The sequence below is a fragment of the Streptomyces sp. NBC_01635 genome, from assembly GCF_045209715.1.
Classification (GTDB): domain Bacteria; phylum Actinomycetota; class Actinomycetes; order Streptomycetales; family Streptomycetaceae; genus Streptomyces; species Streptomyces hirsutus.
In genome coordinates, this window is record NZ_CP109277.1 from 1363552 (window position 1) to 1593064 (window position 229513).

The 229513-nt window shown below is 71.8% G+C and carries 206 protein-coding genes, 8 pseudogenes and 1 riboswitch (1 of these 215 cut by a window edge); of the genes and pseudogenes, 123 read left to right on the forward strand and 91 right to left on the reverse strand.

What is annotated here, in order from left to right; genetic code table 11:
- On the forward strand, positions 1-752 hold the 3' portion of the coding sequence (locus OHB56_RS06650; protein WP_406352172.1) for a WD40/YVTN/BNR-like repeat-containing protein. Its footprint begins 403 nt before the window's first position; only the last 752 of its 1155 coding nucleotides appear in the window; its start codon lies beyond the left edge, outside the window; it ends in the stop codon at positions 750-752.
- Positions 753-928: 176 nt separating this feature from the next.
- On the opposite strand, the gene OHB56_RS06655 is transcribed toward OHB56_RS06650, so the two are convergent.
- Positions 929-1636 carry a uracil-DNA glycosylase gene (locus tag OHB56_RS06655; protein ID WP_326751415.1) on the reverse strand — a complete coding sequence of 236 codons (708 nt, stop codon included), beginning with the start codon at positions 1634-1636 and terminating at the stop codon, positions 929-931.
- Positions 1637-1908: 272 nt separating this feature from the next.
- Here OHB56_RS06655 and OHB56_RS06660 point away from each other — a divergent pair, with 272 nt between their 5' ends.
- Positions 1909-2949 carry an N-acetylglucosamine kinase gene (locus OHB56_RS06660; RefSeq protein ID WP_406352174.1) on the forward strand — a complete coding sequence of 347 codons (1041 nt, stop codon included), beginning with the start codon at positions 1909-1911 and terminating at the stop codon, positions 2947-2949.
- 84 nt (positions 2950-3033) lie between these two features.
- Entirely contained in the window at positions 3034-3957 is a 924-nt protein-coding gene (locus OHB56_RS06665; protein ID WP_406352176.1) for a sirohydrochlorin chelatase, read from the forward strand.
- A gap of 99 nt (positions 3958-4056) precedes the next feature.
- Here OHB56_RS06665 and OHB56_RS06670 read toward each other — a convergent pair whose 3' ends face one another.
- Together OHB56_RS06670 and OHB56_RS06675 are read right to left on the reverse strand one after the other, a co-directional pair.
- Positions 4057-5163: a lactonase family protein gene (locus OHB56_RS06670; protein ID WP_406358950.1), complete on the reverse strand. Its 1107-nt coding sequence runs from the start codon at positions 5161-5163 to the stop codon at positions 4057-4059.
- Positions 5164-5289: 126 nt separating this feature from the next.
- Positions 5290-6780 carry an FUSC family protein gene (locus OHB56_RS06675; RefSeq protein WP_406358952.1) on the reverse strand — a complete coding sequence of 497 codons (1491 nt, stop codon included), beginning with the start codon at positions 6778-6780 and terminating at the stop codon, positions 5290-5292.
- Positions 6781-7123: 343 nt separating this feature from the next.
- On the opposite strand from OHB56_RS06675, the gene OHB56_RS06680 reads away from it, so the two are divergent.
- The 4 genes from OHB56_RS06680 (at position 7124) to OHB56_RS06695 (ending at position 11065) form a co-directional block, all read left to right on the forward strand.
- Complete coding sequence (locus OHB56_RS06680; protein WP_326751418.1) at positions 7124-7600, forward strand: Lrp/AsnC family transcriptional regulator; 477 nt, start codon at positions 7124-7126, stop codon at positions 7598-7600.
- A gap of 114 nt (positions 7601-7714) precedes the next feature.
- Entirely contained in the window at positions 7715-8410 is a 696-nt protein-coding gene (locus tag OHB56_RS06685; RefSeq protein WP_406352178.1) for an HAD family hydrolase, read from the forward strand.
- Between the two features lie 130 nt (positions 8411-8540).
- Positions 8541-10133, forward strand: coding sequence for a beta-L-arabinofuranosidase domain-containing protein (locus tag OHB56_RS06690; RefSeq protein WP_406352180.1), 1593 nt, complete (start codon positions 8541-8543; stop codon positions 10131-10133).
- A 182-nt stretch (positions 10134-10315) separates the two neighbouring features.
- Entirely contained in the window at positions 10316-11065 is a 750-nt protein-coding gene (locus OHB56_RS06695) for a DUF4142 domain-containing protein (RefSeq protein ID WP_406352182.1), read from the forward strand.
- 28 nt (positions 11066-11093) lie between these two features.
- On the opposite strand, the gene OHB56_RS06700 is transcribed toward OHB56_RS06695, so the two are convergent.
- Positions 11094-11909: a LysR family transcriptional regulator substrate-binding protein gene (locus OHB56_RS06700; protein ID WP_406352184.1), complete on the reverse strand. Its 816-nt coding sequence runs from the start codon at positions 11907-11909 to the stop codon at positions 11094-11096.
- 149 nt (positions 11910-12058) lie between these two features.
- On the opposite strand from OHB56_RS06700, the gene OHB56_RS06705 reads away from it, so the two are divergent.
- The 4 genes and pseudogenes from OHB56_RS06705 (at position 12059) to OHB56_RS06720 (ending at position 14961) form a co-directional block, all read left to right on the forward strand.
- Positions 12059-12451, forward strand: a complete 393-nt coding sequence (locus OHB56_RS06705; RefSeq protein ID WP_326751422.1) for a DUF5997 family protein — start codon at positions 12059-12061, stop codon at positions 12449-12451.
- A 270-nt stretch (positions 12452-12721) separates the two neighbouring features.
- The gene (locus OHB56_RS06710; RefSeq protein ID WP_326751423.1) at positions 12722-13201 is read left to right on the forward strand and encodes a hypothetical protein; all 480 of its coding nucleotides are present in this window, start codon (positions 12722-12724) and stop codon (positions 13199-13201) included.
- Positions 13198-13808, forward strand: a pseudogene (locus OHB56_RS06715) (phosphotransferase-like protein). Before OHB56_RS06710 ends, OHB56_RS06715 begins: the two are co-directional and overlap by 4 nt.
- A gap of 46 nt (positions 13809-13854) precedes the next feature.
- Positions 13855-14961 carry a MerR family transcriptional regulator gene (locus tag OHB56_RS06720; protein WP_406352185.1) on the forward strand — a complete coding sequence of 369 codons (1107 nt, stop codon included), beginning with the start codon at positions 13855-13857 and terminating at the stop codon, positions 14959-14961.
- Positions 14962-15043: 82 nt separating this feature from the next.
- On the opposite strand, the gene OHB56_RS06725 is transcribed toward OHB56_RS06720, so the two are convergent.
- Both OHB56_RS06725 and OHB56_RS06730 read right to left on the reverse strand, forming a co-directional pair.
- Positions 15044-16318, reverse strand: coding sequence for a cation:proton antiporter (locus OHB56_RS06725; RefSeq protein ID WP_406352187.1), 1275 nt, complete (start codon positions 16316-16318; stop codon positions 15044-15046).
- A gap of 4 nt (positions 16319-16322) precedes the next feature.
- Positions 16323-16793, reverse strand: a complete 471-nt coding sequence (locus OHB56_RS06730) for a cation:proton antiporter regulatory subunit (RefSeq protein ID WP_055631223.1) — start codon at positions 16791-16793, stop codon at positions 16323-16325.
- A 364-nt stretch (positions 16794-17157) separates the two neighbouring features.
- Here OHB56_RS06730 and OHB56_RS06735 point away from each other — a divergent pair, with 364 nt between their 5' ends.
- From OHB56_RS06735 to OHB56_RS06750, 4 genes are all read left to right on the forward strand, one after another.
- Entirely contained in the window at positions 17158-18057 is a 900-nt protein-coding gene (locus OHB56_RS06735) for a universal stress protein (protein WP_355893983.1), read from the forward strand.
- Positions 18058-18171: 114 nt separating this feature from the next.
- A complete protein-coding gene (locus OHB56_RS06740; RefSeq protein ID WP_406352190.1) occupies positions 18172-19008 on the forward strand; it encodes a universal stress protein in 837 nt (278 codons plus the stop codon).
- Positions 19009-19047: 39 nt separating this feature from the next.
- Complete coding sequence (locus OHB56_RS06745) at positions 19048-19503, forward strand: SRPBCC domain-containing protein (protein ID WP_350852071.1); 456 nt, start codon at positions 19048-19050, stop codon at positions 19501-19503.
- Between the two features lie 163 nt (positions 19504-19666).
- The gene (locus OHB56_RS06750) at positions 19667-20830 is read left to right on the forward strand and encodes a TetR/AcrR family transcriptional regulator (RefSeq protein WP_406352192.1); all 1164 of its coding nucleotides are present in this window, start codon (positions 19667-19669) and stop codon (positions 20828-20830) included.
- Between the two features lie 127 nt (positions 20831-20957).
- Here OHB56_RS06750 and OHB56_RS06755 read toward each other — a convergent pair whose 3' ends face one another.
- From OHB56_RS06755 to OHB56_RS06765, 3 genes are all read right to left on the reverse strand, one after another.
- Entirely contained in the window at positions 20958-22166 is a 1209-nt protein-coding gene (locus OHB56_RS06755; RefSeq protein ID WP_406352194.1) for an oxygenase MpaB family protein, read from the reverse strand.
- A gap of 331 nt (positions 22167-22497) precedes the next feature.
- The gene (locus tag OHB56_RS06760) at positions 22498-22836 is read right to left on the reverse strand and encodes a hypothetical protein (RefSeq protein WP_406352195.1); all 339 of its coding nucleotides are present in this window, start codon (positions 22834-22836) and stop codon (positions 22498-22500) included.
- A 155-nt stretch (positions 22837-22991) separates the two neighbouring features.
- Positions 22992-23414 carry a secondary thiamine-phosphate synthase enzyme YjbQ gene (locus tag OHB56_RS06765; protein WP_406352197.1) on the reverse strand — a complete coding sequence of 141 codons (423 nt, stop codon included), beginning with the start codon at positions 23412-23414 and terminating at the stop codon, positions 22992-22994.
- Positions 23415-23519: 105 nt separating this feature from the next.
- On the opposite strand from OHB56_RS06765, the gene OHB56_RS06770 reads away from it, so the two are divergent.
- Positions 23520-24611, forward strand: coding sequence for an NAD(P)-binding domain-containing protein (locus tag OHB56_RS06770; protein ID WP_406352199.1), 1092 nt, complete (start codon positions 23520-23522; stop codon positions 24609-24611).
- Between the two features lie 60 nt (positions 24612-24671).
- Here OHB56_RS06770 and mltG read toward each other — a convergent pair whose 3' ends face one another.
- Together mltG and OHB56_RS06780 are read right to left on the reverse strand one after the other, a co-directional pair.
- Positions 24672-25553, reverse strand: coding sequence for an endolytic transglycosylase MltG (gene mltG / locus OHB56_RS06775; protein ID WP_406352201.1), 882 nt, complete (start codon positions 25551-25553; stop codon positions 24672-24674).
- Positions 25554-25596: 43 nt separating this feature from the next.
- Positions 25597-27399 carry an ABC transporter ATP-binding protein gene (locus OHB56_RS06780; protein WP_326751434.1) on the reverse strand — a complete coding sequence of 601 codons (1803 nt, stop codon included), beginning with the start codon at positions 27397-27399 and terminating at the stop codon, positions 25597-25599.
- 144 nt (positions 27400-27543) lie between these two features.
- Here OHB56_RS06780 and OHB56_RS06785 point away from each other — a divergent pair, with 144 nt between their 5' ends.
- The 5 genes from OHB56_RS06785 to OHB56_RS06805 all read left to right on the forward strand — a co-directional run bounded on the left by OHB56_RS06785 (position 27544) and on the right by OHB56_RS06805 (position 33093).
- Entirely contained in the window at positions 27544-28011 is a 468-nt protein-coding gene (locus OHB56_RS06785) for a MarR family transcriptional regulator (RefSeq protein WP_326751435.1), read from the forward strand.
- Positions 28012-28234: 223 nt separating this feature from the next.
- Positions 28235-30082, forward strand: a complete 1848-nt coding sequence (locus OHB56_RS06790; protein WP_326751436.1) for an ABC transporter ATP-binding protein — start codon at positions 28235-28237, stop codon at positions 30080-30082.
- Positions 30079-31860 carry an ABC transporter ATP-binding protein gene (locus OHB56_RS06795; RefSeq protein WP_406352204.1) on the forward strand — a complete coding sequence of 594 codons (1782 nt, stop codon included), beginning with the start codon at positions 30079-30081 and terminating at the stop codon, positions 31858-31860. The genes OHB56_RS06790 and OHB56_RS06795 overlap by 4 nt, the downstream gene beginning before the upstream one ends.
- A gap of 348 nt (positions 31861-32208) precedes the next feature.
- Positions 32209-32679 (forward strand): DUF5709 domain-containing protein, encoded by a 471-nt coding sequence (locus tag OHB56_RS06800; RefSeq protein WP_326751438.1) that lies wholly within the window; start codon positions 32209-32211, stop codon positions 32677-32679.
- 159 nt (positions 32680-32838) lie between these two features.
- The gene (locus OHB56_RS06805; protein ID WP_055596255.1) at positions 32839-33093 is read left to right on the forward strand and encodes a type B 50S ribosomal protein L31; all 255 of its coding nucleotides are present in this window, start codon (positions 32839-32841) and stop codon (positions 33091-33093) included.
- A gap of 58 nt (positions 33094-33151) precedes the next feature.
- Here OHB56_RS06805 and OHB56_RS06810 read toward each other — a convergent pair whose 3' ends face one another.
- Positions 33152-33946 carry a metal-dependent hydrolase gene (locus OHB56_RS06810; protein ID WP_055596254.1) on the reverse strand — a complete coding sequence of 265 codons (795 nt, stop codon included), beginning with the start codon at positions 33944-33946 and terminating at the stop codon, positions 33152-33154.
- A gap of 145 nt (positions 33947-34091) precedes the next feature.
- Here OHB56_RS06810 and OHB56_RS06815 point away from each other — a divergent pair, with 145 nt between their 5' ends.
- Both OHB56_RS06815 and OHB56_RS06820 read left to right on the forward strand, forming a co-directional pair.
- On the forward strand, positions 34092-36605 hold the full coding sequence (locus OHB56_RS06815) for a DEAD/DEAH box helicase (RefSeq protein ID WP_406352206.1): 2514 nt from the start codon (positions 34092-34094) through the stop codon (positions 36603-36605).
- 19 nt (positions 36606-36624) lie between these two features.
- Positions 36625-37491: an acyl-CoA thioesterase II gene (locus OHB56_RS06820; RefSeq protein ID WP_326751440.1), complete on the forward strand. Its 867-nt coding sequence runs from the start codon at positions 36625-36627 to the stop codon at positions 37489-37491.
- Between the two features lie 32 nt (positions 37492-37523).
- Here OHB56_RS06820 and OHB56_RS06825 read toward each other — a convergent pair whose 3' ends face one another.
- Positions 37524-38483, reverse strand: coding sequence for a DUF6397 family protein (locus OHB56_RS06825; RefSeq protein WP_406352208.1), 960 nt, complete (start codon positions 38481-38483; stop codon positions 37524-37526).
- 125 nt (positions 38484-38608) lie between these two features.
- The gene (locus OHB56_RS06830; RefSeq protein ID WP_326751442.1) at positions 38609-39022 is read right to left on the reverse strand and encodes a roadblock/LC7 domain-containing protein; all 414 of its coding nucleotides are present in this window, start codon (positions 39020-39022) and stop codon (positions 38609-38611) included.
- Between the two features lie 88 nt (positions 39023-39110).
- Between OHB56_RS06830 and OHB56_RS06835 the strand changes: the two genes are divergently transcribed.
- The 4 genes from OHB56_RS06835 to OHB56_RS06850 all read left to right on the forward strand — a co-directional run bounded on the left by OHB56_RS06835 (position 39111) and on the right by OHB56_RS06850 (position 42661).
- Entirely contained in the window at positions 39111-39539 is a 429-nt protein-coding gene (locus tag OHB56_RS06835; protein ID WP_406352209.1) for a PPOX class F420-dependent oxidoreductase, read from the forward strand.
- Positions 39540-39718: 179 nt separating this feature from the next.
- Positions 39719-40318, forward strand: coding sequence for a class I SAM-dependent methyltransferase (locus OHB56_RS06840; protein WP_326751444.1), 600 nt, complete (start codon positions 39719-39721; stop codon positions 40316-40318).
- Between the two features lie 317 nt (positions 40319-40635).
- The gene (locus OHB56_RS06845; protein ID WP_326751445.1) at positions 40636-40932 is read left to right on the forward strand and encodes a hypothetical protein; all 297 of its coding nucleotides are present in this window, start codon (positions 40636-40638) and stop codon (positions 40930-40932) included.
- A gap of 337 nt (positions 40933-41269) precedes the next feature.
- A complete protein-coding gene (locus OHB56_RS06850) occupies positions 41270-42661 on the forward strand; it encodes a tannase/feruloyl esterase family alpha/beta hydrolase (protein ID WP_406352211.1) in 1392 nt (463 codons plus the stop codon).
- Positions 42662-42707: 46 nt separating this feature from the next.
- Here the strand turns inward: OHB56_RS06850 and OHB56_RS06855 are convergent, their stop codons facing one another.
- Positions 42708-42890: a hypothetical protein gene (locus tag OHB56_RS06855; protein ID WP_055596247.1), complete on the reverse strand. Its 183-nt coding sequence runs from the start codon at positions 42888-42890 to the stop codon at positions 42708-42710.
- A 397-nt stretch (positions 42891-43287) separates the two neighbouring features.
- Here OHB56_RS06855 and OHB56_RS06860 point away from each other — a divergent pair, with 397 nt between their 5' ends.
- Positions 43288-46191, forward strand: a complete 2904-nt coding sequence (locus OHB56_RS06860; RefSeq protein ID WP_406358954.1) for a DEAD/DEAH box helicase — start codon at positions 43288-43290, stop codon at positions 46189-46191.
- A complete protein-coding gene (locus OHB56_RS06865; protein ID WP_406352213.1) occupies positions 46188-47612 on the forward strand; it encodes an SWF or SNF family helicase in 1425 nt (474 codons plus the stop codon). The genes OHB56_RS06860 and OHB56_RS06865 overlap by 4 nt, the downstream gene beginning before the upstream one ends.
- A gap of 67 nt (positions 47613-47679) precedes the next feature.
- On the opposite strand, the gene OHB56_RS06870 is transcribed toward OHB56_RS06865, so the two are convergent.
- Both OHB56_RS06870 and xylA read right to left on the reverse strand, forming a co-directional pair.
- On the reverse strand, positions 47680-48219 hold the full coding sequence (locus tag OHB56_RS06870; protein ID WP_406352214.1) for a hypothetical protein: 540 nt from the start codon (positions 48217-48219) through the stop codon (positions 47680-47682).
- Positions 48220-48471: 252 nt separating this feature from the next.
- Positions 48472-49638 carry a xylose isomerase gene (gene xylA / locus OHB56_RS06875; RefSeq protein ID WP_326751449.1) on the reverse strand — a complete coding sequence of 389 codons (1167 nt, stop codon included), beginning with the start codon at positions 49636-49638 and terminating at the stop codon, positions 48472-48474.
- A gap of 114 nt (positions 49639-49752) precedes the next feature.
- On the opposite strand from xylA, the gene xylB reads away from it, so the two are divergent.
- A complete protein-coding gene (gene xylB / locus OHB56_RS06880; RefSeq protein ID WP_406352216.1) occupies positions 49753-51198 on the forward strand; it encodes a xylulokinase in 1446 nt (481 codons plus the stop codon).
- A gap of 97 nt (positions 51199-51295) precedes the next feature.
- On the forward strand, positions 51296-52534 hold the full coding sequence (locus OHB56_RS06885) for an ROK family protein (protein ID WP_406352218.1): 1239 nt from the start codon (positions 51296-51298) through the stop codon (positions 52532-52534).
- 134 nt (positions 52535-52668) lie between these two features.
- On the opposite strand, the gene OHB56_RS06890 is transcribed toward OHB56_RS06885, so the two are convergent.
- Positions 52669-53739 carry a hypothetical protein gene (locus OHB56_RS06890; RefSeq protein WP_406352220.1) on the reverse strand — a complete coding sequence of 357 codons (1071 nt, stop codon included), beginning with the start codon at positions 53737-53739 and terminating at the stop codon, positions 52669-52671.
- 46 nt (positions 53740-53785) lie between these two features.
- Complete coding sequence (locus OHB56_RS06895) at positions 53786-54370, reverse strand: TerD family protein (protein WP_326751453.1); 585 nt, start codon at positions 54368-54370, stop codon at positions 53786-53788.
- A gap of 374 nt (positions 54371-54744) precedes the next feature.
- Here OHB56_RS06895 and OHB56_RS06900 point away from each other — a divergent pair, with 374 nt between their 5' ends.
- Positions 54745-55143 (forward strand): luciferase family protein, encoded by a 399-nt coding sequence (locus OHB56_RS06900; protein ID WP_326751454.1) that lies wholly within the window; start codon positions 54745-54747, stop codon positions 55141-55143.
- 64 nt (positions 55144-55207) lie between these two features.
- On the opposite strand, the gene OHB56_RS06905 is transcribed toward OHB56_RS06900, so the two are convergent.
- The 6 genes from OHB56_RS06905 to OHB56_RS06930 form a co-directional block, all read right to left on the reverse strand.
- Positions 55208-55402: a hypothetical protein gene (locus tag OHB56_RS06905; RefSeq protein ID WP_326751455.1), complete on the reverse strand. Its 195-nt coding sequence runs from the start codon at positions 55400-55402 to the stop codon at positions 55208-55210.
- A gap of 110 nt (positions 55403-55512) precedes the next feature.
- A complete protein-coding gene (locus tag OHB56_RS06910) occupies positions 55513-56376 on the reverse strand; it encodes a phosphatidylinositol-specific phospholipase C/glycerophosphodiester phosphodiesterase family protein (RefSeq protein WP_406352222.1) in 864 nt (287 codons plus the stop codon).
- 234 nt (positions 56377-56610) lie between these two features.
- Complete coding sequence (locus tag OHB56_RS06915) at positions 56611-57717, reverse strand: acyl-CoA dehydrogenase family protein (protein ID WP_406358956.1); 1107 nt, start codon at positions 57715-57717, stop codon at positions 56611-56613.
- 65 nt (positions 57718-57782) lie between these two features.
- Positions 57783-58967, reverse strand: coding sequence for an acyl-CoA dehydrogenase family protein (locus OHB56_RS06920; RefSeq protein WP_406352224.1), 1185 nt, complete (start codon positions 58965-58967; stop codon positions 57783-57785).
- The gene (locus OHB56_RS06925; RefSeq protein WP_326751458.1) at positions 58964-59941 is read right to left on the reverse strand and encodes an NADPH:quinone oxidoreductase family protein; all 978 of its coding nucleotides are present in this window, start codon (positions 59939-59941) and stop codon (positions 58964-58966) included. Before OHB56_RS06925 ends, OHB56_RS06920 begins: the two co-directional genes overlap by 4 nt.
- A 139-nt stretch (positions 59942-60080) precedes the next feature.
- Positions 60081-60653 carry a helix-turn-helix domain-containing protein gene (locus OHB56_RS06930; protein ID WP_055594147.1) on the reverse strand — a complete coding sequence of 191 codons (573 nt, stop codon included), beginning with the start codon at positions 60651-60653 and terminating at the stop codon, positions 60081-60083.
- 62 nt (positions 60654-60715) lie between these two features.
- On the opposite strand from OHB56_RS06930, the gene OHB56_RS06935 reads away from it, so the two are divergent.
- The 5 genes from OHB56_RS06935 (at position 60716) to OHB56_RS06955 (ending at position 65546) form a co-directional block, all read left to right on the forward strand.
- Entirely contained in the window at positions 60716-61741 is a 1026-nt protein-coding gene (locus tag OHB56_RS06935) for an NAD(P)/FAD-dependent oxidoreductase (protein WP_406352227.1), read from the forward strand.
- Positions 61742-61800: 59 nt separating this feature from the next.
- The gene (locus OHB56_RS06940) at positions 61801-63360 is read left to right on the forward strand and encodes an ATP-dependent DNA ligase (protein ID WP_406352229.1); all 1560 of its coding nucleotides are present in this window, start codon (positions 61801-61803) and stop codon (positions 63358-63360) included.
- Positions 63357-63821 (forward strand): NUDIX domain-containing protein, encoded by a 465-nt coding sequence (locus tag OHB56_RS06945; RefSeq protein WP_326751461.1) that lies wholly within the window; start codon positions 63357-63359, stop codon positions 63819-63821. The genes OHB56_RS06940 and OHB56_RS06945 overlap by 4 nt, the downstream gene beginning before the upstream one ends.
- A gap of 77 nt (positions 63822-63898) precedes the next feature.
- A complete protein-coding gene (locus OHB56_RS06950) occupies positions 63899-65284 on the forward strand; it encodes an NADP-dependent succinic semialdehyde dehydrogenase (protein ID WP_326751462.1) in 1386 nt (461 codons plus the stop codon).
- A 25-nt stretch (positions 65285-65309) separates the two neighbouring features.
- On the forward strand, positions 65310-65546 hold the full coding sequence (locus tag OHB56_RS06955) for a DUF6213 family protein (RefSeq protein ID WP_055594151.1): 237 nt from the start codon (positions 65310-65312) through the stop codon (positions 65544-65546).
- 45 nt (positions 65547-65591) lie between these two features.
- On the opposite strand, the gene OHB56_RS06960 is transcribed toward OHB56_RS06955, so the two are convergent.
- Positions 65592-66254 carry a transcriptional regulator gene (locus OHB56_RS06960; RefSeq protein ID WP_326751463.1) on the reverse strand — a complete coding sequence of 221 codons (663 nt, stop codon included), beginning with the start codon at positions 66252-66254 and terminating at the stop codon, positions 65592-65594.
- 169 nt (positions 66255-66423) lie between these two features.
- On the reverse strand, positions 66424-67650 hold the full coding sequence (locus tag OHB56_RS06965; RefSeq protein ID WP_326751464.1) for an acyl-CoA dehydrogenase family protein: 1227 nt from the start codon (positions 67648-67650) through the stop codon (positions 66424-66426).
- Between the two features lie 171 nt (positions 67651-67821).
- On the opposite strand from OHB56_RS06965, the gene OHB56_RS06970 reads away from it, so the two are divergent.
- On the forward strand, positions 67822-68463 hold the full coding sequence (locus tag OHB56_RS06970) for a TetR family transcriptional regulator (protein ID WP_326751465.1): 642 nt from the start codon (positions 67822-67824) through the stop codon (positions 68461-68463).
- A 107-nt stretch (positions 68464-68570) separates the two neighbouring features.
- Here OHB56_RS06970 and def read toward each other — a convergent pair whose 3' ends face one another.
- Entirely contained in the window at positions 68571-69149 is a 579-nt protein-coding gene (gene def / locus OHB56_RS06975) for a peptide deformylase (RefSeq protein WP_326751466.1), read from the reverse strand.
- A 149-nt stretch (positions 69150-69298) separates the two neighbouring features.
- Between def and OHB56_RS06980 the strand changes: the two genes are divergently transcribed.
- The 6 genes from OHB56_RS06980 to OHB56_RS07005 all read left to right on the forward strand — a co-directional run bounded on the left by OHB56_RS06980 (position 69299) and on the right by OHB56_RS07005 (position 75840).
- Positions 69299-70537 (forward strand): MurT ligase domain-containing protein, encoded by a 1239-nt coding sequence (locus tag OHB56_RS06980; protein WP_055592499.1) that lies wholly within the window; start codon positions 69299-69301, stop codon positions 70535-70537.
- A gap of 44 nt (positions 70538-70581) precedes the next feature.
- Positions 70582-71310, forward strand: a complete 729-nt coding sequence (locus OHB56_RS06985; protein WP_055573889.1) for a type 1 glutamine amidotransferase — start codon at positions 70582-70584, stop codon at positions 71308-71310.
- A gap of 189 nt (positions 71311-71499) precedes the next feature.
- Positions 71500-72525 (forward strand): 6-phosphofructokinase, encoded by a 1026-nt coding sequence (locus OHB56_RS06990; RefSeq protein ID WP_326751467.1) that lies wholly within the window; start codon positions 71500-71502, stop codon positions 72523-72525.
- A 117-nt stretch (positions 72526-72642) separates the two neighbouring features.
- A complete protein-coding gene (locus OHB56_RS06995) occupies positions 72643-73593 on the forward strand; it encodes a cytochrome c oxidase assembly protein (protein ID WP_326751468.1) in 951 nt (316 codons plus the stop codon).
- Positions 73594-73706: 113 nt separating this feature from the next.
- Positions 73707-75650, forward strand: coding sequence for a protein kinase domain-containing protein (locus OHB56_RS07000; RefSeq protein ID WP_406352234.1), 1944 nt, complete (start codon positions 73707-73709; stop codon positions 75648-75650).
- Positions 75651-75663: 13 nt separating this feature from the next.
- Positions 75664-75840 carry a hypothetical protein gene (locus OHB56_RS07005; RefSeq protein ID WP_107098506.1) on the forward strand — a complete coding sequence of 59 codons (177 nt, stop codon included), beginning with the start codon at positions 75664-75666 and terminating at the stop codon, positions 75838-75840.
- Positions 75841-75893: 53 nt separating this feature from the next.
- Here the strand turns inward: OHB56_RS07005 and OHB56_RS07010 are convergent, their stop codons facing one another.
- Genes OHB56_RS07010 through OHB56_RS07025 form a run of 4 tightly spaced genes read right to left on the reverse strand, consistent with a single transcriptional unit; the run spans position 75894 to position 79964 of the window.
- The gene (locus tag OHB56_RS07010; protein WP_326751470.1) at positions 75894-77099 is read right to left on the reverse strand and encodes a histidine kinase; all 1206 of its coding nucleotides are present in this window, start codon (positions 77097-77099) and stop codon (positions 75894-75896) included.
- A complete protein-coding gene (locus tag OHB56_RS07015; RefSeq protein WP_326751471.1) occupies positions 77096-78808 on the reverse strand; it encodes a cation acetate symporter in 1713 nt (570 codons plus the stop codon). Before OHB56_RS07015 ends, OHB56_RS07010 begins: the two co-directional genes overlap by 4 nt.
- Before the next feature lie 15 nt (positions 78809-78823).
- Positions 78824-79183 carry a hypothetical protein gene (locus OHB56_RS07020; RefSeq protein ID WP_055592721.1) on the reverse strand — a complete coding sequence of 120 codons (360 nt, stop codon included), beginning with the start codon at positions 79181-79183 and terminating at the stop codon, positions 78824-78826.
- A gap of 10 nt (positions 79184-79193) precedes the next feature.
- Positions 79194-79964: a LytTR family DNA-binding domain-containing protein gene (locus tag OHB56_RS07025; protein ID WP_326751472.1), complete on the reverse strand. Its 771-nt coding sequence runs from the start codon at positions 79962-79964 to the stop codon at positions 79194-79196.
- A gap of 179 nt (positions 79965-80143) precedes the next feature.
- Between OHB56_RS07025 and OHB56_RS07030 the strand changes: the two genes are divergently transcribed.
- The 5 genes from OHB56_RS07030 to OHB56_RS07050 all read left to right on the forward strand — a co-directional run bounded on the left by OHB56_RS07030 (position 80144) and on the right by OHB56_RS07050 (position 86838).
- Positions 80144-80626: an Lrp/AsnC family transcriptional regulator gene (locus OHB56_RS07030; RefSeq protein WP_055592719.1), complete on the forward strand. Its 483-nt coding sequence runs from the start codon at positions 80144-80146 to the stop codon at positions 80624-80626.
- 155 nt (positions 80627-80781) lie between these two features.
- Positions 80782-81594, forward strand: coding sequence for a dimethylargininase (ddaH, locus tag OHB56_RS07035; protein ID WP_055626829.1), 813 nt, complete (start codon positions 80782-80784; stop codon positions 81592-81594).
- On the forward strand, positions 81591-82817 hold the full coding sequence (gene rocD, locus OHB56_RS07040) for an ornithine--oxo-acid transaminase (protein WP_326751473.1): 1227 nt from the start codon (positions 81591-81593) through the stop codon (positions 82815-82817). Before ddaH ends, rocD begins: the two co-directional genes overlap by 4 nt.
- Positions 82818-83050: 233 nt before the next feature.
- Complete coding sequence (locus OHB56_RS07045) at positions 83051-85510, forward strand: SpoIIE family protein phosphatase (RefSeq protein WP_406358958.1); 2460 nt, start codon at positions 83051-83053, stop codon at positions 85508-85510.
- 98 nt (positions 85511-85608) lie between these two features.
- Positions 85609-86838 (forward strand): SpoIIE family protein phosphatase, encoded by a 1230-nt coding sequence (locus tag OHB56_RS07050; protein WP_326751474.1) that lies wholly within the window; start codon positions 85609-85611, stop codon positions 86836-86838.
- Positions 86839-86869: 31 nt separating this feature from the next.
- Here OHB56_RS07050 and OHB56_RS07055 read toward each other — a convergent pair whose 3' ends face one another.
- Positions 86870-87328: an RpiB/LacA/LacB family sugar-phosphate isomerase gene (locus tag OHB56_RS07055; protein ID WP_406352238.1), complete on the reverse strand. Its 459-nt coding sequence runs from the start codon at positions 87326-87328 to the stop codon at positions 86870-86872.
- A 254-nt stretch (positions 87329-87582) separates the two neighbouring features.
- Between OHB56_RS07055 and OHB56_RS07060 the strand changes: the two genes are divergently transcribed.
- Positions 87583-88308, forward strand: coding sequence for a lysophospholipid acyltransferase family protein (locus OHB56_RS07060; protein WP_326751476.1), 726 nt, complete (start codon positions 87583-87585; stop codon positions 88306-88308).
- Positions 88309-88500: 192 nt separating this feature from the next.
- Here OHB56_RS07060 and OHB56_RS07065 read toward each other — a convergent pair whose 3' ends face one another.
- The gene (locus tag OHB56_RS07065) at positions 88501-88797 is read right to left on the reverse strand and encodes a type II toxin-antitoxin system Phd/YefM family antitoxin (protein ID WP_406352240.1); all 297 of its coding nucleotides are present in this window, start codon (positions 88795-88797) and stop codon (positions 88501-88503) included.
- Between the two features lie 96 nt (positions 88798-88893).
- On the opposite strand from OHB56_RS07065, the gene OHB56_RS07070 reads away from it, so the two are divergent.
- The 3 genes from OHB56_RS07070 to OHB56_RS07080 all read left to right on the forward strand — a co-directional run bounded on the left by OHB56_RS07070 (position 88894) and on the right by OHB56_RS07080 (position 90868).
- Positions 88894-89529, forward strand: a complete 636-nt coding sequence (locus OHB56_RS07070) for an ATP-dependent Clp protease proteolytic subunit (RefSeq protein ID WP_406352241.1) — start codon at positions 88894-88896, stop codon at positions 89527-89529.
- Between the two features lie 7 nt (positions 89530-89536).
- Positions 89537-89845, forward strand: a complete 309-nt coding sequence (locus OHB56_RS07075) for a hypothetical protein (protein ID WP_055592710.1) — start codon at positions 89537-89539, stop codon at positions 89843-89845.
- A gap of 332 nt (positions 89846-90177) precedes the next feature.
- Positions 90178-90391: riboswitch (cyclic di-AMP (ydaO/yuaA leader) on the forward strand.
- A 3-nt stretch (positions 90392-90394) separates the two neighbouring features.
- Entirely contained in the window at positions 90395-90868 is a 474-nt protein-coding gene (locus tag OHB56_RS07080) for a C40 family peptidase (RefSeq protein WP_055592709.1), read from the forward strand.
- A gap of 186 nt (positions 90869-91054) precedes the next feature.
- On the opposite strand, the gene OHB56_RS07085 is transcribed toward OHB56_RS07080, so the two are convergent.
- Complete coding sequence (locus OHB56_RS07085) at positions 91055-91522, reverse strand: ATP-binding protein (RefSeq protein WP_326751479.1); 468 nt, start codon at positions 91520-91522, stop codon at positions 91055-91057.
- 211 nt (positions 91523-91733) lie between these two features.
- On the opposite strand from OHB56_RS07085, the gene OHB56_RS07090 reads away from it, so the two are divergent.
- Both OHB56_RS07090 and OHB56_RS07095 read left to right on the forward strand, forming a co-directional pair.
- Entirely contained in the window at positions 91734-92594 is an 861-nt protein-coding gene (locus OHB56_RS07090; RefSeq protein WP_326751480.1) for a helix-turn-helix transcriptional regulator, read from the forward strand.
- Between the two features lie 9 nt (positions 92595-92603).
- Entirely contained in the window at positions 92604-92828 is a 225-nt protein-coding gene (locus OHB56_RS07095; protein ID WP_326751481.1) for a DUF397 domain-containing protein, read from the forward strand.
- 67 nt (positions 92829-92895) lie between these two features.
- On the opposite strand, the gene OHB56_RS07100 is transcribed toward OHB56_RS07095, so the two are convergent.
- Positions 92896-94023 (reverse strand): 8-amino-7-oxononanoate synthase, encoded by a 1128-nt coding sequence (locus OHB56_RS07100; RefSeq protein ID WP_360039855.1) that lies wholly within the window; start codon positions 94021-94023, stop codon positions 92896-92898.
- Between the two features lie 146 nt (positions 94024-94169).
- Here OHB56_RS07100 and bioB point away from each other — a divergent pair, with 146 nt between their 5' ends.
- The 8 genes from bioB (at position 94170) to OHB56_RS07140 (ending at position 103232) form a co-directional block, all read left to right on the forward strand.
- On the forward strand, positions 94170-95426 hold the full coding sequence (bioB, locus tag OHB56_RS07105) for a biotin synthase BioB (RefSeq protein WP_406352243.1): 1257 nt from the start codon (positions 94170-94172) through the stop codon (positions 95424-95426).
- A complete protein-coding gene (locus OHB56_RS07110) occupies positions 95419-96699 on the forward strand; it encodes an adenosylmethionine--8-amino-7-oxononanoate transaminase (protein WP_326751484.1) in 1281 nt (426 codons plus the stop codon). The genes bioB and OHB56_RS07110 overlap by 8 nt, the downstream gene beginning before the upstream one ends.
- A gap of 1 nt (position 96700) precedes the next feature.
- Entirely contained in the window at positions 96701-97417 is a 717-nt protein-coding gene (gene bioD / locus OHB56_RS07115; RefSeq protein WP_326751485.1) for a dethiobiotin synthase, read from the forward strand.
- Between the two features lie 208 nt (positions 97418-97625).
- Entirely contained in the window at positions 97626-98330 is a 705-nt protein-coding gene (locus OHB56_RS07120; protein WP_406352244.1) for a class I SAM-dependent methyltransferase, read from the forward strand.
- Between the two features lie 483 nt (positions 98331-98813).
- A complete protein-coding gene (locus tag OHB56_RS07125; RefSeq protein ID WP_406352246.1) occupies positions 98814-99776 on the forward strand; it encodes an ABC transporter ATP-binding protein in 963 nt (320 codons plus the stop codon).
- A gap of 4 nt (positions 99777-99780) precedes the next feature.
- On the forward strand, positions 99781-102348 hold the full coding sequence (locus tag OHB56_RS07130; protein ID WP_406352248.1) for an ABC transporter permease: 2568 nt from the start codon (positions 99781-99783) through the stop codon (positions 102346-102348).
- Between the two features lie 211 nt (positions 102349-102559).
- Positions 102560-102796, forward strand: a complete 237-nt coding sequence (locus tag OHB56_RS07135; RefSeq protein WP_326756919.1) for a hypothetical protein — start codon at positions 102560-102562, stop codon at positions 102794-102796.
- Between the two features lie 40 nt (positions 102797-102836).
- On the forward strand, positions 102837-103232 hold the full coding sequence (locus tag OHB56_RS07140; RefSeq protein ID WP_326751489.1) for a DUF5958 family protein: 396 nt from the start codon (positions 102837-102839) through the stop codon (positions 103230-103232).
- Between the two features lie 56 nt (positions 103233-103288).
- On the opposite strand, the gene OHB56_RS07145 is transcribed toward OHB56_RS07140, so the two are convergent.
- The 3 genes from OHB56_RS07145 to OHB56_RS07155 all read right to left on the reverse strand — a co-directional run bounded on the left by OHB56_RS07145 (position 103289) and on the right by OHB56_RS07155 (position 108456).
- Positions 103289-103474 (reverse strand): hypothetical protein, encoded by a 186-nt coding sequence (locus OHB56_RS07145; protein ID WP_406352250.1) that lies wholly within the window; start codon positions 103472-103474, stop codon positions 103289-103291.
- A gap of 191 nt (positions 103475-103665) precedes the next feature.
- A complete protein-coding gene (locus tag OHB56_RS07150; RefSeq protein WP_406352252.1) occupies positions 103666-105042 on the reverse strand; it encodes an IS1380 family transposase in 1377 nt (458 codons plus the stop codon).
- Between the two features lie 303 nt (positions 105043-105345).
- On the reverse strand, positions 105346-108456 hold the full coding sequence (locus OHB56_RS07155; protein ID WP_406352254.1) for a glycoside hydrolase family 18 protein: 3111 nt from the start codon (positions 108454-108456) through the stop codon (positions 105346-105348).
- Between the two features lie 453 nt (positions 108457-108909).
- On the opposite strand from OHB56_RS07155, the pseudogene OHB56_RS07160 reads away from it, so the two are divergent.
- Together OHB56_RS07160 and OHB56_RS07165 are read left to right on the forward strand one after the other, a co-directional pair.
- Positions 108910-109850 (forward strand): annotated as a pseudogene (locus OHB56_RS07160) (IS701 family transposase); the annotation flags it as partial.
- Between the two features lie 421 nt (positions 109851-110271).
- Complete coding sequence (locus tag OHB56_RS07165; protein ID WP_406352256.1) at positions 110272-110691, forward strand: GNAT family N-acetyltransferase; 420 nt, start codon at positions 110272-110274, stop codon at positions 110689-110691.
- A 350-nt stretch (positions 110692-111041) separates the two neighbouring features.
- Here OHB56_RS07165 and OHB56_RS07170 read toward each other — a convergent pair whose 3' ends face one another.
- The gene (locus OHB56_RS07170; protein ID WP_406358960.1) at positions 111042-113738 is read right to left on the reverse strand and encodes an AMP-binding protein; all 2697 of its coding nucleotides are present in this window, start codon (positions 113736-113738) and stop codon (positions 111042-111044) included.
- Between the two features lie 295 nt (positions 113739-114033).
- On the opposite strand from OHB56_RS07170, the gene OHB56_RS07175 reads away from it, so the two are divergent.
- The 16 genes and pseudogenes from OHB56_RS07175 to OHB56_RS07250 all read left to right on the forward strand — a co-directional run bounded on the left by OHB56_RS07175 (position 114034) and on the right by OHB56_RS07250 (position 130286).
- Positions 114034-115080, forward strand: coding sequence for an iron ABC transporter substrate-binding protein (locus OHB56_RS07175; RefSeq protein ID WP_326751495.1), 1047 nt, complete (start codon positions 114034-114036; stop codon positions 115078-115080).
- 6 nt (positions 115081-115086) lie between these two features.
- Entirely contained in the window at positions 115087-116700 is a 1614-nt protein-coding gene (locus OHB56_RS07180) for an ABC transporter permease (RefSeq protein WP_406352258.1), read from the forward strand.
- Positions 116697-117755 (forward strand): ABC transporter ATP-binding protein, encoded by a 1059-nt coding sequence (locus OHB56_RS07185; protein WP_326751496.1) that lies wholly within the window; start codon positions 116697-116699, stop codon positions 117753-117755. The genes OHB56_RS07180 and OHB56_RS07185 overlap by 4 nt, the downstream gene beginning before the upstream one ends.
- Positions 117756-118612: 857 nt before the next feature.
- Positions 118613-119026 (forward strand): PPOX class F420-dependent oxidoreductase, encoded by a 414-nt coding sequence (locus OHB56_RS07190; RefSeq protein ID WP_326751498.1) that lies wholly within the window; start codon positions 118613-118615, stop codon positions 119024-119026.
- Between the two features lie 185 nt (positions 119027-119211).
- Entirely contained in the window at positions 119212-119343 is a 132-nt protein-coding gene (locus OHB56_RS07195; protein WP_326751499.1) for a hypothetical protein, read from the forward strand.
- Positions 119344-119800: 457 nt separating this feature from the next.
- Positions 119801-120091, forward strand: a pseudogene (locus OHB56_RS07200) (pyridoxal-phosphate dependent enzyme); the annotation flags it as partial.
- 487 nt (positions 120092-120578) lie between these two features.
- Entirely contained in the window at positions 120579-120944 is a 366-nt protein-coding gene (locus OHB56_RS07205) for a hypothetical protein (RefSeq protein WP_326751500.1), read from the forward strand.
- Positions 120945-121177: 233 nt separating this feature from the next.
- Positions 121178-121435 (forward strand): annotated as a pseudogene (locus OHB56_RS07210) (GNAT family N-acetyltransferase); the annotation flags it as partial.
- A 208-nt stretch (positions 121436-121643) separates the two neighbouring features.
- Positions 121644-123017, forward strand: a complete 1374-nt coding sequence (locus tag OHB56_RS07215) for a hemolysin family protein (protein WP_406352261.1) — start codon at positions 121644-121646, stop codon at positions 123015-123017.
- A gap of 22 nt (positions 123018-123039) precedes the next feature.
- Positions 123040-124053, forward strand: coding sequence for a hemolysin family protein (locus OHB56_RS07220; RefSeq protein ID WP_326751502.1), 1014 nt, complete (start codon positions 123040-123042; stop codon positions 124051-124053).
- A 156-nt stretch (positions 124054-124209) separates the two neighbouring features.
- Positions 124210-124986, forward strand: a complete 777-nt coding sequence (locus OHB56_RS07225) for an SGNH/GDSL hydrolase family protein (RefSeq protein WP_326751503.1) — start codon at positions 124210-124212, stop codon at positions 124984-124986.
- A gap of 670 nt (positions 124987-125656) precedes the next feature.
- Entirely contained in the window at positions 125657-126535 is an 879-nt protein-coding gene (locus OHB56_RS07230) for a universal stress protein (protein WP_326751504.1), read from the forward strand.
- 69 nt (positions 126536-126604) lie between these two features.
- Positions 126605-127426, forward strand: a complete 822-nt coding sequence (locus OHB56_RS07235; protein WP_326751505.1) for a universal stress protein — start codon at positions 126605-126607, stop codon at positions 127424-127426.
- A gap of 625 nt (positions 127427-128051) precedes the next feature.
- Positions 128052-128960: a DUF1918 domain-containing protein gene (locus OHB56_RS07240; protein WP_406352264.1), complete on the forward strand. Its 909-nt coding sequence runs from the start codon at positions 128052-128054 to the stop codon at positions 128958-128960.
- A gap of 57 nt (positions 128961-129017) precedes the next feature.
- Positions 129018-130010, forward strand: a complete 993-nt coding sequence (locus OHB56_RS07245; protein WP_406352266.1) for an Acg family FMN-binding oxidoreductase — start codon at positions 129018-129020, stop codon at positions 130008-130010.
- A gap of 24 nt (positions 130011-130034) precedes the next feature.
- The gene (locus OHB56_RS07250) at positions 130035-130286 is read left to right on the forward strand and encodes a TrkA C-terminal domain-containing protein (protein WP_326751507.1); all 252 of its coding nucleotides are present in this window, start codon (positions 130035-130037) and stop codon (positions 130284-130286) included.
- A gap of 251 nt (positions 130287-130537) precedes the next feature.
- On the opposite strand, the gene OHB56_RS07255 is transcribed toward OHB56_RS07250, so the two are convergent.
- Together OHB56_RS07255 and OHB56_RS07260 are read right to left on the reverse strand one after the other, a co-directional pair.
- Complete coding sequence (locus OHB56_RS07255) at positions 130538-131593, reverse strand: alcohol dehydrogenase catalytic domain-containing protein (protein ID WP_406352268.1); 1056 nt, start codon at positions 131591-131593, stop codon at positions 130538-130540.
- Positions 131594-131715: 122 nt separating this feature from the next.
- Positions 131716-132594, reverse strand: a complete 879-nt coding sequence (locus tag OHB56_RS07260) for a universal stress protein (RefSeq protein WP_406352270.1) — start codon at positions 132592-132594, stop codon at positions 131716-131718.
- Between the two features lie 465 nt (positions 132595-133059).
- Here OHB56_RS07260 and OHB56_RS07265 point away from each other — a divergent pair.
- The 4 genes and pseudogenes from OHB56_RS07265 to purB all read left to right on the forward strand — a co-directional run.
- A pseudogene (locus OHB56_RS07265) lies at positions 133060-133170 on the forward strand (XRE family transcriptional regulator); the annotation flags it as partial.
- Positions 133171-134033: 863 nt separating this feature from the next.
- The gene (locus OHB56_RS07270; RefSeq protein ID WP_326751510.1) at positions 134034-135104 is read left to right on the forward strand and encodes a zinc-dependent alcohol dehydrogenase family protein; all 1071 of its coding nucleotides are present in this window, start codon (positions 134034-134036) and stop codon (positions 135102-135104) included.
- Positions 135105-135525: 421 nt separating this feature from the next.
- On the forward strand, positions 135526-136395 hold the full coding sequence (locus OHB56_RS07275) for a universal stress protein (RefSeq protein ID WP_406352272.1): 870 nt from the start codon (positions 135526-135528) through the stop codon (positions 136393-136395).
- A 181-nt stretch (positions 136396-136576) separates the two neighbouring features.
- Positions 136577-138019 (forward strand): adenylosuccinate lyase, encoded by a 1443-nt coding sequence (gene purB, locus OHB56_RS07280; protein WP_326751512.1) that lies wholly within the window; start codon positions 136577-136579, stop codon positions 138017-138019.
- Between the two features lie 70 nt (positions 138020-138089).
- Here purB and OHB56_RS07285 read toward each other — a convergent pair whose 3' ends face one another.
- The 4 genes from OHB56_RS07285 to OHB56_RS07300 form a co-directional block, all read right to left on the reverse strand.
- Positions 138090-138218 (reverse strand): putative transporter small subunit, encoded by a 129-nt coding sequence (locus OHB56_RS07285; protein ID WP_240497241.1) that lies wholly within the window; start codon positions 138216-138218, stop codon positions 138090-138092.
- Positions 138219-138234: 16 nt separating this feature from the next.
- Positions 138235-139986 (reverse strand): sodium:solute symporter family protein, encoded by a 1752-nt coding sequence (locus tag OHB56_RS07290; RefSeq protein WP_326751514.1) that lies wholly within the window; start codon positions 139984-139986, stop codon positions 138235-138237.
- Positions 139987-140572: 586 nt separating this feature from the next.
- Positions 140573-141298, reverse strand: a complete 726-nt coding sequence (locus tag OHB56_RS07295; protein ID WP_326751515.1) for an ABC transporter permease — start codon at positions 141296-141298, stop codon at positions 140573-140575.
- A gap of 2 nt (positions 141299-141300) precedes the next feature.
- On the reverse strand, positions 141301-142221 hold the full coding sequence (locus tag OHB56_RS07300) for an ABC transporter ATP-binding protein (RefSeq protein ID WP_326751516.1): 921 nt from the start codon (positions 142219-142221) through the stop codon (positions 141301-141303).
- A 131-nt stretch (positions 142222-142352) separates the two neighbouring features.
- On the opposite strand from OHB56_RS07300, the gene OHB56_RS07305 reads away from it, so the two are divergent.
- The 3 genes from OHB56_RS07305 to OHB56_RS07315 all read left to right on the forward strand — a co-directional run bounded on the left by OHB56_RS07305 (position 142353) and on the right by OHB56_RS07315 (position 145485).
- Positions 142353-143522, forward strand: a complete 1170-nt coding sequence (locus OHB56_RS07305; protein ID WP_326751517.1) for a histidine kinase — start codon at positions 142353-142355, stop codon at positions 143520-143522.
- Positions 143523-143536: 14 nt separating this feature from the next.
- Positions 143537-144199, forward strand: a complete 663-nt coding sequence (locus OHB56_RS07310) for a response regulator transcription factor (RefSeq protein ID WP_326751518.1) — start codon at positions 143537-143539, stop codon at positions 144197-144199.
- 128 nt (positions 144200-144327) lie between these two features.
- Positions 144328-145485 carry an ROK family transcriptional regulator gene (locus OHB56_RS07315; RefSeq protein WP_326751519.1) on the forward strand — a complete coding sequence of 386 codons (1158 nt, stop codon included), beginning with the start codon at positions 144328-144330 and terminating at the stop codon, positions 145483-145485.
- A 158-nt stretch (positions 145486-145643) separates the two neighbouring features.
- Here the strand turns inward: OHB56_RS07315 and OHB56_RS07320 are convergent, their stop codons facing one another.
- Positions 145644-146405: a GntR family transcriptional regulator gene (locus OHB56_RS07320; protein WP_406352276.1), complete on the reverse strand. Its 762-nt coding sequence runs from the start codon at positions 146403-146405 to the stop codon at positions 145644-145646.
- 193 nt (positions 146406-146598) lie between these two features.
- Entirely contained in the window at positions 146599-147486 is an 888-nt protein-coding gene (locus OHB56_RS07325) for an RNA polymerase sigma-70 factor (RefSeq protein ID WP_406352278.1), read from the reverse strand.
- Positions 147487-147742: 256 nt separating this feature from the next.
- On the opposite strand from OHB56_RS07325, the gene OHB56_RS07330 reads away from it, so the two are divergent.
- The 3 genes from OHB56_RS07330 (at position 147743) to OHB56_RS07340 (ending at position 151883) form a co-directional block, all read left to right on the forward strand.
- The gene (locus OHB56_RS07330; protein ID WP_326751522.1) at positions 147743-148573 is read left to right on the forward strand and encodes an alpha/beta fold hydrolase; all 831 of its coding nucleotides are present in this window, start codon (positions 147743-147745) and stop codon (positions 148571-148573) included.
- Between the two features lie 246 nt (positions 148574-148819).
- Positions 148820-150406: an alkaline phosphatase D family protein gene (locus OHB56_RS07335; RefSeq protein WP_406352281.1), complete on the forward strand. Its 1587-nt coding sequence runs from the start codon at positions 148820-148822 to the stop codon at positions 150404-150406.
- Between the two features lie 124 nt (positions 150407-150530).
- Complete coding sequence (locus tag OHB56_RS07340) at positions 150531-151883, forward strand: GNAT family N-acetyltransferase (protein WP_406352283.1); 1353 nt, start codon at positions 150531-150533, stop codon at positions 151881-151883.
- A 109-nt stretch (positions 151884-151992) separates the two neighbouring features.
- Here OHB56_RS07340 and OHB56_RS07345 read toward each other — a convergent pair whose 3' ends face one another.
- Positions 151993-153135, reverse strand: coding sequence for a trans-sulfuration enzyme family protein (locus tag OHB56_RS07345; protein WP_406352285.1), 1143 nt, complete (start codon positions 153133-153135; stop codon positions 151993-151995).
- Positions 153136-153195: 60 nt separating this feature from the next.
- Here OHB56_RS07345 and OHB56_RS07350 point away from each other — a divergent pair, with 60 nt between their 5' ends.
- Both OHB56_RS07350 and OHB56_RS07355 read left to right on the forward strand, forming a co-directional pair.
- Positions 153196-153687 carry an Lrp/AsnC family transcriptional regulator gene (locus tag OHB56_RS07350; protein WP_055596078.1) on the forward strand — a complete coding sequence of 164 codons (492 nt, stop codon included), beginning with the start codon at positions 153196-153198 and terminating at the stop codon, positions 153685-153687.
- A gap of 32 nt (positions 153688-153719) precedes the next feature.
- Positions 153720-155408: a DUF885 domain-containing protein gene (locus OHB56_RS07355; RefSeq protein WP_406352287.1), complete on the forward strand. Its 1689-nt coding sequence runs from the start codon at positions 153720-153722 to the stop codon at positions 155406-155408.
- A gap of 42 nt (positions 155409-155450) precedes the next feature.
- On the opposite strand, the gene OHB56_RS07360 is transcribed toward OHB56_RS07355, so the two are convergent.
- The 6 genes from OHB56_RS07360 to OHB56_RS07385 form a co-directional block, all read right to left on the reverse strand.
- Positions 155451-156335: an SDR family oxidoreductase gene (locus OHB56_RS07360; protein WP_406352289.1), complete on the reverse strand. Its 885-nt coding sequence runs from the start codon at positions 156333-156335 to the stop codon at positions 155451-155453.
- A 156-nt stretch (positions 156336-156491) separates the two neighbouring features.
- Positions 156492-159485 carry an AAA family ATPase gene (locus tag OHB56_RS07365; RefSeq protein ID WP_406352290.1) on the reverse strand — a complete coding sequence of 998 codons (2994 nt, stop codon included), beginning with the start codon at positions 159483-159485 and terminating at the stop codon, positions 156492-156494.
- On the reverse strand, positions 159482-160645 hold the full coding sequence (locus tag OHB56_RS07370) for an exonuclease SbcCD subunit D (protein ID WP_326751529.1): 1164 nt from the start codon (positions 160643-160645) through the stop codon (positions 159482-159484). The genes OHB56_RS07365 and OHB56_RS07370 overlap by 4 nt, the downstream gene beginning before the upstream one ends.
- A 157-nt stretch (positions 160646-160802) precedes the next feature.
- Complete coding sequence (locus tag OHB56_RS07375; RefSeq protein ID WP_326751530.1) at positions 160803-161429, reverse strand: YigZ family protein; 627 nt, start codon at positions 161427-161429, stop codon at positions 160803-160805.
- 62 nt (positions 161430-161491) lie between these two features.
- Positions 161492-162076: a histidine phosphatase family protein gene (locus OHB56_RS07380; RefSeq protein ID WP_326751531.1), complete on the reverse strand. Its 585-nt coding sequence runs from the start codon at positions 162074-162076 to the stop codon at positions 161492-161494.
- Complete coding sequence (locus tag OHB56_RS07385) at positions 162073-162888, reverse strand: hypothetical protein (RefSeq protein ID WP_326751532.1); 816 nt, start codon at positions 162886-162888, stop codon at positions 162073-162075. Before OHB56_RS07385 ends, OHB56_RS07380 begins: the two co-directional genes overlap by 4 nt.
- Before the next feature lie 134 nt (positions 162889-163022).
- Here OHB56_RS07385 and OHB56_RS07390 point away from each other — a divergent pair, with 134 nt between their 5' ends.
- Positions 163023-163433 (forward strand): CoA-binding protein, encoded by a 411-nt coding sequence (locus OHB56_RS07390; protein WP_326751533.1) that lies wholly within the window; start codon positions 163023-163025, stop codon positions 163431-163433.
- Between the two features lie 192 nt (positions 163434-163625).
- Here OHB56_RS07390 and pspAB read toward each other — a convergent pair whose 3' ends face one another.
- On the reverse strand, positions 163626-164234 hold the full coding sequence (gene pspAB / locus OHB56_RS07395; protein ID WP_326751534.1) for a PspA-associated protein PspAB: 609 nt from the start codon (positions 164232-164234) through the stop codon (positions 163626-163628).
- Positions 164235-164256: 22 nt separating this feature from the next.
- The gene (gene htpX, locus OHB56_RS07400) at positions 164257-165171 is read right to left on the reverse strand and encodes a zinc metalloprotease HtpX (protein WP_326751535.1); all 915 of its coding nucleotides are present in this window, start codon (positions 165169-165171) and stop codon (positions 164257-164259) included.
- 389 nt (positions 165172-165560) lie between these two features.
- Between htpX and OHB56_RS07405 the strand changes: the two genes are divergently transcribed.
- Entirely contained in the window at positions 165561-166784 is a 1224-nt protein-coding gene (locus tag OHB56_RS07405) for a 4-hydroxybenzoate 3-monooxygenase (protein ID WP_406352294.1), read from the forward strand.
- A 61-nt stretch (positions 166785-166845) separates the two neighbouring features.
- On the opposite strand, the gene OHB56_RS07410 is transcribed toward OHB56_RS07405, so the two are convergent.
- The gene (locus tag OHB56_RS07410) at positions 166846-167205 is read right to left on the reverse strand and encodes a metalloregulator ArsR/SmtB family transcription factor (RefSeq protein WP_326751537.1); all 360 of its coding nucleotides are present in this window, start codon (positions 167203-167205) and stop codon (positions 166846-166848) included.
- Between the two features lie 61 nt (positions 167206-167266).
- Here OHB56_RS07410 and OHB56_RS07415 point away from each other — a divergent pair, with 61 nt between their 5' ends.
- Positions 167267-168376, forward strand: a complete 1110-nt coding sequence (locus tag OHB56_RS07415) for a cation diffusion facilitator family transporter (RefSeq protein WP_406352296.1) — start codon at positions 167267-167269, stop codon at positions 168374-168376.
- A gap of 57 nt (positions 168377-168433) precedes the next feature.
- Here OHB56_RS07415 and OHB56_RS07420 read toward each other — a convergent pair whose 3' ends face one another.
- Both OHB56_RS07420 and OHB56_RS07425 read right to left on the reverse strand, forming a co-directional pair.
- A complete protein-coding gene (locus tag OHB56_RS07420) occupies positions 168434-168991 on the reverse strand; it encodes a YbaK/EbsC family protein (protein ID WP_326751539.1) in 558 nt (185 codons plus the stop codon).
- Positions 168992-169270: 279 nt separating this feature from the next.
- Complete coding sequence (locus OHB56_RS07425) at positions 169271-170092, reverse strand: acyltransferase (RefSeq protein ID WP_406358962.1); 822 nt, start codon at positions 170090-170092, stop codon at positions 169271-169273.
- A 108-nt stretch (positions 170093-170200) separates the two neighbouring features.
- On the opposite strand from OHB56_RS07425, the gene OHB56_RS07430 reads away from it, so the two are divergent.
- Entirely contained in the window at positions 170201-170734 is a 534-nt protein-coding gene (locus tag OHB56_RS07430) for a gamma carbonic anhydrase family protein (protein ID WP_406352298.1), read from the forward strand.
- A gap of 269 nt (positions 170735-171003) precedes the next feature.
- Here OHB56_RS07430 and OHB56_RS07435 read toward each other — a convergent pair.
- Both OHB56_RS07435 and OHB56_RS07440 read right to left on the reverse strand, forming a co-directional pair.
- Positions 171004-173382: pseudogene (locus OHB56_RS07435) on the reverse strand (phosphoketolase).
- 264 nt (positions 173383-173646) lie between these two features.
- Positions 173647-174591: a universal stress protein gene (locus OHB56_RS07440; protein WP_326751542.1), complete on the reverse strand. Its 945-nt coding sequence runs from the start codon at positions 174589-174591 to the stop codon at positions 173647-173649.
- 356 nt (positions 174592-174947) lie between these two features.
- Here OHB56_RS07440 and OHB56_RS07445 point away from each other — a divergent pair, with 356 nt between their 5' ends.
- On the forward strand, positions 174948-175412 hold the full coding sequence (locus tag OHB56_RS07445) for a cyclic nucleotide-binding domain-containing protein (protein ID WP_326751543.1): 465 nt from the start codon (positions 174948-174950) through the stop codon (positions 175410-175412).
- A gap of 66 nt (positions 175413-175478) precedes the next feature.
- On the opposite strand, the gene OHB56_RS07450 is transcribed toward OHB56_RS07445, so the two are convergent.
- On the reverse strand, positions 175479-175916 hold the full coding sequence (locus OHB56_RS07450; RefSeq protein ID WP_055626543.1) for a DUF4442 domain-containing protein: 438 nt from the start codon (positions 175914-175916) through the stop codon (positions 175479-175481).
- Positions 175917-176199: 283 nt separating this feature from the next.
- Here OHB56_RS07450 and OHB56_RS07455 point away from each other — a divergent pair, with 283 nt between their 5' ends.
- Both OHB56_RS07455 and OHB56_RS07460 read left to right on the forward strand, forming a co-directional pair.
- A complete protein-coding gene (locus OHB56_RS07455) occupies positions 176200-177225 on the forward strand; it encodes a hypothetical protein (protein WP_406352301.1) in 1026 nt (341 codons plus the stop codon).
- Positions 177226-177354: 129 nt separating this feature from the next.
- Entirely contained in the window at positions 177355-178659 is a 1305-nt protein-coding gene (locus tag OHB56_RS07460; RefSeq protein WP_406352303.1) for an MFS transporter, read from the forward strand.
- On the opposite strand, the gene OHB56_RS07465 is transcribed toward OHB56_RS07460, so the two are convergent.
- Positions 178621-179466, reverse strand: a complete 846-nt coding sequence (locus OHB56_RS07465; RefSeq protein WP_388441459.1) for a spermidine synthase — start codon at positions 179464-179466, stop codon at positions 178621-178623. The genes OHB56_RS07460 and OHB56_RS07465 overlap by 39 nt on opposite strands.
- Before the next feature lie 312 nt (positions 179467-179778).
- A complete protein-coding gene (tuf, locus tag OHB56_RS07470; RefSeq protein WP_326751547.1) occupies positions 179779-180948 on the reverse strand; it encodes an elongation factor Tu in 1170 nt (389 codons plus the stop codon).
- 463 nt (positions 180949-181411) lie between these two features.
- Between tuf and OHB56_RS07475 the strand changes: the two genes are divergently transcribed.
- From OHB56_RS07475 to OHB56_RS07485, 3 genes are all read left to right on the forward strand, one after another.
- Complete coding sequence (locus tag OHB56_RS07475) at positions 181412-182206, forward strand: TVP38/TMEM64 family protein (protein ID WP_406352305.1); 795 nt, start codon at positions 181412-181414, stop codon at positions 182204-182206.
- A 163-nt stretch (positions 182207-182369) separates the two neighbouring features.
- Positions 182370-183245 carry an undecaprenyl-diphosphate phosphatase gene (locus tag OHB56_RS07480; RefSeq protein WP_326751549.1) on the forward strand — a complete coding sequence of 292 codons (876 nt, stop codon included), beginning with the start codon at positions 182370-182372 and terminating at the stop codon, positions 183243-183245.
- 146 nt (positions 183246-183391) lie between these two features.
- Positions 183392-183571 carry a hypothetical protein gene (locus tag OHB56_RS07485; RefSeq protein ID WP_406352308.1) on the forward strand — a complete coding sequence of 60 codons (180 nt, stop codon included), beginning with the start codon at positions 183392-183394 and terminating at the stop codon, positions 183569-183571.
- A 49-nt stretch (positions 183572-183620) separates the two neighbouring features.
- Here OHB56_RS07485 and OHB56_RS07490 read toward each other — a convergent pair whose 3' ends face one another.
- Complete coding sequence (locus OHB56_RS07490; protein WP_406352310.1) at positions 183621-184361, reverse strand: SDR family NAD(P)-dependent oxidoreductase; 741 nt, start codon at positions 184359-184361, stop codon at positions 183621-183623.
- Between the two features lie 167 nt (positions 184362-184528).
- On the opposite strand from OHB56_RS07490, the gene OHB56_RS07495 reads away from it, so the two are divergent.
- Together OHB56_RS07495 and lnt are read left to right on the forward strand one after the other, a co-directional pair.
- Positions 184529-185014 (forward strand): nuclear transport factor 2 family protein, encoded by a 486-nt coding sequence (locus tag OHB56_RS07495; RefSeq protein WP_326751552.1) that lies wholly within the window; start codon positions 184529-184531, stop codon positions 185012-185014.
- Between the two features lie 79 nt (positions 185015-185093).
- Positions 185094-186671: an apolipoprotein N-acyltransferase gene (lnt, locus tag OHB56_RS07500; protein WP_406352312.1), complete on the forward strand. Its 1578-nt coding sequence runs from the start codon at positions 185094-185096 to the stop codon at positions 186669-186671.
- On the opposite strand, the gene OHB56_RS07505 is transcribed toward lnt, so the two are convergent.
- Positions 186592-187500 (reverse strand): Gfo/Idh/MocA family protein, encoded by a 909-nt coding sequence (locus OHB56_RS07505; RefSeq protein ID WP_406352314.1) that lies wholly within the window; start codon positions 187498-187500, stop codon positions 186592-186594. The genes lnt and OHB56_RS07505 overlap by 80 nt on opposite strands.
- A 90-nt stretch (positions 187501-187590) precedes the next feature.
- Positions 187591-188787 (reverse strand): FAD-dependent monooxygenase, encoded by a 1197-nt coding sequence (locus OHB56_RS07510; RefSeq protein WP_406352316.1) that lies wholly within the window; start codon positions 188785-188787, stop codon positions 187591-187593.
- A 113-nt stretch (positions 188788-188900) separates the two neighbouring features.
- Between OHB56_RS07510 and OHB56_RS07515 the strand changes: the two genes are divergently transcribed.
- The 3 genes from OHB56_RS07515 to OHB56_RS07525 all read left to right on the forward strand — a co-directional run bounded on the left by OHB56_RS07515 (position 188901) and on the right by OHB56_RS07525 (position 190753).
- Positions 188901-189518, forward strand: coding sequence for a TetR/AcrR family transcriptional regulator (locus tag OHB56_RS07515; RefSeq protein ID WP_406352318.1), 618 nt, complete (start codon positions 188901-188903; stop codon positions 189516-189518).
- A gap of 43 nt (positions 189519-189561) precedes the next feature.
- Positions 189562-190071: a DinB family protein gene (locus tag OHB56_RS07520; protein ID WP_326751557.1), complete on the forward strand. Its 510-nt coding sequence runs from the start codon at positions 189562-189564 to the stop codon at positions 190069-190071.
- A gap of 190 nt (positions 190072-190261) precedes the next feature.
- Positions 190262-190753 (forward strand): hypothetical protein, encoded by a 492-nt coding sequence (locus OHB56_RS07525; RefSeq protein ID WP_326751558.1) that lies wholly within the window; start codon positions 190262-190264, stop codon positions 190751-190753.
- Positions 190754-190790: 37 nt separating this feature from the next.
- On the opposite strand, the gene OHB56_RS07530 is transcribed toward OHB56_RS07525, so the two are convergent.
- The 5 genes from OHB56_RS07530 to fabG form a co-directional block, all read right to left on the reverse strand.
- Positions 190791-191321 (reverse strand): hypothetical protein, encoded by a 531-nt coding sequence (locus OHB56_RS07530; protein ID WP_326751559.1) that lies wholly within the window; start codon positions 191319-191321, stop codon positions 190791-190793.
- A gap of 135 nt (positions 191322-191456) precedes the next feature.
- Entirely contained in the window at positions 191457-192140 is a 684-nt protein-coding gene (locus tag OHB56_RS07535) for a uracil-DNA glycosylase (protein WP_388638386.1), read from the reverse strand.
- A 79-nt stretch (positions 192141-192219) separates the two neighbouring features.
- A complete protein-coding gene (locus tag OHB56_RS07540) occupies positions 192220-193806 on the reverse strand; it encodes an ABC transporter substrate-binding protein (protein ID WP_406352320.1) in 1587 nt (528 codons plus the stop codon).
- A 290-nt stretch (positions 193807-194096) separates the two neighbouring features.
- Positions 194097-194855, reverse strand: coding sequence for an SDR family oxidoreductase (locus OHB56_RS07545; RefSeq protein ID WP_406352322.1), 759 nt, complete (start codon positions 194853-194855; stop codon positions 194097-194099).
- A gap of 123 nt (positions 194856-194978) precedes the next feature.
- On the reverse strand, positions 194979-195743 hold the full coding sequence (gene fabG, locus OHB56_RS07550; RefSeq protein ID WP_406352324.1) for a 3-oxoacyl-ACP reductase FabG: 765 nt from the start codon (positions 195741-195743) through the stop codon (positions 194979-194981).
- A gap of 299 nt (positions 195744-196042) precedes the next feature.
- On the opposite strand from fabG, the gene OHB56_RS07555 reads away from it, so the two are divergent.
- Entirely contained in the window at positions 196043-196522 is a 480-nt protein-coding gene (locus OHB56_RS07555) for an excalibur calcium-binding protein (RefSeq protein ID WP_326751563.1), read from the forward strand.
- A gap of 123 nt (positions 196523-196645) precedes the next feature.
- Here OHB56_RS07555 and OHB56_RS07560 read toward each other — a convergent pair whose 3' ends face one another.
- The 3 genes from OHB56_RS07560 to OHB56_RS07570 form a co-directional block, all read right to left on the reverse strand.
- On the reverse strand, positions 196646-197047 hold the full coding sequence (locus OHB56_RS07560; RefSeq protein ID WP_406352325.1) for a DUF3037 domain-containing protein: 402 nt from the start codon (positions 197045-197047) through the stop codon (positions 196646-196648).
- Positions 197044-197814 carry a HipA family kinase gene (locus OHB56_RS07565; protein ID WP_326751565.1) on the reverse strand — a complete coding sequence of 257 codons (771 nt, stop codon included), beginning with the start codon at positions 197812-197814 and terminating at the stop codon, positions 197044-197046. Before OHB56_RS07565 ends, OHB56_RS07560 begins: the two co-directional genes overlap by 4 nt.
- A 232-nt stretch (positions 197815-198046) precedes the next feature.
- A complete protein-coding gene (locus OHB56_RS07570; protein ID WP_406352327.1) occupies positions 198047-198268 on the reverse strand; it encodes a hypothetical protein in 222 nt (73 codons plus the stop codon).
- Positions 198269-198459: 191 nt separating this feature from the next.
- Here OHB56_RS07570 and OHB56_RS07575 point away from each other — a divergent pair, with 191 nt between their 5' ends.
- From OHB56_RS07575 to OHB56_RS07595, 5 genes are all read left to right on the forward strand, one after another.
- The gene (locus OHB56_RS07575) at positions 198460-199461 is read left to right on the forward strand and encodes an alpha/beta fold hydrolase (RefSeq protein ID WP_406352329.1); all 1002 of its coding nucleotides are present in this window, start codon (positions 198460-198462) and stop codon (positions 199459-199461) included.
- A gap of 85 nt (positions 199462-199546) precedes the next feature.
- Positions 199547-200794, forward strand: a complete 1248-nt coding sequence (locus OHB56_RS07580; protein ID WP_406352331.1) for an acyl-CoA dehydrogenase family protein — start codon at positions 199547-199549, stop codon at positions 200792-200794.
- On the forward strand, positions 200787-202145 hold the full coding sequence (locus tag OHB56_RS07585; protein WP_406352333.1) for an MFS transporter: 1359 nt from the start codon (positions 200787-200789) through the stop codon (positions 202143-202145). Before OHB56_RS07580 ends, OHB56_RS07585 begins: the two co-directional genes overlap by 8 nt.
- Positions 202135-203334, forward strand: a complete 1200-nt coding sequence (locus OHB56_RS07590; RefSeq protein WP_406352335.1) for a flavin reductase — start codon at positions 202135-202137, stop codon at positions 203332-203334. Before OHB56_RS07585 ends, OHB56_RS07590 begins: the two co-directional genes overlap by 11 nt.
- 191 nt (positions 203335-203525) lie before the next feature.
- Positions 203526-204842: an MFS transporter gene (locus OHB56_RS07595; RefSeq protein ID WP_406352337.1), complete on the forward strand. Its 1317-nt coding sequence runs from the start codon at positions 203526-203528 to the stop codon at positions 204840-204842.
- Positions 204843-204946: 104 nt separating this feature from the next.
- On the opposite strand, the gene OHB56_RS07600 is transcribed toward OHB56_RS07595, so the two are convergent.
- Together OHB56_RS07600 and OHB56_RS07605 are read right to left on the reverse strand one after the other, a co-directional pair.
- Entirely contained in the window at positions 204947-205822 is an 876-nt protein-coding gene (locus OHB56_RS07600; protein ID WP_406352338.1) for an IclR family transcriptional regulator, read from the reverse strand.
- A 330-nt stretch (positions 205823-206152) separates the two neighbouring features.
- Positions 206153-206887, reverse strand: a complete 735-nt coding sequence (locus OHB56_RS07605; RefSeq protein WP_406352340.1) for a GntR family transcriptional regulator — start codon at positions 206885-206887, stop codon at positions 206153-206155.
- Positions 206888-207147: 260 nt separating this feature from the next.
- Here OHB56_RS07605 and OHB56_RS07610 point away from each other — a divergent pair, with 260 nt between their 5' ends.
- On the forward strand, positions 207148-207900 hold the full coding sequence (locus OHB56_RS07610; protein ID WP_406352342.1) for an SDR family NAD(P)-dependent oxidoreductase: 753 nt from the start codon (positions 207148-207150) through the stop codon (positions 207898-207900).
- 75 nt (positions 207901-207975) lie between these two features.
- On the opposite strand, the gene OHB56_RS07615 is transcribed toward OHB56_RS07610, so the two are convergent.
- Entirely contained in the window at positions 207976-208830 is an 855-nt protein-coding gene (locus OHB56_RS07615) for a fumarylacetoacetate hydrolase family protein (RefSeq protein WP_406352344.1), read from the reverse strand.
- Positions 208831-209221: 391 nt separating this feature from the next.
- On the opposite strand from OHB56_RS07615, the gene OHB56_RS07620 reads away from it, so the two are divergent.
- From OHB56_RS07620 to OHB56_RS07630, 3 genes are read left to right on the forward strand one after another with little or no spacing between them, the layout of a single operon-like run.
- Positions 209222-210304 carry a cupin domain-containing protein gene (locus OHB56_RS07620; RefSeq protein WP_326751576.1) on the forward strand — a complete coding sequence of 361 codons (1083 nt, stop codon included), beginning with the start codon at positions 209222-209224 and terminating at the stop codon, positions 210302-210304.
- Positions 210301-211509, forward strand: a complete 1209-nt coding sequence (locus OHB56_RS07625; RefSeq protein WP_406352346.1) for an FAD-dependent oxidoreductase — start codon at positions 210301-210303, stop codon at positions 211507-211509. Before OHB56_RS07620 ends, OHB56_RS07625 begins: the two co-directional genes overlap by 4 nt.
- Positions 211510-211529: 20 nt before the next feature.
- On the forward strand, positions 211530-212519 hold the full coding sequence (locus tag OHB56_RS07630) for an ABC transporter substrate-binding protein (RefSeq protein WP_388192279.1): 990 nt from the start codon (positions 211530-211532) through the stop codon (positions 212517-212519).
- Here the strand turns inward: OHB56_RS07630 and OHB56_RS07635 are convergent.
- The 4 genes from OHB56_RS07635 to OHB56_RS07650 form a co-directional block, all read right to left on the reverse strand.
- Positions 212509-213912, reverse strand: coding sequence for an MmgE/PrpD family protein (locus OHB56_RS07635; protein WP_326751579.1), 1404 nt, complete (start codon positions 213910-213912; stop codon positions 212509-212511). The two genes, OHB56_RS07630 and OHB56_RS07635, sit on opposite strands and share 11 nt — an antisense overlap.
- Entirely contained in the window at positions 213909-215888 is a 1980-nt protein-coding gene (locus OHB56_RS07640; RefSeq protein WP_406352348.1) for an FAD-dependent oxidoreductase, read from the reverse strand. The genes OHB56_RS07635 and OHB56_RS07640 overlap by 4 nt, the downstream gene beginning before the upstream one ends.
- A 54-nt stretch (positions 215889-215942) precedes the next feature.
- Positions 215943-216758 (reverse strand): phytanoyl-CoA dioxygenase family protein, encoded by an 816-nt coding sequence (locus OHB56_RS07645; RefSeq protein ID WP_406352350.1) that lies wholly within the window; start codon positions 216756-216758, stop codon positions 215943-215945.
- Between the two features lie 97 nt (positions 216759-216855).
- A complete protein-coding gene (locus OHB56_RS07650) occupies positions 216856-217716 on the reverse strand; it encodes a VOC family protein (RefSeq protein WP_326751582.1) in 861 nt (286 codons plus the stop codon).
- A 148-nt stretch (positions 217717-217864) separates the two neighbouring features.
- Between OHB56_RS07650 and OHB56_RS07655 the strand changes: the two genes are divergently transcribed.
- Entirely contained in the window at positions 217865-218716 is an 852-nt protein-coding gene (locus OHB56_RS07655; protein WP_406352353.1) for a hypothetical protein, read from the forward strand.
- A 45-nt stretch (positions 218717-218761) separates the two neighbouring features.
- Here OHB56_RS07655 and OHB56_RS07660 read toward each other — a convergent pair.
- From OHB56_RS07660 to OHB56_RS07670, 3 genes and pseudogenes are all read right to left on the reverse strand, one after another.
- A pseudogene (locus OHB56_RS07660) lies at positions 218762-218935 on the reverse strand (DUF4158 domain-containing protein); the annotation flags it as partial.
- A 196-nt stretch (positions 218936-219131) separates the two neighbouring features.
- Positions 219132-219590: pseudogene (locus tag OHB56_RS07665) on the reverse strand (transposase); the annotation flags it as partial.
- A 21-nt stretch (positions 219591-219611) separates the two neighbouring features.
- Positions 219612-220691 (reverse strand): IS630 family transposase, encoded by a 1080-nt coding sequence (locus OHB56_RS07670; RefSeq protein ID WP_406352355.1) that lies wholly within the window; start codon positions 220689-220691, stop codon positions 219612-219614.
- Between the two features lie 216 nt (positions 220692-220907).
- On the opposite strand from OHB56_RS07670, the gene OHB56_RS07675 reads away from it, so the two are divergent.
- Complete coding sequence (locus OHB56_RS07675; RefSeq protein WP_326751585.1) at positions 220908-221444, forward strand: nuclear transport factor 2 family protein; 537 nt, start codon at positions 220908-220910, stop codon at positions 221442-221444.
- On the opposite strand, the gene OHB56_RS07680 is transcribed toward OHB56_RS07675, so the two are convergent.
- From OHB56_RS07680 to OHB56_RS07700, 5 genes are all read right to left on the reverse strand, one after another.
- Entirely contained in the window at positions 221436-221843 is a 408-nt protein-coding gene (locus tag OHB56_RS07680) for a hypothetical protein (protein WP_326751586.1), read from the reverse strand. The genes OHB56_RS07675 and OHB56_RS07680 overlap by 9 nt on opposite strands.
- On the reverse strand, positions 221831-222667 hold the full coding sequence (locus OHB56_RS07685; RefSeq protein WP_406352357.1) for an MMPL family transporter: 837 nt from the start codon (positions 222665-222667) through the stop codon (positions 221831-221833). Before OHB56_RS07685 ends, OHB56_RS07680 begins: the two co-directional genes overlap by 13 nt.
- A gap of 318 nt (positions 222668-222985) precedes the next feature.
- Positions 222986-224344 (reverse strand): MFS transporter, encoded by a 1359-nt coding sequence (locus tag OHB56_RS07690; protein WP_406358964.1) that lies wholly within the window; start codon positions 224342-224344, stop codon positions 222986-222988.
- A 74-nt stretch (positions 224345-224418) separates the two neighbouring features.
- Positions 224419-224892 (reverse strand): MarR family transcriptional regulator, encoded by a 474-nt coding sequence (locus tag OHB56_RS07695; protein WP_406352358.1) that lies wholly within the window; start codon positions 224890-224892, stop codon positions 224419-224421.
- Complete coding sequence (locus OHB56_RS07700; RefSeq protein WP_406352360.1) at positions 224885-225913, reverse strand: LysR family transcriptional regulator; 1029 nt, start codon at positions 225911-225913, stop codon at positions 224885-224887. Before OHB56_RS07700 ends, OHB56_RS07695 begins: the two co-directional genes overlap by 8 nt.
- 150 nt (positions 225914-226063) lie before the next feature.
- On the opposite strand from OHB56_RS07700, the gene OHB56_RS07705 reads away from it, so the two are divergent.
- The 3 genes from OHB56_RS07705 (at position 226064) to OHB56_RS07715 (ending at position 229473) form a co-directional block, all read left to right on the forward strand.
- A complete protein-coding gene (locus OHB56_RS07705) occupies positions 226064-227146 on the forward strand; it encodes a tartrate dehydrogenase (RefSeq protein WP_406352362.1) in 1083 nt (360 codons plus the stop codon).
- A 22-nt stretch (positions 227147-227168) separates the two neighbouring features.
- A complete protein-coding gene (locus OHB56_RS07710) occupies positions 227169-228443 on the forward strand; it encodes an MFS transporter (RefSeq protein WP_326751592.1) in 1275 nt (424 codons plus the stop codon).
- Between the two features lie 64 nt (positions 228444-228507).
- Entirely contained in the window at positions 228508-229473 is a 966-nt protein-coding gene (locus OHB56_RS07715; RefSeq protein WP_406352365.1) for an NAD(P)-dependent oxidoreductase, read from the forward strand.
- Positions 229474-229513: the final 40 nt, after the last annotated feature.

Consider the following 229513-nt stretch of genomic DNA (forward strand, 5'->3'; position numbering starts at 1 on the left):
CGGAACCGGCCGCGCTCTACCGCTCGGAGGACCGCGGGGAGACCTTCGACCTGGTCCGGCCGCTGTGGGAGCATCCGACCCGCTCCGCCTGGGTGCCGGGCGGCGGCGGTGAGGGCCTGCACACCGTGCTGACCGACGAACGGGATCCGCGGGCGGTGACGGTCGCCGTGTCCGCGGCGGGCGTGTTCCGCACGCTGGACGGCGGTTCGAGCTGGGCCCCGTCCAACTCCGGGGTCTCCGCGGTGTTCCTGCCGGATCCGAACCCGGAGTTCGGCCAGTGCGTGCACAAGGTGGCCCGGGACGCGGTGACCCCGGACCGGCTGTATCTGCAGAACCACTGGGGTGTGTACCGCAGCGACGACGCGGGCGCGCACTGGACCGACATCGGCGCCGGGCTGCCGTCGACGTTCGGCTTCGCGGTCGTGGCCCATCCGCATCGGGGCGACACCGCGTACGTGTTCCCGATCAACGCCGACTCCGACCGCGTACCGGCCGACCGGCGCTGCCGCGTCTACCGCACGACGGACGCGGGCCAAAACTGGCATCCGCTCGACGCGGGCCTGCCGCAGGGCGACCACTACGGCACGGTACTGCGCGACGCGATGTGCCACGACGGCGCCGACCCGGCGGGCGTGTACTTCGGGAACCGCAACGGCGAGGTGTATGCGTCGGCCGACGACGGCGACAGCTGGCGGCAGCTCGCCGCGCATCTGCCGGACGTGCTGTGCGTCCGGGCCGCGGTTCTCCCGTGAAACGAATCGGCTGAAGCCCGAAGGGCCGTACCCAGCGGCCTCGAAGGTGCAGCCGCCCACACCGTCGACGACCGCGGGGGGGCGGCGGCTCGCGACCGGGGCTCACGGCGTCCGGGACCCAAAGGCGTCAGCCGCTCGGGCCCCTGAGCCCGGCCGGACCCTCCGGCCCGACCGCGCTACCCGGCCGGCGCGTTCGCTTCCTGGGCGGACGGCAGCCGCCAGTCCACGGGGGCGGCGCCCTGCCGGACCAGGTAGTCGTTGGCCCGGCTGAACGGACGCGAGCCGAAGAAGCCGCGGTCCGCCGACATGGGTGAGGGGTGCGCCGACTCGATCGCCGGATGGTCCCCGAGGAGCGGGCGCAGATTACGCGCGTCCCTCCCCCACAGGATCGACACCAGTGGCCCGCCCCGCGCGGCGAGGGCGCGGATGGCCTGCTCGGTGACCTCTTCCCAGCCCTTGCCCCGGTGCGCGGCGGGCTTGCGCGGGGCGGTGGTGAGCGCCCGGTTGAGCAGCAGGACGCCCTGCTCGGTCCACGGGGTCAGATCACCGTTGGCGGGCCTGGGCAGGCCCAGATCGGTGTTCAGCTCCCGGTAGATGTTCTCGAGGCTGCCCGGCAGCGACCGCACGTCCGGCGATACCGCGAAGCTCAGCCCGATCGCCATTCCCGGTGTCGGATAGGGATCCTGACCGACGATCAGGACCCTTACCTCGTCGAAGGGTTGCTGGAAAGCCCGCAGGACGTTCGCTCCCGCCGGGAGGTACGTCCGGCCGGCCGCGACCTCCGCGCGCAGGAAGTCCCCCATGGCCGCGACGCGTCCGGCCACCGGTTCCAGGGCCTTCGCCCAGCCGGGCTCAACAAGTTCGTGCAAGGGTCGTGGTGCCACAGTGGATCACTCTACTGGCTCACACCGACACCCCTGGCCCAGCAGCCCGCTTCATGCCTCGGGAACGCCCTGAGGGCGCTACCCTTCCTCCCCGTCGAGGTCGAGACCCGGGAAGAGAGGGGAGCCCGTTGCGTCCGTCCGACAACGGTCCGCCGACGAGCGGCCTCCCGAGGAGTGACCCCCCGAGCAGTGGTCCCCCGACCGGCGGTCCGCCGGCCCGGCAAGGGGCGGCGACGACAGGCGCGACGGTCGCCGGGCCCGGCTTCGTGGCCGTGGACTCCGGGGGCTCGGGGCTGCGGGTCGTCGTCGGTGCCGCCGGACGCGGTCCGCTCGCCCGGAGTGCCTCCCGGGAGCCGGTGCGGACCGGCTCCCGGGGGATCGACCCCGGGCACCTGATGGAACAACTGGCGCCCATGGCCCGGGGACTGGCCGCCGAGGCCGGCATCGGGCGGCTGGACACGGCGGTCGTCGGTGCGGCGGGACTGGCCAGCCTCGGGGACGCGCTGCGCGCCGAGCTGCCGGCAGCGCTGGCCCGGGAACTGGGGGTGCGCCGCGTCGCTCTGGCGGCCGACGCCGTCACCGCCTACGTCGGCGCCCTGGGGCCGCGGCCGGGTGCCGTGGTCGCCGCCGGCACGGGTCTGATCGCCGTCGGCACCGATCTGACCGGCTGGCGCCGGGCGGACGGCTGGGGACATCTGCTCGGCGACTGCGGCGGCGGGGCGTGGATCGGGCGGGCTGGCCTGGAAGCGGCGCTGCGCGCCCACGACGGACGGGACAACGGCTCCGGCCGCCTGCTGGAACTCGCCGAGGAGATATTCGGGCCGGCGGCGTTGCTTCCCGGCCGCCTGTATCCGCGTACCGACCGGGCGGCCGTCCTCGCCTCCTTCGCACCCCGGGTGGCCGAGTGCGCCGACGGTGACGCCGTCGCCGCGGACATTCTGCGGGCGGCCGCCCGGCACATGGCGGACTCTGCGGCGGCCGTCTGCCCGAAGACGGGCCCGGGACGGGGCGGGAGGGCGGGGTCGGCTCCGGGCGAGGGCCCGGACGGGGACGCGGACGAGCCGCTGGTGGCGTTCACCGGTGGTCTGCTCAACCTGGGCGCCCCCCTCCTCGTGCCTCTGGACGAGGAACTGGCGAAACGGCTGCCGCGGGCGCGGCGGGTGACGGCGGAAGGAGATCCGTTGCACGGGGCGGTACGTATCGCCACCGACCTCGCGACCGATTCGTTCACCCTTCCGGGTGACGAGAAGATGTTGTGCGTGACGAGCCCGGCAGGTGAGGAAGGCGCCGATGCACCCGACATCCATACATGACACTTAAGACAAAAATGGACGTAGTCCGCGCAGGCGCACCCTCCCCGAACAGGGGAGCCCAGGAAACCACTAACATTCCGCTCCATGAGCACCCCCACTGGGCCCGCGTCCGGCCTGCCAGTACGAATGCCGCGCCCCCGCCAGCCCGGACGGCACCGCCGTCCCGAGCCTCTGGTGGCTCCCGAGGGCGCGCCCGCGCTCGTCCTCGCCGTGCCGGGTACTCCCAGCAGCGCCACCCGCTCCCTCGCCGACGAGGTCATCAGCATCGCCCGTTCCGAGCTGCCGGGCCTGGACGCCCGGACCGGTTACCTCGACGGGGACGACGCAGAGTTTCCCACGCTGCAGTCGGTGCTGGCGCATGCCGCTGAGGAGCGCACCGCCCGTTTCGAGCAGGCGCGCGCGGCCGGCCTGGACGCCAAGGAACCGGACGGCCCCGTCGCCGTCGTCGTGCCGCTGCTCGCCGGTCCGGACGGCGCGCTGCTGCGCCAGGTCCGTCAGGCCCTGATGGACAGCCGTGTCGCCGCCGAGCTGACCGACGTGCTCGGCCCGCACCCGCTGCTCGCGGAGGCGTTGCACGTACGGCTGTCCGAGGCCGGACTGGCTCGCGCCGACCGCGCCCGCCTGTTCACCGTGGCGACCGCCGCGGACGGCATCATCCTCGCCTCCGTGGGCGGTGGCGAGGCCGTACAGGCGGCCGGGATCACCGGCATGCTGCTGGCCGCGCGCCTTGCCGTGCCGGTGATGGCGGCGGCCCTGGACGAGGAGGGCTCGATCGCGGCGGTGGCCGAGCAGCTGCGTGCCTCCGGTTCGCAGCAGCTGGCGCTCGCGCCGTACCTGATCGGCCCCGAGATCGACGCGAGCCTGGTCGAGGAGGCCGCGAAGGAGGTGGGCTGCTCCGCCGCCGAGGCGCTGGGCCCCTACCCGGCGATCGGCAAGCTCGCCCTGGCCAAGTACACCTCCGCGTTGGGTATCAGCCCGCAGCAGGCACAGGGCATTCCGGCGAACTGACCCCGGGCGGGCTCATCCGCTCCACGACGCAGACGCCGAACAGGCCCGCTCCGACCATCGGGGCGGGCCTTTCGGCGTGTACGACCGGGGGGGGATCGCTCAGCCGACGACCACGCACGACGCCGCCGTCACCGGGATCGAGCCGCGGCGCCGGGGCATTCCGGTGTCCGGGTCGACCGCGAACCAGGTCACGTCCCCGGAGCGCTCGTTCGCCACGTACAGGAAGCCGTGGGACTCGACGAGCGCGCGGGGCCAGTGGCCGCCGCAGGGGACGGTGGCGATCAGCCGCAGCCCGGCCGCCCCGGTCGCTTCGTCGCTTCCGGCCGAGCGGGCGGCGTGGACCGCGCGGTCCACGCCCTGCTCGACCGCGAACACCGACAGGACGTCCTCTCCGCGGGTCGCGGTCCATACGAAGCGGCCGTCGGGCGAGACGGCGACGCCCGACGGGTAGGCGTCGCCGGACGGGACACCGGGCAGGACGGGGATCTCGGTGAGCGGCCGCAGCGTGCCCTCGGCGGCGTCCCAGCGGCAGACGGTCAGGGTGGGGCTGAGTTCGTTGAGGAGGTACGCGCGCGTGCCGTCGGGGTGGAAGGCCAGGTGGCGGGGGCCCGAGCCGGGGCGCAGCGCCACCTCGCGGTGCCGCGCGGGAGCCCCGTCGGCCAGGGTGTACACCCGTACCGAGTCCGTGCCGAGGTCGACGCCGACCGCCCAGCGGCCGCTCGGGTCGGGCTGCACCTGATGGGCGTGCGGCCGCCGGCGGTGCGTGCGGGGGGCCGGGCCGGTGGGCGGCGGGAACACCCCGGACGCGGAGTGCGCCAGGCTCCCGTCGGCACGGACGGGGACGGCGGTGACGCTGCCCGAACCGTAGTTGGCGGTGAGGACGTGTCCGGCGAAGAGGCAGAGGTGGGTCGGCCCGTCACCGTGGACCGGCACCGCGGGTCCGGCCTGCTCCGGCGCGTCCCCCGCGCCGCCGCTCCCGGCGCCGGGCACCCGGAACGCGGCCACGGCCCCTTCGGTCGTCTCACTGACCGCGTAGAGCGTCCGTCCGTCGGGGGAGAGCGCCAGGCAGGAGGGGTCGGGCAGGCCGTTCACGGTGCTCAGCACGGTCAGGGCGCCGTCGTCGGGAGTGAGGGCGGCGGCGACGATGCCCGGACCGCCCGCCGTCGTGAACGATCCTATGAACGCCCGCCGCCTGCCGTCCGTCACGCCCGGGTCCCCCACGCTCACGCCTGATCCCCTCCCGCTTCCCGCCGACCGGGGCGACGCTAGCAGCCGCCCCCCGAAGGTCTGGACCAGAAGGGGCGCTCCGCCCGGCCTCTCGGGCCCTCGCCCTCAGGCCCCGACCAGCGGGGATCCGGACGGTGCCCGCAGGGGTGCGGCGAGTTCGGCGAGGGCCCGCTCCAGGCCGTGGAGATGGGCCAGGGCCGGTTCCGTCGCCGCTGGGGGCGTCCGCACGGCGATGTCGTCCCTGCCGTCGGTGAGCGCCTCGACCGCCCTCTCCACGCGCAGGCACGCGGCGGCCAGGCGGTCGTCGTGCGAGGCCTCCGGGTCGGCGGCGACGAGGACGAGGCCCCGGACCTCCCGGGCGCAGTCGTCGAGCAGCGCCAGCACCGCGCGGGCGCGCCGCTTGCGGCCGAGCATGGGGTTCAGCGGGTGGACGAGCGGGGCGACCGAGAGCCGCACCCGGGCGAGCAGCTGTTCCAGCTCGGTCACCTTCGGCGCCGGGTCGGCGCCCTCGGTCCCCGCCAGCCGCGCGGCCGCCTGCGCGGTGCACGCGTGGACGCACCGCAGGGCCCGCTGGATCCAGGCGCCGGTGACGTGGTGAGTGGTGACGGGCAGGACGAGGGCCACGGCCAGGCCGGCGCCGAGTGCTCCGACGCCGGTCTCCACCGCCCGCAGGGCCAGCAGCCCGGGGTCGAGCACGCCCAGGAGGCCGTAGAGCATGGCGGCGAGCAGCGTCACCCAGAGCATCATCCAGGTGTAGGACACGGCGGCCGTGTAGAAGACGCCGAAAACGGACACCAGGACGACCAGTGCCGTGGCGAGCCCGTCCCCCTGGGCGGGGACCGCGACGAGCAGGCCCAGGCCGATGCCGAGGACCGTGCCCAGTACCCGCCGGAAGCTTCGGACCAGGGTCTCGCCGCGCGAGGTGGTGTTGACGAAGACCCACCAGGTGGCGCCGACGGCCCAGTACCAGCGCTCGCCGGACACCAGCTGGCCCACGACGAGCGCGAAGCCGGCGCCGGCCGTCGCCTGGACGGCCTGGCGGGTGGTGACGCGGGCCAGGCCGGTGCCGCCGGGCGGGGCGGGCACCACCGCGGGCGGCAGGCGCCTCTCGTAGCACCACAGTCCGAAGCGCACCGCGGCGGCGGCGAGCACGGACAGCAGGACGGAGGCGTACAGCTCGGGCAGCTGGTCCGCGGTCGCCCGCAGGAACTGCGCCGCGAAGCAGGTCATGAACGCGAACACGCCGAGACTGTGCCCGCGCGGACCCCAGCGCCGCGCGTACACGCCCAGTCCCACCACGGCGAGGACGGCGAGGTCCCGGGCCACCGGGTGGCCGTGCAGCCCGGCCGCGACGGTGAGTACGGGCAGTCCGACGACGGGCAGCAGGGCGGTGGTGAGCGCCTGCCCGCGGACGGTGGCGTCGGTGACGGTGAAGAGGGCCAGGAGAGCGGCGAGTCCGCCGGTGACGACGCCGGTGAGCGAGTGTCCGGCCAGGCCGCACACGGCGACCGCCAGACCGATGCCGAGCACGGCCCGCGTGGCGAAGCGCAGCCGTATCCGGCCCGGGTCCGGAGCCGTGAACACCCTCTTCAGCACTGTCGACCGCCCCTCGGATTCATTCATGGTGGGCGAGGTTGCGCCCTCGCATGAGAAAGGCGCCGCGGAGTCCGCAGCGCCATCGATGCGTCCATCTCAGCACCTTGGCCGCCACTGGCTCAACTCACCTCCTCGGCACTGAGCCAATGGCACAGCACGAGTCACCGGCGAGCGGCCGACGGAGTGCCAACGGCCGACGGCGGGTGGCCAACGGCCCGGCCGGGCGATCGGTCATTGATACAGTCGGAAAAGATCACTGATCACCGATCACCGAGGCCTGCGCGCCGAGTGGCGCACCCGCAGCAGCCGAGCGGTGAACCCGCAGGACAGGAGGCCGGGCGCCATGGCCGTGGACGAGCTGGACACCCGCATCCTGCGACTGCTGCTGGAGCAGCCGCGCACCAGCGTGCGGGAGTACGCCCGGGTCCTCGGGATCGCGCGTGGCACTCTCCAGGCCCGTCTCGACCGGATGGAGCGCGAGGGAGTGATCACCGGGACGGGCCCGGCCCTCTCCCCCGCCGCTCTGGGACACCCGGTGCTGGCGTTCGTGCACATCGAGGTCACGCAGGGGCACCTGGACGAGGTCGGCGACGAACTGGCCGCCGTGCCGGAGATCGTCGAGGCGTTCTCGATCACCGGTGCCGGAGATCTGCTGACCCGGGTCGTGGCGCGCGACAACGCCCACCTCGAGGACGTGGTCCAGAAGCTGATCAACCTGCCCGGCGTGGTCCGCACCCGCACCGAGGTGGCCCTGCGCGAGCGCGTCCCGCACCGGCTGCTGCCGCTGGTGGAGTCGATCGGCCGGACGACTCGCCCCTAGAGCCCTTGCTCGTTCCCGGAGTCCTTGCCCCCTCCAGGAGTCCTTGCCCCCTCCCGGACTCCTTGTCCGCTCCTGACGTCCTTCCGCCGTTCGGAGCTTGGCATCCTGGGCCCCATGAGCACTTTCGACGCACCCTCGGTCGTCTTCGATCTCGACGGAACGCTCGTGGACAGCGAGCCGAACTACTACGAGGCGGGCCGGCTGACCCTCGCCGAGCACGGCGTGCCGGACTTCTCCTGGGCTGAGCACGAGCGCTACGTGGGGATCAGCACCCGGGAGACGATCACCGACTGGCGGAAGCGGTACGGGCTCCGGGCCTCGGTGGAGGACCTGCTGGAGGTCAAGAACGGCCACTACCTCCGGCTGGCCCGCGCCTCGACGCAGGTGTACCCCGAGATGCGCCGGTTCGTCGAGCTGCTCGCCGCCGAGGGCGTACCGATGGCCGTGGCCTCCGGTTCCTCGCCCGAGGCGATCGAGGCGATCCTGGCCGGCACGCGCCTGGACGTTCATCTGCGTACGGTCGTCTCGGCGGAGGAGGTGCCGCGCGGCAAGCCCGCTCCCGACGTCTTCCTGGAGGCGGCCCGTCGGCTCGGAACGGACCCCGCCGACTGCGTGGTGCTGGAGGACGCCGTCCCGGGCGTCGCCGCGGCGCACGCCGCGGGCATGCGCTGCATCGCGATTCCGTACGTCGCGGCACAGGCCGACGCCCCGGAGTTCGCCACCGCCGCGCTGCTGCTGCGCGGCGGACAGCGGGAGTTCACGGCACGGGCCGCGCACGAGTGGCTGACGCGCTCCGCCCGGCCGGCCTGAACGGCACCCGGCCGATTCGACGGACGCCCGCGCGGCACGGTGGGCCGCGCGGGCCGGCGGACACGGACCAGGACCCGGCGCAACGGGCGGGGGCGCCGGCGAACGTCCGGATCCGGCCCTTCCCGGTCTGTTGACACCCTCCCGACCCGTTGACGCTCCCCCGCCCCCTCCCTATCGTCTGGTCGACTATTCGTACGCCGTTCGCAATCTCGAACTTCTGGGCTCGATGTCCAGTCCCGATCACTGGATGCACGCGCGGCTGTCCGCGCTGCCGGCGGCCACGCTTCAGCGGATGTGGGGGCTGTTCTCCAGCGGGGAGTTCGGCGGCATCGTGGAGGCGGTATGCGACCTGCACACCCTCACCGGCCGGGCCGAACACCTCGCCCTGGCCCGCCTGTTCGACCTGGACCGGCTCATCGACGCGTGCGCCGCGAACACCGACGTCCTCGACGGGCTGCACGCCAACCAGCACATCCCGGTCTTCACCGGCCTGGTACGGCTGCACGACGAGACGGGTGAGGAGCGCTACCTCACGGCCGCGAAGAACTTCTGGCAGATGGTCGTACCGCACCGCATGTACGGGATCGGCGGCACCAGCAGCGGCGAGTTCTGGCGGGCGCGCGATGTCATCGCCGGCACGATCGGTGCCGCCACGGCCGAGACCTGCTGCGCGTACAACATGCTCAAGCCGATCCGGACACTGTTCTTCCACGAGCAGGACCCGGCGTACATGGACTCCTACGAACGGGCCCTGTACAACCAGGTCCTCGGTTCCAAGCAGGACCGGCCGGACACGGAGAAGCCGCTCGTCACCTACTTCGCCGGCCTGACACCCGGTCACGTACGGGACTACACGCCCAAGCAGGGCACGACGTGCTGTGAGGGCACCGGCCTGGAGAGCGCCACCAAGTACCAGGACTCGGTGTACTTCGCGGAGGCCGACGCGAGCGCCCTGTACGTCAACCTCTACAGTCCCTCCGCACTCACCTGGTCCGCCAAGGGCGTCACGGTCACGCAGACCACCCGCTTCCCCGAGGAACAGGGCAGCACGCTCACCATCGGGGGCGGCTCCGCCTCTTTCACCCTGCTGCTGCGCGTGCCGTCCTGGGCCACCGCCGGATTCCGGGTGACCGTCAACGGGCGTGCGGTGCCCGGCACCCCGGTTCCCGGCGGCCGCTTCGGCGTCTCCCGGACCTGGCGGCCCGGTGACACCGTGCGGGTCCTGGTCCCGTTCCGGCTGAGGGTGGAGCGCGCGCTCGACGACCCCACGCTGCAGACCCTGTTCCTCGGCCCGGTCAACCTGGTCGCCCGCCACCCGTCGACCGGGCTCCTGCGGTGCGCGCTGTACAGCAACGCCGGCCTCTCCGGCGATCTGCTGCCCTCGCTCACCCCGGTCTCCGGGAAACCGCTGCACCACACGCTGAACGGCGTCGAGTTCGCGCCCTTCGCCGAGGGGACCGAGGACCCGACGCACGCCTGCTTCCGGCGCTCGGAGCCGCGTGTGATCTTCGGCACCTCCGACTCCGGCGTCGCCAACCCCGCCCGGAGCGACGGTGTCACCCTGCTGGACGAGATCTGGGCGGGAGCCCCCTTCGGCAGCAGGGTCGCGCTGGTCACGCGGGTGCGGGCAACGGTCTCCGACTGGGTGTCCGCCGGCCTGCTGGGCGGAGCGGACGGCGACAAGGTGGTGCGTACGGCACGGAACGCCTCGTACGCGCCCTGAGTTCGCGAAAAAGGGCGACCGATGCCGTACGGCCGCACCGGTCGTCGCCGTCGGGCGCCCCGCGGAAGCACCGGCGGGAACGCCGCCGCGTCCCGGCAGAAGATTTCTTCCGGAACGGTGATTGTCCTGCCGCTTCCATCCGTACTCACTGGTGTTGGGCTGTTGATACACCAGGAGGAACGATGCGCATCTCGCGCAGCACGGCAGGAACCGCGTTCGTGGGCGGAGCCATGGTTCTCACCCTCAGCGCGCTCGCCTACCCCACCATGCTGGGCGTGCAGACCACATCGAGCACCCAGGACCGGGTCGTCGCCAACACGCAGTACGGCCAGCTGACCGAGGCCGACCGCGACTTCGTGGTCAAGGTGCGTGCGGCCGGGTTGTGGGAACACCCCCTGGGCCTGCTGGCGATGGAGCGGGGGACGACGCCGGAGATGAAGGAGGCGGGCGAGCACCTGGTCGTCGGGCACGGACGGCTCGACGAGAGCTGCCGCCGGATATCCCTCGAACTGGGCATCACCCTGCCCAACCAGGCCTCGCCCCAGCAGCAGCAGTTCGTGGAGACCATCAAGTCGACCAACGACAAGGAGTTCGACACCACGGCCGTGAACATCATGCGGGTGACGCACGGCCAGATCTTCTCGGTGATCGCCAAGGTCCGGGCCAACACCAGGAACACCCTGGTGCGACAGTTGGCCGACCAGGCCAACGACACGGTGCTGGACCACATCACGGTCCTGGAGAAGACCGGACTGGTCAATCACGAACAGGTCAACTTCCAGCAGACCAGCCCGCCCAAGATGCCCCGGGAGCAGGTGACGCCGCCGGCCCCGCAGGCCGGCTCCCCGGTGCTGGTGCTCGAGATCCCCGAGGAGCTGAAGGACCTCAACACCGTTTCCCCGGCGCCGACGCCTGCCTCGACGGTGAAGTAGGCGCCCCGCGGAACCCGGGAGTCCGAGGTCAGGACCCGCGGCGGGGTTTGCCCCGGCGCGGGTTCTTCGATGTGCCGCCGGTGCCCTTCTTCTTGGGTGCCCCGCCGGTGCCCCTCCGCTGCCCCCGGCCGGCCGGCCCGCCCGCCGCCTGCTGCCGGGCAGCGCCCTTATCGGTGGCGCGCCTGGGCCTGTCCTGCTTCTTCTGCTTCTCCTGCGCGGAATCCTGGGGCCGGGTGCGGCCCCTGGTGCTGTTGACGGTCCGGCCGCGGACGATCCCGATGAAGTCCTCCACCAGGTCGGTGGTCGCGGCCTCGGGCCACGCCAGCGCCACAACGGACTCGGGGGCGTCCTTGAGCGGCCGGTGGGTGAGGTCCTTGCGGTGGTGCAGCCGCGCCAGGGACAGCGGTACGACGAGCACGCCGATCCCGGCCGCGACGAGCTCGACGGCGTCGGCGGTGGTCGCGGGGCGTTCGAGGGCGGGCCTGCCGGGCAGGGCCTCCCAGGCGAGGACGTCGTCGAGGGGGTGCAGCACGATCTCGTCGGCCAGGTCCTCCGGGGACACCTCGTCGACCGCCGTCACGAGATGGTCCTTGGGAACCACGACGACCGTCTGTTCGGTGTAGAGGGGGATCGCGCTGAACACCGTCCGGTCGACGGGCAGCCGGACGAGTCCCGCGTCGGCGTCCCCGGCCAGCAGCAGGCCGCCCGTCTCCGCGGCGGGCACCTGGGCGAGGGTCAGCGGGACACCGGGCAGCCGCTCGTTCCAGACGCGCACCCACTTGCCGGGCATCACCCCGGGCGCGTACACGAGCCGGAACGACGGGGATACATCCGAGCCTTTCACCCGGCCAGGTTACCGTCCGTGGCCACGGACCGGGACCGCCGATCACGGCGGCCGATCACGGTCACCGGCCCTGGTCGGCGATCACGCAAAGAGGCTGTGGTCGTCGCCGGTGGTCGGCGGTCGCGCGTACGGTCGATACCCTGGACCCCATGACGTCGCACCAAAACACCCAGACGATGAAGCCCGCGACCGCGGCGAAGAAACTGGGTGTGTACCTCGAGGCCACCCCCGCCGAGTTCCGGGAGGGTGTCGTCTCACGCGCCGAGCTGAACGCGCTCCAGGCCGACCCGCCCCAGTGGCTGCAGGAACTGCGGCGCAACGGCCCGCACCCCCGCCCCGTGGTCGCGTCGAGGCTGGGCGTCTCCATCGCCGGTCTCGCCCGCGGCGGAGTCACCGAGCCGCTCACCACGGAGCAGATCGACGCCCTCAGGGAGGAACGCCCCGAGTGGCTGGAGCGTGAGCAGGCCACTCAGGCCGAGGTCCGCAAGGAGGCGGAGCGCATCAAGCAGCGGAACGCGGAGCGCGCGAAGCGCACCGGCTGACCACGGCGCACCCTCCGCTCCCCTCCTCCTCGCGTCACGCCCCCTGGCATCGAACACCTCCGAACAGGTTTTCCCCTCGGAGGTGTTCTCGTTCGGGTGGAACACCGCATGACACGGAACGAGGGAACGCAAGCCTGCGGCACCCCTTCCGGCACATAGAAATATCTATCACCATGGCTGCACGCCGGGCCGGCGCGCACGCCCGTGAGGCCGCCGGCCCGGACCAGTACGCGCCCTCGACGGCGCGGCCGACCGTGCCCGGGGTGGGACATGCAGAGCGTCAGATGGAAACAGGCCGTCGAATGGCTGGCCGCCGCGGCCCGGGACCCCGGCGAGTGCAAACGGCAGTGGGACCACGGCACGGGGACGGCCCTGCTGGCAGCGGGACGCTACTGGGACGTGCTCAGCGTTCCCGACCGGCTCGGACTGCTCGCCCTGGACCTCCTGTGGAACGACCCGCTGAAGGTGCCCGGCCCCACTCTGGTGGACGTCACGGCCCGCCGCGTCGGCTTCTTCCTGCCGCCCGACCCGGCCAGCGAGTGGATCGGGTTCGGCGTACGGCACGTCGGCCGGGGCTCCTGGGTGGCGGTGCCGCCGCCGTATCGGCCCGGCGGCCGCCTGGAATGGCTCGTCCCCCCGGACGGCACCGGCACCCTGCACTCCCCCGTCCCCCTCGAACAGGCCCTCCGCACGGCCAACGGCACCCTCGCCGTCCTGACCCCGGCGGGGGTGGAGCCAGGGGGCTGGTGACAGGCGATCATGCCGGTACGACATCGGGCCGGATCATCTTCCTCGACGGCACCTCCGGTTCGGGCAGGACGAGCATCGCCCGGGAGCTTCTGGACATCCTGGACGACGGTGTCCTCTTCCACCTGGCCGTCGACGGCTTCAACGCGATGCGCACCGGACGGGAGCTTCGGGCGGAGCAGCTCGACACCGCGCTGCGGCGGACCGGCCAGGACCGCCACCGCTCGATCACGACCCTGGCCCGAGTGGGCGACGACATCGTGGTCGACCTGTGCTGAGCACACCGTGGCGACTGCCCGACTGCCCGACCGTGTTGCCGCCGGAGGACGTCCTGTTCGTCGGTGTGCCCTGTCCGCCGGACGAACCGACCCGTCGCGAGCCGGCCCGGGGCGATCGCCCGCCGGGTTTCGCGGCGCACCGGTACGCTCTGGTCCACACCCACGGCGACTACGACCTGGTGTGCGACACCGGCACGGCAAGCCCTCGCGAGGGCGCCCGGCACATCAAGGACTTCCTCCCGCACCGGCCCGGTCCCACGGCTTTCACCCGCCTCCGCCGCCGCCGTCGCCCGACGGCCGGCCGAGCGAGGAGGGAGCAGGCACGGAGTTGACCCTCGACCTTGTCGAGGCATGAGGGTCTCGGGTGTGGAGAACGAGATGCGCAGCATTGGTGGGATGGCCCGGGACAGCGGCCTGAGCGTGAGCGCCCTGCGGTTCTACGACCGTGCCGGTGTGCTCGTACCCGCCTGGGTCGATCCGGTGAGCGGCTACCGCTGGTACGCCCCCGGGCAGCTGGACGAGGCCCGGCTGCTGGCGCGGCTGCGGCGGGCCGGCATGCCCCTGGCCGACATCCGGCTGGTGCTGGCCGGCTGGACCGGCGCGGACACCGATCTCGTGCAGCAGCTCCTGGAGGCGCACCTGCGCCGCCTGGAGCGGGGGCTGTCCGATGCCCGCGGTGAGTTCTCCATGCTCCGAGCCCTACTCGACGACAGGGAGAAATCCATGACCCCGCTCCGTACCGCCACCGCCCGTCCCGCCCTCACCTCGCCCGAACTGGCCGCCGCGTTGGACGCGGTCCGCTTCGCGGCCGGTACCGACCCCGAGTTGCCGATGCTCGGCGGAGTCCTCTTCGACATCGAGGGTGACGCGCTGCGCCTCGTCGCCACCGACCGGTACCGGCTGGCTGTCGCGCGGGTCCCGGTCACCGGGCACGGTGGGTCCCGCGTGCAGGTCGTCGTGCCGCTGCCACTCGTCGACGCGATGCGGGCGCTGGCCGGAAGCCCCGAGCCCGTACGACTCTTCGTGGACGGTGACCGGGTGACGCTGGAGACCGGGGACGGTCGCCAGGTGGCCGGTCGGTCCCTCGATCACGACTTCCCGGACTATCTCCGTTTGATCAGCCTCCCCGCCGGGCGCCGCGCCGTGGTCGACGTGGCGGCCTTCCGGGAGGCGGTGCAGGAGGGTCCCGTCCGCACGGGCGAGGTGCGCGAGGAGGACAGGGCCGTCTTCGACGTCAGTGTGATCGGCGCCGACGCCGACGGCACGGTGCGGGTCTGCGACGACGGTACGGACGACGAGGGCGGGGTGAGCGGGGACGGCGGCCGTGTCGCGGTCAACCGTGCGTTCCTGCTGGACGCCCTCGACGCCGGGGCCCGTGACCGGCTGGTCCTGGAGCTCGGCGCCCCCACGGCACCCGTCGCGGTCCGCCGGCCGGACGACGAGGGCACGTTCTCCCTGCTGATGCCGGTCCGGCTGGACGGCTAGGACCTCAGCAGAAGTCCCGTGCTCCACGGCCCGGCCAGGGCTGGGAGCACGGGACCCGTGCGGCAAAAGGGGCGGCCCGGCGCTATCGCCGTTCGGTCCTTCCGTCCTCCACCGGCTCCAGCGCCTCCAGAGCGGGGGCCGTGGCGGAAGCGGGGGCGGGCGTGCCCCCGACGGGGGTGGGGACACCGTCCGCGGAGGACCTCTTCCTGGTCAGGCGGAGGGCTATGGGCTCGGTGTAGCGGGCGGCGAGGGGGCCCAGGACGACCAGGATCAGGACGTACGAGGTGGCCAGCGGACCGAGCTGGGGCTCGATGCCGGCGGTGACCGCGAGCCCGGCGATGACGATGGAGAACTCGCCGCGGGCGACCAGCGTGCCGCCCGCGCGCCAGCGGCCCTTCCCCAGGATTCCGGCCCGGCGGGCGGCCCACCAGCCGGTGGCTGTCTTCGTCAGCGCGGTGACGACGGCGAGCACGAAAGCGGGCAGGATCACCGGCGGGATGGACTGCGGGTCGGTGTGCAGTCCGAAGAAGACGAAGAACACCGCGGCGAACAGGTCGCGCAGCGGGGCCAGCAGGTTGTGCGCGCCCTCGGCGGCCTCCCCGGACAGGGCGATGCCGACCAGGAACGCTCCCACCGCGGCGGACACCTGAAGCTGCTGGGCGATACCGGCGACGAGCAGGGTCAGCCCGAGGACCACCAGCAGCAGTTTCTCCGCGTCGTCACTGGAGACGAAGCGTGAGATGACCCGCCCGTAGCGGACGGCGACGAACAGGACGAGTCCGGCGACGCCGAGCGCGACGGCCAGCGTGACGCTTCCCGCGGCGAGGCCGACCCCGGCCAGCAGGGCGGTGACGATCGGCAGGTAGACCGCCATCGCCAGGTCCTCCAGGACCAAGATGCTGAGGATCACCGGGGTCTCCCGGTTGCCGAGCCGTCCGAGGTCGTTGAGGACCTTGGCGATGACGCCGGAGGAGGAGATCCAGGTGACACCGGCCAGCACCACGGCGGCGACCGGGCCCCAGCCGAGCAGCAGGGCGAGGATCGCGCCGGGCACGGCGTTCAGCAGCATGTCGACCAGGCCGGCCGGGTACTGGGTCTTGAGGTTGGAGACCAGGTCGCTGGCCGTGTACTCCAGGCCGAGCATGAGCAGCAGCAGGACCACGCCGATCTCGGCGCCGATCGCGACGAACTCCTCGCTCGCGCCGAGCGGCAGCAGCCCGCCCTCGCCGAAGGCCAGCCCCGCCAGCAGGTAGAGCGGGATCGGGGAGAACTGGAGGCGCCCGGCGAGACGCCCCAGCAGACCGAGCCCGAGAATGATCGCGCCGAACTCGATCAGGAAAATTGCGGAAGAGTGCATGCGCTCACTCCCGCCCGAGGATCTCGGCGGCGGTCTCGATGCCCTCACGGGTGCCGATGACGATGAGTGTGTCCCCGCCCGCAAGGCGGAAGTCGGGCGTCGGGGACGGAATCGCCTCGGCCCGGCGCAGCACGGCCACGATCGAGGCGCCGGTGTCGGTGCGGATCCTGGTCTCGCCCAGCACCCTGCCGTTCCAGTGCGAGGCGGCGGACAGTTCGATGCGCTCGGCGACCAGCCCCAGGTCGGTCGTGTGCAGGACGTTCGGGCTGTGGTGAGCGGGCATCAGCGCGTCGATCAGGGCGGCCGACTCGGCGACGTTCAGCCGCATCGACTGGGCGCAGGCGTCCGGGTCGTCGGAACGGTAGACGTTGACCGTGCGTGCGCCGTCCCGGTGCGCGATCACGGACAGGTGCTGGCGCTCACGCGTAGTGAGGTCGTATTTCACGCCGATGCCCGGCAGCGGCGTGGTGCTCATCCGTGGAGCAGGCACAGCCCGTCCCCTTCCCGATTTTCTTCTGATCGTCCGTCCATGGGTGGGGCCCCTCATCACGCTGATGGTCAGCCCCCACGGAGGACATCGTGTCATCCGGCGATCTCGCCGAGATATTGGGTAATGCCACGGATGGACAACAGGTGCGACGGCCGCCGAGCATCCGCCGGGGTCCTGAACCGGTGCCGTGCCGTGCACGGGGACGTGCCGTGCACACGCCTGGAACGACCGGCGGCTCCGGAGGCCTTCCGGGCCGGTCGGCCACGAGGTGTGGCCCCGTGGGCCCATGGCGGCACGGGATACCCGTGGGACGATTCGATGTGTATGACGTACCGATTCTGGAGGCGTGATGAGTGGTCTGGTCGTAGTGGGAGTCGACGGCTCGGCATCGAGCCTCGCCGCGGTGGGGGCCGCGGCCGAGGAGGCACGGCGGCGCGGGGCCGTGCTGCGGGTGGTGCATGCCTTCCTCTGGCCGGCCATGCATGTACCGCTGGGCCCCTCACCGCTGGGACCGCCCGGGGGCGGTCTGCAGGCCATGGTCGAGAAGCTGGTGGACGAGGCCGTGGAGCACGCCAAGTCCGTGGCACCGGATGTGGAGGTCTCGCACGCCGTGGTGACGGGCGAACCGCTGACCGTGCTGGAGGCGCAGTCCCCCGACGCGGAACTGGTGGTCGTCGGATCCCGTGGCATGGGAGGTTTCGTCGGACTTCTGGTGGGGTCGACGGCCGTGCACCTGGCGAGTCACGGGCAGTGCCCGGTGCTGGTCGTACGGGAGACCGGCGCCCCGGACGGGCCGGTGGTGGTCGGGGTCGACGGCTCCCCGGCGGGCGCGAAGGCGATCGACTTCGCCTTCGCCGAGGCGTCGCTGCGCGGGGCCGAACTGGTCGCGCTGCACTCCTGGACCACCTGGAACGCGCCGGCGCCCCCGCCGCAGGACGAGAAGGCTCCCTACGCGAGCGGGCCCGACGAGCTGAGGGCGGGCGAGGAGCGTCTGCTGTCCGAGGCACTGGCCGGACATCAGGAGCGGTACCCCGGTGTGAAGGTGCGGCACGAGATCGTGCACGGCGGCACCCGCGAAGCGCTCATCGAGACGAGCCGTACGGCGCAGTTGCTGGTGGTCGGGGCCCGGGGGCGGGGCGGGTTCGCCGGACTGCTGCTCGGCTCGGTCAGCCAGGCGATGCTGCACCACGCCCACTGCCCGGTGGCGGTCGTCCGCGGCAGCGGCGGGGAGAAGGACGGGGACGCATAGCCCACTCCCTTCGGGGCTTCCGCACCGGTACGGTGCCCTGCCCGCGGGTACTTCGGTACGCGCGGGCAGGGACCGGGACGCACCCGCAACGGACCGGCCGGACGGGAGTGGACAGTGAACGACACGGTGATGGTCGGAGTGGACGGATCACCGTCCAGTCTCGCCGCTGTGGACGTCGCGGCCCGTGAGGCGCGGCTGCGCGGCGCACCGCTGCGGATCGTGCACGCCTTCAGCCGCCCGTCCGACCTGGACCCGATGATCCACGGTGTCCTGGCCCAGGCGGAACAGCGGGCCGCCGACGTGGCGCCGGGCCTGGAGGTGTTGAGGACCGTGGCGTCCGGGGACACTCTGACGGTGCTGTGGAGCGAGTCGCGCCACGCGGCGCTGGCGGTGCTCGGCGGGCGGGGCCGCGGCGGGTTCGGGCACCTGCTGCTGGGCTCGACGGTCGTGCAGCTTGCCGCCCACGGTTTCTGCCCGGTCATGGCGGTGCGGGGACGCCCCGACCCACAGGGGCCCGTCCTCCTCGCCGTGGACGGTTCGCCCGCCGGGGCCGCGGCGGGCGAGTTCGCCTTCGCCGAGGCGGCGCTGCGGGAAGCCCCGCTGATCGCCCTGCACGTGTGGAACACCTGGAGCGAGCCGACACCGTACGAGGGCCCCGCCGACCCGCCGAACGTGGGGGTCGACCTGGGCCAGCTCCGCGAGAAGCACCGCCGCCGGCTGGATGAGGCCCTGGCTCCGTGGCGGGCCGCTCATCCGGAGGTGTCCGTGGAACCGCTTCTGGAGCGATCCCGGGTGCGGCACACGCTGTTGGAGGCCGCCAAGGAGGCCCAGCTGCTGGTGGCGGGGGCGCGGGGACATGGCGGATTCACCGGGATGCTGCTGGGTTCGGTGAGCCAGGCGCTGCTGTACCACGCCGACTGCCCGGTCACCGTCGTCCGCGGCGAGCGGTGATCCATCGACGGCACGGCAGGGCGACGGCAGAATAGGACCATGTACACGACGCGGGTCTCGGGTCGGGTGAACGCTCCCCGGCCGGCCGTCTACCGGGCGCTGGTGAGCGCGGACGCGATCGCACGGTGGCGGGTGCCGCCGGGCATGCGGGGCGAGGTGCACGAGTTCGAGGCGCGCGAGGGCGGCAGGTTCCGGGTGTCGCTCACGTACGACGCGCCGGACGCGGTCGGCAAGTCGGCCGCGCACACCGACACCTACCACGGCAGCTTCGCTCGGCTCGTGCCGGACGAGATGGTGGTGGAGGTGCTCGAGTTCGAGGCCGAGGACCCGGCGCTGCGCGGCACGATGACCATGACGACCACCCTCACGGACGCCGACGGCGGCGGCACCGACGTCCTGGTGGTCCACGAGGGCGTCCCCGACGCCGTGCCCGCCGCGGACAACGAGGCGGGGGCCCGCTGGGCGCTGACGCATCTCGCCCGGTTCGTGTCCTGAGTCGATTCCGGCATCCGCGTACCCCACCCGTAGCGCCATCGACATGCCGCACCACGGCGTCCCGTGCAGTCCGTGCAGGCCGTGCCGAGAGAGCCCAAGAGCTTCGAGCGACGTGTGGTTGACTGATCCGTATGGCTCCGTCTCCGCATCCGCCCGTTCGGCCGTGACCGCCGATCCGACCGCGGCCACTCGGCCCCGCAACCGCAAGCAGCTCATCGTCGAGGCGGCCGGCCGAGTCTTCAGCGAGCGCGGCTACCACACGGCGTCCATGGAGGAGATCGCCGCCGGCCTGGGTATCACCGCGGCGGCCCTGTACCGGCACTTCCCGAACAAGTACGCGCTGTTCGCCGAGTGCGCCGACGTCATGGCGGACCGACTTGTCGCCGCGCTCGACGAAGTGCCGTCCGGGGCGGCCTTGAGGGATGTGCTCACCGCCGTCACCCGGGTCGCCGTCGCGCATCGCGCGTCGGGCGGCGTGTATCGGTGGGAGGCCCGGTACCTCAACCGCGAGGACCGCCGGCATCTCAGGACGAAGTTCGGGCATGTCGTCGGGCGGGTCGACGAGGCGGTGCAGCGCGAGTCCTCACTGCCTGACGAACGCCTGCGGGCCGTGGCAGCCCTCGGTGCGATCGGGTCCATCACGATGCATCACACCTCGATTGCCCAACGTCGGTCCGAGGAGCTGCTGTTGGCGTCCGCGCTGCGCGTGGCCGCGACCGATCCCGCGACGGCCCGAAGGGGCGCACGCCCCGTCGAGCTGCCCGCCCAGCCGGTGCCGCGCACCCGACGCGCGGAGATTCTCGCGGCCGCCATCCCGCTGTTCGCACGGGACGGGTTCGCCAGCGTCACGAACGGACAGATCGCGGAGGCGGTGGGACTGGCCCCGTCCGCGCTCTACCGTCACTACCCCGGCAAGGTCGACATCCTGGCGGCAGCGTGCCTTCAGGCGGCGGGACTGCTGGCCCAGGGGGTGGACCAGAGCCTTCACGGGGTGGCCGGCCCGCACGACGCCGTCGTCGCGCTGGCGGCGACGTACGTGGCCTACAGCTTCGAGTACACCGCGCTCAACAGCGTTGCCGAAGCCGAACTCGCCGGCTTGCCGGCCGGCCTGCGGCGGTCCTTGGTCCTCGCACAGCGTGAACACATCGCCGTCTGGGAGCAGCAGCTGCGGCTGGCCCGTCCGGAGCTGGACCCGCGCCAGGCCCGGGTGCTGGTGCACGCGGGGTTCGGCGTGGCGGTCGAGGCCGGACGCGGACTGCGGTGGCAGGACAGCCATGACCACCGTGACGCCGTGACCGCTCTGGTCGTGGGCGCCCTGGGCCTCTGAACAGTCGTCGGAGCCGAGCGGGCGATGAGGCGCCGCGCCGTGCAGCGCCTCGTACGGAGGTCACCCGGGTGCCCGCCCCTCGGCACATCTGCCGCGGGGCGGGCCCCTGTGGGACCGGATCGGCGGCTCAGCCGGCCGGCCTGTTCCCGGTGGGGATCGTGATGGGGGTGGTGGTCGAGGAGGAGCCCTTGTTGAGGAAGAGCATGGCCAGTGCGCGCACGAACTGGTCGACCATGTAGAAGGTGCCGGGCATGACGGGCGACAGCCCCTCGCGGAACAGGATGTAGGCCGGCCATGCGGTGCGGACCAGGGCCGCTGCCGCGTAGTCGCGCCGCAGCCCCAGCCAGTCGCCGACCTCGTCGCTGAGGACGTAGCGCACGAACTCGTTCAGGAACCCGCGGGTGACACCGAGGTCGATCTGTGCGGTCAGACCGAGCAGTTCCTCGGCCAGTTCGTCGCCCTCGGTCGTCGGGGCGAGGATCGGGGTGAGCACCTGCGCCGACTGCGCTTCCGCGGCCGCCCAGGTCTGGGGAATGTACTCGTCCGGCACCCCGAGCAGGTGAAGAGCGACCTGCCACGCATGCAGGAAGGCTTCCTGGTCCGCGGCCGGCATCGGGACTTTCCAGTCGAGCAGCCTCCTCCGCACGTAGGTTCCCAGGCTGTGGAAGGTGACCAGGATGTCGGCGGCGCTGATCGGGACGGTCTGGTCGGCGTCCCCCCGCCACTGCGGCGATTGCGGCAGCAGGTGACGCACCGCGGCGTGCACCAGTCGTGTCTTGTTGGCGGTGACGACGAACTGTCCCGACGGCTGGAAGGCTCCCAGTTGGGACAGGTCGTAGCCGAACGTGAACGTCTTGGCCGCGCGGTCCTGCATGTCGGCGCCGCCTGCGGACCAGTAGACGCTTCTGGCCTCACGCGGGATCACGGTGCTCATGATTCCGCTGCCGAGGCCGTACAGCATGAACAGGTAGGTGCCTCTGCGCCGGTTGAAGTCGGCGGCGCGGCGCAGCTTGACGGGGTCGGCCCAGGAGGGCAGCTTGTTGACCGTCCGCAGAAATGCGGTGAGTTCGGCCGGCAGGCCGCTGGGCAGCGGGTCACCGTTGTCCACCCACCTCGCCATCGCGGTGTTGACCGACGGAATCCGGCCGTTGTCTAGCAGTGAGGCCAGCAGAGGATCCGCTGCGCTGTCCCAGACGTACTCCGGATCGGCACCCGTGCCGGTCCCGGCCACCGAGTCCGCCGACGGCCATGCCCACGCCTTAGCGGGGCCCGCCACGCTCACGAGGCCGAGCGCGACGCCGAGGGACAGAACTCTCCGCCTGTTGAGATTTTCCATTGACTTACCCGCTTCCCTGATGAACCGGACGGCACTAGGAACCGTTTTCGGCTTGCCAGTTGCTTGACCACCACATTTCTGATCTTGTTAAGTAATGTGATTTCCAATTAACATAGCGAGGCGCGTTACCGTCGGCAATGGTGGTGGCCGAGGGGCGTTGCCGACACTGGTCCCGAGCCCGCAGTTCCCCTCCGGCGAGTCGTCGGCAGGACCGCGGCGTCCGGCCCGAACCGGCCCCGCACGTTCGAGGAGCCCGCATGACCACGGAACAGAATCAGGGCCCGGCGCCTCCGGCCACCGCGGCGTCGCTCGCTCGACCGGCATGGGTGACCTACGAATTGACCGCGCGATGGGGCGGGAAGCCGTTGTTCTTCCGGTCGTGCGGCCGCCGGTGGCCCGGACCCGGGACCCCGGCCTCGCTTCTACCCTTCTTCCGGGCCACCACCGCGAGAGCACCCCGCATACGCTCGAACTCCGCGCGCACTTCCTCCACCCGTGCCAGCGCGGCCTTCTCACGGTCGGGCCACACCAAGGGTGCGCAGCCCCGGCCGGGGTCATGGAGGTCATCGGCGGACCACACGAGCACGGTCTTGTCCGCGAGCACGGCGCGGACGGCTCCGGAGGCCCGGTCGGCGGCGGCGCCGGCAGGAGCGCCCGGCACCCCGTTCACGCCCTCCCCCTGCCGCGGCCTCGACCGGTACGCCAGTTCGCTCGGCACCCGCCTCCTCGCCCTGCGCGACGGCTCGCGCCGCCTGCGCCGACCCGGGCACGCCTGCCCCCTCGGTGCGGCCGGAGGCCGTTCCCACGATTGCGGCTGCCGCCGAGCTACCCGAGGAACGACAGCCGCACCCGGCGGTCGGGGTTGTCGCGGTTGGTGTCGACCAGGCACACGGACTGCCAGGTGCCCAGCTCCAGCCGGCCGTCCAGCACGGGCAGGGTGGCGTGCGGCGGGACGAGGGCGGGCAGGACGTGGTCGCGGCCGTGGCCGGGGCTGCCGTGGCGGTGCTGCCAGCGGTCGTCGGCCGGCAGCAGGCTGTGCAGAGCGGCCAGGAGGTCCTCGTCGCTGCCCGCACCGGTCTCGATGACGGCGATGCCGGCGGTGGCGTGCGGCACGAAGACGTTGAGCAGTCCGTCGCGGCCCCCCGCCACCTCCCGCAGGAAGGACTCGCAGTCACGGGTGAGGTCGACGATCCGCTCCGCGGAGCCGGTGGCGACGTTCAGGACCCGGGTTTCGAAGGCATCCGACATGGCTTCCATCCTGGCCCATGCGCCGGGGGTCTTCGAGGAAGGGAGCCCTCGAGTGGCGGTAACCGCTCGGGGAAGATCTCCACCCCCGGCAGCGTTAGTAGAAATGTGAACTACATCAGCGAGGCCGAGACGGCCGAGGTCCAGGCAGTCGTCATAGGCGCCGGACAGGCAGGACTGTCCAGCGCCTATCACCTGCGGCGCACCGGTTTCGAGCCGGAGCGCGACTTCGTGGTGCTCGACCACAACCCGGGCGCCGGCGGGGCCTGGCGGTACCGCTGGCCCTCGCTCACCTACGACAGGGTGCACGGGATGCACTCGCTGCCCGGCATGGAACTCACGGACGCCGATCCGTCGCGGCCGTCCTCCGAGGTCATCACCGAGTACTTCGACCGTTACGAGCGGACGTTCGACCTGCGGGTACGGCGGCCGGTGAAGGTGCGGACCGTACGGGAGGGCGTCGACGGGCGGCTGCTCGTGGAGACTTCGGCGGGCACCTGGTCGACGCGGACGCTGATCAACGCCACCGGGACCTGGGACCGGCCCTTCTGGCCACGCTACGAGGGCCAGGAGACCTTCCTGGGGCGGCAGTTGCACACCGCGCAGTACCCCGGCCCCGAGGCGTTCGCCGGGCAGCGGGTCGTCGTGGTGGGGGGAGGCGCCTCGGCCACGCAGCATCTGCTGGAGATCGCCCCGTACGCGGCGGACACCACCTGGGTGACCCGGCGGCCCCCGGTCTTCCGCGAGGGCCCCTTCGACGAGGAGGCGGGACGGGCGGCCGTGGCGCTGGTCGAGGAGCGGGTGCGGCAGGGGCTGCCCCCGCGCAGTGTCGTCTCGGTGACGGGACTGCCGCTGAACGACGCGATCCGCCGGGGCATCGCCGACGGCGTACTGGATCGGCAGCCGATGTTCGACCGGATCACGCCGGAGGGGGTGGAGTGGAAGGGCGGGCGGCGGGTGGCGGCCGACGTCATCCTGTGGGCCACCGGATTCCGTCCGGCCATCGACCACCTCACTCCGCTGCGGTTGCGGGAGGCCGGTGGCGGCATCCGCGTCGAGGACACCCGGGCGGCCGCCGACCCCCGCGTCCACCTCGTCGGCTACGGCCCCTCGGCCAGCACCGTCGGCGCCAACCGTGCCGGGCGCGCGGCCGTACGGGACATCAGACGCCTGCTGGCGGAGGAGCGCGTCACGGTCTGATGCCGGCCGGCGGCGGAGGAGCACGTCGCGGTCCGGCGCCGACGGCCGGCGCGGGCCGCCTCACTTCTCCCCCGGCTCCGCCTGTTTCTCCTTGCGCTCCTGTCCCTGCTCCGGCTTCCCCTTCTGCTGCCGACTGCTGAACTCGGCGAGATCGCTCTGGTACTTGTTGTAGTCGGCGGTGAAGCGGGTGTCACCGGGCTTGACCGTGATGAAGTACAGCCAGTCGCCCGGCGTCGGGTTGATCGCCGCGCGCATCGCCTCCTCGCCGGGGTTGTCGATCGGGGTGGGCGGCAGTCCCATCCGGGCATAGGAGTTGTAGGGGCTGTCGGCCGCGATGTCCCTCTCCTTGACGCCGGGCGTCGAACGGCCCAGGGCGTAGTCGACCGTCGAGTCCATCTGCAGCGGCATCCCGCGCTCCAGACGGTTGAAGATCACCCGGGCGACCTTGCCCATGTCGGCCTTGGAGGACGCCTCGGCCTGGACGATGCTCGCGATGGTGACGGCCTGATAGACGTTCATCGCGTTGCGCTGCGCACCGGCGGCGGTCGGGGCTCCGTTGAACTTCTTGTCGGCCGTCTCGACCATCAGCGCCAGCAGCTGCTCCGGGGTCGCCTTCTCCTTCAGCGGATACGTCGCCGGGAAGAGGTAGCCCTCCGGGTTCCCGTCGGCGTCGCCCGGCAGCTTGAGTCCGGCCTTCGCGAGGGACTTCTTCGTAGTCCCCGCGGGCAGTTCGAGGGCCTTGTCGACCTCCGCGTACACCTGGCTCGCCCGTCGGCCCTCCGGGATGACCAGGGTCGCGGGGCGGGAGTCGCCGTCGTCGCCCAGGATGAGCAGGGACACCGCCACGGCGGTACCGGCCACGACGGCCCCGGTCGCGACGAGGGCGAGTCGCCCCCGGCGCGTCAGTCGGATCGAGTTCCGTGACGGAGTGTTCGTCTGCATGCGGGCACGGTAACCCGCATATCGCCACAAACCCGGCATATTTTCATCTTGTCGGCTCCAGTTGGGCGTCCCTGCGGACCAGTGCCGCGTACCTCCCGTCCCGCTCCAGGAGTTCCTCGTGCGTGCCGCGTTCGACCGCACGTCCCGCGTCGAGCACCACGATCTGGTCGGCGCCGCGGACGGTGGAGAGCCGGTGGGCGATGGTGAGCGTGGTGCGGTCGGCGGACAGCGCGTCGAGGGCCTGCTGGACGGCGGCCTCGGTACGGGTGTCGAGCGCGCTGGTGGCCTCGTCGAGAACGAGCACCGGAGGATCGCGCAGAATGGTCCGGGCGATCGCCAGGCGCTGCTTCTCGCCGCCGGAGAAACGGTGGCCGCGCTCCCCCACGACGGTGTCGTATCCGTCGGGCAGAGCGGCGATGTGGTCGTGGATCTGTGCCGCCCGTGCCGCCGCGTGGAGTTCCCCGTCCGTGGCGTCGGGCTTCGCGAACCGCAGGTTGTCGGCCACGGAGGCATGGAAGAGGTACGTCTCCTGCGAGACGACGCCGACCGCGCGCGCCAGGGTGTCGAAGTCGAGGTCGCGCACATCGACCCCGTCGAGGGTGACCCGGCCTCCGGTGACGTCGTACAGCCGTGGCACGAGGTGGCCCAGCGTGGACTTGCCGGCGCCGGTCGAGCCGACCACCGCGAGACTGGTGCCGGCGGGGACGGTGACGTCGATGCCGTCGAGGACGGGGCCGCCCTTGCCGTCGTAGCCGAAGGTGACGTTCTCGAAGCGGACCTCGCCGCCGACCCGGTCGAGGCGGACCGGGTCCGTCCGCTCGGTGATGTCGACCGGGAGGTCAAGATACTCGAAGATGCGCTGGAACAGCGCGAGCGAGGCCTGGATCTGCACCCCGGTCGACAGCAGGCTCACGGCCGGCCGGAACAGGCCCTGCTGGAGCGAGACGAAGGCGACGATCGTCCCGATGGAGACCCCGGGGCCGCCCGTCCGCAGGGCGAGGCCCGCGGTCCAGTAGATGACGGCGGGCATGGCGGCCATGACGATCGTGATGACGGCCATGCGCCAGCGGCCGGCCATGCTCGACCGCACCTCCAGGTCCACCAGACGGTCGGACTCCTCGGCGAAGGCACTGGTCAGGGAGTCGGAGCGGCCCATGGTGCGGCCGAGCAGAATGCCACTGACCGACAACGACTCGGTGACCGTGGCGGCCATCGAGGCCATCTGCTTCTGCCGCTGGGTGGTGATCCTCTTGCGTTCGTTTCCGACACGACGGCTGATCCACACGAAGGCCGGCAGCAGGACCAGCGAGACGACGGTCAGCCGCCAGTCGAGGACGAGCATCGCGACGACGGTGGCGACGACGCTGGTGAGGTTGGAGACCAGGGAGGTCGCCGTGGAGGTCACGGTGGCCTGCATGCCGCCGATGTCGTTGGCGATGCGGGACTGGACCTCGCCGGTGCGGGTGCGCGTGAAGAAGGCGAGCGACATGCGCTGGAGCCGGTCGTAGACGGCGGTGCGCAGATCGTGCATGACGCGCTGGCCGACGGTCGTGGAGATCAGCGTCTGGAGCACGCCGAAGACGCTGGTGAGGACGGCGCTGAGGATCATGCCGAGGGCCAGCAGGCTGAGCAGTCCGGTGCGGCGCTCGGGGATCGCGACGTCGAGGATCGCCTTGAGCAGGAACGGGGTGGCGACCGAGACGAGCGACGCCGCTCCGACGAGCAGGCCGACGATCGCGAGGCGGCCCCGGTAGGGACGGAACAGCCTCAGGATGCGGCGCACCTGCCGTGGCCGTTCCTCGGCACCCGCGGGTGCGCTCCAGGCGGGTTCGTGGTCGGGGTGCATGGTCTCCTTCGAGGGCTCGGGAGCGGGAAGCGGGGCGCGGGAGCCCGGGACCGCCAAGGGCACACCGTGGGGCACCTGGACAGCGGAGCCTAGCTCATTGTTACCTATACTCACAATGAACGACGTCCTGATATTGTTCCGCACATGACCACCCCCGACCCCGAGGGCCTGCTGGCCGAGCAGCTGCTTCGGCTGACCCGCCGGGTGCACCGCATCCAGAAGCGCCATCTGGTGCGGCGCGAACTGGGCATCACCCCTGCCCAGTCCCGATTGCTGCGCACCCTCGCCCACTACGCCTCACCGCCCCGCATGGCCGACCTGGCGGAGCGGCTGGAAGTGGTGCCGCGAGCCGTGACGACGCTGGTCGACGGGCTGGAGGCGAGCGGCAAGGTGCGGCGGGTGCCCGATCCGGCCAATCGGCGGGTGATCCGGATCGAACTCACCGACGACGGACACGCGGCCCTGCGGGAGCTGCACGCCGCACGCAGGGCCGCCGCGGAGGAGATCCTGGCTCCGCTGGCGGACGAGCAGCGCGAGGTTCTCGGCGAGCTGCTGAACACGCTGGTCGACGGGACGGCCGCCGTCCCGCCGCACCCCGACGCGTCCTGCTGAGACACCGCGCCGAAGTCGCTGCCGGGGCCCCGTGCCGTCGTCGGCCGGCGGGATCGGGCAGTGTGCCCCGAGGTTCCCGTCCCGTGGGTCGAGCCGGTTCTGTGCGCCGTCATGGAAAATCGTTTGCCTTGCGGTACGCAACGGCGTCAACCTGTCACGGTTTGCTGTCGCCGCCGTCCGAGAACGGCGCGCGGCCCCCGCCTTTGCGAGCCCCTGGGACGTCATGCAGATACAAGACCTTCCGTATCCCGACCCGGGCGTGCCCGACGCCCGCTCGGGCCCCCGATTCCTGCGGTGGCTCTTCCTGAATCAGCTCCCGGGCCAGATCAAGTCCCTCGCCTGGGGACTGCTGCACTTCGCCTCCGTCGCCTCGATCCCGTTCTGTGTGGGCATCGGCGTCCAGGCCGCCGTCGACCGTTCCGGCGGTGGGCTCGCCCTGGCCGGCGGGCTCTTGGCGCTGGCCTGCGTGGGCAACGCGGTCGGCGACACCTTCCTGCACCGCGCCGCCGTCACCAACTGGATCACCGCGGCCGCCCGTGTCCAGCAGCTGCTGGCCCGCAGGACCGCGACGCTGGGCTCCGCGCTGACCCGGCGTGTCGCGGCCGGCGAGGTCGTAGCCGTCTCCACCGGTGACGTCGAGAAGATCGGCTGGTTCGTCGAGGCACTGTCCCGGTTCACCGCGGCCGTGGTCACCATCGTGCTGGTCTGCTTCGGCCTGCTCGTCTACCAGCCCGCGCTCGGTGTGGTCGTCGTCGTGGGCCTGCCCCTGCTGGCGCTCGCGGTCCTGCCCCTGCTGCCCCACGCCACCCGGCGGGCCGACGTCCAGCGGGAAAAGGCCGGACGGGCCACGGAACTCGCCTCGGACACCGTCGCCGGACTGCGTGTACTGCGCGGCATCGGCGGCGAGGAGCTGTTCCTCGACCGCTACCGCCGCGCGTCCCAGGAAGTCCGTCACGCTGCCGTGCGCAGTGCCCGGATGTGGTCCCTGATCGCCGCGATCCAGGTACTGCTGCCGGGAATCCTGCTGATCACGGTGGTCTGCTACGGCGTTCATCTGGCTCGTCAGGGGCGGATCACCGTGGGTGAACTGGTCACCGTCTACAGCTCGGTGATGCTGCTCGCGTATCCTCTGCGCCACTTCGAGGAGATCGCGATGGCCTACTCCTTCTCCCGGCCGTCGGCCAAGCGTGCGGCGCGTGTGCTGTCGCTGGAACGGGCCGTGGACGCCGCCGGGGCGCCCGGCTCCAAGGGGCCCGAGAGGCCCTCCGGGGACCTGTACGACCCGGCGACCGGTCTGCTCGCTCCGGCGGGCCGGCTCACCGCCGTGGTGTGTGGGGACCCGGACGCGGCGGGACACCTGGCCGAACGGCTCGGCGGGCACGCGGCGCACGCCCCGAACGCCGCTCGGAACGGCTCGGTGCTGCTCGGCGGCGTGCCGCTCGACGAGCTGCCACTGGACACCGCCCGAGGCTCCGTCCTCGTCCAGGACAAGGATCCGGTGCTGCTGTCGGGCACGCTGCGCGAACTGCTCGACGTCCCCGCGTCCGGGGCCGTCGGAACGCGTGAAGCGCTGGACGCCGCGCAGTGCGGGGACGTACTGGCGGCGCTGGTGCAGGGTTCGCTCGACGCCGCGGACCCGATGGACGCGCAGCTCACCGAGCGCGGGCGGTCCCTTTCCGGCGGCCAGCGGCAGCGGCTCTCGCTGGCCCGGTCGCTGGTCACCGACGCGGAGGTCCTCGTCCTGGACGAACCGACCTCCGCCGTCGACTCGCACACCGAGGCCCGTATCGCCGAGAGCCTGCGGGAACTGCGGGCGGGACGGACGACCGTCGTGTTCACCTCGTCGCCGCTGCTGCTGGACCGGGCGGACCAGGTGGTCTTCCTGCACGACGAGACGGTCGTGGCGGTCGGCGGCCACCGCGAGCTGGTGCGTACCGAGCCCCGGTACCGGGCCGTGGTGACCCGCGAGACGGAGGCCGAGGCCGAAACCGGGGACAGGACCGGGGCGGGGGCCGGGGCGGACGACCTGTCCGACCTGGACAAGCTCGTAGAGATCGAGGAGACGGCATGATCGGCGTGGCGCCACCGGCCTACGACCCGGCGGCCCCGACCACGGCCGGCACCCTGCCCGTGGGCGCGCCCGCCACCGTCCGCGCCTATGTGGGCGAGCTACTCCGCAGGCACCGCAGGGCCTTCGTGCTCCTGATCACGGTGAACACCGTCGCGGTGATCTCCTCGATGGTCGGCCCGTATCTGCTGGGCGGCCTGGTGGAGCGGGTCCCGGACCGTACGCGGGAGCTCCACCTGGGACTCACCGCCGCACTGTTCGTGGCGGCGCTGGTCGTCCAGGCGGTGTTCGTGCGGCAGGTGCGGCTGCGCGGGGCGATGCTCGGCGAGCGGATGCTGGCCGATCTGCGCGAGGACTTCCTGGTGCGGTCGGTCGGGCTGCCGCCCGGCGTGCTGGAGCGGGCCGGGACGGGTGATCTGCTGTCCCGGATCACGACCGACATCGACCGGCTCGGCAACGCGATGCGCGAGGCGGTGCCCCAGCTCGCCATCGGTGTGGTGTGGGTGGTGCTGCTGCTGGGCGGCCTGGTCGTCACGGCACCCGAACTGGCGCCGGCCGTACTGGTCGCCGTTCCCCTGCTCGTGGCCGGCTGCCGCTGGTACTTCCGGCGGGCACCGGCCGCGTACCGTTCCGAGGCCGCGGGGTACGCCGCCGTGGCCGCGGTGCTCGCCGAGACCGTGGACGCGGGACGGACCATCGAGGCGCACCGCCTCAGCGAGCGCCGGGTGGCGTTGTCCGACCAGCGGGTCAAGGAGTGGACGGCCTGGGAGCGCTACACGCTGTGGCTGCGGTCGGTGCTCTTCCCCGTCATCAACATCACCCATGTGACCGTGCTCGGCTCGGTGCTGATGATCGGTGGCGTCTTCGTCCTGCAGGGCTGGATCGGTGTCGGCCAGCTGACGACCGGTGCGCTGCTGGCACAGATGCTCGTCGACCCGGTGGGACTGATCCTGCGCTGGTACGACGAGTTGCAGGTGGCCCAGGTGTCGCTGGCCCGGCTGGTCGGGGTCCGGGACATCGAGCCCGACGCCGGTGACGCCGCGCTGACCCCCGACGGACGCCATGTGCGCGCCGAGCGGGTGCACTTCGGCTACCACGAGGGCGTCGACGTGCTGCGCAAGGTGTCGCTGGAGGTCGCGCCCGGCACCAGGCTGGCGCTGGTCGGCCCCTCCGGCGCGGGCAAGTCCACCCTGGGACGGCTGCTCGCCGGGATCTACGCGCCCAGGGACGGCACAGTGACCCTGGGCAACGCCGAGCTGTCCCGGATGACCGCGGAACGCGTCCGTACCCAGGTGGCGCTGGTCAACCAGGAGCACCACGTCTTCGTGGGCTCCCTGCGCGACAACCTGCGGCTCGCCCGGACGGATGCCGGGGACGCCGAGCTGTGGGCGGCGCTCGGCGCGGTCGACGCGGACGGCTGGGCGCGTGCGCTCGACGACGGTCTCGACAGTGAGGTCGGCTCGGGCGGGCTGGCGCTCACCCCGGCCCAGGCGCAGCAGATCGCGCTGGCCCGGCTGGTGCTGGCCGACCCGCACACGCTGGTGCTGGACGAGGCGACCTCGCTGCTGGACCCCCGCGCGGCCCGGCACCTGGAACGCTCGCTGGCCCGTGTCCTCGACGGCCGCACCGTCGTCGCCATCGCCCACCGCCTGCACACCGCCCACGACGCGGACGTCATCGCCGTCGTCGAGGAGGGCCGCATCAGCGAGCTGGGCAGCCATGACGAGCTGGTCGCCGCGGGCAGCGCGTACGCGGCGCTGTGGCGCTCCTGGCACGGGTGAGGGCCCGGGCCAGGGGACGAACGAGGGCTCGGGTGAGGGTGGGGTGAGCGCGCGGGGGACGGGGTGGCGGGCTGCGCGGCCGGGCGTGTTCGGCGGCCTCCGGCCGCGGTGTGAGACGCGCCCGGGGGCGGATGCGCCGTGGGCACGGTCCGCCACCGGCGGCGGCCGGTGACGGGCCGTGCCGTTGCGCGGAGCCGAACCTGGGTGGAAGGGTGGAATCAGGCACCGGCTCGGGAACGCCCGGGGCTCCGGAGAACCGGGGTGCGGGTGATGCCGGTGCCCCGTGCAGGCGCGGCCCGGAACGGGCCACGGCGGGAACGGGCCCGTCCCCACCCCCTGGAGGTCCCCGTGAACAGAGCCGGCGGTTGGGGAGACGACGTCTACCAGCCCGACGGATCCGAGGTCCAGGACGACGCCGGACTGCTCGACGCCGAGGACACTCTCGAGAACGACGGCGTCGCCGATCCCCTCGACCGGGGCTGGTCCCCTCCCGAGCGGCCGTGGGCCGTGGAGCACCGCGGTGTGACGGCGTCGGAGCGCAGGGCGGGCGAGACCCTGGACCAGCGGCTCGCCGAGGAGCTGCCCGATCTCGCCGCCGCCGACGGTGACGACCTCGGTGACAGCGAGGGCACCGACGGCGAGCTCCTGGACAACGAGGTCGGTGCCGCGCGCTCCGGCCGGCTCGTGGCCCCCGACGAAGGGGCGCACGAGGACGAGGAGACCGCCATGGTCGCCACGGACGTCGGTATCGACGGGGCGGCGGCCTCGGCCGAGGAGGCCGCCATGCATGTCGTCGACGAGGACACCCTCCCCGGCTGACCTCGCCGTTTCACGGCCGTGACGCCCGTGACACCCGTCCGAACGGCGCAGGCCGCCCGGGCCGTCACCCGAACCGTCCCGGTCGTCCGGGACGTCCGGCCCATCCGGATCGATCCCGTCGCGCGCCGCACGCATCGCCCACGTCGTAGAGGAGCGTCCATGCAGCAGGACAAGCACCCCGACTACCACCCCGTCGTCTTCCGCGACCGGGCCGCCGGATACGCCTTCCTGACCCGGTCCACCGCGACCAGCGAGCAGACGATCGAGTGGGACGACGGCGAGACCTATCCGGTCGTGGAGGTGGAGATCTCCTCGGAGAGCCACCCCTTCTACACGGGCACGGCACGGACCGTGGACACGGAAGGACGCGTCGCCCGCTTCGAGCGCCGCTACGGCGGTGAAAGCTCCGGCTGAGCCGACGACGGCGGCCACCGAGCATCCCCGCCGGCGACGACCGCCGGTCGTCCGCGCCTCAGATCACGTTGAGCGCCGCCGCGCAGCCCACTCCGCCGAGCAGCATGAACGCGGGCATCAGCACCTTGAGCTCCACCCAGCTGCCCGCCCGGAACCGCATCCCCTTGGGCGGACCTATGGGGTACCAGCGCTTGCGGCCCACCGGTATGGGCCACAGGATCGGGCAGCCCGAGACGGTCAGGGCGTCCCCGATGTCGTGCACCAGCGCACCCAGGACGATCGGCAGCCCCAGCCACAGGTACTCCTGGCCGGGCTCCGTGAACAGCCAGCCGGCACCGTTGCCCGGCTCGTCCAGGATGCCTGCGAGGATCCACGAGCTGGTCGCGGCGAGCAGCCACACCAGTACGTCGCTGCTGGCTCCTCGCGTGGCCCGCCACAGCAGGCCCTCGATGGCCAGCACCATGTGGACGAAGAGGATGGCCAGCACCGCCCACCGGCCGCCCGTGATCGCCAGGACGGAAGCGCCCCCGCCGATCAGGACCGCCCACAGCCAGGTGTGGGTGAGGGTGCGGTGACCGCCGGAACGGCGCGGGTCGCCCGGTTTCCTGGTGGCCTTGTAGACGGCGTACGACAGCTTGTCGACGATCTCGCACAGCCTCTTGGACACGGGACCGAAGGACCGCGATATCGTCGCCGCCTTGTGGTCCAGGTCCGGGGCGAGGGCGGCACCGGCGCAGATCAGGGCCCCGACCAGGAGCACCGGCCAGGGCATCGGTTTTCCGGCGGCGGTCGTGGCCGCGCCCACCCCGAGCCATGCCGCGGCACCCGACAGTGAGTGTGCTGGTCCCATCATCCCCGTTGCCCGCCCTATTCCACTTGTGCCGCTGTCCAGTTGACCAGGTGCGTCGACGCCCCTTCGGCGACACAGCGTAGCCTTCGCGATCTTCATCCCCGAATCCGATTCCCGCGCGGGGCCCGGTGGCAGGCAAGATGGGGGCGTGACCCTCATCGATCAGCTGCCGCCGACCGCCGACCCCGACGCCCTCTACGAAGCCTTCGAGTCGTGGGCGGGGGAACGCGGTCTCACGCTCTACCCCCACCAGGAGGAGGCGCTGATCGAGGTGGTCTCCGGGGCGAACGTGATCGTCTCGACCCCGACCGGCTCGGGCAAGAGCATGATCGCGGCCGCTGCCCACTTCGCCGCGCTGGCCCGGGACGAGGTCACCTTCTACACGGCGCCCATCAAGGCGCTGGTGTCGGAGAAGTTCTTCGAGCTGTGCAAGATCTTCGGCACGGAGAACGTCGGCATGCTGACCGGCGACGCGTCCGTGAACGCCGATGCCCCGGTCATCTGCTGCACCGCCGAGGTGCTGGCGTCGATCGCGCTGCGTGACGGCAGGAACGCCGACGTCGGCCAGGTCGTCATGGACGAGTTCCACTTCTACGCGGAGCAGGACCGCGGCTGGGCGTGGCAGATTCCGCTGCTGGAACTGCCGCAGGCGCAGTTCGTGCTGATGTCGGCGACGCTCGGCGACGTCTCCTTCTTCGAGAAGGACCTCGCCCGCCGCACCGGCCGCCCCACGTCGGTGGTCCGCTCGGCGACCCGGCCGGTCCCTCTGTCCTACGAGTACCGCTATACGCCGCTCACCGAGACGCTCACGGACCTGCTGGCGGCCCGGCAGGCTCCGGTCTACATCGTGCACTTCACGCAGGCCCAGGCGGTGGAGCGGGCACAGGCGCTGATGAGCATCAACATGTGCACGCGCGAGGAGAAGGACAGGATCGCCGACCTGATCGGCAGCTTCCGCTTCACCACCAAGTTCGGCCGCAACCTCTCCCGCTACGTCCGGCACGGCATCGGTGTGCACCACGCCGGCATGCTGCCCAAGTACCGGCGGCTGGTGGAGAAGCTCGCGCAGGCCGGTCTGCTGAAGGTCATCTGCGGTACGGACACGCTGGGCGTGGGGGTCAACGTCCCGATCCGCACGGTGCTGTTCACCGCCCTGACCAAGTACGACGGGAACCGGGTGCGCACGCTGCGGGCCCGCGAGTTCCACCAGATCGCGGGCCGGGCCGGGCGGGCCGGCTTCGACACCGAGGGGTTCGTCGTCGCGCAGGCCCCCGAGCACGTCGTCGAGAACGAGAAGGCGCTGGCGAAGGCGGGCGACGACCCGAAGAAGCGCCGCAAGGTCGTCCGCAAGAAGGCGCCGGAGGGGTTCGTCGCCTGGTCGGAGCAGACCTTCGAGAAGCTCATCGGTTCGGATCCCGAGCCGCTGACCTCCCGTTTCCGGGTGACGCACACGATGCTGCTGTCGGTGATCGCCCGGCCCGGGAACGCCTTCGCGGCGATGCGTCATCTCCTCGAGGACAACCACGAGCCGCGCAAGCAGCAGCTGCGGCACATCCGGCGGGCGATCGCGATCTACCGGTCCCTGCTGGACGGCGGCATCGTCGAGAAGCTGGACACACCGGACTCCGAAGGACGGATCGTGCGGCTCACCGTGGATCTGCAGCAGGACTTCGCGCTGAACCAGCCGCTGTCCACCTTCGCGCTGGCCGCGTTCGAGCTGCTGGATCCCGAGTCGCCGTCCTACGCGCTCGACATGGTGTCCGTGGTGGAGTCCACGCTGGACGACCCGCGCCAGATCCTCGCCGCGCAGCAGAACAAGGCGCGCGGCGAGGCGGTCGCCCTGATGAAGGCGGACGGCGTCGAGTACGAGGAGCGCATGGAGCGCCTCCAGGACATCACGTACCCGAAGCCGTTGGAGGAACTGCTCTTCCACGCCTACGACACCTACCGCAAGAGCCACCCGTGGGTCGGTGACCATCCGCTGTCGCCGAAGTCCGTGGTGCGGGACATGTACGAACGGGCGATGTCCTTCACGGAGTTGGTCTCCCACTACGAACTGGCCCGGACCGAGGGCATCGTGCTGCGGTACCTGGCCAGCGCCTTCAAGGCCCTGGACCACACCGTCCCGGACGATCTGAAGTCCGAGGATCTCCAGGATCTGATCGCCTGGCTGGGCGAAATGGTGCGTCAGGTCGACTCGAGTCTGCTGGACGAGTGGGAGCAACTGGCCAATCCCGCGGAGATGACCGCCGAGGAGGCCCAGGAGAAGGCCGACCAGGTGAAACCGGTCACCGCCAACGCGCGTGCCTTCCGCGTCCTGGTCCGCAACGCCATGTTCCGCCGTGTCGAACTGGCCGCTCTGGACCAGGTGGACGCGCTGGGCGAGCTGGACGCCGAGGCCGGCTGGGACGCCGACGCCTGGGGCGAGGCGATGGACAAGTACTGGGACGAGTACGAGGAACTCGGCACCGGTCCCGACGCCCGCGGTCCCAAGCTGCTGCTGATCGAAGAGGAGCCGGCCAACGGACTGTGGCGGGTCCGGCAGATCTTCGACGACCCGAACGGCGACCACGACTGGGGCATCAGCGCCCAGGTCGACCTCACCGCCTCCGACGCGGAGGGCCGCGCGGTCGTCCGGGTCACCGCTGTCGGCCAACTGTGAACGCAGGAGCATAGCGCCCATGACGAACCCGACCGAGAGCCTCGTCGCCCTGCTCGACCTGGAGCAGATCGAGGTCGACATCTTCCGTGGCCGCAGTCCGCAGGAGTCGCTGCAGCGGGTCTTCGGCGGCCAGGTGGCCGGCCAGGCGCTGGTCGCCGCGGGCCGCACCACGGAGGGCGACCGCCCCGTGCACTCGCTGCACGCGTACTTCCTGCGCCCCGGGCGGCCCGGGGTGCCGATCGTGTACCAGGTCGAACGGGTACGGGACGGCCGGTCGTTCACGACCCGCCGGGTCGCCGCCGTGCAGCAGGGCCGCACGATCTTCACGCTCACCGCCTCCTTCCACAAACCCGAGCAGGGGAGTTTCGAGCACCAGCTGCCGCCGGCCCGCGAGGTCCCGGACCCGGAGTCGCTGCCGACCGTCGCGGAGGAGATCCGCGAGCATCTGGGCGAGCTGCCGGAGCAGTTGGAGCGGATGGCCCGCCGTCAGCCCTTCGACATCCGCTACGCGGACCGGCTGCGCTGGGACCCGGACGAGGTCAAGGACGCCGAACCGCGCAGCGCCGTGTGGATGCGTGCGGTGGGCCCGCTCGGCGACGATCCGCTGGTGCACACGTGCGCCCTGACCTACGCCAGCGACATGACCCTGCTGGACGCCGTTCGGCTCCCGGTGGAACCCCTGTGGGGTCCGCGCGGCTTCGACATGGCCTCACTGGACCACGCGATGTGGTTCCACCGCCCGTTCCGTGCGGACGAGTGGTTCCTGTACGACCAGGAGTCGCCGATCGCCGTGGGCGGGCGCGGTCTGGCTCGAGGGCGGATCTACGACCGTGAGGGGCGGATGCTGGTGTCCGTCGTCCAGGAGGGGCTGTTCCGGGCGTTGTAGCTCACCGGGCGGATCACCCGGGCCGACCCCGGTCAGCGGTCGGCCGGTCGCCGGGCAGCCGGTCGCCGAGCGGCCGGTCGCCGAGCGGCCGGTCCCCGGTTCCTGCCGCGCCACCGGGCGAGCAGCGTGCGGAACGCCCCGCGCGGGCGTTCCGGCTCCCGGGGAACCTGTCCGGCCGGCGCGGGGCGGTAAGAGGCGGAAGCCGGACGGGGCGCCGGCCGGTGCTCGCGGGCCTCCGCCAGCAGCCCCACGAGCTCCGCCTGGAGCCAGGCGATCTCGTCGGAGTCCTGAGCGGTCACGAGGGTCTCCGTGAGGATGGCGCCGGGTGAGCCCGGAGCCCCGTGGGAGGGCCGCTCGGGGCGGAACCGGCTGAGGTGGGACCGCTCGTAGGGGTCCTTGACGACCTCGCAGATGTGTGTGGGATCGAGCAGGGACGCGAGGGCTCCGGCACGCGACCACGGGTCGGTGGCCCGACGGAGCAGGATGGCCAGCCGGCGGGTACGCCAGTTGCGGGCCCGCAGGTCGAGACCGGTGTCGAGCTGTCCCCTGAGGTGGTCGGACGTGCTGTCCCTCAACAGTGAGGTGTTCCTCTCGTCGGCCGTGAACTGCCTTAGTTCCTCTGCGAGATAGAGCCAGACCACGGCACGGTGGCGGTTGAGGTGGAACCTCGTGGGAGCCAGCAGGCCCAGCCGGGCCAGTCGCGTGAACCGGTCCTTCGTCACCCCCATGAGCAGCGCGCCCTCCGTGGCGCCCACGGTCCTGACGCTCTCCCGCAGGGCCTCCGGACGACCTGGCCGGGCGCGGAGCCGTTCGAGTTCGGCGCGGTCCACACGGCGGCCGGCTCCCCGCTCGTCGGGGGTGGTGCGAATCCTGCCGAGGTCCACGGCGAGGTCGAACTCGCTGGGCTTGAGGCCGAGTTCCCGTGCCGCACGGCCCGTCGTGACCCAGGAACCGGCGCTCGCGGCTTCATGTGTGGCGGTGTTTCCGGACATGCGCGTCTCCCCCGTGGAGTGTGCTCGGCCGGCGCCGTGCGCGCCGTCCGGAGAAACCGTATCCGGCCCGTCACTCTTCGTGACAGGCCTGTGGACAACTCCACGGAGGCCGACGAACGCGCAGGTCAGGTACTTGTGGGGTCTTCGGGTTCCGGTCGGCGGGCGTCCACGTCCAGGTGTTCGCCGACCCGGTTGACCAGCAGCGTCATCTCGTACGCGATCCGGCCGATGTCGGCCTCGGCCCCACTGAGCACGCTCAGGCAGCTGCCGGCACCGGCCGCGGTGACGAAGAGCACCGCGTCGTCGAACTCGATCATCGTCTGACGCATTCCGCCCGCGCCGAAATGCTGTCCGGAGCCCTTGGCGAGGCTGTGCAGTCCGGACGAGACCGCGGCTAGGTACTCCGCGTCCTCGCGTCGAAGCCCCGTACTCGTCCCGGTCACCAGCCCGTCGTTGGACAGGACCAGCGCGTGCCGCACCTCCTCGACTCTCTGGGTCAGGTCGTCCAGCAGCCAGTCGAGTCCCCGTTTTTGCGTCATGTCGCGAATCTCCCCCTTGCTCTTCCCCGTATGGATCGCTCCGCCAGCCTTCCCCACGGCCGGGCGCCGGACAAGGAGGATAGAAGCCATGGGACAGAGGATGACCGACGAGGAATGGCGGGAGTTCGTCTCGCACGGAACCCGCACCGCCAAACTTTCCACCGTGCGTGCCGACGGCAGTCCGCACGTGGCGCCGATCTGGTTCGTGCTCGACGGGGACGACGTGGTGTTCAACACCGGCGGGGGGACGGTGAAGGGACGCAATCTGGTCCGTGACGGGCGGGTGGCCCTGTGCGTGGACGACGACCGGCCGCCGTTCGCCTTCGTGGTGATGCGGGGCCGGGCGCGGATCTCGGAGGATCCCGAGGACCTGGTGCGTTGGGCCACGCGGATCGCCGCGCGGTACATGGGCCAGGACCGTGCCGAGGAGTTCGGGGCGCGCAACGGTGTGCCGGGCGAGCTCCTCGTCCGTGTCGCCGTCGAGAAGGTCCTGTCGGAGAAGGGCGTCACGGACTGATCACCGGGCCGCGGCACAAAGTGGCGCGGCCCGGGCGGCCTCACGCGGGGTGACATGGCCAGGGGCCGGCCGTGGCCGGATCCAGTGCCTGGACGGCGTGCGCGATCGCGTGGAACGGTACGCCGTCGAGGCCCGTCGGGGGTGGGGCCCGGGCCGTCCGGTGGGGGATCATGCCGGGCATGAGTGACGACCACACCCGTGTCCAGGAGTTCTTCACCGCGCGTGCCGCCGACTGGGACCGCCGGTTCCCCGACGACGGTCCGGCCTACGCGGCGGCGGTGGCCGAGCTGGGGCTGCGCGAGGGCGCCCGGGTGCTCGACGCGGGCTGCGGCACCGGACGGGCCCTGCCGCCGCTGCGCGCGGCCGTGGGCCCTTCCGGAACGGTCCTCGGCGCAGATCTGACCCCGGCCATGCTGCGGGAGGCCGCGCGGGCCGGACGGGGCCACGACGGGACGCTGCTGCTCACCGACGTCTCCGCGCTGCCGCTGCGCTCGGGATCCCTCGACGCCGTGTTCGCGGCGGGCCTGATCGCACACCTGCCCCGCCCTGCCGAGAATCTCCGGGAGCTCGCGCGGGTGGCGCGGCCCGGTGGCGTGCTCGCGCTGTTCCACCCGATCGGCAGGGCGGCACTCGCCGCGCGTCAGGGCCGCTCGATCACGCCGGACGACCTCCGCGCGGAGCGGAACCTCCGTCCGCTGCTGGCCGGTTCGGGCTGGCGCATGACGTCGTACGTCGACGAGGACGCCCGGTTCCTGGCGCTGGCCGTCCGCGCGGGCTGAGCGCCCGGACTCGCGCCGGGGCCTCCCAGTCCGCGTGCCGCACCGACCGGAATGCGCTCGGTGCGGGCCGGCGGTGCCCGGGCGACTGTTCCGCCGGCACTTCGCGGCCTGTCGGCCGGGCAGGAGATTCTTCGGGCGCGTGCGCTGTTGAGCCCCTGTTCCGCGGACGAGTGAGCCCGAAGGGGACGGTTGGACGGTTCCAGCCGTTCGAAGCGCCCCACCGCGCCGCCCTTCTGCCGCGGACGCCCCGACTCTACGGTGAGTGGCAGGACATGAACGGCCGGTGCGGGAAGCTGCTCAGGGGGAAGGTGGACCGGATGTGGGCCAGGGTTCGCAGGGTCGGGGGCAAAGTGGTGGACAGCCTGCGCGTGGAGGAGAGGACCGAGCGGGAGGAGCGTCCGCACAATCTGTTCGAGGCCGCCGCGACGTACGTCTCGGCCTGTGTGGAGGACGATCAGGAGCGGATCGACGAGGCGGCCGGCTGGGTGTCGCCGGAGGCGCTGGCGTTCGGGGTGAACGAGTTGGCGTGCCGGGCGGTCGTCGCGCTCGCGCGGGAGCGCGACGCGTCCCCGCGGACGGTCGCACGGGACCTGCTGGGGCTTCCGGCAGCCTGATCCGGCCGGGAGTGCGGGGCCGATTCGTCCCGACGGGCCGGAGAGCCACGGCTCCGGGTGCGGTTGCGAGGTCGTGACAAGGAACTCGGAGGCGGATCAGTGTGCGCGCCGGTGGACAGGATCGCCGTACGGCCGCTCTGAAGCGCGCCCGGCGGGGCGTCTGTCTCCGTGTGAGGGGTGCGCCTGCCTTTGCGCATGTGGGGTGAACCCCCGTGGGAAGGCGCCGTTCCGTAGGGCGCCCACCCCTCGATGATGGCAGCGTTGGGCCCGCCCCATGGGGCAGCTTCGTGCTCCGTGCCGTGCCCTCTTCCGCTTCCCGCCCTTCCTGGAGACCGTCATGCGCCCGTCCCTAGGTGTTCCGTTGCTCGCCTTCGCCCTCGCGGCGACAGCCCTCATCGCTCCGGCTCCCGCCGACGCCTCCGCCGCCGAGGACGAACACTGTGCGCGCCAGGAGCGTGTGCGGGTGCCGGGCGCGGCCCACCAGCGCACCACCTGTCTGGCCGATCTGACCACCACGGGGTTGACCGGCACCCCGTACACCGATCTGGCGGACCAGGCGGGGCTGATCGCGGCCGCCACCCGGTCGCCGTCCGGAGTGCCCGGTATCCAGGTCGACGGGTACTTCCCGGACTCCTCCCGCTTCAACACGACGCACGGCTGGGCGCACGACGCGCAGTTCGTGATCCGGCTGCCCGACCGGTGGAACGGCGGGCTGATCGTCACGGGCGCACCCGGCACCCGCAAGCAGTACGCGACCGACAAGGCCATCTCCGACCGGGTACTGTCCCAGGGATACGCGTACGCCTCGACGGACAAGGGCAACAACGGGGTCGACTTCTACCGTGACGGGGTCCGGCCCGGTGACGCGGTGGCCGAGTGGAACACCCGGACCACGCAGCTCACCCGGGCGGCCAAGCTCGCGGTGGCCCACCGTTACGGGCACGCCCCGCGCCGGACGTACATGACCGGCGTCTCCAACGGCGGCTATCTCACCCGCTGGCAGCTGGAGAACCACCCGGAGCTGTACGACGGCGGCGTGGACTGGGAGGGCGCGCTGTGGACCGCCGACGGGACCGGTCTGTTCACCACCCTGCCGGTCACGGTGGCCCGGATGTTCGGCACGGCAGGGGACGAGGACCTGTACGCGGCGGGCTTCGCACCGGGCTCCGAGTTCCTGTGGCCGTACCATGAGAAGGCCTACTGGGGTGTCACGCAGAAGATCTACCGCGCCGAGTTCGACCCGGCCTACGATCCCGCTTGCCCGGGTCCCTCGGCCGGGACCACGGTGGAGCAGATCCTGGCGCCGTGCGCGTCCGACGCCACGTACGACTACGCCTCGCGTCCCGCCTCCGTGCACCGCGCCGCGGCCCGGGTCGCACTGACCGGGCGTATCGGCCGGCCGCTGATCACGCTGCACGGCGATCTGGACGCACTGCTGCCGCAGGCCGCCCACTCCGATGTGTACGCCCGCATGATCGACGCGAAGGGCCGGGGAGCGCTGCACCGCTACTACACGGTGCAGGACGGCACCCACGTCGACGGGCTGTACGACACCCATCCGGACCGGCTGCGGCCGATCCTGCCCTGCTACCGGTCGGCGTTCGACACCCTGACCGCATGGGTGGAGCGCGGAGTCGGGCCGCCCGCGGACCGGACGATCGACAGGCCCGCGGACGGCGACGTGGTCAACTCCTGCGCACTGGACGGTGCCGAGGCGGCGACGCGGTAGCAGTGCCCGAGCAGGGGCCCGGTCCTCCGGGACGGGCTCCTGCGTCTCAGCGGCCCAGCTCCTTGCGCGAAACACGGCGCAGCCTGCTCCGCTGCGAGGGGTCCAGGGTGAGGTACGCGGCGGCCGGGACTCCCAGGATGATCAGGAGCGCCGCCCACCAGGGCAGCCAGATGAGCAGGATGAGCCCGGCCGCCACACCTCCCGCGGCGATCTTGGCATTCTTCGACATGGTGTCGCCTCCTTCGCGGCCACTGCCGCTCTCTGTCGTGAAAACGGCCCCGCGCTCCCGGCGGTTCCGACCGCGACCCTGAGACGTCCCTGAGGTTCGCCCCCTAGGGTTCCCTCAGGGGCCGTCGCCGACTCGCCGAACCCCGGCTCGCCGGCCCCTCCGGGACGGAGCACGACCGCGTGTCCATGGTGTCCCAGTTCACACCCCAGGCATACCCGGGCGGCCATGGCCGTGCTGTAACCTCGGCGACTCCGACCCCACTAGTCAAGTTTGATGAATCAAGGATTTCGTGAGCGCTGCGCAGACGACTCCCGTGCTTCCCTCCTCCGCCCAGTACGCCGACCTGGCCCGCTGCTCCGCCGTATTCGTACCCGGCGACCCCGCCCGCACCGGCCGCATGGCCTTCTGGCGGCCCGGGGGGTCCGCTCCCCCCGTCCTGAACACGGCGCAGGCCGAGGAGCTGACCGTCGTCGTGCCCGACGGCGAGGGGGTGCAGGCGGTGGGCGTCCCCGCGGTGCTGCTGCCGGTGCGTGCCGCCCTGCCCGTCCTCACCCGCGCGCGGGCCGGCGGCGACGGGCACCCGGCCGCCGTCTTCTGGGGTGCCGCCGCCGTGCACGCGCTGCGTCTGGTGGCGCGCGGTCTGCTGCTGCCGGGGCTGTCCCCGGCCGGTCACGACGCCTGGCGCGCGGGTCCGCTGGACGCGGAGGACGTCGAGGCCGTGCGCCGGCTCGCCGCCGCGATGCCGCCCGAGGCCCACGCCCAGCCGCTGGACGGCCCCGGGCCCCTTCGGCTGCCCGACCCCGAACGGCTGCTGCGCGCCTTCCTCGACGCGGTCGCCGACACCCTGCCCCGCTCCCCCGCCGCGCCCCTGGTGACCGGATCCCCCGCCTTCGCCGTGTCCGAGCCGCAGCACCTGCCCGCACTGCGCGAGTGGGCCGCCGACGTTGCCGCGGGCCACGACGCGGGCGTACGCCTGTCGCTGCGCATCGAAGTGCGCGGCCTCACCGACGCACCGGAGACCTGGGCCGCGCCGGAGACGCGGGAGGCCCCGGGCGCCTCGGACCACGCCGGCCCCACCACCCACCCCACCGACGACGGCACCGACGTCACGTTCCGGGCCGTGCTCCAAGTGCACGGCGTGAGCGATCCCGCGCTCGTCGCGGACGCCACCGACGTGTGGGCCGCGGCCGCGGAAGGCCAGGACGGTCCGGGCGGCGCGGCCGGCCCGGACGGCGGTTTCGGGCCGCGGGCCCGGATGGACACGCTGCTTGCGCTGCGCCGGGCCGCCCGCGCCTGGGCCCCGCTCGCACCCCTGCTGTCGGCGACCGTGCCCGACGCGGTCGAACTCGCCGACGACGAGGTCACCGAGCTCCTCGGGGAGGGCGCGAGGGCGCTCGCGGCCGCGGGCGTCGACGTGCACTGGCCCAAGGAGCTGATCCGCGGACTGACCACCCGCGCGGAGATCGGCCCCGCCGACGAGGAACGGCCGTCCGGCCGGGCGGGCTTCAAGGACGCTTCCCGGCAACCGTCCTTCCTGTCGGCCGACGCGCTGCTCGCCTTCGACTGGTCGTTCGCCCTGGGCGACCGGACGCTCACCCGCTCGGAGCTGGACCGGCTCGCGGAGACCACACGCCCCGTCGTGCGGCTGCGCGACCAGTGGGTGCTGATCGACCCCCGGGAGGTGCTCCGCGCCCGCGCGCGCCGGGACCACGCGGTCACGCCCGTCGACGCGCTCGGCGCGGCCCTGACCGGCTCGGTGGAGGTGGACGGCCGCCGGTTCGAGATGCGTCCCACCGGCTGGCTGGCGACCCTGCGGGACCGGCTCGCGGACCCCGAGTCCCAGGAGCCCGTCCCGCAGCCCGCGGCCCTCGCCGCCACGCTGCGGGACTACCAGCGGCGCGGGCTGAACTGGCTGGCCCACATGACGTCCGTGGGCCTGGGCTGCTGCCTCGCCGACGACATGGGCCTCGGCAAGACGATCACCCTGATCGCCCTGCATCTGCACCGGCAGTCCGACCCCGCGTCCGCCGGGCCCACCCTCGTGGTCTGCCCGACCTCCCTGATGGGCAACTGGCAGCGGGAAATCGAACGGTTCGCGCCGGGCACCCCGGTGCGCCGCTTCCACGGTGCGCGCCGCTCGCTGGACGGTTTGGCCGACGGCGAGTTCGTGCTCACCACGTACGGCACCATGCGCCTGGACGCTTCCCGGCTCGCCGATGTGTCCTGGGGGATGGTCGTCGCCGACGAGGCGCAGCACGTGAAGAATCCGTACGCGGCGACGGCCCGGCAGTTGCGGTCCATCGGCGCACGCGCGCGCGTGGCGCTCACCGGTACGCCGGTGGAGAACAATCTCTCGGAGCTGTGGGCCATCCTCGACTGGACGACGCCCGGACTGCTGGGCCGGCTCGGCACCTTCCGCAGGCGCTACGCGGATGCCGTGGAGGGCGGGACGGACCCTGCCGCGGCGGAGCGGCTGGCCCGGCTGGTACGGCCGTTCCTGCTGCGCCGCCACAAGTCGGACCCGGGGATCGCGCCCGAGCTGCCGCCGAAGACGGAGACCGATCACCCGGTGTCGCTCACGCAGGAGCAGACGGCGCTGTACGAGGCCGTGGTCCGCGAGGCCCTGGCCGAGATCTCCGGCACCTCCGGCGTCTCGGGGACCGACGGCATGGCGCGGCGGGGAATGATCGTGAAGCTGCTGACCGGGCTGAAGCAGATCTGCAACCACCCGGCGCAGTTCCTCAAGGAGGAGCGGCCGGCGATCGCGGGACGGTCCGGGAAGCTCGAACTGCTCGACGAACTCCTCGACACCGTGCTCGCCGAACAGGCCTGCGTGCTGGTCTTCACGCAGTACGTGCAGATGGCACGGCTGCTGGAGCGACACCTCTCCGCGCGGGGTGTGCCGTCGCAGTTCCTCCACGGCGGCACACCGGTCGCCGAACGCGAGGCGATGGTACGACGCTTCCAGGACGGCGAGGTCCCGGTCTTCCTGCTGTCGCTCAAGGCCGCGGGCACCGGGCTGAACCTCACCCGCGCCGAGCATGTCGTGCACTACGACCGCTGGTGGAATCCCGCCGTGGAGGCCCAGGCCACGGACCGCGCGTACCGCATCGGCCAGACCCGGCCGGTACAGGTGCACCGGCTGATCACCGAGGGCACGATCGAGGACCGCATCGCCGAACTGCTGGTCCGCAAGCGCGAGCTGGCGGACGCGGTGCTCGGCTCCGGCGAGGCGGCGCTCACGGAGCTGACGGACACGGAGCTGGCGGATCTGGTGGCACTGCGAGAGGGCCCGCGATGACCCGGTACGACGGTGACGGAGCAGAAGTGGAAGAAACCGACGACTGGTACGAGCCGGAGGGAGTCCCTGTGGGTGGGGCCGCCCCGGACGGAACCGACCCGGAGGGGACCGACGGCGGGGCCGGCGCGGAGCGGACGTTCGCCGCGCTGCCTCCCGCGCGGGGACGTGGTTTCGCGCAGACCTGGTGGGGCCGGGCCTGGCTGACGGCGCTGGAGGGCACGGCCCTGGACACCCAGCAGCTCAAGGCGGGCCGTCGGCTCGCCCGCGCGGGAGCGGTCGGCGCCGTGTCCGTACGGCCGGGGCGGATCACGGCCGTCGTCCAGGACCGTGACCGCACGGCGCACCGCGCGGACGTGCTGCTGCAGGAACTGTCCGACGAGCAGTGGGACCGCTTCCTGGACATGGCCGTCGAGCGGGCCGGGCATGTGGCGGCGCTGCTCGACCGGGAGATGCCGCCGCATCTGGTGGAGGACGCGGAGCTGGCCGGGGTCGAACTGCTGCCGGGCCTGGGCGATCTGGAACCGGAGTGCGACTGCGGGGCGTGGGACCACTGCGGTCACACGGCGGCGCTCTGCTATCAGGTGGCCCGGCTGCTGGACCATGACCCGTTCGTCCTGCTCCTGGTGCGGGGACGCGGTGAGCGCGCCCTGCTGGACGCGCTCCAGTCGCATGGCGGGCCGTCCTCCACCTCCGGGAAACGGCCGCGGCTGGAGGGTGTGGACGCGGCCGAGGCGTTCGCGGCGGGCGGCATCCGGCCTGCGCTGCCCGGCGTTCCCCCTCTTCCCGCGGAGCCGGGGGTGCCGCCGTCCCTGGACACGGACGAGCCGCCCACCGCCGGAGTCGACCCGTCCGCCCTGGAGTTCCTCGCCGCGCGGACCGCCGTGCAGGCTCACCGGCTGCTGGCGGAGGCGCTCCGGGAGGGGCACGAGCGGCACCCGCCTGCGCCGGAACCGACGGTGACGCGGGACGCGGTACGACTGGCCGCAGGTGAGTCCCCGCGCGCCGTGACGGCCCGGCTCGCCGACGGTTCGGGCCGTGGCCGGGAAGGCCTGGCGGTGGCGGTACGGGCCTGGCGCCAGGGCGGTGCGGCGGCGCTGACCGTGCTCGACGAGGAGTGGACGGTGGACGCCGAGGCCCTCGCACGCGCGCGTGCCGCCCTCGAGTCGGCCTGGGCCGAGAGTGACGAGGCCGAACGGCCGGTGCTCCGGGCCCGCGCCAACCGCTGGACCCTCGACGGCGGGCGGATCCAGCTGCGGCTCGGGCGCGACGGCCGCTGGTGGCCGTACCGCAAGGAGCGCGGCCGTTGGGTCCCCGCCGGAGACGCCGCCCAGGACCCGGCAACGGCCCTGGCCACAGCGGACTCGGAGGAGCGAACGGAGCCGGAGGCGGACACGGCGGCGGGGCGGCCCTCCGGGACCTAGTCCCGGAGGGCCGCCCCGCCCGGAACACCGCCGCGCCGGTCCTCGTACACCCCGCGCTCCGCTCGGTTCAGCGCAGCGCGGCATCCCCCAGGGTCGGCGGCGGGAGCGATTCGAGGCCGCTCGGCAGGTTGCTGGGCACGCCGCTCGGCAGGTCGGTGGGCAGACTCGGCAGTTCGGTCGGCAGCAGGCTCTCCAGGCCGCTGGGCAGCTCGCTCGGGAAGTCCGACGGGAGCTCGGTGGGGAAGCCGGACGGCAGCAGGCTCTCCAGATCGCTGGGGAGTCCGGACGGGATGCCCGGGGACGGCTCCGGCGAGCCGTCGGTCCGGCTTCCTGTGGGCTGGTCGTCCGGCGTGTCGTCGTCTCCCGTCGCCATCAGCACGATGACGGCGACGGCTGCCACGGCCGCGAGCGCGGCGAGCACGATGAACAGAAGGTTCCGGCGCCCGCCGGGACCGCGCCCCGGCTCTCCGCCGCCGGGCCGGCCCGGCGGCGGAGAGCCGGGTGGCGGCGGAGAGCCGCCGTACGAGGGCGGTCCGAAGCCGCCGCCCGGAGGCGGCGTGTCACCCGGCGAACCTGGCGGCTGGGGCGGTACCGGTGGCGTGGCCATACCGACCATGGTCGCCTCGGACGCATTCCCGTGCGAGCGTCCCGCACGGAATTCGCCACGGAATCGGGCGTCGGATTCCGGATGGGGGCCGGAAACCGGTGCCGGACGGTCTCCGCGCGGAGGCCGTCCGGACCGTGCGGTGAGGCGTGACCGACGCGCGAAAGCACCGCGCCGGCCGCGCCCGTACGTCCACCGCGCGTCCGCGTCCGCAGCAGACCCCGGCAGGTCTCCGGGGGCCCCGGAGCCGGGAACTCAGCCCCGGGCACCCAGCAGGTGATCCATCGCCAGCTGGTCGAGGTGCTCGAAGCCCATCCCGCGCGCGGCGGCGGTGTCGGCGTCGAAGTCCTCGAAGGCGGACCGGTCGCCGAGCAGGGCCTGGAGACCGTCGGCCGCCGTGGGCTCGGCCAGCTGGTCCAGGCGGGCCGCGCGCAGCGCCTCCTGCACCTCGGGGTCGGAGCGGAAGGCGGCCGCCCGGTCCTTGAGGATGAGGTAGTTGCGCATGCAGCCGGCCGCCGAGGCCCACACACCGTCGAGGTCCTCGGTCCGCGGCGGCTTGAAGTCGAAGTGCTTCGGGCCGCTGTAGCCGGCCGACTCCAGCAGGTCCACCAGCCAGAACGCGGCGCGCAGGTCACCGGCGCCGAACCGGAGGTCCTGGTCGTACTTGATGCCGGACTGGCCGTTGAGGTCGATGTGGAACAGCTTGCCGGCCCACAGCGCCTGCGCGATGCCGTGCGGGAAGTTCAGCCCGGCCATCTGCTCGTGGCCGACCTCGGGGTTGACGCCGTACAGCTCGGGCCGCTCCAGGCGCTCGATGAACGCCAGGGCGTGGCCGACGGTCGGCAGCAGGATGTCGCCGCGCGGCTCGTTCGGCTTGGGCTCGATGGCGAAGCGGATGTCGTAGCCCTGGGAGGTGACGTACTCGCCGAGCAGGTCGAAGGCCTCCTTCATCCGGTCCAGGGCGACCCGTACGTCCTTGGCGGCACCGGACTCGGCGCCCTCCCGGCCGCCCCAGGCCACGTACACCTCGGCGCCGAGCTCGACCGCGAGGTCGATGTTGCGGACGGTCTTGCGCAGCGCGTAGCGGCGCACGTCGCGGTCGTTGGCGGTGAAGGCGCCGTCCTTGAACACCGGGTGGGTGAACAGGTTGGTCGTCGCCATCGGCACCTTCATGCCGGTGGAGTCCAGCGCCTGCCGGAACCGCTTGATGTGTCCCTCGCGCTCGCTGTCGCTCGAGCCGAACGGGATCAGGTCGTCGTCGTGGAAGGTGACGCCGTGGGCGCCCAGCTCGGACAGGCGCTGCACCGACTCGACCGGGTCGAGGGCTCGGCGGGTGGCGTCACCGAACGGGTCCCGTCCCTGCCAGCCGACGGTCCACAGGCCGAAGGTGAACCTGTCCTCGGGGGTGGGCTGGTAGCTCATGCCGCGGCTCCTTGCTCGCTGAGACTATTTCGTCATGGCGATTTACAAATTAGTATGCAGCAGCATCTCTGGGAAGATGGCCAGGCCCCCGAACCGCGCTAGAGGGAGAAAACGATGTCAGCAGCCGAGGGTCCGCTCGTCGTCGGCGTGGACACGTCCACCCAGTCCACCAAGGCGCTGGTCGTCGACGTGGCCACCGGGCGGGTCGTGGCGAGTGGCCAGGCACCGCACACGGTGACCTCGGGGGCGGGCCGGGAGAGCGATCCGCGTCAGTGGTGGGACGCCCTGACGGAGGCCCTGCGCCAGTGCGGTCAGGCGGCGCACGAGGCCGCCGCGGTGTCGATCGGCGGCCAGCAGCACGGGCTGGTCACCCTGGACGCCCACGGCGAGCCGGTACGTCCGGCGCTGCTGTGGAACGACGTGCGCTCCGCGCCCCAGAGCCACCGGCTGACCGAGGAGCTGGGCGGCGCGAAGTTCTGGGCCGAGCGCACCGGAAGCGTGCCGGCCGCCTCCTTCACGGTCACCAAGTGGGCCTGGCTGGCGGAGCACGAGCCGGAGGCGGTCCGCGCCACCAGAGCCGTCCGCCTCCCCCACGACTATCTGACCGAGCGGCTCACCGGGCAGGGCACGACCGACCGCGGCGACGTCTCCGGCACCGGCTGGTGGGCCTCCGGGACCGAGGCGTACGACGAGGAGATCCTCGCGCACGTGGGGCTGGACCCGGCGCTGCTCCCCCGTGTCGTGCGTCCCGGCGAGGTGGCCGGGACCGTGCGCGGGAGCCACGAACTGCCGTTCTCCAAGGGCACTCTGGTGGCGTGCGGCACCGGGGACAACGCGGCCGCCGCGCTCGGCCTGGGGGTACGGCCCGGCACGCCGGTGATGAGCCTCGGCACCTCGGGCACGGTGTACGCGGTCTCGCGGCGGCGGCCCGCCGACCCGACCGGCATCGTGGCGGGCTTCGCCGACGCGCGCGGCGACTGGCTGCCGCTCGCCTGCACGCTCAACTGCACGCTCGCCGTGGACAGGGTCGCGACGCTGCTGGGCCTGGCCCGCGAGGCCGTCGAGCCGGGCGACGGCGTCACGCTCCTGCCCTTCCTGGACGGCGAGCGCACCCCGAACCTCCCGAACGCGTCCGGTCTGCTGCACGGGCTGCGCCACGACACGACCGGTGGCCAGCTGCTCCAGGCCGCCTACGACGGTGCCGTGCACTCGCTGCTGGGCGCGCTGGACAGCGTGGTCGACGAGGACGCCGACCCGTCGGCGCCCCTGCTGCTGATCGGCGGCGGCGCACGGGGGACGGCCTGGCAGCGGACCGTACGGCGGCTCTCGGGACGGCCCGTGCAGGTGCCCGAGGCGCGGGAACTGGTCGCGCTGGGGGCGGCGGCGCAGGCGGCCGGTCTGCTCACCGGCGAGGACCCGGCCGCGGTCGCCCGCCGCTGGGACACGGCCGCGGGGCCGGTGCTGGAGGCGGTGGAGCGGGACGAGGAGACGCTGGCCAGGATCGCCGGGGTACTCTCCGACGCGGCCCCGCTCCTGGAGCGCGGCCCGGACACCGCCTGACGGCCGGGAACGGATTCCGGGCCGGTTCGACACCGGTTCACGACCGGTTCAGGACCGACCGGGAACGACCCGGCCCCGACCGAGGACTGACGGAGGCATGAGCGCACCGCTGCACGAAGCCCGCCCGCCCGGCCCGGGGCGGGCACTGCCCTCGGCCGGTCCGGAGCTGCGCGCACTGCCCGACACCCAGCAGGGCATGCGCCGCCGCAATCTCTCCCGGGTGATGCACACCGTCAGCGCCGAGGGCCCGCTGTCCCGGGCCGCCGTCGCCTCCCGCATCGGCCTGACCAGGGCGGCGGTGTCCACCCTGGTGGACGAACTCGTCCGCTCGGGCCTGCTGGAGGAACTGGGCCCCGAGCGGCCCGGACGCGTGGGCCGGCCCGGCTCGGCACTCGCCGTCAGCGGGGGTGGTCCGGCCGGGATCGGCGCCGAGGTCGGCGTCGACCATCTCGCGGTCTGCGCGGTCGACCTGCGCGGAGAGGTCCGGACGCGGGCCGTGCGCCACGTCCCGAACCGCGGCCGCTCCCCCGGGAGCGTGAGCGAGGAGCTGACCTCGCTGCTGCTCCGGGTCGTCGGCGCGATCGAGGCCGAGGGTCTGTGGCCGGCCGGGCTGACCGTGGCCGTACCGGGCCTGGTGGCACGCGACGCCCGCACTGTCGTCCGCGCGCCGAACCTGGGCTGGCACGACACCGACCTCGGTGCCCTGCTCCCGGCACGGTTCCCGCTGACCGTGGCCAACGAGGCCAACTGCGGCGCGCTGGCCGAGCTCTGGCTCGGCAAGGGCGCCCCGCGCGACTTCCTCCATGTGTCGGCCGAGATCGGCATCGGCGCCGCGGTGGTCGTGGAGGGGCGACTGCTGCTCGGAAACCGGGGCTTCGCGGGCGAGTTGGGCCATGTGCCGGTCCGGCCCGACGGCCCCGAGTGCGCGTGCGGCGGCCGCGGCTGCCTGGAGCAGTACGCCGGCGAGGAGGCCGTGCTGCGCGCCGCCGGCCTGGAGCCCGGCGAGGACCGTGTGGGCCTGCTCGCGGGCCGCGCCGAGCAGGGCGATCCCGCCGTACGACGTGCCCTGCGCGACGCGGGAACGGCGCTGGGCATCGCGCTGACCGGGGCGGTCAATCTCCTGGACCCCGAGGGCGTCGTCCTGGGCGGCGCGCTGTCCGGGCTCGCCCCCTGGCTGCTGCCGTCGCTCCGCTCGGAACTGGCGCGGCGCACGGCGGGCCCGGCCTGCCCCGTCTCGGTGTCCGCCCTGGGCCCGGAGGGCCCCCTGCTGGGCGCGGCCCACTCGGTGGTCCGGGGAGTCCTGGACGACCCCGCGTCCGTCGCCGAACGGGCTTGAGCCGAGTTGTCCGGCCGCCCCGGCCGTTCGGTCTGCCGTGGGACGCGGTGGCCGGGGGTCAGTGGGGCGTGGTGGCCGGTTGCCGCCGCCGGGGTGGGGTGAGGGGGACGTCGATGCGGCCGGTGGCCTCGCGGCTAATCCCCGCCGCCTCCGCCTCCGTCACCACCACCGCCGTCACCGCCACCACCGTCGCCGCTCCCGCCGTCGCCCCCGTCCGAGCCCCAGCCGTCGCCGCCGCCGGGCTCGTTGTCGTCCCTCCCCCGGCCGAGATTGCTGAACCAGGGACGGTCCCACGACGCGTCATCGGCGTCGGCCGGTTCATACCCGTACCCCGGGCGGTGCTTCGACCGGAACCGGGCCGAACCGGTCGTGTTCCCCAGCCCGAAGGCGACAGCGAAGACCTGTGCCATGACGGCGTCCAGCGGGTCGGGGCTCTCGTACCGCACGGGGGCCAACGGCAGCAGCACCGTGTCCTGCTCCGGTGCCGGCCAACGCGAAGGACGTGTCAGGAGAGCCGCACGCCGTTCGTCGCGCAGGAACCACGAACTCTCCGTGTCCTTCCTCGACAGCACCCAGTGCCGGTCGGGCAGTCGCACTTCCACGGAACTCTTGGACCTGCGCAGTTTCTTTTGGAGAACCAGTTCCGCGGCAACGTCGCCGACGGTCAGCCGAAGGCCCTTGTCCGGTTCGGGGCTGTCGGGGTGGAAACCGCGCGGCGCCCGGATCCGCACCACGGGAGCGCCCGGCCCCCACACGTCCACGCGCACCAGTCGTCGGTCCACGGCGACGGTGACCGGCCCGGCGGGCCCCTGCGCGAACCGCCGCGCGATCCACAGCGGCACACCCTCGGCACGGGCCCGGTCCGCCAGCGCGGTCACCTGGTCGGGCCCTCCACACCGTTCGACCGCCAGTTCCCCCAGGGCACGGGCGAACTGCGCGGCCTGTCGTGCCTTCAACGGCGTGGTCGTGCCGGTGACCCGTGTCACCGGCACGACCCCGGCCCCTTCCGGCAGCCACTCCAAGGGGCGTTCCGTCCCGCCGCCGCCGAGCCAGAATCCGCGGTGGAACGCCTCGGCCATGGCGCCGAGGTTCAGCTCGCCCAACGGCGTGATCCTGCCGCCCCTGCGCAGCCGGTCCCCGGTCAGTTCCACGGTCCGTGCCAGCGGATTCCTCGACCGCTCGCCGTAGAACACCTGGCTCGCCACGGCCCCGCCCCCATGTCTGTACGGCCGGCTCGGCCGGCCGTTCCCGTTACTTGCTGACAGCGAACCGCATCAGGGCATGCTCGTCACCCTGCTTGACCTTGCCCGTCACATTGATCACCTCGAGCTTCCACGTGCCACCGACCCGGATCGCCTTGGCCACGGCGCAGCAGTTGTCCTGGGTGAGCATGCTCGGCCAGATGTCGGCGACCTGCTGGGTGCTGCCCCCGGTGGCGTCGTAGACCTTGAAACTGATGTTGCGCGCCTTCTGGAAGGCACTGCCCTTCTTGTAGGCGGCGGCGACGAACACGATCGACGTGATGTTGGACGGGACCCGGGCGAACTCGACGGTCACCGTCTCGTCGTCCCCGTCGCCGTGTCCCGTCTGGTTGTCTCCGCTGTGGACCAGCGAGCCGTTGCCCAGCGGGTCGAGCGAGTCGAGACCCGCGAGGCGCACCGGGTCCCCGCCCTGCATGGCAATGGCGATCAGGTCGAGGTCCGTGCCGGTCTTGTGGCGCAGCTTGCCCAGCAATCCGCCGCTGCTGCCGGCGGTCGGGTCCCAGGAGGCTCCGATGGACAGGTGGGTCACTCCGTCCAGGTCCGCCGGGCCGTCTTCCTTCGTGAGCGTGATCATGAGCAGGTCATCCTTCATCAAGACGGACTACAACACGCAAAGTGTGCCCGATGCCTTGTCCGCCCCCTGCGACCGCCCCCTGCGACCGGCCCCTGCGACCGGCCCCGAGGAGGGCAGGCGGGGCCCCTGCCGGCAGGCCTGCCGCCGGCGCTCTCACGTCGGCCGCGCCCCGAGTTCCGCACGGTCGAGGGCGGGCCGGCCGCCGCTCGGTTTCGACCCGTCCTTGTCGCACACGGGAACGGAGGCTCCGCGCACGGCCGTGAGGTGACTTCCCGTCATGATGCGGTCATGCGTGAGTGACGCATCGCCTCACTGATCGATTACGAAACGCCCAACCACTGGTTGCCGCACGGTGAGCAGGTCACTATGAGGCCATGACACCGGCGCAGCAAGCCATGGAGCGACTTCGGGCCTGGCCCGATCTCACCGCCTGCAAGGCAGGGTGCGGTACCGGACAGGCCCTCCGTTTCGCCCGCGAAGAGGTCGTCCACTTCCACACGGGACGGGATGTCGACCTCCACCTGACCCGCCGCGCCATCCAGCGCTTCCGCTACGACCTGAGCGCCTCGACCGCGATCCAACTGGTCCCGGGTTCCCACTGGGTGACGGTTCATCTGGACTGCGCCACCGACATCGACCTGCTGCTGACCCTGGTGAGCGTCGCCCTCAAGGCCCACCAGACCGCCCCTCCCCCCTCCCCCGCGCCGGCGTCCTCCGGATGCAATTTCCACCGGGTCACGGTGCTGCCGCGCGACCCGGTGACCGAACACTGAGAAGACGCCCCGGCCCCGCCCCCGGCCGGTCAGGAACCTCCGGCGCCGGCGGCCCCGGACCTCCTCACGGCCGCAGACCGCTGACGATGTCCGCCGTCACCGTCAGGCCGCTGTGGATGGCGGGGGCGATACCCGATCCGGCCAGACAGAACCCGAGCAGCAGGCAGACGATCCCGTGGGAGAGCTTGAGTCCGCCGTTGCGCAGGAAGATCACCGCCAGGATCGCGAGCAGCAGCACCACAGAGATGGAAATGGCCATCGTCAACCTCCTCCGCCACGTCCGCTTCGCGGCGTTCGGCCGCAAGTGTGGCGTAGCGGGGGGTTCGTCCGGGCGGCTGAGCTGTCCTCCGAACGTGTGGTGTCTACGACTTACCGCGGGCGGTACGCGTCGAGGAAGGATTCCAGCCCTGCGAGGTCGTCGGTGTTGAGGTGGTCGACGTCCGCGGCGACCAGTTCGCCCCACAGGGCGTCCCGGGCGGGGCCCGGCAGGTCGGGGGTGGCCCAGAACCGCACCGCCTGGCCGCGTCCGTGCGCGGCGCCCACGATGTCGTGCAGCTTCCGCCGCTCGGCGGCGGGGAACGCGCCGACGCCCTGCCAGGTGAAGTGGAGCGTCCAGTTGTCGCTGATCAGCGGGATCAGGGAAGAGCGGGCCGGGCCGCCGAGGTCGGCCAGTCGGCCGTCGTAGAAGGCATGCCGTACCCGCTGGGCCTCCATGGGGGCGCGGGCGGCGCGGTCGCCGGAGATGACGGCGGCGACCGGACCGGGCAGCACCCGGCCGCCCGCGTAGGTGGTGAACAGGTGCCGGTACCGCCGGAGATGGCGGTGGAGCTCGAGGTAGGTGGACGCGCCCTCGGTCTTGATGTCGATGAGCAGCTGGAGCGGGGTGCGGTGCCATCGGTACACCGACCCGTGGTGGGCCCGCACACGGGCGGCGAGGGGGTCGAGGTAGAGGGACTCGAGGGTGCGGGACGGGTCGAGGTCCTCGGGATCGTGGGCGACGAGGAGTTGGTCGCCGACGAGGTGGATGTCGGCCTCGACGCTGCCGAAGCGGTGGTCGAGGGCGTCGAGGAGGGGACGCGGGTGCTCGTAGTCGTTGTGGGCGTGGGCTCGCCACAACGGCCTTGGAAGGTCACGGTGTTCACCGGCCAGGGCCTGGGTGGCCGGCAGGACCAACGAGGCCGCGAGGGCACTGCCGAGGGTGGTGAGGGCTCTGCGACGGGTGGTGAGGGCCATGCTCCGCCTCCCTGGAACGGCGTACGGGGACCTCTGGAGTATGAGGTCCGCGCAGGACCAAGGAGCAGTACCGTGACGCGAGTTGTCCGATCCGCCGTCGCACGTTCACCTCGCGGGAAGCTGGACGCGCGGGAGAGCCCGCCGTGACGGCGGGCTCTCGTGCGGGACGCTCAGCCGGGCACGAGCACCGGTACCCGGCGGATTCGACTGTGCGGACAGGTGTATGACGCTACGTCAGGGTGCCTGCAGGTCGACGAGTCCGGCCAGCGCCTCGCGGTGGGCGCCCGCCGTACCGTAGGCGATCGAGTCGGCCTTGGCCCGCTTCAGGTACAGGTGGACCGGATGCTCCCAGGTCATCCCGATGCCGCCGTGCAGTTGCAGCGCCTCCTCGGCGGCGTGCACGGCGACTTGGCCCGCATAGGCCTGCGCGACGGCGACGGCCGCATCGGTGTCGTCGCCCGCGGCCGCCGGGTCGGCGGCCAGCGCGTCCGCCGCGTTGCGGGCCGCCGCACGGAGGTTGACGACCTCGAGCCACAGCTGGGCGAGCCGGTGCTTGAGCGCCTGGAAACCGCCCACCGGCCGGTTGAACTGCCTTCGATCCTTCAGGTAACGGACGGTCTCCGTCAATGACCATTCGGCCAGACCGAGTTGTTCCGAAGCCAGCAGTCCGGCACCCGCGCGCAGAGCCCGTCGTACGGCGGGTCCGGCGTCGCCCACCCGGCGCCCCGGGGCGCCGTCCAGGACGACGCGGGCGAGGGGGCGGGTCAGGTCCAGGGACGTCTGCCCGGTTACCGTGACGCCGACGGCGTCCGCCTCGACGGCGTACAGCCCGCCGTCGTCCGCCGGGACGAGCAGCACGTCGGCCGCGTCCGCGTCCGCGATGCCGGTCAGCTCGCCGTGCAGGACGCCGTCCGCCGCACGGGCGGCGGGAAAGAACGCCCCCGGGGCGGTGTGCAGAGGAACGGCAAGGGCGCCGATCCGGCGCGCGGACGCCAGCGAGGCCAGCACCTCGCCCCCGTCGGCACAGGCCAGCAGCGCCTCGGTGGCCACGACGGCGCTGGTCAGATAGGGCACGGGGGCGACGGCCCGCCCCAGTTCCTCGAGGACGACCGCGGCCTCCCGGTGCGTGGCGCCCTGGCCGCCGCGGTCCTCGGGCACCAGCAGCCCGGCGAGGCCCATGCCGTCGGCGAGCGCCTTCCACAGGGAGAGGTCGTGCGGGGCGTCCGACTCGGTGCGGGAGATCACCCGGGCCGCGTCGCAGTGGTCGGTGAGCAGGTCCCGGACGGCGGCGCGCAGCGCCTCTTCCTCCTCCGAGTAGAGGAGATCGGGCTGGGCGCTCACCGGACCCGCCGGGCCGGCCCCCGTCCCGCTCGTCGAGTTCGTCGGGCTCGTCGGGCTCGTCGTGCTCATCGGGCCAGGTCCTTCCAGGCGACGTCCTTGTCGGTACGCGGCTCGGCCGGGAGGCCCAGGACGCGCTCGGCGACGATGTTCAGCAGGACCTCGCTGGTCCCGCCCTCGATGCTGTTGCCCTTGGAACGGAGGTAGCGGTAACCGGCCTCGCGACCGGTGAAGTCGACCAGTTCGGGGCGCCGCATGGTCCAATCGTCGTACAACAGGCCCTCGGCTCCGAGGAGTTCCACCTCCAAGCCGCTGATCTGCTGGTTGAGGCGGGCGAAGCCCAGCTTCATCCCGGCGCCCTCCGGGCCCGGCTGGCCCGCGACGAGCTGCTGGCGCAGGCGTTCACCGGCGAGCCGGGCGACCTCGGCCTCCACCCAGAGCCCGAGCAGACGCTGGTGCAGGTCGTGGGTGCGCAGTTCGGGACGTTCGCGCCAGGTCCTCGCGACCGGGCCGATCATGCCGCCCTCACGGGGCAGCCGCATGCCGCCGATGGCCACGCGCTCGTTGTTGAGCGTGGTCTGCGCGACCCGCCAGCCGTCGCCGACCTCGCCGAGCCGGCGGGAGTCGGGGATGCGGACGCCGGTGAGGAAGACCTCGTTGAACTCGGCCTCACCGGTGATCTGGCGCAGCGGCCGTACCTCGACGCCGGGGTCGGTCATGTCGCAGACGAAGTAGGTGATGCCCCGGTGCTTGGGCACGTCCGGGTCGGTGCGGGCGATGAGGATGGCCCAGCGGGCGGCGTGGGCGCTGGAGGTCCACACCTTCTGCCCGTCGACCACCCAGGCGTCCCCGTCCACGCGGACCGCCCGGGTGCCCAGGGCCGCCAGGTCGGACCCGGCGCCCGGCTCGCTGAACAGCTGGCACCAGACCTCCTCCCCGGTCCACAGCGGCCGCAGGAAGCGTCGCCGCTGCTCCTCCGTGCCGTACTGCAGGATCGTCGGCGCGGCCATGCCCAGGCCGATGCCGATGCGCCGCGGGTCGTTGCCGGGCGCCCCGGCGGCCTCCAGTCCGGCGTCCACGACGGCCTGGAGGGATCGCGGGGCGCCGAGTCCGCCGAGCCCTTCGGGGTAGTGCACCCAGGCGAGTCCCGCGTCGAAGCGGGCCCGCAGGAAGTCGAGGCGGGCGGTGGTGGCGGGCGGGTGCGCGGCCAGCAACTCCTGGGTGCGCCGCCTCAGTTCGGCTGCGTCGGTCATGCGACGGCTCCGTTCTCCGCCGCGGGCAGCACGGCGACGCGTCCGGTGGTGACGCCGTCCGCGACCCGCTGCACGGCGTCGGCGGCACCGGACAGCGGCACGCGCTCGCTGACCAGCGGCTTGACGGCGCCCCGGGCGGCCAGCTCCAGAAGCTGCTCGTGGCAGTGCTGGACCAGCTTCGGGTTCCTGGTGTTGTAGAGGCCCCAGTGCAGGCCGAGAACCGAGTAGTTCTTCACCAGGGCGTGGTTCAGCGCCGGGCTGGGAATCGCACCGCTCGCGAAGCCGACGACCACGATCCGGCCCTCGAAGGCCACGACCTTGGCGGACTGGGCGTAGGCCTCTCCGCCGACCGGGTCGTAGATCACGTCGGCGCCCCGGCCGCCGGTGGCCTCCTTCACCGCGGCGATGACGTCCTGCTCACGCCGGTCGATCACCACGTCGCAGCCCAGTTCGCGGGCGACGGAGACCTTCGCCCCGCCGCCGACCACGCCGATGACGGTGGCGCCGGCGGCCTTGCCGAGCTGCACGGCCGCGCTGCCGACCCCTCCCGCGGCGGCGTGCACGAGCAGCGTCTCGCCGGCCTCCAGGCCGGCCCGGCGGTGCAGCCCGAACCAGCCGGTCTGGTAGCCGATGTGCAGGGCGGCGGCCTCGGCGTCGTCCAGCGCGTCCGGGGCGGAGCGCAGTCCGGCGGCGTCCGCGACGGCGTACTCGGCGAAACCGCCGTACGGCAGCGCGGGGTTGGCGAGCACCCGGCGCCCGTCCTCGGTCTCACCGCAGATCTCCACGCCCGGGGTGAACGGCAGCGGCGGCCTGACCTGGTACTGGCCCCGGCACATCAGCGCGTCCGGGAAGTTGATGTTCGCGGCACGCACCTTCAGCAGGACCTGGCCCTCACCGGGCGTGGGCCGCTCCACGTCCACGAGGCTCATCACCTCGCCCGGCTCGCCGGTCTCGTGCACCTGCCATGCCTGCATGCGGAGCCTCCACGGGGCTGTGAACGTCGGGGTCCCCTGACCGGGTCCACCGCATACTAAGCGGTCGCTTGCTTCCAGGGAACCGTCTCGCGCGTCACGGCCTCCCGCGCCCCGGTCCGCCAGGGGGGCGCCCCGCCCCTCAGGACCGCTTGGGACGTGCCCGTACGTGCATCCGCTCCCCCTGCGGACCGAACAGGCTGAGGAACTCCACCGGCCCCTCCCCCGTCGACCCGAAGGCGTGCGGCACGCGCGTGTCGAACTCCGCCGCCTCCCCCGCCGTCAGCACCACGTCGTGCTCGCCCAGCACCAGCCGCAGCTTGCCGGACAGCACGTACAGCCACTCGTAACCCTCGTGCGTGCGGGGCTCCGGCTCGAACGTGCGCTGCGGTTCGAGCACCTTGTAGGCCTGGAGTCCGCCGGGCTGGCGGGTGAGCGGCCAGTGGGTGCGTCCGCAGTGCTGGAACGGCTTGGAGCGGATGCGCGGATCGCCGACCGGCGGCGCACCCACCAGTTCGTCCAGCGGCACCTGGTGGGCCCGCGCGATCGGCAGCAGCAGTTCGAGGCTGGGCTTGCGCAGCCCGGACTCCAGCCGCGAGAGGGTGCTCACGGAGATGCCGGTCGCCCCGGACAGCCCCGCGAGGGTCACCTCCCGCTCCTTCCGGATCCGTCGCAGCCGGGGACCCACATCCGCGAGAACGTCGTCGGTAGTCATACGGATATTGCAGGATCGGCAAAGGCATTTGTCAATCCGGTAGTACTCGGGCGACGGTCGACGTGGAGGTGGTCACCATGACCGGGAAGAGCGGGAAGACCCGCGGAGGACGCGCGCACGGGACCGGAGGGACGGACGGCACCGGCACCGGCTACGACGTGGTGGTGGTCGGAGGTGGCGCGGCCGGGCTGTCCGCCGCGCTGGTGCTCGGCCGGGCCCGGCTGCGGACCCTGGTCGTCGACGCAGGCGAACCGCGCAACGCGCCCTCGTCCCACATGCAGGGGTACCTGTCGCGGGACGGGATGTCACCGGCCGCGTTCCTGGCCGCCGGCCGTGAGGAGATCGCGGGCTACGGCGTCGAACTGCTCACGGGCCGGGTGACGGACGTGACCCGGAACGGTGCCGGCACCGGTGACGCGGGGTTCGCCGTCCTGCTGGACGACGGCCGGGCCGTCCGCGCGCGGCGGCTGATCGTCGCCACCGGGCTGAAGGACGAACTGCCCGCTGTCCCCGGGGTCGCCGAACGGTTCGGACGGGACGTGCTGCACTGCCCGTTCTGCCACGGCTGGGAGGTCCGCGACCAGCCGTTCGGGGTGCTCGCCTCCAGCGCCATGAGTGTGCACCAGGCGCTGATGGTGTCCCGGTGGTCCAAGGACGTCACCTTCTTCCTGCACACGGTCGCCGAGGAGGAGCTGTCCGACCAGGACCTGCGCCGGCTGGCCGCGGCCGGTGCCGGTGTGGTGCCCGGCGAGGTCGCGGAACTGGTGGTCGAGGACGACCGGCTCACCGGCGTCCGCCTGACCGACGGCTCCGTCCACGCCCGCTCCGTGCTGTACGTCGGGCCGCGCCCAGTGCCGCGGACGGGTCTGCTGGAGCGGCTCGGCGCCGAACTGTCCGAGACCCCGTTCGGCGCCTACCCGGTCGTGGACCCGACGGGCCTGACCTCGGTGCCGGGCGTCTGGGCGGCGGGCAACGCGGTCGGCTTCGCCGAACAGGTCGTCCACGCGGCGAGCGGGGGCTACCGGGCGGCGGCCTCGATCGTCGGGGATCTGCTGATGGCGGACCTGGACGCCGCGGTGACCGCGTGATCCGCGGCCGCTTCGGCGACCCGGGTGTGGAACGCCGGACCCCGTAGCACCATGGCTGCATGCTGCTGTCCCGACTGGCCCGTGTGTCGCAGGAGGTCGCCGCCACCTCGGCGCGGTCCCGGAAGATCGCGCTGCTCGCGGAGCTGTTCCGGGACTCGGAGGCGGCCGACGTCCCCGTCGTCATCCCGTATCTGGCGGGCCGGCTGCCGCAGGGCCGGATCGGTGTGGGCTGGAAGACCCTGAGCCGGCCGGTCGCCCCGGCGGAGCGGGCGACCTTGACCGTCCGCGCCGTCGACGCCCTGCTCGGCCGGCTCGCCGGGGTGTCCGGCCCCGGTTCGCAGGCCGAGCGGGCCCTGCTGATCGGGGAGCTGCTGGGCGCGGCGACCGAGGACGAGCAGCGGTTCCTGCTCGGTCTGCTCAGCGGCGAGGTGCGGCAGGGGGCCCTGGACGCGGTCGCCGTGGAAGGGCTGGCGCGGGCGACCGGGGCGCCGGCGGCGGAGGTGCGGCGGGCGGTGATGCTGGCGGGCTCGCTGCAGGCCGTGGCCGGTGCCCTGCTGGCGGACGGCCCCGGGGCGTTGGGGCGGTTCCGTTTCACCGTGGGGCGCCCCGTGCTGCCGATGCTGGCGCACAGCGCCTCCTCGGTCGCCGAGGCGGTGGAGAAACTGGGGGCGGCGGCGGTCGAGGAGAAGCTGGACGGCATCCGCGTCCAGGTGCACCGCGACGGCGAGACGGTGCGCGTGCACACCCGCACCCTGGACGACATCACCGACCGGCTGCCCGAAGTGACGGCGGCGGCAAGGGCGTTGCCGGGCGAGCGGTTCGTCCTGGACGGCGAGGTCGTCTCGTTCGACGAGCGGCAGCGGCCCCGTTCGTTCCAGGAGATCTCCGGGCGGGTCGGTTCCCGGGTGGACGTGGCCACGGCCGCCCGGGACGTGCCCGTCTCCGCCGTCTTCTTCGACGCGCTGTCCGTCGACGGCCGTGACCTGCTGGATCTCCCCTTCGCCGACCGGCACGCGGAACTGGCCCGGCTGGTGCCGCAGTCCATGCGGGTACGGAGCACCAGGGTGTCCGGACCTCAGGACGTGCGGACGGCGGAGGACTTCCTCGCCGGGACGCTGGCGCGCGGTCACGAGGGAGTCGTGGTCAAGGGGCTCGACGCCCCCTACAGCGCCGGGCGGCGCGGTGCGTCCTGGCTGAAGGTGAAGCCCGTGCACACGCTCGACCTGGTGGTGCTCGCGGCCGAATGGGGCCACGGGCGCCGTACCGGCAAGCTGTCCAACCTGCACCTGGGCGCCCGCACCGCCGACGGCGGCTTCGTGATGCTCGGCAAGACCTTCAAGGGGATGACCGACGCCATGCTGACGTGGCAGACCGAACGGCTGCTCGAACTGGCCACCGGACCCGGCACCGGCGGAAGCGACACGAACGCGTACGTCGTCACCGTGCGCCCGGAACTCGTCGTGGAGATCGCCTACGACGGTCTCCAGCGCTCCACCCGCTACCCGGCCGGTGTCACCCTGCGCTTCGCCCGGGTGGTCCGCTACCGCGAGGACAAGAGCCCGGACGAGGCGGACACGGTGGAGACCCTGCTCGCCGCTCACCCGGAGACAGGCCCGTGAGGGGCGTCCGAAGCGCCGGCCTGCTGGTGTTCCGGCACACCGATCACGGGCTCGAGGTGCTGCTCGGCCATATGGGCGGCCCGTTCTTCGCCCGCCGGGACGCCGGCGCGTGGACGGTGCCGAAGGGCGAGTACGACGCCGGTGAGACGGCCTGGGACGCGGCGCGCCGGGAGTTCGAGGAGGAGCTGGGCCTGCCGCCGCCCGACGGGGAGGCCGTGCCGCTCGGCGAGGTCCGGCAGTCGGGCGGCAAGACCGTCACGGCCTGGGCCGTCGAGGGCGACCTCGACCCGGCGGCCGTCGTGCCCGGCACCTTCCGGATGGAGTGGCCGCCGAAATCGGGCCGGACGCGGGAGTTCCCGGAGCTGGACCGGGTGCAGTGGCTCGCCCTGGACCGGGCGCGGGAACTGGTCGTCTCCGCCCAGGCGGCGTTTCTCGACCGCTTGGCGGAGCACTCACGCTGAGGAACCCTTCCGCGTTGCGACGCCCACCGTAGCGCGGGAGGGTCGACATGCACGCTCCGTCCCCAGGGAGGCCAGCCATGCCCATCGCAACGGTGAATCCGGCGAACGGCGAGACGCTCAGGACCTACGAGGCCATGGGCGAGGAGGAGACCGAGCGCCGGCTCCAGCTCGCGGAGGCCACGTTCCGCACGTACCGGACGACGACCGTCGAGGAGCGCGCCCGTCTGCTGCACCGGGCCGCCGACCTCCTCGACGAGGACCGGCGGAGCATCGCCGAGGTGATGACCACCGAGATGGGCAAGCCCGTGGGACAGGCCCGTGCGGAGGCCGCGAAGTGCGCCAAGGCGATGCGCTGGTACGCCGACCACGCCGCGGACCTTCTCGCCGACGAGGAGCCCGACCCGTCCGACGTGAAGGACTCCGGCGCCTCCCGGGTCCTGGTGCGCTACCGGCCGCTCGGCCCGGTGCTCGCCGTCATGCCGTGGAACTTCCCGCTGTGGCAGGTCGTACGGTTCGCCGCGCCCGCGCTGATGGCCGGCAACGTGGGCCTGCTCAAGCATGCCTCGAACGTGCCGCAGACCGCCCTTTACCTGGAGGACCTGTTCCACCGGGCGGGCTTCCCCGAGGGCTGTTTCCAGACCCTGCTCATCGGCTCCGCCGCGGTCGACGACATCCTGCGGGACGAGCGGGTCAGGGCGGCCACCCTCACCGGCAGTGAGCCCGCGGGACGCGCGGTGGCCGCCACCGCCGGGGAGATGATCAAGAAGACGGTGCTGGAGCTGGGCGGCAGCGACCCGTTCGTCGTCATGCCCTCCGCCGACCTGGACCGGGCCGCCGAGGTCGCGGTCACCGCGCGGGTGCAGAACACCGGGCAGTCCTGTATCGCCGCCAAGCGGTTCATCGTGCACACGGATGTCTACGACGCGTTCGCCGAACGCTTCACCCGGGGCATGCGGGCACTGACGACCGGCGACCCCATGGACGAGGACACGGATGTCGGCCCGCTCGCCAGCGAGCAGGGCCGAAAGGACCTGGTCGAACTGGTCGACGACGCCGTACGGTCCGGGGCGCGCGTGCTGTGCGGCGGCGAACTCCCCGACGGGCCCGGCTGGTACTACCCGCCGACCGTCCTGGCCGGGATCACCCGCGACATGCGCGTCCACCGGGAGGAGGCCTTCGGCCCGGTCGCCACGCTGTACCGGGCGGCGGACCTGGACGAGGCGGTGCTGATCGCCAACGATTCCCCGTTCGGCCTGAGTTCCAACGTCTGGACGCGGGACGAGGCCGAGGTCGGCCGGTTCGTCCGGGACCTGGAGGCGGGCGGCGTCTTCGTGAACGGGATGACGGCGTCCCATCCGGCGCTCCCGTTCGGCGGGGTCAAGCGGTCCGGGTACGGGCGTGAGCTGTCCGGGCACGGAATCCGCGAGTTCTGCAACATCACCACGGTTTGGCACGGTGCGTGACGCTCCCGCGGCTACGATCCGGTCTGTGAACCGCGAAGTGACTCTGCCTCTGATCGTCGACCACCGCGGTACCTTGCAGGTCTCCGCGGCGGACGTGAGCAAATTGCTGCGCACGATGGGCGGACGGTGGCTGCATCTCGTCGAGTCCGGCGACGAACGACTCGACGAGGACACGGTCGCCGCGCTCACCATCGAACTGGCGAAGCTGGCCGACCGGATCGACGTGGCGTGCATCGCCCACAGCAGCGGAAGCAGGGCCTGATACCCGCCCTGGAGAAGCGCGGGCGGCGATCCTCCGGCCGCGTGCTCAGACCGGACGGAGCAGCGTCCTCCAGAACAGTGACTCGTAGCTCTGCAGCAGGTGGCCGTACCCCCGCGCCAGGCTCTCGTCGAGGAGGCCCGTGTCCAGGCCGTCCTGGACCGCTTCGGCCGCCGTCCGGTCCAGGCCGGGGGCCGGTTCGGCGAAGAGGTCGAAGAATCCGCAGGCCTCGTCGGTGAAGCCGTAGTGGGTGCGCAGCGCCTCGGCGATGGTGGCGCAGTAGCCGCCCCAGGCCGAGAAGTTGGCGGTCACCGAGAGGACGGCGTCCGCCGGTGCCGCGTTGAGGGCCAGCCAGGCGACGTAGGCGGGATAAGCCTGGCAGCCCGGCAGCGGGTCGTACGACGCAGCGCGCTCCCGGTCCACGCCGCAGGCCGCCGCGAAGGCGTCCAGTCGCGCCGCCGCCAGCTCCTCGCCCTCGGCCAGGGCGGTGAAGTACGCGGCGGCCCGCGGCTGGTCCGCGGAGCGGTCCGCCAGGTGCCGAAACGCGCGGCGGTCGGCGGGGATCACCCAGCTCTGTTCCAGGGCGAGCGCGGCCAGGGTGTCCCGGTCGGCCTCACCGCGGGCGATCAGTGGTACGAGCGGATTGGACCGGGGGTCCGGGGCCAGTTCCCGCGTGATCGTCTCCAGCAGTTCCCGGGCCGTGCGCGTCATCGCGGCCTCCGTCGCGTCGGTCGGCCGGTCCGTGGGACGACCGGCTTCCCCACCATGGTCCCCCGAGATCCGGGCGGGCGTCACCCGCGGGGACCCGGCGGAGCGGCGGACCGGCGGCGTGGTTCCACGCCGGCGGCCCGCCGCTCCCCACCTCAGCTCCTTGCGGCGCCTAGCGGATGGGCATGCCGGACAGGGTGCGGGCGATGACCAGACGCTGGATCTCGCTCGTGCCCTCGAAGATGGTGTAGATCGCCGCGTCGCGGTGCATGCGCTCCACCGGGTACTCACGCGTGTAGCCGTTGCCGCCGAGGATCTGAATCGCCTGGGCCGTGACCTGCTTGGCGGTCTCGCTGGCGTACAGCTTGGACATCGAGCCCTCGGCCGCGGTGAACGGCTTGCCGTTCACCGCCATCCAGGAGGCACGCCACACCAGGAGGCGGGCGGCGTCGATCTGGGTCCGCATGTCGGCCAATTGGAAGGCGACGCCCTGGTTGTCGATGATCGGGCGGCCGAACTGCTCGCGGGTCTGCGCGTACTCCAGGGCGACCTCGTAGGCGGCGCGGGCGGTGCCGACCGCCATGGCGCCGACCGCCGGGCGGGAGGCCTCGAAGGTGGCCATCGCGGCGTTCTTCACCCTCTCCCCGCCCTGCTCGGCACGCTCCCGGGCGCGGGCGAGGCGCTCGTCAAGCTTCTCCTTGCCCCCGAGCAGGCAGGAGCCGGGCACGCGGACGTTATCCAGGATCACCTCGGCGGTGTGCGAGGCGCGGATGCCGTGCTTCTTGAACTTCTGGCCCTGGGAACAGCCGGGGGTGTCCGGCGGGACGATGAACGAGGCGTGGCCCTTGGAGCCGAGCTCCGGGTCGACGACCGCGACGACGACGTGGACGTTGGCGATGCCGCCGTTGGTCGCCCAGGTCTTGGTGCCGTTGATCACCCACTCGTCCTTGGCCTCGTCGTACACGGCACGCGTCCGCATGGAGGCGACGTCGGAGCCCGCGTCGGGCTCGGAGGAGCAGAAGGCGGCGACCTTGACGTCATCGACGTCGCCGTACATCTGGGGGATCCAGGTGCCGATCTGCTCCTCGGTGCCGTTGGCGAGGACACCGACGGCGGCGAGGCCGGTGCCGACGATCGACAGGGCGATGCCGGCGTCACCCCAGAACAGCTCCTCCATCGCCATGGGGATGCCGAGGCCGGTGGCGTCGAAGTACTGCTGGGCGTAGAAGTCGAGTGAGTAGATGCCGACCTTGGCGGCTTCCTGGATGACCGGCCAGGGAGTCTCCTCGCGCTCGTCCCACTCGGCGGCCGCGGGGCGGATCACATCGGCGGCGAAGCCGTGGAGCCACTCCTGGACTTCCCTCTGTTCCTCGTTGAGCTCCATGGTGAACTCGGCCATGTCCCCTCCAGCGGCGACGCACGTGCATGTTACTTGCGGTAACCAAAGTCTGTTACCGGCTGGTAGGAAAAGTCAACTCCCCCGGGCCCCCGTCATCCCGTTCACCGCTGGTCACACCGTCAGTGTTAGTTTGCGCAGGCGTCACCGAATCAGCAGGGGTGGGGAGAGATCATGGACACCACACAGCGGACCGATCAGCAGCGGTCCGCCGACCGCCGCCGGCGCGAGCTGCTGGAGGCCGCCGACCGGGTGGTGCTGCGCGAGGGCCCGCATGCCTCGATGAACGCGATCGCCGCCGAGGCGGGCATCACCAAACCGATCCTCTACCGGCACTTCGGCGACAAGGGAGGACTGTACGCCGCCCTCGCCCAGCGGCACACCGACGCCCTGCTGGCCTCGTTGCGGGCGGCGCTGGACGCCCCGGCGGACCGGCGGGAGCGGGTCGAGAACACCCTGGACACCTATCTCGCGGCGATAGAACTGCGGCCCCAGGTGTACCGGTTCCTGATGCACCCGGCGGAGGGTTCACCCGGCGACCAGGGCTTCGACGTCGGCAAGCACTCGGCGCCGCTGCTGCGGCGCATGGGCGAGGAACTGGCCCAGGTCATCGAGGAGCGGCTGGACCTCGGGCCCGGCAGCCAGCAACTGGCCCGCGTGTGGGGGCACGGGATCGTCGGCATGATGCACGCGGCCGGCGACTGGTGGCTCGGCGAACGTCCCTGCTCCCGGGCGGAGTTGGTACGCAGCCTGGCCGACCTGCTGTGGGGCCGGCTGGCGGCGGCGGGCGACCGGGTCGGCGGTCCGGGGTTCTGAGCCCCGGACCGCCTCGGCGGGCCCGACCGCCCCATCGGGCCCGCCCGCTCCGGGAGGCCGCGCCCGCCCCCTCCGTCCCGCCCGTCCTTTCCTTCCCGCCCGCTCCCTCAGTCCCCCGCCTCCGCAGCACCGCCCGCCCCTCGGTCCCGCCCGTTCCAGGAGGCCCGCCGCACCTGGCGGTCGAGCCTGCGCCGGCGCCAGCCGGTCAGCCGGTCGGCGTAGACGCGGCCCTCCAGGTGGTCGCACTCGTGCTGCAGGCACCGGGCGAAGAAACCCGTGCCGTGCACGGTGACCGACTCCCCGGTCACCGTGCGGCCCTCGACGACCGCGTGGTCGTGACGTTCCGTCCCCGCCTCCAGGCCCGGCAGCGACAGGCAGCCCTCCGGGCCGCGCACCACCACCCCGTCCGTCTCGACCAGCCGCGGGTTGACCACATGTCCCAGATGGCGGACGTCCTCGTCGTCCGGGCAGTCGTACACGAACACCCGCAGCGGCACGCCGATCTGGTTGGCGGCCAGGCCCACACCCTGCGCGGCGTACATCGTCGCGAACAAGTCCTCCACGAGGCGGGCCAGTTCCGGGCCGAAGTCGGTCACCTCCTCGCAGGGCGCGTGCAGCACCGGGTCGCCGAGCAGGGTGAGGGGCCGGACTCGACCGTGGACACCGGGGATGGAACCGTCTCGCATGGCGGTCAGAGTACGGTCCTTTGCAGCAACGCCCGTCTCATGGGTGGCGACGTGGTTCTGGAGTGCGAATGGATCTCGATAGGCTGAGGTTCACACCACGTGGCCGCCAGCCACAGGCGCGGCGCGTACGCAAGGAGGATCGAGACTTGATGGCAGGCAACTCGGACCCGCTCACGCCGCGGGCCAAGCTCGCCGTGACCGCCGGCAGGGCGGTCGCAGCGGCATCACGCGCTGCGGGGCGCGGCAGCGGTTCGGTGATCGGCGGCCGGGTGGCACTCAAACTCGACCCTGATCTCCTCGCCCGGCTCGCCCAGAACCTGGACTGCATCCTGGTGTCGGCGACCAACGGCAAGACCACCACCACCCGGCTCATCGCGGAGGCCCTGCGGGCCGCCGGACCGGTCGTGTCCAACGCCCTGGGCGCCAACATGCCCGCGGGCATCACCTCGGCGCTCGCGGGCGGCTCGGAGTCGAAGTTCGGCGTCATCGAGGTCGACGAGAAGTACCTCGCCGGCGTCGCCCGGGACACCGACCCCAAGTGCATCGCCCTGCTCAACCTCTCCCGCGACCAGCTCGACCGGGCCGGCGAGACGCGGATGCTCGCGGAGAACTGGCGCGAGGGCCTGGCCGGTTCCAAGGCGGTCATCGTCGCCAACTGCGACGACCCGCTGGTCGTCTGGGCCGCCTCCTCCTCCGCCAACGTGATCTGGGTCGCCGCGGGCCAGATGTGGAAGGACGACGCCTGGTCCTGCCCGTCCTGCGGCGGTGTGATGCAGCGCCCCGGCGACGACTGGTTCTGCGGCGAGTGCGGCTTCCGCCGTCCCACCCCGAGCTGGGCGCTCTCCGGCGACCACGTCCTCGACCCGCACGGCTCCGCCTGGCCGATCCACCTCCAGCTGCCGGGCCGCGCCAACAAGGCCAACGCCGCGAGCTCCGCGGCCGTCGCCGCGGTGTTCGGGGTGCCCCCGCAGGTCGCCCTGGAGCGCATGTACCAGGTGCAGGCCGTCGCCGGCCGGTACGACGTCGTCCAGTACCAGGGCCGTGACCTGCGGCTGCTGCTCGCCAAGAACCCCGCGGGCTGGCTGGAGACGTTCTCGCTCATCGACCCCCCGCCCACCCCGGTGATCCTGTCGGTGAACGCCCGCTCCGCCGACGGCACCGACACCTCCTGGTTGTGGGACGTCGACTACACCCGGCTGACCGGCCACCCGATCGTCGTCCTCGGCGACCGGAAGCTGGATCTCGCGGTGCGGCTCGAGGTCGCGAACCAGCAGTTCCAGGTCTGCGAGGACCTCGACCAGGCACTGCAGCAGTGCCCGCCGGGCCGGATCGAGGTCATCGCCAACTACACCGCGTTCCAGGACCTGCGCCGCCGCGTCGGCAACTGACGCCGGCGACGCATCGCGACGTAACTGACAAGGACAGTGACTTCATGAGCGACAACGGTCTGCGGATCGTATGGATCTACCCCGACCTGCTGAGCACCTACGGCGACCAGGGCAATGTGCTCGTCGTGGAACGCCGGGCCCGGCAGCGTGGCCTCGACGTGGCCCGGCTGGACGTGCGCAGCGACCAGCCGATCCCGACGTCCGGCGACATCTACCTGATCGGCGGCGGTGAGGACCGTCCGCAGCGGCTCGCCGCCGAGCGGCTGCGCCGGGACGGCGGCCTGCACCGTGCGGTGGGCAACGGCGCGATCGTGTTCTCCGTGTGCGCCGGCTACCAGATCCTCGGCCACGAGTTCATCAACGACCTCGGCCAGCGGGAGCCCGGCCTCGGCCTGCTCGACGTCGTCTCGGTGCGCGGCGAGGGCGCCCGGTGCGTCGGCGACGTGCTGGGCGACATCGACCCGCCGCTGGGTCTGCCGCCGCTGACCGGTTTCGAGAACCACCAGGGCGTCACCCACCTCGGTCCGACGGCCCGCCCGCTCGCCCGGGTGCGCTTCGGCAACGGGAACGGCACGGGGGACGGCACCGAAGGCGCCTACAACGACACCGTGTTCGGCACGTACATGCACGGTCCGGTGCTGGCCCGCAACCCGCAGATCGCGGACCTGCTGCTGAAGCTGGCGCTCGACGTCAACGCGCTGCCGCCGACCGACGACCACTGGTACGAGGCACTGCGGGGCGAGCGCATCGCGGCCTCGCAGCAGCCCGCGTGACACCCGCGCCCGCGTCGGACGGGCCGGTGCCGTCCGGCCCGTCTGACAGCTGGTCCGCACAGGTGAGCGGGGTCGTCCAGTAGGCGGACGCGTGCTTCGACGCCACCCCCCGGTGCCGCTAGGGTGGCGGGGATCGAACCGGACGACGCGGTCCGGTCCCGGCCCACGGCTAGAAGGTTGTTTCGGGCTATGCGCATTGGTGTCCTCACGTCCGGCGGCGACTGCCCCGGCCTGAACGCCGTCATCCGCTCCGTCGTGCATCGCGCCGTCGTCGACCACGGCGACGAGGTCATCGGCTTCCGGGACGGCTGGAAGGGCCTCCTGGAGTGCGACTACCTCAAGCTCGACCTCGACGCGGTGGGTGGCATCCTCGCCCGCGGCGGCACCATCCTCGGCTCCTCCCGGGTGCGTCCCGAGCATCTGCGGGACGGTGTGGCGCGGGCCAAGGGGCACGTCCAGGAGCTCGGCCTCGACGCGATCGTCCCGATCGGCGGTGAGGGCACGCTGAAGGCGGCCCGGCTGCTGTCGGACAACGGCCTGCCGATAGTGGGCGTGCCGAAGACCATCGACAACGACATCGCCGGCACCGACGTCACCTTCGGCTTCGACACGGCCGTCGGGGTGGCGAGCGAGGCGCTGGACCGGCTGAAGACGACCGCCGAGTCCCACCAGCGGGTGCTCATCGTGGAGGTCATGGGCCGCCACACCGGCTGGATCGCGCTGCACTCCGGCATGGCGGCCGGCGCGCACGCGATCGTCGTACCGGAGCGGCCCTTCGACGTCGACGAGCTGACGGCGAAGGTCGGCGCGCGGTTCTCCGCGGGCAAGCGGTTCGCCATCGTGGTCGCCGCGGAGGGCGCCAAGCCGCGGGCCGGCACCATGGACTTCGACGAGGGCGGCAAGGACGTCTACGGCCACGAGCGGTTCGCCGGGATCGCGCGGCAGCTCTCCGTGGAACTGGAGACGCGGCTCGGCAAGGAGGCACGTCCGGTGATCCTCGGGCACACCCAGCGCGGTGGGACGCCGACCGCGTACGACAGGGTGCTGGCCACCCGCTTCGGCTGGCACGCCGTGGAAGCCGTGCACCGCGGGGAGTTCGGGCGGATGACGGCGCTGCGCGGGACGGACATCGTGACGGTGCCGCTGGCCGAGGCCGTCGAGACGCTGAAGACCGTGCCCGACGCCCGCTACGCCGAGGCGGAGTGTGTCCTGTAGCACCTGCCGTTCCGGCAGCCGCCGAGGAGAACCGCCCCCGGTCGCAGTCGCGGCCGGGGGCGGTTCTACTCTGGTGCGGACAGACGGCGCACAACCCCCACGAAACGGAGCCGGCGGATGGATCACAGCGGGCACGGCACGACCATGGATCTGCCGCCGTTCACGCTGGGGCGAGGGCTCGCCTGGTCGGCGGACCCCTTCTTCCTCGTCGCCTGCCTGCTGGGGCTGGCGCTGTACGGCTGGGCGGTCGTCCGTCTGATGCGACGGGGCGACAAGTGGCCGGTGGGACGGACCGTGTCGTTCTTCATCGGCGTGCTGAGCATCGGGCTCATGATGTGCACCGGGCTGAACGACTACGGCATGGTCATGTTCAGCGTGCACATGGTGCAGCACATGGTCATCAGCATGGTGTCGCCCATCCTGGTCCTGCTCGGCGCCCCGGTCACACTGGCGCTGCGCGCCCTGCCGCCGGCCGCCCGTGGCCGCAAGGGGCCGCGCGAACTGCTGCTGATGCTGCTGCACAGCCGCTACATGCGGGTCGTCACCCACCCGCTGTTCACCATCCCGATGTTCATCGCGAGCCTGTACGCGCTGTACTTCACCCCGCTGTTCGACTTCCTGATGGGCTCCCAGGTGGGGCACGTCTCGATGATGGTGCACTTCTTCGCCGTCGGCCTGATCTTCTTCTGGCCGATCATGGGCGTGGACCCGGGCCCGCACCGGCCGGGGTACCTGATGCGGATGCTGGAGCTGTTCGCGGGCATGCCGTTCCACGCGTTCTTCGGCATCGCGCTGATGATGGCGTCCACGCCGATGGTGACGACCTTCCAGAATCCGCCGGACTCGCTGGGCATCGACGCGCTCTCCGACCAGAACGCGGCCGGCGGTATCGCCTGGGCGTTCAGCGAGATCCCCTCCGTGCTGGTGCTGATCGCGCTGCTGTTCCAGTGGTACGCCTCGGACCAGCGGCAGGCCAAGCGCACCGACCGGGCCGCGGACCGCGACGGGGACAAGGAACTCGAGGCGTACAACGCCTATCTGACCTCATTGCACGCACCGGGGAAATGATTCCCTTTCGGTCACTTTCGCTCCCCCTCGCTCACTTTCTCCCCGATTCACCTGAAGGGTGCCGCCTTTCAGTACCATGAGCCGCTGGGTCGAGCCGCCGGGGGGAAGCGGTCATGGCACTGCGCGCGTCGTCGGGAGCGGGCCGGGTCGTCGCCGGCCGCTATGTGCTGCTGCACCGGCTGGGCCGGGGTGGCATGGGGCATGTCTGGCTGGCCCACGACCAGAGACTCGTCTGCGAGGTCGCCCTCAAGGAGATCGTGTTCCACGATCCGGCCGAGCCCGGCCAGGAGCGGGAGACCAGGGTCGCCCGCGCCCGCGCGGAGGCCCGGCACGCGGCCGGTCTGCGTGACCACCCGCATGTGGTGACCGTCCACGACGTCGTGGAGCACGAAGGCCTGCCGTGGATCGTGATGGAGTACGCGGCGGGCGCCGTCGATCTGCGGGAGCTGGTCGCCCGGCGCGGCCCGCTCGCCCCCGCCGAGTGCGCCCGGGTCGGGCTGGCCGTGCTGGACGCGCTGGCCACCGGTCACGAGCGGGGCATACTGCACCGGGACGTGAAACCGGCGAACATCCTGCTCGCCCCGGACCTCACCGGAGCCCCGTACGGGCGGGTCCTGCTCACCGACTACGGCATCTCCGTGCAGCCGGACACCGGTGAGACGCGGTACACCATGGCGTCGGGAGTGGTCGGCACCGCGGGCTGGCTGGCGCCGGAGCGGGCCACCGGGAGCCCGGCGACGCCGGCCGCCGACCTGTTCTCCCTGGGCTGCACGCTGTACCACGGCGTCGAGGGGCGCGGCCCCTTCGAGCGGGAGTCGCCGCTCGCGTCGATCGCGGCGGTGGTCACGGAGGAGCCGCGCCGGCCGGTGCGGGCGGGTGCCCTGGGGCCGGTGCTGCGGGGACTGCTCGAGAAGGATCCCGGGCGGCGGACGTCCGCTCGGGTGCTGGAGGCGGAGCTGTCGCGGCTCGTCGCGCCGCAGGCGGAGTCGTCGTACACCCGGCCGCCCACCGACCTGGGTTCCCAGCCGCCCTGGGCCACCCCGGACCGGCCCGGCAGCACGACAGGAACCGCTGCGAGCACGACCGGACCCACGGCCGCCGCAGGACCCACGGACACCTCAGGCCCCACGGGAGCCGCTGCCCCCGCGGATCCCACCGCACGTGCGGTGGGATCCGCGGGACGTACGGACCCTTCGGCGGCCGGGCCCGTCCCCGCGCACCAGCGCCCGCGCCACCCCGTCCTGCGGGCCGCCGTCGCCGTCGGGCTCGGGGTGGTGCTGGCCCTGGGGGGTGCCTGGTACGCGCTGGCCGACCGGACGGGCGACGGCGGGGCCGCGACGGCACCGTACGGAGACGCGGTGGGGCTCGCCGAGCCGCTCGAGCGGGGCGACTGCGTGCGTGCCGTCTGGCCCGGCGGCCGCCGGTTTTCGGGCGTGCCCCGGCTCGGCGTCGAACCGGCCTGTACGGGCGCGGCGGGCCGGGGGGTCGACGGGCAGGTCGTGGGGTTCGTCGGCGCCTCCTCCGCCGAGGAGGCGCGGGAGCTGGGTCCGGCCCGGTGCGAGGAGGCCACGCGGGAGTTCCGCGGGCGTATGGCCGCGGTGCGCCCGCTCGCCGTCGTACCGGTCCCGGACGGGTTCGAGGAGGCCGGGCGGCGCACCGCCTGTCTGGTCCTGGGCGCGCACGGGCCGGTGTACGGGCCGCTCGGGGACCGGCGCCCGTTCGGCACGGCGTTCGCGGACACCGCGCCGATGCAGCGCCGGGACTGCCTGGACGCGCGTCCGGGGCGCCGGGCCCTGCTGGTGCCGTGCGGCGGCCGGTACGACGAGCAGGTCCTCGGATTCACCCGGCTGGGCCAGGACGTCACGCTCGCCGAGGCGCGCGGGGTGTCGGACGCGGCGTGCGCCCGTGACGTGCCTCCGCGTGACTACGGCTTCGACCCGTCCGTCCACGAGGCCGGGTCGTGGACCGGTGAGCGGTCCTGGGAAACGGGCGCCCGTGTCGTCGTGTGCACCGTAAAAAGGCGGAACGGGGGCACCATGGAGGGAACCGAGCCATGAGGAGGGTGTCGCGATGCCCGATACCAGCAACGGTTCCACCTCGACGAAGACCATGGGAGTGCTCACCGTCGGCGGGCTCGTCGCCGTGACGGCCTACACGGCGGCGCTCGGCAGCAACGGATGGCTGTGGTTCGGCTGGGTCGTCCTGGGGCTGATCACCCTCGCCATGGTCGCCACGCGCAGCGCCTGAGCCGCCCGCGGTCCGCGGCCGGGCCGCCGGCGGCCCCCACCCGGCGGGCCGGCTCACTTCGGTGTGAGCCGGCCCGTCAGGTGTACGCCCGGCTGGTACTTCGGCAGCCGGACGGTGACCCTCATGCCGGCGCCGACCGCGGTCTCGATGACGAGGCCGTAGTCGTCGCCGTACACCTGGCGGAGCCGGTCGTCGACGTTGGACAGGCCGATGCCCCCCGTGTGGTCGACCTCGCGGGCGAGGATGCGGCGCAGCAGGCCGGGGTCCATTCCGGCGCCGTCGTCCTCGATCACGACGAGCGCTTCGGCGCCGGTGTCCTGCGCGGTGATCTGGATGTGGCACTTGTCGGCCTTGCCCTCGAGGCCGTGCTTGACGGCGTTCTCGATGAGGGGCTGCAGGCAGAGGAAGGGCAGGGCGACCGGGAGCACCTCGGGGGCGATCTGCAGGGTGACGGAGAGGCGGTCACCGAAGCGGGCCCGGACCAGCGCCAGATAGTGGTCGATGGCGTGGAGTTCGTCGGCGAGGGTGGTGAAGTCGCCGTGCCTGCGGAACGAGTAACGGGTGAAGTCGGCGAACTCCAGCAGCAGTTCACGGGCACGCTCGGGGTCGGTGCGCACGAACGAGGCGATCACGGCGAGGGAGTTGAAGATGAAGTGCGGGGATATCTGCGCCCGCAGCGCTCTGATCTCGGCCTCGATCAGGCGGGTGCGGGACTGGTCGAGGTCGGCGAGTTCGAGCTGGACGGAGACCCAGCGGGCGACCTCTCCGGCCGCCCGGACCAGGACCGCGGACTCTCGGGGCGCGCAGGCCACGAGGGTGCCGTGCACCCGGTCGTCGACGGTGAGCGGGGCGACGACGGCCCAGCGCACCGCGCAGTCGGGGGTGTCGCAGGTGAGCGGGAAGGCCTCGCCGCGGCCGGAGTCGAGGGGCCCGGCCAGACGTTCCATGATCTCGGTGCGGTGGTGGGCGCCGGCGCCGTCCCAGACGAGGACCTGTTCGCGGTCGGTGAGGCACAGGGCGTCCGTGCCGAGCAGGGAGCGCAGCTTGCGGGCGGACCGGCCGGCGGCCTCCTCGGTCAGTCCGGCCCGGAGCGGGGGTGTGGCCAGGGAGGCGGTGTGCAGGGTCTCGAAGGTGGCGTGCTCGACGGGTGTGCCGAGGCCGGCCAGTCCGGGCGGCCGCGCGGTGCGCCGGCCGAGCCAGAAGCCCGCGGCCAGCAGGGGCAGGACGGCGACGCACAGACCCGCCAGGAATCCACTCACTTGGACACCTCCGTCCGTAGTTCCTCCGGCAGGTGGAACCGGGCGAGCACCGCCGGCGTGCCGGCCGGTACCCGGCCGGGGGTGGCCAGGGAGACCAGGATCATGGTGAGGAAGCCCACCGGCACCGACCACAGGGCGGGCCAGGCGAGGAGCGCGTACCAGACACCCTGCCCCGGATAGCCGGCCATGGTGGCGGCGACGGCGAGGAAGGCGGATCCGCCGCCGGCCAGCATGCCGGCCGCCGCGCCGGGCGGGGTGAGCCGGCGCCACCAGATGCCCAGGACGAGCAGGGGGCAGAACGAGGAGGCCGACACGGCGAAGGCGAGCCCCACGGCGTCGGCCACCGGAAGCCCGCCGACCAGGATGCTGGCCAGGAGCGGGACGGCCATGGCGAGCACCGTGCCGAGCCTGAAGTGCCGTACGCCGCGCGAGGGCAGGACGTCCTGGGTGATCACGCCGGCCACGGCCATGGTCAGCCCGGACGCCGTGGACAGGAACGCGGCGAAGGCTCCCCCGGCGACCAGCGCGCCGAGCAGGTCGCCGCCCGCTCCCCCGAGCATCCGTCCGGGCAGCAGCAGCACGGCGGCGTCCGCGTCGCCGGTGAGGGTGAGCTCGGGGGCGTACAGGCGGCCGAGGGCTCCGTAGACCGGGGGCAGCAGGTAGAAGGCGCCGATCAGGCCGAGGACGGCGACGGTGGTGCGGCGGGCGGCGACGCCGTGCGGGCTGGTGTAGTAGCGGACCACCACGTGCGGCAGGCCCATGGTGCCGAGGAAGGTGGCGAGGATCAGCCCGTACGTGGCGTACAGCGGGCGTTCCTCGCGGGACTCGGCGCGGGAGGGCGAGAGCGCGTCGTCGGCGCCGCGTCCCGCGGCCGGGACCTCGGATCCCTCGGCGAAGGTCAGCCGGGTGCCGCCGTCGATGCGGTGGGTGCCGGCGGGCAGGCGGACCTCGGTGCCGTCGTGTTCGCGGCCGTCGACGGTGCCGTTCACGGTGACGGCCAGCGGGACGGTGATCCGCAGGTCGACGGTGTCGTCGACGCGGACCACGCGCTGTTCGCGGAAGGTGGCGGGTTCGTCGAAGGCGTGGCTGGGCGCCCCGTCGCTCTGCCAGGCGAGGACCAGGAACAGTCCGGGCACGAGCAGGGCGGTGAGCTTGAGCCAGTACTGGAAGGCCTGCACGAAGGTGATGCTGCGCATGCCGCCGGCGGCGACGATGACGGTGACCACGACGGCGACGATCACTCCGCCGAGCCAGTCGGGGGCACCGGTCAGCACGGTCAGGGTGAGCCCCGCGCCCTGGAGCTGCGGCAGCAGGTACAGCCAGCCGACGCCGACGACGAAGGCGCCCGCGAGCCGCCGCACGGCCTGCGAGGCGAGCCGGGCCTCGGCGAAGTCGGGCAGCGTGTAGGCGCCGGAGCGGCGCAGCGGGGCGGCGACGAACAGCAGCAGCACCAGGTAGCCGGCGGTGTAGCCGACCGGGTACCAGAGCATGTCGGGGCCTTGGACCAGGACCAGGCCCGCGATGCCGAGGAAGGACGCGGCGGAGAGGTACTCGCCGCTGATGGCGGCCGCGTTCAGGCGCGGGCCGACCGTGCGCGACGCGACGTAGAAGTCGGAGGTGGTGCGCGAGATCCGCAGGCCGAAGGCGCCGACGAGGATGGTCGCCAGGACGACGAGGGCCACGGCGGGTACGGCGTAACTGGAGTTCACGGTGCCTGCGTTCCCTCAGCGGTCCTCGACGAGCCGCACGAAGTCGCGTTCGTTGCGTTCGGCGCGGCGTACGTACCAGCGGGCGAGCAGGACCAGCGGGGGGTAGAGCCCGAAGCCGAGGACCGCCCATTCCAGCCTGCGGGCGTCCGGGGCGGCCGCGAAGACCAGCGGGAGGGGGCCGATGAGCAGGACGAGGACGGCGAACACGGTCAGCCCGGTGCGCAGTTGGATGCGCATCAGGGAACGGACGTAGGTGTGCCCGAGGGTGGTCTGCTCGTCGATCTCGGTGCGCGGGCGGTAGTAGCCGAAGGAGCGGCGGGCGCGGCGGGGCGGGCCGGTGACGACCACGCGGCGTTCGGTCGGGTCCTGGGGCACGCTTCTCCCCCTAGCCCGTGGTCCGGCGCATCAGCAGGTCCCGCAGTTCACGGGCGTGCCGCCGGCTGACCTGGAGCTCCTCGGAGCCGATCAGGACGCTCACGGTGCCCGCGTCGAGGCGGAGTTCCCCGATGTGGCGCAGGGCGACCAGATGGCGGCGGTGGATGCGGACGAAGCCGCGCGAGCGCCAGCGTTCCTCCAGTGTGGACAGCGGTATGCGGACGAGGTGGCTGCCCCGGTCGGTGTGCAGGCGGGCGTAGTCGCCGTGGGCCTCCACGTGCGTGATGTCGTCGACGGCGACGAAGCGGGTCACCCCGCCGAGTTCGACGGCTATGTGGTCCGGGTCGGGTTCGTGCACGGGGATGCGCGGGGCGCTGCCGCGCTGTGCGGCGGCGCGCAGTTCGACGACGCGACGGACCGCCTCGGCCAGTCTCTCCTTGCGGACGGGTTTGAGGACGTAGTCGACGGCCTTGAGGTCGAAGGCCTGCACGGCGAAGTCCTCGTGAGCGGTGACGAACACGACCAGCGGCGGCCGGGCGAACCCGCCGAGCAGCCGGGCGAGATCGAGTCCGTCGAGGCCGGGCATCTGGATGTCGAGGAAGACGACGTCGACGGCCTCGGGTCCGTCGGGCCCCGACTCCAGGGCGCGGTTGATGCGGCGCAGCGCCTCGGTCGCGTCGCCGGCGCCCTCGGCACTGCCGATGCGGGGGTCCGCGTGCAGCAGGTAGAGCAGTTCCTCCAGCGAGGGGCGTTCGTCGTCGACGGCCAGGGCGCGCAGCATGAAGGTGGAGTCTAAAGGGGATTGCCACGTCTGGACATGGCTCGGACGTGGGCTTTTCCGTCGTCCGGGAGGGGCCCCGGGCGGTTTCGCGGACCCGGGGCGGTGTACGGGCGCCGCCGCGACCGGCACCGGTCGCCGCGTGACGGCGGAGGCCGGCCGGTGCTGGCTACAGTGCGGGTATGAGCAGCAGGCCCGCGCCGTTCGACGAGCTCGACCGACAGATCGTCACCGCGCTGATGGCGAACGCCCGGACGTCCTTCGCCGAGATCGGCGCGGCGGTCGGCCTGTCGTCGACGGCGGTCAAGCGCCGGGTGGACCGTCTGCGCGAGACGGGGGTGATCACCGGGTTCACGGCGACGGTGCGGCCGTCGGCGCTGGGCTGGCGGACGGAGGCGTACGTCGAGGTGTACTGCGAGGGGGCGGCGCCGCCCCGGCGGCTGGCGGAGGTGGTGCGCAACCATCCGGAGATCGCCGCGGCGATGACGGTGACCGGGGGTGCCGACGCGCTGCTGCATCTGCGGGCACGGGACGTGGAGCACTTCGAGGAGGTGCTGGAGCGGATTCGTGCGGAGCCGTTCATCCGGAAGACGATCAGTGTGATGGTGCTGTCCCATCTGATCCCGGAGAGTCCGGAAGCGGGCGCGAGCCAGCCGGCTCCGTAGGGCCCGCGCGAGGCGCAGCAGACGTGCGTGGAGCAGTCGCAACACGCAGCATTACTGCGTGAACGCGCAACTCATGTTCCTTGTCGTCCGGCCCGGTCGCTTTCTACCGTGGACGTACCCCTGATGACACCGCGTGGAAGCGGAGGCACCCCTCTGTGACCGATGCCCGTGTGCCGTCCCGACGGCGCTATCTCGTCTGCGATCCCGGACACTTCGACGTGCGGTACGCGATCAACCCCTGGATGCGTCCCGACCGTCCCGTCGACCTCGCCCTGGCCCAGCGCCAGTGGCGCACGCTGGTCGATGTCTACCGCGCCCACGGCCATACCGTGGACAGCGTGAAACCGGTACCCGGCCTGCCCGACATGGTGTTCGCCGCGAACGCGGCGGTCGTCGTCGGGGGCCGTGTCCTCGGCTCCCTGTTCCTGGCGCCCGAGCGGCGCCCCGAGTCCGTGCCGTACGAGACCTGGTTCAAGGCGGAGGGCTTCGACGTCCACCGTCCCGAGTCGGTGTGCGAGGGCGAGGGCGACCTGGTTCCCGCCGGACGCTGGATCCTCGCCGGCACCGGGTTCCGCACCACCCGCGGGGCACACGCCGAGGCACAGGAGTTCTTCGGGGTGCCCGTGATCGGCCTGACGCTGGTGGATCCGTACTTCTACCACCTGGACACGGCGCTGTTCGCGCTGGACGAGGAGAACATCGCGTACTACCCGGAGGCGTTCTCGCCGGGGAGCCGCGAGGTGCTGGCCCGGCTGTATCCGGACGCGGTGACCGCGACCCGCGAGGACGCCATGGCCTTCGGCCTGAACTCCGTCTCCGACGGACGCCATGTGTTCGTCTCCCCGGGGGCCACGGCCCTCACCGCGCGGCTCGCCGAGCGCGGTTACGTTCCCGTCCCCGTCGACCTGTCCGAGTTCCACAAGGCGGGCGGCGGGATCAAGTGCTGCACTCAGGAGATCCGCTCATGACCACTGCCACCCGTACCCGTTCGTCCGCCGAGCTGATCGGTGCGGAGGAGCCGGTCCTCGCGCACAACTACCACCCGCTGCCCGTGGTCGTCGCCCGCGCGGAGGGCGCGTGGGTGGAGGACGTGGAGGGCCGCCGCTACCTCGACATGCTGGCCGGCTATTCGGCGCTCAACTTCGGCCACCGGCATCCCGCGCTGATCGAGGCGGCGCACCGCCAGCTGGACCGTCTCACGCTGACCTCGCGTGCCTTCCACAACGACCGGCTCGCCGAGTTCGCCGAGCGGCTGGCCGCGCTGACCGGGCTGGACATGGTGCTGCCCATGAACACCGGCGCGGAGGCGGTCGAGAGCGCGGTGAAGGTGGCCCGCAAGTGGGCCTACGACGTGAAGGGCGTCCCGGCCGACCGGGCGACGATCGTGGTCGCCGCGGACAACTTCCACGGCCGGACGACGACCATCGTCAGCTTCTCGACGGACGAGACCGCCCGCGCCGGCTTCGGGCCCTTCACCCCCGGCTTCCGGGTCGTCCCGTACAACGACCTGGCGGCTCTGGAGGCGGCGGTCGACGACACGACGGCGGCGGTGCTGATCGAGCCGATCCAGGGCGAGGCGGGGGTGAACATCCCCGACGACGGCTATCTGGCGGGCGTACGGGAACTGACGCGCCGCGCGGGGTGCCTGTTCATCGCGGACGAGATCCAGTCGGGGCTCGGCCGTACGGGGCACACGCTCGCCGTGGACCATGAGTCGGTCGTCCCGGACATGGTGCTGCTCGGCAAGGCACTGGGCGGCGGCATCGTCCCGGTGTCGGCGGTGGTGGCCCGCCGCGAGGTGCTCGGAGTTCTGCACCCCGGCGAGCACGGCTCGACGTTCGGCGGCAATCCGCTGGCCGCGGCCGTCGGCACGGCGGTGGTGGAGCTGCTGGAGACGGGCGAGTTCCAGCGTCGGGCGGCGGAACTGGGCGTGGTGCTGCGCGGCGGACTGGAAGCCCTGGTCGGCAAGGGCGTCGTCGGCTTCCGCTCGCGCGGACTGTGGGCGGGCGTCGACGTCGACCCCGCGCTCGGCACCGGCCGTGAGGTCAGTGAGCGGCTGATGCGGGAAGGAGTCCTGGTCAAGGACACCCACGGGTCCACCATCCGGCTGGCCCCGCCGCTCACCGTCCGGGGCGAGGAACTGCGGGACGCTTTGGAGACGCTGGGGAAGGTGCTGGGCCAGGGCGGCTGACCTTCGTCTCGTGCCCCGGACCCCGCCCGACCCTCGACGGACGGGAACGGGCAGACGGGCAGACGGACAGACGGACAGACGGACCAGTCTCTGCGCCCCGTCCGCCCGTCCCCCCGTTGTTCACCGGGCCGGGCCTCGCCCAGGAAGCCCCCGGCCCGGTTCCCGGGTGAAGATGGGGTCAAGAGGTGGAGGACCACTCCCAACGACGGATGAGGTCGGCCGTGGGCGGACACGTGAGCGGACACGGGGAGCAGGACGCTGCCCGGCAGGGGTTCGACGTGGCCGACGCCGCTCCCCTGCTGCTCGATCCGCAGGGCGTGGTGACGAACTGGACCGGACCGGCCGAGCGGCTGCTGGGCTATACGGCGACCGAGGCGGTGGGGGGAAAGCTGTCCGATCTGCTGACCGCCGAGAACGCCGAGCGGGTGCCGGATCTGGTCGGGCGCTGCCGGGCCGACGGCGGCTGGGCGGGCCTGATGACGGTCCGGCACCGGGACGGACATCGGGTCCCCGTCATGGTCAGGGTGCTGCAAACCGTGAAGCCGCAGGGCCGCTCGTCCCTGCTGGTGCTGTTGTCGGAGCTGGCCGGCTCCCCCGGCTGGAACATGAGCCGCACGATGCTGGAGCAGATGGTCGTCGGATCGGCGATCGGGTTCGCGATCGTGGACACGGACCTGCGGTACGTGTGGTCGAACCCCGCGCTCGAGCAGTTCGGCGGCGGCCCCGCCCAGCGGCGGCTGGGGCTGCGGTTCGCCGATGTCCAGCCCGGCCTGGACGCCGAACTCGTCGAGGCGCAGATGCGCCACGTCCTGGAAACCGGCGAGTCGGTGACCGACTTCGAGCAGGTCGGCCAGGCCCGTTCGGCGCCGCTGCGGGAAACCGCGCACATGCTGTCGTTCACCCGGCTCGACGACGACCGGGGCCACCCGATGGGCGTCTGCTACAGCGTCGTCGACATCACCGATCGGCACCGCGCGCGCCAGCGCCTCGCGCTGCTCGACCGGGCCGGCCGGCACATCGGCCGCACCCTGAACGTCGTGCACACCGCGCAGGAGCTGGCCGACGTCGCCGTCCCGGCGCTCGCGGACTTCGTGACCGTGGATCTTCTGGAGACGGTGCTGCGGGGCGCCGAACTCCCGCCGGGCCCGCTCACGGAGACGGACGGGGCGCCGTTGCGCCGCGCGGGCCACCGGTCGGTGTACGAGGACCTGCCGCGCACGGTCCGGGACATCGGCACGCCGGTCTCCTACCTGCCCGGTTCACCGCCGGTCCGCTGCCTGGCCACGGGCCGGTCCTGGCGTCAGGAGCAACTCGACCCGCTCGCCCCGGGGTGGGCCGGGAGCGCGCCCGGCCACCGGGAGGCCACGTTCCTGGAGCTGGGGCTGCAGAGTGTGATGGTCGTGCCGATCCGCGCCCGAGGGATCACCCTGGGCGTCACCGTGTTCTTCCGGCGCCGCAGGGACCCCTTCCGCGAGGACGACCTGAACCTCGCCGAGGACCTCGTCTCCCGCGCCGCCGTCAGTGTGGACAACGCCCGCCGCTACACCAGGGAGCGGGACGCGGCGCTCGCGCTGCAGCGCAGCCTGCTGCCCCGCCGGCTCCCGGAGCAGGACGCCGTCGAGGTGGCCGCGTGCTACCGCCCGGCCGACGAGCTGACAGGTCTGGGCGGCGACTGGTACGACCTGATCCCGCTGCCCGGTGCCCGCGTCGCCCTCGTCGTCGGCGAGGTCCCCGGGCACGGCATCGACGCCGCCGCCGCGATGGGCCGGCTGCGGACCGCCGTACGGACCCTGGCCGCGCTGGATCTGCCGCCCGAGGAGGTACTCGCGCATCTCGACGACCTGGTGGCGCGGTCCGCGCGGGAGGAAGGCTCGGACGCGGTGGGGACCTACGGCCAGGCCATGGGCTCCGGCTGCCTGTACGTCGTCTACGACCCGGTCGACGGCCGGTGCGCGATGGCCTCCGCGGGCCATCCTCCACCCGCACTGGTGTCGCCGGACGGCACGGCCGGCTTCGTCGAGCTGTCGGCGGGGCCCCCGCTCGGCGTGGGTGGCCCGCCGTTCGAGGCGAGGGAACTGTCCTTGGCCGAGGGCAGCACACTCGCCCTGCACACCGACGGTCTGCTGACCGACACGGTGACCGGTTCGACCGCGGGCGGCCAGGAGCGGTTGCGACGGGTACTGCAAGGGATCGCACCCTCGCTGGAAACGCTGTGCCGGACGGTGGTGGACGCCCTGGTGCCGACCCGCCCGTACGACGACGTGGCGCTGCTGCTGGCCCGTACCCGGCTCCTGGACGCCGGCCAGGTGGCGTTCTGGGACCTGCCGACGGATCCGGCCGCGGTGGCCGAGGCCCGCAGGACGGCCACCCGGCAGCTGGGCCGCTGGGGCCTGGACGAGCTGGTCTTCACCACGGAGCTGATCGTCAGCGAACTGGTCACCAATGCCATCCGGTATGCCACCGGTCCCGTCCGGCTGCGGCTGATCCGTGAGCGCGCGCTGGTCTGCGAGGTGTACGACGGCGGGGCGACCACACCCCATCTGCGCCATCCCCGCGCCATGGACGAGGGCGGGCGCGGCCTGCTGCTGGTCTCGCAGCTCGCCCAGCAGTGGGGCACCCGCTTCGTTCCCGACGGAAAGGTCATCTGGGCCGAGCAGTCGCTGACCGGCCCGGACGAGCCTCTCTTCGGCTGATGCCTCCGGCACCGCACGTCTCCCGCCGGCACTCCTGCCGCCCCTGATTCGCTCATGATGTGAAAAAATGGTGCAATTCTGACAATGGGGCACCGGTCATGACACGAACGGCGATCGACTACGCGGCGGTGTACCACGCCCTGCCCGGCATGGTGGCGATCCTGACCCCGGGTCTGGTGTACGCCGATGTCAACGAGGCGTTCCTCGAGGGCACCGGGCTCTCCCGGGAGGAGTTGCTGGGCCGCTATCTGTTCGACGTCTTTCCGGACAACCCGAACAATCCCAGCTCCTCCGGCGCGCGCAACCTGCACGCCTCGCTGTTGCGCGTCGTGGCCACCGGCGAGCGCGACACCATGGCCCTGCAGCGCTACGACGTCGAGAGCCGGGAGCGTCCCGGCGAGTGGGAGGAGCGCTACTGGAGCCCGGTGAACACGCCGGTGCTGAGCAGTGACGGCAGCGTGGTCCTGATCGTGCACCGGGTCGAGGAGGTCACCGAGCTGATGCGGGCCCGCGACCGTGCCGGCATCGACCAGGGCCGGGTCCTGGAGGCCGAGCTGTACACACGCGCCCGCGAACTGCAGGAGCTCAACCATCGGCTGCGCCAGGCGCACGCCCGGGAGCGGCAGGTGGCGCTGGTGCTGCAGGAGGCGATGCTGCCCGCCCCCCGGCAGGTGGGCCACCACCGGGCCGCCGTGCGCTACCGGCCGGCGGTGGGCGCGCTCAACGTCTGCGGGGACTGGTACGACCTGGTCGACCTGGTGGGCGGCCACCGTATCGGCGTGTCCGTGGGCGACGTCGTCGGGCACGGGCTGGAGGCGGCCGGGGTCATGGGCCAGCTGCGCAGCGCCCTCACCGCCGCCTCGCGGGTCGCGGCAGGGCCCGCCGAGGCCCTGGACGTCGTGGGGCGCTACGCCCACGTGGTCGACGGCGCCGAGTCCGCGACCGTGGTCACCACCTTCGTCGACTTCGACCGGCACACCATCACGTACAGCAGCGCCGGTCATCTTCCCCCCGTGCTGGTCCACCGCGACGGGCGGGTGGAGTTCCTCGACCGGGCCACCGATCCCCCGCTCGACGCCCTCCCCGAACCGGCCCCGAGGTCCGAGGCGACGGCCGCCTTCACGCCCGGGTCCACCCTTGTGCTCTACACCGACGGCCTGGTCGAACGCCGCCGGGAGGACATCGACACCGGGCTGTTCCGGCTCGCCGAGTCGCTGCGCCGCCACCGGACACAAGATCCGGAGTCACTGGCGGACAGCGTGCTGCTGGAGCTGCTGCCGCCCGGCGGCGCCATCGACGACACCGCGCTGATCGTCGTCCGGCTGTGACGGTTCGCGCCACGTCCGAGGACGGGGCCGGTCAGCCGGGGGTGAGCCGTGTGTCGTCGAGCCGGGCCACCCGGTCCACGTTGCGCCGGTCCTCCTCGTCCCGGCCGGACACCGGGGCGAACCAGGCGTCGAGGATCTCCTTCAGCAGCGGTTCGGACGTCAGCCGCAGGCCGAGCGCCAGCACGTTGGCGTCGTTCCAGCGGCGCGCGCCGTCCGCCGTGTAGGCGTCCGTGCACAGGGCCGCCCGTACGCCCGGCACCTTGTTGGCCGCGATCGAGGCCCCCGTGCCGGTCCAGCAGCACACCACCGCCTGGTCCGCGGTCCCGTCGGCGACGTCGCGGGCGGCCGCCTCGGAGCAGAACGCCCACCGCGCGTCGCTCCCGGGACTCAGGGCACCGTGCACGCGCACCTCGTGGCCGCGCTCGCGCAGCTCGGCGAGCAGGGCGCGGGCCACGGGTTCGTCCATGTCGGAGGAGACGGAGATCCGCATGGTACGAAGCCTAACGGAGCCCGCTCGGGGCGCTCCGTCCGTGAAGCGGGCCCGGGCAGAGGACCGCGGCGGCACATGTCCGCGCCCGCCCGCGCACTGACGGACGTTCATCCGTCCGGCGGGCTCCGCCCCGGCCCTGTCGTACAGGGTGCCGGACAGTCCCGCCCCGACCTACACTGACACCCCCACGACGTGCCGGTTGACCTGCTGCAACACGCCGCTGGGCCCGTCCGACGGAGTCGAGGAGCGCGCCCTTGTTCTACTACCTGCTGAAATACGTACTTGTGGGCCCGCTGCTGAGACTGGTCTTCCGGCCTCGAATAGAGGGCCTGGAGCATGTGCCGTCGTCCGGTGCGGCCATCGTCGCCGGCAACCATCTGTCGTTCTCGGACCATTTCCTGATGCCCTCGATCCTCAAGCGGCGCATCACGTTCCTCGCCAAGGCCGAGTACTTCACCGGCCCCGGCATCAAGGGCCGGCTGACGGCGTTCTTCTTCCACAGCGCGGGGCAGATCCCGGTCGACCGCTCCGGCAAGGACGCAGGCCAGGCCGCCATCCGGGAAGGCCTGGGGGTACTGGGCAAGGGGGAGTTGCTCGGCATCTACCCGGAAGGCACGCGGTCGCACGACGGGCGCCTCTACAAGGGCAAGGTCGGGGTCGCGGTGATGGCCCTCAAGGCCGGCGTCCCGGTGATTCCGTGCGCGATGATCGGCACCTTCGAGGCGCAGCCGCCCGGCAAGATCATCCCCAACCTCCACCCCGTGGTGATCCGCTTCGGCGAACCCCTCGACTTCTCGCGCTACGAAGGCATGGAGGACGAGCGGGCGGTCCTGCGGGCCATCACCGACGAGATCATGTACGCCATCCTGAAGCTGTCCGGGCAGGAGTACTTCGACCAGTACGCGGCCGTCGCCAAGGCCGAGGAGGCCGAGCGCAAGGCGGAGGAGAAGCGCCGGTTCCCGCGGTTGCCGCGGAGCTGAACCGCCCGCCGGACGGGCCGAGCGGGCCACCGGCCCGGTAAGCGCATGAGCAGCCCATGAGTGAGGGGCGGCCGGAGTCGTCCGGCCGCCCCTCACCGCTCGTCCGCCGGGCCGGACCGTGAGGGCGACGGACCATCGGGCCGCCTCGCCCCCTCGCCCCCTCGCCGCCTGGCCGCCTGGCCGCCTGGCCGCCTACGACGTGGCTGTTCCCCGGTGCTCCGCGGCGATGCCGAAGCGCTGCTGTTCGCGGGGAGCGGACGCGGCCCCGTGGACCCCTGCCACCGTGCTGACCATCCGCTCGCCGACGGGTTCCCGGCCCTCGTCGAGCTCCTGGAGCTGATCGAGTCGGCGCAGGTCATCGGCGGAAACAAGGGCGACGAGGGGCTTTCCGTGCCGGGTCACGACGACGCGCTCACCGCCGTACACCACACGGTTGATCAGGTCGGCGAGCTCAGCCCTCGCCTGTGTCACCGGAATCTCGTAGGCCATACCCCCATCATAACGTCACGTACGTCCTGTACATTTTTCACAGATAGCCGCCGCGCGGACAGCCCCCATGCGGACAGCTGCCATGAGGAGGAGCCAATGACCCGACCGTTCGCCCGTCATGCCGCGCCCGGGTTCACCGGCCACACGGAGTTCGGGCACCGGACCACGGATCCGTACGCGAAGCTGACGGAGGAGCGGATCGTCCTCCTGGGGACGCCGATCGACGAGACCTCCGCGAACGACCTGATCGCCCGGTTCATGCACCTGGAGCACCGGGCGCCCGACCGGGACATCGCCCTCTACATCAACTCCCCCGGCGGCTCCTTCCACGCCATGTCGGCGCTCTACGACACCCTGCGCTTCGTCACCTGCGAGGTGGAGACGGTCTGCACGGGCCGGGCCGAGGGGACGGCCGCCCTGCTTCTGGCCGCCGGGACGCCGGGCAAGCGGTACGTCCTGCCGGGGGCGCGGCTGGTGCTCCGTCAGCCGGTACTGCCGGAGCCGGCGGCGGAAAGCATGAGCGATCCGGCCGTCCAGGCGGAAGAGGCGTCGCGGATCCGGGACCGGATCGAGGAGATACTGGTCCGGCACACCCACCGCACCCCGGAGCAGGCGCGGTCGGACATCGAGCGGGACACCGTCCTCGATGCGCGGGCGGCAGTGGAGTACGGCCTCGCCGACCGGGTCCTGACCGGCCGCGGGAGCCCGCGCCCCACTCCCGGCGCGAGGTGAGCCGCCGATGCTGCCTCCCGAACTGCCACCGCTGCCCGCACTGACCCGTGCGGAGGCGGAGTTGATCGACTGTTACCTCGAGGCCGTCGACCTGCTCGGCCGGATCAACCCGGCCCGCGACGGCGACACCTATCGTGGACTGCGCGCCGCACAGGCACTGGTCGGCAAAGCCGTCGCGCTGCGCGACGCGCTGACCCTGATGCACCGGCGCGGTGAGACCGAACTGCACGCCGCCACACTGGCCCGGGCCCTGCGGGTGCTGGACGGCGACCGGCGCACGGCCCGGGTCACGCTGCCGCCGGGCTCCGGCAGTTGACGCCTGTACCGGTCCGGCCGGGGGCGGCGTCGGCAGCGCGTCCGCACCGGAGTTGAAACGGACCAAAAGGGGTACCGCCAACCGGTGTATATAACCACTTCTTTTCGGGCCGTCACAGTTGCGCACCCCGCGTGGCCGCGTACCGGAACAGGCCACTCCGATGCTGGTCCGGGCCTCCTCGGCACTCCGGACGGCAGCCCGGACGCGGAGCTGTCCACTCGAACGGATGAGTGGTGAGTAACAACACAAACCCCCGGTTCCATTGGGATTTCGGGCCGACGGTTGCCAAGATCGCTCACTGACGACAAGACCCCGCCGCCGCGGCGGGGCGATCCGGGCGGACGCCGAGTCCTGCCGCCGCCCGGATGACCGGTCGACAGGAGTGGATCGGCAGGAGTGGAGGACCCGAGCAAGACGGGTTGCCGGAACGGGAGTTCGATTCTCGCGCCGAGCAGTCCTTGGGGTGAAGCCGCACTCGTGCGGCCGGGCAACTTCGCCAGCCCGAATCCGACAGGTCATCCTTCACAGGCGGCTGACGAAGGGTTGCGCATGACCGCGCTCAATCGTGTCCCGTCTCTCATGGCCAGGGCCGGCACGGCCTCGGCCCTCACCCTTGCCGCCGTGGGCGGCTCGATCGTCCTCCCCGGCGCCGCCTCGGAGGCGGCGGCCGCGACTACAGCCACCAAGGCCCTCAAGATCGCCGCATCCAAGAAGGGCGCACCCTACCGGTGGGGCGCCACCGGACCGAGCCGCTTCGACTGCTCCGGACTCACCCTCTACTCGTTCAAGAAGGCGGGCAAACAGCTGCCCCGTACTGCGGCCCAGCAGTACAACAAGACCCGACACATCTCCGCCTCGAACCGCAAGGCGGGGGACCTGGTCTTCTTCCACTCGGGATCGAACGTCTACCACGTGGGCATCTACGCGGGCCAGGGCAAGCTCTGGCACGCGCCCAAGACCGGGGACGTGGTGCGCCTGCAGAAGATCTGGACCCGCAGCGTCTGGTACGGCCGGGTGAAGTGATCCGCGAGGGCGGCGGCACCCCTCTGCCGCCGCCCCGCCCAACGCTCCGAACGACGCCCGGACCACGCGCCGGTGCGGCGGCTCGAGGATCTGCGTATCGCCCGAACGGGTGAGCAGGTCCTCTTTTCGCCTTCCCCCTCCGCTCGCCCCGCCTCCCGTCCCCGTCCTCGTTCCTGCCGTGGCCGCCTACGGTTCCTGCCGCCCTGCCGCGTCGACCGCCGTGGCCGGCTCGGCGGGGGCGGGCCACGGGAGGACGACGGAGACGGTCTTCCCGCCCTCTCCGGTGGGGCGGACCCTCATCCTGCCGCCGCATTCCACGGTCAGCCAGCGGATGATGACCAGCCCCCGGCCGTTGTCCTGCTGGACCGCCGCGGGGAGCCGCTTGGGGAACCTCGGGTGGCTGTCGGTGACCCCGATGCACAGCCGGTCGTCGCGGTCGAGGGCGAGGTCCACGGTGAACGTGGGTGACTGCCCCAGGGTGTGCTGCACGGCGTTGGTCGCGAGTTCGGACACGATCAGCCGGACGGTGTCGGACACTTCCGTGTCCTCCGGCATGCCCCACTCCGCCAGCGTGCCCACCGCATGGGCGCGCGCCGCGGAGACCGAGGCGGGATCGCTCGGCAGAGTGATGGATGCTTCCAGATGGTCTGCCATGGCGATGTCGTCCCTTTCCACGGGACCGCAGTCCGACACGGAGCGGCTGATTCGAGTACGGTCCCGCACTGGTGCTTCGTCGTCAGACTGCCATCACCGCAGGCCGTCGGCGGCGATACGGCCAAGATATGCATATATCTGTCGCTCAAAGCGGTGAACTCTGCGACGGGAGACCGTATTTGGGTGGCCTCAAGGGAGTAAGGGGGAAGCCATGCAGCACGGTCCCGCGGTACGCCGCCGGAAACTGGGCGCCGAACTGCGCTCGTTGCGCACGTCGGCGGGGTTCACCAGTGGTGAGGCGGCCCGGCTGGTGGGCTGGCACCAGTCGAAGGTGAGCCGCATCGAGACGGGCACGAGCGGGGTGAAACCGGCCGATGTGCGGTTACTGCTCGACGCCTACGGTCTGGCCGACGTCCAGTTGCGGGAGTTGCTGCTGGTCCTGGCGGGATCCGACGACAACGGCGGACGGCATCACTGGTGGCACGCGTACCGCGGGGTACTGCCGCCCACCTACCGGGACTTCATCAGCCTGGAGTCACAGGCCAGCGCCATGCGCACCCTGGAGACCACGGTGGTTCCCGGACTGCTGCAGACGCCCGAGTACGCGCGGGCGGTGACCGAGGCCGCCCTGGAGGGCGCCTCCGAGGAGCGGCTGGACGCACTGGTGGAGGTACGGCTGGCCAGACAGGACGTCCTGCGGGCGGATCCGCCACTGGAGTTGAGCGCGGTCCTCGACGAGGCGGTGCTGCGGCGACAGGTCGGCGGTCCCGGTGTCATGACCCGTCAGCTGGAACGGCTGGTGGAGGCGGCGCGCCTTCCCCAAGTAAGGCTTCAGGTACTGCCGTTCACCGCCGGGGCGCACATCGGCGTCACCGGGCCTTTCGTAATCTTCTCATTTTCGCGCACTTCTGATCTAGACGTTGTAGTTCTCGACCACTTGACGAGTAGCCTCTATCTGGAGTGGAAAGAAGACCTCCGGGTGTACTCGGAGGCGTTCAACGCCCTCTCGGTCCACGCCCTTTCGCCAGAGGACTCGTTGGATTTCATCGCCGGGACAGCTGCCGGCGTGTAAGGAGGTACGATGCCCGCTCCGCCTCGGACCCTTCCCTCCAGCACCGACCTGCACGGTGTGCGGTGGCTGCGCAGCAGCTACAGCACGGGCGCGAACAACTGCGTGGAGACGGCCCGGCCGGCCTTCGGCCCCGGAGCCGGACTGCTCGCCGTGCGCGATTCCAAGAATCCGGCCGGACCCGCGCTGCTCATCTCCCCCGGGAGCTGGGCGGAGTTCGTGGCCGCGGTTCACTGACCCGCCGGTCCGCCGGCACTCGTCCGCCCGTCCGTCATCGGGCGCCTCACGGCCGTGTCACGCCGACTCATGGCCGCGTGTCGCCGATCACCTGTACAGCGCGTTCGATCTCGGCCCCGGACAGGTCCGCGCGGGCGGTCAGTCTGAGCCGTGAGATGCCGTCGGGCACGGAAGGAGGACGGAAGCAGCCCACGGACAGGCCGGCCGCCCGGCAGTCGGCCGCCCATCGCACGGCCTGCTCCGGGGACGGGGCACGCACGGAGACGACCGCGGCGTCGGGGCGTACGGCTTCGAGGCCCGCGGCCGTCAGCCGGTGGTGCAGGTCGCGCGCCACCGCGCCCGCCCGCGCCGCACGCCCTGGTTCACGGCGCAGCAGTCGCAGGGCCGCGAGCGCGGCACCCGCGGCCGCCGGGGCGAGGCCCGTGTCGAAGATGAACGTCCGGGCCGTGTTGACCAGATGCTCGACGACCCGTGCCGGGCCGAGCACGGCTCCGCCCTGGCTGCCGAGCGACTTGGACAGCGTGAGCGTCACCACGACGTCCTCGGCGCCGGCGAGCCCCGCCGCGTGCGGGGCGCCGCGTCCGCCGTCCCCGAGCACCCCGAGGCCGTGGGCGTCGTCGAGCACCAGCCCCGCGCCGTGCTCACGGCACGCTTCCGCCAGCGCGGCGAGCGGGGCGGCGTCCCCGTCGACCGAGAAGACCGTGTCGGACACGGCGACGGCGGTTCCGTCGTGCCCGCTCAGCGCCTTGCGCGCGGCGTCCGGGTCGGCGTGCGCCACGACCTGCGTCCTGCCCCGGGCCAGCCGGCAGCCGTCGATCAGGGAGGCGTGGTTGCCGGCGTCGGACACGATCAGCGAGCCGTGCGGGGCCAGCGCGGTGACGGCGGCGAGGTTGGCCGCGTATCCGGAGGAGAGGACGAGGGCCGCCTCGAAGCCGCAGAAGTCGGCCAGTTCGCGTTCCAGCTCGGTGTGCAGCTCGGTGGTGCCGGTGACGAGCCGGGACCCGGTGGCCCCGCCGCCCCAGGTCCGCGCGGCCCGCGCCGCGCCCTCGGCCACTTCCGGATGACGGGCCAGACCCAGGTAGTCGTTGCTCGCCAGGTCGAGGAGCGGGGCACCGGCGGCCCGCGGGCGCAGGGTCCGTACGAGCCCGGCCCGGCGGCGCAGCTCCGCCTGCTCGTCGATCCAGCCGAACGCCATGGGTCCTCCGGTGCTTTTGTAGGCAGTGAACAGACACTAGCGGGACGGCCGCCGGACCACTGTGTGGCCATGCCCACAGCCGATGGCGCCTCTGTTGTGCGAACCCTCCTTGGCCGGGGCGGCCGAATAGGACAGGATCGGCTCTCATGGACCTGCTGAACACGCTGGTGGACAAGGGGCTTCGGCGCGAGACGCCGACCCGTGCGGAAGCGCTGGCCGTCCTCGGGACGTCCGACGACGACCTGCTCGACGTGGTGGCCGCGGCCGGAAAGGTGCGGCGGCACTGGTTCGGGCGGAGGGTGAAACTCAACTATCTGGTCAACCTCAAGTCCGGCCTGTGCCCGGAGGACTGCTCCTACTGTTCCCAGCGGCTCGGCTCGAAGGCCGACATCCTGAAGTACACCTGGCTCAAGCCCGACCAGGCCTCGCAGGCGGCCGCGGCCGGGCTGTCGGGCGGTGCCAAGCGGGTGTGCCTGGTGGCCAGCGGCCGCGGTCCGACCGACCGTGACGTGGACCGTGTCTCCGACACGATCAGGGCGATCAAGGAGGGCAACGAGGGCGTCGAGGTGTGCGCCTGCCTCGGACTGCTCTCCGAGGGCCAGGCGGAGCGGCTGCGCGAGGCGGGCGCGGACGCCTACAACCACAACCTCAACACCTCCGAGGCCACCTACGGGGACATCACCACCACGCACACGTACGCCGACCGTGTGGACACCGTGCACAAGGCGCACGCGGCCGGTCTGTCCGCCTGCTCCGGTCTGATCGCCGGCATGGGCGAGAGCGACGCGGACCTGGTCGACGTGGTCTTCGCGCTGCGCGAGCTGGACCCGGACTCGGTGCCGGTGAACTTCCTGATCCCGTTCGAGGGCACGCCGCTCGCGAAGGAATGGAACCTCAGCCCGCAGCGGTGCCTCAGGATCCTGGCGATGGTGCGGTTCGTGTGCCCGGACGTCGAGGTACGGATCGCGGGCGGCCGGGAGGTGCATCTGCGCACCATGCAGCCGCTCGCGCTGCACCTGGCCAACTCGATCTTCCTCGGCGACTATCTCACCAGCGAGGGCCAGGCGGGCCGGGCCGACCTGGAGATGATCGCGGACGCCGGGTTCGAGGTGGAGGGCACCGACCGGGTGACACTGCCGGAACACCGGGTCGGCGCGGGCGGGTGCGGAACCCACGAAGGCGGCGGATGCGGGTCCCACGAGAGCGGCGGGTGCGGGTCGGCCTCCTCCGGCGCGGGTGTGTGCGGGGGCGCGGAGGCGTCCACGGACACGGGCGCAGGGGCGGAGGGGGCCTCAGGCCCGGGGACGGCCACGGAGGAAACCGGTCCGGCCGTCGGGCCGCGTACCGATCTCGTCGCCGTCCGCCGACGGGGTGCCGGAACGGATCTCGCGCCCAATGCCTGAGTGGTCCGTACCCGAACTCCTCGAGCTGGACCGGCGGCACGTCTGGCATCCGTACGGGCCCATGCCGGGCCGCGGGGAACCGCTCGTCGTGGAGTCGGCGAGCGGGGTGCGGCTGCGGCTCGCCGACGGCTCGGGCGAGCTGGTCGACGGGATGTCGTCCTGGTGGTCGGCGATCCACGGCTACAACCACCCGGTGCTGAACGAGGCCGCGCGCGACCAGCTCGGGCGGATGAGCCATGTGATGTTCGGCGGGCTCACGCACGAGCCCGCCGTCCGGCTGGCGAAGCTCCTCGTCGACATGTCACCCGACGGCCTCGAGCATGTCTTCCTCGCCGACTCGGGCTCGGTGTCGGTCGAGGTGGCCGTCAAGATGTGCCTGCAGTACTGGCGTTCGCTCGGAAAGCCCGAGAAGCGGCGGTTGCTGACCTGGCGGGGCGGCTACCACGGCGACACCTGGCAGCCGATGTCGGTCTGCGATCCCGAGGGCGGGATGCACGAGCTGTGGACCGGGGTGCTCCCGGAGCAGGTGTTCGCGCAGGCCCCGCCGGCCGAGTACGAGGAGTCGTACGCCGAGCACCTGCGGGAACTGATCGGGCGGCACGCCGGGGAGCTGGCGGCCGTGATCGTGGAGCCGGTGGTGCAGGGGGCGGGCGGCATGCGCTTCCACTCCCCCGCGTATCTGCGGGTGCTGCGCGAGGCGTGCGACGCGCACGACGTGCTGCTGGTGTTCGACGAGATCGCGACCGGGTTCGGGCGTACGGGCGCGCTGTTCGCGGCCGGGCACGCGGCGGTGACGCCCGACGTGATGTGCGTGGGCAAGGCGCTGACCGGCGGCTATCTGACCCTGGCGGCGACGCTGTGCACCGCGCGCGTGGCCGACGGCATCTCGCGCGGCGATGTACCGGTGCTGGCGCACGGTCCGACGTTCATGGGCAATCCGCTGGCGGCCGCCGTGGCCTGCGCCTCGATCGAGCTGCTGCTCGGGCAGGACTGGCTCGCGGAGGTCAAACGCATCGAGTCGGGCCTGCGGGACGGGCTGGCGCCGGCGGCCGGTCTGCCGGGCGTCCGTGACGTGCGGGTCCTCGGCGCCATCGGCGTCGTCCAGCTCGATCGCGCCGTGGACATGGAGGCGGCCACGCGCGCGGCGGTGCGCCGGGGTGTGTGGCTGCGGCCGTTCCGTGATCTCGTCTACACCATGCCGCCGTACGTCACCGGTGACACGGACGTGGCCCGGATCGCGGACGCGGTGTGCGCGGCGGCCGAGGAGGGATGACATGCCGGTACTGGTGATCACGGGCACGGGCACCGAGGTGGGCAAGACGGTGGTGACGGCCGCGGTCGCCGCGGCGGCGCTGGCGGCCGGACGGTCGGTGGCCGTGCTGAAGGCGGCGCAGACCGGGGTGCGGCCGGACGAGCCCGGGGACGCCGAGGAGGTCGCGCGGCTCGCCGGGGCCGTCACGACCGCGGAACTCGCCCGGTATCCGGACCCGCTGGCACCCGCCACCGCCGCCCGGCGGGCGGGCCGGGCGGCGGTGCGTCCGCGCGAGGTGGCCGAGACCGCCGCCAAACTGGCCGCCGAGCACGATCTGGTGCTCGTGGAGGGCGCGGGCGGGCTGCTCGTCCGGTTCGACGAGGACGGCGGGACGCTGGCGGACGCGGCGGCGCTGTTGTCGGCGCCGGTGCTCGTGGTGGCGGCGGCGGGTCTCGGCACCCTGAACGTCACGGAGCTGACGGCCCGTGAACTGCGCTCGCGCGGGCTCGACCCGGTGGGCCTGGTGATCGGCAGCTGGCCCGCCGAGGCCGATCTGGCCGCGCGCTGCAACGTGCGGGACCTGCCGGAGGTGACGGGGGTGCCGCTGCTGGGCGCGGTTCCGGCCGGTGCGGCCGGCCTGCCCCCGGCCTGCTTCCGCGCGTCGGCGCCACGATGGCTGGCGTCACGGCTGGACGGCACGTGGGACGCGGCAACGTTCCGGGGGCGGGAGGCCGGCTGATCTCCCGCGCGGCGCGCGGGTCCCGGTCCGGGGGCCCGTGGCCCCCGGACCTGGGGCCCGTGGTCCCGGGGCCCCCGGGAAGGGTGCGGAGGCTTCTCGCGGGGGACGATCGCGGTAGGGTCCCCAGCCCGGGACCCGTCCTGCGGGGAGGCGGCGATCCCCTGTCCCGCCCCGGTTCCCGGGTTCGTCCAGGCAGGGAGGTACGCCCATGGCGGTCGGCTCCGCGAAGACGGCGCGGGATCCCGTGCACCACCCGCTGTTCGCCCGCTGCTACGCACGAGCCAGTGTGGCCGCGGAGACCCGTATGGGTATGGCCGCAATCCGGCAGAGGCTGCTCGGCGGGCTGTCCGGGCGGGTGATCGAGGTCGGCGCGGGCAACGGCCTCAACTTCGCGCACTATCCGGGCACCGTCTCCGAGGTGGTCGCGATCGAACCGGAACGGATGCTGCGCGGGCTGGCCGTGGAGGCCGCTCTGCGCGCCCGTGTACCGGTGGATGTCGCGCCGGGTGCGGCGGAGGCGCTGCCGGTCGAGAGCGAGGCGTTCGACGCGGCGGTCGTCTCCCTGGTGCTGTGCAGTGTGCGGGACGTGCCGCGGGCGCTCGCGGAGCTCAGGCGGGTGCTGCGGCCGGGCGGCGAGGTGCGGTTCTTCGAGCACGGGCGGGGCGGCGGCCGGGTCATGCGGTTCACCCAGCGCACCCTGGACCGGACGGTGTGGCCGCCGCTGGCAGGTGGCTGCCATGTGGCGCGGGAACCGGTCGGCGCTCTGCGGGAGGCGGGGTTCGAACTCGGTCCGTACCGGCGCACGCTGATGCCGGAGAAAGGGCCGAAGCTGCCGACGTCGTACTGCGTGCTGGGCACCGCTTGGCGGCCCGCACGCGATACGGCGGACGACCCGCCGACGGGCCGGAGCTGACCACTGGCCCGAGCCGCCCACTCGCTCCATCGGCGCAACTCGGCGGCAATGTCGTCCACGGAGGTGCGGAGGTCTCATCGACGTCCTGCCGGACCGGTCGCCCGAGGGACAGGCTGACGCTCGTCCCGCGGGCCGAGACACGTTCCCGCGCCGCTCGGGCGGCGCCCTCGGCCACGCGTATGTCCGGCTGGGTCCCGGCCCCCTGCCGGTGCCGGCGCCATGGCACCGGCACCGGCAGGGGCCGGTGAACGGACCGGCCGGCCCGTTCACCGCACGGCGGCCGGCTCGCCGAAGCACCCCTCGTCCGCCGCCGCCTCCGGCTCCGTCATCCGGCTCCGGCCCAGGAAGCAGGACGGTGCCCCTTACACCGGAATGGCGCACCCTTGCACTTACGAGGGATATTCGGTGTGGGCCGGATCACACTATCGTCGGGTGCGACGAGCACGCCCGGCACGGCCCGAGGCCTACACGGAGGAGACGGTCTTGTCCACACCCGCTGCGGAGCACACCCCCGGCCTCACGTCGGCCGACTCGATCGCGGCCCGCGCCCGCGGCCTGACGAAGGCGTACGGATCCGGCGAGACGACCGTGCTCGCCCTGGACGCGGTGGACGTGGACATCGCGCGCGGCCGGTTCACGGCGGTGATGGGACCGTCGGGGTCGGGAAAGTCGACGCTGATGCACTGCCTGGCCGGGCTAGACACCGTTTCGGCCGGCCAGGTGTGGCTCGGCGACACCGAGATCACAGGGCTGAAGGACCGGGAGCTGACCCGTCTGCGCCGGGACCGGATCGGTTTCATGTTCCAGTCGTTCAACCTCATCCCGACGCTGAACGCGCTGGAGAACATCACGCTCCCCATGGACATCGCGGGCCGGAAGCCCGACGAGAAGTGGCTGGACCAGGTCATCGACACGCTGGGCCTGCGGGACCGGCTCGGGCACCGGCCGGCGCAGCTGTCCGGCGGCCAGCAGCAGCGCGTGGCGTGTGCGCGAGCGCTGGCCTCCCGGCCCGAGCTGATCTTCGCGGACGAGCCGACCGGCAATCTCGACTCGCGCGCGGGGCTGGAGGTGCTCGGCTTTCTGCGCGAGGCCGTGGACCGGCTGAACCAGACCGTGGTGATGGTCTCCCACGACCCCGGCGCCGCCGCCCACTCCGATCTGGTGCTGTTCCTGGCCGACGGGCGGATCGTCGACGAGATGGAGCGGCCCACGGCACAGGCGGTACTCGACCGGATGAAGCGATTCGACGTGATCCGCGCCCGGTCCGTCGACGGCATCCCGGCTCCGGGCCGCATTTCCGGCCTCACCCCGGACCTCACCCCGAAACCGGCTTCCGGCCTCGTCCCCGACCCGGCTTCCCACCGGGCCCCGGACCCCGTTCCCGGAGCAGGCCCCGCCACCGGGGATGCCGTGCGGTCCGACGAACCGGCCCCCCGCAAGGACTGAGACCGTGCTGAAGGCGACGCTCAGGAGCTTCCTCGCCCACAAGGGACGACTGCTGCTGTCCGCGCTGGCTGTCGTCCTGTCCGTGGCGTTCGTCGCGGGCAGCCTGATCTTCTCCGACACCGTCGCCCGCACCTTCGACCGGCTCTTCGCCTCCACCTCCGCCGACGTGACCGTGGCGCCCCCGAAGGACCTGGAAGCGGCCGTGCCCACCGGCCAGGTCCGGACCGTGCCGGCCTCGCTCGCCGAGCGGCTGGCCGGGATCAAAGGGGTCGGATCCGCCCGCCCGGACGTCAGGGCCGGGAACATCACGGTCGTCGACAGCGACAACGAGCCGGTGGGGCCGACGACCGGCTCACCCACGCGCGCGGTGGGCTGGTCCGCCGACGAACGCAGTGTCGTGGAGCTGACCTCCGGCCGCACTCCGCGCGGCGCCGGAGAGGCCGTACTGGACGCGGACACCGCCGACGCCGAGGACCTGGCGATCGGCGACACCCTGTCGGTGCAGGCGCAGCCGGGCACCTTCCGCGTCAAGATCGTCGGGATCGCCGCCTTCACCGCCCCCAACCCGGGCTCGGCCCTCGTCTTCCTCGATCCCGAGGTCGCCGCCGTCGAGCTGCTGGGCTCGGCGGACCGGGCCACGAGCATCGCCGTCGAAGCGGCGCCGGGCGTGACCGCCGAGGAGGTCGACCACCGTGTCACCGAGGCACTCGGCGCCGGCACCTACCAGGTGGAGACGGCCGACGAGCAGGCCGCGACGGCCACCGACGAGCTGGGCGAATTCCTCGACGTGATCAAGTACGTGATGCTCGGCTTCGCCGGGATCGCCGTGCTCGTCGGCATCTTCCTGATCGTCAACACTTTCTCGATGCTGATCGCGCAGCGCACCCGCGAACTCGGGCTGCTGCGAGCGCTCGGCGCCGACCGGCGGCAGGTGCGCCGATCGGTGCTCACCGAGGCGATGCTGCTCGGCCTGTTCGGCTCGACGCTGGGCATGGCGGCCGGTATCGGGTTCGCTTACGGGCTGATCCGGCTGATGGGCGTCTTCGGCATGAACCTGAACACCACGGAGATGGTCATCGGGTGGGTCACACCCGTCACGGCATATGCGGTGGGGGTCGGGGTCACCTTCGTGGCGGCGTACCTTCCGGCCCGCCGCGCGGCAGAGGTGTCCCCGATGGCCGCCCTCGCCGACGCCGAGATCGCCGGGGTGGGCCGCCCGTTGCGGACCCGCGCGGTGGTGGGTTCCGTCGTCGGGGCGCTCGGCGCCGCCGCCCTGGCGGGCTGCGCCGTCCCGACCGGGACGGGGCCGGCGGCTTCCCTGCTGGGGCTGGGCGTCGTGCTGACCCTGATCGCGACGGTCGTCGCCGGTCCGTTGCTGGTGCGGCCGGTGATCCGGGTGCTGGGCGGGGCCTTCCCCGCCCTGTTCGGGCCGGTGGGCCGGATGAGCCAGCGCAACGCCCTGCGCAATCCCCGCCGTACGGGTGCCACCGCCGCCGCGCTGATGGTGGGACTCGCCCTGGTCGGCGGCATGTCGGTGGCCAGCGCCTCCATGTCCCGCTCCTTCGACGAGCAGATCGACAGGACGCTGGGCGCCGACTTCGTCATCCAGAACACCAACTTCCTGCCGTTCTCCCAGGAGGTCACCGACCAGGTGCGGGACACGGAGGGCGTGGGCGTCGTCGTACGGCAGCGGTTCGCGCCGGTGGCGGTGCGGCTGCCGGACGGGGAGCGGGTCGAGACGACCGCCGCCGGGTACGACGACCGGGTCGACGACGTCGCCCGGATCACCTACGCGAGCGGCGACACGGCGGCGGCGCTGGCCGACGGCGGCATCGCCATGGACGCCGGCTTCGCCGTGGACCACGGCGTCCGGGCGGGCAGCACGATCCCTGTCGAGTTCCCGGGCGGGCGGCGCACCGGGCTGACCGTGGGCGCCCTCACCGACATGGAGAGCGGCGAGGGCTTCGGCGTGCGGGGCGGACTGTTCCTCGGTATCGCGACGGTCGAGAAGTACGTGCCCGGCGGGCAGGACTCCGCGCTGTACGTGAACGCCGCCGACGGCACGAGCGCGGATGAGCTCCGTGACCGGCTGGAGACGACGCTCGCCCCGTATCCGCAGGTCCAGGCACGCGACCAGGCCGACTACAAGGACCTCGTGCACGACCAGATCGCGGTCCTGCTGTACCTCGTCTACGCCCTCCTGGGGCTGGCGATCATCATCGCGGTGCTCGGCGTGGTCAACACCCTGGCGCTCTCGGTGGTGGAGCGCACCCGGGAGATCGGGCTGCTGCGGGCCATCGGGCTGAGCCGGCGGCAACTGCGCCGGATGATCCGGCTGGAGGCGGTGGTGATCGCGGTGTTCGGCGCGGTGCTGGGTCTCGTGCTGGGGCTGGTGTGGGGCGTCTGCATACACCAGGTGCTGGCGCTGGAGGGCATGACCGCGCTCGCGATCCCCTGGGGCACCGTCGTGGCGGTCGTCATCGGTGCGGCGGTGGTCGGCATCGCGGCGGCCCTCCTGCCGGCCCTGCGCGCGTCGCGGATGAACGTCCTGGAGGCGATCGCGCACGAGTGACACGCACGGGCCGGCTCCCTGGGCTTGGCCCTCGCCGACGCCGAGCAGGGCAGGCCGCTGGCCTTCGCCCTCATGGCGAAGTGGCAGCGGACCGTGCCGGGCCACGACCTCGTCGGTTTCCGCACGATGCCGGCCTTCGCAAAGGTTCACAAAGGGCGGACAGGAGCGCTACAGCCTCGCACCCGATACGCGGGCGCGATTCGAGCGATCTCTGTCCCAGAGCGCTCACCCGGATCTGCCCCTCCCCTCACGCGCTGCCCGGACCTACCTCGACATCCTCTTCTTCCATCCGTTCGAGGACGGCAATGCGCGGGCGGCCATGTCGGCGTTGGCCTTCGTCCTGGCACGCGAAGGCGTCCTTCTCGACCAGGTGCACCCACTGCAGACCACCGCTGGGCCGACGACGCCGAAGGCGCGGCCGATCTGGCGGTGCTGCTCGGAATCCTGATCACCGCTGCGGGGCGGCGTCTGTCCCCCGGGAGGCAGTCATGAACGAACGCGATGTCCTGCTCAACGAGCTCGCGCAAGGGCTGCGCCCGGTGTCGGAGGGCATCGAATGGTTCGACAGCCTCGGTCAGGAAGAGCAGTCCGAGGTGCTGCTGTTCCTGCGCCATCACTGCGTCCAGGCGCGCGCCGTCGCCGAGGACGCACCGGAGAGCATCCGCCGTGCCGGGCTGCGCCCGACGCATACGCCCGCAGTGCTGATCTCACGAGGCCGGATCGACGAGCAACTGGGAAAGATCGCCGGTCTCGCGCCTCTCGACGAACGCCGCAAGGCGTTCAGGCTGCTGATCGCGGTGCTCACGATTGCCGACGCGCGGCGCCGCGAGCGCTTCTGCTCCGGCGGCTGCAGTCACTGGTGGCACAGACTGTCCGTCGTCTGACAACCCAGCACCGCGCCCCCGAAGGCCACTTCCCGGTGCTCGACCAATGCAGTCGTTTACGCTTCCCGTTTCGCCCTTCGCAGGTCTGCGCGCTCGAAGGCGTCCATGACCTCTTCCTTGAAGAGGGCGGGGTGGACATATGCCGCAAATTCTTCCACCAAGGCGAGAGGTGCCCCATTTTCGGCGCAGTTCCTCCTGACTGTCTCGAAGATGGCAGCGATCACCGCTTCCTCGGTCGCCATCTTTGGAGAGGGTGTCTCACGTGGCGTCAGCCTCGATGTTTCATGACGGTCCGCCGACGGAGTCGGTGGACCGTTTTCGCATGCTGGGCTGAGGGTGGGCAGGGCGGCAGCCCGAGTGTCGCCTCGGGTGGGCGCCGGGTTCCACTGCTCCGGGTCAGGTGATGCTGTCGGCGGGGCCGTGAGTCTGCTGGTCAGCCGGGGTTCGGAAGTTGAGCGAGCCGGTCGAGGGCGGCAGTGATGTGACTCGTCCAGGGCCGGTGTCGGGCGAGGCGAAGGATGCGCCGGCGGCCGGTGGTGACGAGTTGTCCGGCCGCGGCGAACAGGCGAAGCCGCAGGCGGCGCGGTTCCCAGAGGCGGGCCTCGCCGGTCAACGCAAGCATCGGCATCCGGGCGAGCAGGTCGAGTGCGACCTGGACGATCTCGAGCCAGACCTTGTTCTGTGCGGTGTGGTGCAGGGGGAGGTTGCGCAGACCGGTGGCCCTGGCGGCCCGGATACGGTCCTCCGCCCGGGCCCGCAGCCGGTGACGGAGCTCGAGCTCGGCGATCGGCCGGCCGGTGGTGTTGGTGGCGAAGCACGTGATCCGCATGCCGTCCGCGCCTGTGATCCTCAACTGGGCGCCGGGATGGGGTCGTTCTTTGCGGACGATCAGCCGCATGCCGTTGGGCCAGCCGTCCAGCAGCTTGCCGGTGAGCTCGGCACCCCAGGCCCCGTCGCGTATCCGGCCGTCGGCCTCGACGGCCGGTGTCCAGGCCGGGCCCGGGATCTTGAGCACGTGGCTGTGGATCGGCTCGGTGATCACCATGCCGACCGAGTAGGACAGCCATCGGCCTCGCTTCGCGAGCCAGGCGACGAAGTCGTGGGTGCCGCCGGCGGAGTCGGTGCGGATCAGCGTCTGCCGTCCGCGCCGGTATTTCTTCGGCAGCTGAGCCAGGGCCAGTTGGGTAGTGATGATGTGGTCGGCGGCCGTGTTCGAGCCCGCGTTCCCCGATCGCAGGAGGGCGGCGACCGGCTCTCCGGTTCCGCCAGGGCCGTGGTCGACGAAGGCTGTCAGGGGGTGATGGCTGTGGGTCTTCTTCCAAGTCGCGGCTGCGTCCTGCTTGTCGGAGTGCGCGATGACGAGGACACCGTCGAGGTCGACCGTGACCTGTCGATCAGCGTCTGGGGCCTTGTTGCCCGCCAACAACCAGACTCGGTTGCGGACTTCGGCCCGTGCGGACCGGATGGCCTGCAGCGCCACTTCGCCGGAGCCGGCGAGGGTGTCGATCAGGCGGGAGACCGTAGGGTCGGAAGCCACCGGCCCGAAGACGGCCGGCTCGCACCGCAGCATCGCGACGTCCGCGAGACAGTTCCCGCCCAGCGCGACCGCCAGCGCGAGGTCCAGGAGGATCCTTCCGGGATCGTGGACGGCCCGCGGCCTTCGCCAGGGCGTCAGTGCCGCGGATATCGCCCGGTCAAGGCCGGTCTTGCAGACCGTGTCCAGCAGCAGGACCGCACCGGCCTGCGAGACCACCTGCCGACCGTCTCCCAGGACACGAACACGTGGGTACGACGAGACAGGCTCTCTCACCTGGAAAGTGCTCTTTTCCTTGCAGCCGACAGGACCCTCAGCAAGTCCCACCGTTGCGGGTCAAGAAAACTTTCCGTGTTTCTGATCAACTCCTGGACAGCTCACCTCGTGAAAGCGCGATGCCAGGCAAGACGGCAGCGACCGGTCCGAGGGTGTCCGTGACCAGGTGGCGCTTGCGTCCTTCGCGTCCACCACGGCCGCGGTCGGTTCGGCACCGCGGCCGTGGGTGCGACGGGTCCTGTCCCGTAACAGGTCGTGGACCTGCTCGGTGGTGCCGTCCGTCGATGCTCTCTTACGCCGGCATCAGGTCGGGTCCGACTCGTAGTCGGGCCGGATGGCGAGTTCTCCCGCTTCCCACATCTCGTGGACGCGCTTCTTGCATTCCTTGTCGGATTTCACTTCGTCCGCGAGGCGGAGGCCGATCTCGTTGTTCTTCTCGTCCGCCGCGTTGTCCGCGTCGGACCCGGGGCGGCCAAGCTCGTGCGCCGTGCCCATCGCCCTGGCGAATTCCTCACCCAGCCTCTTCTTGAGCAGGCACTGCCAGAACACGTGGCGAATGGAGTTCTGCTTTTCCGGGTCCGTCATGTGCTTGACCAGCTGAAGCACCTCCACGTGCACCCCGGCCCACCGGATGATGTTCTGGGGGCGCTTGAGAAGCTCGTAGACCTCCGGGCCGGAAACGTTCTTGCCGATCAGCCAGACGTACTCGTCCAAGGCGGCAGGGCCTTTTTCCAGAAGGCTCTTCTCCAACTGCGACATAACCCGCGAGTATGCCGCCATGTTCTCCGACGTGTCCGCCAGGTTGTCGGCGAGCATCTTGGATGCGGTAAGCCCGACGCCGAAGATGAACATGCCCAAGGCGAGGAGCGGGAGCGTCCCAGGAGCCAGGAACGCGATCGCGGCCACACCCGCGAGCGCCGTGGCACCGGTCTTGCCGAGATCCCGAGGGGCGAGGCCCTGCGCTGCGTCGAGTATCCGGCGGGTCTCAAGGAGGGTGTCGTAGACGTTCGCGCTCGGCACGGTGTTGCATTCGCACCGGAACTCGGCGTCCCTGGTCACGCTCATCGACATGGTCCAGTCGCCGGCCTGAGGATCCTTGACGATCAGGTACCGGACCGAGTCGCCGGACATCTTGACGAGTTTTCCGTCCTCCTCGACGTCCTTGTCGAAGGAGTTCCCGTCCGGGTCCGCGAGGGTCATGACGACGCCCTCGGGGAAATCGACCGAGCCGTCGCCCTTGGTGATGACCGAGTAGAGGAAGGGTGCGTCCTCACCGATGGCCATCGTGTTCGTCAGGTTGAACCGTTCCACGTTGCCCAGGCCGTCCAGGTCCTTGGCGGGAAGGGTGTCGACCTGGCAGTACATGCAGTCGTTCTCGCCCCTGGCCTGCACCGTGAATGCGGGAACGGGGCTCAGTTCGTTGCTGACATCGAAAAGGCCCCAGAGCCCGCCGACTCCCTTGTCCTCGATCTCCGTCGGCTCGTCGAAGTACTGACCCGCGATGAGCGCCGGGGTCTGTTTCGCGGCCTCTTGCCAGTCATCGCTGAGGGACAGGCCCCAGAGGCGCGAGGCGTACCGCGTGTACCCGTCGGGCGCGCCGCCCATCTCTTCCATGTGCCCCCAGAACCAGTTCGGCACGTCATCGTTGTCGAGGACGTCGAACTCACCCCAGAGTCCGAGGGCACCCTTGTCCACGATGCGGGTCGGCCGGTTGAAGTACTGCCTCTTGACCACGGCCGGGCAGTTCTGGGCGACGCTCTTCCAGTCCGCGTCGTCGGGGATGTTCCACAGCCGCGCCGAGAACTGGCGCATGCCGTTGTCCTTGGTGCCGTCGTCCTGGAACTGCAGGGCGCCGGTCGTGTGCCCCAGGAGTCCGATGGAGTCCCACAGGTACGAGTTGGCCACCGGGATCGGCGGATCCGTGATGGGCGAGGACTCGGGGACCTCGTTGCCGGAGGCGAGGTAGAGGGCCTTGATGATGCTCTTGCCGTCTTCCCAGACGTCGTTGGAGAGTTCCCAGATGATGACGCCCTTGGCGCCGACTCCCTTGAGGAACTTCAGTTTGCTGACGGCGGTGTCCGGGGTCTCGAAATAGATGTTGTGGGCGTACGGGTACTCGCCCGGAGGCAGGGGCTCGGTGAGCTCGGGGCGGGGCGTGCTCCCGTCCACCTTGATGTTCGCGTCCTCGGCCTCATGGGCGTCCGGGAACTCGTCCAGGATTTCCTTGTACCGAAGCACCTTGTACCCCGGGGGCACCTCACCGGTCAGGTCGTCCGGTTCCTTGCCCGCGACGAAGTCGTAACCGTAGATGGGCACTCCGGCCGCGATCTTGCCGCGGTCCACACCTTGCCCCTTGCCCTGCCAGTTCATGAAGAGCGGATTCGTCCAGTACCAGAGGCAGTCCTCGACCGACAGGATCGGATTGCTCTCCACAGCGTCGCCACCCGGGGCGTCCGAACCAGCGCCCGCCCTGGCCCCCGGCCAGCCGCCCTGCTGTTCGCGGAGGTACGACTCCAGATAGACATCAGCCTCACGGATCTTCGCCGTGTCCTTCCCGCGGATCTTGTGCAGGGCGGAATGCGGACCGACCGGGGACTTGTCCCACGACCCGGTGAGGTCGTAGGTCATCACGCCGAGCCAGTCGAGGTGTTCGGCCATTTCCGGGTCGTAGTTGTTCCCGTACCACGAGGTGCCGAAGACGGCCGCCGACACGATCTTGTCGGGCATGGCCTCCTTCAGTTTCCTGGCGAACAGGGTCAGACCCCGCCCCGCGGGATGCGGCCCGTCACTCTTCATCCGGCCGCCCTGGTCCTGGTCGCCGGGTCGGCCCCACCAGCACTCCAGGTCGAGATCGACGCCGTCCAGGCCGTTGTGGGTGACGTAGTCCACGACGTTGCGGACCGTCTGGTCGAGCTTCGGGGAGGCCGGGTCGTTCCCGATCGCCGTCATCAGGTCCAGGAACGCGTAGTCGTTCGCGCCGCCCAGCGCGACCATGATCTTGGTCCTGTACATGTTCGCGGCGATGAGCACGTCCGGGAGAATGGTGCTGATCTCCCTGACCGACGCGGGGTCGAACGCCCCGGAATCCTTGTCGCTGAACGTCAGGAACGCGATGACGCCGTGCGTGATGTACCGATACATCTCGCCCTTGCCGTAGTCGAATCCCTCCTTCTTCCGCCAGGTGGGGATGTAGGCGATGATGTTCGCCCGCTCGGTCGGCTTGTGCGGGGTCTGGTCGTACAGCTCGTCGAAGAATCGCCAGCCGTTCCCGTTGGGGTCTCCCACTCCCGGCTCCGAGGCCCAGAAAGCGGCACGGAAAATATTGCCCTTGTATTTGGCGACGGCTCCGGTCTGGTAACCGCTGGGATTTTCTTCCCACTTGGGGACGTCAGGATAATCCGACGAAAGGCTCATTGAAGGTCACTCCTACTATTGTGGATCACTGCGCCCCACTCAATCATGGGCGACCTTGTCGACCACAGATCGGAATGAGCCCTTCCGGTCGCGTCTGATCGCGCCAGAACGGGTCGATGGAAATGGCCTGGAATCGATGACCCGGAGAACATCTGGTCTACGTAGCCGGTGGTGAGGGGAGTTTGTGTCGCCGTGGTGTCGGCGGTCATTAACCTCGGCATTTCATAACGGCTCGTCAGCGCAACTGGCGGGCCGTTTCGACGTGTTGGGCTGATGGTGGGCAGCGTGAGGGCCCGGCTGTCGCGTCGGGTGGACGCCGGGTTCCACGGCTCCGGCGGGGTGGTGCTGTTTGCAGGGAAGGGAACGTGCTGGTCAGCCGGGTTTCGGCAGGGCTTGGAGCCGGTCCAGGGCCTCGGTCATCACATCGCTCCATGGCCGGTGGTGGGCGAGGCGTACATCGTCGAACACCTCGGAGACCCTCAAGCCGTGCTGATCGTCGATGACACCGGCTTCCTGAAGAAGGGCGTCCGTTCGGCCGGCGTGCAGCGGCAGTACTCCGGCACTGCCGGACGCACCGAGAATCCCCCAGAGGGGGTGCCCCCAGCCAGATCGGCGTGTTCCTCGCCTACGCCACCGGCCGCGGACGCACGCCGATCGACCGGCGGCTGTATCTGCCCGCCTCCTGGACGGACGACCGGGACCGCTGCCGCCGGGCCGGCATCGACGACAGTGTCGCCTTCGAGACGAAGGTGGCCATCGCCAAGGAGATGGTCCGCCGGGCCATCGCCGAGAAGTTCCCGTTGCGGTGGGTGACCGCGGACGCCGGCTACGGCTACAGCAAGGGCCGGCGGTTCGAGCTGGAGCAGGCCGATGTCTTCCACGTCATGGCCACCCCCCGGCACGACACCGTCGTCACCCGCTGATCCATCGACCACCCCGTGCACGAGCTGTTCCCCGGGCTGCCGCGGCAGAAGTGGAAGCGCCGTTCCTGCGGGGACGGCGCCCACGGTCGGCGGATCTATGACTGGGCCCGGGTCGAGGTGCGGCCCTGGCACCGGCCGGATCGTCGGCACCGGGTGCTGGCCCGCCGCAGTGTCAGCCGGCCCGAGGAGATCTCCTACTACATCGCCTACTGCCCCGCCGACACGACCCTGGACGAGCTCATCCGCATCGCGGGCAGCCGCTGGGCGATCGAGGAGTGCTTCCAGAGCGCCAAGCAGGAGTGCGGCCTGGACGACTACCAGGTCCGCCGCTATCCGGGCTGGCACCGCCACATGACGTTGGCCATGGCCGCCCACGCCTGCCTGACCGTCCTGCGCGCCCGCCAGTTGGATGCGGAGAAAGCAGAAACGGATCCTCCCCGCTCATCCACCTCAGCCTCGCCGAGATCAGACGGCTGCTCACCCGCCTCACCGACCGCCGACCCACCCCGGTCGAGCACATCCTGCACTGGTCGACATGGCGTCGCAGACGACAACACCAAGCCCGCGTCAGTCACTACAAGCGGCGCGGGCACAGTCCCTGAAACTGGTCAGCAATCAGTACAAGCACCGTTGCAGCACTAAAGCACCCACTCCATTCTTCACTCCGCCACCCGACACAACCCTCGACGGCCCGCCTCAGGAGAACACGGCAGCCTCGCCGCGCTTTGCCGCTCCAGGTTGGTCCTCAATCCGCTGAACCCGTGATGCACGAGGATTCGGCCGGCAGGCTCGCGGCCCGCGGGAACCCGGGGACCCAGCTCGTCCCCCCTCTCGCTTCCCCGGCAGCGAAACCCGTTCGCCAGGCAGACGAGCGCTCTGCTTGGCTCGCCCCATGAGTGATCTTCACATCCGCCACGCCGCTCTCCCGGACATCGACACCGTGCTGCAGTTCTGGCGCGACGCCGCGGAAGGAACGAGCATCAGCGACGACCACGACGGAGTGGCCCGCCTCATCACACGAGACCCCGAAGCCCTGCTCCTTGCCGAGCGCGACGGCCTCCTCACAGGAACCGTCATAGCCGGCTTCGACGGATGGCGCTGCTCCGCCTACCGACTGGCCGTACACCCCGACCACCGACGGCAGGGCATCGCCACCGCCCTGCTGGAAGCCGCAGAACAACGCTTCACCGCCCTGGGCGGGCGACGCGTCGACGCCATGGTCCTGGAAGCCAACGAACAGGCCCACCACACCTGGGCCGCGGCCGGCTACCACCGCGAGGACCACTGGCGACGCTGGGTCAAGCCGCTGTAAGCACGGGCAGGACTCCGCGGATGTTCGTGAGCCGCCAAGACTCGGCGGGTGAAAGTGGCAGCAGGCAGTTCAGCAGGGGGCTTGTTCCTGAATAACTGTCAGAGTTGATCTGTCTCGTGGTCCTCGTCGGACAAGCGGGTTCGGATCTGTTCCAGGGTGCGGGCGGGCGGCCCGGGAGGCGGCGCAACAGTGCCGCCAGGAGCCGGTGGTAGTGGTCGAGGCTGCTGGTTTGCGAGTGGAGGCAGCAGCGCGGGTGGTGGAAGCGCGCTGGAAGGCCGCCTCGGCCAGGGCGTCCCAGGGGGCCTCCCCCTGTCACTTCCGATACCGCTGCGGCTCCTGCTGGAGCGAAGTCAGCGGTTCAAAGGCGGCGAGGGCCGCGTGCACGGCCGCCCCGCCGCCTGGCGGCGCCCGGCGCGGCCGGGCGGGGTTCGGCCTCCCTCGTCCCAGACGCTCCCGGCAGATCCGGCTGTTGGCGTCGGGACGGAGGCGGAGGAGTTCACGGCGGTCCCGAGTGAGGGAAGGAACCGGTTCGTCAGACGCGTGGCCACCGCTCCGTACCCCACTCCGAACGCCAGGGAGACGAGCAGGGCCAGCACCGGGGAGTGGTCCCGCAGGTACGGGTAGACGTGGAAGTGCGTCAGGTAGATGTACAGCGAGCTGCCCGCGAGGATGCCTGCGAGCCGGTTGAGCGGGGAAACGCTGGGCAGGGCCGGGACCCACAGCAGCAGGGTCAGGCCGGCCACGACGATCGAGGTGCGCAGGGTCTGTCCCGCGGGGAACAGCCCCGGCACGGTGACCAGCAGGACCGCGGTCAGCAGCAGCCGCTGGGCTGCCGTGCGTGCCCGCGCCGCGGCCCAGCCCAGTGCGAACAGGAAGAAGACCACGGTCGGGCTGAGGTGGTAGCGGATGTGGGCGAGGTCCCAGAGGTCGTAGCGTCCGACCAGGCCCAGGCCCACCAGTGCCAGAGCGAAGCCGAACGGGCTGCGCCGCTCCGCGCGGTCCAGCAGCGGGATGGCCAGCAGCACCGCCAGCCCGGTCAGGAAGTAGACCAGCGCCTCGACGAACCAGTACCGCCACTCCGGGTCCGACCCGTCCTGGTCGAAGAGGCTGTTGGCCAGGACGAGGTTGGCCAGGTCGTACTCGCGGGTCAGCAGCAGCGCGAAGGTGATCCACACCATGCTGGGAACGACGATGCGTGCGATGCCACGCCACAGCCTCCGCAGACGGTCCCGGCGCTCGTGCGCGGAGAGGTGGAAGCGGGCGAAGTTGAAGCCGGCCACGCCCAGGAGCACATGGGCGCCGCCCTGGATGGCGAAGACGGGGATGTGTGAGCCCACGATCAGGACGATGCCGATCGCGCGCAGGGCGATGCCGGTCTCCAGGGTGCGCAGGGATCTGTGCCACGGTCGCGGGGTTCGAGCGGAGTGCCGCTGAGTACGGTGGTCGAGCAGCTCCCGGATCGGTGTGGTGTGCCAGGTGGCGGGCAGCGTGCCCAGGACCTGTTCCAGTCGCAGTGACATCTCGACGTAGGAGAGCGAGTCGCCGCCCAGACCCACGAAGCTGCTGTCCTCGGTGACGTCGGTCTGGTCGAGGATCAGCGCGTAGAGGGCGCACAGGTCGGCGACGGTGACCCCGGGGCGGGGCGGCGGCACCGCCTCTTCGCGTGCCGGTCGGCGTACGGCCTCGTAGTCGGGCTTGCCCGAGGCGAGCCGGGGAAGTTCGGGCTCCATCCGTACCCGTATCGCGCGGGGCGGCAGGCCGCAGTGGTCCGCGACCACGTGCCGGACATGTGCCGCGTCCACGCCCTCGGCGCCGACCGCGAGTACGGCCAGTGCGTCGTCGTCGCCCGCGCAGTAGGCAGGTATGCCCTGTTGCTCCAGGATCGCCTCGATGCGCTGCGGGTCTATCCGCAGCCCCAGGATCTTGGTGAACCTGCTGCGGCGTCCCACGATCTCGTACAGCCCGTCGGGGGCGCGCCGTGCGATGTCCCCGGTGTGCAGTTCCTCGACGGTGCGTCCCAGGGCGAGGTCGGCTGAGCCCTCGGCGTATCCGAGCATGACGTTCGGGCCGGAGTACACCAGCTCGCCCGTGTCCGGCTCGTCGATGCCGTCCACCGGTTGGAGCCGGAAGGAGCCACCGGGTATGGGCATGCCGACGGCGTGCGGGCGCTCGGGCGCGAGGGCCGGGGGCAGGTACGCCATGCGGGCCGTCGCCTCCGTCTGCCCGTACATCACGAACAGTTCCCAGCCCGCGCGGCGCCCCGACGCGGCGTAGCGTGCGACGCGTTCGGGTGCCATGCGGCCGCCGGCCTGGGTGACGTAGCGCAGGTGGGGCAGTTCCATGCTCTCGAAACCGACCCGGTCGAGCAGGTCGAAGGTGTACGGCACCCCGGCCAGTGCCGTGCCGCCCGCGGCGCGGAACAGGTCCCAGAAGCAGGCGTCGGTGACCGAGAGGCCGGTGACGATCAGTCCGGCGCCGCGCGACAGATGGCTGTTGATGACCGACAGGCCGTAGCAGTAGTGCATGGGCAGCGTCGTCGCGGCGCGGTCACCGTCGCCGATGTTCAGATAGACGGCGATGGACTCGGCGTTGGCCTGGAGGTTGTCGTGCGAGAGCCGGACCAGTTTCGGCGAGCCCGTCGAGCCGGAGGTGGACAGCAGCAGGGCGAGGTCCGGGTGGAGGGTGTGGACCGTGGTCTCGCGCCGCTCGTCGACGATCCAGGTCGTGCCCTCCCCGTCCGTCCCGGGACGGATGACCACGTCGGGGTCGTAGCGGCCTACGAGTGAGCGCAGGGCGGTGTCGTTGTCGCCGGGGGTCAGCAGGAGGGGGTGGCCGGCGGTGAGGGCGGCGAGGTAGAAGACGAGGGCGTCCACCCGGTTGGCGCCCGCGAGCAGCACCAGGCGGCGGGCCGCGCCGAGACGTTCGGCCGCCGCGGTCACCCGCGTGGCGAGGTCGCGGTACGACAGCTCTCCGATCTCGGTGATCAGAGCCACGCGGTCGCCGTGCGTGGCGAGGTCTCGGGCGAACTCCACCGACCGCGGCCGCACCGGCGGCGTGGCCAACGGAGTGGGGACGGGATGGGGGCCGGGAACGGCGACAGGAGCCGAGGGGGGACTCGCGGAGGGACCGGCGGGCGGAACCAGGAGCGGCACGGGCGGCGATGTCACGGGCGCAAAACCTTTCTGCGGCAGCGTCCGCAAGAAGAACAGATCCCTTGACAATTAGGCAAGGTTTACCTTACTAATAACATGTTCTCAACTGGCTTGAAAGCACCGCACACTGCTCGCCGACCGACGACGCGACCCGCGGCGTACGGGGGCAAGCCACGCAGGAAGGCACCCCATGCGACGCCCCCTGGCCGGCCGGATCACCGCGCTCATCGCGGCCGGCCTGCTCGTCCCCGCCCTCGCCGCCTGCGGCGCCGACGACGGCAAGGACTCCTCGGCCGAGAGCGGCGACTCCACCCTCGTCATCTACTCCGGGCGCAACGAGAAGCTGGTCAAACCGATCCTCGACAAGCTGGAGAAGGCCATCGGCGCCAAGGTCGAGGTGCGCTACGGCGACAGCGCCGAACTGGCCGCGCAGATCCTGGAGGAGGGCGACCGCACCAAGGCCGGGCTGTTCTTCTCACAGGACGCGGGCGCGCTCGGCGCCCTGTCCCAGGAGGGCAGGCTGGCGAAGCTGCCGCAGTCCAGCCTCGACGAGGTGGACCCGGCCTACCGCGGCAGTGCGGGCGACTGGGTGGGGCTGTCCGGGCGCGTGCGCGTCATCGCGTACAACCCGGACAAGGTCGGCGAGGGCAAGGTTCCGGACAGCATCCACGACGTGGTGAAGCCGGAGTGGAAGGGCAAGGTCGGCTTCGCGCCCACCAACGCCTCCTTCCAGGCGTTCGTCACCGGCATGCGGGTCCTGGAGGGGGAGGACACCACCCGCGAGTGGCTCAAGGGCCTGAAAGCCAACGGCAAGACCTACGCCAACAACCTGGCCGCCCTCGACGCCGTCGAGTCCGGCGACGTCTCCCTCGGGCTGATCAACCACTACTACTGGTACGAGCGGGTCGCTGAGAAGGGCGAGGACAAGGTGGGCGCCAAGCTCCACTTCCTGCCCGGCAAGGACCCCGGCGCACTGATCAACGTGGCCGGCGTCGGCATCCTCAAGGCCGGCGATCAGACGGAGACCGCCCAGAAGGCCGTCGACCACCTGCTCTCCAAGGAGGCGCAGACCTACTTCGCCGACACGACGAAGGAGTACCCGCTGGCCGCGGGTGTCACCAGCTCGGTCGAGGACCTGCCGCCGTTCGACTCCCTCGAGTCCCCGGACATCGACCTGGGCAAGCTGGAGTCGCTCCAAGAGACACTGGCCATGCTCCAGGACGTCGGGCTGGTCTGACCCACTGTGCGCACACCTGAAGTCACCACGCGCCCGGACGGAGCCGACGGCTCCGCCGGGCGCGAGCGCGCCGGCAAGGCCCGCAGGGCCCGTACGGCCGGCCGGCGGGCGGCCGCACGCAGACCGCCGCTGGTCCTGCTCGTCCCCGCCTGCGTCGCCGCCGTGTTCGCCCTGCTGCCGCTCGGCTACCTCGCCGTCCGCGCACTCGAACGCGGGCCGGGCTACGCCTGGGACATCGTCGCCGGCGAACGCACCCTTCAACTCCTGGGCCGCAGCCTCGGCTTGACGGCAGTTGTGGTGGCGGCCTGCCTGGTGCTCGGCGTCTCGCTGGCGTGGTTGACCGTGCGCGCCGACCTGCCCGGGGCACGCGCCTGGTCGGTGCTGGCCACCCTGCCGCTCGCCGTGCCCAGCTATGTCGCCGCCTTCGTCTGGCTGGCCGCCGTGCCGGAGATCGCGGGGTTCACCGGAGCCGCGCTCGCACTCACCCTGGTCAGCTTCCCGTACGTCCACCTGCCGGTCGCCGCCGCCCTGCGCGGCATCGACCCGGCTCAGGAGGAGGCCGCCCGCTCCCTCGGTCACGGCCCCCTGCGCACCTTCCTCCGCGTCACCCTCCCCCAGCTCCGCCCGGCCGCGGCGGGCGGAGCGCTGCTGGTCGCGCTGTACGTGCTCTCGGACTTCGGCGCGGTCTCGCTGCTGCGGTACGACACGTTCACCCGGGCCATCCGCACCTCCTACAGCGCTTCCTTCGACCGCACCCCGGCCGCCGCACTCAGCGTCGTCCTGGTGGTGATGACGGTGGCGCTGGTCGCCGCCGAGACCCGCACCCGGGGCCGCGCGGGCCATGCCAGGACCGGCGCCGGCACCGCACGCCCGGCCGCACGGATCCCGCTGGGGCGCTGGCGGACCCCCGCCCTCGCCTGGTGCGCGGCGGTGACGGCAGCCGCCGTCGTCTTCCCGCTCGTCACCCTCGGCTACTGGCTGGCCGTCGGCACGTCCGCGACCTGGGACCCCGGCGCCCTCGCCCGGACCGCCTGGGCCACACTCGGCGTCGCCGCCGCCGGAGCCGCGCTCACCACTGTGCTGGCGCTCCCCGTCGGGGTGGTCGCCGCACGGCACCGGGGGCGCGGCGCCCGGCTGCTGGAGCAGGCCGCCTACGCCGGGCACGCGTTGCCCGGCATCACCGTGGCGCTCTCCCTGGTCTTCTTCGCGGTGCGCTACGTCTACCCGCTCTACCAGCAACTCCCCCTGCTGGTCTGCGCGTACGCCGTCCTCTTCCTCCCGCTCGTGGTGGCCGCCACCCGCGCCGCCGTCCTGCAGGCACCGCCCGTACTGGAGGACGTCGCCCGCTCGCTGGGCAGATCGCCCCTGCGGGTGCTGCGCGAAGTGACCGTGCCGCTGGCCGCACCGGGCGTGGCGGCCGGCGCCGCCCTCACCTTCGTGGTCTGCATGAAGGAGCTGCCCGCGACGCTGCTGCTGCGCCCCACCGGCATGGACACCCTGGCCACCCGGCTGTGGACCGAGACCGGCGCCGGTTCCTTCGCCGCCGCGGCCCCCTACGCCGCAGCCCTCATCCTGCTCGCCGCCGTCCCCTCCTACCTCCTGGGCAGGCACCACACATGAACGACCACGACAACGAGCTCCGCATCGAGCAACTGACCAAGTCGTACGGCCCCGAAGCCCCCGTCCTGCGGGGAGTGGACCTCACGGTCCCGGGCGGCGCCCTGGCTGCCGTGCTCGGTCCCTCCGGCTGCGGCAAGACCACCCTGCTGCGCATCGTCGCCGGATTCCTGCGCGCCGACGCGGGTACGGTCGCCGTGGGCGGCCGCACCCTGACGGGACCCGGCGTCCAGCTGCCGCCCGAGAGCCGCCTCATCGGCATCGTGCCCCAGGAGGGAGCCCTCTTCCCGCACCTGAGCGTGGCCCGCAACGTCGCCTTCGGCCTGACCGGATCCGACCGGGGCGAGCGCCGCCGCCGTACGGAGGAGATGCTCGACCTCGTCGGGCTCACCGGCTACGGCGACCGCATGCCGCACGAACTGTCCGGCGGACAGCAGCAGCGCATCGCCCTGGCCAGGGCGCTCGCCCCGCGCCCCGCGCTTGTCCTGCTCGACGAACCCTTCAACGCCCTCGACAGCGCACTGCGCGCCGGAGTACGCGCGGATGTACGGGCCGCGTTGCGGGCCACCGGGGCCACGGCACTGCTGGTCACACACGACCAGCAGGAGGCCCTCTCCACCGCGGACCTCGTGGCCGTCGTACGGCAGGGCCGCATCGCCCAGTGCGACACCCCGCAGAAGGTCTACCGACGCCCCGCCGACCCGTGGGTCGCCGGTTTCGTGGGCGATGCCGTGCTCCTCCCGGGAACCGTCCGGAGTGGCAGCTCCACGGCCAGCACCCCCGTGGGCCCCGTGGCATTGGCCTCACCGCCGCACGGGCGGGGCACCGGCACGGTGGTGCTCCGCCCCGAGCAGCTGCAACTGACCGACGCGGGCACCGCTGGGGCGGTACGAGGCATGGTCACGGACGTGTGCTTCTACGGCCACGACGCGACGGTGACCGTCGCCGTGCAGGGGCTCGAGGCCCCGGTCGACGTCCGCGTCGCGGGCCCGCTGCCGGTGGGCCCCGGTCAGGAGACCGCCATCCGCGTGACCGGCGAGGCCACATTCCACGGGTAACGACTTGGTTCGTGATACCGCTGTCGGCAGTTGATCGCCGCTTCATCCAGGAGCCGGCCGTGACGGGACGTAATGCGGTGGCAGTCGTTCCCGAGCTCCTGCTTGGATGCTCGGCGTGACGTCTGTGGATCTTGTTGATCGCCGTGAGCTGCTGGACCGACTTGAGCAGTACTACGACGCGGTTCCCCGCTACGCCGCCCGAGTCCAAGACTTTGGGCCGCTGCCCCTGTTCGCACGAGAGGGTGTGCTGCTCGAAAAGTCGTCGTCGCCGGTCAAGCGGTGCAGCGGTACTCGCTGATCACGCCGCCCAGGAGCCGGGTCCGCAGCACCCGGCGGACCTCGAGGGCGTGCACTGCGACGTCGGACCGTTCCTCGGCGTCAGGCGGTAGTCGGCGACGGGCCCGGTGAGGGCGGCGGTCGTCGTAGTGCCGTTGGGCAGGCGGCCAGGACGTGGCGGGCGTGGGCCTCACCCACGATCAGGACGCGGTCGAGCATCTCGCGCCGGATGCTGCCACCCTCATGCGACCGTGCCGAGTCAGCGGGGTCCGCAGCTCGTGGGCGATGCCGCCGACCCTGGCCTTGTGCTGCGCTTCCAACTGTTCGCGGCGCGCGGTGAGATCGCCGAAGGCGGCAACGCGTGCGTGCTGCGGCGGTGGTTGCCGGCGTACGAACTGAGGTTCGCCTGTACACGGACAGGACACGATCTCGATCACTCGGTGGCCGCCGCGGTCGTGGAAGGTTGCCGTACCTTTTCCGCCCTCTTGGTCCTCCCCTCTTGCCTGACCGGAGAGACCCGGTACTCGGAGGCTGCAGGCTGGGGGAGAATTGGCACGCTGCTGGCTCGACGAAGGATCACCATGACAACCGACGTACCTCCGCCCGGGGCGGAGGAGGACCGTTTCTGGCAGGAACGACGGATCTGCTTCCTGGCCACCCACCGCCCGGACGGCAGCCCTCATCTCGTCCCCGTGGGCGTCACCTTCGATCCCGAGGCCGGCATCGCACGCGTCATCAGCAGCGCCGGCAGCAAGAAGGTCCGCAACGTCAGGGCGGCCGGACCCGGCGCGACGGTCGCGGTCAGCCAGGTCGAAGGGCGCCGCTGGTGCACCCTCGAAGGCACCGCGCTGGTCAAGGACGATCCGGAGTCCGTCGCCGAGGCCGAACGGCGCTACGCCGAGCGCTACCGGCCTCCCCGTCCCAACCCCGAGCGCGTGGTCATCGAGATCACCGTGACCCGTGTGATGGGCACAGTGCGGCCGCCCGGTTGGTGACATTGCGGGTGCCGATAAAACATCCGCGCAGGTCACGGCCTTGATTGCCCAGCGGCGAGCCGCGCACACCGGCCTTTGATCGTCTTCCCGCGGACCGATGCGGACGACATCATGATCTCCCGTGCCGCCACGCCCGGCCCACCTCACCGCCACCAATGCCTTCGCCCTGGCTCCGTCTGCCGCCGATGAGCGATCGGGACAAGGACATCGAGATCCCCGCCCTGCAACACCAGCTGCCGGCCCTGCAACGTCAGGCCGGCAAGCCGACGTGCACCGACACCGACCGGGTGATCCTGGCCGATCTGCTCCGCCCGTAGTGCCCCAAAACGGGTTTACTGCAGCTGACCTGGGGCAACGTGCTGAGAAAGCAGTCGGGCATGATCGGTCGTCGTGCTCGCGCGAATGACCTACTTGCCCGCTACGCGGATCTTCGCGCGGCTTGCTCTGCTGTGCCGGTCGACCGCGGCGAAGAACGCCGAGATACTGATCTTGCGGCATGAAGTGGCGGTGCTGCGCCGAAAGGCCAACGCGCCGAAGCCCACTTGGCCAGAGCACAGCCTTGCCGGTCGGCGCGCCATCGGTTCTTCCGCAGATTCCCCCAGCGGAAGTCGGCTTCTCAGCAGGTGACGAACAGGCCATGTTCGGCGTGTGGCGGACCTGATCGGCCTCGCTGCCGTGCTCTTCCCCGACGAAGGGACGGCAGCCGATCAGCCCTGCCCCGTTCGCCTACGCGCCACCGGCTGACCAGAGTGCCGGTGGCAGGAGAAGCACGCCATGAAACCCCTGACCCGTACCGTTGCCCCGGCCGGCCCGGCGCAGCTGCTGGCCGACGCCAAGCGCCCCATGCACACTCCCGCCGGACTGGTCGGTGACACCCCCGTCCTGTGGATCGGCGAACCCTTCACCGCCGCCGGACGCGGCTTCTGGGCCAAGCTCGAAGGGCACAACCCCGGCGGCATCAAGGACCGCACCGCCCTGCACATGGTGCGAGCGGCCCGGGAACGCGGCCTGCTCGTGCCTGGTGCGCGGATCGTGGAGTCCACCTCGGGCACCCTCGGCACCGGAGCACTCTGGGACTTCGCAGGGCGCCATGACGCCACCTGGCTGACCTGGGCTGCTCTGACCGCGACCGGGACAGCCTGCGCCGCAGCGGTCGCGGCCCTCGGCCGAACCGGACGCCTCACCGCACCGCGGCCGCAGCCCGTCGCAGCGTAAGCCGCAGCACCGGGCGGCTCGCCCGTACGGTCCGGGCCGCCCGGCTGCGTCATGCCCTGGACACACCTTCTCGACCAACGCCCCGGACCAGTCCCAACCGACCTGTTCACCACGATCCGCGAGGCACTACGCCTGCGCTGAACGCGCATGCCGGGTGCGTCGCCACCGTTCCCCCCGCTCCTCCCGCCGCTCGAGAATGTGCCGTCCGGCCGGCGGCGCACTCTCTGTGCGTGCGGGTCGTAACTCGCGGTCGTTGTTGAGTGTGGGCATGATGAGGGTGCATATCGCCCCCGGACGCCGGGCCTCGCCGGCACATGGCCCGACCGGAAGGAACGGCATGAGACAGCGCAGATTGCTCACCTTGGGGGCGGGGCTGTGCACAGCCGCAGCACTGGGCCTGGTGGCACCGCATTCCGCCCTGGCCTCCCCCGACCGCTGTTCCTACACCTCATCGACGTATCGGCCCGCGCTTACGCACGGTGACACCGGTGCGGCGGTCAAGCAGGCGCAGTGCCTGAGCAACATGTGGGGAGGTCAGCCGCCCAAGCTGGCCCTCGACGGGGCGTTCGACTCAGCCATGCTGAAGAAGCTCCAGTGGATCCAGGGCTGCCACGGCCTGCCGCAGAACGGTGTCATCGAGGGCCGCACCTGGCAGGTGCTGTACCACCCGGCTCTGGACTGCTACGACCCGTACCCCGCCTGAGCAAGCCACCAGTCGGAGCACATTCACCCAAGCACCCTGCCATGCAGCCGCATGCGCCGGACCGCAGCACCGCTGCTGAGGAGAAACCCGGGAGAAGACCTTCTCCCAGAGCCCCTCGAAGACCATCCCTGCCCCACAAAGACCAGTGAGCCCGGTTGCATCGGGTCTGTACGGTTCACCGCACAGACCCGCTGTAGGCACGGGCAGCGCTCCGGGGGGTGTGTGAGCAGCCAGGATTCGACGGCTGGCGCTGCCACCTGTACCGCCTAGCGGTGCATCCGGACCACCGCAGGCAGGGCGTCGCCTCCGCACTGCCGGCCGCCGCCGAGGAGCGGTTCGCGCGCCTCGGCGGGCGCCGCGCGGACGCCATGGTGCTGCGGCGCAACGAGACCGCGCACCGCGCGTGGGGCGCCGCCGGGTACGCGCCCGAGGAACACTGGCGACGCTGGGTCAAGCCGCTGCCCGGTGACACTCCGGACGGCAGGCCCTGAGCGTGCGGACGGACGGCGGATGACCTCACCGAAGACCTTTGCTGGTCCTTTACTCTGGGAGGGTAACCCGGTCCTTCATGAAAGGTTGTGTGCGTCCGCCCATGGGCGAGCCCCCCAGTAGAACGCGGCATCGAAGTACCCGACGTCGCCGCACATCACATCGCATACTCGTTCTCCTCCCGTCCGGTCGTGGGGCGGGGGTGTCCCGGTGACCGAGGTACTCCTTCTCCTGGTGGCGATCCTGCTCTCCCTCGCGTGCGGCGCGTTCGTCGCGGCCGAGTTCTCCCTCACCACGGTCGAGCGGTCCGACCTGGAGCGGGCGGCGGAGCGCGGCGAGCGCGGCGCCCCCGGTGCGCTCAAAGCCGCACGGAACCTGACCTTCCAGCTCTCCGGTGCGCAGCTCGGCATCACGGTCACCAACCTGGTGGTCGGCATGCTCGCCGAGCCGTCGATCGCCGCGCTGATCTCCGGCCCGCTGAGGAGCGTCGGGATCTCCGACTCGGTGGCGAGCTCCCTGGCACTGGTGCTCGGTACGGCGCTGTCGACCGTCTTCCTGATGGTGGTCGGCGAACTGGTGCCCAAGAACTGGGCGATCTCGTCGCCGCTGGCCGTCGCCAAGAACGTGGGCAACGCGCAGCGCTGGTTCAGTGCCGCCTTCCGCCCCTTCATCTCGCACCTGAACAACACGGCCAACCGCATAGTGCGCCGTTTCGGTGTGGAGCCCGCGGAGGAGCTGGCCTCCGCGCGCGGCCCTCAGGAGCTGGCGGCGCTGGCCCGGCACTCCGCCAAGAAGGGCGCCCTGGAGGCCGACACGGCGGAGCTGTTCGTCCGCACCCTGAACCTCGCCGATCTCACCGCGGAGAACGTGATGACCCCGCGCGTCCAGGTCGTCGCACTGGAGGTCCAGGCGACCTGCGAGGACGTGGCGAACGCGACCCGGGCGACGGGCCTGTCCCGGTTCCCGGTGTACCGCGGCACCTTCGACTCGGTGGTCGGCACCGCGCACATCAAGGACGTACTGGCGGTGCCCGCCGAGCGCCGGACCCGGGTTCCCGTGTCGGAGATGATGCGCGAGCCGCTGCTGGTCCCGGAATCGCTCACCGTCGACCGGCTGCTGGACCGGCTCTCCGGCCGGCGCACCATGGCCGTGGTGATCGACGAGTACGGCGGTACGGCGGGCGTGGCCACGCTGGAGGACATCGTCGAGGAGGTCGTCGGAGAGGTCCGCGACGAGCACGACCCGCATGAGACCCCCGACCTGGCCCGGACGGGTTCGGACGAGGAGGGGCACGACCTGTTCTCGGCCGACGGTTCCGCGCGCGTGGACCAGCTCGCGCGCGTCGGCCTGCGCGTGCCGGACGGGCCGTACGAGACCCTGGCCGGGCTCGTGGCCACCGAGCTGGGCCGGATCCCCGCCGTCGGCGACACCCTGGAGGTCGCCGGCTGGCGGATGGAGGTGCTGGACGCCACGGGCCGCCGCGCGGCACGCGTGCTGCTGCACGCGCCGCTCGCCGACGCGCACCCGCAGGACCGACGGACGAGGGGCCGGACGCCGAGCCGTACGGCAGGAGGCACGGCATGACGCGTGAGAGGGGGGCCCGGCGATGATTGCCGTACAACTGCTGATCGGTCTGGCGACGCTGGTCGTCAACGCCTTCTTCGTGGGCGCCGAGTTCGCGCTGATCTCGGTGCGCCGCAGCCAGATCGAGCCGCACGCCGAGCAGGGCGACCGGCGCGCCAAGAAGGTGCTGTGGGGCCTGGAGCACGTGTCCGCCCTGATGGCGGCCGCGCAGCTCGGCATCACCCTGTGCACCCTGGTCCTCGGTGTGGTCGCGGAGCCGGCCATCGCGCACCTGCTGGAACCGGCGTTCCACTCGATGGGCGTGCCGGCCGGCGCGGGGCACGCGGTGTCCTTCGTGATCGCCCTGTCGCTCGCGACGTACCTGCACATGCTGCTGGGCGAGATGGTGCCGAAGAACATCGCCCTCGCGGAACCCGTGCGCAGCGCGCTGCTGCTCGGTCCGCCGCTGGTGGCGCTGTCCCGGGCGCTGCGCCCGGTGATCTTCACGATCAACACCTTCGCCAACACACTGCTGCGGCTGCTGCGGGTCGAGGTGCGCGACGAGGTCGTGGCGACCTTCTCCGACGCGGAGCTGGCGCAGATGGTGAAGGACTCCGGCGAGGCGGGTCTGATCGACGACCGCGCGCAGGAGCGCCTGAACGACGTGCTGGAACTCGGCCGCCGGCCGGTGCGGGACGTGGTGCTGCCGCTGGAGAGCGTGGTCTACGCGCGCGTGGGCGTCACTCCCGAGGGGCTGGAGGAGCTCTCGGCCGAGTCCGGGTACTCCCGCTTCCCGGTGGTGGACGAGGGTCGGCGGATCGTCGGCTACCTGCACGTGAAGGACGCCCTCAACGCCTCTCCGCGCGACATGCCGTTCCTGCTGCGGGACATGCGTCCCATCGCACGGGTGCGGGAGAGCACGCCGATGGACGACGTCCTCACCGCGATGCGCGGCAGCCGCACGCACCTGGCGGCCGTGCTCGGGTCGGACGGGCGGCTGGCGGGGCTGGTGACGATGGAGGACGTGCTGCAGAAGCTGTTCGGCCAGCGGGTCTGAGCGATCCCCGGCCGGAAAACCCGGCGGGCCCGGACGGGCCCGCCGGGTTTTCCGGCCGGGGACGAACGGGGACGGAGCACGAGGGCCGACGGTCCTGGGGCAGGAAAGGAGCCGACCGACCAACGGGTATGTGCACGGGATATCATCTCTGTCGCCATGCAGACGAACCCCACTCACACCAGCCTGGTCGCGGTCGGCGACTCCTTCACCGAGGGCATGTCGGACCTGCTGCCCGACGGCACGTACCGGGGGTGGGCCGACCTCCTCGCCTCGCGGATGGCGGCCGTCGCTCCCGGATTCCGGTACGCCAATCTCGCGGTGCGCGGCAAGCTGATCCGGCAGATCGTCGACGAACAGGTGGACACGGCGGCGGCCATGCGGGCCGACGTGGTCACCCTGGTCGGCGGGCTGAACGACACGCTGCGGCCCAAATGCGACATGGTCATGGTGCGGGATCTGCTGACCGAGGCGGTGGAGCGGCTGGCCCCGCACTGCAGGCAACTGGTGCTGATGCGCAGCCCGGCCCGCCAGGGCCCCGTGCAGGAGCGGTTCCGGCCGCGCATGGAGGCGCTGTTCACCTGTATCGACGAGCTGGCCGAACGGCACGGCGCGCTGGTCGTCGACCTGTACGGGGCGCCCTCGCTCGGCGATCAGCGGCTGTGGGACGTGGACCGGCTGCATCTGACGGCCGACGGGCACCGCAGGGTCGCGGAGGCGGTGTGGCAGTCGCTGGGCTACCCGCCCGAGGATCCCGAGTGGCAGCTGCCCCCGCCGGCCTCGCTGCCGCCGGGCTGGACGACACGGCGCGCCGCGGACGCCCGGTTCGCCCGGCAGCACCTGCTGCCGTGGATCGGCCGCCGCCTCACCGGCCGCTCCTCGGGCGACGGCCGTCCGCCCAAGCGCCCCGAACTGCTGCCGTACGACGAGCGGTGACGGCGGGAGACCGCCGCCTCGCCCCGTGGCTTCCTCCGCATCACCCGTGGCGCCGACCTGCCGGCTCGGCCGTGCGCCACCGCCGGGCAGCCCGTTCCCATGAGCGTCGCGCTGACCGATCGAACCAGCACGTCACGCAGCTCCAGCAGCACCTGGTGGCAGCCGAGCAGCTCGTCCACCACATCGCGACCTCCGTCGTCCCGGCTGCCACGACGGCGGCGCAGGCCGGACGGACCCACCAACCGGACATGGCGCTGCCGCGGCAATCGGTCAACACTCCGATCACCGGAGCCGCAGCCGCAGCCGCACGAAGTCGGGAGCGCAGCGCAGAACCGCACAGCTCAACACCACTGCACCCGGCCTCCCGCAAGCCATCGACCCACACCGCAGCCGGCCGGAGTCTCTGACGTCCCTGCCGGCTCTCCATGCCACGCCACGACTGTCGCCCTCGAACGACCGCTGCCGCAGGTGCTCCGCTGTCCCGGGGCGGCCGCTGTCCCGGAGCGGCCGAGCCGAGGGCTCCGTCTGCGTCCCTCGAGACTCGTCCGCATGCGACGCCCCGTATCAGGGGCCCCACCGCGCGCGGTCGGCCACCTGGCGGCTTCCGACGGCCGGGGTCACGCTGGAAGGGCAGAGGACGGGCGGCGGCACGGGATTTCCTGGAGGTGCCATGAGCGGTGCGGACGGCCGTAAACCGATCGTGGTGGGTATCGACCCCGACCCCGCGAAGCGGCTGGCACTCGCCTGGGCCGCCGACGAGGCGGATCGCCGCGGCCTGCCGGTGCGGCTCGTCCACGCCCAGGGCGTACCGACGGGGGGATACCGGTCGGGCAAGACCAAGACACAGCCGTCCTGGGAGAAGTGGAACCGGACGCTGCACGAAACGGGTGTCGAGGTGCTCGAGGGGGCGGTCGCCTTCGTCGAATCCCGGTGGCCGACGGTGGAGGTGTCGACCCTGCTGGCGGAGGGCGAGCCGGCGTGGGTTCTGCGTGAGGAGGCTCGGAACGCTTCCCTGGTCGTGGTGGGTTCCTGGCATCTGAGCACCCGGCACGAACTGTTCGCCTCGGCCTCCGTCTCACTCCCGCTCACCGCTCACGCGCCCTGCCCGGTCGTCGTCGTCCCGGAGCCGGAGCACACCACCCAGGAACCCGCGTACTTCGTGGTCGGCGTCGACAACAGTCCGCACGCGGTCGCGGCTGTGGATGTGGCGTTCGAGGAGGCGGCCCTGCGGGGAGCGGCCCTCAGGGCCCTGTACGTGTGGCATCCGCCGCTCCTCGGTGTCCTGGACGAGGACGCCGCGGTGCGGGAGTGCCGCCGTGTGCTGTCCGAGACGGTCGCGGGCCGCACCGCGACGCACCCGGGAGTCGAGCTGCACCACGAAGTCGTGCGAGGTCACCCTGTGCAAGCCCTGACGGAAGCCTCGGAACACGCCCTGGGACTGGTCGTGGGAGCCCGCGGGCACGGAGGGTTCACGGGCATGCTGCTGGGCTCGGTGAGCCAGGGAGTACTGCACCATGCCCACTGCCCCGTCATCGTGGTCCCGGTGTGAAGCGCCGAACGGCCCGGGGACACCGTGCCCGCACACTGCCGAGTGGTCGAGGCGGAGGAGGCGGGTGCGATGACGATTCCCCTGGTGGTCGGCGTCGACGGATCCGAAGCGAGTCTGGAGGCGGTGGACTGGGCCACCGACGAGGCGGTCCGGCATGGCGTGCCGCTCCACCTCTTGCATGCGGCGGCCGGTGCCCACGAGGCGTCCGGCGTGATCGGTGCCGCCTCGGAGCGCGCCAGGCGAAGAGCTCCCACGGTCCGGCCGGCAAGCGAGGAGCTGCACGAGGACGCCGCCTCCGCCCTCATCCGCAAGGGGCGTAACGCCTTCGCGCTGGTACTCGGGTCCAGAGGGCTCGGAGACCTCGCCGGAATGCTCCTGGGCACGGTCAGTCTGGCCGTGGCGGCACGAGCGGACTGCCCGGTCGTCGTGGTGCGTGGTACTGCGGAGCACCGGGACGGCCTGTTCGGGAACATCGTCGTCGGTGTCGAGGAGGGGGAGGGCAGCGGCGCGGCCCTGCAGTTCGCGTTCCGCGAGGCCCATGTGCGGAACTGCCGGCTGACGGCGGTGCACGCCTGGAACCCGTCGTCCAGGACTCTCACCCCACGGCCGGCCTCATCGTGGTACGCCCTGGAGGCCCATCGGCGCCCACCGTCCCAGGTGCTCGACGACGCCCTGCGCAGCCCGGCGGATCCGTATCGCCACACCCGGGTGGATCCCAGGGTGATCGAGGGCCCGGCCCGCCGAGCGCTGCTGGACGCGGCGTCGGCGGCGGACCTGCTGGTCGTCGGCGCACACGGGCGGCGGGGGCACCCGGGCCTGCAACTGGGCCTGATCAATCACGCGTTACTGCATCACGCGCCGTGTCCTGTCGCGGTCGTTCCACGGATATGACCACGGCGGCAGAGGGAGACCATGACGGCAACCGGTGGAATCGGGCCGGAAACCGGCCCACAGGGACTTTCGGCCCCATGCCCCGAGCCCAACGCCGTTCGACGGTGGGAGCAGGTGGCGGAGGACGGCCGACGAGTCGCTGGAGGCCGACTCATGAGCGCACAAGGTTCGCCCCGCACATCCGGTCCGCCGTCGAGACGCGGAGATCACGCACCCGAGGGCGCGAACTCCCCGACGACGGCGTTGCGCCGGTGGAGACGGTGATGCGGAGGTGGGCTTCCGGCAGCTCTGCGGGAGCTGGAGGACCCGCGCGCCGGGGTGGACCGGCTCGTGCACGTCGCCTTCCCGGTGGCGGCTTCCCCCGGGTTCGGTGCGACCGATCCATGAGCGCCCCCGGCCGACGTCGAGGACACCGACGACGCCCACCTGTCCGACCGACGGGGTCCTCACGGTGAGGGTCCCCGAGACCGAGGAGAGAGAGGCTCAGCGTATCGAGATCACCGGCCGGGTCGACCGACGGGCGTGCGGAGCCCGGTGGCCGGCCTCCAGGTCTGCTCGCCCCGTGCGGCCGCCCGTCGCGCGTGGCACGTTGGATACAGCACCACTTCGAGAAGAGGGCGGCGTCATGAGAGCTCATCTCGGCGATCAGCTCGTCATCGAAAGCACGACGGCCGACGGTCCCAGGCGCGACGGCGAGATCATCGGACTCCATCACGAGGACGGGACTCCGCCCTACGACGTGCGCTGGTCGGACACGGGCGAGACAACGCTCGTGTTCCCCGGACCCAACGCTCACATCCGCCCTCTCGAACACGGGCACCCCGGGACCGCCCGCTCCCCTTCCAGCCCCGATCCGGCCGAGGAGGAGACCGCGGTGCCCGGGACGCCCCGCCCCGGTGACATCGGCCGGCGCGTGGCCGTCGAACGCCGGAGGCAGCGGCTCAGCCGCGAGGAGACGGCCCGCCGCGCCCGAATGTCCCCCGGCTACCTGGAGTACCTGGAGGAACGGCCTGCCGACCCGAGTGCGGCAACCCTCATCAGGCTGGCCGACGCGCTGGGCACCACCGTCACCACACTGCGCGGCGGAGGAATGGATCTGCCACCCGGCCGAGGACAGGCGCTGCTGCATCCTCAGCTGCGGGACATCGGCCCGGAGGAATGCCGCGTCTTGCTCTCGACGCATGGGGTGGGGCGCGTCGCGGTGTCGGCGTCCGACGGCCGCCCGGCGGTCGTTCCGGTCAACTACGACGTCGTGGATGACGCGATCGTCTTCCGGACCGCGCCGAACTCCACACCCGCAGCGGCTGCCGGAACGGAGGTCGCCTTCGAGGTCGATCACATGGACGAGGCCCTGAGTCAGGGCTGGAGCGTCCTCGCCGTCGGCCCCGCGAGCGTCGTGACGGAGCCTGACGCCGTGCGCAGACTCACCGGACACGCCCACACCGCGCCATGGCCGGGCGGTGAACGCGAGATGTGGGTGTCGATCCGGCCCGCACAGCTCACGGGCCGCCGCATCACCCCGGCCGATGGATGACCGGACGCGGGCCACCGCGGAGCGGTCCCGTCCCTACGACTCTCGAAGGAGGTTCCGGTGAGCCGGCCAGTACCGTCCGACGAGTGGGTGGCCGCCCTGGTGCACGACGCGGTGGCCGCCCCATCGATGCACAACGCGCAGCCCTGGCGCTTCCTTTATCACCGGCGCAGCCGCACTTTCGAGGTCCGGGCCGACTTCGAGCGCGCCATGCCGCACTCCGACCCCGAGACCCGCGGCATTCATCTTGGCTGCGGTGCCGCCCTGTTGAATCTGAGGGCCGCCATCGTCCACGAGGGCCGGCACCCGGAAACCCGGCTCCTGCCCGACCCCGCTGACCAGGCGCTCCTGGCAAGAGTACGGTTGGCCGACCCTACGAACGACGAGAGCGACCTCGGCGCGCTGTATCCGGCGATCCACCAACGCCACAGCAGCCGCCACCCGTTCGAGGAACGGCGGATCCCCGGAGCCGTGCGGGAGGCTCTCGGCGCGGCCGCTCGCGTCGAGGGAGCGGCACTGATGTTCCCCACCTCATGGCATCTGAGGGAGGTACTGGAAGCGGTCCAGGAAGCCGAGGCACGCAACATCACCGACCGCGGCAGTGACCAGGACCTGGCCCGGTGGACGCGTATCGACGCCCCGTCGGTGAGCACCGCCGACGACGGAGTCCCGCACTACGCCTTCGGGCCGCGCAAGCGCGGGGGGAAGGCGCCCATGCGTGACTTCGCGGGCCCTCGGCAGGTGGCCGGGCGCGACGCCGCGGACTTCGAACAGACCCCGCAGCTGGCCCTCATCAGCACGGACCACGACCGCCCGGAGAACTGGCTCCGCGCAGGCCAGGCCATGGAACGTGTCCTGCTGCTGGCCACCCGTGAGGGTCTCTCCAGCTCCTTCGCGACCCAGCCTCTCGAATGGACGGACCTGCGCTGGCCGTTGCGCGACCCGATGACCGGGACGGGCTATACGCAGGTCCTGCTGCGCCTGGGATACGGCCCGAACGGTCCCGGGACGCCGCGCCGCCCTGTGGCGGAGGTACTCGGCATCGAACCCTGACCCCGCGGTCCCCGCCATCACCCCTTGCGTTCCCTCATCGAGGAGGCCACAGGCGCCACCGACACCGTCGCCCTGCTGCGACTGAGCAAGGCGGGCGTCGACGTCGTCGAAACCGCCATCACCCCGCGGTCCCGCGCCGCGGGCCGCGTCCTCTCCGAAATCCCCCTCCTCGCGGGCACCGTCATCGCGACCGTCATCCGGGACGGCCGGCCCACGGTCCCCACTCCCGAGATGCGGCTGCGGCCCGGCGACGAACTTCTCGTCCCGACGCTGTAGCAGGCGGACACAGGCCGCCCTGGGAGCCGCAGCCGACCACGACTGCTGCCCCCGGGACGGCCGCTCCGGCGAAGAAGGAGAGCATGGCCGGCGACCGAGGCGAGGCCGACGGCCGCGGCGCCCGTCGGGCGAGGCCGGACCCTCCCACCGCGGCTCCTGTACCGGCCGGTTGGTCGGGTGGCGTCAGCTTCGTTGGCGCGGGTGGTCCGGGTACGGGGGTCGGACGGCTCGGTGGAGCTGCAGGTCCGCCCTCACGGCCGGTCACCGGAGAGGGCGCTCTCTTCACGGTGCAGTACGACCTTGAGGGTGCCGGTGTCGGTGCCGTGGGAGAAGACCTCGTAGGCGTCCTCCATCCGGCTGAGGCCGAAGGTGTGGGTGACGAGCGGGGAGATGTGAAGGCGTCCGGACGTCACCAGATCGAGCAGCCAGGGCGTGGAGGAGGTGTCGACCTGGCCGGTGCTGATCGTCACGTTCTTGCGCCACAGCGCCTCGAGGTGCAGGGTGGCCGGCTTGCCGTGCATGCCGATGTTGGCGATGTGCCCGCCCGAGCGGACGATTCGTGTGCACAGGACGAAGCTGTCCGGAGTTCCGGCGGCTTCGATGACCACGTCGGCGCCGGGTCCGTCCGCGAGATCGGCCATCAGCCGTCCGGGCAGTTCGGCGGAGTCGGCCCCCAGCCGGACGGCGGCTTCCAGCCGGGAGGAGGACAGGTCCACCGCGATGATTCTGCGCGGCGAGTAGATCCGCGCGGTCATGACCGCGGCGAGCCCGATCGGACCGGCGCCCACGACGACGACGGTGTCTCCGGGGCTCACGTGTCCGTTGCGCACACCGACCTCGTAGGCGGTGGGGAGGACTTCGGAGAACAGGACGGCGTCATCGAGCGCCAGGGTGCCGGGCGTCCGCCGGGTGGAGTAATCGGCGAAGGGCACCCGTACGAACTCGGCCTGGGTGCCGTTGATCAGGTCCCCGAGCATCCACCCGCCCCCGCCACGGCATTGTCCGAACGTGTTGTCCCGGCAGGGCTGACAGTGGCCGCAGGCCGTGACGGACGACACGATCACCTGATCGCCCGGGCCGATGGAGTGGACCTCGCGGCCGACGTCCATCACCTCGCCGACAGCCTCGTGGCCGAGGACCGTTCCGGGCTTCACTTCGGGGAGTTCTCCGTGCAGGATGTGCAGATCGGTGCCGCAGACGGTGGTGGCGTCGACGCGCACGATCGCGTCCGTCGGGTCCTCGATCGCCGGATCCATGACCTTGTCCCAGGCAATCTGTCCGGGGCCGTGGTAGACGAGTGCTCGCATGATCACCCACTCCCTGACTCCCCCGGCTGCCTCCCCTCTACATTCGCTCTCACAGCACGTCCGGGCAACTGGGACCGGCGGGCGCCGTGTGAGGCTGGGCCGCAAGGGCGGACCTGTCCGGCTCAGTCATGGGGGATGACGGCGACAGGGCAGCGCGCGTGGTGAACGGCGGCCTGGGCCACCGGGCCCAGGTACGGTCCCAGGTCGGGGTGGCGCTTGCGTCGGCCGACGATCAGCAGTCCGGCGTCCTCTGCGGCTGCTACAACGGCCTTGGCAGGACTGTCGAGACGGATGGTGTCGGCGACGTTCACGCCCGGAAACTTCTCGTGCCAGGGACGGAGCGCCTGATCCAGGTCCTTCTGCGCCTCCTGGACGATCTCCTGGGTCACGGTGTGGTCCACGCCCCAGGGGGTGTACGCGTGGAGCGGAGTGCCGCGGCCATGGACGGCGCGGAGCGGCAAGTTCCGTGCCGCGGCGGTGGCGAAGGCGAAATCGAGCAGTTCGTCGTACGGAGCGTGCAGTTTCAGTGCCACCACTACGTCGCCTGTCGCACTTGGTTCGGGTGTCGAGGGCCCTTCCGCCCGCCCCTCGGCACGCACCAGGACCACCGGCCGCTCGGCGCGTCCCACGACGACCATGCTGATGTCGCCGAGGAAGTAGCTCTCCACGGGAGTCAGGCCGCGCGAGCCGAGCACGAGCATCTCGGACTCCGACGCCGCTTGGAGCAGTGCGTCCTGGGCGTCGTCGGCGACCAGGTTGCCGACGACGGTGAGGCCCGGGTGGTGCGCCTGGAGTTCCGCCCGGGCGTTGTGCACGAGCCGCTTCGCCCAGTAGTTCTGGTCCACTTCCGCGGGGACGCCGGTCGGTTCCGGTGCCAGCAGGGGCCATGCGTGCAGCAGTCGCAGCGTGAGTTTGCGCCGCTGGGCTTCGTCGGCGGCCCAATGGGCGGCGGCAAGGCTCTCGGGTGAGCCGTCGAGGCCCACGGTGAGGACTCGTTCCATGACGACTGCCTCCGTCTCGTACGAAGCTGGGAGAACGGTGTGGGGCTGTGGTCGGGCTGCCGGCGTCCCGGGCGTCGGGGCCGTGCAGGCCGATCCTGGGGCGTGCTCCGTGCGCCGTATGAGCGTCTGGTCGATGCGTTGAGCACGACGCTTCTCCATCGAGGAGTACCCCAGATCTCCTCGCAGCGCATGTGGTCCGCGAAACGGCGGCGAACGGACGGGCATGAAGTCCGGTATGAGAAGGAGGCGAAAGCGATGGCGCTTCCTCCGGTGCTTCGCATCGACGGTCCCGAATCTCCCCGCACGGCGTGGGACGCGTCGCGGTGTCGACACCTGACGGCCCGGCGGTGTTCCGGTCGACTACGACGACATCGACGGTGAGATCGCGTTCCGCGCCGGAGTCCATTCCCCGCGGTGGCCGTGGGATCACAGGTCGCCTTCGAGGTCGACCGTGTGGATGAGGCCATGAGTCAGGACTGGAGCGTGCTCGTCGCCGGACACGCGCGGGTGGTCACCGAGCCCGACGCTGTACGGAGACCGACCGACCTGGCCCACACCAAGCCGTGGCCGGGGGCGAACGCGAGATGTGGGTGTCGATCGAGCCCACACGCATCACCGGGCACCGAATTACTTCGGTCGCGTGGGGATGCCTGCCGGACTCGCCTGCCCGGTACGTGTTGTGCTCGACCGCACGGTGCCTCATTCCGATGCCGGTTCGGCCCCCGGCCCGGCCGGAGCGGCGGATTCACCGGTGAGTTGGGGATCGACGTCCACGACGCCCTCCACGGCACGCACGAGGCGCACGGCGACCGAGATGAGCGAGGTGTCGCATCCGGGCGGCCCGCCTCGGCAGCCGCCGACCGCTCCCGGAGCACGAGGCCTCGGGTCCCGTTGTGGTCCGACCCGGTTTCCCTCACAGCTTCCTTGCTCGTACCGCCCCTGGACGAGCCGCCACTGCGCGAAACGCCGACGGCGAACGTCAGACCCGGGGAGGCGAGCGCGGTCCTGGTGCCGAGCAGGGCGGCTTCGGCGGCCGCCGCACCCGCGGACGGCGGCTCCGTGCCGAGCCGCCCCGGCCGTTCATCCGGATCACGACCTTTTGTCCCGCCTTGTGCCCGGAATCCATCAGGGTCCCACCGGGCGGCCTCATGGGACCGTCCGACGTACCCGTCACGCCCGGCCTTGGCAGTTCAGCCCTGGTGCGCAAGCGGTGGCCGGGGTCGGCATACCGGGCTCGACGGTCCCGCAGCGGGGATCGACTGCCCATGCGGACGGCGGCCGTCACGGGCAGGCTGGAGGGACGAGGTCACTCCGTTCGAATGGCCACCTCACGGTGCCCCGACCATCCTCGGCGCCGACGATTCCAGGGGCTGCGGGTGGCCGTGCGCAGGGCACCGGCCGCTGGTGTTGCCCACGACCGCCGCCCGGAAGGGATCGTTGTGAAAGCACTCGTGTTCCAAGGCTCCGGCAAGTCCGCCTGGGAGGAGATCGCGGACCCCGCCCTGCAGGAGGCCACCGACGCGATCGTCCGTGTCGACGCCGTGACCATCTGCGGGACCGACCTGCACATCCTCAAGGGCGATGTGCCGGAGGTACGCCCCGGCACGGTGCTCGGGCACGAAGCCGTCGGCGAGGTCGTCGAGGTGGGCAGCGACGTACGCGGTGTCCGCCCCGGCGAGCGCGTCCTGGTCTCGTGCATCACGGCGTGCGGCCGCTGCCGCTTCTGTCGGGAGGGGGCGTACGGACAGTGCCGCGGCGGCGGGGGCTGGATCCTCGGCCACCTGATCAACGGCACCCAGGCCGAGTACGTCCGTGTGCCGTACGCGGACCTGTCCGTGCACCCCCTTCCCGGCGCGGTGGACAGCAAGGACGCCGTCCTGCTGGCCGACATCATCCCCACCGCCTACGAGGTGGGTGTCCTGAACGGGCGCGTACGACCCGGAGACACGATCACAGTGGTCGGAGCGGGGCCCATCGGGCTCGCGGCGATAGCCACCGCCCGGCTGTACACGCCCGAGAAGATCATCGCCGTGGATCTCGCCCCGCCCCGGCTGGAGGCCGCCAAGCGCTTTGGCGCCGATGCCGTGGCCTCCGCGGGGGAAGAAGCCGAGCAACTGGTCGCCGACCTCACCGAAGGGCTCGGCGCCGACGTGGTCATCGAAGCGGTCGGGGTGCCGGAGAGCTTCGAGACCTGCACGCGCATGGTGCGGCCGGGCGGGCACGTGGCCAATGTCGGCGTGCACGGAAAACCCGCGACACTGCACCTCGAAGACCTGTGGATCAAGAACGTGACGATCACCACCGGCCTGGTCGACACGCACTCCACTCCCATGCTGCTGCGCATGCTGGCCGCCGGCCGCCTGCCCACGGCGTCCATGGTCACCCACACGTTCCCCCTGGACCATATGGAAGAGGCGTACGACGTCTTCTCGCGGGCCGCCGACACCGGTGCGCTCAAGGTCGTTCTCGGCGGACAGCAGCACGACGTCCTGGCGGTCCGGGCGTCCTGACCAAAGGGAGTGGGCGTCCGGGGCCGGGGGCCGCGGCGGCACGGGGCCCCGTAGCCGCGCGGCGGTCTCGCAGGGGCCGATCCGGCGGCGGTGCAGAGCGACCACGAGGACACGGCCCGGCGGGCGGCCGCCGGGCTCGGGCTCGGGCTCGCCACGGGCGATTCCCGCCGCGCGGACCGCCCGGGGCGGCGGGCGAGCCCGTCCGGGGAAAGAATGGAGTGGGACAGACCCCATGCGGGATCTTCGGCCCCCGGGCGGAGGCCTGCCGGCCCCGGCTCTCGTACGGCCGCGATGACAGCGTGCACGGAGCGTCCCGTCCAAGCGCCACTGACCGGGGCCCGACCGAGGGCGCTTACGGCGATGCCGAGCCCACTCGTCGCGGGTCCGTTTCCCATGACGGCGTGAAGCGGCGGGAGAAGCCATGCAGAACACCGCTGGACGCGATGAGGTGATCGTCGGGATCGACCCGCGCGAGCAGTCCGTTCCGGCGCTCGCCTGGGCGGCCGACGAGGCCGTCCGCAGACGGTTGCCCCTCCGGCTCGTGGTAGCGGTGCCGCCCCTGCCCGGCGGACAGCACGTCGACGCACCCTGGAACCGCACCATGCTCCAGGTCCAGGGCGAAAGCGCGCTCACCCAGGCGGCCGCCACGGTGCGGGCGCTGTACGCGGAAGTGCCCCTGGCTACGGAACTGCTCGACGGGACGCCGTCGGTGGTGCTCTGCCAAAAAGCGGCCCAGGCCCGGATGGTCGTCGTCGGTTCCCGTCGGCTCAGCCGACCGGAAGAGCTCTTCAGCGCGGGCTCGGTGGCCGTTCCGGTGAGTGCCCAGGCGGACTGCCCGGTCGTCGTGGTCAGGGAGCCGGAGCGCGCGGGGCAACGGCATCCCCATCTCGTCGTGGGTGTCGACGGCAGCGAATCCTCGAGAACCGCCATGGAGTTCGCCGTGGAGGAGGCGGCGCTGCACAGCGCCGCCCTGCACGCCGTATGGGTGTGGCGGCGACCCGTCGTGTCCTTCGGCGACGAAGCGGCGGAGCTTGACGAGCGGCGCCGGATCCTGTCCGAAACCGTAGCGGGACGGGGAGGAAAGTACCCGGATGTGAAGATCACCCATGAGGTCCTGCGCGGCCACCCGGTGGAGGAACTGGCTCTCGCTTCGATCGGCGCCCTGGTGGTCGTCGTCGGCAGACACGGGCGCGGAGGGTACTCCGGCATGAGGCTCGGATCGGTGGTGCACGGCCTCCTGCACCGGGCGGAGTGCCCGGTGATCACCGTGCCCGAGTCCCAGCACGGCTGAGCCGGTGGTGGACCGGAGAGTGAATACGAGGGCCCGCCGGAGTGCTCCGGCGGGCCCTCGTCGTCTCCCACGCATCTCACGGAACCGGTGGAGAGCGTGGGTCGGAAGGTGTCCGACCTGGTCTTTACGGACCGCGTGGACGGTTCGGAGTCTCCTTGGACGCCGGGTAAACTCCGTGCACGTGACTGCTGCGCCCGCCAAGCCCCGTATCCCGAACGTCCTCGCCGGACGTTATGCCTCCGCCGAGCTCGCCACGCTCTGGTCGCCCGAGCAGAAGGTGAGGCTGGAGCGGCAGCTCTGGCTCGCCGTGCTGCGGGCGCAGAAGGACCTCGGTGTCGAGGTGCCGGACGCGGCGCTCGCCGACTACGAGCGGGTCCTCGACCAGGTCGACCTGGCCTCCATCGCGGAGCGCGAGAAGGTGACCCGGCACGACGTGAAGGCGCGGATCGAGGAGTTCAACGACCTCGCCGGGCACGAGCACGTGCACAAGGGGATGACCTCCCGCGACCTCACCGAGAACGTGGAGCAGCTGCAGGTCCGGCTGTCGCTGGAGCTGATGCGCGACCGTACGGTGGCGGTGCTGGCCCGGCTCGGCAGGCTGGCCGGTGAGTACGGCGAGCTGGTCATGGCCGGCCGCTCGCACAATGTGGCGGCCCAGGCCACCACGCTCGGCAAGCGCTTCGCCACCGCCGCCGACGAGCTTCTCGTCGCGTACGGCCGGCTGGAGGAGCTGCTGGGCCGCTATCCGCTGCGGGGCATCAAGGGCCCGGTCGGTACGGCGCAGGACATGCTGGACCTGCTGGGCGGCGACGCGGACCGGCTCGCGGAGCTGGAGCGTCGGATCGCCGGGCACCTGGGTTTCGCCGAGGCGTTCACCTCGGTCGGACAGGTCTACCCGCGGTCGCTGGACTACGAGGTGGTGACCGCGCTGGTGCAGTTGGCCGCGGCGCCGTCGTCGCTGGCGAAGACCATCCGGCTGATGGCCGGGCACGAGCTGGTCACCGAGGGCTTCAAGCCGGGCCAGGTCGGCTCGTCCGCGATGCCGCACAAGATGAACACCCGTTCCTGCGAGCGCGTCAACGGCCTGATGGTGATCCTGCGCGGCTACGCCTCGATGACCGGGGAGCTGGCGGGCGACCAGTGGAACGAGGGCGACGTGTCCTGCTCGGTGGTGCGCCGGGTGGCGCTTCCCGACGCGTTCTTCGCGCTCGACGGTCTGCTGGAGACGTTCCTGACGGTGCTCGACGAGTTCGGCGCGTTCCCGGCGGTCGTCGCCCGGGAGCTGGACCGCTATCTGCCGTTCCTGGCCACCACCAAGGTGCTGATGGGCGCGGTGCGCGCGGGTGTCGGCCGTGAGGTCGCGCACGAGGCGATCAAGGAGAACGCCGTCGCCACGGCCCTCGCGATGCGTGAGCAGGGCGCCGAGCGCAACGACCTGCTCGACAAGCTCGCGGCCGACGACCGGATCCCCCTCGACAGGTCCGCGCTGGACGCGCTGATGGCGGACAAGCTGTCGTTCACGGGTGCGGCGAGCGCCCAGGTCGCCGCCGTCGTGGGCCGTGTCGACGAGATCGTCAAGCAACACCCGGAAGCCGCCGCCTACACTCCCGGGGCGATTCTCTGACCCGCTCCCAGGCCCTGTCCTCGGAACCCCCATGGGGTCCTGAGGACAGGGCCTGGTGCTACGGCGCGGGTCAGATCATGTCCTGGCCGTTGCGGCGGGCTTCGAGCCACTCGCGGAAGAACCCACGGCTGATCACGAACAGGATGACGGCCACGGCGACGGGCCACATCAGGACGTAGACGCTCAGAGCGACGGTCACTGTGCCTCCTCTTGTCTCACTTGGTGTGTGCGGCGGGCTCGAGGTCGCCCGCGTCCGGGGCGCCTCCGGGGCGCTGGGCCCGGCCGGGGACAGGGGGTGCCTCCCCCTGCCCGTCGGCGGTCGCCGCGGCGCCGCCGTCGTCGAAGTTGCCGGTGCGTTCCGCGATGACGGAGAAGTCGAAGCCTTCTTCCTGCCGTACGGACATGGCCCAGCAGATGACGGTGCTCACCGAGTAGGCGACGAGCGAACCGCACAGTGTCGCGTACTCGTGCAGGGATCCGATGGCGAACGGCGCGGAGACCAGCACGGCCAGCACACCGACGGTCTTCGCCGCCCTGGCGCCCAGGAAGCCGAAGACCATCAGGCCGAGGACGACACCGATGCCGAGGACCGCCAGCACGTCCACGACGATGCCGAAGGCGCCGTCCACGGGGATCCAGCCGAAGCGCACGGGCAGGAAGACCGCGAGCGCCACGAGCACCGAAGTGGTGAACGCCTTGTTCGTGACCTTCTCCCAGTAGAAGCTGGCCAGCACCGGGAAGACCAGCGCGCCCCACAGCGCGCCGACGAAGACCAGCAGGTCGAGGATGCTCAGCTGGAGACTGGCGAACGTGACGCCCAGCGCGGTGGCCACCACCATGGTGATCCGGCCGACCAGCAGCATCGTCTTCGGGTCGGCCTTCTCCTTGCCGACACCCTGGCCGTAGACGTCGGCCATCGTGATCGACGAGAGGGCGGCGAGGTCCGCGTCGGCGGTGGAGGACAGCGCGCCGACGATCATGATGAAGAACAGGGCCAGCAGCGCGGGCGGCAGGTACTCGGCGGCCATCTCGGGGATGAGGTTGTTGAGGTCGCCACCGGACGGCTCGAAGCCCAGGTAGAGGGCGAGCACGCCGAGCATGCCGATGCCGATCACCATGGCGCCGTACCCGATGGTCGCGGTGATGAAGGTCGGCTTGATCAGGCTCTCCTTCACCGCGAAAAGACGCTGGGCGATGGTCTGGTTGCCGATCGCGTAGGCCAGCACCGCGGCGATGTAGGGGGCGCCCTGCCCCATGAAGGCTTCGCTGGAGAAGAAGTTCCCCTGCTGCGGGGTCAGGTTGTCCGCACCGGTCTCGAACGCCGCGGGGAAGCCGGCCGCGAAGAAGATGAACGGGACGATCACGGCCACGGCACCGAGCATCGCGACGACCTGCACGAAGTCGGTCATGACGGAGGCGCGGAACCCGGACCACAGCGTGTAGAGCAGAACACCCGCGGCGACGCAGACGACGCCCTGGATGAAGTTGAACGGTGACAGGAGTGAGATCAGCACGCCGCCGGCGATGAAGTTGGACATCAGGCTGATGAGGCTGCCGACGACGTTGGAGCCCGCGAGCATCAACTGGCTGGAGCGGCCGTGGCGGGCGTACATGACCTCCGCCAGGGTGTGCGCCTTGGGGGCGACCTTACGGATGCGCTTGCCGAAGGGGTAGATGAAAAGGATCATCAGGGCGCCCCAGAGCCCGTAGTGGATGGGGCCCGAGATGCCGTAGGTGTAACCCGACGTGGCGGACGCGTACATCGAGGATGCCCAGATCCATGTCGCCGTCATGCTGGCGGCCGAGATGCCGAATCCGACGTTGTTGCCGGCCGTCATGTACCCGTCGGCGTTCTCCTCCCTCTTGCCGATACGGGTCGAGATCAGAAAGGTCCCCCCATAGAAGAGGACCAGCAAGCCAACAACAACCACGGCGCTGAACTGGGCCGTATCCGTTCCGCCCGACACACGCCACCTCCTTCGACTCATCGAGCCCGGCGTCAGCGACCGCACCGAAAACTCGCCCAGGACATGCCAAACGCATCCATGCGCCGGAGGCCCGGGGGTGCACTCCATCCGGCCACCCGGCGCGTCGTCGCTGAAGCCGGGGGCGCCCACAAAACAGCGGGCCCCTTTGGGCCCGCAAATCAGCCTCAGGGCATCGGCTTCCGCCGACGGTGGCACCCTTCGGCCCTACCGTAGATCCACAGAGAGCTGCCTCGCAGCTACACGAGACAGACAACTGATGTCTACACTGCAACACCCATCCTGTCCAACTTCGTTATTCCCACATCAGGATCTTTGCAGCTCTCTCTTTACAAGTCGCGACTGCGACGGAGCGCCCGACTTGTTCAGAAATGACCGCCTGGCGGTGTCAGGGTGTCCGCAGGGAATCCGGTGCCGCGAAGCCACCGTCCGACGGGCCGCGCTCCGCCGGAGGAGGCGGAGCACGGCCCGTCGGTGGGGGCGATGCGCTGTGCGCTGCTCATGGAGCCGGTGACCCCACAGCTCCTGGGACTTGACGACGCGTCGGCCCCCTGTCGCACCCTGTCCTTCAGGCGTCCCTGCGACGCAGTCTCCAGACCCCCGCCAGCAGCGCCACGGCGGCCCACAGCGCGGTCACTCCGAGCCCGGACCAGGGGCCGAGCGGCCCGTCGTACGTCTGCTGGAGGATCACCTGACCGGCGCGGTCGGGCATGAACTCGACGGCCGTGCCGGCCGCGTCCCCGATCACGAACGACACGATCAGGATGAACGGGATCAGCAGGGACAGCGTCGTCACGCCGCTGCGCAGCAAGGTCGCGAGTCCGGCCGCGAACAGGGCCATCAGCATGAGGTAGATGCCGCAGCCCACGACCGCGCGCGCCTGCTCGCCCGTGGTGAGCCCGTCCGCCGCCGGGCCCAGCGTCGCCCTCGCCGCGAAGAGGGAAGCCAGGGCGGTCAGCAGACCGACGGCGAGCGCCGGGAGGGCGATGGCGGTCATCTTGGCCGCGAACCAGTGCCCGCGCTGCGGGACGGCCGCCAGCGACAGTCTCAGCGCACCGTTGCGGAACTCGGCCGACACCGCCATGGCACCGAAGGAGATCGCGGCGATCTGTCCCAGGAAGACCCCGACCTGGGTCGTGAACAGCGGGTCGAACTCGGGTTCCGACGTACTCGACGTACCGGCGAGCGCGGAGAACACGGTGGTCGTCACGAACAGCGCCACCAGCGCGCCCGGAAGCGAGCGGAGCGTGCGGATCTTCAGCCACTCGGCGTGGAGTACGGGTGCGAACTGCATGGTCAGGCCTCCTGGGGCGAAGCGGTGAACTCGGTCTCGGCTGCCGTCAGGTCCAGGTAGGCCTGTTCCAGCGTGCCCTCGTCCGCCGCGAGTTCGAGGATCGGTACGCCCGCGGCGGAGACGAGGAGTCCGATGTCGTCCACGCGTGCGTGCTGCACGGTCCAGTGCCCCTCCTGCTGCTCGACGGCCTCGTGGCCGTGCGGGGCGAGCGCGCTCTTCAGCGCGACGGGGTCCGAGGTGCGGATACGGACGGCGGGCCGCACGCGCGACTCGATGAACGCGCGCATCGGGGTGTCCGCCAGCAGCCGGCCCCGGCCGAGGACGACGAGGTGGTCGGCGAAGGACGCCGTCTCGTTCATCAGATGGCTGGAGACCAGCACGGTACGCCCCTCGTCCGCGAGCCGGCGCAGCAACTGCCGTACCCACACGATCCCTTCCGGGTCGAGCCCGTTGGAGGGCTCGTCGAGCATGACCACCTCCGGGTCACCGAGCAGCGCGGCGGCGATGCCCAACCGCTGGCGCATGCCCAGGGAGTACGTCCGCACCCGGCGCGTCGCCGCCGACTCCAGGCCGGTCTCCACCAGCACCTCGTCGACCCGGCGGTCCGGGATGCGGTTGCTCGCGGCCAGGACACGCAGGTGGTCACGGCCGGTGCGGGAGTCGTGCGCGGCCTGCGCGTCCAGCAGGGCACCGACGCGGCGCAGGGGTTCACGCAGTGTGGCGTAGTCCTGGCCGCCGATGGTGGCGGAGCCGGATGTCGGGCGGTCGAGGCCGAGCACCAGCCGCATGGTGGTGGACTTCCCGGCGCCGTTGGGGCCGAGGAACCCGGTGACGCGGCCGGACGGGACGCGGAAGGTGAGGTGGTCGACGGCGCGTCGGGTGCCGTACTCCTTGGTGAGGTTCTGGACGTCGATGCTGGTCATGTGCACCAGCGTGGCCGCGAACCGGGAACCGGCGCCTCCCCCGCGTGGGGAGAGGTCCTCCCCCACGCGGGGAAAGGTCCTCCCCCGCACGGGGGAGGCCGGTCGTCGGTGGCGGCTGGCACGATGACGCGATGGTCACCGTTCTGCGTGCGCTCCTGCGTGGGGCGACGTACTCGCGCCTGCTGCACCTGTGGGTGCCCTGGCTGCCGTTCAGCATATGGATATTCATCTACCCGAACGCACCCTGGGCACCCGCGCTCGTGCTGCTCCCGCTGGGCCTGGTTCCCTCGGTGCGCAGGGTCGAGGGCGTGCAGGCCCAGTTGATGCTGACGCCCGGCGAACGGGAGCCGGGGATCTCCCAGAAGCCGTCGGCGACGTGGCAGGACCGGCTGCGGACCGTGCTGTGGCTGGCGGTGCGGATGGTGCTGATGGTGGTGGTGGGGTACATCACGGTCTGGCCGTTCTATCTGGCGTACCTCTTGGGTGAGAGCGCCACGGGACACATGCCCGAGGAATTGCCCTTTCTGCAGGACGCCCAGCCGCACTGGGCCTACGCCCTGCTGGTGCCGCTCCCCCTGCTCGCGGCGGGGCCGCTGATGGTGGGAATCGGCCACCTGGTAACCGTCGCCGCGCGCCGTCTGCTCGGCCCCTCCCCCGCCGAACGCCTGGCCGTCATGGAAGCCAGGACCGAGCAGCTCCTGGAGCGCACCCGCATCGCACGCGAGCTGCACGACTCCATCGGCCACGCCCTGACCGTCGCCGTCGTGCAGGCCGGCGCCGCGCGGGCGGCGGGCGACCCCGCCTTCACCGACCGGGCGCTGGCCGCCATCGAGGAGACCGGCCGGGCCGCCCTGGAGGACCTGGAGCGGGTCCTCGGCGTTCTGCGCGAGGCGCGGAAGCCGGTGAGCAGCAGGCCCACGCTCGCGGACGCGGACCGCCTGCTGGAGTCCGCCCGGGCCTCCGGGGCGAAGGTCGACGCCGAGGTGACCGGCCCGGTGGACACCGTGCCCGGCCCGGTCTCCCGCGAGGGCTACCGCATCCTGCAGGAATCGCTGACCAACGCGCTGCGGCACGCGGGGACGGTCCCCGTGCGGGTCCGGATCCGCGTCGCCGACGGCACCCTGCTCCTGGAGGTCCGCAACCCGCTGCCGGGAGACGTGCCCGGCCCCGGGCGCGGCAGCGGGCTGCGCGGCATACGGGAGCGCGCAGCCCTGCTCGGGGGCCGCGCGCGGACGGGGCCGGACGGGGGCGACTGGGTGGTGCGGGCCGAACTGCCGCTGGCCGGAGCCGAGATGCGTTGATCTAGGCTGGCCGGATGCCGGTCACCGTTCTGCTCGTCGACGACGAGCCCCTCGTGCGCGCGGGGTTACGCGCCGTTCTGGAAGCGCAGCCCGACCTCGAGGTGGTCGGGGAGGCGGCCGACGGGGCGGCGGTGATCCCGCTGGTGCGGCGGCTGCGGCCGGACGTGGTCGCCATGGACGTGCGCATGCCGCTGCTGGACGGGATCGAGGCCACGCGCGCGCTGCTGCGGACGGTCGAGCTGCCGCCGAAGATCCTCGTGGTGACGACGTTCGAGAACGACGAGTACGTGTACGAGGCGCTGCGCGCCGGGGCCGACGGGTTCCTGCTGAAGCGGGCGCGGCCGGCGGAGATCGTGCACGCGGTGCGGCTGGTCGCCGAGGGCGAGTCGCTGCTGTTCCCCGCCTCTGTGCGCCGGCTCGCGGCCGAGTACGGCGCCGACGGCGGCAATCGCGCGGCGCGGGACGTGCTGGAGCGGGCGCGGCTGACCGAGCGCGAGGCGGAGGTGCTGCGGCTGATGGCCCGGGGGCTGTCGAACGCGGAGATCGCCGCCCGGCTGGTGGTGGGCACGGAGACGGTGAAGTCGCATGTGAGCGCCGTGCTGGCGAAGCTCGGGGCGCGCGACCGCACGCAGGCGGTGATCGCGGCGTACGAGTCGGGGTTCGTGGCGCCGGGATGAGCCGCCTCCCTGGGCGGGCCGGAGCGGCGGCCCGCTGGGCGGCCCGCTGGGTTCCGCCCGGAGGTCGCCGGGGTGTGCCGTGCCGAGTACCATCCGCCCCACACGCGCACGAGCGGGGAGGACGGACGGTGGGTCGGCTGACCGGCGGGGATCCCTCGCTGTTGCGGAGGATCAACTCCGCGGTGGTACTGCACGCGCTGCGGGCCACGGACTGCGCGACGCTGACCGAGGTCACGAGGGTGACGGGGCTGTCCCGGCCCACCGTCGAGGGCGTCGTGGAGGGTCTGATCGAGGCGGGCCTCGTCGTGGAGAAGGCGGCCGAGGAGGGGGCGGCGCGGCGCCAGGGGCGGCCGGCCCGGAGGTTCCGCTTCCGGGCGGAAGCCGGGCATCTGCTGGGCCTGGAGATCGGGCCGCACCGGGTGGCCGCGCTGCTGGCCGACCTCGACGGCCGGGTGATCGGCGCCCAGGCCAAGGACATCGGGGAGACGGCCGATGCCGACGAGCGGCTGGACCGGCTGCGCGCCACCGTCGCCGAGCTGCTGCGCCGGGCCGGGGTGCCGCGCGACTCGCTGCGGGCCGTGGGCGTGGGGACGCCCGGGATCGTCGAGGCGGACGGCACCGTACGGCTGGGCACTGCGCTGCCCGGGTGGACGGGACTGGGGCTGGGCGAGCGGCTGAGACGGTCCTTCACGTGCCCGGTGCTGGTCGAGAACGACGCCAACGCTGCGGTCGTGGCCGAGCATTGGAAGGGCGTCGCCACCGGGACCGACGACGTGGTGTTCGTGCTGGCCGGACTGAGTCCCGGCGCCGGTTCACTGATCGGGGGCCGGCTGCACCGGGGGTACGGCGGGGCGGCCGGCGAGATCGGCGCGCTGCATCTGCTGGGCCGCGAGGCGACCCCGGAGAAGCTGCTGTCCACCACGGACGAGCCGCTGCACCCGCTCGACGAACAGGCGGTGGCCGAGGTCTTCGCCCGGGCCCGCGAGGGCGACAAACGGGCCCTCGCGGCCATGGACCGCTTCATTCAGCGGCTGGTCCACGACGTGGCGGCGCTGGTGCTGGCCCTCGACCCGGAACTCGTCGTGATCGGCGGCTGGGCGGCCGGACTGGACGGCGTACTGGAGCCGTTGCGGCGCGAACTGGCCCGCTACTGCCTGCGCCCGCCGAAGGTCGCTCTGTCCCGCCTCGGGGAGGCGGCGGTGGCGACGGGCGCGGTGCGGCTCGCCCTGGAGCATGTGGAGGAGCAACTCTTCGCGGTGGAGGGCACGGTGACGGCCCGTCGGTAAGCGGCGCGCCGCTCGCGCGGCACTCCGCGCCTTCGCGTGCCCGCCCACGGCGGCGGTCGGCGTGCCCCGCCGCCGGTCTGCTCGGCCCGCCCTCGGCGCACACCCCACCGGCCGCGCACGTCCCGCCCGCAGCGGACGGCGCCCGGAAGCGCCGGTGCTCAGGAGGCGCGGCGCTCGGGGCCGTGGTGGATCTCCACGCCTCCGAAGTCGCCGAAGGTCAGCCGGCAGGTGTCCGCGCGGTAGGTGGCGACGGACAGCGCGGCGACGCGGCCCCGGGCGATGAAGGAGGTGGTGACGACGAGGACGGGCGCGCCCGGCAGGCGGTCCAGCTCCTTGGCGTCGTCCGCGCGGGCCGAGCCGAGCTCCACCGCGTTCTCGTGCCGCTCCAGTTCCAGGTGCTGCAGCTCGCGCAGTACCGCACGCGCGCGGGCAGCGCCCGACGGGGCGTCGATGGCGGAGAGGTCGGGCACCGAGGAAGCGGGGATGTACAGCAGTTCGGCGGCCACGGGCTGGCCCTGCGAGACCCGGGACCGTCGTACGGTGTGCACGGGCTCCTCCCGGCCGGTCACCAGGGTCTCGGCGACGGTCGCGGGCGGCACGTCGAGCGTGCAGTCCACGGCCTGCCAGGCGTCGCCGGGTCCGCCGGGCCAGGCGTGCTGCGCCGTGCCCACGGACACGCCCATGCGCGGCGGGGCCACCGTGGTGCCGACGCCCCGGCGTCGCTGCAGCCTGCCTTCCAGCTCCAGCTGCTCCAGTGCCTGGCGGAGCGTGGCACGGGCGACGCCGAAGCGGGCAGCCAGATCGCGCTCGTTGGGCAGGATCTCGCCCACCGAGAACTCCGAGTCCAGGGCCTCGCTGAGCACGGTCCTGAGATGCCAGTACTTCGGTTCCGGCACCGTTTCCAACTGCGTGGTCCCCACCCTGTCCTCCGCGTCCGTCGGGTCCGGTGGCGTTTTAGCGCCCTTGTTTATTAAAGGTTGTTTCACTTCTCTGCGACCATAGGACGGCCCTCACCCTTGGTCAATACCAATCGGACAGGGCGACGGGGCCCGCGCCGGACGGCGCGGGCCCCGTGTACGGGTGGCGCGGGCCCCGTGTACGGGTGGCCGGTTCCTACCCGGCAGCCTCCAACGAGCGCAGCTTGTCGGGGTTGCGGATGATGTAGACCACCTGGACCCGCCCATCGACGACGTCCAATTGGAAGACGGTGTCGGGTCTGCCACCGATGAGGACCAGTGCCGCAGGACCGCCGTTGAGCTCGAGGAGACGGACCGAGGCGTCGGGGAAGCCCTTACGGGTGACACCGACGAGGAAGCGGCCCACCTTGTCGGCGCTCTCCAGGACACGCAGCGGGGCGCGCGACTTGCCGCCGCTGTCGCCGACGAGCCGTACGTCGGGGGCGAGCAGCTTCATGAGCCCTTCCAGATCGCCGCCGGCCGCCGCCGCCAGGAACCGCTCGGTCAGATCGCGGCGCTGGGCGGGGTCGACGTCGTAGCGCGGGCGGCGCTCCTCGACGTGCTTGCGGGCCCGCGCGGCGAGCTGACGCACCGCCGGTTCACCGCGGTCGAGCAGGGCGGCGATGTCGGAGTAGGGGTAGCCGAACGCCTCCCGCAGGACGAACACCGCGCGCTCCAGCGGAGACAGCGACTCCATGACGACCAGGACGGCGAGCGAGACCGAGTCGGTGAGCACCACCTGCTCGGCGGTGTCCGGGGTGGTGTCGCCGAAGTCGGTGAGGTAGGGCTCGGGCAGCCACGGGCCGACGTACGTCTCGCCCCGTGCCTTGATCTGACGCAGCCGGTCGATGGCGAGGCGGGTGGTGACGCGCACCAGGTAGGCGCGCGGCTCGCGGACCTCTGACCGGTCGCCGCCCGCCCAGCGCAGCCACGCCTCCTGAACCACGTCCTCGGCGTCGGCCACCCGTCCGAGCATGCGGTAGGCCACCCCCAGGAGGACGGGGCGGTGTTCCTCGAAGGCGTCGGTCACGGTGTCGGTGCTCACCCCTCCATCCCAGCCGACCCGTGCGGCCGTGTCCAGGCGGATTCGGCACGTCGCGGAACAGGGACGCCGGAGGCAGAACCCCGAGCCGGGAGCCGGCCCTCCGGGGGCTACCCGTCGGTAGCAATCGCTGACAAGCTGCCTACGACACCAGGCGACGTCGGTGTAGGTGTCGGTGTCCCACCAGGCGTCCCGGACACCGCGTGTCCCCCGGCACCGCGAACCCGGACACCCCGAGTCCCAGACGAGGAGCATCCCCATGTCCGCGACCGTCTCCTTCCAGGTCACCTTTCCGCACGGCCCGCAGACCCTCACCCTCTCCTACGCGCGCGCGGGCCGCGGCGAACCGCTGCTCCTGCTGCACGGCATCGGTCATCACCGCCAGGCCTGGGACCCGGTGGTGGACATCCTCGCCACCGAGCGCGAGGTGATCGCCGTGGACCTGCCCGGCTTCGGCGCCTCCCCCGCGCTGCCGGGCGGCCTCACCCACGACCTGCCCACCATGAACGCCGCCCTCGCCGCCCTGTGCGGAAAGCTGGAGCTCGACCGGCCTCACGTCGCGGGCAACTCGCTCGGCGGTCTGCTGGCCCTGGAGCTCGGCCGCGAGAAGCTCGTACGGTCCGTCACCGCACTGTCCCCGGCCGGGTTCTGGACCCAGGCGGAGCGGCGGTACGCCTTCGGCGTGCTGGTCGGAATGCGGCGGATCGCGGAGCGCATGCCGCTGCCCCTGATCGAGCGGCTCGCCCGTTCGACGGCCGGGCGCGCGGCGCTGACCAGCACCATCTACGCCCGGCCGGGCCGCCGTTCACCCGAGGCGGTGGTCGCCGAGACGCTCGCGCTCGCCGGTGCCCCCGGCTTCGCCGAGACGCTCCGGGCGGGAACCGCCGTGCGGTTCACCGACGACGTGCCCGGCATCCCGGTCACCGTCGCCTGGGGCGCCCGCGACCGGCTGCTCATCCCCCGTCAGGGGGTCCGCGCCAAGCGGACGATCCCCGGGGCACGACTGATCCGGCTGCCCGGCTGCGGTCACGTCCCGATGAACGACGACCCCGCCCTGGTCGCCCGCGTCCTCCTGGACGGCAGCCGCTGAACGGGGCCACGCGGGCCGGCGCGATACGGCGCGACGGGACGTGACGCGGCCGGACACGGCGTGACGGAACGTGCCGCGAAGGAAGGCGACGGAGTGCGCCGGAATGCGGCGAGCAGCACGGGCGGCGCGTCGATTCCCCTAGGTCTGCGACGAGTTGTTCACTTGGGGTTTGCGCGCGAGCCGCGCCGCCCGAGTACGTGTGGCAGCGCACACCGACCGGTTCTCCCGCCCTCTGGAGGCGCCTTCATGTCACCCCCTTCGTTCCCCGGTCGCCGCGCCCTCCTGCGCGGCTCGCTCGCGGCCTCGGCCGCCCTGGCCCTGCCCGCCGCCGCCGGGTCGGCGCCCGCCTTCGCCCGGTCCGGGCGTCCGGAGGCGAAGTGGGGTGTGCAGACGGGTGACGTGACGCACGACTCCGGGCTGGTGTGGGTGCGCTCCGACCGCCCGGCCCGGATGATCGTCGAGACGTCGGCGACCGAGTCGTTCCGCCGCCCGCAGCGCCGGCCCGGCCCGCTGCTCGGCCCCGGCACGGACTTCACGGGAACCACTCGGCTGCGCGGACTGCCGGCGGGCGAGCAGATCCACTACCGGGTGCGGCTCGTCGACCCGGACGACCCGCGCCGCTCGGGCGAGCCGGTCACCGGTACGTTCCGGACGGTGCCCGCGCGGCGGCGCGAGGGCGTGCGGTTCGTGTGGTCGGGCGACCTGGCGGGGCAGGGCTGGGGCATCGATCCCGGCTTCGGCGGCTACCGGATCTTCGAGGCGATGGCCCGGACCGATCCCGACTTCTTCCTGTTCAGCGGCGACACCGTCTACGCCGACGGGCCGATCCCGGCGACCGCCGCGCTGCCGGACGGCGGTGTCTGGCGGAACATCACCACGGAGGAGAAGTCCAAGGTCGCCGAGACCCTGGCCGAGTTCCGCGGCGCCTTCCGGTACAACCTGCTCGACGAGCACTTCCGCCGGTTCAACGCCCAGGTGCCGTCGATCGTGCAGTGGGACGACCACGAGGTGCGCAACAACTGGTACCCGGGCCAGCGGATCGCGGACACCGACGGCCGGTACACGGAGAAGAGCGTCGATGTACTGGCGGCACGGGCGCGGCGCGCGTTCGGCGAGTACTTCCCGATGTCCACGCTGCGGCCGGGCGATCGCGAGGGCCGGGTCCACCGGGTGCTGCGGCAGGGGCCGTTGCTGGACGTGTTCGTACTGGACATGCGGACGTACCGCAACGCCAACTCCCCCGGTGACCAGACCGTGGACCCGCAAGGGATCCTCGGGCGCGAGCAGTTGGAGTGGCTCAAGCGGGAGCTGGCGCGGTCGCGGGCGGTGTGGAAGGTGATCGCCGCGGACATGCCGCTCGGCCTGGTCGTGTCCGACACCGGTGAGGGCGCCCAGCACGTCGAGGCGGTGGCCCAGGGCGACCCGGGCGTGCCGCTGGGGCGCGAGCTGCAGATCGCCGAGCTGCTGCGGTTCGTCAAGCACCGGCGGATCACCGGCACGGTGTGGCTGACGGCCGACGTGCACCACACCTCGGCCCAGCACTACCAGCCCGCGCGGGCCGCGTTCGGCGACTTCGAGCCGTTCTGGGAGTTCGTCTCCGGGCCGTTGAACGCGGGCGCCTTCCCGGCGAGCGCGCTCGACGGCACCTTCGGCCCGGAGCGGGTGTTCGTGAAGGCGCCGGCCGCGGCGAACGTCTCACCCGCCGGCGGCTACCAGTTCTTCGGCGAGGTCGACATCGACGGCGGCAGCGGAGAGCTGACCGTACGGCTGCGGGAGCAGGACGGCACCGTGCTGTACACGAAGCGGTTGCGGCCGGGCCTGGTCGGCCAGTAGCCGGTCGACGCACCACCCGTCTACCAGCAAAGCGACAAAAGGATCATAGGCACCATACGAACTCTTTACTCGTCAGCCACGGCGCGTTAGTGATCACGAAACACACTTCCTTCACAGTGGCTGCATGAGCCGAGACATGCCGGACGAGACACGTGACCGCCAAGGCCGTTCCCCGCAGGGGCAGTCGAGAGGCGGACCGACCGCACGGTTCACGGCGGCGTTCCGCAGGTGGCGGGCACGCCGCCACGGTCACGCGCCCCCCGCGTCCGATACCGGCGGCCGGCCCCCGGCCGCCGGGTCGTGGGACGGGCTGCCGGCCGCCTCCGCCGACGGGGCCGTGCGCAGCGCCCCGGCGGAGAGCACCCTGTGGCGGATGCGGACGACGGTGCGGGACGAACCGGGCGCGCTGGCCGCACTGTGCACGGCGCTGGCCGGGGAGAGCGTCGACATCCTGAGCCTGCAGACGCATCCGCTGGGCACGGCCACGGTCGACGAGTTCCTGCTGCGGGCCCCCGCCGACCTGGCCGGCACCGGCCTCACGGCAGCGGTGTCGGGCGCCGGCGGCACCGACACCTGGATCGAGCGGGCCGACGCCCACGACCTGGTGGACGCGCCGACCCGGATGCTGGGCCTCGCCACCCGTACGGCACTGGACGCCGCAGAGCTCCCTCTGGCGCTGCGGCAGTTGCTGGGGCGGTGCACGATCCGTTCGCTGCCCGCCGCACCGGGTGCCGGCCGGCGGGCGCCGGAGGGTGTGCCGGCCGAGGGGACCCTGGAGGACACCGTGATGCGGCTGCGCGCCCCCGAGGGCGGTGTGATCACCGTGGAGCGGCCGTACCTGCCGTTCACGCCCACCGAGTTCGCCCGGGCCAGGGCCCTGGTGGAACTGGACACCCGGCTCGGCCCCCGGGTTCCCCGCGGCCAGGACGTCCTGACGCTGCCCGAGGGCAGCGACATCACCGTGCGGCGGGCGGACACCGGTGACCTGGAGGCGGCACGGGCGATGCACGAGCGGTGCTCCCCCGAGACCCTGCGCCTGCGGTACCACGGGCCGGTCGGCGATGTGGACCGCTACCTGAACCACCTGCTCAGCCCGCGCTTCGGCCGCACGCTCGCCGTGCGGACGGCCTCGGGGCGCATCGTCGGCCTCGGCCACCTGCTGTGGGACGGCGACGAGACCGAGGTGGCTCTGCTCATCGAGGACGCCTGGCAGCGCCGGGGCATCGGCGCCGAGCTCCTCGCCCGGCTGGTGGCGATGGCCGGCGTGGCGGACTGCGCCCATGTCTACGCCGTGACGCAGGCGTCCAACACCGGCATGGTCGCCGCGATGCGCGGCCTGGAACTCCCCCTCGACTACCAGATCGAGGAGGGCACCCTGGTCATCACCGCCCGTCTGGACCAGCGGCCGGCCCGCCGCACGCAGGAGGAACGCAGCGAACAGGAGTACGGCGGCTCCCGGATCGGCCACCGGTCGTAGGCCCTCGCACCGCGGAACACCCGGAGCGGCCCGGCGGATTCCGTCGGGCCGCTCCGCGTGCGCACGCGACGTCTCGGCCCAGCCGCCCCGTCCCGTCAGCCCCGTCCGGTCAGCCCAGTGCCCCGTCCAGGTCGGCCCACAGGTCGTCGACGTCCTCCAGGCCGACGGAGAGCCGCAGCAGCCGGTCGTCGACTCCCGCGGCCCTGCGGTCGCCGGCGTCGACGATGCGGTGACTGATGGACGCCGGGTGCTGGATGAGGGAGTCCACGCTGCCGAGGCTCACCGCGGGGGTGATCAGCCGTACGCCGCCGATCACCTCGTGCGGGTCCCCGTGCACCTCGAAGGAGACCATCGCCCCGCCGATGCGCGGGTAGTGCACCCGGGCCACACGCGGGTCGGCGGTCAGCCTGCGGGCGAGTTCGGCGGCACTCGCCGAGGCTGCCCGTACCCGTACCGGCAGCGTCGACAGTCCCCGCAACAGCAGGTAGCCGGCCAGCGGATGCAGTACGCCACCGGTGGCGAACCGTATCTGCCGCAGCCGCCCCGCGAACTCCTCGTCGCAGGCCACCACGCCGCCCAGGACGTCCCCGTGCCCGCCGAGGTACTTGGTGGCGCTGTGCAGCACCAGTCGCGCCCCGTGCTCGGCCGGACGCTGGAGGACGGGCGTGGCGAAGGTGTTGTCGACGAGCAGCGGCACGGAGCCGCAGTCCCGGGCGAGTGCCCGCAGATCGACCTCGGCCAGGGTCGGGTTGGCCGGTGACTCCACCAGCACCAGACCGGTGTCGGGACGCAGCGCGTCGGCGACCCCCGCCGGGTCGGTCCACGTCACCTCGGAGCCGAGCAGCCCGGCGGTCAGCAGGTGATCGCTGCATCCGTACAGGGGGCGTACGGCGACGACGTGGCGCAGGCCCATGGAGCCGCGCACCAGCAGGACGGCGCTGAGCGCGGCCATACCGCTGGCGAAGGCGACGGCGGCCTCCGTGCCCTCCAGGCGGGCCAGGGCGGTCTCGAAGCGGGCGACGGTCGGGTTGCCGAGCCGGCCGTAGACGGGCGGGCCGTCCGGTTCCGCGCCGGTGGCGGCGAAGGCGTCGATCCGGGCGGCCTCGCCGCGGCTGTCGTAGGCGGGGTAGGTGGTGGACAGGTCGATCGGCGGGGCGTGCAACCCCTGCCGGGCCAGGTCGTCCCGGCCGGCGTGCACGGCCTCGGTGTCGAGTGCTCTCGTGGTGCTGCGCGTGCCCATGCGTACGTCCATGCCCCGAAGGGTGAACACCAGCCGGGTCACGGGAGCCGATCTCCGTGTTACGTTCGCCCGATGGCTGATTCCGTCGTACTGGATCCGGTGGACCTTCATCTGCTGCGACTGTTGCAGAACGACGCCCGGACGACGTACCGGGACCTCGCCGCTCAGGTGGGGGTCGCGCCGTCGACCTGTCTGGACCGGGTGGCCCGGCTGCGGCGCTCCGGCGTGATCCTCGGGCATCGGCTGAAGCTGGACCCGGCCAAGCTGGGGCGAGGGCTCCAGGCGCTGCTGTCGGTCCAGGTCAGACCGCACCGACGGGAGTTGGTGGGGCCGTTCGTGGAGCGGATCCGGGCGCTGCCGGAGTCGCTGACCGTCTTCCATCTGACCGGGCCGGACGACTATCTGATCCATGTCGCGGTCGCGGACATGGCGGATCTGCAACGGCTGGTGCTGGACGAGTTCACGTCGCGGCGGGAGGTGGCACGCGTGGAGACGCGGCTGATCTTCCAGCAGTGGGACTGCGGTCCGCTGCTGCCCTCTTCGCCCTCGGCTCAATCCGGGTGACGTCCGGCGGGCCGCGTACCAGGATGGTCGCCATGTCTGAGACCAACAGCCTGCTGCCCCGCGAGGTCGCCGACGCCTACGTCGACGACCTCATCGCCCTCGACCCGGTCACCGGTACCTATCTCGGCGTGCAGGAGAGTTACCGCCGCCTGCCCGATCTCTCCCCCGCGGGCCAGGCCGCGCTCGCGGAGCTTCAGCGGGCCACGCTCGCCCGGCTCGACGAGGCCGAGGCCGGACCCGGCGCGGACAGCGACATCGAGCGCCGCTGCGCCCGGCTGCTGCGGGAGCGGCTCACCGCGGAGCTCGCCGTGCACGAGGCCGACGAAGGTCTGCGCTCGGTCGGCAACCTGGGCACCGCCGCCCACTCGGTGCGAGAGGTGTTCACCGTGACGCCGACGCGGACCGAGGAGGACTGGGCCGCGGTCGCCGAGCGGCTGCGCGCGGTACCGGCCGCGCTGGCTGGCTACCGGGAGTCCCTCGCGCTCGGCCTGGAGCGCAAGCTGTACGCGGCGCCGCGGCCGACCGCCACGTTCGTCGAGCAGCTCACCGAGTGGGCGGACACCGGCGAGGGCCGGGGCTGGTTCGAGGACTTCGCCTCGCCGGGCCCGGACGCGCTGCGCACGGAGCTGGACGAGGCGGCGCGTTCCGCGACCGCGGCCGTGGTGGAACTGCGGGACTGGATGCGCGACGTGTACGCGCCGGCGATCGAGGGCGCCCCCGACACCGTGGGCCGGGAACGCTACGCCCGCTGGTCCCGCTACTACAACGGCACCGACCTCGACCTGGACGAGGCGTACGCCTACGGCTGGGCCGAGTACCACCGGCTGCTCGGCGAGATGAAGAAGGAGGCCGAGAAGGTCCTGCCGGGTGCCGGGACGCCGTGGGTGGCGCTGGCGCACCTCGACGCGCACGGCCGGCACATCGAGGGCGTCGACGAGGTCCGTGACTGGCTGCAGGGCCTGATGGACCGGGCGATCGACTCGCTCGACGGCACCCACTTCGAACTCGCCGAACGGGTACGGAAGGTGGAGTCGCGGATCGCCCCGCCGGGCAGCGCGGCGGCGCCGTACTACACGCCCCCGTCGGAGGACTTCTCCCGGCCCGGCCGCACCTGGCTGCCGACCATGGGGCTGACCCGCTTCCCCGTCTACGACCTGGTGTCGACCTGGTACCACGAGGGCGTCCCCGGCCATCACCTCCAGCTGGCGCAGTGGGCGCACGTCGCCGAGGACCTGTCCCGCTACCAGGCCTCCGTCGGCATGGTCAGCGCCAACGCGGAGGGCTGGGCGCTGTACGCGGAGCGGCTGATGGACGAGCTCGGCTTCCTCGCGGACGCGGAGGAACGGCTCGGTTACCTGGACGCGCAGATGATGCGGGCCGCCCGGGTGATCGTCGACATCGGCATGCACCTGGAGCTCGAGATCCCGGCGGACTCGCCGTTCCACCCGGGCGAGCGCTGGACGCCGGAACTGGCCGAGGAGTTCTTCGGGGCGCACAGCAGCCGTCCCGCGGATTTCGTGGAGAGCGAGATGACCCGCTATCTGACGATCCCCGGGCAGGCCATCGGCTACAAGCTCGGCGAGCGGGCCTGGCTGCTGGGCCGGGAGAACGCCCGCGAGCGGCACGGCGACGCCTTCGACCCCAAGGCGTGGCACATGGCGGCGCTGTCCCAGGGCTCGCTGGGCCTGGACGACCTGGTGGACGAGCTGTCGGCGCTGTGAGCCGGGCCGTCGGCGGCCGGCGCCGGGACGGCTCGGCCGGCGTCAGCGCCGGAAGCCGCCCTCGGAGTCGATGACCTGACCGGTGACCCTTCCCCAAGCTCTCAACTCCGTTCGAGCAGGGGAGGCCCCAACCGCCTCGTCCGTGGCCAGCCACGCGATGAGGCGGGCGGGGTCGTCGGGCATCCCCCACCGTCCGCCGGGGAAGCGTGCGGCGACGGCGTCGTAGGCGTCGCCGGTGAGGTAACCGGTGTCCACCGGGCCGGGGTTGACGGTGTTCACCGTGACGGCGTGCTCGGCCAGCGTGGTGGCCAGGGAGCGGGTGATCGAGGCGAGCGCGCCCTTCTGGAGGGCGTAGGCGATCTCGCCCGGCATTCCGCCCGCGATGTCCTGCCCGGACGTCATCGTCATCACGCGCCCGCCCGGGGTGCGCGGGGGCAGAGCGGCCCGGTGCCGGACATGGGCTTGGACGAGCAGGATCACCGAGCGGGTGTCGACGGCCCAGTGGGCGTCGAGCATCGCGGTGTCGACCGTGTCGAGGGTGCCGTCGGAGCCGTTGAGGGCGTGGTTGGCGACGAGGATGTCGAGCCGCCCGCCGAGAGCGGCGGTGGCCCGGTCGTGGAGTTCGGCGGGCACGGACGGGTCGGAGAGGTCGCCCGGACCCGACACCACCCGGGCCGAGGGATCGCCGAGGGCCTCCCGCACGGAGGCGGCCACGTCCTCGGGGCGGTCGGCGCCCCAGGGCATCGCGGCGTCGTGCGGCACGTGGTGGTGCAGGTAGACGCTCGCTCCGTGGGCGGCGAGACGCCGGGCGACCGCGTGTCCGATGCCGCCGCGTCGGCTGGCCCCGGTGACCAGCGCGGTCCGGCCGCGCAGGGGCAGGGGATCGCGGCGGAGCTCTTCGGGTGCGGGGTGCGGAAGTGGGGGCATGGTCAGCCATGATGGCGGGGCGGAGCCTTCGGCGCACGCCGATATCGTGACCCCGCTCCCACCGTGACGGCGACCGGCCCGGCGGCCCCCGTCCGACCGTCGATCACGTTTCCACGGCCACCCCGACCTCGCCCGCTCGACCCGGCGGCGCTCGGCTCAGCCCACGCCGTGTGTCCGTACCGTCGAGCCCGAGCGGCCCTTCACCACAGCGAGTTGGGCGTGGATGCGACGGCGCAGGTCGGGGACGTGGCTGACGATGCCCACGCTGCGGTCGCGTTCCCGCAGGGAGTCCAGGACGTCCAGCACCTCGTCGAGGGTCTGGTCGTCGAGGCTGCCGAAGCCCTCGTCGATGAAGAGGGTGTCCAGCCGGACCCCGCCGGCCTCGTCGGTGACCACGTCGGCGAGACCGAGGGCGAGGGCGAGCGAGGCGAAGAAAGTCTCGCCGCCGGAGAGGGTCGCGGTGTCCCGCTCCCGGCCGGTCCACGCGTCCACGACGTGCAGCCCGAGACCGCTGCGGCCGCGCCCGGTGCGGTCGTCGGAGTGCACCAGGGTGTAGCGGCCGGACGACATGCGGTGCAGTCGCGCGGTCGCCGCGGCGGCGACCTGTTCCAGGCGGGCGGCCAGGACGTAGGACTCCAGGCGCATCCTGCGTTCGTTGGCTGCCGAGGTGCCGGCGGTGAGGCCCGCCATGCGGGCCACCCGGTCGTACTCGTCGCGCAGCGGTGCCAGCCGGCGCGCGGCGGCGGTGGCCCGCGCGGAGAGCCGGTCGAGTTCGGCGCAGCGGCGGGCGGCGGCGTCGCGCGCGGAGGCCGCCTCGCGCACCCTGCGGTCCGCGTCCTCGGCGGTGCGCTGCGCGGCGGCGAGGTCGGCGGGGGGCTGCTGGGCGGCGGCCGCGGTGTCGGGCTCGGTGAGCGCCGCGCGTACGGCGGCCTCCTCCTGCTGCCAGGCGTCCAGCCGGTGCTGCAGTGCGCGGCCGGTGGCCGCGTCGAGCAGTGCCTCGGCCGCCGCCCGTGGGGTGTCGAAGCCTGCCTTGAAGGCGGCGTCCGCGAGCCTGGCGTCGGCGTACTTGAGCCGCTGCGCGGTGCCCTCGGCGAGCCGGACGGCGTCGGCGGCGTCGGCGAACCGCGCGGTGTCGCGCTCCAGTTGGGCGGCGCGTACGGCCACGCTGTCCGCGGTGCCCCGCGCCTTGGTCAACTCCTGCTGCAGAGCTGCCTGTTCCTGGTCGAGTCGCTCGCGGACACTTGCCCGCGCGGCGGCCCTGACCGCCGCCTCACGCTGTGCGGTCAGCCGCCGCTCGTGTTCGTGCTCCGCCTGCCGCAGCTGTTCCCGCACGGAGTGCAGCACGGAGGCAGCGTCCCGGGCCCGCACGTACTGCTCCTCCAACTCCTCGGCCTCGTGGGCGAGTCGGACGGTCGGCGTGTCTCCCGCCTCCGCTCCGGCGGCGGCCAGCGCCTCGCGGACGGCGCCGAGACGCCGCTCGTGGTCGGCGCGGCGTTCCTCGGCGCTCTGGTGGGCGGCGAGGGCGCGCTCCTCAGCCTCGCGGTCGACGTGGCCGGCGTCCTTGCGGGCGGGGGCGGGGTGTTCGACGGCGCCGCAGACCGCGCAGGGTGCGCCGTCGATGAGGTTCGCGGCGAGTTCGGCGGCGATGCCCGCCAGCCGCTGCTCCTTGAGGTCGAGCCAGTGCTGCTTGGCCGCGAGTGCCTGCTCCTGGGCCGTGCGGGCCTGCTCGGCGGCGCGGTCGGTGTCCCCGGCGAGCTGGTCCCGCAGCCGTGCGGCGTTCAGCCGCTGGTGCGCGGAGTCGCGTTGTACGGCGAGTCCGACGGCATCGGTCGCGGCCTCCTGCGCGGACTCGATGCGGGCCTGGAGCCCGGTCCGGGTCTCTTCCCAGCCTGTGAGCCAGACGTCCGACTCGTCCAGCACGTCGGCGTCGGCGCGCTCCTGACGGTCCAGGCCGGCCCGTTCGTCGAGGAGTTCGGCGAGCCGTCGCTCGGCGCGGCGGGCCGACTCGAGGCCGCCCAGTTCCTCGGCGGCCCGACGCGCGGCAGCCGTGAGCCCGGCCGTGCCCGCCTCCTTGTGGGCCTCGGGGAGCAGGGCACGCGTGCGCGCCTCGGCGTCGGCCGCCTCCCGGTGTTCGGCGTCGGCGGACTCCCGCAGTTCCAGCGCGGGGGCGACCGCCTCGGCCTTGCGGGAGCGGTCCAGGAGCGTCTGCGCCTCCTGCCGGACACCGTCCTCCTCCGCCAGTCGGGCCGCGCGCTCCCGCGCCTCGGCGAACCGCCGTTGCAGCCGGTCCCGTTCGCGGGCCTCGCCCAGTGACCGGTCGGCGGCGGCCTGCGCGGATTCGGCCGCGGCGAGACGGCAGCGGGCGACGGTGAGCTGTTCGCGGGCGGCGCTGCGGGCGACGGCGGCCGCGGTCAGCACGCTCTCGGCCAGCCCCGGTTCGCCCGGCGCGAGGTCCTCCAACCGCATCACCTCGCCCGCGGCCTGCTGCATCCGGTGCGCGTCGGCGAGCAGCTCCGCGTCGCCGTCCCGTACCTGGGCCTCGGTGGCGCGGCGGCGCTCCGCGAGGTGCTTCTCCACGTCGGCGAAGCGGCGGGTGTCGAAGAGCCGGCCGAGCAGCTTGCCGCGCGCCTCGGCGTCGGCGCGCAGGAACCGCGCGAAGTCGCCCTGGGGCAGGAGGACCACCTGGCAGAACTGCTCCCGGCTCATGCCGAGGAGCTGGGTGACCTCCTCGCCGACCTCCTGGTGGGAGCGGCTGAGGTCCTTCCAGGACCGGGCCGCCGGGTCGTACGCGCGCAGCCAGGTCTGCGCCTTGTCGAGGGTGGTGCCGGTGCCGCGCTTCTTCGGGCGCTGCCAGGGCGGCTGCCGGGTGACCTCGAGCCGGCGTCCGGCGACGGTGAGGTCGAGGGTGACCTCGGTGCGGACGGCGGGAGCGGCGTGGTCGCTGCGCAGCGTCATGCCCTGCCCGCTCTGCCGGGCGCCGGGGACGGATCCGTACAGGGCGTAGCAGACCGCGTCGAGTATCGAGGTCTTGCCGGCGCCGGTGGGGCCGTGCAGCAGAAAAAGGCCCGCGGTGGACAGTTCGTCGAAGTCGACGGTGAGCGAGCCGCCGAAGGGCCCGAAGGCGGTGAGGTCGAGCCGGTGCAGCCTCACCGCGCCACCTCCCGTACGGCCTCGTCGGCGCGGACCGCGTCGATGGCGTCCCGCAGGACGGCCCGCTCCCGCTCGTCGGGGCCCGCGCCGCGCACGTGGGCCACGAAGTCCTCCGCGATCTGCTGGTCGTCGCGGTCGGCGAGGCGGTGGGCGTAGGACACCGCGGGGTCGCCGGGCGCGCGTTCGGGTGCGAAGACGAGGCTGAGGGTGTGCGGGAAGCGTTCGGCGAGCCGGGCCATGGGGTCGGCCGGGCGGACCGGGTCGGTGAGGGTGGCCTCGACCCACGCCTCGCGGTGCGGCTCGAGGCCGGGGTCGGCGAGCAGCTCCTCCAGGGTGCCGCGGATCCGGGCGAGGGCGCGCGGCACCGGGCAGTCGATCCGCTCGGCGGTGACGCCGCCGTCGGCGGCCAGGTCGACGAGCCACATGCTCTTGCGGTGGTCCGCCTCGGAGAAGGAGTACGGGAGGGGGGAACCGGAGTAGCGCACGCGCTCGGTGAGGGTCTGGCAGCCGTGCAGATGCCCGAGCGCCACGTAGTCGACGCCGTCGAACACTCCGGCGGGTACGGCGGCGACCCCGCCGACGGTGATGTCCCGCTCGCTGTCGCTCGGTGTGCCGCCGGTGACGAAGGCGTGCGCGAGGACGACCGAGCGGGTGCCCCGCGGGCGGGCGGCGAGGTCGGCGCGGACCCGGTCCATGGCGGCGGCGAGCACGGCCTCGTGGCTCGCCTTCTCCACTCCGAACTCGTCCTTGACCAGGGCCGGTTCCAGATAGGGCAGGCCGTAGAAGGCGACGTCCCCGTGGCGGTCGGACAGCATCACGGGGGTGCCGCTCGCCGAGGGGGCGGTCCGCAGGTGGATGCCCGCGCGCCCGATGAGTCCGGCGCCGACACCGAGGCGGCGGGCCGAGTCGTGGTTGCCGGAGATCATCACCGTCGGCACGCCCAGGTCGGCGAGGCGGTGCAGGGCATCGTCGAACAGCTCCACCGCGGCGAGCGGCGGCACGGCACGGTCGTACACGTCTCCCGACACGACCAGCGCGTCGACGGCGTGCTCGCGCACGGTCGCCACGAGGTGGCCGATGAACTCGGCCTGGGCGCCGAGCATGCCGACCCGGTGGAACGCCCGGCCGAGGTGCCAGTCGGAAGTGTGCAGCAGTCTCATGACCCCCGAGAGTAACGGCCGGGTCCGACAGCACAGCCGGAAACTCCGGTATCGCCCCGTCATGACCGAAGCCACTTACGCCCGTTCTGTGCGATAAACAACCGATATGACGTCATGAGTCGATGAGGCGCGCGGTTGCGGTGAGGCGCGGTTGCGGTCACACGTCGCCGTACGTCTCGCCGCCCGGTTCGAAGCGGGCGGTTCCGGCGGTCGCGTCCGCGAGCCAGGACCGGAAGGCGTCCACGTCGGTGTCCGGGAGGGCGATCTCGATCGTGACCTCCTCGCCGTAGCGCACGTCCCGCACCTCGCGCCCCGTGGAGCGCAGGTCGTTCTGGACCTTGCCGGCCCGCTGGTGGTCGACGGTCACGGTGGCCAGCCGGAACCGGCGCCGGGTGAGCGTGCCGACGGTGTCCAGCGCCTCGCCGACGACCCCGCCGTACGCGCGGATGAGCCCGCCCGCGCCGAGTTTGACCCCGCCGTAGTAGCGGGTGACGACGGCGACGACGTACCGCATGTCGCGGCGCAGCAGCATCTGGAGCATCGGGACGCCCGCGGTGCCGCCGGGTTCGCCGTCGTCGCTGGCCTTCTGGACGGAGGCGTCCGCGCCGATGACGTACGCCCAGCAGTTGTGGGTGGCGTCGGCGTGCTCCTTGCGGACGGCGGCGACGAACTCCTGCGCCTCCCGCTCGGTGGCCGCCGGGGCGAGCGCGCACCGGAAGCGGGAGCGGTTGATCTCGGTCTCGTGCACACCCGCGCGGGCGACGGTGCGGTACTCGTCCTGCATCCGGCCAGCCTATGCGCAGCCGTCCGGGCGGGCCGCCCCGGCCGGGAGCAGGCGGGAAGCGCCTACCGCACGGGACCCCGGGGCACGGTCATCGCGGTCAGCAGGGCGGCGCCGGGGGCGAGGTCGGACCAGTCGGCGCCGCGCCAGGACAGTACGGCGACCGCGGAGGTCGGGAACTTGGTGCGGACCCGGTCGAGGGTGTCGTCCGCGCCGTCGCCGGCCAGGGTCAGGACGAGGTCGGCCAGGCCCGGGTTGTGGCCGACCAGCAGCAGGGTGCCGACCTCGGCGGGCGCCTCGCGCACCACGGCCAGCAGTCCGGGGACCCTGGCCGCGTACAGCCGGGACTCGTACCGGACCGGCGGGGACGTGTCCCACTCCGCCGCCGCCAGTTCCCAGGTCCGGCGAGCGCGTACGGCGGTGGAGCACAGGGCGAGGCCGGGCGGGCCGACGGTGTCGGCGATCGCGCGTCCGGCGGCGGGTGCGTCGCGCTCGCCCCGCGCGGCGAGCGGACGGTCCCGGTCGGGCACGCCCTCGGGCCAGGCGGACTTGGCGTGCCGCAGCACGACCAGCCGACGCGAGGGAGCGGCCCCGCCCCGCCCGGTGGAGGTGCTTCCCGCGGGCCCGGGTCCGCCGGGGAACCCGGTCATGCCAGGGCCCCCAGGGCCCGGGTGAGATCGAGGCCGAGCAGCCGGTCGGCGTAGGCGTACGTCTCGAAGCGGGCTCCGTCCGGCACCTCCGGATCCTGCTCCACCGCGCGGAGCACGCGGAGCACCCCGACCGCGTCCAGGTCGTCCTCCCAGGCGGTGCGCAGGTCCACGCGCACCGTGTCGGGGATGGGCCGTGAGGGGCGGTGCGCCCAGGCGGCGACGGCGCCGCGCCAGCGCTCGAGGGTGCCCGCGGCCTCGTCCAGGGCGGCTTGGTCGAGCCTCATCGGGCTGCTCCTGGGGTGTGTGAGCAGGGCGAGCCGCAGAACGGTCGGCTCGGTGGGACGGTTCGGGGCGGGGAGGCCGGCGGGGCGGGCGGGACCGGTGGCGTCCGGTGCGTCGCCCCCCAGCCCTTCCTGGTGGACGGGTGCGACGGCGACACGGACTCCGTCGGGTGTCGCGCCACCCTCGCTCACCACGTGCAGGACCTGGGCCTCTCCCAGCCCTGGACCGGCGTCCCGGCCCTCCTCGAAGGGCCGTACGCCGAGGGCGGCGCCCGCCGCGCGCAGTTCGGGCAGATCCCGTTCTCCTTCGAGCAGCGCCCACACCGGGGTACCGCCGAGTTCCAGGGCGCGCACGAGCAGGTCGGCGACGAGCAGCACGCGCAGGTTCGTCGGGTCGAACCCGCGCGTGTGGGCCTCGACACGGGTGAGGCCCCGCCGGGCGGGGGTGGCGTCCACGAGTTCGCCGGTCCGGGCGTCGGTGATGCGCAGCACGAGGCGAGCGTAGGCGCACAAGCGGGCTCGCGCAGTCATCTCGCACGCTTTTCGGGAACGCCGTGCCTTCGGAACGTACCCGTGGCCCGGGAATCACCCCGTGTTCCGGTTCGTTGCCCGTGGGACGGATTCCTACGGATCCCTTACGACTACGACGCTCCAGGAGGCCCGCGGTGCACGGCGACGAGGCAACGGTCCACAAGATCCTCACCGGGCTCGGCGACACCTGGGCCGTGGTGGGCCTGTCGTCGAACCGGCAGCGCGCGGCGTACGGCGTCGCCCAGGTGCTGCAGCGCTTCGGCAAGCGTGTGGTGCCGGTGCATCCGAAGGCCGAGACGGTGCATGGCGAGCAGGGGTACGCCTCGCTCGCGGACATCCCCTTCGAGGTGGACGTCGTGGACGTGTTCGTGAACGGCGAACTGGCCGGGGCGGTCGCGGACGAGGCGGTGGCCAAGGGGGCCAAGGCCGTCTGGTTCCAGCTGGACGTCATCGACGAGGCCGCCTACGAGCGGACCCGTGCGGCGGGTCTGGAGATGGTGATGGACCGCTGCCCGGCGATCGAGATACCGCGGCTGGGCCGGTGACCTGAGCGGGAGATTCCCGGGCGGTTCCTGCCGGGCACTCGGCGCGTCGGCAGCGGCCGGGACCGGACGTGGGCCGGCGGCGTTCGGGAGCGCCGTCGGCCACAGGGGATGAGCCGCGGCCGACGATCTGCCGGAGAACCTCCGGCTCGGCTCGCTGGGGCCGGGTCAGCCGAGGGCGGGCCGCGACAGGCCTCAGGGCCGGTGCCGGGGCCCCGCGAGACCTGGGGCGCCCCACACCGGGAACCAGCGGGCCAGATCGGCCTCGATGCGCAGGTCGTCCGCGAGGAGCGCCCTGATCTGGAGTTCCAGCGCGTTGTCGCGCCGCTCCGTGCCGTCGGGGAGCGGCGCGAAGGGGTAGAAGGTGCCGCGCTTGTAGAGGTAGACCAGCGCCAGGGCCCGATGATCCGATGTGGCCCGGAACCCGACCAGGGAGCAGAGGAGCTGCGGGCCGAAGCCCGCGTCCTGGAGGAGCGTGTTGACGGCGTGCAGATCGTTGACCAGTGAGGCGGTGTCGTCGGCGGGGTGATGGACGAGGAGCCATGTATACCCGTACGCATCCTTGGTGTACTCGACGGGTGTGCCGCCCCGGCCGGTGTCGGCGTCGAGCAGGTCCCGTACCTCCTGCTGGAGCCGGTCGAAGGCGCCGCCCTCCACGCTCGCGAAACAGACCGATCCGTTCCCGGTCGGAGTGAACCCCGCCCCCGCCTGCACGGTGATCGCGGCCGAGGGCAGGCTGAAGAGCTGGTCGAGGTCCGGGCGGACCGGCTTGCTGCGGCCGAGGATGGCGTCCAGGAGTCCCACGGCGCGGCACCTCCCTGGATCGTCATCCCCGGCCGAGCTGGGCCGAGATCCGGCCGAGCTGGTCGAGGCGCTGCTCAAGGGTGGGGTGGGAGGAGAGCAGCCGGCTCAGGCTCTCCTTGGAGGAGAAGGCCGGTGCGAACCAGAGGGCGTTGAACGGCTCTGCCCGGCGAAGGTCCTCCGTCGGAATCCTCGCCATCTCACCGGTCACCTTGGTGAGCGCGGACGCGAGTGCGGACGGACGGCCGGTGAGCAACGCCGCGGAACGGTCTGCGGACAGTTCGCGGTAGCGGGACAACAGCCGGGTCAGCAGGAAGCTGATCACGTATACGACGGCGCTGACCAGGGGGATCAGGAGGGCCGCGATGGCGGTGGAGCTGTCGCGGCTGTTGCGGCCGAGCCCGGTGTAGAGCGCGGCGCGCGTCATGAAACCGGCCAGGACACCGAGAAACGACGCGATGGTCATCACGGCGACGTCGCGATGGGCGACATGCGACATCTCGTGGGCGAGGACGCCCTCCAGCTCCTCCGGTTCCAGGCGACGGAGCAGACCCGTGGTGACGCATACCAGGGCCGTCCTCTCGTTGCGGCCGGTGGCGAAGGCGTTCGGTATGTCTCTGTCGGAGATCGCCACCCGTGGCTTGGGCATGTCGGCGAGGGCGCAGACACGGTCCACGGAACCGTGCAGCCCGGGGGCCTGCTCGGGGGTGACCTCGCGCGCACCCATGCTGAAGGCCGCGATCCGGTCGCTGAACCAGAACTGCGCGACGAACAGGACGCCCGCGATCAGCAGGATGACGGGCCACGCGTTCTGCAGGAGGGCCAGCAGAACACCGACGAAGACGACATAGAGCAGCCCGATCAGGAACATCGTCGTCACCATGCGGGTGGTGAGTCCCCGGTCCGGGGCGTACCGCGACTGCGACCAGGTCCTGGGCATCCGGATCACCTCCAGGAGGCATGCACTGCCTCACCGCACATCCCTCTCCTGCAAGTGTGCTCCTTCCCCGCACGGCTGGGGCGGGTGCCGGCCCCGGTCCTGTCGCCGAATGAGCCGGACGACCGCCTGCCGGGCGACGACAGGCCCCGAGGGCGGTGAGCGGCCCCCGGGGCGTCCGACGGACCGGGAGACCGAGCGCCGCGGCCGAGGCCGGGGACGCGCGCAGCCAAGGGTCACGGGACGTCGGCCCACGGCGTCCCGGGGCATGAGCCGCTGCCGGTCCTGCGGGGCGTGCCGGTCCTGCGGGGCGTGCCGGTCCCGCGGGGCCGTCGGAGGAGCGGGGTGTCACTGCGGTGCCGGAAGAACCGTCGTGCCGCCATAATGACCGGATGACGCAGCCCTCTCCGTATGCCAACTCCCTTGCTCCGCAACGGTTTTCAGTGGTCGTCGTGGGTGCGGGTCCTGCCGGGCTCACGGTCGGCAACATCCTGCGGGCGGCCGGTGCGGAGTGCCTGGTCCTGGAGACCGAGTCGCGGGAGTTCATCGAGCGGCGGCCCCGGGCCGGGGTGATCGAGGAATGGGCGGTGCGCGGGCTGGAGCGGCGTGGTCTGGCGCGCAACCTGCTGGACCGCGCCGAGTTGCACACCGCGTGCGAGTTCCGCTTCGACGGGGAGCGGCACCGCTTGCCCTACCAGGAGCTGACCGGCAGTCACCACTGGGTCTACCCACAGCCGTCGCTGGTCACGGACCTGGTGCGCGAGTACGCGGACGTACGGGGCGGGCAGATCCGGTTCGGCGTGCGGGACGTACGGCTGCACGACCTGGACGGCGACCGGCCGTCGGTGTCGTACACCTGCCCGGAGACCGGCGGGCGACAGGTCGTGGAGTGCTCCTTCGTGGCGGGCTGCGACGGGGCCCGCGGGGCGACGCGAGCCGCGCTGCCGCCGGAGCGGGCGCGCGTGGCGCGGCACGACTACGGCATCGGCTGGCTGGCGCTGCTCGCCGAGGCTCCGCCGGCCGGCGACAGCGTGTTGTTCGGCTGCCACCCGGACGGGTTCGCCGGCCAGATGCCGCGCAGCCCCGAGGTGACCCGCTACTACCTCCAGTGCCCGCCCGGCGACGACCCCGCCGGCTGGCCGCACGAACGCGTCTGGACGGAACTCCGGCGACGGCTCGGCGCGGCCGGAGCACCCCCGCCGGTCGAGGGGCCGCTGATCGAGAAGCGCGTGCTGGACATGCACGACTACGTCACCGAGCCGATGGCGTTCGGGCGCCTCTTCCTGGCCGGGGACGCGGCGCATCTGGTCGCGCCGATCGCCGCCAAGGGCATGAACCTCGCCCTGCACGACGCCTTCCTGCTCGGCGACGCGCTGGCCGCACACCTCACCAGCGGCGATGACAGCGGGCTGGCCGGCTACTCGCAGGCCTGCCTGCGGCGCGTGTGGGACTACCAGGAGTTCTCGCAGTGGCTCTCCGAGCTCTACCACGGCACTGCGGCGGGCGAACCGTTCCGCGCGGGCACCACGCTCGCCCGGTTGCGGCGTCTGTTCACGTCCCGCGCCGCGGCTGCCGCCTTCGCCGAGCAGTATCTGGGCACGGCGGCCCACTACTGACCGAGGGAGCACGGAAGGTCCCTCCGGCTCCCCGGCGTACGGGGCGGCACGGCCGGCTCCCTCAGTCGTGCGGAGGCCGGTCGCTCAGCCGGTGGTCGGCGACGTTGAGCGCCTCGTCCACCAGGCGCCGCAGATGTCCGTCGCGCAGCGAATAGACCACCCGGCGGCCCTCCTTGCGCGTGGCCACCAGCCCCGCGAGGCGCAGCCGCGCCAGATGCTGGCTGACCGCGGGCCGCGCCGCCCCGCACACTTCCGTGAGCGTGCCGACGTCGGCCTCGCCGCCGGCCAGCGCGTGCAGCAGGGTCAGCCGGGTGCGGTCGCCGAGGAGGGCCAGGAGTTCCGCAGCGAGCGCGAACTGCTCGTCGCCGGGGGTGCGCGGGTGCGCATCGTGCGCAGGTGACAGGTGCATGCGTGCGCTCATACGCACATAATGGCCCCGTGGGCGGCGGCACGTCCACCTCGCGCACCGGAAGGGGATCCACGTGAGCGACCGGCACGAACACGGCCAGGACCGGAAGCCCGGACATCGGCACAGCCACAGCCACGAGCAGCCGCAGGGGCACCCCCACCAGCACCCCGGCGCGTCCCCACGCCACCACGGCCGTCTCCTGCCCGGCCGCCGTCTCCGCCATCTGCTCACCCCGCACTCCCACGAGACCGCGGAGAAGCTCGACTCCGCCCTCGAGTCCTCGGCCCGCGGCCTGCGGGCGCTGTGGGTCTCGCTGGCGGTGCTCGGCGCGACGGCTCTGGCGCAGGCGGCCGTGGTGGCCGTCTCGGGCTCGGTCGCGCTGCTCGGCGACACGGTGCACAACGCCGCGGACGCGCTGACCGCCGTACCGCTCGGGATCGCCTTCGTGCTGGGCCGGCGGGCCGCCACCCGCCGCTTCACCTACGGCTACGGCCGGGCCGAGGACCTGGCGGGCATCGTGATCGTGCTGACGATCGCCGCCTCCGCGGCCTTCGCGGGCTGGACGGCGGTGGACCGGCTCCTCGACCCTCGCCCGATGAACCACGCGCCGGTGGTGGCCGTCGCCGCACTCGTCGGGTTCGCGGGCAACGAGTGGGTGGCCCGCTACCGCATCCGGGTCGGCCGGGCCATCGGCTCGGCCGCACTGGTCGCCGACGGGCTGCACGCCCGGACGGACGGTTTCACCTCACTCGCCGTCCTGCTGGGCGCGGGCGGGGCGGCCCTGGGGTGGCAGCTCGCCGACCCGATCGTGGGACTGGCGATCACCACGGCGATCGTCCTGGTGCTGCGGGACGCGGCGCGGGAGGTGTTCCGGCGGCTGATGGACGCCGTCGACCCGGCGCTCGTGGACCGGGCCGAGCAGGCGTTGCGGCAGGTTCCCGGTGTGCGCGGGGTGGGTGAGCTGCGGCTGCGCTGGATCGGACACCGGCTGCGGGCCGAGGTGGCGGTCGTGGTGGACGGCGGGGCGACCGTGCGGGAGGCCCACCGCATCGCGGTCGACGCCGAGCACGCCCTGCTGCACGCCGTACCCCGGCTGACCGCGGCCCTGGTCCACGCCGACCCGGAACCCGCCCCGGGTGAGCACGACCCGCACCTGCTCCTGGCCCACCACGCGGCGGCATGACCGGTACGGCCGGTGCGACTCGGCCGGCCCGGCGCGATCTCCGGGAGCACCCGGGGATCAGGCCACTCCCAGCCCCTCCAGCACGACCGCGCCGGGCAGTTCGGCGAAGGCCTTGCCCGGTACCAGGAGCTTGCCCTGCCGGCGCCCGCTGCCGACGAGCACGTACGGCAGGTCGACGACGGCCGCGTCCACGAGTACCGGCCAGTTCTCGGGGAGTCCGATCGGGGTGATGCCGCCGTACTCCATGCCGGTCTCCCCCGTCGCCGTGTCCATCGGGGCGAACGACGCCTTACGGGCCGCGAGTCGGCGGCGCACGAGACCGTTGACGTCGGCCCGGGTGGTGGACAGGACGACGCAGGCGGCAAGGGCGGTCTCGCCACCCCGCTTGCCGGCCACGACCACGCAGTTCGCCGAGCGCTCGATGAGGTCCCGGCCGTAGTGCTCGACGAAGACGGCGGTGTCGGCCCAGCGCGGGTCCGTGTCGACGTAGAGGATCTGCTCGGCGGGGACGCTGCCGCTCCAGGCGCGGACGGCCGCGGCGACCGGCGCGGTGAGGTCGTCGAGGCGGTCGGGAGCGGGGGTGGCGTGGTCGAAGGTGCCGATGGGTGCGCGCATGGCGGCACGGTAACAGCCGTGCGGCGGCTGTCGGCGGGGGTCTCGGCGCGTGGGCGGGACCGGGACCGTCGTGATCGTCTCCGTCGGTTCGCCACCGTGGTCGCTGTAGCCGTGCGAGGCGCCGGCCTCGGTGTGCCAGAGGCGTACGACCTGGTCGGGGAGGACGGTACGGACCTTCGGTCCCCGCTCGTGGCCCAGCGGGGGCCGGCTGCGGTGCGGCGCACCCGATCGTCCACCGGACTGCGCCGCCGTTCACCGGACTGCGCCACGGACCGGGCCTCAGCTCCCGGGCTCCAGCTCGACCAGCCGGTTCGCGCCGTCCCCGGCCGGCCGGTGCGGGCCTTCCTCGTCCAGCTCGGCGAGCCGGGCCACGGCCTCCTCGTCCAGCGCCGACAGCGCCCGCAACTGCTCCGGTGTGACGCCCTCCGGAATCGGCACCGGCGCCGGCGTGCGCAGCGGCGGCTGCCACCCCTCGTCGGGAGTCCAGCGGCGTACGACCCGGGCCGGGGCGCCCGCGACCACGGCGTGGTCGGGAACCGTGCCCCGTACCACCGCGCCCGCGGCCACCACCACGTTCCGCCCGATCCGCGCACCCGGGAGGATCACCGCCCCGGTGCCGATCCAGCAGCCGGGACCGATCTCCACCGGGTCCATGCGCGGCCACTGCTTGCCGATGGGCTCGTGCGGATCGTCGTAGGAGTGATTGGTGGACGTGATGTAGACGTACGGCCCGAAGTAGCAGTCGCTGCCGATCGTGACGGTGGTGTCGGCGATGACATGGCTGCCCCGGCCCAGGACGACGCCGTCGCCGAGGCGGAGGATCGGGTGGGGACCCAGCTCGAGGCCGGGCATCAGACCGGCGGTCAGGGTGACCTGTTCGCCGATGATGCAGTGGGCACCGAGATGGATCCAGGGCTCGCCGAAGACGGTGCCGAGCGGGAAGGCGAGCCTGGTACCCGTACCCATCGCGCCGAAGCGGAGGCGACCGGGACGCTCGGCGGTCACCGAGCCCGTGCGCTGCACCCAGGCCCAGCCCGCGTGGACCGCGCGCTGCGCGAGGCGGTGCGACCAGGACGAGAACGTGTTCCTGCTTTTCGGCACCCGCTCACCGTAGTCGCCGGGCGTGGCACCCACGCATCGCGCACCCTGTGATCTTCACCCCACCGCTCTGGCGTACGGTGCCTGTCATCACCCGACCAGGAGGCGACGATGACGCACGAGGCGCTGATCACCGGCATCGGCGACAGGCACCCGCAGGTGGACACGACCGCCTTCGTGGCACCCACGGCCGCGGTGATCGGTGACGTGAAGCTGGGGGCGGGCGCGAGCGTCTGGTACGGCGCGGTCCTGCGCGGTGACGTGGAGGCGATCTCGGTCGGCGCGAGCAGCAACGTCCAGGACAACTGCACCCTGCACGCCGACCCGGGTTTCCCCGTCACGGTCGGCGAGCGGGTCTCCGTCGGGCACAACGCCGTGGTGCACGGGGCGACGGTCGGGGACGACTGCCTGATCGGCATGGGGGCCACGGTGCTCAACGGCGCGGTGATCGGCGCCGGTTCCCTGGTGGCCGCGCAGGCGCTGGTGCCGCAGGGCATGGAGGTGCCGCCGGGCTCGCTGGTCGCGGGGGTCCCGGCGAAGGTCCGGCGGGAGCTGACCGAGGAGGAGCGCGCGGGGCTGACGCTCAACGGGACGATGTACGCGGAGCTGGCGAAGACGCACCGCGGTGTGCACGGTGCGCCTTAGAGCCCCGAACGCAAGGGGCTCGCGGCGTCCGGCACGCACGCTCGCCGCGTTACCCAAAGGCCCTGGTAGCTCCTCCCCCACTCTCGGCTCCGCTCAAGCGGGGGGACCCCCATCGAGGACCTTCCGGCGCCTTGCGATCGCACGCTCCCCCAAGCTCTCGGCTCCGTTCGAGCAGGGGGGACCCCCATGACGCCGCGAGCCGATCGGACTCCCCTTGTGTTCGGGGCTCTTAGGTCCTGCCTGGGACAGCGGTGGGCGGGCCGGGGCGCTCAGGCGTTCCAGCTCCACTCGGCGACCTCGGGCAGGTCGGTGCCGTGGGCGCGGATCCAGTCGTGGTGCCGGGTGCGGGCGTCGGCCATCCGCTGGCGTACGGCGGCGGCTCGGACCGCGAGGCCCGGGACGCGGTCGATGACGTCCATGACCAGCCGGTAGCGGTCGAGGTCGTTGCGGACCACCATGTCGAACGGCGTGGTGGTCGTGCCGGACTCCTTGTATCCGCGGACGTGCAGGTTCTCGTGCCCGGTGCGCCGGTAGGCGAGGCGGTGGATCAGCCACGGGTATCCGTGGTAGGCGAAGATGACCGGCTTGTCGGTGGTGAACAGGCCGTCGTACTCGAAGTCGGTCATGCCGTGGGGGTGTTCCCCGCGGGGCAGCAGCCGGGTGAGGTCGACGACGTTGACGACGCGGACCGCCAGGTCCGGAAGGTGACGGCGCAGCAGCTGTGCCGCGGCCAGCACCTCCTGGGTGGGCACGTCCCCCGCGCAGCCCAGCACCACGTCGGGCGCGCCGCCGTTCTCGGTGCCGGCCCATTCCCAGATCCCGGCGCCGCGCGCGCAGTGGACGCGGGCCGCGTCCATGGACAGCCAGTCGAAGCAGGGCTACTTGCCGGCCACGACGACGTTGACGTAGTCGCGGCTGCGCAGCACGTGGTCCGCGACCGACAGCAGGGTGTTGGCGTCCGGCGGCAGGTAGACCCGGACGACCTCGGGGCTCTTGTTGAGCACGTGGTCGACGAAGCCGGGGTCCTGGTGGGAGAAGCCGTTGTGGTCCTGGCGCCACACGTGCGAGGTGAGCAGGTAGTTGAGGGAGGCGATGGGGGCGCGCCAGGGCAGTTCGCGGGAGGTCTTCAGCCACTTGATGTGCTGGTTGACCATCGAGTCGACGATGTGCACGAACGCCTCGTAGCAGGAGAACAGGCCGTGCCGTCCGGTGAGCAGATAGCCCTCGAGCCAGCCCTGGCAGAGGTGTTCGGAGAGGATCTCCATCACCCGGCCGTGCGGGTCGAGGTGCTCGTCGACGTCGAGGGTGCCGGCCTGCCACGCCTTGCCGCTGGCGTCGTAGACGGCCTGCAGCCGGTTGGACGCCGTCTCGTCGGGGCCGACGAGCCGGAAGTCCCGCCGGCCGGCGGTGTCCTCCATGACCTGTTTCAGGAGGTCGCCGAGGACGCGGGTGGGTTCGTGGAGGGTGGCGCCGGGCTTGTCGACGGGGACGGCGAAGCCGTCGAGGTCCGGCATCGGCAGTTCGCGGACGAGCAGCCCGCCGTTGGCGTACGGGGTGGCACCGAGCCTGCGGGCGCCTTCGGGCACACAGGCGAGGACGTCCGCGACGGGCCGGCCCTCGGCGTCGAAGAGCTCCTCGGGCCGGTACGACCGCAGCCATGCCTCCAACTGGTGCAGGTGCTCCGGATTCTCCCGGACGCCCGGCAGCGGCACCTGGTGGGAGCGCCAGGTGTTCTCCACGGGTACGCCGTCCACCTCGGCCGGACCGGTCCAGCCCTTCGGGGTGCGCAGCACGATCACCGGCCAGGACACCCGTTCGGTCGCGCCGTCCTCGCGGGCGGCGCGCTGCGCCGCCGCGATGCGGTCCAGGGCGGTGTCCATGGCACGGGCCATCGCCCGGTGGACGGTGGCGGGGTCGTCGCCCGTCACGTGGATCGGCTCGTGCCCGTAGCCGCGCAGCAGCGAGTCGAGCTCGGCCTCGGGGAGACGGGACAGGACGGTCGGGTTGGCGATCTTATAGCCGTTGAGGTGCAGGATCGGCAGGACGGCACCGTCGTGCACCGGGTCGAGGAACTTGTTGGAGTGCCACGACGCGGCCAGCGGCCCGGTCTCGGCCTCACCGTCGCCGATCACGCAGGCCACCAGCAGGCCGGGGTGGTCGAGGGCGGCGCCGTAGGCGTGGGCGAGGGAGTAGCCCAGTTCGCCGCCCTCGTGGATCGAGCCCGGGACCTCCGGGGCGACGTGGCTGGGGACGCCTCCGGGGAAGGAGAACTGCCGGAACAGCCGCGCCATGCCCGGGGCGTCCCGGCCGACGTCCGGGTACTTCTCGCCGTAGCTGCCCTCCAGCCAGGAGTTGGCCAGCACGGAGGGGCCGCCGTGGCCGGGCCCCCAGACGCAGAGCGTGTCCAGCCCGCGTGCGCCGATCACCCGGTTCAGGTGGGTGTACACCAGGTTCAGCCCGGGTGAGGTGCCCCAGTGCCCGAGCAGTCTCGGCTTGATGTGCTCGGGCTTGAGGGGCTCGGTGAGCAGCGGGTTCGCCAGCAGGTAGATCTGCCCCGCCGCCAGGTAGTTGGCGGCCCGCCAGTGGGCGTCCAGCGTGCGCAGCTCCTCGTCGGTCAGTGCGGTCCGGGTGTCCTGGTCCTCGGGCATGGCTGGCTCCGTGGGTGATCGACGGGGGGTGATCCGGGTGATCGAGGCGATCCGGCGTGCGGGACGAGCGGCGGTGGGAAGCGGGGGGCGGCAAAGAGTGGGGGCTCGCACGGGATCGGGGACGGTGTCGGTGTCAGGGACGGGGGTACCAGTTTCCGCCCGCCCCGTTCCCCCGTGAGGCCGGACGACGGCAGATGGCGCAATCGGAGCACGGGGCGCCCCGCCCTCTCCCCCCGTCCCGTGCTCCTCCCGCGGATGACCGGATCAGTCGTGTGCGACGACCGCGACCGGGGCCGCGGAGTGGTGCAGCACGGCGTGGGCGATCGGTCCGATGCGGATGCCGAACGGGTTGCGGCGGACGCGCCGCCCGACCACGACGAGCGAGGCCTCCCGGGACGCCTCGATGAGACGGATGGACGGGCTGCCGCCGAAGGACTCCTCCACGACGTCGACGTCCTCGAACTCCGCCCGCCAGGGACTGAGCGTCTTCGCGAGCGTCGCGGCCTGCTGGTCGGCGACCGCCCGGTACACCTCCGGGTCGGCCGGCAGTCCGTGGACGTAGTAGGGCGGCAGGTTCCAGCCGTGCAGGACGCGCAGTCCGGTCCCCCGCCGGGCGGCCTCGGCGAACGCGAAGCGGATCACCGCGTCGTCGGGCCGGTCGACGTCCACGCCGAGCAGGACCGGCCGGTAGCGGGTGGCGGCGGACGGGATGCCCGTGGGGTCCGGCTCGTGTTCGTCGGCGGCCTGTTCGCCGGCGCGGACCAGGACGACGGGCCGCTCGGCACGGGCCACGACGGCGAGGCCGACGGAGCCGACCAGGAATCCGGCGAAGCCGCTCAGTCCGCGAGAACCCAGCACGATCAGTTCGGCGTCCTCCGCGGCCTTGGCCAACACCTCGTGGGGCCGGCCGGTGACCTGTTCCGCGGTGACCTCGACCCCGGGGTGGCGCAGCCGCAGCCCGGCCGCGGCCTCCTCCGTCGTCGTCCCCCGGCCGTCGGCCGAAGACGCCCCCGCCGCGCCGCTCCCGTTCCGCTGCCGACCGGTCTCCGCGCCGAGGAACGGTGCCCGGGCGACCGGCTCCGGGAGGGGCTCCCGGACCTCTATCAGCCGGAGCGGCAGGCCGCGCAGCTTCGCCTCGCGGGCCGCCCACTCGGCCGCGGCCCGGCTCTCGGCGGAATCGTCGAGGCCGATGATAATGGTGCGGGGCATGCGTGTACCTCCTGCTGTCGGAACCGCCGTCAAATCCACGGCCGGATCCGCTGTCGGAACCGCTGTCGCGGCGAACCCCTTCAGTATCGGCGGTCCGGGCGGCCGGCCGGCATGGGCCACAGGTCCCCACCGGGCCGAAGATCCCGTCCGGGGTACGGAGTCGAGTCCGGGTGCCGACGGGCCCGCCCCGGCCCGAGCGCACCGGCGCCACCGGGAAGCGGGAAGGGGGACGGATGCCCTCGATCAGGGCCGTACGGCCCATGGCCCCGGCCGGGGTTCCGCAGGAGGCTGGAACCGCATCGACCCACCCGGCACACCGTGTCGGCAGTCCACCCGTCCCGTGAGGGAGGCCCGCAATGTTCGCTCCCCCGTCCCCCAGCATGCCGCACGCCCTGCTCGCCGAACATCGGGCGAAGCTCCTGGAGACCGCCCGGGAGGTGTCCTTCCCACAAGGGATTCGGCTGTTCGAGGAGGGGGGACACGCGGACCGGTTCTGGGTCCTCCGTACCGGCACCGTCGAGCTCGACATGCACGTCCCCGGCCGCCGGGCCGCCGTCATCGAGCGTCTCGGGCACAACGAACTCGTCGGCTGGTCCTGGCTGTACAGCCCGCACGTCTGGCATCTGGGCGCCGAGGCGGCGACCCCGGTACGGGCCTACGAGTTCGACGCCGCCGCGGTCCGCGCCCTGTGCGAGGACGAACCGGTCCTCGGACAGGACCTCGCCCGGTGGGTGGGCCGTGTGGTCGCCCACCGGCTGCACTCCGCCCGGATCCGGCTGCTGGACCTGTACGGGCCCTACGGGGCGGGCAGCGGCGTTTGAAGCGGACACCCGGGACCCGGAGCCCGGGACCCGGGTCCCGGTGCGGCGGGCCACCGCGGGCAGGTGTCAGCCGCCCGGTCGCAAGGTCCAGACGACCGTCATCTCGCCGGTCACGGCGCCGTCCTCGCGCCGGATCTCGATCGACACCGGGAACTCGGGACGCCGGCCCTCGTCCAGCTCGGCCACGACCTCGGCGGCCGGACGGCCCAGGGTCGCGGTGGCGGTGACGGGGCCCATCGCCAGTTTCCGGTAGGCGATCTCGGCGCGGACCGCGAGCGGCACGGCCCGTGCGAGCTGCTCCCCGAACGCGGCGAGCACGACGGCGCCGCTCGCCGACTCCCCCAGGGTGAACATCGCGCCGGCGTGCGGGCCGCCCACGTGGTTGTGATAGTCGCCCTGGTCCGGCAGGGACACCACGGCCCGTTCCGCAGTGGTCTCCAGGAACTCGAGGTTGAGGGTCCGGGCCATGGGCACCGTGGCGGCGAGCATCTCGCCGATGGTCATCCGATCGTGGCTCATGACTGCATGTTACTCACGAGTAGACGCCTCTGGCCAGGGATCGAAGCAGGCGACCGACCATGCGCCGGCGCGCCCTCGCGCCGCTCCCCGTACCGTGCGGCCGAAACCGGACCGGCACAGAGCGGCGAGGGAGGCGCGGCCGTCCGGGGGCCCGACGCGGCGCGGTCGTTCCGGGTTGTCTCCGGACCGCTTCCGGCTCCGGGTTGCTACGTCCCTGTCAACGGGCAGTGACCGAATCGTGTCACTGCCCGGGCTAGGGTGACTCACCATGTGGCCAGGAAACCAGCCGCCCGGGGGCGAGCAGAACCCGCAGTCGAACAACCCGTACCAGCAGCCGGGGTACCAACAGCCGAATCCGTACCAGCAGCCCGGCGTCCAGCAGCCGAACCCATACACGCAGCAGCCGCAGTGGGGGACGCCGGACACCGTGGGCATACCCCAGCCGCCGCAGGGCGGGGGCGGCGGGAAACAGACGAAGATCGTGGCCGTCGTGGCCGCGGCGGCCGTGGTCGTGACCGCCGGTGTCACCGGCTTCCTGGTGCTGGGCGGCGACAAGGACGACACCGCCGACAAGAAGGACGCGAAGCCGTCCGTGAGCGCGCCCGAGAAGCCCTCCACCGAGCCGAGCGCCTCCGGCTCCGGCTCCGGCTCCGGCTCCGGCGACAATCCGCGGGGCGGTGACGCCGAGAAGGCGACGGTTCCGGGCTGGCAGGTCGTCACGAACACGCGCTTCGGCACCAAGTTCGACGTCCCCGCCGACTGGGAGATCGAGAATCCCGGCACCAGCGTGGGCTTCGAATGGGAGGAGAAGGACGGTGAGCTGGACCGCACCACCGTCACCGCCCCCGCCTACCTGAAGTCCAAGTGGTGCACGAGCGACGACGACAAGGACGGCCGCGAGAACGACACCGCCCTCGTCACCGCCGGCACCCGGGGTGAGAACGGCGCCAAGACCACGGACCAGGCCGCGGAGACCCGTGTGCCGTGGTGGATCTACGGCGGTTACACGCAGCCCGACAAGAAGAGCGTGAAGACCGAGAAGCCGAAGGCGTACACGACCGCCTCGGGCATCAAGGGCAGCGTCGCCACGTCGTACTCGGAGAACACGCCCCAGAACGGCAAGTGCGACAGCGAGGGCAAGGCGATCACCTTCGGGTTCAAGAACGGTGCCGGGGACTTCGTCACCTGGAACCTGTACGGCGCCAAGGGCGTCAAGGACGAGATCCCGGAGGAGACCGTGCAGAAGATCCTCAGCACGGTACGCCTCACCGAGGAAGCACCGACCGAGTCTTAGCAGGCAGGAGAGAGCCGGGGGCTCCTCCGGCCGCTTCCACCCCTGGGCGGAGGGAAGCGGCCGGAGGAGCCCTCGGGGCATGGGGCGGCACATTTGGCAAGTCGGCCCCGCCCCGGCGATAGTCACGAGGTGCCGACCACCTTCTCCTCCTCACGTCGTCCCGCCTGGGCGGGCCGCAACTACACCCTGCTGACCGCGTCCGCCGTGGTGACGAGCCTGGGCAGTCACGGCGCGCTGATCGCCTCCGCGTTCGCGGTGCTGGGCGCGGGCGGTGACGGCGGCGACGTGGGCCTGGTGGCCGCCGCCCGCACCCTGCCGTTGGTGCTGTTCCTGCTGATCGGCGGCGCCGTCGCGGACCGGCTGCCGCGTCACCGTGTGATGGTCGCGGCCAATGTCCTCAACTGTGTCTCGCAGGCCGCGTTCGCGGCGCTGGTCCTGGCAGGCGAGGCCCAGCTGTGGCAGATGATGCTGCTCAGCGCGCTCGGCGGCGTCGGCCAGGCGTTCTTCGGGCCGGCCGCCGAGGGCATGCTGCTCTCCTCGGTCGAGGGCGAGCAGGCCGGCCGGGCGTTCGCGGTGTTCCGGATGGCGATGCAGGGCTCGACACTCGGCGGCGCCGCCCTCGGCGGCCTCATGATCGCGGCGATGGGGCCGGGCTGGGTCCTCGCGGCGGACGCGGCGGCCTTCGCGGTCGCGGCGGCGCTGCGGGCCTTCCTCGACATGAAGCACATACCGCCGCGCGCCCCGGGCGGCGGTCTGCTCTCCGACCTCCGCGACGGCTGGCGGGAGTTCTCCGGCCGGCCCTGGCTGTGGGGCATCGTCATCCAGTTCTCCATCGCCAACGCCGTGGTCGGCGCGGCCGACGCGGTCTACGGTCCGCTCGTCGCCCGGGACCATCTGGGCGGTGCGGCGCCCTGGGGTCTGGCCCTCGCCTTCTTCGGCGCGGGCACGGTGCTGGGCGCACTGCTGATGACCCGCTGGAAACCGCGCCGTCTGCTGTTCGTCGGCACCCTGTGCGTGTTTCCGCTGGCCCTGCCGTCCGCCGCGCTCGCCGTGCCGGTACCGGTGGCGGTCCTGTGCGCGGTGATGTGCGTGACCGGGCTGACCGTGGAGGTGTTCGGGGTCTCCTGGATGACGGCGCTTCACCAGGAGATCCCGGAGGAGAAGCTGTCCCGGGTGTCGGCCTACGACTGGTTCGGGTCCCTCGCCCTGGTGCCGGCCACGATGGCACTGGCGGGCCCCGCGGAGACCGTGTTCGGGCGCACGGAGGCGCTGTGGGGCTGCGCCGCGCTGGTCGTCGTGGTCACGGCGGCGGTGCTGTGCGTGCCGGACGTACGCAATCTGCAACGTCGGACGGTGCCCGTCACCGGGGCGGCCCCGGACGCCGGCGACAAGGGCTCAGCCGATGCCGAACGTCCCGTCGGGGGGCTCGGGTGACGGTACGGCGTCCGCGTCCCGCACCGGCCGCGCCCCGCCGGTGAAGTCCCGCAGGGCCGCACCGTGCTCGACGCGGGCGGGGAAGACGTCGGCGGCGGTGCGCCGGGCCAGGGCCGCGATGTCGAGAGGACGGTGCGCGGCGGCGAGGACGGCGTTGCCGAAACGGCGCCCGCGCAGCACTCCCGGCTCGGCGATCAGCACCAGCTCCTCGAACACCGTACCCAGGGTGGCCAGCTGGGAGCGCAGGAAGGCGAAGGGGGCCGCGTCGGCGAGGTTGCCGAGGTAGACGCCGTCGGCCCGCAGGACCCGGGCGGCCTCACGGGCGTAGGCGACGGAGGTCAGGTGCGCCGGGACGCGTGAGCCGCCGAAGACGTCGGCGACCAGGACGTCCGCAGAGGCGTCGGGGGCGGCCTCCAGCCAGGCGCGGGCGTCCGCCGCGTGCAGCGTGACGTCCGCCCCCTTCGGCAGCGGCAGCTGCTCGGCGACCAGGTCCAGCAGTTCCCGGTCGAACTCGACGACATCCTGTCGGGAGCCGGGGCGGGTCGCGGCCAGGTAGCGGGGCAGGGTGAGCGCGCCGCCGCCGAGGTGCAGCGCGTCCAGCGGGTGCCCCGGCTCGGCGAGGGTGTCCAGCACGTGCCCGAGCCGTCGGATGTACTCGAACTCCAGATGGGCCGGCTCGTCCAGGTCGACGTACGACTGCGGTGCCCCGTCGACCGTCAGCAGCCATGCCCGCTCCCGGTCGACGTCGGGCATCAGCTTCGCGGTGCCGTGACCGACGGCGCGGGTCACAGGGAGGGACTCGCTCACCGGAAATCAACCCAAAAGCACAGAATCGCCCCTATGGCCGGGTAGGCTGATTGTCGTGCGTCGCGAGAGCCGAGCACGCGCAACTCCTTTGTCCTGAAGGGCAACCGGGCGGGTTTCGTCCCGGCTGGTGCTGAGAGCGTCGGACTCGTTCGCTCGCTGAGCGAACGAGCGGCTTGAGCCAGGAATCCCCCTGCTTCGGCCGGGGGAGGGTTCAACGTCCCATTCAACGTCCCATTGTGCCGTCGTCGTGCGGTTGTCCGGCTGCGCCCGCGGGTGCCCACCCTATTTCCGGGGGGGGGCACCCGCGTGCGCTCAGCCGACCGCCGTCACCGTGCCGGCCCCGACGGTCCGTCCGCCCTCGCGGATCGCGAAGCCGAGCCCCGGCTCGAGCGGCATCGCGCGCCCCAGCTCCACGGTCACCGTGACCGTGTCGCCGGGCCGCGCGACCGCCGCCTCCCCGAGGTCGACGTCACCGACGACGTCCGCGGTGCGGAGGTAGAACTGCGGCCGGTAGCCGGTCGTCACCGGAGTCGTACGGCCGCCCTCGCGGGCCGACAGCACGTACACCCGCGCCGTGAAACTCCGGCTCGGCACCACACTGCCCGGCGCGGCCACCACGTGCCCGCGTCGCACCGCGTCCCGCGGCACCCCGCGCAGCAGGAGCGCCACGTTGTCCCCGGCCTGCGCCTCCTGCATCGGCTTGCCGAAGGTCTCCAGGCCGGTCACCACCGACTCCACCCCGGCACCGGGCACCTCGACGCGGTCGCCGGGACGGACCGTGCCGCGCTCCACCGCGCCGGTGACCACAGTGCCCCGGCCGGTGATGGTGAGCACGTTCTCCACCGGCAGCAGGAACGGCGCGTCCACGTACCGCTCGGGCAGGGGCACATAGGTGTCCACCGCGTCGAGCAGCGCATCGATCGACGCCTTCCAGCGTGGGTCGCCCTCCAGCGCCTTCAGCCCGGAGACCCGTACGACGGGCGCGGAGTCGCCGCCGTAGCCGTGCGCGGAGAGCAGCTCGCGGATCTCCAGCTCGACCAGGTCGGTCAGCTCCTCGTCGCCCGCGTCGGCCTTGTTGAGGGCGACGACGATGTGGTCGACGCCCACCTGCCGGGCGAGCAGCACGTGTTCGGCGGTCTGCGGCATGATCCCGTCGAGCGCGGAGACCACGAGGATCGCCCCGTCGAGCTGCGCGGCGCCGGTGACCATGTTCTTGACGTAGTCGGCGTGGCCGGGCATGTCGACGTGTGCGTAGTGCCGGGTGTCGGTCTCGTACTCGACGTGCGCGATGTTGATGGTGATGCCGCGCGCCGCCTCCTCGGGCGCCCGGTCGATGCGGTCGAACGGCACGAAGCCGGCGGATCCGCGCTCGGCGAGGACCTTGGTGATGGCGGCGGTCAGGGTGGTCTTGCCGTGGTCGACATGGCCCATCGTGCCGATGTTCAGATGCGGTTTGGTGCGGACGTACGCCGTCTTGGACATGGCGGTACCTCGAAGTTCTCTCGGTGAGGACGCGTGCTCGGCCCCGGCGCGGCCGGATGGGCGCGCGGCCGGGACGGGGACCCCGGGAAACCCGCCGACCCTCCCCCTGGGGGGTCCGCCGGACGATCCGGGGAGGGTCAGCTTCGGGCGCCGTCGACAGCGACTGCGGCTGCGGAAGCGACAGCAACAGCGGCTGCGGCTGCGGCTGCGGCTGCGAGAACTGCGAGGACACGGACGGCAGCCTTCGGGGCATCCGCGGTGGCGGATGCTGCGAGGAGGAAGGCTGCGGGCCGGAACATGTCGTCGATCCTGGCGGGCGCGGCGCCCGGCGTCGAATGGTTTTCCGCGGTACCCGGTCGGGCCCTCACACACGGCGTGTCGCGCCCTGGGGGTTCCGGCCGCTGTGGCACGTCTGAGACGCACACTACGGCGGCCGGTCACATTCGTCGGTTAGTGTCACCGAATGCTCGATGCCACCAACCGCTCTGGGGGCACCGCTACGGCCTCTCCCCGGGCCTCCGCCGCACAGCTCACCACCGCCGCCCTCGTCCCCGCGGCGACACCCGCGACGGCACTCACCACGGGTTTCGCCGCCCGCTGCGCCAGAGTCCTGCTGTCCCCCTGGTCGCGCCTGTCCCTGCTGGTCGTGCTGCTCGTCTCCGCGGCCTCGGCCATGCTGCTCCTGGAGCCGCAGAGACTGCTGACCGACGGCCTGCCGTCGCAACTCGGCGGTGCCGCGGCGGTCGTTGCGTACGCGGTGGCCTACGGGGTGTGCACGGTGGCGTTCGTCCCACGCCCGATCCTGAATCTCGCCGCGGGCGCGTTGTTCGGCAGTCAGTTGGGACTCGGCGCCGCTCTGGGCGGCACGGTGCTCGGTGCCGGGCTCGCGTTCTGCCTCGGGCGGGCGCTCGGCCAGGACGCGCTGCGTCCGCTGCTGCGAGGGCGCTGGCTGAAGGCGGCGGACCACCAGCTGAGCCGGCACGGATTCCGCTCGATGCTGGCGGCGCGGCTGTTCCCGGGGGTGCCGTTCGCCGCGTCGAACTACTGCGCCGCCGTCTCCCGGATGGGTCTGCTGCCGTTCCTGCTGGCGACGGGGCTCGGTTCGATCCCGAACACCGCCGCCTACGTCGTCGCCGGTGCCCGCGCCTCCACGCCGACGTCCCCGGCCTTCCTGATCGCGCTGGCCTGCATCACCGTGCCGGGTGTGGTGGGCGCGGTGGTGGCCTGGCGCAAGCGGCACCAGTTGCGGGCGCGGTGAGGCCGAGGCCGGGCCGACGACCGGCCCGGCCCCTGGCATCCGGCGTTCATCTTGGGGCGCTACCCTTCCGACTCGGCACGCCTGATCATCGATCACCGCACATGGCGTTTCGGCGTGCCCACGTCGTCCCCTCCCACGATCGGCACTTGGACACCGCTGCCTCATGTCTTGGTTTGAATCTCTCATCCTCGGACTCGTCCAAGGGCTGACCGAGTTCCTCCCCGTCTCCTCCAGCGCGCATCTGCGACTGACCGCGGCCTTCTCCGGCTGGGAGGACCCGGGCGCGGCCTTCACCGCGATCACCCAGATCGGCACGGAAGCCGCCGTGCTGATCTACTTCCGCAAGGACATCGCGCGGATCCTGTCGGCCTGGACGCGCTCGCTCACCAACAAGGAGCTGCGCCGGGACCCCGACGCCCGGATGGGCTGGCTCGTCATCGTCGGCTCGCTCCCGATCGGAGTCCTCGGCCTGACGCTGAAGGACCAGATCGAGGGGCCGTTCCGCGACCTGCGGCTCACCGCGGCGATGCTGATCGGCATGGGCATCGTCCTCGGTGTCGCCGACCGGCTGGCGGCGCGGGACGAGCAGGGCGGCCGGCACCGCTCGCCGAAGCAGCTCAAGTCGCTCGACAACCTGACCGTCAAGGACGGCCTGATCTACGGGTTCTGCCAGGCCCTGGCGCTCATCCCGGGTGTCTCCCGCTCCGGCGCGACCATCAGTGGCGGCCTGTTCATGGGGTACCGGCGCGAGGCAGCAGCCCGCTATTCCTTCCTGCTCGCGATTCCCGCCGTCCTCGCCTCCGGCCTCTTCGAGCTGAAGGACGCCACCGAGGGCGGCCACGTCGCCTGGGGTCCGACCGTCTTCGCGACGGTCGTGGCCTTCGTGGTCGGCTACGCGGTGATCGCGTGGTTCATGAAGTTCATCACCACCAAGAGCTTCATGCCGTTCGTCTGGTACCGCATCGCACTCGGCATCGTCATCCTCGTCCTGGTGACCATGGGCGTTCTCAGCCCGCACGCGGCGGAGTCGGCGAGCTGACCCGACGTCCAGGACCCGACGTCCAGGACCTGACATGCGTGACCCGGCGTCCGTACCCGGCCGTCCGCAGGGACGTGACCGAACCCATAGGTGACGGGTAGCCGTCCGGTAGCGCACTGTCAGTGCGTGGCCCTAGGCTGTTCGGTATGTCCCCCGATTGCATGCCCCCTGGTTCCGTGCGGTCGGCCGCAGAGGTCAACGAGCACATCCGAGCACTGTGGCTGCGCGCGGGCGGTTCCCTGTCGGCCCAGGAGCGCGCGGAGTACGAACTCCTGGTGGTCGAGTGGGCGGCGGCGATCCGCGGCCAGGTCGTCAAGGCGGCCTGAGCCCCCGCCGCCGCACCGGCTCCGTCCACGCCTCGGGACGGGCGCCCGCTCAGCGCCCGCCCGCCACCCGCAGCACCGCCCCCGTCGTGTACGAGGCGTCCGGCGACATCAGCCAGGCGACGGCCGCGGCGATCTCCTCCGGCTGCCCAGGCCGGCGCAGCGGCACCACGGCGCCGGCCTGGCGGGCCCGGTCGGGGGCGCCCATGGCGGCGTGCATCTCCGTGTCGATCACGCCCGGCGCGACCGCGTTGACACGGATGCCGACCGGGCCGAGTTCCTTGGCGAGTCCCACCGTGAGGGTGTCGACGGCGGCTTTGGTGGCCGCGTAGTGGACGTACTCGCCGGGACTGCCGAGAGTGGCGGCCCCCGACGAGATGTTCACGATCGTCCCCTCGCCCCGGGGCGTCATGAGCTGTGCGGCGCGGCGCGAGCACAGCAGTGTCCCCATGAGGTTGACGTCGACGACCCGGTGCAGGGTCGCGGTGTCGACATCGGTGAACCGCCCCAGCGGCCCGGTCACCGCCGCGTTGTTCACCAGACCCGTCACCGGCCCCAGTTCCCGCTCCGCCACATCGAACAGACGCTCCACATCCGCCTCGTCGGACGTGTCCCCCCGCACGGTGACGGCCCGTGCCCCGGCCGCACGCACCCCCTCCGCCACCCGCTCCGCCGCCGAGGCGTCCCGCACGTACCCCACCACCACGTCATGCCCCTCCCCCGCGAGCCGCAGGCAGACGGCGGCCCCGATCCCCCGGCCACCACCGGTCACCACCGTGACAAGCCTCTTCACACCGACCTCCGCACACCAGCCCGCCCCGACAACCGAAGATCCACAGCCTGGCACACGCCCGGCCGGGCGTGTGCCCACTGCCGGGCTGGGGGAAGCAGACATCCACGCCGGGTGAATAACTGCGCAGGGCTCTTGGTTCCGGGCCTGCGATGGCCAACACTGAGCCGATGACGCAGCGTGTGGAGCTTGCGACCGTGCGGGACAGGCTGGCCGTGGACGAGGTCGTCACCGAATACGCGGTGGCGGTCGACGACGGGGACTGGGAGACGTACCGAGGACTGTTCACGTCGGACGGACGGGCCGACTACCGCTCGGCCGGCGGCATCGAGGGCGATGCCGGGAAGGTGGCGGCCTGGCTCGCGGAGAGCCTGCGGGCGTTTCCGGTGCGGCAGCATCTGATCGTGAACCGGCGGGTGCGCTGGGGAGTCCGGGAACAGGACACCGGTGACACGGCCCGGGTGCAGGCGGACTACGTGAACCCGATGGGCGCGGCCGCCGGCGGGGACGGGCCGGCCGTGCCGGATTTCGTGTGCGGGGGGCGGTACTCGTTCGGGATGCTGCGCACGGACGAGGGCTGGCGGTTGAACGAGGTGATCGTGTGCGAGAAGTGGCGGCGCCTCCCCGCCCGGCCCGCGGCACCCGTGGTCCACTGAGCCGACGCGCCCTGTTCCGGATCTTGTCCGGGGCGCACACTGGAGGCACGCACGGGGCGGGAGGGACAGGGAGACGCCGTTGAAGACGCTCGGCCACTGGCTCGTCTCCCCGTGGCGGCGCTCGGCCGTCGCCGCGGTCGCGGGCGCCCTGCCCGTACTGGCCTTCCCAGCGCCGTCCCTGTGGTGGTTCGCCTACGTCGCGCTGGTGCCGTGGATCGCGTTGGCACGCACCGCGCCCACCGGGCGGCGTGCCGCGTTCGACGGCTGGTGGGGCGGGTTCGGCTTCATGCTCGCGATGCACCACTGGCTGCTGCCGAACCTGCATGTGTTCACGTTCGTCCTCGCGACCCTGCTCGGCGCGCTGTGGGCGCCCTGGGGATGGCTGGTGCGACGGCTGCTGGGCGGGGTGCCGTCGCGGGGACGGATCGCGGCCGCGCTGGTCGTGCTGCCGTCGGCCTGGCTGGCCGCCGAGCTGGTCCGTTCCTGGGAGGCGCTGGGCGGCCCGTGGGGCGTGCTCGGTGCGAGTCAGTGGCAGGTGCCGGCGGCGCTGCGGCTGGCGTCGGTCGGCGGGGTATGGCTGCTCAGCTTCCTGGTGGTGCTGCTGAACGTCGCCGTGGCCGTGCTGTTCGTGGTGCGGCAGGCGAGGATGCCGGCCGTGGCCGGTCTGGTCGCCGTGGGCGTGGTCACGTCCGTCGCCTGGGTGGGAGCGCCTGTCGCGCGGGTCGACGGCCGGACGAGGATCGCGGTCGTCCAGCCGGGCGTCGTCTCCGGGCCGGACAGCGCGGACCGGCGCTTCGACCGTGAGGAGCGGCTCACCCGCCGGCTCGCGGGCCAACGCGTCGACCTGGTCGTCTGGGGCGAGAGCAGCGTCGGATTCGACCTCGGCGCCCGGCCCGACCTGGCGCGGCGGCTCGCCGCGCTGTCCCGCACGACGGGCGCCGAGATCCTGGTCAACGTGGACGCGCGGCGCTCCGACCGGCCCGGCATTTACAAGAGTTCGGTGCTGGTCGGCCCCGACGGTCTCACCGGGGACCGGTACGACAAGATGCGCCTGGTTCCGTTCGGGGAGTACATCCCGGCCCGCTCCCTGCTGGGCTGGGCGACGTCCGTGGGCAAGGCGGCGGGCGAGGACCGCAGGCGCGGTACCGAACAGGTGGTGATGGACGTGGGCGGCGGGCTGCGGATCGGCCCGATGGTGTGCTTCGAGTCCGCGTTCCCGGACATGAGCCGGAATCTGGCCGAGGACGGCGCCGATGTGCTGGTCGCCCAGTCGTCGACGTCGACGTTCCAGCAGAGCTGGGCGCCCCGGCAGCACGCCTCGCTCGCCGCGCTGCGCGCCGCCGAGACAGGGCGGTCGATGGTGCACGCGACCCTGACCGGTGTCTCCGCCGTCCACGGCCCGGACGGCAAACGGGTCGGCCCGTGGCTCGGCACGGACGCGAGCACCGCGCGGGTGTACGACGTCCCGCTCGCCCACGGCAGCACGCTCTACGTCCGCTTCGGCGACTGGCCGCTGCACGCGGCGCTGCTGGTCCTGGCCGTGTGGGGGGCCACCGAGGGCGTACGGACCGTGCGGCTCAGGCGGCGGCCCGCTCCCGCACCTCACGCACCACACGCTCGCACAGCTCATGGGTCGCCAGCGCGTCCCGGGCACTGAGCGTCCTGCCCTCGCCGACCGCGTCGAGGAAGGCGAGCACCGCCTGCTCGATTCCGCGCTGACGCGCCACCGGCACCCAGTCGCCCCGCCGGTGCACGGTGGGCCGGCCGGTGTGGTCGATCACCTCGGCGAGGTTGACGACCTGCCGCTTGGTGTCCTGGCCGGAGACCTCGAGGATCTCCTCGGCCGAGCCGCTGAGCCTGTTCATCACGCCGAGGGCGGTGAAGCCGTCCCCGGCGAGCTGGAGCACCACGTGGTGCAGCAGCCCGTCCTCGGTACGGGCCCGCACGGTCACGTCGTCGACCGGGCCGGGAACCAAGAAGCGCAGGGTGTCGACGACGTGGATGAAGTCGTCGAGGATCATCGTGCGCGCTTCCTCCGGCAGCCCGGTCCGGTTCTTCTGCAGCAGGATCAGCTCGCGCGGGTGGTCGGCGCACTGCGCGTAGCCGGGGGCGAAGCGCCGGTTGAAGCCGACGGCGAGGCTCGTCCCCCGCTCCTCGGCGAGGGCCACGAGGCGCGCGGAGTCGGCGAGTTCGTAGGCGAGCGGCTTGTCGACGTACGTCGGTACGCCCGCCTCGAGCAGCCGGGTCACGATCTCCGGGTGAACCTGGGTCGGGGCGTGCACGAAAGCGGCGTCGAGGTCTTGGGCGAGCAGGGCGTCGAGGTCGGCGTGCCGCTGTCCGGGCGGCAGGTGGAGGCCGTCGGCGACGCGGGTGAGCGTCGCGGGGGTGCGGGTCTGCAGGTGCAGTTCCACACCGGGCCGGGTGGCGAGCACCGGAAGGTAGGCCTTCTGCGCGATGTCGCCGAGTCCGATGCAGCCGACCTTCACGGGGTGTTCTCCTCCAGGGGTTGCCTGTCACGGGCATGGGCACGGCCGCGGTCACTGACTCCGCCACCGCCGTGATCGTCACAGCCGTGATCACTGTCGTGGTTCTGCCCCGAAGGATACGGCGTCCGATGTCGGCGGCCGCCAGGAGGCGACCTCGTCGAAGCTTCGCAGGAGCAGTGCCGGGACGGTCCTCGAGAGCACGCTGATCGCGGTGTCGCGTACGGCGATCCCGGCACGGTTGGTCATCAGGTTGAGGCGGGCCGCCTGCACTGCCCGACGGGCGATGCCGGTCGTGCGGGGCAGCCGCTCGGCGGTGTACGTGGTCAGGTCACCGGCGTGGTGGGCGAGGGTGACCGCGTCCTCGACGGCCTGGTTTCCCCCCTGGCCCAGGGTGGGCGGCATCGCGTGCGCGGCGTCACCGACCAGGGCGACCCGGCCGTGGTGGTAGGCGGGCAGCGGCTCGGTGATGTGGTGGACGTCGTGCCGCAGCACGTCCTCGGGCCGGGCGGCGGCCAGCACGGCGGGGATCGGGTCGTGCCAGTCCCCGTAGCGGCGCAGCAGTTCGGCACGCTCGTCGTCGGCGGCGTGTTCCCCGGCGGGGGCCAGGGCGGCGGCGTACGCGTAGACACGGCCGTCCTTGAGCGGGTGCGTGCCCCAGAGACGGCCCGGACCCCAGGTCTCGTGCGAGGCGAACCGCACGCCGGGCAGCGGGACCACCATCCGCCAGGTGGTGAAGCCGGAGTACACCGGCCCGGGGTGGTGCGGGAAGAGCGCGTGGCGCACGGCGGAGTGGATGCCGTCGGCGGCCACCACCAGGTCGGCCTCGAGTTCGCCGTCGGCGGTGCCCACTCGGGCGGGCCGGGCCGGGTCGTCGGGGTCTCCCGGATCGACGAGGTGCGCGGCGGCGGCCGTGCGGACGGTGTCCGCCGGGAGCCGTCCGGCCAAGTGGTCGATGAGAGTGGCGCGGTGGAGCAGGACGAGGGGTCCGCCGAAGCGCTCGGCCGTGGCGTCCGCGCCGGTCCGGGCGAGCCAGCGCCCGCCCGGTGCGCGCAGTCCCCCGTCGCCCTGCCAGGCGGACAGGGCGCGGATGTCGTCGCCGAGCCCGATGACGTCCAGTGCGCGCAGCGCGTTGGGGGCGAGGGAGAGGGCGGAGCCGACCGGCTCCAGGGAGCCGGACCGCTCCAGCACGGTCACCCTCGTCCCGCGCCGGTGCAGGGCGGCCGCCGCGGTCAGGCCGCCGATCCCTCCTCCGATCACGACGGCCCGCTTCGCCTGTGCCTGCGCCATGGCTCCTCCTCGGTTCCCGGTCGGCCGGCTCCCGCGCACTCCGTCACTACATCTGTAGTGACCACCGAGGCCGACTGTACTACAGCCGTAGTGAAGCGGGTAGTTTGACCATCATGCCCGTACGCACCGCACGCACCACAGGCGCTTCCCGCGCCGACCTCGTCGCCGACGCCGCCCTCGCCCTGCTCGCCGGGCGCGGGATGCGCGGCCTCACCCACCGGGCGGTCGACGAGGCGGCCGGGCTCCCCCAGGGGTCCACCTCGAACGTGGCGCGCACCCGGCAGGCGCTGCTGGAACTGGCGGTGCGGCGGCTCGCCGAGCGGGAGGCGCGGGTCCTCGGACTGCACGAGATGCCGGACCCGCGGGCCGGGGCGGGCTCGCTGACCGACGCGATGGCGCTGGCCACCCACCGCGCCCTGTCCCGGAACCGCGAACTGACCCTCGCCCGCTACGAACTGGCCCTGGAGGCCACCCGCCGCCCCGAGCTGCGGGCCCACTTCGACGCGGCCGGCGCCCAGTTCCGCGAGCTGCTCACCGGCCTGGTCACCGGGCTCGGCTCCACGGACCCGGACCGGCACTCGCTGTCGCTGATCGCCTGGGCGGACGGGCTGATGTTCTCCTGTGTAGCCGGCTCGTTCAGCGCGCGTGTGCCCACCCTGGAGGAGGTGCGGGCGAGTCTGGGAGAGCTGCTGGACGGAATGCTCGCCACCCGACGAGCGACTGACGGCTGAAAAGCTCTGGCCGCGGACTTCCACGACCGGAAAGGATGCGGGCATGACGACCCGACGCCACGAACCCGCCATGGACGCCGCCGACCGCCCCATGCTGGAGGGCTGGCTCGATTACCACCGCCGGACCCTCGCCCACAAGTGCGAGGACCTGACCGACGAACAACTGCGCACCGCTTCGGTGCCGCCGTCCGAGCTGTCCCTGATGGGGCTGGCACGGCACATGGCGGACGTCGAGCGCGGCTGGTACCGCAGGGTACTCGCGGGCGAGGACGCCGACCCGCTCCATTACAGCGAGGCCGACCCGGACGGCGAGTTCCACCTCACCGGGACGGAGACCTGGCAGGAGGTGTACACCACCTGGCAGGCCGAGATCGAGATCGCCCGGCGCAACGCGGCCGGCTTCGGTCTGGACGACCTGGCCAAGGGGCGGCACCGGTTCGGCGAACGGATCACCCTGCGCTGGATCCACACCCACATGATCGAGGAGTACGCGCGCCACAACGGCCACGCCGACCTGATCCGCGAGCGGCTCGACGGCACCACCGGCGACTGACGGAGGCACCGGACCGGCCGGGTGCGCCCCTGATCGCGGTGCACCCGCCCCTCCGTTCCCCGACCAGGGCCGACCGCGCGTCACCCTCGGCACCCCCATGCCCCCCGTACGGGGTCGGAGATCACCCTTGCGGGGCATCCTCCGCCCGTCCTCCGGCCTGCGAGCAGCCGGAGGGAGCAGAGTGACGTGGGTGCATCGAAAGACGACCAGAGCAGCACTGCTGGTGACCATGGCGGTCTCCGCTCTCGCGGGCTGCGTGACGGTTCAGCGTCCCCCCGCACCCGGCCCGCCCGTGGGCGCGGCCCGGTTGTCGGAGTCCCGCCCGGACGCCCGGACGCGGCAGGCCGTCCAGGCGCCTGCGCGCGAGGCCCTGGAGATGATCGCTCCGTCGCGTCCCACGAAGTCACCCGCGTCCCCCTCGCACCGTGCCACCCCCACGGCACCCTCACCGAAGAAAGCCGCGCCGCTGGACGACCGGAACCCATGGCCGGCCCCCGGCGGCCCGGCCGACGGCGGGGCCGCCTCATCCCGGACACCCGCTGCGGAGGTTTCCAAGGCCGCGGATGCGGTCCGCCGCGACCTGCGCGGACGGGCGGAGGTCTGCGACCTGGGCAGGGAGTACGGCCGCTGGCCTGCGGACAGCCCGGAGGCGGCCATCTGTGAGGAGACCTACGGGCGTTGACCCTCGCAGTCGCATGGAGATCCGAGCCTGCCCTGCCCTACGGACGCTGCCTCGGCGGCCCCCACCCCCCGGTCGGCCCGCTCTCCTCCTCCAGTCGGATCTCCATGCGCCGGATGGCGGCCCGGACCCTGTCGCCGTAGGTGTCGGCGGCGAGGACGCGGGCGGCGCCGCGGGCCCGGTGGAGGTGGGTGCGGGCGGCGTCGGGGCGGGCGAGCCGGGCGTAGTCGGCGGCGAGGTTGAGGTGCAGGGAGGGGTAGAGGGCACGCACCGCGGGCATGCCCTCGTACCCGGCGGAGCGGTCACCGGCGGCTTCGCCCTCGGCCTCGTTCGCTGCCGCCAACGCCCTCAGGTCCCAGGCGAGTTCGTCCTCCGGGTCGTCCTGGGTGTCGGCCAGGTAGTGGGCGAGCGTGCAGCGCTGCAGGGCGTCGCCGTGGACGCCGATCTCCGCCCACAGCCCGAGGAGACGGTGCCTCGCCTCCTCCCGGTCCCCCGCGTGATGCAGCATCACGACCTGCCCGATCCGCGTCAGTACGGAATCCGGCGCCGCCTGCTCCTGTCCGTCCGCCACCACGCCCTCCGTACCGCTCGCCGGATCGTCGCTGCCGACGCTACGGCAGGCGGGGACGATCCGGGACGAACCGCTCCGCGACGCACCGGACCGCCCCTGCCCCCGGGACCCGGGCGCTCCCCGGACCGGCGGACGTCAGCCCAGGTTCGGGATGGTCCAGTCGATCGGCTCGTGGCCCTGCGCCGCCACCGCCTCGTTGATCTGCGTGAACGGACGGGAGCCGAAGAACTTCTTCGCCGACAGCGGCGACGGGTGCGCCCCCTTGACCACCGCATGGCGGCTCTCGTCGATCAGCGGCAGCTTCTTCTGCGCGTAGTTGCCCCACAGGACGAACACCGCCGGGTCGGGCCGGTCGGCCACGGCGCGGATGACCGCGTCGGTGAACCGCTCCCAGCCACGCCCCTTGTGCGAGTTGGCCTCGCCGCCGCGCACCGTGAGCACCGCGTTGAGCAGCAGCACGCCCTGTTCGGCCCACGGCATCAGATAGCCGTTGTCCGGGGCGGGCGTGCCCAGATCCGCGTGCATCTCCTTGTAGATGTTCCGCAGCGACGGCGGGATCCGCACGCCGGGACGCACCGAGAAGCACAGCCCGTGCCCCTGGCCCTCGCCGTGGTAAGGGTCCTGACCGAGGATCAGGACCTTCACCTTGTCGTACGGCGTCGCGTCGAGCGCGGCGAAGACCTCCTCGCGGGGCGGGTGGACGGGGCCCTTCGCCCGCTCTTCCTCGACGAACTCGGTCAGCTCCTTGAAATAGGGCTGCTGCAGCTCGCCCCCCAGAACCCCGCGCCAGGACTCGGGCAGCATGGCGGTGTCGGTCACGTCAACGTCCTCACGATTGCGGTCGCTTCCAAGTCTCAGAACCTACAGGCGACCACTGACAATCCGCTCCCTGGACCGTCTACCAGCTGGTCTTGCGGGAAAGCAGCCACATCATCATGATCGTCGACGGGTCCAGCGCGCGCTCCGTGCCCGAGATGTCCCGGCTCGACGCGACGTACTGCCGGCCCTGCCACAGCGGCAGCAGCCGCGCGTCGTCCACGAGGATCCGCTGGGCGTCCTCGAAGTCCTTCACGACGTTGCCGCGGTCGCTCTCCCGGCGGGACCGGGGCAGCAGGACGTTGCTGATCTCGCGCGCCTCGTAGGGCGTGCCGAGCGCGTTCTGCTTGCCGACGAACGGGGCGATGAAGTTGTCGGCGTCCGGGAAGTCGGGGGACCAGCCGCGCCCGAACACCGGGTACTCGCCCTTCTGGTAACCCTCGACGTACGTATTCCAGGGACGGCTCTCGAGGGTGATCTCGAACAGCCCGGAAGCCTCCAGCTGGTGCTCCAGCTCCTGGAACTCCAGCTTGGTCTCGGAGCCGTAGCGGTCCGTGGTGTACCAGAGGGTGAGCGGCACCGGCTCGGTGATGCCCGCCTCGGCGAGGATCCGCCGGGCCTTGTCGACGCTGGGGTCGCCGTAGTCGTCGAAGAAGCCGGTGGTGTGGCCGGTCAGCCCCTTGGGGACCATCGAGTACAGCGGATCGACGGTGTCCCGGTAGACCTTGTGCGCGATCGCGCTCCGGTCGATGACCTGGGCGATGGCCTGACGCACCGGCTTCTTGCCCGCCCAGGGGTCCTTCGGGTTGAACACCAGGTAGTTGATGCTGGTGCTGGTGCCCTCCACCAGCTTGATCTCCTTCTCCTTGGAGACCCTGCCCTGGAATTCGACGACGTCGTCCGCGGCGAGACCTCGGTAGGTGAGGTCGACCTGCTTCTCCCGCAGCGACTTGACCATCTCGGCGGAGTCCTGGAAGTAGCGGATCGTCACGGCACTGTTCTGCCGCTCGGCGTAGCCCTTGTACTGCTCGTTGCGGACGAGCCGGGCCTCCTTGCCCTCGTCGTACGACTGGAGGTCGTAGGGCCCGGAGCCGACGATGCCGGAGTCCTCGCGCAGGGCGTCGGCCGGGTAGGCCTTCGGGGAGACGATCGACAGAGCCGGCGTGGCGAGCACGAACGGGAACGTCGCGTCGGGCTTGTTGAGGTGGAAGACCACTTCGCGGCCGCTCGGCGCCTGCACCCGTTCGAGGCTGCCCAGCAGACCGGCCGGACCGCCGTTGACGTTGATCTTGCGGATACGGTCGACGGAGTACTTGACCGCCTTGGCGTCGAGCGTGCTGCCGTCGGAGAACTTCAGCCCCTCACGCAGTTCGCAGCGGAACACCTGGTGGGATTCGTCGGAGAACTCGCAGCTCTCGGCGGCGTCCGGCTGGGGCGTGCTCGCGCCGACCGGGTAGCTCAGCAGCGTCTGGTAGATGTTGCGGAACAGCTCCCAGGAGCTGTCCCAGGAGGCGGCGGGGTCGAGGGTGCTCGGCGAGCTGGTGGTCCCCACGACGATCGGCTTCCCGTCGCCCGAAGCGTCGGACGTCAGCACACCGCAGCCGGTGGCCAAGGACGATATCGACGCGATGGCCGCCACCCCTCGCAGGCATCGGTTCCGCTTGAACACGCGCACGCTCCTCGATCTGCCGTCCCAAGAGTCGGCAGACGATACCTCGGTATTCCGCTCCCGCACCCTCCTTCGCGCACTTGTTGAGATCAACTCGTTGTAGATCATGTTGTCACTCTGCGTTGACTACGTTGTCATCGGTCCACCCGTCTTCGAAAACACCGGTACGGGCGCCGTTTCGTCAACGGACGCCCGTACCGGAATCCTTGTGGCCCGCACCATGACGACTCAGCGCACGCGGGCTCCCCCACGTGCCGGCGCACCGCGCGCCGGCACACGGCATGCCGGGCTCAGCTCACACCGGCGTTCAGGAGGATGCCGCCGTCGACCACCAGGGTCTGGCCGGTGACCCAGTCCGACTGGTCCGAGGTGAGGAACGCGGCGGCCCCGCCGATGTCGGACGGCACACCGAGCCGGCCCAGCGGGTAGGACGCGACGACCTCCTCCTCCCGGCCCTCGTACAGCGCCTGGGCGAACTTGGTCTTCACCACCGCCGGGGCGATCGCGTTGACCCGTACCGACGGCGCGAACTCGTTCGCCAGCTGTCCGGTCAGGTTGATCAGCGCCGCCTTGCTCACGCCGTACGCGGCGATGAAGGGCGAGGGCGCGACGCCCGCGAGGGAGGCGATGTTCACGATCGCCCCGCCGTTGTCCTTCTGCCAGGCGTGCCAGGTCCGCTGGGCGAAGCCGAGCGCCGAGATCACGTTGGTCTCGAACACCTTGCGCGCCACGTTCAGGTCGAGGTCGGCGATCGGCCCGAACACCGGGTTGGTGCCGGCGTTGTTGACGAGGAAGTCGACCCGGCCGAAGGCCTCCATCGTGCGCTCGACGGCGACGGCCTGATGCTCCTCGTCGTGCGCCTTGCCGGCGACGCCGATGACACGGTCGGCGCCGAGCTTCTCGACGGCCTCCTTGAGGGTGTCCTCGTTGCGGCCGGTGATGCAGACGCGGTCGCCGCGCGCCACCAGCGCCTCGGCGACGCCGAGCCCGATGCCGCGGCTGGCCCCGGTGACCAGGGCGACCTTGCCCGAGAGTTCCACTGAAGTCATGTTCCCTGTCCCCTAGTCGTGCCTTGTCGTCCCAGGGGCCCGCCGATGAGCGGTCCCCTGGCCGTCCCGGGCCGCGCAGCACGGTCGTCCGCGAGCTCGAGCGGTCCCGGATCGCGGCGTTCCTCAGTCGAGCGGTCCGCCCGCCACGTACAGCACCTGGCCGGAGACGAATCCGGCGGCCTCACCGGTGAAGAAGGCGATGGCGTTGGCGATGTCCTCCGGCTCGCCGACCCGGGCCACCGGGATCTGGGTGGCCGCGGCGGCCTTGAAGTCCTCGAAACCCATCCCCACGCGGTCGGCGGTGGCCTTGGTCATCTCGGTGGCGATGAAGCCGGGGGCGACGGAGTTGGCGGTCACGCCGAACTTGCCGAGTTCCTTGGCGAGGGTCTTGGTGAAGCCCTGCAGGCCCGCCTTGGCGGCGGAGTAGTTGACCTGGCCCCGGTTGCCGAGCGCGGAGGAGGAGGACAGGTTGACGATGCGGCCGAAGCCGGCGTCCACCATGTGCTTCTGGCAGGCCTTCGCCATCAGGAAGGCACCGCGCAGGTGCACGTTCATCACCGTGTCCCAGTCCGAGGCGCTCATCTTGAAGAGCAGGTTGTCGCGCAGCACGCCCGCGTTGTTGACCAGGATGGTCGGCGCGCCGAGCTCCTCGGCGATCCTGGCGACGGCGGCCTCGACCTGCGCCTCGTCCGAGACGTCGCAGCCGACCGCCAGCGCCCTGCCGCCGGCCGTGGTGATCTTCTCGACGGTGTCCTTGCAGGCTCCCTCGTCGAGGTCGATCACGGCGACCACGCGTCCCTCGGCGGCCAGTCGCACGGCGGTGGCGGCGCCGATACCGCGCGCGGCACCGGTGACGACGGCGACCCGCTGCTGCTCAGTGGTGGACATCGCTGCTTCTCCTCGACCTTGGGATGCGGCTCCTGCGACCCGCCCAGATGGGTGAGCGACCGCTTAGTACCTTCAGTAGACGTGACGCTAGAAGCCCTGGCACCCGGTGTCAACGGTCCACCCTGCTGTGTGATCCATCCCCCTGCCCGCCAGGCCCCGGACAAACCGTGTCCGCCCGGTTCCGTCGCCTGCCGGGGTCCCGCGCCCATCACCCGATCGGCCCACGGCTGCGCGCCCCGGCACGGGGGCGCGCCTAGCGTCGGAGCGCGAGCCACTCGTGGCCGGAAAGGAGGCGCGTCATGCGCCGACGCACCGGTGCCCTGGGCATACTCGTCGCGCTCGCCGCGACACTGCCGATGGCCCACACCGCTCACGCCCAGGACCTGGACTGCGCGGACTTCACCTACCAGGAGGAAGCGCAGGCCCTGTTCAACCTGGACCGAAGTGATCCCAACCGACTCGACGAGGACCAGGGCCCCGACGACAACGTCGCCTGCGAGGCGCTTCCCCGCCGTGACGGCTCCCTCACCTCCTCCACCAGCGCTCCCCGTCCGACGGCCACCACCACCGCACCCGCCCCACCCGCGACTCCCCTCGCGTCGACGGCGGTCACCGCGGTGGCCGCCCCCGCCACGATCGCGCCGACACGCGGTGTGGAGGGCGGACTGGGCGGCTCGTCGGCCACCGGACCGAGCAACTGGGACACGGGAATCGGCCTGGCCTTCGCGGCCGGCGCCCTCGCCACGACCGGTTACCTGGTGAAGCGTCGTCGCAGCTGACGCGCGAGCCGACACCCGTACCTCCGTACGCCGCCCCGCTCCCGAACACCTGTGAGCGGCGGGCCGCCGCAGCCTCCTGCTGCGGCGGCCCGCCGTGGTGGTTCGCCGTGCAGGCCCGTCGGGTCAGCGCACGAGCAGGTCGAGCAGCCGCTGTACCTCGGCCGCCGGATCGGCGGTGAGCCCGGTGTGCACGGGACCGGGCTGGACGATGGTGGAGCGCGGGGCGATCAGCCAGCGGAAGCGCCGGCCGGCGTCGTCGCCGGCGGCCGGCCCCGCCGCGTCCCCGCCCGCGCACACTCCCTCGACGGCGCGCAGCGCGGCCCGGACGCCGGCCAGGTCCACGTGCGGGTCGAGTGCCAGCAGCCGGGACGCGTCGAGGTGGGTGCCGGCCCCGACGAACGCCTCGTGACGGCAGTACACGAGCACCCCGGCGTTGACGCACTCGCCCCGTTCGACCCGCGGCACGACCCGCAGCAGCGCGTACTCGAAGACATGCCGGCCGGTCCGGTCGCTGCGGTCGCTCACTGGTTCTCCTTCTCCCCTATGCCGTGGACGCGCTCGTGGACGGTGGCCGCGCGGGCGAGCAGGGCGCGCGCGTAGGCCCGCCGGAGCTCGTCCGGCGTGTCGAATCCTGGTTCGCCGGCCAGCCACACGTCGGGGATCTCCGCGGTGACCTCGGCGAGCAGGTCCGCGGTGACGTGCGGCGCGAGTTCCGCCGCCGCGGCGGCCACGTCCGGCCCGAAGGTCTTCAGGACGTGGTCGGAGGCGTCGTAGGGCCGGGCGACGGAACGCTCCACGCCGGGCCAGTTGTGGTGCCAGATCATGGTCGCGCCGTGGTCGATGAGCCAGAGTTCACCGCGTCGGCGGAGCAGGTTGGGGTTGCGCCAGGAACGGTCGACGTTGTTCACCAGCGCGTCGAACCAGACGACCCGCCCGGCCTCCTCGGGGCTCACCTCGAAGGCGAGCGGGTCGAAGCCGAGCGCGCCGGAGAGGAACTCCATGCCCAGGTTGGTGCCCCCGCTGGACTTGAGGAGTTCCTGAACCTGTTCGTCCGGCTCGCCCAGCCCCAGGACCGGATCGAGTTCGACCGTCGCCAGGCGCGGCACCCGGAACCCCAGCCGTCGGGCGAGTTCCCCGCAGACGACCTCGGCGACGAGCGTCTTGCGGCCCTGTCCCGCACCGGTGAACTTCAGGACATAGGTGCCGAGGTCGTCGGCCTCGATCAGCCCCGGCAGCGAACCGCCCTCGCGCAGGGGCGTGATGTAGCGGGTCGCGGTGACCTCGGTCAGCATTTCGCCAGGCTACGCGATCCCTTGGCCTTGCAATCCATGACCTCCCCAAGACCCCCGCGTTCCAGGGAATCGGCCACGATCAGCCCTGGGGAGAATCCGGGGAGTTTCGGCCGGCACACTGATCTCCCGGCTCCCCGAGCAGTCCGTCGATCATCGTGCGCCCCTTGCTCCCGGCCTCCGGCATGAAGTGAGCGTGGTAACCGAGCGTGACGGCCGGCGAGGAGTGCCCGAGTCACCGCGCCAACGTCACCATGGACTCCCCCGCCTCCAGCATGATCGAGGCATAGGTGTGCCGCAGTACGTGGAAGCCGTCCTTCGGCGCCGCCTCCCACTGCCACTGCTTCGTATCCTTGGCGCGCGGCGGAATGATCCCGGCCTCGGCGAGCGCGGGCTTCCAGGTGCAGGTGTTCCACGTGTTCACGGCGACGGCGTTGCTGAAGCGCGTGGTGAGCACGAGGGAGAACTTCCTTGTTGGCCCGTCCGGCCTCAGCCTCCCCCAGGGAAGCTCCACCTCCACCGGTGGGAACACCTCAGATTCCGAGTTACCGGGTTTCACCTGTTGGCATCTCGCGATGGGCGATCTCACGCACTTGCCTCAAGACTGGCCGACGTTCCCCGAGACGTCCACCAGCGAAGGAGGGGGCAGTGGCTCTGACCGAAGAGCAGGAGATCAAGGTCCCAGGACTGCTCAGCCGATTCGTCCGGCTGCAGTCGGGCGTGAAGGCGCACTATTCGACCTCAGGTGAGGCCGGCCCGGCTGTCGTGCTGCTGCACGGCGGCATCCCCGGTTCATCGGGTTCCGCAGGCTTCCGCTACATGGCCCCGTTCCTCGGCGCGCATGGCTTCCGCGTTTATTGCCCCGATTTCCCCGGGTTCGGCCTGACCGAGGATCCAGGTCGCTTCTACGCCTACGGGCAAGGCGGACAGGTCGACTACCTGCAGGACTTCGTCAACGCGGTCGCGCTGGACACGTTCTGCCTGGGCGGCAACTCGATGGGCTGCCAGACAAGCGTCAACTACGTCGTGGCGCACCCCGAGCGAGTGGAGCGGTTCGCCGTCATCGCCGGCATGATCGGCGACCTGGTCACCCGCGACGAGATGCGTGCCGTCGACAACCGCGCCAAGCAGGGCCCGCTGCCCGGCAGCGGCGGAACCTACGACGGCACCGAGACCATGATGCGCGCCATGATCGAGTCCATGGTCGTCGACCCCTCCGGTGTCACCGACGAGCTCGTCAGCATGCGCACCGCGGCCGCCAACCGCAACCGCGACTACTACGACCTCAACATGGGCCGGGTGCTGCGGCCCACCGACCCGAACGAGCTGATCCGGCTCACCACCAAGGGGCGCCTGGACAAGGCGACGATCCCGGGCATCGCGATGTTCGGCGACAAGGACGTCCTGTACGCCGTCGAGGCGGCGCACCTTCAGGAGGACGCCCTGCCGAACGTCCAGTTCTTCTACCCCGAGAACACCGGTCACCAGGGTCAGACCGACCGCCCGGAACTGCACCACCAGGTGTTCCTGGAGTTCTTCCGCGACGGCAAGGTCTCCTGGGAGACCGCCCGGGCCGCGGGCATCTCCACGCGCCGCCCACCGAACCCCGATCTCGTCGGCATCCCGACCGACGCCCCCTTCACCAACTGATCCACGAAGCGACCGGAACCTGCTCCGTCATCGTGGATCAGACCGGACCGGCACCGATGAGCCATCGACCACCAAGGAGACCGTCATGACCACGCCGACCGGAGCCACTGTTCGTGCGCACCACCGCACCTCGCTGGTTGACCGGGCCCGGGAGATCGCCCCCGTCGTCGCGAAATACGCGGCCGACAACGACGCCCATCGTGTGGTGGCCGCCGAGGCCGTCCAGGCCATGGTCGACTGCGGACTGACGCGAGCCCTCCAGCCGGCCCGGTACGGCGGCGAGGAGGCGCACCCGGCCGAGTTCGTCGAGGCCGTCATCGAGGTCGCCAAGTCCTGCACGTCGACCGGCTGGGTTCTGATGCTGCTCGGCGTGCACAACTGGGAGGTCTCGCACATGACCGAGCAGCTGCAGGACGAGCTGTTCGGTGACGACCCGACGACCCTGCTGTCCTCCTCGTACGCGCCCCACGGCACCGCCACCCCCGTCGAGGGCGGCTACATCCTCAACGGTTCGTGGAAGTCCTCCTCGGGCGTCACCCACGCGTCGTGGGTCATCCTCGGCGCCAGCGTGGAGGTCGACGGCAAGCCGCTGATGCACAACTTCGTCGTGCCGCTGGCCGAGGGACGGATCATCGACGACTGGTTCGTGCTGGGCATGCGGGGGACCGGGTCCCGTTCCGTCGAGCTCGACCAGGTCTTTGTCCCCGCGCACCGGGCGCTCGACCGCCAGATTCTGCTGGCCCAGGCCGGTCCCGGTCTGAAGAAGAACGACGGCCCGCTGTACCGCGTGCCACAGGGCTACCTCTACAACCTCGTCGCCGGCGCGCCCGCGCTGGGCGCGGGCTGGGCGTTCTACGAGGAGTACGTCGACCAGCTGAAGAAGTTCACGCGCCGCTTCGACAACGCGAAGCTGAGCGAGGACCGGGTCGAACTGCTGCGTACGAACGACGTGCGGGTGCGCCTCGACGACCAGCAGAAGGTCGCCCTGCGGATCCTCGACGAGGGCTACCGTCTCGCCGAACTGGGCCAGGTGCCGGGCGACCTCGAGGCCGCGCGGGGGATCTACGACGCCGCACGCACCGCCGAAGCCGCGCTGTACGTCGCCCAGCAGCTGATGCCCACCATGTCGGCGCGGGTGGTGCACGAGCTCAACCCGTTGTCGCGGCTGTACCGGGATCTGATCGTGGCCCGTCAGCACTTCACCCAGAACACCGACTTCGCCGCCGCCACCGCGGCCAACCTCGAGATGGGCAACCCGGCGGCCGCCACCTTCCTGCTCAGCGACGCCGAACGCACTGCGGCCGTCGACCGTTCGAAGCGGCTCTATGGCTGACCCTGCCAAGGCAGGCCCGGCTCGCGAGGACTCCCTGGCGTCGGCGCTGAGGCACCGCCCCTTCGTGCAGTTCTGGCTGGGGGCCTTCCTGGCCAGCGCGGGCGGCTGGTTCCAGTCGCTGTCGATACCGTTCGTCCTCCTCCAGCTCACCGGGAGCGCCTTCTGGGTCGGTCTCGCGACCGCGGCGCAGTTCGTCCCGATCATGGTGCTGGGGCCGTGGGCGGGCGTGGCGGCCGACAGGCTGGACCGCCGCCGGCTGGTCATGGTCACGCAGCTGGCCCGTTCGCTGGTGGCGCTGGCCATGTGCGTGTGCTGGTGGTCGGGCCGGCACGACCCGCTGCTGCTCGTGGGCCTCGCGGTGCTGACGGGGTGCGCCCAGGGCATCTCGATGCCGAGCTGGCAGGCGCTGGTCAACGACTACGTGCCGCGTGAGGCGCTCGACTCGGCCGCGTCGCTGAACACCATCCAGTTCAACCTCGCCCGCTCGCTGGGCCCTGCCGTGGCGGGTCTGGTGCTGTTCTGGGTGGGCCCGGCGGTCGCCTTCTTCGTCAGCTTCGTGATGGTGCTCGTGGTCGTGGTGGTCCTGCTGGTCACCGAACCGGTCAACCCACAGCCGCGACGAGCCCGCAAGGATCGCGTCGCGGACGGTGGTTTCCGTGAGGCGTTGCGCTACACCTGGGGTTCCCCGGGGGTGATGACGGCCCTGACGGTCGTCTTCCTGGTGGGCAGCCTCGGCATGCCGATCTTCCAACACGTGATCACCTTCGCGGAACAGGTGTTCGACTCCGGTGCGCTCGGCGTGGCCCTCCTCAACCTGGGTCTCGGTGCCGGAACCCTGGCGGGTGTGCCCGTGCTGGGCCGCATGCTGCGGATCATGAGGCGTTCGACCGTCGTGGCGATCGCGATGTGCGGCTACGGCATCACCTTCGCCGTCTTCGGGCTGGCCCCCAGCCTCCTGACCGCGACCCTCGCCACCGTCGGTGTCGGTGTCTTCTTCCTTCTCGCCCTGTCCGTCGGACAGAACACCATACAGATGCTGGTCGCCGACCAGGTGCGCGGACGGGTGCTGTCCATCAACGTCATCGTCTACACCGGCTCCGTCTCCCTGGGGGCCGCCGCCCAGGGCGGAATCGGGGACTGGCTCGGCCTGAGGACGACCGTGCTCGGTGCCGCCGCGCTCCTCGTCCTGGCCGCCGCCCTCCTGGCCGTGGGCTCCCATCGCCTGAGCCTGCACCACCTCGACGGCTCCCGGGACGAGTCGTACGTCTCCGTCACGCCGGAGCCGGCTTCCTCCAGCGTCTCCTCAGGCGCTTCGACCGCTCACGAAAGGACAAGAAACGATGCCTCCTGACGCCTCCCTGCTGTCCACGTCCGCCCCCGAGGCCATCGACCCCCAGGTCATGAGGCAGGTGCTGGGCAACTACCCCACCGGGGTCGTCGTCGTCACCGGACGCGCGCCCGACGGCACACTTCTCGGGATGGTGGTGGGAACGTTCAGCTCCGTGTCGATGGAGCCGCCGCTGGTCTCGTTCATGCCGATGAAGACGTCGCGGACCTTCACCGCACTGCGCGAGTGCGCGTCCTTCTGTGTCAACATCCTGGCCGCCGACCAGAGCGACGTGTGCGGGTCGTTCATGCGGCCCCCGGAGGAGAAGTTCCGCGGCCTGCGGTGGCGCGCCGCGCCCAACGGCGCTCCCGTCATCGAGGGCGTGACCGCCTGGATCGAATGCACCTGGGCCGATGTCATCGAGGTGGGCGACCACTACTTCGTGCTCGGCGCCATCCAGTCGCTCGCCGCCGAGCGCGACTGTCTGCCGCTGCTGTTCTTCCAGCGTGGGTACGGCCGCTTCACGCCGGGCCTGCTGATGACCTCCGACCACCGTTCCCTCGCCGCGGCCGTCGGCGTCGCCGAACGCGGTCGCCTGGAGCTGGAGCGGCTGGCCTCGGAGCTGGGCGCGGAGGTGAGCCTGCTCGCACCGCTCGGCGACGAGTTCGCGTTCGTGGCCACGGCCGGCTCCTCCGGCGGAACCACCTCGCCCCCTCCCGGAACCCGGCTGCCCTTCGCGCCGCCCCTGGGAATGCTGTTGGTCGGGCATCCCGGGGCTCCCTCGGCCGGGCAATGGCTCGACCGTGTGCCGGCTTCGGCACCACAGGTGCGGGAGGCCGCCGCCGTCCAACTGCGCCGGACCCAGGAGCGCGGCTGGTCCCTGACCCTGCACGGTCCGCTCGCGACCGCACTGCTCGACGAGCTCGTCGACGCGTTCAGCGAGCCGACACGTACCCCGGACAACGAACGGCGTCTGCTGGAGGCGCTGCGCCGGATGACGGCGTTCCACGAGCCGGAGCAGATCGTGCCCGACCGGTCGTACAGCGTTCTGCAGGTGTCGGTGCCGGTCTGCGACGCTGATGGGAACGTTGTTCTCGTCCTGCGCCTGTCCGGGCTCCCGGGAAGCTCCTCAGGGGCCGAAATCATCGCCTTCGTCGACCGGCTACGCCTGTCCGCGAGGGCCATCGAACGGACATTGCCCCCCGTTTTGTGACAGCGGCCACCTGGTGGCACAGCAGGATCGAGCCAACCACTGTGGTACAGCCAACGTGTGGCCTCACTTCACCTCGCGGGAAGGTGACCGTCTTATCGATCGCGTCTCGGCCGCCTGGTGATCCAGGTCCGGGACGCGACCGGAGAAGAGGATGTTCGATGGATGTGTTGGCTGAAGTCCGGTCGTCCAGAATGACCGGTCTCCAGATCCGCGCCGTGGCAGTCGCGATGGCGTTGATCATCATGGACGGCTTCGAGATCGCGATGATGGCGTTCACCGCCAAGCCGATGGCGGACGCGTGGGGCGTGAGCGATGCGACGCTCGGGATCGTGCTCAGCGCGAGCCTCTTCGGTATGGCCGCGGGTGCGATCCTGTTCAGCCCGGTCGGTGACCGCCTCGGCCGCCGACCGCTGACGACCATCTCGGTGGCCATCGTGCTGGTCGGTATGGTGCTCGCCGCGGTGGCCCCGAACGTGGCCGTCCTGATCGTGGCCCGGTTCCTCACCGGGTTCGGCATCGGAGCGATGTCGCAGCTCAACGCGTATGTCTCGGAGTTCGCCTCCGATCGCCGTCGCGGAACGGTGGTCGGGATCTACGCCACCGGATTTCCGATCGGTGCCACCCTGGCCGGCGTGGCCGCGAGCCTGCTCGTCGAGCCGGCCGGCTGGAAGTCGATGTTCGTGGCCGGTGCGGTCCTGGCTCTCGTCATGCTCGTCGTGTCATGGGCGTTTCTTCCGGAGTCGATCGACTTCCTGGTGGCCCGCCGTCCCAAGAACGCCCTCGAACGGGTCAACACCGTCCTCAACAAGATGGGGCGGCCAAGCCTGAAGGAGTTGCCCGAGGTGACCGAGGGCGAGCGTGCCCACCTCGGTGTCACTGCGGTCTTCGGTGGTGCCACCGGGCGCAAGACGCTCGTACTGTGGCTCGGCTACGCCTGCCTGATGGCGTCCTACTACTTCGCGAACTCCTGGATTCCCAAACTGGCCGCGGAGTCGACCGGTGACGATCAGATGGGCACCACGGTCGGCTCGTTCCTCAACTTCGGCGGCATCTTCGGCAGCCTGCTCTTCGCGGCAGTCGCGATACGGGTGCTGCCGAGGAGGATCCTGCAGGTCACCATGGCCCTCAGCGTGGTCGGCACCGTTTGCTACGGGGCCACGTTCGGGGTCGCCTGGCTCGCCGTCGTCCTGGGAGTCGTCCTGGGAGTTCTCGCGGTCGCCTCGGTGGCGGGCTTCTACGCCGTGGCACCCGAGGTCTACCCGGCGGCGCTGCGCGGCACCGGTGTCGGCTGGATGCTCGGTGTCGGACGGCTGGTGTCGATCGTCTCGCCGATCAGCATCGGTTACCTCCTTGACGGCGGCTGGTCCGCGGGGAGCCTGTTCTACCTGATGGCCGTACCCCTCGCGATCGGCACGGTCTGCATCACCGTCCTGGCCCGACTGCAGAAGAGAGAGGCGGGCAACGTCCACCGGGCGCAGGTGCCGGCGAGCCCGTCCCCCGTCTCCTGATCGGACTTCCGAATCCGTCACGCGGTGCCCGGCCGGACTCCCGGCCGGGCACCGCGTGGGTCGTGGTGATGCCGGCGTCGCGACGGGCGCGGCGCGACGGCCTCTCAGGAATAGCCGTGCGGGAACTCCGCCTCCATGTCCCAGTGGACGTCCTGGAGCCCGTAGTCCTCCGCGAGCTCGCGAGCGCGGATGAACCGGCTGGCCACCAGACGCGCGGTGCGCAGCACCGCTCCGTCCGTCCTGGCCTTGTCGATGCGACTGCTCGGCGCCGAGACGCTGACCGCGGCGATGGGGCGACCGTTCACCAGGACCGGAGATGCGACGGCCCCCTCGCCCATGTTGTATTCCTCGTGCGTGTAGGCGAGGCCGGACTCGTGTGTCAGCTGCAGTTGCGCCCGCAGCCGTCCGGCGTGCATCACGGTGTGCCGCGTGCGGCGGGAGAGCTCGAGGTGCTGCGCGATCACGCGGTCGCGGTTCGCGGCGTTGACGAAGGCGAGCATCGCCTTGCCCGACGCCGTCGTCAGCGCGGGTTCCCGTACGCCGACCACGGAGGAGGCGATGCTGCTCCGTGAACTCGTGACCTGGTCGATCAAAATGACGTCGGAGCCGTCCAGGACCGACAGACCCACCGCCGCACCGAGCTCGAGGAAGAGATCACCCAGCAGCGGAGCCGCGACCTCCCTCAGACCGTCGGGACGCGCGTGGACGAAGTGGTTTCCGAGTTCGAACATGCGTAGGCCGAGTCGATAGCTGTTCCCGCTGCGGATGACGTGACCGCTCTTGGTGAGCTGGACGAGGATGCGGAAGGCGGTCGACTTCGGGATCCCGGTCCGCTGCGCCAGTTCGGTGACACTGACGGTGTGCCCAGCCTCGAGGAAGGCATCGAGGAGAGCCAGGGCCCGGCTGACCGCGACACTCGGTTTGACGCGGAAGGAAGCTTCGAGAGGATCCGAGCCTCCGACCGCATGCTCGTCAGTCATGATCAACTCTCTATGCTCGTCAGTCATGGTCAACTCCCTTCCCTCCCCCGATGCCGTACGGGCTCACACCGATGTCCGACCGATGATTTCCCGATGGAGGACAACCCGCAAGGCCTCGAGTGCCCTGGTCAGCCCGATCCCAAGGAACGGCGTACGGATCGCCGGTCTCGGAGAACGAACCCCGGATTCGTGACTCCACGCCGTCGGAGGACGCGGAACGCAGGGCAAGGAAAGCGATGCGTCAGCGCACGGAGTGAAGCCGGGCCCGGAACCCTGCCGACGCGTCCGTGCCGCGGACCACCCCCGCTGACCGACGGGGCCGACGCGGACTCAACGATCGGCCGGCTCGACGGCGAGCCGTGCCTGCCAGCGGTAGAGGTCGCCCCGGTACCAGCTGTGCAGGCAGTCGAGCGGTCCGGAGGGCGAGCGCAGGACCCGCTCGGCGAAGAGGACGGCGGCTCCCAGCCCGATGTTCAGCCGGTCCGCGACCTCCACGTCCGCGAGTCGCGCGGACAGGGTCTGCTCCGCTTCGCTCATCTCGACGTTCTCTCGGCGCAGGAGGCTCATCAGCCCTTCCTCCGCGAGCTCGGCACGGCCGAGGACCGCCGCGACGGTGGGACCGACGTAATGGACCGAGTACACGAAGGGCTGATCCCCCCACAGCCGCCTGGTGCGATAGACGGTGCCCGTCTCGGCGTCCGTACCGAGGGCCTGCCGCACGCTCGCGGGGAACCGGACGTCCTCCTCGACGTGGACGTCGAGGACCTTCAGCTGTGGCGTACCGCGGATCAGATCGCCGATGGACCCTACGAAGCCGCGTGCCGCAGGGGCGTCCCCGGAGCCTCGGACGTACGTACCGCTCCCCTGTCGCCGGATGAGCTGACCACGCGCGACCAGCTCACCGACCGCTCTGCGGACGGTCGCCTTGCTGACGCCGAACTCCGCCACCAGTTCGTCCTCCGTGGCGAACCGGGAGCCGGGCGCGTAACCACCCTGGCTGATCCGCTGGGAGAGCACCGCGAAGATGCGCTGGTAGAGCGGCGCCGGTATCGGCGTGAACGTCATCTCGGTCCCCCTTCTCGGTCCGGCCCCCGGCCCAGGGCCCGGTCAGCCTGCCGTGCCGGTCACCGGAACAGCGGCACACCGCGATTCCGGGCCGGGAGGTACGCGCACGCCCCGATCGGACCGGTGTCCCTCAGGTGCCACGTTCAGCTCCTCTTCGGCCTGTGCCACTGTGCAGCACCATGGCCACGGCCCTGCGACGACACCGACCCTAGTCTATTCATACGGAAGTGCGGATGACAGTGACTGATGGGGTGGATGCGGTGCTTCTCGAGAGAATGCGGTTCGACGGCCAGGGCGTCGTGGTCACCGGCGCGGCCGCGGGGATCGGCGCGGCGACGGCCCGCGCCTTCGCGGAGCTGGGGGCGTACGTCATCGCGGTCGACCGCGACAACGAACGGCTCCCGGCGCTCGCCGAGAGCCTCGGCGACGCCCAGCACACGCTGGTGACCGCGGATGTCACCTGCGCCGGCCACATCGACCGGATCGTCCGGGCGGTGGCGTCCAGCGGCGTACCCCTGAAGACGTTGGTCAACAACGTCGGCGTCAACGACAAACTGGCCGCCTCGGACACCACCCGAGAGCGCTGGCACCGTGCCCTCGACCTCAACCTGAGCGCGAACGTCTTCCTCACCCAGGCACTGCTCGACCCGCTGCTGGAGTGCCCGACCGGCGGAAGCGTCGTCAACGTCTCCTCGGCCCACGGACTGGTCGGCATGCCCGGCGCCGCCAGCTATGCGACCTCGAAGGCCGGACTGATCGGATTCACCAAGCAGCTGGCCGCAGAGCACTCCGCAGCCGGCCTCCGGGCCAACGCGGTCTGCCCGGGCCTGACGCTCACCGAACGGATCACCGAACGCGGTGCCCTTCCCGAGGATCAGCGTGATCGCCTCCTCGGGCGGCGCTTCGCCGAGCCCGGCGAGGTCGCCTCGTGCATCGCCTTCCTGGGCTCCGACGCCGCGTCCTACCTCACCGGCGCCGTCCTGCCGGTGGACGGCGGCTACACCGCACGCTGACGACGGCCCCCCGGCCGACCCGATCGGGCCGCGGACCGGCACCGCGCCCATGACGGGATGCCGGTCCGCGGACCGTCAGGCGGTCGGCATGCCCATGCGGTTCCCGTACGGCAGCGCGCCGGCGGCCGAGACGGTCACGGCGAGCCGGCCGACCCGCTCGATCTCGACGACGATCTCGTCCCCGTCGGCGAGGGGGCCGACCCCCTCCGGGGTGCCGGTGGCGATCACGTCACCCGGCTGCAGGGTCATCACGGAGCTCGCGTACGCGATGAGCCGGCTGACACCGTAGATCATCCGGCTGGTGTTCGAGTCCTGGCGCAGCTCCCCGCCGACCCAGCACCTCAGGGCGAGGTCGTCCGGGTCGCCGACCTCTTCGGGGGTGACGACGAGCGGGCCGAGGGGCGTGAACGTGTCGTAGGACTTCCTGGTCGAGCGGTCCTCGGTCGAGCGGGTCGTGATGTCGAGGACGCAGGTGTAACCGAAGACGTAGTCCAAGGCATCCGACGCCGACACGTGCCGGGCCTCCTTCCCGATGACGATCGCGAGCTCGCCCTCCTGGTCGGTGCGCACGTCGGTGTAGGGCAGCTCGACCGTCCGACCCGGCCCGATCACGGACGTACTGGCCTTGAGGAAGACACCCCACTCCACGATCGTGTTCGGGTTGCCCATCTCCGCGACGTGAGCGCGATAGTTCGCCGGCGCACCGATGACCTTCCGCGGGAACGGCAGTGGCGCGTCCCAGGCCGCACCGCCGACGTCGACCGCCGGGGCGGTGCGGACCTCGGCGGCGCTCAGCGGCCGACCGCGCTCGATCAGCCTCTGGAGCGGGCCGGCCGGACCGGCCGGCGGGCCTGCCAGGCCGGTGACGTCGTGGGCCGCGCCGTCCGGCAGGACGGCGATGAGGCGGTCGTCGAGTACTCCGAAGCGCATCCGGACTCCTTGGTGGGCTGGTGTGAGTGGGGTCGGATCCAGGACCCGGGCCCGGGACCTGTCGAGGCGCGCCCGGCCGGCCGGGCGGCGAGGGCCGCCGCGTGGCCCGGGACGATCCGCCCGGCGACGTCGTCGCCGGGCAGGCGGGACGGCTCGGCGAGTGCCCCGTCGCTCAGGGCCCCGACAGCACCGAGGAACACCGCCGTGCACGGTTCCTTCCCGGTGCGGGTCCCGGCGAGATCGGTGGATGGAGGCACACCTGCGGAGCCTAGGCACCGATCAGCACGCCCACCTGAACGCGATGCCACCTGGTGACACAGCCGCATGGCTCGCTCCCCGCGACACGAAGGACTCTTCTGGGCACCACCCTCCCCACCTCTGGAGGAACAGCTTGAGTACGACAGCCGAAAGCCGTGCAGCGGCGAGCACCGGTCCGAACTTCGCGGTTCCGGGAGAACCCGACGCCGCCTTCTACGGGCGTCTGGGCGAGGCCCATCTCGCCCCCCTGTGGCGTGTCCCCGGCACCGACGCTCCGGAGCCGGTGGTCACCGACGTTCCCCACGTCTGGCACCGACGCGACGTCATGGCGCTCATGGACGAGGCCGCCACGGCGGTCGACCTGGGCGGTGAGTCCGATCGCCGCGCCCTCAACGCCGTCAACCCCGCGCGCCGCAAGGGCACCACGCACACGATGATCGCCGGCTACCAACTCGTCCTGCCCGGCGAGACAGCCCCCGCGCACCGGCACACACCGTCCGCGATCCGGCTCATGCTCTCCGGCTCCGGCCACACCATGGTCGAGGGAGAGCCGATGCTGATGAACCCGGGCGACCTCATCCTGACCCCCGGCTGGACCTGGCACGATCACCGCAACGACGGCGACGAGCCCATGCTCTGGCTCGACGCGCTCGATGTCCCCTTCGTGCAGACGATGAACGCCCAGTTCTACGAGGACTTTCCCGGCAAGCAGCTCCAGCCGCTCACCCAGGCCGAGGACGCGAGCACCAACCGGTACGGCACCGGGATGGTTCCGTACGGCACCCGCTCCGGGACATTGCACTCGCCACTGACCAAATACCCGTACGCCGCGACGAAGGAGGCCCTCGCCAAACTGCGGGTGGACGAGGGCTCCCCGGAGCACGGGGTCGAATTGGAGTTCACCAACCCCCTCACCGGCGGGCCGGTCCTTCCGACGATGACCTGCGGGATGCACCTGGTGCCCGCCGGCAACGCCGCGATCACGCGCCGGCACACCTCGAGCGTCATCTTCTGCGCCGTCGAGGGGGCCGGCCACACGGTCATCGACGGTGAGCGCTTCGACTGGGAGCAGCACGACTTCCTCGCGATCCCGTCCTGGTCGACGTACCGGCACGTCGCCGACGACGGAACCGACGCGGTTCTCTTCAGCATGAACGACCGACCCCTGTACGAGCCGTTCGGGCTCTACCGCGAAGAGCGGGAGGAGCAGTCATGACCGCAGCTGACAAGATCGTCGTCGTGGGCGGGGGAATCGGCGGCGTGAGCGCCGCCGTCGCCCTCGCCAAGCGCGGGATGGAGGTCACCGTCCTGGAGCGCGCCCCCGAGATCAAGGAGATCGGCGCCGGCCTCCAGCTCGGCCCGAACGCCGGGCGCGTCCTCCAGGACCTCGGCGTCATGGACGCCGTCCTGCGCACCGCGGTTCTCCCGCACCGCTTCGTCCTGCGCGACATCTACACGGGCAACGAGATCTACCAGGCCACGATGGGCAAGGAGTTCGTGCAGCGGTACGGCGCCCCGTACACCGTCATCCACCGCGCCGACCTGCTCGACGCGCTGCTGGAGGTCGCCCTCGCCACCGGCAACGTCGAGGTCGTGACCGGCAAGGAGGTCGTCGCCGTCGAGCAGACCGACACCGCCGCGCATGTCCAGTGCGCCGACGGCAGTACCTATCGGGGCGACGCCGTCATCGGCGCCGACGGCCTGCGCTCGGCCGTACGCAGGCTGACGCTGGACGACTCCGAGCCGATCCGGTCGGAGTACGTCATCTACCGCGGTCCCGGGCCCCGGCCGGAGGGCACCGAGGACGCCGTCATGCTCTTCGCCGGCGACGAGATCCACCTCATGCAGTACCCCGTCCAAGGCGGCGAGCTGCTCAACCGGGTGCTCTCCTTCCGCAGCCGCACGGCGGCACCCGGCAGTGAGCAATGGGCCACCCGCGAGGAGCTCTTCGAGCGGTTCGCGAACACCTGCGACCACATCAAGGAGTCGCTGCACACTCTCGACCTGGAGACCCGATGGGTGCAGTTCGACCGCAAGCCGATGGCCGGCTGGAGTGACGGCCGCATCACCCTGCTCGGCGATGCCGCGCACCCGATGCGGCAGTACCTCGCGCAGGGCGCCGGTCAGGCCATGGAGGACGCGGTCGTGCTCGCCGACGCTCTGGGAAACGGCGCCGCGGACGTCCCGGCCGCCCTCGCGAAGTACGAGGAGATCCGCTACCCGCGCACCAACGCGGTGCAGGAGAACACCCGGTTCTTCGGCGAGATGGTCCACCTCGGCGGCGCCGGTGCCATCCTGCGCGACGCCTACCTCGGCACGCTCGCCGACAACGACTACTCCCTGGCCCAGTGGCTCTACGGCACCGACGGCGTCGCACCGCCGAGGGTGCCCGGCCACATGGACATCTACTCCAAGAGCTGAAAGCGGCTGACGATCCTCTGATGAGCAAGCTCAACCTGACCATCGCGGCCACCAACTACGACCGCCTGCGCGCTCTGCAGGACGGACGGGTGCGGGCCGAGGGCATCGACCTCAACTACCTGACCCTCCCGGTCGAGGAGATCTTCCACCGCCAGATCAAGCACCACGAGTTCGACCTGAGCGAGATGAGCCTGTCGTCGTACGTGCTCACACTGGAGCAGGGCGCGCCGTTCGTCGCCGTCCCCGCCTTCCCGTCACGCTACTTCCGGCACCAGTCGATGTTCGTCAACCGCAACAGCGGCATCGCCTCACCGGCCGACCTGAGGGGCAAGCGCGTCGGCCTGCCCGAGTACCAGATCACCGCGGGCGTCTGGCAGCGCGGCATGCTGGAGGACGAGTACGGCGTCGCCGTCGAGGACATGCGGTTCTTCACCGGAGGCGTCGAGGACAGGGGCCGCAGCGAGAAGATCCGGCTCGACCTGCCCGAGGGCATCTCCGTGCGGCCCATCGGTCCCGAGCAGACGCTCTCGCAGATGCTCGCGGCCGGTGAGCTCGACGCGGTCTTCAGCGCCAGCACGCCGTCCAGTTTCCACACCAGCCCCGACGTGACCCGGCTCTTTCCGGACTACAAGGCGGTCGAGGCCGACTACTACCGGCGCACCGGGATCTTCCCGATCATGCACGTGGTGGCGATCAGACGTGACGTCGTCGAGACGAACCCGTGGGTGCCGCTGTCGCTCTTCAAGGCGTTCGAGCAGTCGCTCGCCCTGGCCCGGGAGGACCTCGAGTACCGCAGCTCGCTCAAGCTGATGCTGCCGTGGCTGGCCCACCACCTCGAGGAGACCGTCGAGGTGATGGGCGAGGACTTCTGGAAGTACGGGGTGGAGGCCAACCGCCACACCCTGGAGACGTTCCTGCGCTACTCCAGGCGTCAGGGACTCGCCAAGCGGAAGTGGAGCCCGGAGGAGCTCTTCGCCGAGACCACGACCGCCGCCGGCTTCACGGTCTGACCAGGATCGCTGTCAGCTCGGCGAGGTCGTCGACCTCGTCGAGCCGGCCGAGCAGTTCGAGGGCGTCGTCGGCACGGGCCGGCTCGAGCATCCCGGTGAAGCACCAGTTGGCACGGAACTTGGCCTCGATCCGGGCCGCGCTGAGCGGAGACGAGAGCGGGTTGCCCGTGGCCGTGTCGCGACTGGCGGTCAGGGACGTACCGTCCCGCAGCCCGACCGTGAGAGTCGCTGCCTCGGGGGTCGCCATCGGACGGCCACCCGTGATCGAGACGCGGTCGGCCAGCGCCGCGACGGCGGGGTCGCCGACCGCCTCCTCGGTGTATTCCGCCAGAGCCGCCCGGCCGCGGAGGAGCGCGCTGGCCGCGGCGTACCTCAGACTGAAGATCGCGTGGCCCTGCGGGTTCCGGCCGGGGGCGAACGGCTGGTCCAGCGGTGAGTCGACGTGCATCGGCGCGACGTCGAGGTGGATCCGGCCGATCTGTCCGGCGTCCGTGCCGGCCTCACGGAGCCGGGCGGCGACCTCGAGCGCGCAGTCGATCGCCGAGTGGGTGAAGCGGCATGAGGGGTAGGGCTTGAAGGTCGCGTCACCGTGGAAGACGGCGCCGAGACCATCCGCCACGACGTCCAGGTCGACGCCGTCGCAGTACATGTCGATGTAGCCGTTCGGACCGAAGAACGGATCGGGGCTGCCGGTCCAGCCGTGAGCCGCGAGCTCCGCCGCCTCGATGCCGTCGCGGGCGGCCAGGCCCTGGGCCAGCTTGAAGGTGTGGGCGCCGGCGTCGATCGCCTGGAAGGTGCCACCGAGCTGGTGGAGCACGATCCCGAACGCGTCGCGCAGCCGGAGTTCGTCCAGGCCGAGGAGCCTGCCGGCGATCGCTGCGACGCCGAACTTGTTGACCAGCCCCGGACTGTCCCATCCGGCTCCGGGGACGTACGTCGCTCCCGCCGTGAGCCGGGCGGCCAGGTCGTCGCCGAGAACGAGGGCGGTGATCAGCTCACGACCGGACGCGCCGGTGCTCTCCGCCATCGCGAGGGCGGCCGGCACGGTGGACTCGGAGATGTGCGACCAGACCGGTGTGGTGCCGATGTAGGGGATGAGCACGCCGAAGTCGTTGCCGCGGGCCGCGATGGCGTTCGCGAACGCGGCCGGGGCGGTCGGGAGGCGCTCTCCGCCGGGCAGGACCGTGGCGCCGGGCCTTCCGCCCCGAGCGACGAGGAGGCTGCGCAGTTCAGGGCTGCCGGCGGTGTCCGCACCGCCGATGACGCAGCCGACGATGTCGGTGATCCGCTGCTTCGCGTGCCGGACGGTTGCCGCGGGGAGGTCCTCGAAACGCGTGCGCGTCACGGCGGCGAGGATCGCCGCCGTGACCTCGGAGGGGACGGGCGCCGTCATATCCGGCTCCCCGTGCGGGCACCGTCGAGGGTCGCGTGGACCAGTCGGCGGGGTGCCAGGGCATCCCCCACGCGATAGAACTCGCCGGCGGTCTCGGGGAAGGGCACCGGTGTGGAGGTGGTCACGAAGACCACCGCGTCGACCTGCCCGATCGAGCTGATCCGGCCGCTGAAGACGTCGTACAGCTCAGGCTCCACCCCCGCCTTGTGGAACCGGGTGACCGGCCGGATGTCGACCTGCTTCTCGTGGAGCCGCTTGGTGAGCAGGTGGAGGATGGACGGCTCGGCGCTCTGCCCGGGGAGCAGGCACTCCGAGATCAGCGTGACGCTCCTGCCCGCCTGGGCGAGGTAATCGGCCGCCGCCAGCGGGGCGACGTGGTCGTTGAGCCCGCCCACGACCAGCACCCGGTCACCGATCCGGTCGAGGTCCTCCTCCAGCAGCGAGAGCCCGGAGTAGACCGGCACGTCGTCGATCCCGGCCATGTCGGGGATGTCGGGCACCGAGCCCGTGGCCACGACCAACGCGTCGGCACCGTACGCGGCGATGTCCCCGGGCCCGACCTCGCGGCCGAGCTGCACCTCGACGCCCGCCTCGTGGACCTCCCGGACCAGGTCGCCGAGCAGGTTGGCCATCTCCTTGCGGAACGGGTCGCTCACAAGGGTCGCGATCTTGCCGCCGAGCCGGTCGGACCGTTCGGCGAGCACGACGTCGTGCCCGCGCTGAGCGGCGGTCCTGGCGGTCATCAGACCGGCCGGGCCGCCGCCGATGACGAGCACCTTCTTGCGGCGGACGGGGTCGGGCAGGTCGAGCTCGTCCTCCCGGCCGGCCCAGGGGTTGACCGGGCAGGAGGAGGCCCGGTCGGGGTAGTGGCACTCGTTGATGCCGATGCATCGGTGGATCCGGTCGGCACGCCCGCCGGCGGTCTTCCGGATGAAGTCGGGGTCGGCCAGCAGCGCCCGGGTGGTGCCGATCAGGTCGCAGACGCCCTCTTCGAGGAGCCGCTCCATCAGCTGGGGGCTGTTCATCCGGCCGGTCAGACCCACCGGGATCGAGACGGCGGCCTTGACGGCCGCTGCGGCCTCGGCGTTGAAGCCGGGCTCGAAGAGGGTGGAGGCGACATACGGGAGAACGACCCCGTCGTGCAGCGCCATGATCGTGCCGGCGGTGATGTTGACGTAGACGAGGTCCTTCTCGACCGCCTTGACGATCCGGCAGATCTCCTCGGTGGTGAGCCCGTCGGTCTCGGCCTGGTGGCCGCTGATCCGCATCGCGATCGGGAAGTCCGGGCCGCATGCCTCGCGGATCGCCGCGATCGTCTCGACGAGGAACCGTGTCCGGTTCTCCAGCGAGCCGCCGTACTCGTCGGTGCGACGGTTGGTGGTGCGGGAGAGGAACTGCTCGATCAGGTAGCCGTGGGTGGCGTGGATCTCGACGCCGTCGAGGCCGGCCCGCTGGACGCGGGAGGCCGCACGTGCGAAGAGACGCACGACCCGCTTGACCTCGCCGGTGGACAGCTCGTGCGGCTGGGCTCGCACCTGTGGGTCGGGCAGGCCGCTGGGAGACACCATCGCCTGGAACGTCTCGGGCAGCCGGATCGCGCCCCGGTTGGCGACCTGGCCGAAGGCGACCCCGCCGTGCCGGTGCACGATCTCGGCGCGAGCCCGGAGCGACGGCAGGAGGCGCTCGTCGTAGTAGGCGTCGCCCTCCTCGGTCTCGGCGTCCGGACCGTTGTCGATGTCGTGGACGCCGACATGGTCGAGGTGCCCGGTGTCCACGAAGGCGAGGGTGGAGATGGCCTCGTGGAGCACCGGGATCCCGACCAGCCCGACGCCGCCGGCCACTCGGGTCTCGAGGTACTTGAGGTAGCGCTCCTCGCTCAGCTTCGGGTTGTGCGTGGTGAGCATGATCCGGTTCGGGATCGTGAATCTCCCGACCGTGACCGGGGAGAGCAGGCGGCTGTAGGCAGCGTCGGGCATGGGGGTCTTCCGTCCTTTACGCGGTGAGGTCCTACGACGTCGTCCGAAGGCGCGTCACATCGTGGTCCGGTAGCGGTCACCGTGGAGTCGCACCAGCTGGTCGTTGCGGTAGGCCACCGCCGCCGGGTCCATGTCGGAGGACGGGACGGGCTCGGGGATGAAGGCGTTGTACGGGTCCTCGCCGCGTACGAGCGTGGCGTAGTCGGTGGGCTCGCCCTCGCGCTCGTACGGCGCCATGTAGCGCACCGCGATGCCGACGCGGCGCTGGTCGGAGCGGCTCGGGGCCGAACCGTGGAAGATGAACTGGTGGTGCAGGGAGAACTCCCCCGGCTCCAGGACGAGCGAGGTGGCGTCGTCCTCGTTCACCTCGACGGCGATCTCCTGGCCCTGCGAGAGCAGGTTGTCCGTGCCTTCGACGAAGGAGTGCGGCGCCTGCTCGGTGTGCGTGCCGGCCACGACCTTGAGGCAGCCGTTCTCGGGGATGCTGGGGGCCAGTGCGATCCAGGCGGTGAGCATCTCCCCGCCCGCGGGGATGTTGGAGAACGGCGCGTCCTGGTGCCAGGCGACGAAGCCGGGGTGGTGCGGGTCCTTGATGAAGAACGACGAACCCCAGCAGTAGATGTCGGGGCCGATGATGCTCTCGACCACGTCCAGCACCGGGTCGAGCCGGATGATCTCGTTGACCCAGGGCAGCACCAAGTGGGACTTGGAGCGGAGGACGGGGCCGGCCTGCGGCCCGTGCTCGGCCTCGAAGGCCTCCAGCCGAGCCCGGTAGGACGCCGCTCGCTCGGTGCTCATGGCGCGCATCGGGAAGAGGAAGCCGTCGCGTCGGTAGTCCTCGACGCGGGACTCGGCGAGCGTTGCAGTCATGGATGAGCCCTATTCATGCGTAGTTGCGTAAGACCAGAACACCAGATGAAATTCATCTGGTCAATCGGATGATTCGTTCTTTTGTCGTACGTACGGCTTAGCCGACCCGCTTGTGGCCCCAGAAGTGCGCGGCGCTCCAGCGCCCGGGGACCCAGGTCTCCTCGTCGATCTCCAGGCCGCCGTAGCCGTACTCCATCTCCCAGCCCGACGGCGTCTTGACGTAGTAGGAGACCATCTCGTCGTTGGTGTGCTTGCCCAGCGTCGAGCCGAGTGCGGCGGCCCCGTCGAGGACCTTGTCGTACGCACGTCCGACCGTGTCCATGTCGTCGACCTGCACCATCAGGTGGCCCAGGCGAGGAGCGACGCCGGGGCGGTTGGCGAAGGCGATGGAGTGGTGGCGCGGGTTGCAGTGCAGGAAGGTTCCCGGGTCGGGACCGATGTCGATGAAGTCGCTCAGCCCGAGCTCGAAGATGTCCATGTAGAGCTCGCGGAAGGGGGCCGAGGAACTGACCGCGAACATCACGTGGCCGATGCCCATGTTCTTGGTGACGAAGCGGGCGCCGGTCGGCGAGATGAACGGCGTCTGGTCGCGCCGGGCGCCGTAGTAGACTTCGACGCCGTTGCCATCGGGGTCCTCGAAGGCGAGATAGTCGGTGACCTCTCGGGAGGCGGCCTCCTCGGTCGTGGCGCGGTGCGGGGTGTAGCCGTGATCGCGCAACTTCTTTTCGATTGCCTCGATGTCGCCCGGACCGCGGACCTCCCAGCCCACCGCGTCGATGTGCTCGACCTCGCCCCGGTGAAGGTCGATGCGCCAGCTGCGTTCGTCGAGCCGGAGCTTCAGCCGGTCCTCGGTGTGCTCGACGATCTGCATGCCGTGCACATCGCTGGCGAAGACCTTCCAGGCGTCGATGTCGCGTACGGTCGCGACCAGGTATCCGAACTCGCGGATGCGTCTCATCTCTCCTCCTCGTTGCATGCCGGTCCCAGGCCGTTGTGCATGCCTTCTCGGAGTGTGGTGCCGGTCACGCGCATCGCTCATTCCTGCGGTGCCACTGCGTGAAACCGCATACAGCGACCCCGACCACATGCCGGGACACCATGTGCCGATGCCCGCCAACCCTCAGACCACAGAGCCGCCGCCGTGGGACGAGACCCGGAAACACGCCGACCTCGAACGCGCGGCCAACATGCTCATCAACGCCGACCTGACCGGACGTCCGGCCCGAGGCATCACCGCCCTGCTGGAGCCGTACGCCGAACAAGGCGCGGAGACAGTCGCGGCACTCAACTTCCGGCGAGCCATGGACGAGGGCTGCCGTGTGGCCGGGCGGGCGGTGTCCTTGCCGGAGTCTCCGGACGGGGCGGTCGCTGTCGGTGGCTACTACCTCAGCAGCTCGGTGCACGGCTCGGGAGCGGTGATCCCGAGCAACCAGCTCGTCCAACCACTGGTCACGGGTGCCTTCGCCGTCCGGATCGGCACCCCGCTGCACCACCTCGACGTCACCGTGCCTGAGATCCATGCCGCCGCCGCAGGGATGTACGCAGCGCTGGTGCTCAACGGTCGGCGGACCGTCATCGACGAGCCCTCGACGACGCTGGAGCGCATCGCGGACAACGCGCACGCGGGGCATGTCGTCGTCTCCGACACCTGGCTCGCTCCCACGGGCGTAGACCTCGCCTTGATCGGGCTCGATCTGGCGACGGACACTGCCGCGGGACGTTTTTTGCTGCCTGCGGGGACGTGGACGCAGCTCGCCCATGCGCTGCGTCGTTCGATCGCGCTGTTCGGCCCGGTCCAACCCGGTGAGGTCGTGGTCCTGCCATGCGAGGGGCGTGCTCTCGAGCTCGCACCGGACGCCACCGCGACGCTGACCGCCGGGCCTTTCGGAACCGTGCGGGTCAGCCACGGCCAGGGCAGCTATGAGGAGGGGTTCGAGCCCCTGACACCCGCGAAGTGACTGGCGTCACGATGGCATCCGACTGCCGGCCAATATCGGCGTGACCTCGTCGTACTCGTGATGCTCGTACGCGTCCCGGATCTCCCACGCGTGCTCGTACGCGGTCTTCGGACGCTCGGTGTACCGCTTCACGTCCGAAACGTCCTCGATGCCGAGCTGCTCGGCCAGGTGCTCCACCACCGGCCACGGCACATCCAGCGGATCGCCCGGCAGGAGCTGGGCGAACTGAGGGGTCCACGACCTGGGACATCAACGAGTGGTTGTGACTCCTTCACCTCTCCTGCGCAGGGTGTGTCAATTTAACGGCTCTGGCCCACATTCGGTGGTACCCGAGCGTCAGGCATTGTCACGTTGGTGTGGGTGTGACCAGCTGATGGCGTGTCGGGGTGTGGTGGGGCCGGGTGGCAGTTTCGGGTCAGGCCGCGGTGGGCGTGGCGGCGGCACCGGTGATCTGGTCCCAGATGGCGAAGCGGACGGCCCTCTCGGATCGGTGGCCGTGCGCGGCCGTCAGGCGGCGGGGTCTGAAGTGGGGTGAGATGCCGCTGAACGCGGCCAGGAAGCGTTGTGCTGCGCCGGCGGAGCGGGAGCCCTTCAGTGCACGTTCGCGCCGGCGCGTTGGCTGGTGGGGGTTCTCAGCCCGGTTGTTCACGCCTTTGTGCGAGCGGTGCTCGACCGAGGGTATGACCTCGCGGTGGGCGGCGCCGTAGGAGCGGAGCTTGTCGGTGACGATCACCCGCGGCACGGTGCCGGTCTGCTTGAGGAGCTTGCGGAAGAAGCATCTGGCGGCGGCCTTGTCGCGCCGGTTCTGCACAAGGATGTCGAGCACGGTGCCGTCCTGGTCGACGGCACGCCACCGGTACTTCCGCTCGCCGTTACTGACTTCGGCGTTTTGAGGTCAGGGCGGTGGTGGGTCGAGTTGGAGTCCGGTCTCGGCCATGAAACCGTCCAGGGCCGCGGGGCGGTACTGCAGGCTCTTGAGCCGGTTGCGGACCAGGATTTCCAGCCGGTCGACCGTACCGGCGGTGAGGTGGGCCAGCCTGTGTCGGCAGTGTGCCCACACTCCCTCCACCGGGTTCAACTCCGGTGCGTATGCGGGTAGCAGGAAGACGGTCAGCCACGAGCGAGCGGCCACCAGTTGCTGCATCGTCTTCGAGACATGGGTGCTGAGCCGGTCCCAGACCAGCACGATCGGCGCCCGCAGCAGTTGGTGGGCGCCATCGACCAGGTGCATGTAGTCGGCCTCCGACAGGCTGCGCCGCTCGCCTCTGCGGCTGTAGTGGACGCGGATCCGGTAGCCCAGCCGGGTCCAGGAGCCGGGCCGCAGCGCGATCAGGCCCGCCAGGGAAATGCGGCCCGACCGGCGGCCGGACACCGTCACCACCGGGGTGTGTCCGCGTCGGCCCCTGGGGGCACCCCCGGGCGGAGCCTGGGGGAGTGCGCCCCTTGGGCGGCCGCTGTTGCCGGCCGGCTTCGTCCTCGAAGCAGATCCAGCCGTCGGTGGCCGCCCGGGTCCTTTTATCTCCGGCCAGGTGCCTTCCTTCCAGGCGGTCACCGCCTGCTCGTCGCGCTCGGCGGCCCGTCGCCCGGGTACCTGCGGGGTGAAGCCGAGCCGGTGCATCAGCCGGGTCGCCCCCGAGACGCTGTAGGAGATGTGGAACTTCCGGCCGATCAGGGTTGCCACCCGGGCACCGGTCAACACCTGGTCCTCGTCCCAGCCGTGCGCGGCCGGGCCCTGCTCCAGCATGGCGGCCAGTTTTCCGCGCAGGGCCGGGCCGAGCCTGCACCGCTGCCCACCCGGCCCGGTGGAAGCCAGGGCCGCTGTGCCGCCGGCGGCCCAGGCTCGCCGCCACTGGCAGGCCGACTTCGGTGACACCCGCAGCTGCCGGGCCACCTCCGGGGCACCGACCCCGACCGCGAACAGCTCGGCCGCCCGCAGACGCACCGCCTCACGCCGTGCACGCTCTTTAGCGGTCATCCCGCCACCGTCTGCGTACCTCATACCTCCCGGTCTACCGCCGCATCCGGGGGACGCCAACAGGATCAGTGCCAGCCTGACCCCAAAACGCCGAAGTCAGCATTTACGCGGCAGAGTCAAGACGTGGTTTGTCCCGTTCGGCGCGTCTCAGCCGTGCCGGCACCGACACAGTGAAGGATCAGTGCCACCGCCTGTCCGACCTCGAGGAGGCAGCTCATGACCACCGCCCAGGATCTCGGGCGCATCTGGGAACTCCACACCAGCAGCGAATTCGTCACACTCGATGTCGATGCGACCATGGCCACGATGACGGACTCACCCGAGGTGCTCCATGTGCCGACAGCCATGGGCGCCCGCGGCAGGCCCGCAGTCCGGGACTTCTACACCCGCTGGTTCGTAGGACACAATCCGCAGGACCTCACCATCAAATCACTGAGCCGCACCACGGGGCGCGACCGCATCGTCGATGAAATGCTGGTCACATTCACCCATGACAGTCAGGTCCCCTGGATCCTCCCGGGAGTGGCCCCGACCGGACACCCCGTCAGCATCGCCGTAATCGCCATCGTGACGTTCGAGGACTCCCTGATCTCGAGCGAGCACATCTACTGGGACCAAGCATCGGTCCTCGCTCAAGCCCGACTCATCGAGCCTGCGGCTCTGTCACGGCTGCCCGTCGTGACGAACCAGCTTGCGACTCTGACAGGCGGCCCCCTCAATCAGCTGGCCAACAGGAGCGACCGCCTACCGTGAGGTGCGGCCGGAGTCGGCGTGCCGACTCCGGTGAAGACCGGCCCCGCTGAACAGCTGCTGCCGAGACCTCGGTCCGGTTTCCGGGCCGACCTGGATCCGTGCCGCCGTCTTGTCCCTGGCCACGTCGACGCCGCTGACGTCCGCGATGCCGCGCACTCCCTGCAGCCGGTTCTCGACGGTGGCGGCCGTGGACGTGACGGTGGCCGGGTTGTCATCCTCGACGGGCACGACGAGGGGGCCGTTGGCGCCGAGGCCGAAGGCGTCACCGATCATGTCGTATGCCTGGCGGCTCGAACTGGTCGCCTCGACGGAGCCCTCGTCGGTGAGCGCGAGCTTCAACTGAGTGCTGGGGACGGCCAAGGCGACGAGCGCGACGGTTCCCAGGATCAGGTTGCGCACGGGGTGGCGCAGGACGCCCTGGACCCAGCGCACGCCCAGGCGAGCGCCGCGGTGCCGGACGCCCGAGGGCGCCTGCGCTTCTTGCGGGCCTCGGGTACGAGCCTGTGGCCGGCCATGGCCAGCAGGGCGGGCAGCAGGGTGACGGCCGTGACGACGGCGACGGCGACCGCTCCGGCGGACGTCAGGCCCATCGAGGTGAGCATCGGCACCCCCGCGACGGACAGGCCCGCGAGGGCGATGAGGACGGTGGCGCCGGCGAAGACCACGGCACTGCCCGCGGTCGCGGTGGCCCGGGCCACTGACTCCCGGACCGGCATCCCGTCCGCGAGCTGGGTGCAGTGCCGGGAGACAATGAACAGGGCGTAGTCGACGCCAACGGCGAGCCCCAGCATGATCGCCAGCGTCGGCGCGTTGTCGGAGACGTCGAACCACGTCGCCAGGCCCATCACCGCGGCCATCGTGCCGGCGATCCCGAGGACCGCCGTGAGCAGCGGCAAGCCTGCCGCGAGCAGCGACCCGAACGTGATGACGAGGATGACCAGGGCCACCCCCAGTCCGACCAGTTCGCCGGGGCCGACCGGCGGATGCGAGGTCTCGAAGGGCTCGCCGCCGTACACGGCCTTCAGGCCCGCCTGCTCGGCCCCGTCGCCCGCGGCCCTCACCGCGTCCAGGGTGCCGTCCGGCACGTCGTCCGCCTCCTTGGTGGCGAACGTGACCTCGGCCACGGCGGTACGGCCGTCCTTCGAGACGGTCCCGCTCTCGGCCGGATTCTCGACCTCGCTCACCCCGGAGATACGGCCCATGGCCTCCAGCGCGTCCGACACCGCCGTGCGGGGGGGGCCGCGTCGGTGACCTTCTGGCCCGGAGGAGCCTGGAACACGATCTGCGCCGACTGCTGGTCCGGCTCCGGGAAGTGGCGGTCCATCTTGGTCAGCGCCGTCTGAGCCGGCGAGCCGGGGATGGAGCCGCTGTCCGTGAAGGAGCCGGCCAAGGTGAGCCCCAGACCCACCACCGCGGCCAGGGTGAGCAACCACCCGATCAACATCGTTCGCCATCGGCGGGCGGAGAACGCGCCCAGCCGGTACAGAAGCGTAGCTCTTACTGATTCCCTCACTGGTAAGAAGCCGACCCGTACAGCCTCCTCAGCGGACTTGACGGCCGCCCCACACCGAACCTGAGGGTTTGTTGACGGTCTCCTCGCGACCCACGCGGGCCAGCGAACGGTCCCCGGCGCACACCAGCAGGAACACGGTCGCGACGCCAAGCAGCGGCCAGGCCAGCCGGTGCAGTCCGGCGCTGGTGGCGCCTTCGCCGAAGAACAGGGCACTGGCGGCGGAGGCGAGTAGCGCGCCCAGATACATGAAGGTGCGCAGCAGCCCGGCGGAGGCGCCCAGGCGGGCGGGGTCGGCCTGCGCGTACAGGGCATTCTGGTTGGCCAGGCCGTTGAGGCCCTGCGGCGGCCCGAGCAGCTCGCTGACGAGAACGAGCAGCCACAGGGGACTCTCATCGCGGAGCAGCAGGAGGGCGCCGCAGCCCAAGCACTGCGCGACAGCGCCGACGACGAGCTTTCCCCGCACCTGCCGACGCCGACCGGTGAGCGCGGTGACGCAGATGGCGGTCACCGACATCGGCAGGACCAGCAGACCGGCCTGCGGCGCGCTCAGCCCCCGACCGTCCTGGAACCACTGGCTCAGTCCGTAGAGGTAGGCGTACGACGCGGTATAGGTCAGGAGCTGCCGGGCGTACGTGGCGAGCAGCGGCGTGTTCCCGCCGAGGACACGCAGGTCGAGGAACGGCTCCCGGTCGCCCAGTTCCCTGCGGACGAACGCCGCGCCCCCGACCAGGCCGAGCACCGGCACATACCAGCGTCCGGCGGCCGGGTGCATCAGGAAGAGCACGAACGCGGTCAGGGAACCGGCGAACAGCAGCATCCCCACCACGTCGGTGCCCGCCGTCCGAGCCTGCGGGACGGTGCGCGGGAGCCACAGCGCGCCCAGCACGAGACAGGCCAGGGACAGAGGGATGTTGATCGCGAAGATCCAGTGCCAGCCGGCGGCGCTGATCAACAGGCCGCCAAGGGCAGGACCGGCGACGGAGATCGTCTGGTTGCAGATCGACAACGTGGCCAGGACCCCGCTCGGGCTCTGCCTCCCGGTGCGGTCGGCCTCGGAGCGCAGCAGTGACATCGACGCCGGGTAGGCGGCCGACGTGCCGAAACCGAGGAGTACACGCGAGACGACCAGCACCCATAGGTGCGGCGCGAGGGTGCCGAGGAGGCCGGCGAGCCCGACCAGGGTGGTGCCCGCGAGGTACAGCCGACGCGGCCCGAACGTGTCGACGAGCCGGCCGACGACCGGCTGGCCGACGGCGGTGGCCAGGTAGAGACCTGCGACGAGCCAGGCGGTCTGCGAGGGCGGCGCGTCGAAGGCGCGCCCGATGGGGATCAGCGCGACCGCGAGCATGGAGGAGTTGATCGGGTTGAGCACCGATCCGAGGATCATCGGCGCGAGCAGGCGCCGGTCGAAGCCCTCGGGCGGGGGCGCACCGGGCCGACGTCGGCGTCTCGTCAACCGGTTCACGCCTGGGCCACTTTGTCGAGCAGAGCCATCGCCGTGATGACGGCCCGCACCTCTTCCTCGGTGCCCATTTCCTGGAGGGCACGAGCGAGCCAAGCCTGACGGGCGCGGCGGTCGCTCTGGCGACGGGCCCGCCCTCGCTCGGTGAGTGACACGAGCAGGCGACGCCCGTCGTCGGGGTCCTGGCTGCGCACGACGAGCCCGGCTCGTTCCAGGGCGACGACGGTCTTGGCGGTGGACTGCGGCCGGACGCCCTCCGCCACGGCGAGTTCGCTCGCGGAGGCGGGGCCGTGCTTGGCGAGGCGCCGCAAGACCGAAGCCTGGGCGGGGGTGAGCTCCCGCGCTCCGTCTCGCCCCGGGCCGCCGATGCCCTCCAGAGCCGCGAGCCTGCGGCGCAGCCGGGCCTGCACCACCCAGACGTCGCCTGCCGCCTGGATCGCCGCTTCGGTCAGGACTTCCTGGGGCTCAGTCATGCTCCGCAGCATAGAACGACACCCCAGGGTGAACACCTGAGACTGTCGAAATTGCTGCGGCCGACCGGTCGGGCCCTTCTCGGCGCGCGTCGTCCAGCCGTTCGGGCAGTCGCCGGACGAGGTGCTCGATGAGCGCGCCGACCCGGCGCGGCACATGGCCGTCGCCCTCCAGCAGGGCATAGACGTCGGCGGCCGGCGTCGGCACGTGCGGCAGGACGCGGACGAGCTCGCCACGATCGAGATGGGGCTGGACCTGCCATTCCGAGCGCATGATCACGCCACGGCCCTCCAGGGCCCATGCGGTCACCACGTCACCGTCGTTGCTGGACAGGCTGCCGTCGACCCGCACGTGCCGAGGACGGTCCTCGTCCCCGAAGCGCCAGAGCGCGAAGTCGCTCTCCTTCTCGCGCAGCACGATGCAGTCGTGGTCGGCGAGGTCCTCGATGCGGCCCGGGGTGCCACGCTCGGCGAGATAGGACGGTGCCGCGCAGGGCACGCGCCGGTTCCGGGCGAGGCGCCGCATGCGCAACGTCGAGTCGGGCGGTGTGCCCACGTGCACGGCCACGTCGAAGTCGCGCCGCCGCAAAGGGAGTGCGGAGCTCTGCATCCGTACGTGCACGCCGGGGTGAGCGGCGGCGAACTCGCCGAGAAGAGGCGCGATGTGTGCGCGGCCGATGCCCAGCGTGGCCTCCACGACGACGGTTCCGCGCAGCTCTCCCGCCTTGCCGCTGACAGTGTCCTCGAGTGCCCGGATCTGCTCGAGGATCGCCGCCAGGCGCGCGGCGTACAGCGCGCCTTCCGAGGTCAGAGTCAGCCGCCGGGCGCCGCGCTGGACGAGTCGGACCTCGAGGCGGCGCTCCAGCGCGCTGAGGCGCTTGCTGACGACGGGGAGGGAACAGCCGAGTTCCCGGGACGCGGCCGTCAGAGTCTCGCTCGATGCCACCACGTGGAAGAAGTACAGGTCACCCTCGTGAGCCGAGGTCGCAACCGGAGAGCGGGCCGAGTGGCGAAGGCTTTCCATCGGAGAAAACATACCTTGCCTGTCACGCCCTTGTACCGTCCGGCCGCGCTCGCCAAGGTGAAGCCGTACCGCGAGCAGAGCAGCCCTCTTGAGCGGGGGCGGGCCCCCGCGGGACACGCACATCGATCACCCAGGCCGAGGAGTCAGCCCGTGCCGAAGACCTACCGCATCGCAGCGATTCCGGGAGACGGGATCGGCCGAGAGGTCGTCCCCGAGGGCTTACGGAGCCTGCGGGCAGCCGCCGCGGTCCACGGGTTCGCCCTCGACGTCAGCGAGTTCGCCTTCGCCAGCGCCGACTACTGGCTGAAGCACGGCACGATGCTGCCCGAGGACTGGCGGGACGTGCTCGGAGGCTTCGACGCGATCTACTTCGGGGCGGTCGGCCGGCCCGAAGTCGTCCCGGACCACGTCTCGCTGCGGGGCAGCCTCCTGCAGATGCGGCGAGGGTTCGACCAGTACGTCAACCTGCGTCCGGTCCGGCTGCTGCGCGGGGTACGCAGCCCGCTGCGGGACCACCGGCCCGGCGACATCGACTTCTTCGTCGTGCGGGAGAACACCGAGGGCGAGTACTCCAGCATCGGCGGCCGGATCTTCGAGGGCACGGACCGGGAGACGGTGCTGCAGGAGACGGTGATGACGAGGACCGGCGTCGACCGTGTGCTGCGCTACGCCTTCGAGCTGGCCGCCACCCGCCGCCGCAAGCGGCTGACCTGGGCGACCAAGAGCAACGGGATCTCGATCTCCATGCCGTACTGGGACGAGCGCGCCGCCGGGATGGCGGTCCGCTACCCGGACGTGACCGCGGACAAGGACCACATCGACATCCTGACCGCCAAGTTCGTCCTCCAGCCCGACCGGTACGACGTCGTGGTGGCCAGCAACCTCTTCGGCGACATCCTCTCCGACCTCGGGCCCGCCTGCACCGGCACGATCGGCATCGCCCCCAGCGCCAACATCAACCCCGACCGGACGTTCCCGAGCCTGTTCGAGCCGGTCCACGGCTCGGCCCCGGACATCGCCGGCCGCGGCATCGCGAACCCCGTCGGCCAGATCTGGAGCGGCGCGATGATGCTCACCCACCTCGGCGAGCACGCGGCAGCCGATCACATGGTGACCGCGATCGAGAGCGTCCTGCATGAGCAGCCCCACGTCGTCACCCCCGACCTCGGCGGCACCGGCACCACGGCGGGACTGGGCAAGGCCATCGCGGACCACATCGCGGCCTCGGCCTGACCTCGAGGAAGGACGGGCCCACATGGCAACGACGTCGGCAGGGGAACGCTCGGGGACGCGGCGCATCACCTTCCTGGTCGCTCTCGCGGTCTTCGCGCAGGAGTCGACCTGGAACTTCTACGAGTCGCAGGTTCCTCCGCTGCTGCGGGAGCACATCGCCAGTGCGGCCCTGGTGGGTCTGCTGATGGGCATGGACAACCTGCTGGGCATCTTCATCCAGCCGTGGATCGGCGCCCGGTCGGACCGCACGAGGACCTCGTGGGGACGGCGCATGCCCTACCTGGTCATCGGCATGCCGATCGCCGCCGTGCTGTTCACCCTCATCCCGCACGCCGCGGCGTCCCCGACACTCCTGATCGCCGTGATGTTCTGCTACGCGCTGGTGGCCAACAGCTTCAAACCGATCGCCGAGGCCCTCGTACCGGACTTCATCGCCCCCGAACGACGCAGCCGCGCCAACGCGGCCGTCAAGATCGCCTCCAGTCTCACCACCATCGTCGCCGCGCTCGTCAGCCTCCTGCTGGTCGACGACCATCCGAACATCGCGTTCGCGATTCCCTCGGTCATCATGCTGATCTCCATCGGCGTGCTCGCCGTCACCGTGCGGGACAGCCGTTCCCCCGCCTACCGGTCCCTGCCGGCGGAGAGCGAGGACGCGCACGGGGCGGACCGCGTCGCGCCACGGGTGCGTGACACCTTCGTCGACATCGTCAAGGACCGCGACCGCAGCCGGCTCCTGCTCCTCGCCGCGATTTTCCTCTTCGGCAGCGCCTGGGCATCGTCCCGGTCGTTGATCACGCCCTACGGCATGGAAGCCCTGGACATGGCACGGGGCGACGCCGGCAGCCTCACCCTGCCCAGCGGGGTGGCGTTCATCCTGGCGGCCTACCCCGCGGCCATGTTCGCCGAACGCTTCGGCCGACTGCGGGTGATGACCGTGGGCATGACGATGTTCGCCGCCGCCATGGTGCTGGGAACATCGGTGCAGAATTCCACCGGAACCGTCGCGGCCCTGTGCTTCGCGGCGGCCGGCGGGGCCTGCTTCCTCGTCAACGCCGTCGTCGTTCTGTGGAACCTCGCCCCCTCCGCCCAGGTCTTCGCGGCCTACGGGGGTCTGTACACCGTCAGCTGGACCGCGGGTGGCTTCCTCGGCCCGGCGCTGGTGGGCGGGATGGTGGACATCACCGGCTGGTCGCTCATGCTCGTCGACATCGCGGTGGTCGCCGCCCTGTCGATCGTCGTCGTCACCCGGATCAGCACACTTCGACGGCGCGCCGCACTGACGCTCGCGCAGTAGCCGCTTCCGTCCTGGCAACCCCGTCAGCCTTCCACGGACCGGCACCGCCGGAGATGAGGAACACGTGCCCCGCATCCTGATCACCACGGACTACCTGCACCCCGGTGACGAGACCGACCGATACCTCGGCAGGCACGGCCACACGACCGTCCACGCGCCGATGACCGGCCGCCGTGACCCCGACTCGCTCGTGGCCGCGCTCGCCGGAATCGACGCGGCACTGGTCGCCCACGAACCCCTGACCGCCGAGGTCCTGTCCCGCGCACCCCGACTTCGCGCCCTGGTGCGGACCGGCGTGGGATACGACTCGATCGACATCGCCGCCGCGGGCAGGCTCGGCATCACGGTCAGCAACCTTCCGGGCGTGAACGCCAACGCCGTGGCCGAGTACACCATCGGCCTGCTGCTGGCCGCGGCCCGGCGGCTGGTGCACAGCGCGACGGGGGTCAGGGCGGGCTCCTGGCCGCGGGAGGACGGCCGCGAACTGCGCCGCTCCACGCTCGGGTTGATCGGGTACGGGGCGGCGGCGCGGGCCGTAGCCCCGCTGGCCCGGGCCTTCGGCATGAAGGTGCTCTGCACGACCGGTGTGCCCGAGGTCGAGCGCACCGATCCGGCCGTGCGCTTCGTCGCCCTTCCCGAACTCCTGGCCACCGCCGACTACGTGTCGGTCCACACCGCGCTCACGGACCGCACCCGCGGTCTCCTCGACGCCTCGGCATTCCTGCGGATGAAGAAGACGGCGATCCTGATCAACACCGCGCGCGGGGCGATCGTCGACGAGCCGGCCCTCGCCGAGGCCGTCCGTACGGGACGGATCGCGGGCGCGGCTCTCGACGTGGTGTCCGACGAGCCGCTCCCGGCCGAGAGCCCTCTGCGGGACGTGGACGGGATCGTCGTCTACTCCCACCTCGCCGGGCAGACCGCCGAAGCCCGGAAAGCCTCCGGCATCGAGGGCGCGGCGGAGGTGGTCGCCGCCCTCGACGGCCGCCCCCGCTTCCCGGTCAACACCCGCTTCCTGCCGGGCCGGTGACCGGGCGTCACCTGAAAGACCACTTGAGAGACCGACGAGA

Coding starts and splice junctions, on each gene's coding strand:
- OHB56_RS06665 (WP_406352176.1), top strand. CDS start 3,034: ATGAGCACCCCCACTGGGCCCGCGTCCGGCCTGCCAGTACGAATGCCG.
- OHB56_RS06680 (WP_326751418.1), top strand. CDS start 7,124: ATGGCCGTGGACGAGCTGGACACCCGCATCCTGCGACTGCTGCTGGAG.
- OHB56_RS06685 (WP_406352178.1), top strand. CDS start 7,715: ATGAGCACTTTCGACGCACCCTCGGTCGTCTTCGATCTCGACGGAACG.
- OHB56_RS06695 (WP_406352182.1), top strand. CDS start 10,316: ATGCGCATCTCGCGCAGCACGGCAGGAACCGCGTTCGTGGGCGGAGCC.
- OHB56_RS06705 (WP_326751422.1), top strand. CDS start 12,059: ATGACGTCGCACCAAAACACCCAGACGATGAAGCCCGCGACCGCGGCG.
- OHB56_RS06710 (WP_326751423.1), top strand. CDS start 12,722: ATGCAGAGCGTCAGATGGAAACAGGCCGTCGAATGGCTGGCCGCCGCG.
- OHB56_RS06720 (WP_406352185.1), top strand. CDS start 13,855: ATGCGCAGCATTGGTGGGATGGCCCGGGACAGCGGCCTGAGCGTGAGC.
- OHB56_RS06725 (WP_406352187.1), bottom strand. CDS start 16,318: ATGCACTCTTCCGCAATTTTCCTGATCGAGTTCGGCGCGATCATTCTC.
- OHB56_RS06730 (WP_055631223.1), bottom strand. CDS start 16,793: ATGAGCACCACGCCGCTGCCGGGCATCGGCGTGAAATACGACCTCACT.
- OHB56_RS06735 (WP_355893983.1), top strand. CDS start 17,158: ATGAGTGGTCTGGTCGTAGTGGGAGTCGACGGCTCGGCATCGAGCCTC.
- OHB56_RS06745 (WP_350852071.1), top strand. CDS start 19,048: ATGTACACGACGCGGGTCTCGGGTCGGGTGAACGCTCCCCGGCCGGCC.
- OHB56_RS06755 (WP_406352194.1), bottom strand. CDS start 22,166: ATGGAAAATCTCAACAGGCGGAGAGTTCTGTCCCTCGGCGTCGCGCTC.
- OHB56_RS06765 (WP_406352197.1), bottom strand. CDS start 23,414: ATGTCGGATGCCTTCGAAACCCGGGTCCTGAACGTCGCCACCGGCTCC.
- mltG (WP_406352201.1), bottom strand. CDS start 25,553: ATGCAGACGAACACTCCGTCACGGAACTCGATCCGACTGACGCGCCGG.
- OHB56_RS06780 (WP_326751434.1), bottom strand. CDS start 27,399: ATGCACCCCGACCACGAACCCGCCTGGAGCGCACCCGCGGGTGCCGAG.
- OHB56_RS06785 (WP_326751435.1), top strand. CDS start 27,544: ATGACCACCCCCGACCCCGAGGGCCTGCTGGCCGAGCAGCTGCTTCGG.
- OHB56_RS06790 (WP_326751436.1), top strand. CDS start 28,235: ATGCAGATACAAGACCTTCCGTATCCCGACCCGGGCGTGCCCGACGCC.
- OHB56_RS06795 (WP_406352204.1), top strand. CDS start 30,079: ATGATCGGCGTGGCGCCACCGGCCTACGACCCGGCGGCCCCGACCACG.
- OHB56_RS06805 (WP_055596255.1), top strand. CDS start 32,839: ATGCAGCAGGACAAGCACCCCGACTACCACCCCGTCGTCTTCCGCGAC.
- OHB56_RS06810 (WP_055596254.1), bottom strand. CDS start 33,946: ATGATGGGACCAGCACACTCACTGTCGGGTGCCGCGGCATGGCTCGGG.
- OHB56_RS06820 (WP_326751440.1), top strand. CDS start 36,625: ATGACGAACCCGACCGAGAGCCTCGTCGCCCTGCTCGACCTGGAGCAG.
- OHB56_RS06825 (WP_406352208.1), bottom strand. CDS start 38,483: ATGTCCGGAAACACCGCCACACATGAAGCCGCGAGCGCCGGTTCCTGG.
- OHB56_RS06830 (WP_326751442.1), bottom strand. CDS start 39,022: ATGACGCAAAAACGGGGACTCGACTGGCTGCTGGACGACCTGACCCAG.
- OHB56_RS06835 (WP_406352209.1), top strand. CDS start 39,111: ATGGGACAGAGGATGACCGACGAGGAATGGCGGGAGTTCGTCTCGCAC.
- OHB56_RS06840 (WP_326751444.1), top strand. CDS start 39,719: ATGAGTGACGACCACACCCGTGTCCAGGAGTTCTTCACCGCGCGTGCC.
- OHB56_RS06845 (WP_326751445.1), top strand. CDS start 40,636: ATGTGGGCCAGGGTTCGCAGGGTCGGGGGCAAAGTGGTGGACAGCCTG.
- OHB56_RS06850 (WP_406352211.1), top strand. CDS start 41,270: ATGCGCCCGTCCCTAGGTGTTCCGTTGCTCGCCTTCGCCCTCGCGGCG.
- OHB56_RS06855 (WP_055596247.1), bottom strand. CDS start 42,890: ATGTCGAAGAATGCCAAGATCGCCGCGGGAGGTGTGGCGGCCGGGCTC.
- OHB56_RS06860 (WP_406358954.1), top strand. CDS start 43,288: ATGGCCTTCTGGCGGCCCGGGGGGTCCGCTCCCCCCGTCCTGAACACG.
- OHB56_RS06865 (WP_406352213.1), top strand. CDS start 46,188: ATGACCCGGTACGACGGTGACGGAGCAGAAGTGGAAGAAACCGACGAC.
- OHB56_RS06870 (WP_406352214.1), bottom strand. CDS start 48,219: ATGGCCACGCCACCGGTACCGCCCCAGCCGCCAGGTTCGCCGGGTGAC.
- xylA (WP_326751449.1), bottom strand. CDS start 49,638: ATGAGCTACCAGCCCACCCCCGAGGACAGGTTCACCTTCGGCCTGTGG.
- xylB (WP_406352216.1), top strand. CDS start 49,753: ATGTCAGCAGCCGAGGGTCCGCTCGTCGTCGGCGTGGACACGTCCACC.
- OHB56_RS06885 (WP_406352218.1), top strand. CDS start 51,296: ATGAGCGCACCGCTGCACGAAGCCCGCCCGCCCGGCCCGGGGCGGGCA.
- OHB56_RS06895 (WP_326751453.1), bottom strand. CDS start 54,370: ATGATCACGCTCACGAAGGAAGACGGCCCGGCGGACCTGGACGGAGTG.
- OHB56_RS06900 (WP_326751454.1), top strand. CDS start 54,745: ATGACACCGGCGCAGCAAGCCATGGAGCGACTTCGGGCCTGGCCCGAT.
- OHB56_RS06905 (WP_326751455.1), bottom strand. CDS start 55,402: ATGGCCATTTCCATCTCTGTGGTGCTGCTGCTCGCGATCCTGGCGGTG.
- OHB56_RS06910 (WP_406352222.1), bottom strand. CDS start 56,376: ATGGCCCTCACCACCCGTCGCAGAGCCCTCACCACCCTCGGCAGTGCC.
- OHB56_RS06920 (WP_406352224.1), bottom strand. CDS start 58,967: ATGACCGACGCAGCCGAACTGAGGCGGCGCACCCAGGAGTTGCTGGCC.
- OHB56_RS06925 (WP_326751458.1), bottom strand. CDS start 59,941: ATGCAGGCATGGCAGGTGCACGAGACCGGCGAGCCGGGCGAGGTGATG.
- OHB56_RS06930 (WP_055594147.1), bottom strand. CDS start 60,653: ATGACTACCGACGACGTTCTCGCGGATGTGGGTCCCCGGCTGCGACGG.
- OHB56_RS06940 (WP_406352229.1), top strand. CDS start 61,801: ATGCTGCTGTCCCGACTGGCCCGTGTGTCGCAGGAGGTCGCCGCCACC.
- OHB56_RS06950 (WP_326751462.1), top strand. CDS start 63,899: ATGCCCATCGCAACGGTGAATCCGGCGAACGGCGAGACGCTCAGGACC.
- OHB56_RS06960 (WP_326751463.1), bottom strand. CDS start 66,254: ATGACGCGCACGGCCCGGGAACTGCTGGAGACGATCACGCGGGAACTG.
- OHB56_RS06965 (WP_326751464.1), bottom strand. CDS start 67,650: ATGGCCGAGTTCACCATGGAGCTCAACGAGGAACAGAGGGAAGTCCAG.
- OHB56_RS06970 (WP_326751465.1), top strand. CDS start 67,822: ATGGACACCACACAGCGGACCGATCAGCAGCGGTCCGCCGACCGCCGC.
- def (WP_326751466.1), bottom strand. CDS start 69,149: ATGCGAGACGGTTCCATCCCCGGTGTCCACGGTCGAGTCCGGCCCCTC.
- OHB56_RS06980 (WP_055592499.1), top strand. CDS start 69,299: ATGGCAGGCAACTCGGACCCGCTCACGCCGCGGGCCAAGCTCGCCGTG.
- OHB56_RS06985 (WP_055573889.1), top strand. CDS start 70,582: ATGAGCGACAACGGTCTGCGGATCGTATGGATCTACCCCGACCTGCTG.
- OHB56_RS06990 (WP_326751467.1), top strand. CDS start 71,500: ATGCGCATTGGTGTCCTCACGTCCGGCGGCGACTGCCCCGGCCTGAAC.
- OHB56_RS06995 (WP_326751468.1), top strand. CDS start 72,643: ATGGATCACAGCGGGCACGGCACGACCATGGATCTGCCGCCGTTCACG.
- OHB56_RS07000 (WP_406352234.1), top strand. CDS start 73,707: ATGGCACTGCGCGCGTCGTCGGGAGCGGGCCGGGTCGTCGCCGGCCGC.
- OHB56_RS07005 (WP_107098506.1), top strand. CDS start 75,664: ATGCCCGATACCAGCAACGGTTCCACCTCGACGAAGACCATGGGAGTG.
- OHB56_RS07025 (WP_326751472.1), bottom strand. CDS start 79,964: ATGCTGCGCGCCCTGGCCGTCGACGACGAACGCCCCTCGCTGGAGGAA.
- OHB56_RS07030 (WP_055592719.1), top strand. CDS start 80,144: ATGAGCAGCAGGCCCGCGCCGTTCGACGAGCTCGACCGACAGATCGTC.
- rocD (WP_326751473.1), top strand. CDS start 81,591: ATGACCACTGCCACCCGTACCCGTTCGTCCGCCGAGCTGATCGGTGCG.
- OHB56_RS07050 (WP_326751474.1), top strand. CDS start 85,609: ATGACACGAACGGCGATCGACTACGCGGCGGTGTACCACGCCCTGCCC.
- OHB56_RS07055 (WP_406352238.1), bottom strand. CDS start 87,328: ATGCGGATCTCCGTCTCCTCCGACATGGACGAACCCGTGGCCCGCGCC.
- OHB56_RS07065 (WP_406352240.1), bottom strand. CDS start 88,797: ATGGCCTACGAGATTCCGGTGACACAGGCGAGGGCTGAGCTCGCCGAC.
- OHB56_RS07070 (WP_406352241.1), top strand. CDS start 88,894: ATGACCCGACCGTTCGCCCGTCATGCCGCGCCCGGGTTCACCGGCCAC.
- OHB56_RS07075 (WP_055592710.1), top strand. CDS start 89,537: ATGCTGCCTCCCGAACTGCCACCGCTGCCCGCACTGACCCGTGCGGAG.
- OHB56_RS07080 (WP_055592709.1), top strand. CDS start 90,395: ATGACCGCGCTCAATCGTGTCCCGTCTCTCATGGCCAGGGCCGGCACG.
- OHB56_RS07085 (WP_326751479.1), bottom strand. CDS start 91,522: ATGGCAGACCATCTGGAAGCATCCATCACTCTGCCGAGCGATCCCGCC.
- OHB56_RS07090 (WP_326751480.1), top strand. CDS start 91,734: ATGCAGCACGGTCCCGCGGTACGCCGCCGGAAACTGGGCGCCGAACTG.
- OHB56_RS07095 (WP_326751481.1), top strand. CDS start 92,604: ATGCCCGCTCCGCCTCGGACCCTTCCCTCCAGCACCGACCTGCACGGT.
- OHB56_RS07100 (WP_360039855.1), bottom strand. CDS start 94,023: ATGGCGTTCGGCTGGATCGACGAGCAGGCGGAGCTGCGCCGCCGGGCC.
- bioB (WP_406352243.1), top strand. CDS start 94,170: ATGGACCTGCTGAACACGCTGGTGGACAAGGGGCTTCGGCGCGAGACG.
- OHB56_RS07110 (WP_326751484.1), top strand. CDS start 95,419: ATGCCTGAGTGGTCCGTACCCGAACTCCTCGAGCTGGACCGGCGGCAC.
- bioD (WP_326751485.1), top strand. CDS start 96,701: ATGCCGGTACTGGTGATCACGGGCACGGGCACCGAGGTGGGCAAGACG.
- OHB56_RS07120 (WP_406352244.1), top strand. CDS start 97,626: ATGGCGGTCGGCTCCGCGAAGACGGCGCGGGATCCCGTGCACCACCCG.
- OHB56_RS07140 (WP_326751489.1), top strand. CDS start 102,837: ATGAACGAACGCGATGTCCTGCTCAACGAGCTCGCGCAAGGGCTGCGC.
- OHB56_RS07145 (WP_406352250.1), bottom strand. CDS start 103,474: ATGGCGACCGAGGAAGCGGTGATCGCTGCCATCTTCGAGACAGTCAGG.
- OHB56_RS07155 (WP_406352254.1), bottom strand. CDS start 108,456: ATGAGCCTTTCGTCGGATTATCCTGACGTCCCCAAGTGGGAAGAAAAT.
- OHB56_RS07165 (WP_406352256.1), top strand. CDS start 110,272: ATGAGTGATCTTCACATCCGCCACGCCGCTCTCCCGGACATCGACACC.
- OHB56_RS07175 (WP_326751495.1), top strand. CDS start 114,034: ATGCGACGCCCCCTGGCCGGCCGGATCACCGCGCTCATCGCGGCCGGC.
- OHB56_RS07185 (WP_326751496.1), top strand. CDS start 116,697: ATGAACGACCACGACAACGAGCTCCGCATCGAGCAACTGACCAAGTCG.
- OHB56_RS07190 (WP_326751498.1), top strand. CDS start 118,613: ATGACAACCGACGTACCTCCGCCCGGGGCGGAGGAGGACCGTTTCTGG.
- OHB56_RS07195 (WP_326751499.1), top strand. CDS start 119,212: ATGAGCGATCGGGACAAGGACATCGAGATCCCCGCCCTGCAACACCAG.
- OHB56_RS07205 (WP_326751500.1), top strand. CDS start 120,579: ATGAGACAGCGCAGATTGCTCACCTTGGGGGCGGGGCTGTGCACAGCC.
- OHB56_RS07220 (WP_326751502.1), top strand. CDS start 123,040: ATGATTGCCGTACAACTGCTGATCGGTCTGGCGACGCTGGTCGTCAAC.
- OHB56_RS07225 (WP_326751503.1), top strand. CDS start 124,210: ATGCAGACGAACCCCACTCACACCAGCCTGGTCGCGGTCGGCGACTCC.
- OHB56_RS07230 (WP_326751504.1), top strand. CDS start 125,657: ATGAGCGGTGCGGACGGCCGTAAACCGATCGTGGTGGGTATCGACCCC.
- OHB56_RS07235 (WP_326751505.1), top strand. CDS start 126,605: ATGACGATTCCCCTGGTGGTCGGCGTCGACGGATCCGAAGCGAGTCTG.
- OHB56_RS07240 (WP_406352264.1), top strand. CDS start 128,052: ATGAGAGCTCATCTCGGCGATCAGCTCGTCATCGAAAGCACGACGGCC.
- OHB56_RS07255 (WP_406352268.1), bottom strand. CDS start 131,593: ATGCGAGCACTCGTCTACCACGGCCCCGGACAGATTGCCTGGGACAAG.
- OHB56_RS07260 (WP_406352270.1), bottom strand. CDS start 132,594: ATGGAACGAGTCCTCACCGTGGGCCTCGACGGCTCACCCGAGAGCCTT.
- OHB56_RS07275 (WP_406352272.1), top strand. CDS start 135,526: ATGCAGAACACCGCTGGACGCGATGAGGTGATCGTCGGGATCGACCCG.
- OHB56_RS07295 (WP_326751515.1), bottom strand. CDS start 141,298: ATGCAGTTCGCACCCGTACTCCACGCCGAGTGGCTGAAGATCCGCACG.
- OHB56_RS07300 (WP_326751516.1), bottom strand. CDS start 142,221: ATGACCAGCATCGACGTCCAGAACCTCACCAAGGAGTACGGCACCCGA.
- OHB56_RS07305 (WP_326751517.1), top strand. CDS start 142,353: ATGGTCACCGTTCTGCGTGCGCTCCTGCGTGGGGCGACGTACTCGCGC.
- OHB56_RS07310 (WP_326751518.1), top strand. CDS start 143,537: ATGCCGGTCACCGTTCTGCTCGTCGACGACGAGCCCCTCGTGCGCGCG.
- OHB56_RS07330 (WP_326751522.1), top strand. CDS start 147,743: ATGTCCGCGACCGTCTCCTTCCAGGTCACCTTTCCGCACGGCCCGCAG.
- OHB56_RS07335 (WP_406352281.1), top strand. CDS start 148,820: ATGTCACCCCCTTCGTTCCCCGGTCGCCGCGCCCTCCTGCGCGGCTCG.
- OHB56_RS07340 (WP_406352283.1), top strand. CDS start 150,531: ATGAGCCGAGACATGCCGGACGAGACACGTGACCGCCAAGGCCGTTCC.
- OHB56_RS07345 (WP_406352285.1), bottom strand. CDS start 153,135: ATGGACGTACGCATGGGCACGCGCAGCACCACGAGAGCACTCGACACC.
- OHB56_RS07350 (WP_055596078.1), top strand. CDS start 153,196: ATGGCTGATTCCGTCGTACTGGATCCGGTGGACCTTCATCTGCTGCGA.
- OHB56_RS07355 (WP_406352287.1), top strand. CDS start 153,720: ATGTCTGAGACCAACAGCCTGCTGCCCCGCGAGGTCGCCGACGCCTAC.
- OHB56_RS07360 (WP_406352289.1), bottom strand. CDS start 156,335: ATGCCCCCACTTCCGCACCCCGCACCCGAAGAGCTCCGCCGCGATCCC.
- OHB56_RS07370 (WP_326751529.1), bottom strand. CDS start 160,645: ATGAGACTGCTGCACACTTCCGACTGGCACCTCGGCCGGGCGTTCCAC.
- OHB56_RS07375 (WP_326751530.1), bottom strand. CDS start 161,429: ATGCAGGACGAGTACCGCACCGTCGCCCGCGCGGGTGTGCACGAGACC.
- OHB56_RS07380 (WP_326751531.1), bottom strand. CDS start 162,076: ATGACCGGGTTCCCCGGCGGACCCGGGCCCGCGGGAAGCACCTCCACC.
- OHB56_RS07385 (WP_326751532.1), bottom strand. CDS start 162,888: ATGACTGCGCGAGCCCGCTTGTGCGCCTACGCTCGCCTCGTGCTGCGC.
- htpX (WP_326751535.1), bottom strand. CDS start 165,171: ATGCCCAGGACCTGGTCGCAGTCGCGGTACGCCCCGGACCGGGGACTC.
- OHB56_RS07405 (WP_406352294.1), top strand. CDS start 165,561: ATGACGCAGCCCTCTCCGTATGCCAACTCCCTTGCTCCGCAACGGTTT.
- OHB56_RS07410 (WP_326751537.1), bottom strand. CDS start 167,205: ATGAGCGCACGCATGCACCTGTCACCTGCGCACGATGCGCACCCGCGC.
- OHB56_RS07420 (WP_326751539.1), bottom strand. CDS start 168,991: ATGCGCGCACCCATCGGCACCTTCGACCACGCCACCCCCGCTCCCGAC.
- OHB56_RS07430 (WP_406352298.1), top strand. CDS start 170,201: ATGACGCACGAGGCGCTGATCACCGGCATCGGCGACAGGCACCCGCAG.
- OHB56_RS07440 (WP_326751542.1), bottom strand. CDS start 174,591: ATGCCCCGCACCATTATCATCGGCCTCGACGATTCCGCCGAGAGCCGG.
- OHB56_RS07445 (WP_326751543.1), top strand. CDS start 174,948: ATGTTCGCTCCCCCGTCCCCCAGCATGCCGCACGCCCTGCTCGCCGAA.
- OHB56_RS07450 (WP_055626543.1), bottom strand. CDS start 175,916: ATGACCATCGGCGAGATGCTCGCCGCCACGGTGCCCATGGCCCGGACC.
- OHB56_RS07455 (WP_406352301.1), top strand. CDS start 176,200: ATGTGGCCAGGAAACCAGCCGCCCGGGGGCGAGCAGAACCCGCAGTCG.
- tuf (WP_326751547.1), bottom strand. CDS start 180,948: ATGTCCAAGACGGCGTACGTCCGCACCAAACCGCATCTGAACATCGGC.
- OHB56_RS07475 (WP_406352305.1), top strand. CDS start 181,412: ATGCTCGATGCCACCAACCGCTCTGGGGGCACCGCTACGGCCTCTCCC.
- OHB56_RS07480 (WP_326751549.1), top strand. CDS start 182,370: ATGTCTTGGTTTGAATCTCTCATCCTCGGACTCGTCCAAGGGCTGACC.
- OHB56_RS07485 (WP_406352308.1), top strand. CDS start 183,392: ATGTCCCCCGATTGCATGCCCCCTGGTTCCGTGCGGTCGGCCGCAGAG.
- OHB56_RS07495 (WP_326751552.1), top strand. CDS start 184,529: ATGACGCAGCGTGTGGAGCTTGCGACCGTGCGGGACAGGCTGGCCGTG.
- OHB56_RS07510 (WP_406352316.1), bottom strand. CDS start 188,787: ATGGCGCAGGCACAGGCGAAGCGGGCCGTCGTGATCGGAGGAGGGATC.
- OHB56_RS07515 (WP_406352318.1), top strand. CDS start 188,901: ATGCCCGTACGCACCGCACGCACCACAGGCGCTTCCCGCGCCGACCTC.
- OHB56_RS07520 (WP_326751557.1), top strand. CDS start 189,562: ATGACGACCCGACGCCACGAACCCGCCATGGACGCCGCCGACCGCCCC.
- OHB56_RS07545 (WP_406352322.1), bottom strand. CDS start 194,855: ATGACTTCAGTGGAACTCTCGGGCAAGGTCGCCCTGGTCACCGGGGCC.
- fabG (WP_406352324.1), bottom strand. CDS start 195,743: ATGTCCACCACTGAGCAGCAGCGGGTCGCCGTCGTCACCGGTGCCGCG.
- OHB56_RS07555 (WP_326751563.1), top strand. CDS start 196,043: ATGCGCCGACGCACCGGTGCCCTGGGCATACTCGTCGCGCTCGCCGCG.
- OHB56_RS07565 (WP_326751565.1), bottom strand. CDS start 197,814: ATGCTGACCGAGGTCACCGCGACCCGCTACATCACGCCCCTGCGCGAG.
- OHB56_RS07580 (WP_406352331.1), top strand. CDS start 199,547: ATGACCACGCCGACCGGAGCCACTGTTCGTGCGCACCACCGCACCTCG.
- OHB56_RS07585 (WP_406352333.1), top strand. CDS start 200,787: ATGGCTGACCCTGCCAAGGCAGGCCCGGCTCGCGAGGACTCCCTGGCG.
- OHB56_RS07590 (WP_406352335.1), top strand. CDS start 202,135: ATGCCTCCTGACGCCTCCCTGCTGTCCACGTCCGCCCCCGAGGCCATC.
- OHB56_RS07595 (WP_406352337.1), top strand. CDS start 203,526: ATGACCGGTCTCCAGATCCGCGCCGTGGCAGTCGCGATGGCGTTGATC.
- OHB56_RS07600 (WP_406352338.1), bottom strand. CDS start 205,822: ATGACTGACGAGCATGCGGTCGGAGGCTCGGATCCTCTCGAAGCTTCC.
- OHB56_RS07605 (WP_406352340.1), bottom strand. CDS start 206,887: ATGACGTTCACGCCGATACCGGCGCCGCTCTACCAGCGCATCTTCGCG.
- OHB56_RS07615 (WP_406352344.1), bottom strand. CDS start 208,830: ATGCGCTTCGGAGTACTCGACGACCGCCTCATCGCCGTCCTGCCGGAC.
- OHB56_RS07625 (WP_406352346.1), top strand. CDS start 210,301: ATGACCGCAGCTGACAAGATCGTCGTCGTGGGCGGGGGAATCGGCGGC.
- OHB56_RS07630 (WP_388192279.1), top strand. CDS start 211,530: ATGAGCAAGCTCAACCTGACCATCGCGGCCACCAACTACGACCGCCTG.
- OHB56_RS07635 (WP_326751579.1), bottom strand. CDS start 213,912: ATGACGGCGCCCGTCCCCTCCGAGGTCACGGCGGCGATCCTCGCCGCC.
- OHB56_RS07640 (WP_406352348.1), bottom strand. CDS start 215,888: ATGCCCGACGCTGCCTACAGCCGCCTGCTCTCCCCGGTCACGGTCGGG.
- OHB56_RS07645 (WP_406352350.1), bottom strand. CDS start 216,758: ATGACTGCAACGCTCGCCGAGTCCCGCGTCGAGGACTACCGACGCGAC.
- OHB56_RS07650 (WP_326751582.1), bottom strand. CDS start 217,716: ATGAGACGCATCCGCGAGTTCGGATACCTGGTCGCGACCGTACGCGAC.
- OHB56_RS07655 (WP_406352353.1), top strand. CDS start 217,865: ATGCCCGCCAACCCTCAGACCACAGAGCCGCCGCCGTGGGACGAGACC.
- OHB56_RS07670 (WP_406352355.1), bottom strand. CDS start 220,691: ATGACCGCTAAAGAGCGTGCACGGCGTGAGGCGGTGCGTCTGCGGGCG.
- OHB56_RS07675 (WP_326751585.1), top strand. CDS start 220,908: ATGACCACCGCCCAGGATCTCGGGCGCATCTGGGAACTCCACACCAGC.
- OHB56_RS07690 (WP_406358964.1), bottom strand. CDS start 224,344: ATGATCCTCGGATCGGTGCTCAACCCGATCAACTCCTCCATGCTCGCG.
- OHB56_RS07695 (WP_406352358.1), bottom strand. CDS start 224,892: ATGACTGAGCCCCAGGAAGTCCTGACCGAAGCGGCGATCCAGGCGGCA.
- OHB56_RS07700 (WP_406352360.1), bottom strand. CDS start 225,913: ATGGAAAGCCTTCGCCACTCGGCCCGCTCTCCGGTTGCGACCTCGGCT.
- OHB56_RS07710 (WP_326751592.1), top strand. CDS start 227,169: ATGGCAACGACGTCGGCAGGGGAACGCTCGGGGACGCGGCGCATCACC.